205 protein-coding genes and 4 pseudogenes (1 of these 209 only partly in view) are annotated in these 229,590 nt (G+C 63.7%); 124 read left to right on the top strand and 85 right to left on the bottom strand.

Features of this window, described 5'->3' with window-relative positions:
- Together sdhB and NCR34_RS24230 are read left to right on the top strand one after the other, a co-directional pair.
- Positions 1-79 (top strand): annotated as a pseudogene (sdhB, locus tag NCR34_RS24225) (succinate dehydrogenase iron-sulfur subunit); the annotation flags it as partial.
- 319 nt (positions 80-398) lie between these two features.
- Complete coding sequence (locus NCR34_RS24230) at positions 399-1,280, top strand: LysR family transcriptional regulator (RefSeq protein ID WP_248323710.1); 882 nt, start codon at positions 399-401, stop codon at positions 1,278-1,280.
- Positions 1,281-1,295: 15 nt separating this feature from the next.
- On the opposite strand, the gene NCR34_RS24235 is transcribed toward NCR34_RS24230, so the two are convergent.
- On the bottom strand, positions 1,296-2,321 hold the full coding sequence (locus NCR34_RS24235) for an AraC family transcriptional regulator (RefSeq protein ID WP_248323711.1): 1,026 nt from the start codon (positions 2,319-2,321) through the stop codon (positions 1,296-1,298).
- A 147-nt stretch (positions 2,322-2,468) separates the two neighbouring features.
- Here NCR34_RS24235 and kce (NCR34_RS24240) point away from each other — a divergent pair, with 147 nt between their 5' ends.
- The 4 genes from kce (NCR34_RS24240) (at position 2,469) to NCR34_RS24255 (ending at position 6,446) form a co-directional block, all read left to right on the top strand.
- Positions 2,469-3,407: a 3,5-dioxohexanoate:acetyl-CoA acetone transferase gene (kce, locus tag NCR34_RS24240; RefSeq protein ID WP_248323712.1), complete on the top strand. Its 939-nt coding sequence runs from the start codon at positions 2,469-2,471 to the stop codon at positions 3,405-3,407.
- A 76-nt stretch (positions 3,408-3,483) separates the two neighbouring features.
- Complete coding sequence (locus tag NCR34_RS24245) at positions 3,484-4,833, top strand: MFS transporter (protein ID WP_175942492.1); 1,350 nt, start codon at positions 3,484-3,486, stop codon at positions 4,831-4,833.
- A gap of 22 nt (positions 4,834-4,855) precedes the next feature.
- Positions 4,856-5,596, top strand: a complete 741-nt coding sequence (locus tag NCR34_RS24250; RefSeq protein WP_248323713.1) for a beta-ketoacyl-ACP reductase — start codon at positions 4,856-4,858, stop codon at positions 5,594-5,596.
- A gap of 58 nt (positions 5,597-5,654) precedes the next feature.
- A complete protein-coding gene (locus tag NCR34_RS24255) occupies positions 5,655-6,446 on the top strand; it encodes an SDR family oxidoreductase (RefSeq protein WP_248323714.1) in 792 nt (263 codons plus the stop codon).
- 57 nt (positions 6,447-6,503) lie between these two features.
- Here NCR34_RS24255 and NCR34_RS24260 read toward each other — a convergent pair whose 3' ends face one another.
- Positions 6,504-7,067 carry a thioredoxin family protein gene (locus NCR34_RS24260; RefSeq protein WP_248323715.1) on the bottom strand — a complete coding sequence of 188 codons (564 nt, stop codon included), beginning with the start codon at positions 7,065-7,067 and terminating at the stop codon, positions 6,504-6,506.
- Positions 7,068-7,092: 25 nt separating this feature from the next.
- On the bottom strand, positions 7,093-7,275 hold the full coding sequence (locus NCR34_RS24265; protein ID WP_248323716.1) for a hypothetical protein: 183 nt from the start codon (positions 7,273-7,275) through the stop codon (positions 7,093-7,095).
- On the opposite strand from NCR34_RS24265, the gene NCR34_RS24270 reads away from it, so the two are divergent.
- A complete protein-coding gene (locus NCR34_RS24270) occupies positions 7,274-9,043 on the top strand; it encodes a cytochrome c biogenesis protein DipZ (RefSeq protein WP_248323717.1) in 1,770 nt (589 codons plus the stop codon). The genes NCR34_RS24265 and NCR34_RS24270 overlap by 2 nt on opposite strands.
- Positions 9,044-9,204: 161 nt before the next feature.
- Positions 9,205-9,501 carry a DUF4148 domain-containing protein gene (locus NCR34_RS24275; RefSeq protein ID WP_248323718.1) on the top strand — a complete coding sequence of 99 codons (297 nt, stop codon included), beginning with the start codon at positions 9,205-9,207 and terminating at the stop codon, positions 9,499-9,501.
- Positions 9,502-9,636: 135 nt separating this feature from the next.
- Here NCR34_RS24275 and NCR34_RS24280 read toward each other — a convergent pair whose 3' ends face one another.
- From NCR34_RS24280 to NCR34_RS28090, 3 genes are read right to left on the bottom strand one after another with little or no spacing between them, the layout of a single operon-like run.
- The gene (locus NCR34_RS24280) at positions 9,637-10,980 is read right to left on the bottom strand and encodes a sensor histidine kinase (RefSeq protein ID WP_248323719.1); all 1,344 of its coding nucleotides are present in this window, start codon (positions 10,978-10,980) and stop codon (positions 9,637-9,639) included.
- Positions 10,977-11,717 (bottom strand): response regulator, encoded by a 741-nt coding sequence (locus tag NCR34_RS24285; RefSeq protein ID WP_248323720.1) that lies wholly within the window; start codon positions 11,715-11,717, stop codon positions 10,977-10,979. The genes NCR34_RS24280 and NCR34_RS24285 overlap by 4 nt, the downstream gene beginning before the upstream one ends.
- Positions 11,718-11,724: 7 nt before the next feature.
- A complete protein-coding gene (locus tag NCR34_RS28090; protein WP_256465420.1) occupies positions 11,725-11,847 on the bottom strand; it encodes a hypothetical protein in 123 nt (40 codons plus the stop codon).
- Positions 11,848-12,211: 364 nt separating this feature from the next.
- Here NCR34_RS28090 and NCR34_RS24290 point away from each other — a divergent pair, with 364 nt between their 5' ends.
- The 3 genes from NCR34_RS24290 to NCR34_RS24300 all read left to right on the top strand — a co-directional run bounded on the left by NCR34_RS24290 (position 12,212) and on the right by NCR34_RS24300 (position 13,650).
- Positions 12,212-12,430, top strand: a complete 219-nt coding sequence (locus NCR34_RS24290) for a DUF4148 domain-containing protein (protein ID WP_206470525.1) — start codon at positions 12,212-12,214, stop codon at positions 12,428-12,430.
- 46 nt (positions 12,431-12,476) lie between these two features.
- Positions 12,477-12,896 (top strand): organic hydroperoxide resistance protein, encoded by a 420-nt coding sequence (locus NCR34_RS24295; RefSeq protein WP_284506683.1) that lies wholly within the window; start codon positions 12,477-12,479, stop codon positions 12,894-12,896.
- A gap of 211 nt (positions 12,897-13,107) precedes the next feature.
- Entirely contained in the window at positions 13,108-13,650 is a 543-nt protein-coding gene (locus NCR34_RS24300; RefSeq protein WP_248323721.1) for a DUF2934 domain-containing protein, read from the top strand.
- A gap of 47 nt (positions 13,651-13,697) precedes the next feature.
- On the opposite strand, the gene NCR34_RS24305 is transcribed toward NCR34_RS24300, so the two are convergent.
- On the bottom strand, positions 13,698-14,894 hold the full coding sequence (locus NCR34_RS24305; RefSeq protein WP_248323722.1) for a YbfB/YjiJ family MFS transporter: 1,197 nt from the start codon (positions 14,892-14,894) through the stop codon (positions 13,698-13,700).
- A gap of 97 nt (positions 14,895-14,991) precedes the next feature.
- Here NCR34_RS24305 and NCR34_RS24310 point away from each other — a divergent pair, with 97 nt between their 5' ends.
- Positions 14,992-15,864, top strand: coding sequence for a LysR family transcriptional regulator (locus NCR34_RS24310; protein ID WP_206469894.1), 873 nt, complete (start codon positions 14,992-14,994; stop codon positions 15,862-15,864).
- A 27-nt stretch (positions 15,865-15,891) separates the two neighbouring features.
- Here NCR34_RS24310 and NCR34_RS24315 read toward each other — a convergent pair whose 3' ends face one another.
- The 3 genes from NCR34_RS24315 to NCR34_RS24325 form a co-directional block, all read right to left on the bottom strand.
- Positions 15,892-16,605 (bottom strand): TetR/AcrR family transcriptional regulator, encoded by a 714-nt coding sequence (locus NCR34_RS24315; RefSeq protein ID WP_248323723.1) that lies wholly within the window; start codon positions 16,603-16,605, stop codon positions 15,892-15,894.
- Positions 16,606-16,705: 100 nt separating this feature from the next.
- Positions 16,706-17,005: a hypothetical protein gene (locus NCR34_RS24320; RefSeq protein ID WP_371747477.1), complete on the bottom strand. Its 300-nt coding sequence runs from the start codon at positions 17,003-17,005 to the stop codon at positions 16,706-16,708.
- Positions 17,006-17,045: 40 nt separating this feature from the next.
- Positions 17,046-17,327, bottom strand: coding sequence for a hypothetical protein (locus tag NCR34_RS24325; protein WP_248323724.1), 282 nt, complete (start codon positions 17,325-17,327; stop codon positions 17,046-17,048).
- Positions 17,328-17,774: 447 nt separating this feature from the next.
- Here NCR34_RS24325 and NCR34_RS24330 point away from each other — a divergent pair, with 447 nt between their 5' ends.
- The 14 genes from NCR34_RS24330 to NCR34_RS24395 all read left to right on the top strand — a co-directional run bounded on the left by NCR34_RS24330 (position 17,775) and on the right by NCR34_RS24395 (position 36,342).
- A complete protein-coding gene (locus tag NCR34_RS24330) occupies positions 17,775-18,779 on the top strand; it encodes a S1 family peptidase (RefSeq protein ID WP_350029450.1) in 1,005 nt (334 codons plus the stop codon).
- Between the two features lie 175 nt (positions 18,780-18,954).
- Complete coding sequence (locus NCR34_RS24335) at positions 18,955-20,454, top strand: SulP family inorganic anion transporter (protein WP_248323725.1); 1,500 nt, start codon at positions 18,955-18,957, stop codon at positions 20,452-20,454.
- 165 nt (positions 20,455-20,619) lie between these two features.
- Positions 20,620-21,732 (top strand): hypothetical protein, encoded by a 1,113-nt coding sequence (locus NCR34_RS24340; protein ID WP_248323726.1) that lies wholly within the window; start codon positions 20,620-20,622, stop codon positions 21,730-21,732.
- A 199-nt stretch (positions 21,733-21,931) separates the two neighbouring features.
- A complete protein-coding gene (locus NCR34_RS24345; protein WP_248323727.1) occupies positions 21,932-22,252 on the top strand; it encodes a DUF2946 domain-containing protein in 321 nt (106 codons plus the stop codon).
- Between the two features lie 80 nt (positions 22,253-22,332).
- A complete protein-coding gene (locus NCR34_RS24350; protein ID WP_371747478.1) occupies positions 22,333-23,229 on the top strand; it encodes a hypothetical protein in 897 nt (298 codons plus the stop codon).
- 12 nt (positions 23,230-23,241) lie between these two features.
- Positions 23,242-23,619, top strand: a complete 378-nt coding sequence (locus NCR34_RS24355) for a copper resistance CopC family protein (RefSeq protein ID WP_248323728.1) — start codon at positions 23,242-23,244, stop codon at positions 23,617-23,619.
- Positions 23,620-24,087: 468 nt separating this feature from the next.
- On the top strand, positions 24,088-24,639 hold the full coding sequence (locus tag NCR34_RS24360; RefSeq protein WP_248323729.1) for a response regulator: 552 nt from the start codon (positions 24,088-24,090) through the stop codon (positions 24,637-24,639).
- A 46-nt stretch (positions 24,640-24,685) separates the two neighbouring features.
- Positions 24,686-25,384 (top strand): SDR family NAD(P)-dependent oxidoreductase, encoded by a 699-nt coding sequence (locus NCR34_RS24365; protein WP_248323730.1) that lies wholly within the window; start codon positions 24,686-24,688, stop codon positions 25,382-25,384.
- Positions 25,385-25,535: 151 nt separating this feature from the next.
- Entirely contained in the window at positions 25,536-27,611 is a 2,076-nt protein-coding gene (locus NCR34_RS24370) for a TonB-dependent receptor plug domain-containing protein (RefSeq protein ID WP_502800124.1), read from the top strand.
- Positions 27,612-27,694: 83 nt separating this feature from the next.
- Complete coding sequence (locus NCR34_RS24375) at positions 27,695-28,135, top strand: YfiR family protein (protein WP_248323731.1); 441 nt, start codon at positions 27,695-27,697, stop codon at positions 28,133-28,135.
- Positions 28,132-30,063 (top strand): putative bifunctional diguanylate cyclase/phosphodiesterase, encoded by a 1,932-nt coding sequence (locus NCR34_RS24380; protein ID WP_250501214.1) that lies wholly within the window; start codon positions 28,132-28,134, stop codon positions 30,061-30,063. Before NCR34_RS24375 ends, NCR34_RS24380 begins: the two co-directional genes overlap by 4 nt.
- A gap of 364 nt (positions 30,064-30,427) precedes the next feature.
- Positions 30,428-31,756 carry a hypothetical protein gene (locus NCR34_RS24385; protein WP_248323733.1) on the top strand — a complete coding sequence of 443 codons (1,329 nt, stop codon included), beginning with the start codon at positions 30,428-30,430 and terminating at the stop codon, positions 31,754-31,756.
- Positions 31,757-32,333: 577 nt separating this feature from the next.
- The gene (locus NCR34_RS24390; RefSeq protein ID WP_250501215.1) at positions 32,334-34,556 is read left to right on the top strand and encodes a polysaccharide biosynthesis tyrosine autokinase; all 2,223 of its coding nucleotides are present in this window, start codon (positions 32,334-32,336) and stop codon (positions 34,554-34,556) included.
- Positions 34,557-34,707: 151 nt separating this feature from the next.
- Positions 34,708-36,342, top strand: a complete 1,635-nt coding sequence (locus NCR34_RS24395; protein WP_248323735.1) for a glycoside hydrolase family protein — start codon at positions 34,708-34,710, stop codon at positions 36,340-36,342.
- A 71-nt stretch (positions 36,343-36,413) separates the two neighbouring features.
- Here NCR34_RS24395 and NCR34_RS28245 read toward each other — a convergent pair whose 3' ends face one another.
- The 5 genes from NCR34_RS28245 to pdxR (NCR34_RS24420) form a co-directional block, all read right to left on the bottom strand.
- Entirely contained in the window at positions 36,414-37,817 is a 1,404-nt protein-coding gene (locus NCR34_RS28245; protein ID WP_250501216.1) for a glycosyl hydrolase, read from the bottom strand.
- A 582-nt stretch (positions 37,818-38,399) separates the two neighbouring features.
- Positions 38,400-40,190, bottom strand: coding sequence for a CpsD/CapB family tyrosine-protein kinase (locus NCR34_RS24405; protein WP_248323737.1), 1,791 nt, complete (start codon positions 40,188-40,190; stop codon positions 38,400-38,402).
- Between the two features lie 435 nt (positions 40,191-40,625).
- Positions 40,626-41,081, bottom strand: coding sequence for a carboxymuconolactone decarboxylase family protein (locus NCR34_RS24410; RefSeq protein ID WP_250501217.1), 456 nt, complete (start codon positions 41,079-41,081; stop codon positions 40,626-40,628).
- Between the two features lie 24 nt (positions 41,082-41,105).
- On the bottom strand, positions 41,106-41,522 hold the full coding sequence (locus tag NCR34_RS24415; RefSeq protein WP_248323739.1) for a cupin domain-containing protein: 417 nt from the start codon (positions 41,520-41,522) through the stop codon (positions 41,106-41,108).
- 118 nt (positions 41,523-41,640) lie between these two features.
- The gene (gene pdxR / locus NCR34_RS24420) at positions 41,641-43,053 is read right to left on the bottom strand and encodes a MocR-like pyridoxine biosynthesis transcription factor PdxR (RefSeq protein ID WP_248323740.1); all 1,413 of its coding nucleotides are present in this window, start codon (positions 43,051-43,053) and stop codon (positions 41,641-41,643) included.
- A gap of 164 nt (positions 43,054-43,217) precedes the next feature.
- Between pdxR (NCR34_RS24420) and NCR34_RS24425 the strand changes: the two genes are divergently transcribed.
- On the top strand, positions 43,218-43,877 hold the full coding sequence (locus NCR34_RS24425) for an HD domain-containing protein (protein WP_248323741.1): 660 nt from the start codon (positions 43,218-43,220) through the stop codon (positions 43,875-43,877).
- A 33-nt stretch (positions 43,878-43,910) separates the two neighbouring features.
- On the opposite strand, the gene NCR34_RS24430 is transcribed toward NCR34_RS24425, so the two are convergent.
- Entirely contained in the window at positions 43,911-44,366 is a 456-nt protein-coding gene (locus NCR34_RS24430; RefSeq protein ID WP_248323742.1) for a response regulator, read from the bottom strand.
- Between the two features lie 432 nt (positions 44,367-44,798).
- On the opposite strand from NCR34_RS24430, the gene NCR34_RS24435 reads away from it, so the two are divergent.
- The 4 genes from NCR34_RS24435 (at position 44,799) to NCR34_RS24450 (ending at position 53,343) form a co-directional block, all read left to right on the top strand.
- On the top strand, positions 44,799-48,965 hold the full coding sequence (locus NCR34_RS24435; RefSeq protein WP_250501218.1) for a CheR family methyltransferase: 4,167 nt from the start codon (positions 44,799-44,801) through the stop codon (positions 48,963-48,965).
- A 342-nt stretch (positions 48,966-49,307) separates the two neighbouring features.
- The gene (locus NCR34_RS24440; RefSeq protein ID WP_250501219.1) at positions 49,308-50,300 is read left to right on the top strand and encodes a chemotaxis protein CheB; all 993 of its coding nucleotides are present in this window, start codon (positions 49,308-49,310) and stop codon (positions 50,298-50,300) included.
- A gap of 255 nt (positions 50,301-50,555) precedes the next feature.
- Positions 50,556-52,112 (top strand): phospholipase D family protein, encoded by a 1,557-nt coding sequence (locus NCR34_RS24445; protein WP_250501220.1) that lies wholly within the window; start codon positions 50,556-50,558, stop codon positions 52,110-52,112.
- Between the two features lie 208 nt (positions 52,113-52,320).
- Positions 52,321-53,343: a hypothetical protein gene (locus NCR34_RS24450; protein WP_248323745.1), complete on the top strand. Its 1,023-nt coding sequence runs from the start codon at positions 52,321-52,323 to the stop codon at positions 53,341-53,343.
- Positions 53,344-53,378: 35 nt separating this feature from the next.
- On the opposite strand, the gene NCR34_RS24455 is transcribed toward NCR34_RS24450, so the two are convergent.
- Positions 53,379-55,775 carry a phosphoketolase family protein gene (locus NCR34_RS24455; RefSeq protein ID WP_248323746.1) on the bottom strand — a complete coding sequence of 799 codons (2,397 nt, stop codon included), beginning with the start codon at positions 55,773-55,775 and terminating at the stop codon, positions 53,379-53,381.
- A 210-nt stretch (positions 55,776-55,985) separates the two neighbouring features.
- Entirely contained in the window at positions 55,986-56,201 is a 216-nt protein-coding gene (locus NCR34_RS24460) for a hypothetical protein (protein WP_248324224.1), read from the bottom strand.
- Between the two features lie 227 nt (positions 56,202-56,428).
- On the opposite strand from NCR34_RS24460, the gene NCR34_RS24465 reads away from it, so the two are divergent.
- Entirely contained in the window at positions 56,429-57,232 is an 804-nt protein-coding gene (locus tag NCR34_RS24465) for a MipA/OmpV family protein (RefSeq protein ID WP_248323747.1), read from the top strand.
- 83 nt (positions 57,233-57,315) lie between these two features.
- Here the strand turns inward: NCR34_RS24465 and ptsG are convergent, their stop codons facing one another.
- From ptsG to NCR34_RS24485, 4 genes are all read right to left on the bottom strand, one after another.
- Positions 57,316-59,100, bottom strand: a complete 1,785-nt coding sequence (ptsG, locus tag NCR34_RS24470) for a PTS glucose transporter subunit IIBC (RefSeq protein ID WP_248323748.1) — start codon at positions 59,098-59,100, stop codon at positions 57,316-57,318.
- Between the two features lie 36 nt (positions 59,101-59,136).
- The gene (gene ptsP / locus NCR34_RS24475) at positions 59,137-61,674 is read right to left on the bottom strand and encodes a phosphoenolpyruvate--protein phosphotransferase (RefSeq protein ID WP_248323749.1); all 2,538 of its coding nucleotides are present in this window, start codon (positions 61,672-61,674) and stop codon (positions 59,137-59,139) included.
- Positions 61,675-61,990: 316 nt separating this feature from the next.
- On the bottom strand, positions 61,991-62,254 hold the full coding sequence (locus tag NCR34_RS24480) for a hypothetical protein (RefSeq protein WP_248323750.1): 264 nt from the start codon (positions 62,252-62,254) through the stop codon (positions 61,991-61,993).
- A 214-nt stretch (positions 62,255-62,468) separates the two neighbouring features.
- Positions 62,469-63,236: an SDR family oxidoreductase gene (locus NCR34_RS24485; protein WP_248323751.1), complete on the bottom strand. Its 768-nt coding sequence runs from the start codon at positions 63,234-63,236 to the stop codon at positions 62,469-62,471.
- 104 nt (positions 63,237-63,340) lie between these two features.
- On the opposite strand from NCR34_RS24485, the gene NCR34_RS24490 reads away from it, so the two are divergent.
- A complete protein-coding gene (locus NCR34_RS24490) occupies positions 63,341-64,285 on the top strand; it encodes a LysR family transcriptional regulator (RefSeq protein WP_248323752.1) in 945 nt (314 codons plus the stop codon).
- Between the two features lie 142 nt (positions 64,286-64,427).
- Here NCR34_RS24490 and NCR34_RS24495 read toward each other — a convergent pair whose 3' ends face one another.
- A complete protein-coding gene (locus NCR34_RS24495) occupies positions 64,428-65,006 on the bottom strand; it encodes a TetR/AcrR family transcriptional regulator (protein ID WP_248323753.1) in 579 nt (192 codons plus the stop codon).
- 151 nt (positions 65,007-65,157) lie between these two features.
- Here NCR34_RS24495 and NCR34_RS24500 point away from each other — a divergent pair, with 151 nt between their 5' ends.
- Both NCR34_RS24500 and NCR34_RS24505 read left to right on the top strand, forming a co-directional pair.
- Positions 65,158-66,057 (top strand): NmrA family NAD(P)-binding protein, encoded by a 900-nt coding sequence (locus tag NCR34_RS24500; RefSeq protein ID WP_250501221.1) that lies wholly within the window; start codon positions 65,158-65,160, stop codon positions 66,055-66,057.
- An 85-nt stretch (positions 66,058-66,142) separates the two neighbouring features.
- Positions 66,143-67,055: pseudogene (locus NCR34_RS24505) on the top strand (bifunctional helix-turn-helix transcriptional regulator/GNAT family N-acetyltransferase); the annotation flags it as partial.
- A gap of 65 nt (positions 67,056-67,120) precedes the next feature.
- Here the strand turns inward: NCR34_RS24505 and NCR34_RS24510 are convergent.
- The 9 genes and pseudogenes from NCR34_RS24510 to NCR34_RS24550 all read right to left on the bottom strand — a co-directional run bounded on the left by NCR34_RS24510 (position 67,121) and on the right by NCR34_RS24550 (position 74,145).
- Positions 67,121-68,260: an NHL domain-containing protein gene (locus tag NCR34_RS24510; RefSeq protein WP_248323755.1), complete on the bottom strand. Its 1,140-nt coding sequence runs from the start codon at positions 68,258-68,260 to the stop codon at positions 67,121-67,123.
- Positions 68,261-68,461: 201 nt separating this feature from the next.
- Positions 68,462-69,013: a 4-hydroxyphenylacetate 3-monooxygenase, reductase component gene (gene hpaC / locus NCR34_RS24515; protein WP_250501222.1), complete on the bottom strand. Its 552-nt coding sequence runs from the start codon at positions 69,011-69,013 to the stop codon at positions 68,462-68,464.
- Positions 69,014-69,125: 112 nt separating this feature from the next.
- Positions 69,126-69,869: an SDR family NAD(P)-dependent oxidoreductase gene (locus NCR34_RS24520; protein ID WP_248323757.1), complete on the bottom strand. Its 744-nt coding sequence runs from the start codon at positions 69,867-69,869 to the stop codon at positions 69,126-69,128.
- A gap of 12 nt (positions 69,870-69,881) precedes the next feature.
- On the bottom strand, positions 69,882-71,024 hold the full coding sequence (locus NCR34_RS24525; RefSeq protein ID WP_248323758.1) for an amidase: 1,143 nt from the start codon (positions 71,022-71,024) through the stop codon (positions 69,882-69,884).
- Positions 71,021-71,524, bottom strand: coding sequence for a nuclear transport factor 2 family protein (locus NCR34_RS24530; RefSeq protein ID WP_248323759.1), 504 nt, complete (start codon positions 71,522-71,524; stop codon positions 71,021-71,023). Before NCR34_RS24530 ends, NCR34_RS24525 begins: the two co-directional genes overlap by 4 nt.
- 4 nt (positions 71,525-71,528) lie before the next feature.
- Entirely contained in the window at positions 71,529-71,906 is a 378-nt protein-coding gene (locus tag NCR34_RS24535) for a hypothetical protein (RefSeq protein WP_248323760.1), read from the bottom strand.
- 63 nt (positions 71,907-71,969) lie between these two features.
- Positions 71,970-72,345, bottom strand: a pseudogene (locus tag NCR34_RS24540) (tautomerase family protein).
- A 19-nt stretch (positions 72,346-72,364) separates the two neighbouring features.
- Positions 72,365-72,865, bottom strand: coding sequence for an aromatic-ring-hydroxylating dioxygenase subunit beta (locus tag NCR34_RS24545; RefSeq protein WP_248323762.1), 501 nt, complete (start codon positions 72,863-72,865; stop codon positions 72,365-72,367).
- Positions 72,862-74,145 carry an aromatic ring-hydroxylating oxygenase subunit alpha gene (locus NCR34_RS24550; RefSeq protein WP_248323763.1) on the bottom strand — a complete coding sequence of 428 codons (1,284 nt, stop codon included), beginning with the start codon at positions 74,143-74,145 and terminating at the stop codon, positions 72,862-72,864. The genes NCR34_RS24545 and NCR34_RS24550 overlap by 4 nt, the downstream gene beginning before the upstream one ends.
- 156 nt (positions 74,146-74,301) lie before the next feature.
- On the opposite strand from NCR34_RS24550, the gene NCR34_RS24555 reads away from it, so the two are divergent.
- Positions 74,302-75,222, top strand: a complete 921-nt coding sequence (locus NCR34_RS24555; RefSeq protein WP_248323764.1) for a LysR family transcriptional regulator — start codon at positions 74,302-74,304, stop codon at positions 75,220-75,222.
- On the opposite strand, the gene NCR34_RS24560 is transcribed toward NCR34_RS24555, so the two are convergent.
- The 6 genes from NCR34_RS24560 to NCR34_RS24585 form a co-directional block, all read right to left on the bottom strand.
- Positions 75,219-76,181 (bottom strand): PDR/VanB family oxidoreductase, encoded by a 963-nt coding sequence (locus NCR34_RS24560; protein WP_248323765.1) that lies wholly within the window; start codon positions 76,179-76,181, stop codon positions 75,219-75,221. The two genes, NCR34_RS24555 and NCR34_RS24560, sit on opposite strands and share 4 nt — an antisense overlap.
- Before the next feature lie 177 nt (positions 76,182-76,358).
- Positions 76,359-77,666, bottom strand: a complete 1,308-nt coding sequence (locus NCR34_RS24565) for an MFS transporter (RefSeq protein WP_248323766.1) — start codon at positions 77,664-77,666, stop codon at positions 76,359-76,361.
- A 143-nt stretch (positions 77,667-77,809) separates the two neighbouring features.
- Positions 77,810-78,730 carry a LysR family transcriptional regulator gene (locus NCR34_RS24570; RefSeq protein ID WP_248323767.1) on the bottom strand — a complete coding sequence of 307 codons (921 nt, stop codon included), beginning with the start codon at positions 78,728-78,730 and terminating at the stop codon, positions 77,810-77,812.
- A gap of 55 nt (positions 78,731-78,785) precedes the next feature.
- Positions 78,786-79,442, bottom strand: coding sequence for an EthD family reductase (locus NCR34_RS24575; protein WP_248323768.1), 657 nt, complete (start codon positions 79,440-79,442; stop codon positions 78,786-78,788).
- Positions 79,443-79,449: 7 nt separating this feature from the next.
- Positions 79,450-80,640 carry an acyl-CoA dehydrogenase family protein gene (locus tag NCR34_RS24580; RefSeq protein WP_248323769.1) on the bottom strand — a complete coding sequence of 397 codons (1,191 nt, stop codon included), beginning with the start codon at positions 80,638-80,640 and terminating at the stop codon, positions 79,450-79,452.
- Between the two features lie 32 nt (positions 80,641-80,672).
- On the bottom strand, positions 80,673-82,031 hold the full coding sequence (locus tag NCR34_RS24585; protein ID WP_371747479.1) for an MFS transporter: 1,359 nt from the start codon (positions 82,029-82,031) through the stop codon (positions 80,673-80,675).
- A gap of 302 nt (positions 82,032-82,333) precedes the next feature.
- On the opposite strand from NCR34_RS24585, the gene NCR34_RS24590 reads away from it, so the two are divergent.
- The 5 genes and pseudogenes from NCR34_RS24590 (at position 82,334) to NCR34_RS24610 (ending at position 86,355) form a co-directional block, all read left to right on the top strand.
- Positions 82,334-83,539 carry a porin gene (locus NCR34_RS24590; RefSeq protein WP_248323770.1) on the top strand — a complete coding sequence of 402 codons (1,206 nt, stop codon included), beginning with the start codon at positions 82,334-82,336 and terminating at the stop codon, positions 83,537-83,539.
- A 117-nt stretch (positions 83,540-83,656) separates the two neighbouring features.
- A pseudogene (locus NCR34_RS24595) lies at positions 83,657-84,422 on the top strand (enolase C-terminal domain-like protein).
- Positions 84,423-84,437: 15 nt separating this feature from the next.
- Positions 84,438-84,728, top strand: a complete 291-nt coding sequence (gene catC, locus NCR34_RS24600; protein ID WP_248323771.1) for a muconolactone Delta-isomerase — start codon at positions 84,438-84,440, stop codon at positions 84,726-84,728.
- 44 nt (positions 84,729-84,772) lie between these two features.
- Entirely contained in the window at positions 84,773-85,708 is a 936-nt protein-coding gene (catA, locus tag NCR34_RS24605; RefSeq protein WP_248323772.1) for a catechol 1,2-dioxygenase, read from the top strand.
- Between the two features lie 224 nt (positions 85,709-85,932).
- Positions 85,933-86,355: an MAPEG family protein gene (locus NCR34_RS24610; protein ID WP_248323773.1), complete on the top strand. Its 423-nt coding sequence runs from the start codon at positions 85,933-85,935 to the stop codon at positions 86,353-86,355.
- A gap of 61 nt (positions 86,356-86,416) precedes the next feature.
- Here NCR34_RS24610 and NCR34_RS24615 read toward each other — a convergent pair whose 3' ends face one another.
- The 6 genes from NCR34_RS24615 to NCR34_RS24640 form a co-directional block, all read right to left on the bottom strand.
- Entirely contained in the window at positions 86,417-87,280 is an 864-nt protein-coding gene (locus NCR34_RS24615) for a 4Fe-4S dicluster domain-containing protein (protein ID WP_248323774.1), read from the bottom strand.
- A gap of 10 nt (positions 87,281-87,290) precedes the next feature.
- Entirely contained in the window at positions 87,291-90,269 is a 2,979-nt protein-coding gene (locus tag NCR34_RS24620) for a molybdopterin-dependent oxidoreductase (RefSeq protein ID WP_248323775.1), read from the bottom strand.
- A 98-nt stretch (positions 90,270-90,367) separates the two neighbouring features.
- Positions 90,368-91,093, bottom strand: coding sequence for an OmpW/AlkL family protein (locus tag NCR34_RS24625; RefSeq protein ID WP_248323776.1), 726 nt, complete (start codon positions 91,091-91,093; stop codon positions 90,368-90,370).
- A gap of 140 nt (positions 91,094-91,233) precedes the next feature.
- On the bottom strand, positions 91,234-93,168 hold the full coding sequence (locus tag NCR34_RS24630) for an acyl-CoA synthetase (RefSeq protein WP_248323777.1): 1,935 nt from the start codon (positions 93,166-93,168) through the stop codon (positions 91,234-91,236).
- Positions 93,165-94,121 (bottom strand): fumarylacetoacetate hydrolase family protein, encoded by a 957-nt coding sequence (locus NCR34_RS24635; RefSeq protein ID WP_248323778.1) that lies wholly within the window; start codon positions 94,119-94,121, stop codon positions 93,165-93,167. The genes NCR34_RS24630 and NCR34_RS24635 overlap by 4 nt, the downstream gene beginning before the upstream one ends.
- Before the next feature lie 33 nt (positions 94,122-94,154).
- Positions 94,155-95,225, bottom strand: coding sequence for a VOC family protein (locus tag NCR34_RS24640; protein ID WP_248323779.1), 1,071 nt, complete (start codon positions 95,223-95,225; stop codon positions 94,155-94,157).
- A 356-nt stretch (positions 95,226-95,581) separates the two neighbouring features.
- Between NCR34_RS24640 and NCR34_RS24645 the strand changes: the two genes are divergently transcribed.
- On the top strand, positions 95,582-96,337 hold the full coding sequence (locus tag NCR34_RS24645; RefSeq protein WP_248324226.1) for a TetR/AcrR family transcriptional regulator: 756 nt from the start codon (positions 95,582-95,584) through the stop codon (positions 96,335-96,337).
- 79 nt (positions 96,338-96,416) lie between these two features.
- Here NCR34_RS24645 and NCR34_RS24650 read toward each other — a convergent pair whose 3' ends face one another.
- Entirely contained in the window at positions 96,417-97,034 is a 618-nt protein-coding gene (locus NCR34_RS24650) for a TetR/AcrR family transcriptional regulator (protein ID WP_248323780.1), read from the bottom strand.
- 214 nt (positions 97,035-97,248) lie between these two features.
- Between NCR34_RS24650 and NCR34_RS24655 the strand changes: the two genes are divergently transcribed.
- Genes NCR34_RS24655 through NCR34_RS24670 form a run of 4 tightly spaced genes read left to right on the top strand, consistent with a single transcriptional unit; the run spans position 97,249 to position 102,570 of the window.
- Positions 97,249-98,712 (top strand): efflux transporter outer membrane subunit, encoded by a 1,464-nt coding sequence (locus NCR34_RS24655; RefSeq protein WP_248323781.1) that lies wholly within the window; start codon positions 97,249-97,251, stop codon positions 98,710-98,712.
- A 56-nt stretch (positions 98,713-98,768) separates the two neighbouring features.
- The gene (locus NCR34_RS24660; RefSeq protein ID WP_248324227.1) at positions 98,769-99,932 is read left to right on the top strand and encodes an HlyD family secretion protein; all 1,164 of its coding nucleotides are present in this window, start codon (positions 98,769-98,771) and stop codon (positions 99,930-99,932) included.
- Positions 99,933-99,944: 12 nt separating this feature from the next.
- Positions 99,945-101,486 (top strand): DHA2 family efflux MFS transporter permease subunit, encoded by a 1,542-nt coding sequence (locus NCR34_RS24665; protein ID WP_284506685.1) that lies wholly within the window; start codon positions 99,945-99,947, stop codon positions 101,484-101,486.
- 22 nt (positions 101,487-101,508) lie between these two features.
- Complete coding sequence (locus tag NCR34_RS24670) at positions 101,509-102,570, top strand: AI-2E family transporter (RefSeq protein ID WP_248323783.1); 1,062 nt, start codon at positions 101,509-101,511, stop codon at positions 102,568-102,570.
- A gap of 167 nt (positions 102,571-102,737) precedes the next feature.
- Here NCR34_RS24670 and NCR34_RS24675 read toward each other — a convergent pair whose 3' ends face one another.
- Entirely contained in the window at positions 102,738-103,577 is an 840-nt protein-coding gene (locus tag NCR34_RS24675) for a universal stress protein (protein WP_248323784.1), read from the bottom strand.
- Positions 103,578-103,768: 191 nt separating this feature from the next.
- Here NCR34_RS24675 and NCR34_RS24680 point away from each other — a divergent pair, with 191 nt between their 5' ends.
- From NCR34_RS24680 to NCR34_RS24690, 3 genes are read left to right on the top strand one after another with little or no spacing between them, the layout of a single operon-like run.
- Complete coding sequence (locus NCR34_RS24680) at positions 103,769-104,809, top strand: zinc-dependent alcohol dehydrogenase family protein (protein WP_248323785.1); 1,041 nt, start codon at positions 103,769-103,771, stop codon at positions 104,807-104,809.
- 20 nt (positions 104,810-104,829) lie between these two features.
- Positions 104,830-105,336: a flavodoxin family protein gene (locus tag NCR34_RS24685; protein ID WP_248323786.1), complete on the top strand. Its 507-nt coding sequence runs from the start codon at positions 104,830-104,832 to the stop codon at positions 105,334-105,336.
- On the top strand, positions 105,324-106,253 hold the full coding sequence (locus tag NCR34_RS24690; protein ID WP_248323787.1) for a potassium channel family protein: 930 nt from the start codon (positions 105,324-105,326) through the stop codon (positions 106,251-106,253). The genes NCR34_RS24685 and NCR34_RS24690 overlap by 13 nt, the downstream gene beginning before the upstream one ends.
- 48 nt (positions 106,254-106,301) lie before the next feature.
- Here the strand turns inward: NCR34_RS24690 and NCR34_RS24695 are convergent, their stop codons facing one another.
- Entirely contained in the window at positions 106,302-107,240 is a 939-nt protein-coding gene (locus tag NCR34_RS24695; RefSeq protein WP_248323788.1) for a universal stress protein, read from the bottom strand.
- Positions 107,241-107,382: 142 nt separating this feature from the next.
- On the opposite strand from NCR34_RS24695, the gene NCR34_RS24700 reads away from it, so the two are divergent.
- The 5 genes from NCR34_RS24700 (at position 107,383) to NCR34_RS24720 (ending at position 114,924) form a co-directional block, all read left to right on the top strand.
- Complete coding sequence (locus NCR34_RS24700; RefSeq protein WP_248323789.1) at positions 107,383-110,082, top strand: cation-translocating P-type ATPase; 2,700 nt, start codon at positions 107,383-107,385, stop codon at positions 110,080-110,082.
- A gap of 84 nt (positions 110,083-110,166) precedes the next feature.
- Complete coding sequence (locus tag NCR34_RS24705; protein ID WP_248323790.1) at positions 110,167-111,285, top strand: AI-2E family transporter; 1,119 nt, start codon at positions 110,167-110,169, stop codon at positions 111,283-111,285.
- The gene (locus NCR34_RS24710; protein WP_248323791.1) at positions 111,282-113,600 is read left to right on the top strand and encodes a heavy metal translocating P-type ATPase; all 2,319 of its coding nucleotides are present in this window, start codon (positions 111,282-111,284) and stop codon (positions 113,598-113,600) included. The genes NCR34_RS24705 and NCR34_RS24710 overlap by 4 nt, the downstream gene beginning before the upstream one ends.
- A gap of 395 nt (positions 113,601-113,995) precedes the next feature.
- On the top strand, positions 113,996-114,475 hold the full coding sequence (locus NCR34_RS24715; RefSeq protein WP_248323792.1) for a hypothetical protein: 480 nt from the start codon (positions 113,996-113,998) through the stop codon (positions 114,473-114,475).
- Positions 114,476-114,609: 134 nt separating this feature from the next.
- Positions 114,610-114,924: a hypothetical protein gene (locus NCR34_RS24720; RefSeq protein ID WP_248323793.1), complete on the top strand. Its 315-nt coding sequence runs from the start codon at positions 114,610-114,612 to the stop codon at positions 114,922-114,924.
- Positions 114,925-114,939: 15 nt separating this feature from the next.
- Here NCR34_RS24720 and NCR34_RS24725 read toward each other — a convergent pair whose 3' ends face one another.
- Both NCR34_RS24725 and NCR34_RS24730 read right to left on the bottom strand, forming a co-directional pair.
- The gene (locus NCR34_RS24725; protein WP_248323794.1) at positions 114,940-115,371 is read right to left on the bottom strand and encodes a DUF3564 family protein; all 432 of its coding nucleotides are present in this window, start codon (positions 115,369-115,371) and stop codon (positions 114,940-114,942) included.
- 22 nt (positions 115,372-115,393) lie between these two features.
- Positions 115,394-115,768 (bottom strand): c-type cytochrome, encoded by a 375-nt coding sequence (locus tag NCR34_RS24730; RefSeq protein WP_248323795.1) that lies wholly within the window; start codon positions 115,766-115,768, stop codon positions 115,394-115,396.
- Between the two features lie 81 nt (positions 115,769-115,849).
- On the opposite strand from NCR34_RS24730, the gene NCR34_RS28250 reads away from it, so the two are divergent.
- Together NCR34_RS28250 and NCR34_RS24740 are read left to right on the top strand one after the other, a co-directional pair.
- Positions 115,850-116,326: a DUF1488 family protein gene (locus NCR34_RS28250; protein ID WP_350029451.1), complete on the top strand. Its 477-nt coding sequence runs from the start codon at positions 115,850-115,852 to the stop codon at positions 116,324-116,326.
- Complete coding sequence (locus tag NCR34_RS24740; RefSeq protein WP_248324228.1) at positions 116,326-117,315, top strand: zinc-dependent alcohol dehydrogenase family protein; 990 nt, start codon at positions 116,326-116,328, stop codon at positions 117,313-117,315. The genes NCR34_RS28250 and NCR34_RS24740 overlap by 1 nt, the downstream gene beginning before the upstream one ends.
- A gap of 10 nt (positions 117,316-117,325) precedes the next feature.
- Here NCR34_RS24740 and fnr read toward each other — a convergent pair whose 3' ends face one another.
- The 4 genes from fnr to NCR34_RS24760 form a co-directional block, all read right to left on the bottom strand.
- A complete protein-coding gene (gene fnr, locus NCR34_RS24745) occupies positions 117,326-118,150 on the bottom strand; it encodes a fumarate/nitrate reduction transcriptional regulator Fnr (protein ID WP_248323796.1) in 825 nt (274 codons plus the stop codon).
- A 190-nt stretch (positions 118,151-118,340) separates the two neighbouring features.
- Positions 118,341-119,039: a response regulator gene (locus NCR34_RS24750; RefSeq protein ID WP_248323797.1), complete on the bottom strand. Its 699-nt coding sequence runs from the start codon at positions 119,037-119,039 to the stop codon at positions 118,341-118,343.
- On the bottom strand, positions 119,036-120,391 hold the full coding sequence (locus tag NCR34_RS24755) for a PAS domain-containing sensor histidine kinase (RefSeq protein ID WP_248323798.1): 1,356 nt from the start codon (positions 120,389-120,391) through the stop codon (positions 119,036-119,038). Before NCR34_RS24755 ends, NCR34_RS24750 begins: the two co-directional genes overlap by 4 nt.
- Positions 120,392-120,514: 123 nt before the next feature.
- Entirely contained in the window at positions 120,515-121,006 is a 492-nt protein-coding gene (locus tag NCR34_RS24760) for a universal stress protein (RefSeq protein WP_250501223.1), read from the bottom strand.
- A 214-nt stretch (positions 121,007-121,220) separates the two neighbouring features.
- Between NCR34_RS24760 and NCR34_RS24765 the strand changes: the two genes are divergently transcribed.
- Complete coding sequence (locus NCR34_RS24765) at positions 121,221-121,460, top strand: hypothetical protein (RefSeq protein ID WP_248323800.1); 240 nt, start codon at positions 121,221-121,223, stop codon at positions 121,458-121,460.
- A 151-nt stretch (positions 121,461-121,611) separates the two neighbouring features.
- On the opposite strand, the gene NCR34_RS24770 is transcribed toward NCR34_RS24765, so the two are convergent.
- Positions 121,612-122,727 (bottom strand): PAS domain-containing sensor histidine kinase, encoded by a 1,116-nt coding sequence (locus NCR34_RS24770; protein WP_248323801.1) that lies wholly within the window; start codon positions 122,725-122,727, stop codon positions 121,612-121,614.
- Positions 122,728-122,819: 92 nt separating this feature from the next.
- Positions 122,820-123,854 carry an Acg family FMN-binding oxidoreductase gene (locus tag NCR34_RS24775; protein WP_248323802.1) on the bottom strand — a complete coding sequence of 345 codons (1,035 nt, stop codon included), beginning with the start codon at positions 123,852-123,854 and terminating at the stop codon, positions 122,820-122,822.
- Positions 123,855-124,146: 292 nt separating this feature from the next.
- Between NCR34_RS24775 and NCR34_RS24780 the strand changes: the two genes are divergently transcribed.
- From NCR34_RS24780 to NCR34_RS24795, 4 genes are all read left to right on the top strand, one after another.
- On the top strand, positions 124,147-124,578 hold the full coding sequence (locus tag NCR34_RS24780; protein WP_248323803.1) for an Hsp20/alpha crystallin family protein: 432 nt from the start codon (positions 124,147-124,149) through the stop codon (positions 124,576-124,578).
- A gap of 23 nt (positions 124,579-124,601) precedes the next feature.
- A complete protein-coding gene (locus tag NCR34_RS24785) occupies positions 124,602-125,252 on the top strand; it encodes a BON domain-containing protein (protein WP_248323804.1) in 651 nt (216 codons plus the stop codon).
- An 86-nt stretch (positions 125,253-125,338) separates the two neighbouring features.
- A complete protein-coding gene (locus NCR34_RS24790) occupies positions 125,339-126,034 on the top strand; it encodes a CBS domain-containing protein (protein WP_248324229.1) in 696 nt (231 codons plus the stop codon).
- Between the two features lie 78 nt (positions 126,035-126,112).
- A complete protein-coding gene (locus NCR34_RS24795; RefSeq protein ID WP_248323805.1) occupies positions 126,113-126,385 on the top strand; it encodes a hypothetical protein in 273 nt (90 codons plus the stop codon).
- A gap of 19 nt (positions 126,386-126,404) precedes the next feature.
- Here NCR34_RS24795 and NCR34_RS24800 read toward each other — a convergent pair whose 3' ends face one another.
- Both NCR34_RS24800 and NCR34_RS24805 read right to left on the bottom strand, forming a co-directional pair.
- Positions 126,405-126,764, bottom strand: coding sequence for a c-type cytochrome (locus NCR34_RS24800; protein ID WP_248323806.1), 360 nt, complete (start codon positions 126,762-126,764; stop codon positions 126,405-126,407).
- A 5-nt stretch (positions 126,765-126,769) separates the two neighbouring features.
- Positions 126,770-127,369, bottom strand: a complete 600-nt coding sequence (locus tag NCR34_RS24805) for a hemerythrin domain-containing protein (protein WP_248323807.1) — start codon at positions 127,367-127,369, stop codon at positions 126,770-126,772.
- 222 nt (positions 127,370-127,591) lie between these two features.
- On the opposite strand from NCR34_RS24805, the gene NCR34_RS24810 reads away from it, so the two are divergent.
- The 8 genes from NCR34_RS24810 (at position 127,592) to NCR34_RS24845 (ending at position 135,925) form a co-directional block, all read left to right on the top strand.
- Complete coding sequence (locus tag NCR34_RS24810; protein ID WP_248323808.1) at positions 127,592-127,987, top strand: TraR/DksA family transcriptional regulator; 396 nt, start codon at positions 127,592-127,594, stop codon at positions 127,985-127,987.
- Between the two features lie 157 nt (positions 127,988-128,144).
- Positions 128,145-128,846: a CBS domain-containing protein gene (locus NCR34_RS24815; RefSeq protein WP_248323809.1), complete on the top strand. Its 702-nt coding sequence runs from the start codon at positions 128,145-128,147 to the stop codon at positions 128,844-128,846.
- Positions 128,847-128,900: 54 nt separating this feature from the next.
- Complete coding sequence (locus tag NCR34_RS24820; protein WP_248323810.1) at positions 128,901-129,350, top strand: CBS domain-containing protein; 450 nt, start codon at positions 128,901-128,903, stop codon at positions 129,348-129,350.
- A 214-nt stretch (positions 129,351-129,564) separates the two neighbouring features.
- Positions 129,565-131,538 (top strand): sigma-54-dependent Fis family transcriptional regulator, encoded by a 1,974-nt coding sequence (locus NCR34_RS24825; RefSeq protein WP_248323811.1) that lies wholly within the window; start codon positions 129,565-129,567, stop codon positions 131,536-131,538.
- Positions 131,539-131,708: 170 nt separating this feature from the next.
- Positions 131,709-132,749 (top strand): ATP-NAD kinase family protein, encoded by a 1,041-nt coding sequence (locus NCR34_RS24830; RefSeq protein ID WP_248323812.1) that lies wholly within the window; start codon positions 131,709-131,711, stop codon positions 132,747-132,749.
- Positions 132,750-132,767: 18 nt separating this feature from the next.
- The gene (locus NCR34_RS24835) at positions 132,768-133,766 is read left to right on the top strand and encodes a thiamine pyrophosphate-dependent dehydrogenase E1 component subunit alpha (protein ID WP_248323813.1); all 999 of its coding nucleotides are present in this window, start codon (positions 132,768-132,770) and stop codon (positions 133,764-133,766) included.
- An 18-nt stretch (positions 133,767-133,784) separates the two neighbouring features.
- A complete protein-coding gene (locus NCR34_RS24840; RefSeq protein ID WP_248323814.1) occupies positions 133,785-134,801 on the top strand; it encodes an alpha-ketoacid dehydrogenase subunit beta in 1,017 nt (338 codons plus the stop codon).
- Entirely contained in the window at positions 134,801-135,925 is a 1,125-nt protein-coding gene (locus NCR34_RS24845) for an acetoin dehydrogenase dihydrolipoyllysine-residue acetyltransferase subunit (RefSeq protein WP_248323815.1), read from the top strand. The genes NCR34_RS24840 and NCR34_RS24845 overlap by 1 nt, the downstream gene beginning before the upstream one ends.
- A 70-nt stretch (positions 135,926-135,995) precedes the next feature.
- On the opposite strand, the gene NCR34_RS24850 is transcribed toward NCR34_RS24845, so the two are convergent.
- Genes NCR34_RS24850 through NCR34_RS24860 form a run of 3 tightly spaced genes read right to left on the bottom strand, consistent with a single transcriptional unit; the run spans position 135,996 to position 137,684 of the window.
- Positions 135,996-136,400, bottom strand: a complete 405-nt coding sequence (locus NCR34_RS24850; protein ID WP_248323816.1) for a cupin domain-containing protein — start codon at positions 136,398-136,400, stop codon at positions 135,996-135,998.
- Between the two features lie 4 nt (positions 136,401-136,404).
- Positions 136,405-136,884, bottom strand: a complete 480-nt coding sequence (locus NCR34_RS24855; protein WP_248323817.1) for a carboxymuconolactone decarboxylase family protein — start codon at positions 136,882-136,884, stop codon at positions 136,405-136,407.
- A gap of 47 nt (positions 136,885-136,931) precedes the next feature.
- Positions 136,932-137,684, bottom strand: coding sequence for an SDR family oxidoreductase (locus NCR34_RS24860; RefSeq protein WP_248323818.1), 753 nt, complete (start codon positions 137,682-137,684; stop codon positions 136,932-136,934).
- 176 nt (positions 137,685-137,860) lie between these two features.
- On the opposite strand from NCR34_RS24860, the gene pdxR (NCR34_RS24865) reads away from it, so the two are divergent.
- Both pdxR (NCR34_RS24865) and NCR34_RS24870 read left to right on the top strand, forming a co-directional pair.
- Positions 137,861-139,351 (top strand): MocR-like pyridoxine biosynthesis transcription factor PdxR, encoded by a 1,491-nt coding sequence (gene pdxR / locus NCR34_RS24865; protein WP_248323819.1) that lies wholly within the window; start codon positions 137,861-137,863, stop codon positions 139,349-139,351.
- Between the two features lie 128 nt (positions 139,352-139,479).
- A complete protein-coding gene (locus NCR34_RS24870; RefSeq protein WP_248323820.1) occupies positions 139,480-139,761 on the top strand; it encodes a hypothetical protein in 282 nt (93 codons plus the stop codon).
- Between the two features lie 147 nt (positions 139,762-139,908).
- On the opposite strand, the gene oxlT is transcribed toward NCR34_RS24870, so the two are convergent.
- Positions 139,909-141,189 (bottom strand): oxalate/formate MFS antiporter, encoded by a 1,281-nt coding sequence (gene oxlT, locus NCR34_RS24875; RefSeq protein ID WP_248323821.1) that lies wholly within the window; start codon positions 141,187-141,189, stop codon positions 139,909-139,911.
- Between the two features lie 782 nt (positions 141,190-141,971).
- Between oxlT and NCR34_RS24880 the strand changes: the two genes are divergently transcribed.
- From NCR34_RS24880 to NCR34_RS24920, 9 genes are all read left to right on the top strand, one after another.
- Positions 141,972-142,811, top strand: coding sequence for a glycosyltransferase (locus tag NCR34_RS24880; protein ID WP_248323822.1), 840 nt, complete (start codon positions 141,972-141,974; stop codon positions 142,809-142,811).
- Positions 142,812-143,085: 274 nt separating this feature from the next.
- A complete protein-coding gene (locus tag NCR34_RS24885) occupies positions 143,086-145,557 on the top strand; it encodes an ATP-binding protein (RefSeq protein WP_250501224.1) in 2,472 nt (823 codons plus the stop codon).
- 262 nt (positions 145,558-145,819) lie between these two features.
- A complete protein-coding gene (locus NCR34_RS24890; protein ID WP_248323824.1) occupies positions 145,820-147,052 on the top strand; it encodes an AMP-binding protein in 1,233 nt (410 codons plus the stop codon).
- A 110-nt stretch (positions 147,053-147,162) separates the two neighbouring features.
- Positions 147,163-147,552, top strand: a complete 390-nt coding sequence (locus tag NCR34_RS24895; RefSeq protein WP_248323825.1) for a phosphonate transporter — start codon at positions 147,163-147,165, stop codon at positions 147,550-147,552.
- Positions 147,553-147,899: 347 nt separating this feature from the next.
- Positions 147,900-148,829: a GGDEF domain-containing protein gene (locus NCR34_RS24900; protein ID WP_248324230.1), complete on the top strand. Its 930-nt coding sequence runs from the start codon at positions 147,900-147,902 to the stop codon at positions 148,827-148,829.
- A gap of 85 nt (positions 148,830-148,914) precedes the next feature.
- The gene (locus tag NCR34_RS24905) at positions 148,915-150,804 is read left to right on the top strand and encodes a putative bifunctional diguanylate cyclase/phosphodiesterase (protein WP_248323826.1); all 1,890 of its coding nucleotides are present in this window, start codon (positions 148,915-148,917) and stop codon (positions 150,802-150,804) included.
- Positions 150,805-150,976: 172 nt separating this feature from the next.
- The gene (locus NCR34_RS24910; protein WP_248323827.1) at positions 150,977-151,579 is read left to right on the top strand and encodes a DUF1326 domain-containing protein; all 603 of its coding nucleotides are present in this window, start codon (positions 150,977-150,979) and stop codon (positions 151,577-151,579) included.
- Positions 151,576-152,373 (top strand): DUF2182 domain-containing protein, encoded by a 798-nt coding sequence (locus NCR34_RS24915; protein ID WP_248323828.1) that lies wholly within the window; start codon positions 151,576-151,578, stop codon positions 152,371-152,373. Before NCR34_RS24910 ends, NCR34_RS24915 begins: the two co-directional genes overlap by 4 nt.
- A gap of 130 nt (positions 152,374-152,503) precedes the next feature.
- Positions 152,504-153,022: a GNAT family N-acetyltransferase gene (locus NCR34_RS24920; RefSeq protein WP_248323829.1), complete on the top strand. Its 519-nt coding sequence runs from the start codon at positions 152,504-152,506 to the stop codon at positions 153,020-153,022.
- Positions 153,023-153,069: 47 nt separating this feature from the next.
- Here the strand turns inward: NCR34_RS24920 and NCR34_RS24925 are convergent, their stop codons facing one another.
- On the bottom strand, positions 153,070-154,530 hold the full coding sequence (locus tag NCR34_RS24925; protein ID WP_250501225.1) for a chemotaxis protein CheW: 1,461 nt from the start codon (positions 154,528-154,530) through the stop codon (positions 153,070-153,072).
- Entirely contained in the window at positions 154,530-156,329 is a 1,800-nt protein-coding gene (locus NCR34_RS24930; protein ID WP_248323831.1) for a methyl-accepting chemotaxis protein, read from the bottom strand. The genes NCR34_RS24925 and NCR34_RS24930 overlap by 1 nt, the downstream gene beginning before the upstream one ends.
- A 182-nt stretch (positions 156,330-156,511) precedes the next feature.
- Between NCR34_RS24930 and NCR34_RS24935 the strand changes: the two genes are divergently transcribed.
- Together NCR34_RS24935 and NCR34_RS24940 are read left to right on the top strand one after the other, a co-directional pair.
- Positions 156,512-157,018 carry a GAF domain-containing protein gene (locus tag NCR34_RS24935; protein ID WP_250501226.1) on the top strand — a complete coding sequence of 169 codons (507 nt, stop codon included), beginning with the start codon at positions 156,512-156,514 and terminating at the stop codon, positions 157,016-157,018.
- 105 nt (positions 157,019-157,123) lie between these two features.
- Complete coding sequence (locus tag NCR34_RS24940) at positions 157,124-158,356, top strand: Zn-dependent hydrolase (protein WP_248323833.1); 1,233 nt, start codon at positions 157,124-157,126, stop codon at positions 158,354-158,356.
- A gap of 69 nt (positions 158,357-158,425) precedes the next feature.
- Here NCR34_RS24940 and NCR34_RS24945 read toward each other — a convergent pair whose 3' ends face one another.
- The 5 genes from NCR34_RS24945 to NCR34_RS24965 are packed head-to-tail and all read right to left on the bottom strand — an operon-like array spanning position 158,426 to position 164,298.
- The gene (locus NCR34_RS24945) at positions 158,426-159,241 is read right to left on the bottom strand and encodes an amidohydrolase family protein (RefSeq protein ID WP_248323834.1); all 816 of its coding nucleotides are present in this window, start codon (positions 159,239-159,241) and stop codon (positions 158,426-158,428) included.
- Complete coding sequence (locus NCR34_RS24950; protein ID WP_248323835.1) at positions 159,238-160,260, bottom strand: hydroxyacid dehydrogenase; 1,023 nt, start codon at positions 160,258-160,260, stop codon at positions 159,238-159,240. The genes NCR34_RS24945 and NCR34_RS24950 overlap by 4 nt, the downstream gene beginning before the upstream one ends.
- A complete protein-coding gene (locus NCR34_RS24955; protein ID WP_248323836.1) occupies positions 160,257-161,336 on the bottom strand; it encodes a LacI family DNA-binding transcriptional regulator in 1,080 nt (359 codons plus the stop codon). Before NCR34_RS24955 ends, NCR34_RS24950 begins: the two co-directional genes overlap by 4 nt.
- A gap of 18 nt (positions 161,337-161,354) precedes the next feature.
- Positions 161,355-163,250, bottom strand: coding sequence for a TRAP transporter large permease (locus tag NCR34_RS24960; RefSeq protein WP_248323837.1), 1,896 nt, complete (start codon positions 163,248-163,250; stop codon positions 161,355-161,357).
- Positions 163,251-163,266: 16 nt separating this feature from the next.
- Positions 163,267-164,298: a TRAP transporter substrate-binding protein gene (locus NCR34_RS24965; protein WP_248323838.1), complete on the bottom strand. Its 1,032-nt coding sequence runs from the start codon at positions 164,296-164,298 to the stop codon at positions 163,267-163,269.
- A gap of 338 nt (positions 164,299-164,636) precedes the next feature.
- Here NCR34_RS24965 and NCR34_RS24970 point away from each other — a divergent pair, with 338 nt between their 5' ends.
- Genes NCR34_RS24970 through NCR34_RS25010 form a run of 9 tightly spaced genes read left to right on the top strand, consistent with a single transcriptional unit; the run spans position 164,637 to position 174,671 of the window.
- Positions 164,637-165,371, top strand: a complete 735-nt coding sequence (locus tag NCR34_RS24970) for a GntR family transcriptional regulator (RefSeq protein WP_248323839.1) — start codon at positions 164,637-164,639, stop codon at positions 165,369-165,371.
- 46 nt (positions 165,372-165,417) lie between these two features.
- Entirely contained in the window at positions 165,418-166,224 is an 807-nt protein-coding gene (locus tag NCR34_RS24975) for an SDR family oxidoreductase (protein ID WP_248323840.1), read from the top strand.
- Between the two features lie 14 nt (positions 166,225-166,238).
- Positions 166,239-167,171, top strand: coding sequence for a 3,5-dioxohexanoate:acetyl-CoA acetone transferase (kce, locus tag NCR34_RS24980; protein ID WP_175942647.1), 933 nt, complete (start codon positions 166,239-166,241; stop codon positions 167,169-167,171).
- Between the two features lie 13 nt (positions 167,172-167,184).
- The gene (locus NCR34_RS24985; protein WP_248323841.1) at positions 167,185-167,964 is read left to right on the top strand and encodes an N-acyl homoserine lactonase family protein; all 780 of its coding nucleotides are present in this window, start codon (positions 167,185-167,187) and stop codon (positions 167,962-167,964) included.
- A gap of 39 nt (positions 167,965-168,003) precedes the next feature.
- Entirely contained in the window at positions 168,004-169,131 is a 1,128-nt protein-coding gene (locus tag NCR34_RS24990; protein WP_175942651.1) for a sugar ABC transporter substrate-binding protein, read from the top strand.
- A gap of 11 nt (positions 169,132-169,142) precedes the next feature.
- Positions 169,143-170,666: a sugar ABC transporter ATP-binding protein gene (locus NCR34_RS24995; protein WP_248323842.1), complete on the top strand. Its 1,524-nt coding sequence runs from the start codon at positions 169,143-169,145 to the stop codon at positions 170,664-170,666.
- A gap of 11 nt (positions 170,667-170,677) precedes the next feature.
- Positions 170,678-172,777 carry an ABC transporter permease subunit gene (locus NCR34_RS25000; RefSeq protein WP_248323843.1) on the top strand — a complete coding sequence of 700 codons (2,100 nt, stop codon included), beginning with the start codon at positions 170,678-170,680 and terminating at the stop codon, positions 172,775-172,777.
- Between the two features lie 19 nt (positions 172,778-172,796).
- Positions 172,797-173,741: a 3-hydroxyacyl-CoA dehydrogenase gene (locus tag NCR34_RS25005; protein WP_248323844.1), complete on the top strand. Its 945-nt coding sequence runs from the start codon at positions 172,797-172,799 to the stop codon at positions 173,739-173,741.
- Positions 173,742-173,768: 27 nt separating this feature from the next.
- On the top strand, positions 173,769-174,671 hold the full coding sequence (locus NCR34_RS25010; RefSeq protein WP_248323845.1) for an SMP-30/gluconolactonase/LRE family protein: 903 nt from the start codon (positions 173,769-173,771) through the stop codon (positions 174,669-174,671).
- A gap of 63 nt (positions 174,672-174,734) precedes the next feature.
- On the opposite strand, the gene NCR34_RS25015 is transcribed toward NCR34_RS25010, so the two are convergent.
- Entirely contained in the window at positions 174,735-175,280 is a 546-nt protein-coding gene (locus NCR34_RS25015; RefSeq protein WP_248323846.1) for a response regulator transcription factor, read from the bottom strand.
- A 475-nt stretch (positions 175,281-175,755) separates the two neighbouring features.
- On the opposite strand from NCR34_RS25015, the gene NCR34_RS25020 reads away from it, so the two are divergent.
- From NCR34_RS25020 to NCR34_RS25055, 8 genes are all read left to right on the top strand, one after another.
- A complete protein-coding gene (locus NCR34_RS25020; RefSeq protein WP_248323847.1) occupies positions 175,756-176,931 on the top strand; it encodes a hypothetical protein in 1,176 nt (391 codons plus the stop codon).
- 24 nt (positions 176,932-176,955) lie between these two features.
- Entirely contained in the window at positions 176,956-178,005 is a 1,050-nt protein-coding gene (locus tag NCR34_RS25025; RefSeq protein ID WP_248323848.1) for a flagellar biosynthesis protein FlhF, read from the top strand.
- Between the two features lie 37 nt (positions 178,006-178,042).
- On the top strand, positions 178,043-179,323 hold the full coding sequence (locus NCR34_RS25030; RefSeq protein ID WP_248323849.1) for a hypothetical protein: 1,281 nt from the start codon (positions 178,043-178,045) through the stop codon (positions 179,321-179,323).
- A 50-nt stretch (positions 179,324-179,373) separates the two neighbouring features.
- Positions 179,374-181,254 (top strand): hypothetical protein, encoded by a 1,881-nt coding sequence (locus NCR34_RS25035; RefSeq protein WP_248323850.1) that lies wholly within the window; start codon positions 179,374-179,376, stop codon positions 181,252-181,254.
- A 39-nt stretch (positions 181,255-181,293) separates the two neighbouring features.
- Complete coding sequence (locus NCR34_RS25040) at positions 181,294-181,995, top strand: hypothetical protein (protein WP_248323851.1); 702 nt, start codon at positions 181,294-181,296, stop codon at positions 181,993-181,995.
- A 24-nt stretch (positions 181,996-182,019) separates the two neighbouring features.
- Positions 182,020-183,111, top strand: a complete 1,092-nt coding sequence (locus NCR34_RS25045; protein WP_244851529.1) for a hypothetical protein — start codon at positions 182,020-182,022, stop codon at positions 183,109-183,111.
- 63 nt (positions 183,112-183,174) lie between these two features.
- Positions 183,175-183,990: a hypothetical protein gene (locus NCR34_RS25050; protein WP_248323852.1), complete on the top strand. Its 816-nt coding sequence runs from the start codon at positions 183,175-183,177 to the stop codon at positions 183,988-183,990.
- A gap of 64 nt (positions 183,991-184,054) precedes the next feature.
- Positions 184,055-185,098, top strand: a complete 1,044-nt coding sequence (locus tag NCR34_RS25055; protein WP_248323853.1) for a DUF4438 domain-containing protein — start codon at positions 184,055-184,057, stop codon at positions 185,096-185,098.
- 41 nt (positions 185,099-185,139) lie between these two features.
- On the opposite strand, the gene NCR34_RS25060 is transcribed toward NCR34_RS25055, so the two are convergent.
- Positions 185,140-186,033, bottom strand: coding sequence for an NAD-dependent epimerase/dehydratase family protein (locus tag NCR34_RS25060; protein ID WP_206469995.1), 894 nt, complete (start codon positions 186,031-186,033; stop codon positions 185,140-185,142).
- A gap of 195 nt (positions 186,034-186,228) precedes the next feature.
- On the opposite strand from NCR34_RS25060, the gene NCR34_RS25065 reads away from it, so the two are divergent.
- The 4 genes from NCR34_RS25065 to NCR34_RS25080 are packed head-to-tail and all read left to right on the top strand — an operon-like array spanning position 186,229 to position 190,431.
- Positions 186,229-187,239, top strand: a complete 1,011-nt coding sequence (locus tag NCR34_RS25065; protein WP_371747481.1) for an ABC transporter permease — start codon at positions 186,229-186,231, stop codon at positions 187,237-187,239.
- 40 nt (positions 187,240-187,279) lie between these two features.
- On the top strand, positions 187,280-188,221 hold the full coding sequence (locus tag NCR34_RS25070) for a sugar-binding protein (protein ID WP_248323854.1): 942 nt from the start codon (positions 187,280-187,282) through the stop codon (positions 188,219-188,221).
- Positions 188,218-189,741, top strand: a complete 1,524-nt coding sequence (locus tag NCR34_RS25075) for a sugar ABC transporter ATP-binding protein (RefSeq protein ID WP_248323855.1) — start codon at positions 188,218-188,220, stop codon at positions 189,739-189,741. The genes NCR34_RS25070 and NCR34_RS25075 overlap by 4 nt, the downstream gene beginning before the upstream one ends.
- A gap of 30 nt (positions 189,742-189,771) precedes the next feature.
- On the top strand, positions 189,772-190,431 hold the full coding sequence (locus NCR34_RS25080; RefSeq protein ID WP_248323856.1) for an aspartate/glutamate racemase family protein: 660 nt from the start codon (positions 189,772-189,774) through the stop codon (positions 190,429-190,431).
- Here NCR34_RS25080 and NCR34_RS25085 read toward each other — a convergent pair.
- Positions 190,428-191,138 carry a Crp/Fnr family transcriptional regulator gene (locus tag NCR34_RS25085; protein ID WP_248323857.1) on the bottom strand — a complete coding sequence of 237 codons (711 nt, stop codon included), beginning with the start codon at positions 191,136-191,138 and terminating at the stop codon, positions 190,428-190,430. The two genes, NCR34_RS25080 and NCR34_RS25085, sit on opposite strands and share 4 nt — an antisense overlap.
- A 364-nt stretch (positions 191,139-191,502) precedes the next feature.
- Between NCR34_RS25085 and NCR34_RS25090 the strand changes: the two genes are divergently transcribed.
- The 9 genes from NCR34_RS25090 to NCR34_RS25130 are packed head-to-tail and all read left to right on the top strand — an operon-like array spanning position 191,503 to position 200,771.
- Complete coding sequence (locus NCR34_RS25090) at positions 191,503-192,198, top strand: GntR family transcriptional regulator (protein WP_244140150.1); 696 nt, start codon at positions 191,503-191,505, stop codon at positions 192,196-192,198.
- 45 nt (positions 192,199-192,243) lie between these two features.
- Positions 192,244-193,512: an S-methyl-5-thioribose kinase gene (mtnK, locus tag NCR34_RS25095; protein WP_248323858.1), complete on the top strand. Its 1,269-nt coding sequence runs from the start codon at positions 192,244-192,246 to the stop codon at positions 193,510-193,512.
- Positions 193,513-193,523: 11 nt separating this feature from the next.
- Positions 193,524-194,603, top strand: a complete 1,080-nt coding sequence (gene mtnA / locus NCR34_RS25100; protein ID WP_248323859.1) for an S-methyl-5-thioribose-1-phosphate isomerase — start codon at positions 193,524-193,526, stop codon at positions 194,601-194,603.
- Positions 194,600-195,268 carry a class II aldolase/adducin family protein gene (locus NCR34_RS25105; RefSeq protein ID WP_248323860.1) on the top strand — a complete coding sequence of 223 codons (669 nt, stop codon included), beginning with the start codon at positions 194,600-194,602 and terminating at the stop codon, positions 195,266-195,268. The genes mtnA and NCR34_RS25105 overlap by 4 nt, the downstream gene beginning before the upstream one ends.
- A gap of 59 nt (positions 195,269-195,327) precedes the next feature.
- Positions 195,328-196,461: a sugar ABC transporter substrate-binding protein gene (locus NCR34_RS25110; RefSeq protein WP_248323861.1), complete on the top strand. Its 1,134-nt coding sequence runs from the start codon at positions 195,328-195,330 to the stop codon at positions 196,459-196,461.
- 56 nt (positions 196,462-196,517) lie between these two features.
- Positions 196,518-198,053 carry a sugar ABC transporter ATP-binding protein gene (locus NCR34_RS25115; protein WP_248323862.1) on the top strand — a complete coding sequence of 512 codons (1,536 nt, stop codon included), beginning with the start codon at positions 196,518-196,520 and terminating at the stop codon, positions 198,051-198,053.
- The gene (locus tag NCR34_RS25120; RefSeq protein WP_248323863.1) at positions 198,050-199,051 is read left to right on the top strand and encodes an ABC transporter permease; all 1,002 of its coding nucleotides are present in this window, start codon (positions 198,050-198,052) and stop codon (positions 199,049-199,051) included. The genes NCR34_RS25115 and NCR34_RS25120 overlap by 4 nt, the downstream gene beginning before the upstream one ends.
- Before the next feature lie 60 nt (positions 199,052-199,111).
- Entirely contained in the window at positions 199,112-200,122 is a 1,011-nt protein-coding gene (locus NCR34_RS25125) for a dihydroxyacetone kinase subunit DhaK (protein ID WP_248323864.1), read from the top strand.
- Positions 200,123-200,135: 13 nt separating this feature from the next.
- Entirely contained in the window at positions 200,136-200,771 is a 636-nt protein-coding gene (locus NCR34_RS25130) for a DAK2 domain-containing protein (protein WP_248323865.1), read from the top strand.
- Positions 200,772-200,802: 31 nt separating this feature from the next.
- On the opposite strand, the gene NCR34_RS25135 is transcribed toward NCR34_RS25130, so the two are convergent.
- From NCR34_RS25135 to NCR34_RS25155, 5 genes are read right to left on the bottom strand one after another with little or no spacing between them, the layout of a single operon-like run.
- A complete protein-coding gene (locus tag NCR34_RS25135) occupies positions 200,803-201,552 on the bottom strand; it encodes an IclR family transcriptional regulator (RefSeq protein ID WP_248323866.1) in 750 nt (249 codons plus the stop codon).
- 19 nt (positions 201,553-201,571) lie between these two features.
- The gene (locus NCR34_RS25140) at positions 201,572-202,324 is read right to left on the bottom strand and encodes an amino acid ABC transporter ATP-binding protein (RefSeq protein WP_250501227.1); all 753 of its coding nucleotides are present in this window, start codon (positions 202,322-202,324) and stop codon (positions 201,572-201,574) included.
- Entirely contained in the window at positions 202,321-202,965 is a 645-nt protein-coding gene (locus tag NCR34_RS25145; protein WP_248323868.1) for an amino acid ABC transporter permease, read from the bottom strand. The genes NCR34_RS25140 and NCR34_RS25145 overlap by 4 nt, the downstream gene beginning before the upstream one ends.
- Positions 202,966-202,986: 21 nt before the next feature.
- A complete protein-coding gene (locus tag NCR34_RS25150) occupies positions 202,987-203,703 on the bottom strand; it encodes an amino acid ABC transporter permease (RefSeq protein ID WP_248323869.1) in 717 nt (238 codons plus the stop codon).
- 60 nt (positions 203,704-203,763) lie between these two features.
- A complete protein-coding gene (locus tag NCR34_RS25155; RefSeq protein WP_248323870.1) occupies positions 203,764-204,600 on the bottom strand; it encodes an ABC transporter substrate-binding protein in 837 nt (278 codons plus the stop codon).
- A gap of 318 nt (positions 204,601-204,918) precedes the next feature.
- On the opposite strand from NCR34_RS25155, the gene NCR34_RS28255 reads away from it, so the two are divergent.
- On the top strand, positions 204,919-205,197 hold the full coding sequence (locus NCR34_RS28255) for a DUF3253 domain-containing protein (protein WP_350029453.1): 279 nt from the start codon (positions 204,919-204,921) through the stop codon (positions 205,195-205,197).
- A 42-nt stretch (positions 205,198-205,239) separates the two neighbouring features.
- Here the strand turns inward: NCR34_RS28255 and chrA are convergent, their stop codons facing one another.
- On the bottom strand, positions 205,240-206,475 hold the full coding sequence (chrA, locus tag NCR34_RS25160; protein ID WP_248323871.1) for a chromate efflux transporter: 1,236 nt from the start codon (positions 206,473-206,475) through the stop codon (positions 205,240-205,242).
- Positions 206,476-207,189: 714 nt separating this feature from the next.
- Here chrA and NCR34_RS25165 point away from each other — a divergent pair.
- On the top strand, positions 207,190-208,182 hold the full coding sequence (locus NCR34_RS25165; protein ID WP_248323872.1) for a ferritin-like domain-containing protein: 993 nt from the start codon (positions 207,190-207,192) through the stop codon (positions 208,180-208,182).
- Between the two features lie 256 nt (positions 208,183-208,438).
- On the opposite strand, the gene fabI is transcribed toward NCR34_RS25165, so the two are convergent.
- The 4 genes from fabI to NCR34_RS25185 are packed head-to-tail and all read right to left on the bottom strand — an operon-like array spanning position 208,439 to position 213,758.
- A complete protein-coding gene (gene fabI, locus NCR34_RS25170) occupies positions 208,439-209,221 on the bottom strand; it encodes an enoyl-ACP reductase FabI (protein ID WP_248323873.1) in 783 nt (260 codons plus the stop codon).
- 12 nt (positions 209,222-209,233) lie between these two features.
- Complete coding sequence (locus NCR34_RS25175; RefSeq protein WP_248323874.1) at positions 209,234-210,448, bottom strand: acetate/propionate family kinase; 1,215 nt, start codon at positions 210,446-210,448, stop codon at positions 209,234-209,236.
- Between the two features lie 4 nt (positions 210,449-210,452).
- Positions 210,453-211,391, bottom strand: coding sequence for a phosphate acetyltransferase (locus NCR34_RS25180; protein ID WP_248323875.1), 939 nt, complete (start codon positions 211,389-211,391; stop codon positions 210,453-210,455).
- Positions 211,392-211,436: 45 nt separating this feature from the next.
- Positions 211,437-213,758, bottom strand: a complete 2,322-nt coding sequence (locus NCR34_RS25185; RefSeq protein WP_248323876.1) for a DUF3141 domain-containing protein — start codon at positions 213,756-213,758, stop codon at positions 211,437-211,439.
- A 573-nt stretch (positions 213,759-214,331) separates the two neighbouring features.
- Between NCR34_RS25185 and NCR34_RS25190 the strand changes: the two genes are divergently transcribed.
- On the top strand, positions 214,332-215,576 hold the full coding sequence (locus tag NCR34_RS25190) for a hypothetical protein (protein WP_248323877.1): 1,245 nt from the start codon (positions 214,332-214,334) through the stop codon (positions 215,574-215,576).
- 350 nt (positions 215,577-215,926) lie between these two features.
- On the opposite strand, the gene NCR34_RS25195 is transcribed toward NCR34_RS25190, so the two are convergent.
- Positions 215,927-217,090 (bottom strand): TIGR03118 family protein, encoded by a 1,164-nt coding sequence (locus NCR34_RS25195; RefSeq protein ID WP_248323878.1) that lies wholly within the window; start codon positions 217,088-217,090, stop codon positions 215,927-215,929.
- 302 nt (positions 217,091-217,392) lie between these two features.
- Between NCR34_RS25195 and NCR34_RS25200 the strand changes: the two genes are divergently transcribed.
- Positions 217,393-217,857, top strand: coding sequence for a hypothetical protein (locus tag NCR34_RS25200; RefSeq protein WP_248323879.1), 465 nt, complete (start codon positions 217,393-217,395; stop codon positions 217,855-217,857).
- A gap of 124 nt (positions 217,858-217,981) precedes the next feature.
- Here the strand turns inward: NCR34_RS25200 and NCR34_RS25205 are convergent, their stop codons facing one another.
- The 3 genes from NCR34_RS25205 to NCR34_RS25215 all read right to left on the bottom strand — a co-directional run bounded on the left by NCR34_RS25205 (position 217,982) and on the right by NCR34_RS25215 (position 219,927).
- A complete protein-coding gene (locus tag NCR34_RS25205; RefSeq protein ID WP_250501228.1) occupies positions 217,982-218,149 on the bottom strand; it encodes a hypothetical protein in 168 nt (55 codons plus the stop codon).
- Positions 218,150-218,503: 354 nt separating this feature from the next.
- Positions 218,504-219,388, bottom strand: a complete 885-nt coding sequence (locus tag NCR34_RS25210) for an anti-sigma factor family protein (RefSeq protein WP_250501229.1) — start codon at positions 219,386-219,388, stop codon at positions 218,504-218,506.
- Positions 219,385-219,927 carry an RNA polymerase sigma factor gene (locus tag NCR34_RS25215; protein WP_248324232.1) on the bottom strand — a complete coding sequence of 181 codons (543 nt, stop codon included), beginning with the start codon at positions 219,925-219,927 and terminating at the stop codon, positions 219,385-219,387. The genes NCR34_RS25210 and NCR34_RS25215 overlap by 4 nt, the downstream gene beginning before the upstream one ends.
- 459 nt (positions 219,928-220,386) lie before the next feature.
- Here NCR34_RS25215 and NCR34_RS25220 point away from each other — a divergent pair, with 459 nt between their 5' ends.
- The 8 genes in view from NCR34_RS25220 to tssH are tightly spaced (at most 45 nt apart) and all read left to right on the top strand, a layout consistent with a single transcriptional unit that may run on beyond the window.
- Positions 220,387-220,872 (top strand): Hcp family type VI secretion system effector, encoded by a 486-nt coding sequence (locus NCR34_RS25220; RefSeq protein ID WP_248323881.1) that lies wholly within the window; start codon positions 220,387-220,389, stop codon positions 220,870-220,872.
- A 45-nt stretch (positions 220,873-220,917) separates the two neighbouring features.
- A complete protein-coding gene (tssA, locus tag NCR34_RS25225; RefSeq protein ID WP_248323882.1) occupies positions 220,918-221,970 on the top strand; it encodes a type VI secretion system protein TssA in 1,053 nt (350 codons plus the stop codon).
- Positions 221,971-222,011: 41 nt separating this feature from the next.
- Positions 222,012-222,542 carry a type VI secretion system contractile sheath small subunit gene (gene tssB / locus NCR34_RS25230; protein WP_248323883.1) on the top strand — a complete coding sequence of 177 codons (531 nt, stop codon included), beginning with the start codon at positions 222,012-222,014 and terminating at the stop codon, positions 222,540-222,542.
- A 4-nt stretch (positions 222,543-222,546) separates the two neighbouring features.
- Positions 222,547-224,055, top strand: a complete 1,509-nt coding sequence (tssC, locus tag NCR34_RS25235; RefSeq protein ID WP_248323884.1) for a type VI secretion system contractile sheath large subunit — start codon at positions 222,547-222,549, stop codon at positions 224,053-224,055.
- A 36-nt stretch (positions 224,056-224,091) separates the two neighbouring features.
- Positions 224,092-224,640: a type VI secretion system baseplate subunit TssE gene (tssE, locus tag NCR34_RS25240; RefSeq protein ID WP_248323885.1), complete on the top strand. Its 549-nt coding sequence runs from the start codon at positions 224,092-224,094 to the stop codon at positions 224,638-224,640.
- Positions 224,637-226,517 (top strand): type VI secretion system baseplate subunit TssF, encoded by a 1,881-nt coding sequence (gene tssF / locus NCR34_RS25245; protein WP_248323886.1) that lies wholly within the window; start codon positions 224,637-224,639, stop codon positions 226,515-226,517. Before tssE ends, tssF begins: the two co-directional genes overlap by 4 nt.
- Positions 226,502-227,533, top strand: a complete 1,032-nt coding sequence (gene tssG / locus NCR34_RS25250; protein WP_248323887.1) for a type VI secretion system baseplate subunit TssG — start codon at positions 226,502-226,504, stop codon at positions 227,531-227,533. Before tssF ends, tssG begins: the two co-directional genes overlap by 16 nt.
- A protein-coding gene (gene tssH / locus NCR34_RS25255) for a type VI secretion system ATPase TssH (RefSeq protein ID WP_248323888.1) crosses the window boundary here: on the top strand, positions 227,526-229,590 show its 5' portion. Its footprint extends 587 nt past the window's final position; only the first 2,065 of its 2,652 coding nucleotides appear in the window; it begins with the start codon at positions 227,526-227,528; its stop codon lies off the right edge, out of view. The genes tssG and tssH overlap by 8 nt, the downstream gene beginning before the upstream one ends.

Here is a 229,590-nt window from a genome sequence, read left to right on the forward strand (position 1 = left end):
CGATGTGTGCCCGAAGGGTCTCAACCCGACGAAGGCCATCGGCAAGATTCGGGAAATGCTGGTGCGGCGGGCGGTTTAAGACACGCATCGTTCCGACTCGCGGCTCATCGCGGGCCGCGCCTGACTACCGCAAAGCTCAACGCGATCGATCCGGTCGCGCGTCTGTCCTCTTCTTCGCTCTCGACCGCCCGGTAACGCGGCGGTCGAGACGATGTCTTTGTTTCATCTTTCACCGAAGCCGCTTCAGCCTGCATGTCGTTGCCGCGACGCGCAGCGCGACGACGCACGGTCGTGCGAGATGTCATGTCCGTTCCTTGAGTTCAATTCCAGCCCTCATTCAACGACTGCGCGTTCCATTTGTAAAATGAATGATTTTCCGCATCTGATAACGGCGTCGAATGGAATTGAAACTGTTGAAGACGTTTCTCGCGGTGGCCGAACTGCGCCATTTCAGCCGCGCGGCGGACGCGTTACACGTGAGTCAGCCCGCCCTTAGCAAGCAGATCGGCGCGCTCGAAGCGAGTCTGGGCGGCAAGCTGTTCGAACGCGGCAGGCATGGCGCGGAGCTGACGCTCTTCGGTGAAGCGTTTCTGCCGGATGCGCAGGCGCTGATGCGCGACGCCGACGATATCCTCGCCCGCGCGCGCGATGCCAGCAGCGGCAGAACCGGGCATTTGCGCATCGGCATTTGTCTTTCGGTGCTCACGCTGGTGCCGCGGCTCATTGCGGACTTTCGCCGGCAGAATCCCGGCGTGGCGATCACGCTCTCGGATCTCTCATCGTCGGAGCAGAGCCGGCGCATTCTCGCCGGCAAGCTCGATGCAGGCTTCATGCGTCTGCCGGCGGCGAGCGGACTGACATCGTTCAGAGTGATCGACGAAGGTCTCGCGCTCGCGATGCCCGCGGATACCCGCTACAAGCGCCTTCCGAAGGACCTCGGCGTGCTCAACGACATCGGCTTTATCGCGTTGTCGCGCGCACGCGGTCCCGGTCTCGCGGCCCAGATCGACCGATGGTGCGGCGAACGGCGTTTCGTGCCGAACGTCACGCAGCACGCGGAAGACGTGCAATCGGTGCTCACGTCCGTTGCGGCGGGCGTGGGCGTCGCGTTTATCCCGTCGCGCGCGCAGCATTTGCTACGCGATGCAACCGTCCTGCCGCTGAACGGCAAACATGCGAAGTGGCGCGTGGGTTTGGCGTGGCCATCGGCGAAAGAGAACGCGGTCACGGCCCGCTTCGTACGTCATGTGCGCGAGGCATTGAAGGACGCCGCAAGATAATAAGGACGACGAACGTTATTTCCGTAGCTCGCCCGGTCCCTTGCCCGTCCAGCGTTTCAACGCGCGACGGAAGTTCGCCGTATCGCTGAAGCCGAGCAGCATCGCGACGTCGTCGGTATTCATCTTTGTGGTCTTCAGGTATTCGAGCGCGAGGGAACGGCGCACATCGTCGACGATCGCGAGAAACGACGTGCCTTCTGCTTGCAGACGCCGCCGCAGCGTGCGCGTTGTCATGTGCATGTGCTCGGCTGTCGCCTCCATGCCGGGAAAGACGCCGGGCGTGCTCATCAGTATCTGATAGACCTCGCCCGCGACACCGCTCGATGTCTTCGCCTGACCGATGAGCCTGTCGCACGTTTCCTGCAACAGCGACGCCGTGAGCTGATGCGCGAGTTGCGGCTTGCGATCGAGAATCGCGCTGTCGTAGATCAGCTCGCATTGCTCTTGCTCGAAGTAGCAAGGACAGCCGAGATACTCCGGGTAAATGTCCGCATGCGCAGGCGCGGCATACGAGAAGCATGCCTTGATCGGCGGACACAGCCCGCCCGCGACATCCTGCAGATGCGTGACGTGCTGCGTGTACTGCTGCTCGATGATGAACTCCCGTAACTCGCGCGACGGACTGGAGATGAACGCGTCGGGAAAAGTCCAGACCATGCGGTCCGGATACTCGGTCCATTCGATGGCAACCGTCGGCGTGGCGAGCCGATGGTACTTCACGCCCAGCTTGAAGTAGTCCCGCAGCGAGAGACAGGACATGAGCGCATAGCCATACATGCCGTAAGCCGAAAGATGCAGCTTCCTGCCGACCTTGAACGGCGTCGCGGGATCGCACGACAGCGAGATCGCGTTCCTGCACACGGTGGCGTACTGGCCGATGGACGTGAGCACGGACGCATCCTGCAGCGCCTCGACGCTGACGCCCGTGCCCCGCAGACTGTCGGCGGCGGCGATGCCTTGCTCCGCCAGCACCTCGACCAGCGCCGCGATTTTGTACGGCGCGTACATGCGTTCGTTGAGTGGGGGCCGGATCGTCGCCATGACTCGCTCGCTGGATTCGCTATGTCCTCGCAGGACTCTCGCCTGTCCGGAAATGACCTTTCCGGCCGGATGCTAACTCAATAACATCAGTGTCACAAGCCGCCGTTGCGCGAAGCGCGGCGGCATCATGGAGACGAGGACAGCATCATGAGCAATCCCGGCCGCAAGGTCATCATCTCGTGCGCCGTCACGGGCGCCACGCACGTTCCTTCGATGTCGGAGCATTTGCCGCTCACGCCCGACGATATCCGTACACAGTCCATCGAAGCCGCCGAAGCGGGCGCCGCCATCATCCATCTGCATGCGCGCGATCCCATCGACGGACGCCCCACGCCGAGCCCCGACATCTTCAGGCAGTTCGTGCCCGCTATAGCCGAGGCGACCGATGCCGTCATCAACATCACGACGGGCGGCAGCACCCGCATGACGCTCGAAGAACGGCTCGCATATCCGCTGGCAGCGGCTCCCGAGATGTGCTCGCTCAACATGGGCTCGATGAACTTCTCGATTCATCCGCTGGCATCGAAGATTTCGACGTGGCGCTATGAGTGGGAGAAGGGCTATGTGGAAGGCATGGAAGACATGATCTTTCGCAACACCTTCAAGGACATCAAGCACATCCTGCTCGAACTGGGCGGCAAAGGCACGCGCTTCGAATTCGAATGCTACGACCTCGGGCATCTCTACAATCTCGCGCATTTCGTGGATCAGGGGCTCGTCAAACCGCCCTTCTTCATCCAGTCGGTCTTCGGCATTCTCGGCGGCATGGGCCCGGACCCGGAGAACATGACGGTGATGCGCGCCACCGCGGACCGCTTGTTCGGTCGCGAGAACTACTTGTTTTCCGTGCTCGGCGCAGGACGCCATCAGATGCCGCTCGTCACGATGAGCGCCATCCTCGGCGGCAACGTGCGTGTCGGGCTGGAAGACAGCATCTATCTCGCGAAGGGCGTGAAAGCCGAATCCAACGCGCAGCAGGTCAGGAAAATCCGCCGCATTCTCGAAGACCTGTCGTTCGAAATCGCGACGCCCGCGGACGCCCGCGCCATGCTCGGCCTCAAGGGACGCGATCACGTCACGCTCTGATTAACGCAGTTATCGAATCCACACGGCCTGCCTAAAGCAACACATAACAACGGCAGCCATTCTTTCAGGAGACAACATGAACACCGGCGCTCTCAACGACACGGTCGACGCGATCCATCGCGCCGCGACGCGCAAGGCGATGCTGCGGCTCATCCCGCTCATGTGCGCGATCTATTTCATGTCCTTTCTCGATCGCACGAACGTGGCGCTCGCGAAGGTGCAACTTGCCGCCGACGTGGGCATCAGCGCGGCCGCGTACGGCCTCGGCTCCGGCATCTTCTTTATCGGCTATGCGCTGCTCGAAGTGCCGAGCAATCTCGCGGCGCATCGCGTGGGGCCGCGCCGCTGGATCGCGCGCATCGCGGTGAGCTGGGGCATTCTTTCCACCGCGATGATGTTCGTGCAGGGCGAGTGGTCGTTCTATGTGCTGCGCGTGCTGCTGGGCATCGCGGAAGCGGGGCTCTTTCCCGCGCTCATGTACATGGTCACGCTGTGGTTCGCGCCCGCTGACCGGCCTATCGCGGTAGGCTGGATCTACACGGCGCCGGCGCTCGCGCTGGTGCTCGGCAATCCGATCGGCGGCGCGCTGATGCAGTTGGGCGGCATCGGCGGCCTGCATGGCTGGCAATGGATGTTCATGATCGAAGGCATTCCCAGCGTGCTCGCGGGCGTGCTGCTGTACTTCAAGCTGCCGGAGCGTCCGCATAATGCGCGCTGGCTCTCGTCCGATGAAGCGCAAGCCCTCGAAGCGCGCGCGGTCATCGATACGCACGGGCATCCGGAGCTGACGTCGGCGGACTGGCTCGCGGCGCTCAAGCGGCCGACGACCGTGCTCATCGGGCTCATCTACTTTCTGAATCAGGTCGCCTTCGTCGGGCTTTACTTCTTCACGCCCGCGATGATTCATCAGATGCACGTTAACTCGCCGTTCATCGTCGGTCTGCTGTCGAGCAGCGTGGGCGTGGGCTTTCTGCTCGGCGTGCTGATTCTGCCGCGCATCCATCGTCGTTATGGCAACGACTGCGTGTATCTGGGCATACTCACGGCTGGGCTCGTCGCGGGCGCGTGTGCGTTCGTGGCGACGGCCCATCCCGCGGCGCGCATGACATTGCTCGCGGTCACGGCGTTCTTCGGCGGCGGCGTCCTGCCTTCGTACTGGGCCATCGCGATGAAGCGGCTGCAAGGCATTCAGGCAGCGGCGGGCCTCGCGTTCATCAATACGATCGGGCTGATTGGCGGATTCGTCGGACCGTATCTGTTCGGCATGACGGAGACGGTCACGGGGCGCAGCGATTCCGGCTTCCTCGTGATCGTCGTGGCCTCGGTGCTCGGGCTCGCGCTCGTGCCGGTTTTCGCGCGAGCGATCCGGCGCGAAGCGGGCGCGGCGTCGGCAATGAGCAATGGCAAGGCGGCCATCCACTCCTGACTGACACGAGAAGACTTCAACGATGAGACTCCAGAACAAAGTAGCGATCATCACGGGCGCGGGACAGGGCATCGGCGCGGCCACGGCATTGAAGTTCGCGCGCGAAGGCGGGATCGTCGTCGCGTGCGATATCAACGACTCAGCCGCGAAGGACGTGATCGCGCAATGCCGCGAGGCCGGCGCCGAGGCTTCGGCGTTTCGCGTCGACATGTCCGACCGTGACAGCGTGGACGCGATGGTCGCCGCCGTGCGCGAGCGGCACGGCAAAATCGACGTGCTCGTGAACAACGCGGGCATCACGCGCGATGCGCGCCTGCAGAAGATGACTATCGAACAGTTCGACGCCGTGATCGACGTGAATCTGCGCGCCGTGTTCCATGCCAGCCAGGCGGTGGTGGACGGCATGATCGCGCAAGGTTCGGGCGTGATTCTCAACGCGAGCTCAGTGGTCGGCATCTACGGCAACTTCGGGCAGACCAATTACGCGGCGTCCAAGTTCGGCGTGATCGGCTTTACGAAGACCTGGAGCCGCGAGCTGGGGCCGAAGGGCATTCGCGTGAACGCGGTCGCGCCGGGTTTCGTCGAGACGCCGATTCTCTCCACCATTCCCGACGACGTGCTCGGCAAGATGCGCGCGCAAGTGCCGCTCGGGCGGCTCGGGCGTCCCAAAGAAGTCGCCAACGTCTACGCCTTCCTCGCAAGCGACGAAGCGAGCTATATCAACGGCGCGGTCATCGAGGTATCCGGCGGCATGACGCTTTAATGCCTCGATGCCTCGATGCTTCGATACGGTCCCGCGCTAACGCATGGTCCACCTGAACATGAACACATTCGAACTTCTGAAACCGCAGCCGGGCTTGCGCGTCCTCATTAGCGGCGCGGCGTCGGGCATCGGCGCGGGCATTGCACAAGCCTTTCTTGAGACGCAGGCGCAGGTATTCATCTGCGATGTGGATGCCGCGGCGGTCGAACGCTTCACGGCCATGCACGCGTCGCTGCATGGCTGCGTGGCCGACGTGAGCGATCCGCAGCAGGTCGATCACGTCATCGACGAAGCGCGCGCCGCGCTCGGCGGCCTCGACGTGCTCGTGAACAACGCGGGCATCGCGGGTCCGACGGGATCGGTCGAAGAACTCGATCGCTCGCAGTGGGAGCGCACCGTCACGACCAATCTCAACAGCCAGTTCTACTTCTTGCGCAAGGCGGTGCCGCTCATGAAGGAGACGTCGGCGCGGGCGAGCATCATCACGATGTCGTCGGTGGCGGGACGGCTCGGCTATGCGTTTCGCACGCCGTATGCCGCGACGAAGTGGGCGCTCGTGGGCCTCATGAAGTCGCTCGCCATCGAGCTCGGCCCGAGCAACATTCGCGTCAACGCGATCTTGCCCGGCGTGGTGCAGGGCGAACGGATGGATCGCGTGATCGCGGCGCGCGCGCAGTCGGTCGGCGTTTCGTTCGATGCCATGCGCGACGAGTATCTGAAGAAGATATCGCTGCGTCGCATGGTGACGGTCGAGGATATTGCAGCGATGACGCTTTTTCTTGCGTCGCCGGCGGCGAGGAATATCACGGGGCAAGCCATTAGCGTGGATGGGAACGTAGAGTATTTGTAGGCAGCATGTTCAGTCAGCGCGGAAGCGAAGCCGCGCTGACTAGCAAGCTAACCGCGCTCACTCCCGCTTCTCCCCACCCGCAAGCAAGCTCTTGATCTTCTCCTCCGTCTGCGCGTACTGCCCTTCCCCGAAGTGGCTGTACACGAGCTTGCCGTTCTGATCGATCAGATACAGCGCGGGCCAGTACTGATTGCCGTACGCGCGCCACGTCGCGAACTGGTTGTCCTGCGCGACCGGATACGTAATGCCGTTTTTCGCAATCGCTTTCTTGAGATTGCCCGTGTCGCGTTCGAATGCGAATTCCGGCGAATGCACGCCGATCACCACGAGCCCTTTGTCGCGATAACGCGCGTTCCACTCCTTAATGTACGGCAGCGTGTGCGCGCAATTGATGCAGTCGAAGGTCCAGAAATCGACGAGCACCACCTTGCCGCGTAACTGCTTCAACTGCAGCGGCGCGCTGTTGAACCAGTTGTCGATGCCCGTGAATTCGGGCGCTTGTTCTCCATTCGCGATAGCCGCGGAGCCGAGCGCCGAAGCGCCATTCGACGCGAATGCCGCAAAGCCCGCCGTCGCCGCGATGCCGAGCGCGACTGCTGCAATCCTCAGACGACCGAACATGGTGACTCTCCTTGGGTGGTTGATGTCAGCCTGTATTGCAGCGCGCCGATGTATCCGCACTGTGTCCCGCGTTGAAGCGAATCGCGTCGTCATGTATCGCCGCGCGCCGCAGATACATGGCGATACATAACGCCCGAATCGCGACATTCGCGCGATACATGCCAGCCGTGAAATAGCGCCATCGCTCATTCATGGAGGGCAGTCTCATGTTGCTGATCATCGTGGCTTTTCTGGGCGGCGCGTTCACCGTGCTCAGTCCCTGTATTCTGCCGGTCGTGCCGTTCATCTTCGCACGCACCGACCGGCCGTTTCTCACCGATCGACTGCCGCTCCTCGCCGGCCTCGCCGGCATGTTCACGCTCGTCACCGGCCTGGGCGCGGCGGGCCTCGCCGGCGCGGCGCAGTTGAGCCAGTACGGCCGCTGGCTCGCGCTCGGCCTGTTCGCGCTGTTCGGCGCGTCGCTGCTCTTTCCCGCTATCGCCGCGCGGCTCGCGTTGCCGCTCTCCGCGCTGGCGAACCGCTTCATCGCGCGGTCTGAGGCGCAAAGCGCATCGCGCCGCATTCTTCCCGCGATGCTGCTCGGCGCGGCCACCGGCCTGCTCTGGGCGCCGTGCGCCGGTCCGATACTCGGCGCGATTCTCTCCGGCGCGGCGCTGAATGGCGCCAGCTGGCACACCGGCGCGGCGCTCGCGGCCTACGCGACGGGCGCGGCGTGCGCGCTCGCGGTGGCGTCGTCGCTCGGCAAGCGCGCGCTCGACGGCCTCAAGCGATCGTTCGGCATCGGCGAGCACGTGCGCCGGGCGATGGGCGCGCTCGTGCTGCTGACCGTCGCCGCCATCGCTTCGGGCGTCGACACGCGCGTGCTCGCGATCGTCAAGGGCGTCTCGACCGATGGCATCGAGAGCCGGCTCGTCGCGCTCTTGTCCGCGCGCGCGCCGTCGCCCGGCGAAGCGCAAAAGCCGCGCATCGTGCGCGTGGCGATGTCGTCTTCTGACGCATCGGCGAATCTTCCGGTACAAGGCGCGCTGCCCGCGCTCGACGGCGCGACGCAGTGGCTCAACTCGCCGCCGCTTTCGCGCGATGCATTGCGCGGCAAGGTCGTCGTCGTCAACTTCTGGACGTACTCGTGCATCAATTGCCTGCGCACGCTGCCGTATCTGCGGACGTGGGCGCAGCAATACGGCGGCAACGGGCTTGTCGTGCTCGGCGTGCATACGCCCGAATTCGGCTTCGAGTACGACACCGGCAACGTTCGGCGCGCGCTGCGGGATCTGCGCGTGTCGTATCCCGTCGCGGTCGATAACGATTACCGCATCTGGCAAGCGTTCGGCAATCGCTATTGGCCGGCGTTCTATATCGTCGATCAGGAAGGGCGCATTCGCTATCACCACTTCGGCGAGGGTGGCTACCAGGAGGCCGAGCATGTGATCCGCCAATTACTGGGCGATGCTGCGCGGACGCCGGACGCGGGCGCGCGCCCGGCGGTCGTCGCGAGCGGGACGCAAGTGGCCGCCGATCCGGCGCACGAGGCGTCGAGCGAAACGTATGTCGGCTATCGCGAGGCAGAAGGACAGGCGCTCGGCCAGCAAGTCGTGCGCGATGCCGCCGCCGACTACGCGCTGCCGCCCCGTCTTGCGCTGAACGAATGGGCGCTCGGCGGGCAGTGGAACATCGGCGCGGAGGCGGCCGTGCCTGTCGCGTCGCATGCGCGCATCGCGTATCGCTTTCATGCGCGCGATCTTCATCTCGTGCTCGCGCCCGCCGCCGACGGCAAGCCGGTGCGCTTTCGCGTGACCGTGGATGGCGCGGCCCCGGGCGCGTCGCACGGCGCGGACGTCGATGCGAACGGCAACGGCGTCGTCGATAGCGCGCGCCTCTATCAACTGGTGCGCCAGAGCGGAACCGTCGATGACCGCACGTTCCAGATCGAGTTTCTCGACGGCGGCGCGCGGGCCTATGCGTTCACCTTCGGCTGATGTTTGTATCGCTGTGTATCCGGCGCGGCGCATGACACATGCGCTTGCGCTGGGCAGCGCTGGCGGAAACAAGCCAGATACGTTGGCGCGTTCAATACGTCTCATGCAAGGCCGATTCGATTCCGGTCTTGCAGTCAACCCCTCGACGTTTGGAGAACATCATGAAAGCCATGCAACTGATTGCTGCCGCCGCGCTTGCCGTCGCGCCCATCGTTACCTTCGCGCAGAGCGACAGCGACATCACGCGCGCGCAAGTGCGTGCCGAGCTCGTTCAACTGGAGCAGGCCGGCTATAACCCGGCAAGCGATCATTCGCAGTATCCGAAGAACATCGAGGCCGCGGTTGCGCGCCTGCATTCGGGCGATGGCGCGTACGGCGGCGCGGCGGCCGGCGCGTCGCAGGCGGGCGTGCGACGGGGTGAGGTCGTCGGGCTGGGCTCCGTGTATGCGCGTCCGTGATGCGGATGCGTTCGGATCGCGCGGATGTAAAGTCGTCTTGGCGTTCATCGTAAGTTGCCGATTAGGCGCCCTTCCTACCGGTATCGCCTCGCATCGCGCGAGCGAGTCGTGCAGCATGCAACGCGAAACAACCACTCACAAAACCAGCCGCGCCTCCAAGCCGCCGCCTTCTCGCGCATGCAACGTCAACGTGGCATCCATCGCCCGCGCGAGTTGCCGCGCGATGGCAAGTCCCAGCCCCGTGCCGCCCGTATCGCGATTGCGCGAGCTTTCCAGCCGCACGAAAGGCTCGAACACCGCTTCGAGCGACGCCTCCGGGATGCCCGGTCCGCGATCCATCACCGAGATGCGCGCGCGGCCGTCGGCGAGCGACTTCATTTCGATCTCCGCCGCGCCCGAAAACTTCAACGCATTGTCGACGAGATTGCCGACGATGCGCCGCAACGCCTGCGGACGCGTCACCATCGCATGACCGATGCGGCCTTCGAGCGACACGCTCTTTCTCGCGTCGCGGTAGTCGTCGACGATGCTTTCGATGAGCGCATCCGGATCGATGCGCACGGGCGCTTCCTGCGTGCCGTGCAACGTCCGCGCGTACGTCACGCCTTCTTTCACGAGCGTTTCCATCTCCTGTAAGTCCTGCCGGAGCTTCGCGCCAGTCGCGCTGTCGTCCATCACGTCCACGCGCAGGCGCATGCGCGTGATCGGCGTTTGCAGATCATGCGTGATCGCCGCGAGTATCTGCATGCGCTGCGCCATGTACATCGCGACGCGATCCTGCATCGCGTTGAACGCCTTCGCCGCGCGCAGCACTTCGTCCGGGCCTTCTTCGGGCAGCCGCTGTCCCTTCAGATCGGGACCGAGCGTGTCGGCCGCGTGCGCCAGTTCCGCGAGCGGGCGCGTGGCGAGGCGCACCGCGATCCAGCAGCACGCCACCACCACCGCGAGTTGCAACGCGAGCACGAAAGGCAGCCAGCTCGACAGCGGCGTGCCTTTCATCGGGCGCATGTCGATGGTGAGCGGCGAGCCGTCGGAGAGGCGCAAATGGATCTGAAACCGTTCGGCGTGGCCGGGCACGGCGTTCGCCTTCAGCGGATAACGCTTGCCGATGCCCTCCGCAATCGACTGCGCGAATCGCTCGGACAGCGCGGCGTCGGGCGGCGCGCCGCTCACGCCCGGACCGAGAATGAAATCGTACGTGCGCCGCGCGAGCCGCGGCAGCCACGCGGCGCGCTCGCCGGGCGGCAGATGATCGAGCAGCGCGACCGAACTCGCCACTTCGCGCTCGACGTAGCCCGTCATCACGTTCGTCATGCTTCGGTCGCGCTCGGTCATGGTGAGCCAGAACGCGGCCGCCTGCGCCACCGCGAGCCCGATCAGCAAGATGACCGCTAGCCGCGCGAAGAGCGTGCGCGGCAGGCGCAGCCACGCGGCGGCTGCGCGCGGCGCGTCCTCCGATACCCCGATGCGCGCGCTCATGGCGTGCCGCCGAGCGGCGTCACCGCGGCGGAGAACACATAGCCCTCGCTGCGCAGCGTCTTGATGTAGCGCGGCTCGCGCGCTTCGTCCTTCAGGCGCTGACGCAGGCGGCTCACGAGCAGGTCGATGGAACGGTCGAACGGATCGGCCTGACGGCCTTGCGTCAGATTGAGCAGCTGATCGCGCGTGAGCACGCGCTGCGGGTGATCCAGAAACACGCGCAGCAAGCGATATTCGGCGCCCGAGAGCGCGACCATCGTACCGTCGGCGTCGACCAGATGGCGCGCGGTCGTGTCGAGCCGCCAGTCGCCGAAAGCCAGCACGGGCGCCGTCTCCGTCACCTGCATGCCGGGCGGCAGCATGCGCGTGCGGCGCAGGACGGAGCGCATGCGCGCGAGCAGTTCGCGCACGGCGAACGGTTTCGGCAGATAGTCGTCCGCGCCCATTTCGAGGCCGAGAATGCGATCGGCTTCCTCGTTGCGCGCGGTCAGCATGAGCACCGGAACGGAGCGGAACTTGCCCGCGCGCAACTCGCGGCATAGCACGAGTCCGTCTTCGCCCGGCAGCATTAGATCGAGCACGATCAGATCCGGCGCGCCCTGTTCGAGCACGGCGCGCATTTGCCGGCCATTGGCGGCAAGCGACACGCGCATGCCGTTCTTCTCCAGATACGTCGCGAGCAGTTCGCGGATGCCGCGGTCGTCGTCGACGATCAGCACGTGGTCGGTGGTTTCCATCGATCGCTCATGGCTTCTTGCGCTTGGATTGCACCCGGGCGGGCGTGAGCAACAGGCACTGCACCGGATGCGCGAGTTCGGCCGCCAGTCCGCCCGCGAGGAAGGCGACGATTGCCAGCATGCGTTTCACGGATGACTCCAGCGTTGACATGCAAGCTTTATAGCCCAAAGCGCGCGCGGTTTCGACACGCGGGCGGCGCGTTTTGTATCGCAGTGTATCCGCGGCTTTGGGCGATACATAGCGTTGCATGCGTCGCTCACGTAGCGACCCGCGCGGCGCCGCGTTTGTATCGCCTTGTATCCGGAGGCGGCCTGATACAGAGCGATTCGAACACGGCGCTTATCTGAAACATGGCGGATACACGGGCGCGTTTCAATGGCGTCACGGCAGCAGACGGTGCAGACAACGCAAGTACACACGCAAGTACGCACGCAAGTGAGCGCGCGCCGGCACCTGATAAGCGTCGTCACTTTCAACCTCAAGGAGCTCAATAATGAAAACTTCGATCATCGCTTTGTTCGTCGCCGCCAGCGCATTTGCGGGAGCCGCGCAAGCCGCAGTCAACGATACCGCGCCCGCGTCGCAGGATGCGCAGTCGTCGGCGGTGCATCGCGTCATGGGCAAGACGCGCGCTGAAGTCCGCAGTGAACTCGTGCAGGCGCAAAAGAGCGGGCAGATCGCGGCGCTGGCGAGTCTCTATCGCGGTAGCTAAGCGCCTGAGCATTCATCGCCTGATTTCGAACCATTTGAGGATCACCATGACGACACACATGGATACTGTGCTCTATACCGGCAAAACGCGCGTGACCGGAGGCCGCGAAGGACACGCGCGCAGCTCCGACGGCCGGCTCGACGTGAAGCTATCGACGCCCGGCGCGGCCGGCGCGGGCACCAACCCGGAGCAGATGTTCGCGGCGGGCTGGTCGGCGTGTTTCATCGGCGCAATGCGCAAGGCCGCCGCCGTGCTGCAAGTGAAGCTGCCCGACGATACGGCCGTCGACGCCGAAGTGGATCTCGGCACGCACGACGGCGCGTATCTGCTGCGCGCGCGGCTTGCGGTGAGCGTGCCGGGCATCGACCGCGATACGGCGCACGCGATCGTCGAGGGCGCGCATCAGACCTGCCCGTACTCGAAGGCGACGCGCGGCAATATCGACGTGACCATCGAGGTCATGTGAGCGCGGCGGCATGGCGGCGGCGCGAGGATGCGCTCGCTGCCGCCGAAATGTCGTGACTTCCGGGGATGCGTAAGAGCGGGCATGGCGCGTGCCTCGACCGAACGCGGTCGTCGCAAGGCCCGAACCGCCGTGCGATTGCGCGGTCCGCGGTTGAACGGCGCGAGACGACCTGATATGTTCGCTTGAACCTCACTCAGCTCTCGGAGTCACGATGCAGTCCAAGTTGCGCGAAGAAGATATCCGAACCCGTGCCTATCTCCTCTGGGAGGCCGACGGCCGACATTCCGGGCGCGATCACGTTTATTGGCAGCAGGCCATCGCTCAACTGAAGGAAGAAGGCGTCGCGCCGTCGCGCGATGCGGTCATCGACGAGCATGCGGCGTCGAGCGCAAAGAAGCCGGCGAAGGCCAAGAAGGGCGCTGCATCCGCGAACTCTGATGCGTCCGATGCGTCCGAGGCCGACAAGAAGACGAAAGCCAAGACGAAGACGCCGGTAAAGACCGCAGCGAAGACCGCAACCAAGAGCGCAACCAAGACGGCGGCGAAGTCGGCGCCGAAGTCCGAACCGAAGTCCGCCGCGAAGAAGCCCGCGAAGGCGAAGGAACCGGCGGCCGAAGCGAAGGCCAAATCTGCCGCCGCTGCGAGCGAGCCGAAAGCCAAACGCGGCAGCAAGACGGCCGATGCCGACGCTCCCAAGCCCGCGAAGAAGCCGCGCGGGACGAAGGCCGTCGAAGGACAGGCCGAGTCGAACTAGGACTGCGGCGAGCGTCCTATAGGCATATCGACGCGAGGCGCGGTTCGCTACGCTTGCTTGCCGCCGCGCCTGCTCACGATAGCCAACGCCACCGCGCCCAGCGCCAGCGCCGCAGCCGCGATCCACAGCGCGTACGAGAACGATCCGGTTCGCTCTGCGATCGGCGCGGCGACGATCGGCCCGACGATCTGTCCGAGGCCATACGCGCCCGTCGCGTAGCCCATCAGGCCGGCTGCCGCATCGCCGCGCAAGCGGCGCGCCTCGCGCATGGCGAAGAGCGTGATCGCGGTGAACGGCAAGCCGAGCAGCACGGTGCCCGCGCCCAGCCCGATGGCGGTCGGCGACACGACGCCGAGACCGATGCCCGCCGCCTGCACGACGTAGCACGCAGCCAGCAGGCGCCGGTTGTCCCATGCAATCGGCAGACGGGCGCCGAAGACCGCGCCCACCATCAGCGCCAGCCCGAACGCCGGCCAGAACAGATCAGGCCACGGCGACCCCGGCAACGCGTGTCGCGCGATGACCGGCAGGAACGTCGCGGTGATAATGTAGCCGAAGCCGGCGAGACCATACAGGCTGACGAGCCAGAACGCATCGCCACGCGTCGAGGCGTGCGCGGTGGCGCGTGCAGCGTGCGCGTGCCCGGAGGCCGGCGAGGGCGTCAGCGCGAACGCCTGCCAGATGAACGCGATCGCCACGGCCGAGCACGCCGCGAAGCCCGCCCACACCCACGGCGCGCTGACGCCGTACGCGGCGGCACCCGCGCCGAGCAGACCAGTCGCGACGATGCCGACACCCGGTCCCGCGTAGATCACGCCGCTCATGCCGTGCGCGTTGAGTTCCGCGAGACGCCGCAGGCCCCATTGCGATGCGAACACGAAGGCCCACGCGCTGACGACGCCCGCCGCGAAGCGTATCGCGGTCCACACCCAGAAGACGTGCACGAGACCCATCGCCAGCGTGAAGACGGCGGTCGTCACGAGCGCGAGTCGCACCATGCGGCCGTGATCGATGCGAATGGCCGCGCACGTTAGCGCGCCGATCAGATATCCCGCGTAATTGGCCGATGCGAGCCATCCGCCCTGACGAATATCGAGCGCGCCGCTCTTGAGCATCAAGGGCAAGAGCGGCGTGAACGCGAATCGACCGACGCCGAGCGCCACGGCGAGCGCGACGGCACAGGCGAGCGCCGCATCGCGCGCGGGATGCGTTGACGGTGCGTGAGCTTCAGCAGACGTAGCCATGACAGATCGAGAAAGACGAGCAGTTTCTCGATGCTAGCTTGACCGCCGCATCTTGAAAAATGAATAATCAAGATGCGATCAATCTCGGATGCAGATCATGGACCTGGGCTCATTGGCGATTTTCCGGACTGTCGTGCGCGAAGCGGGCGTGACGAAAGCGGCGGCCAAGCTGAATCGCGTGCAGTCGAACGTGACGACGCGCATTCGCCAACTGGAGGAGACGCTCGGCACCGAGCTTTTCGAGCGCAACGGCCGAAAGCTCGTGCTCACGCCCGCAGGCGAGACGCTGCTGCCGTACGCCGAGCGCCTGCTCGCGCTGGCCGACGAAGCGCGTCACGCGGTCCGCGAAAACCGTCCGCAAGGGCGTTTGCGTCTCGGCACCATGGAAAGCACGGCCGCGAGCCGGCTGCCGCGCGTGCTCGCGGCTTACCATCAACGCTGGCCGGACGTGACGCTGGAACTGGCGACGGGCGTGACCCGCGCGCTCATCGACAGCGTGCGTGCGTATGAAGTCGATGCCGCCGTGCTCGCGCGTCCTATCGAGCCGAACGCGCTTCCCGCCGAGCTGTTCGAAACGGTGCCCGTGTTCGAGGAAGAACTCGTGCTGGTCACGCCGCGTGGGCAGCATCCGACCGCCATGGCGCAGCAGATCGCCGGGCTCACGCTCGTCGCGTTCGAGCGCGGCTGCGCGTATCGCGCCTATGCGATGCGCTGGTACGAAGAGCAAGGCATCCGGCCGGCGCGCGTGCTGGAGCTGGGTTCGTATCACGCGATCGTCGCGTGCGTGTCCGCGGGCGCGGGCGTGGCCGTCGCGCCGCGCTCGGTGCTGGAACTCGCGGGACTGGCCGACGAAGTGGAACTGCATTCCCTCGGCGATCTCGGCCGGGTGAGCACGCTGCTCGTGTGGCGCAAGGGACACTTCTCGGCGGCGCTCGGCGCATTGCGCGACTTGCTGCTCGCGCGGTCGTGAGCGCCTACGCGTCGCCCGCGTCGCCCGTCATGAGGCTTGGCCGATGCTCAACTGCACCTGATCGATCGCCGCCATGACGAGATCGTCTGCGTGGCGAATGCCTTCGGCGGATGCGGCGAGCCCGTCCAGACGACCATCGATCAGCAGCAAGGCGAGCCCGTGCACATACGCCCACGCTGCGGTGAGCGCGACGGCGCGCGAGGCGTCCATCGGTCCGAAAGTGTGCTTGCCCGATGGCGGCGCGGGCGGCGCGTCGCCAAATACGCCGGCCAACGCGAGGCCAGCGGTTCGTCGCGCCTCGATCAGCGATGGCCTTTCGGCATCGAACATCTCGCCGCGCGACATCAGCCGCATGAGATCCGGGTTCTTCTTCGCGAACTCGATATATCCACGCGCGATGGCCCTCGGTCTGTCCGACGCGTCTCGCGCGTCCCGCGCGCTATTCGCAATGCACGCCGACAGACGCATGAAGCCATCGGCCGCGAGTTCGCTCAGCACGCCAGCCGTATCGCCGAAGTGATGCTGAGGCGCGGTATGCGAGACGCCCGCCTCGCGCGCGATGGCTCTGAGGCTCAACCCGCTGATTCCTTCGCGCTTCAGAACCACTTCGGCGGCCTGCAACAACGCTTGCGGCAGCGATCCGTGGTGATAGGGCTTGTGCTGTTCTTGTTCCGTTGACTTCGTCGCGCGCTTTCTCGCGCGCGTCGGCTCGGCGAGACCGCTTTCGCTCTTGTCGACCATGACGGCTGCATCGCATATTTACATTGGAAACTTATGGTGATGCGTTCACGGCGAAATGTCAAAGACCGCTTCGCATGGCGAGTGCGCGCGGTCTGTCCGGTCACGGCAAAGACGACTCACCGCGCGATGGCCGTTCATCCGTCATCGCGCGATGCGCGGCTGCAACGGGCGCTTCGTCCGCGAACGAGCCGAACCGCGCGGCGAGCCATTCCTGCGCCCATTGCCGCGCGAAGGCCACGGCGTCGTCGCGCAAGTCGAAGCCTGCGAGATCGCCGCTCATGAGGACGTCGGTCTCGCTGCCGTCCGCGTTGGTCGCACTGATGCGCGCGTGAGCGATGTATTCGCCGTCCGCCCTGCGGGGCGTCGGGTCGATGCGATAGCGGGATGAAGTCGGTTGCATGATGCCTTCCTTCGATGCGGCGTGTCAGCCGTTGTGCGGGTCAATCGAAGAGCGTCCGACCCTTCGCGCACGTGTCGATCATTGTCTCGGCATACGCGGTCGATGCGCGCCGCGCGTCGCCCGCGTTGCGGAACGGCTCTCGCGCGTCGAGCCTGAACACGCGGCTTCGCGTCACGCCGTCTGCGACGCCCGGCTCCTGAATGCGCACGGCGGCGTCGAAACCGTCGTCGTAATTGTGCGCGCGGCCGGCGACTGCCGGCCGATGCGGAAACACGAGCGGATAGATTTCCAGACCACGGTAGAGACGGAAGTCGGCTGTCATGAGATGCTCTCGCGCCGCGCGGTGGCGGCAAATATGTACAGGGCGTGGAAGGTATCGGTAGTGATGACGCATTGGCCGCGTTGCACGGCCACGAACCATGCGGGAGTCATTCGCCGTCGGTCACGAGTCGCTCAGCTAGTCCATCGTACGCGCTTCGGAGACTTTGTACAGCGAAATTTCCGGCTTGCCTCACGAGCGGCTCGAAGTGCTAGGAAGAGGCCGAAGCGTTGCGCGGTTATGTGCCTATAATGGACCGCGCTCGACACATGCTCGCGGCAAGGCGCATCATTGCGGCACCTCGAGCGCCCCATCATCCGTACCCATTCTTATCGCGGCAAGCGGCGATCGCCTGTACGTTCATGCGAACGACGATTGACCGCTAGCGTCCGTCGCCGGCTTCTCGTCATCGGCCGAATGCGCCATGGCGCTTCAACAGGACACTCACTCATGCAAGCGCATATCCTCGATGTCTATTCGAGCCCGAATGGCGACACATGGCGCTTGCGTATCGGCGCCGACGAATTGCGCGTCGTTCAGCATGTCCCTAATGCGGCTTCGGGTGGGCAGGCATCGGAGATGTCGGTCGAGGCGTTCCTATCGTCCGACGAAGCAACGCCGCAACGCGAAGCGCTAGTCGCCTTGCTCGACCAACTGCGACGCGACGCCGACCAGCCGAGCACGCAGGCTTCGAATGAACGCGCAGTGCCCCGCAAGTCCGCTGCCGATCCGCTATTGCTCACCGCTGCGCGCGTCAGGACCTTCGCGGACGAAGCGCATCTGACGAATGCGAGCGGGTTTTTCTTTGCTCGCGACGGACGGCTTTTTCTCGTGACGAGCCGTCATGTGATGACCGATGCGCCGAGCGAGCACTTTCCCGATCGGCTCGAAATTGAACTGCACATCGACGCCGACAACCTCGGCGCTTCGACATGGTTCTCGTTACCGTTGTATGCGGATGGCGTCGCGCTCTGGCGAGAAGGCGCGGATGATGGCGGCGCGATCGATGTCGCCGTGCTCGAACTTGCGCGTGATCGCCTGCCCGCGACCGCGCGCTTCGATGCGTTCGGTCCCGAGCATCTGCCGGAGCCCGACGGCGCGCTGCCGGTCGGCGCTTCGGTGCTGATCGTCGGTTTTCCGCTGGGCTTTCACGACTCGCTGCATCATCTGCCGGTCGTGAGGCAGGGCGTCATCGCGTCGGCGTTCGGGCTGCGCTTTCAGGGCAAGGGATGCTTCATCACCGATGCGCGCACACATCGCGGCACGAGCGGCGCGCCGGTCGTCACGCGCGACGCGTCGAAGGTAGGGAGTACTGATGAATCACGCCTGCCGTGGCTGCTGCTCGGGATTCACTCATCGACGATCGACATGGGCTCGCGCGATGTGCAGTCGGATGAAACGCTCGGTCTCAACAGCGCGTGGTACTCCGACATCCTCATGACGCTGACGCGTTGAGCGCGCGCGCCGTCCGGACGCGATTTTCACCATCCTGTTAAAATAGGCGCTCTTCGCACGTCCCGACGCATCGCATGCGCGCATCGCAGCTATCGCGTTGCCAGCGGGCCGAGCTTCTGTTGTCTCCGTGTCCGGCGCACTCGCGCCGCACGTCTTCGTCCGAATCCATACCGCCATGACCCAACCCGCGACCGGGACTCACACGCGCGTCGTCTCGCGCCTCTCATTGCCGTCATCACGCGCCGAATGGGTGCGGGAGATTCTCGCGGGCGTCGTGACGAGCCTCGCGCTGATCCCCGAAGTCATTTCGTTCGCCTTCATTTCCGGCGTCGAGCCTCGTTCGGCGCTGTTCGCCTCCGTCGTGCTGCTGATCGTCACGTCGCTGCTCGGCGGACGGCCCGCCATGGTGACGGCCGCGGCGGGTTCGGTGGCGCTCGTCGTCGCGCCGATGGTCCACGCGCACGGCGCAGGCTACATTCTCCCTGCCGTGCTGCTCGCGGGCTTGATTCAGATCGCGTTCGGCGCGCTGGGCTTCGCGCGCATCGTGCGCTTCATTCCGCGCTCGGTCATGCTCGGTTTCGTCAACGCGCTTGGCGTGCTCATCTTCTGCGCGCAGATTCCGCATCTCGTCGACAAACCGCTTGCGGTGTACGTGCTCTTCGCGATCACGCTCGCCATCGTCGTGATCGGGCCGCGCGTGACGCGGGCGGTGCCGGCGCCGCTCATCGCGATCATCGTGGCGACCGTGCTTGCCATTGCGTTGCACTGGTCGGTGCCGACGGTCGGCGGCGATCGTCCCATGTCGTCGGACTTGCCCGGCCTCACGCTCTGGTCCGTGCCGTTCGATCTGAGCACCTTGAAGATCGTGTGGCAGACGGCCGTGTCCATTGCGTTCGTCGGCTTGCTGGAGACGCTGCTGACCGCGAAGCTCGTCGACGAAGTGACCGCGACGCGTTCGCACAAGTCGCGCGAATCGTGGGCGCTCGGCCTTGCGAATCTCGGCGCGGGCGCGTTCGGCGGCATCGCCGGCTGCGCGATGATCGGGCAGACGGTCGTGAACGTGGAGATCGGCGGGGCGCGCACGCGCGTGTCCACGCTCGCGGCGGCGGCCACGCTGCTGCTGCTCATCACCGGGCTGAGTTCGGTGATGGCGCGCATCCCGATGGTCGCGCTCGCCGGCGTGATGATGGTCGTCGCGGTCAAGACGGTGGACTGGCACAGCCTGCGCCCGGCCACGTTGCGCCGCATGCCGCTCATGGAAACGTCCGTCATGCTCACCTCGATTGCCCTGACCGTGTACACGGGCAATCTCGCGATCGGCGTGGTCGGCGGCGTGCTGCTGGCGACGGTGCTGTTCGCTCGGCGCGTCGCTCACGTGATCCGCACGACGCGCGCCGTATCGGACGACGGCGACAGCGTGCGCTACGAAGTGCACGGACCGCTTTTCTTCGGCAGCAGCAACGATCTCGTCGACCAGTTCGAGTACGACGCCGATCCGCGCTCGGTCGTCATCGACTTCGCGAAATCGCAGGTGTGGGATGCATCGACCGTCGCGGTGCTGGACTCCATCGAGAGCAAGTACCGGCAGCGCGATGTGGCCGTGCAGTTCGTCGGGCTGGACGAGCGCAGCCGGGCGTTTCACGCGCGGTTGAGCGGCAACCTGAATGCCGGTTGAAAGGCGTTGCGATCCGCTACCGAATGACGTGCCGAAGTCAAAGGTAAGACGAATTCGTCGGATACGTTAAACACCGCACAATTGCGCGTTTGCCCAGCGTGTACTGTTCTCCCTGACCGCCCGACTTGAGAGGCGGAACAAGCGAAAACAGATACGGGGAAGCAAATGAAATCACGTGCAGCGGTTGCGTTGAGTGTCCTGTTGGCTGCGTGCGGTGGCGGTGGCGGCGGGGGTGCATCGAACGGCGGGACGACGGCGGCGTCGGCCGCGCCGGCGTCCGGTTCCACGGCCACGGTGTGCTCGGGCGGTCCTTTCACCACGGACGCGAGCAAAGTGTGCTCGGATGCGTCGGGCAAGGTCGTCACGGCCTACGTGTACGCGCAGCCGCAAACCGTCATCGCCGATGGCACGGTCATCTCCGCGAATACGACGTGGCCCGCGAGCGGCTCGCCGTACTACATCGCGGGAACGGTGCAGGTCGCCAAGGGCGCGACGCTCACGATTCCGGATGGCGTCGTCGTCGAGGGCCTGAAGCCGGTGCCTTGCGCGGCCGACTGCATCGGCACGGTGCCGACCAAGGGCATCATCAACGTGGCGGGGCAACTGAACGTCGGCGGCAGCAACCAGTCGCAGTTGCTCGGCGTGACCGTCAGCAACGTGGACGGCACCGTGGGCGGCGGCACCGTCAGCATCCAACACGCGCTGCTGCAAGACGCGTTCGTGCAGATCAGCCCCGCCGCGCCGTTCTCGATGACCTACAGCCAGGCGTACCGGATGAACGTCACGCGGATCGTTCGCGCGGGCGTCACCACCTATCAGGCCGGAACGAACGGCTATCCGAGCTTCAAGAACGCCACGCTGAAGTACAACACGTTCGTCGACTCGGCCGCGTTCGCCTTCGATCCTTCGGTCGTCATGCAGAACAACCTGTTCGTGAACATGGTGGACGGGCTCGTGCTGATCGACGATTTCCCGGCGACGGGCGCGCCCACCGGCATCGCGAAGAACAATTCCTTCCTGTTCAAGAAGGATTCGCCCAATATCAATCGCCAGGTCATCGCGGCGCACGGCACGTACAACGCGTCGGCGGTCCATACGCTCGATTTCTCGAACAACTTCTGGGGCGTGACGGACAACACGACGATTCAATCGCGCATTCTCGACAGCACGAATTCGAGCAGCCCGCGACTGCCCAACATCGTGAACTACGCGCCTGCGGCCACCACGGCCGACCCGGCCACGCCGGCCGATCCGCAAAGCGGCACGCCCAACGTCTGATCTCTGGCCGCTGGAACAGTCGACGGCCGCATCGAGCTTTCGGGCTCGGCAGCCGTCGGCCGTGGCATCCTGCACAAAAGGCGACGAACGCAGGGAAAGCGCGTGGCATACTCGACACGGTACTCACCGGAACGTCGGGTTCATGCGAAGCCGTTTTACTCGGACCATTGGCACACTGTTGGGATTGCTTGCAATCCTGATGGCGTCGCTCGCCCCGACCGTTTCGCAGACACTCGCCGCGTCGCACCACGAGCACGCGGCCGCCGACATGGACTGTTCCATGCCGGAAATGCAACATGCGCCCGCCGGAAAGTCGCACGACGGCACCTCGATGTCCGACGGGCAGGCGTGCGGCTATTGCGGCCTCTTCGCGCACATGCCCACCCTGCCGATCGCGCAAACCCGCTTTGCGCTGACGGTCGAGGCCATCGTCCATCAGGCGACGACGCGCTTCGAAAGCGTTCGGCTCGTGGCGCGGGTGTCGCCGTCGCAGCCACGCGCGCCTCCTGTCTTGTCCTGATGTGAACTTCATCGCAGTGCCCCGCGCATCGGCTAACCGACGCGCGGCGGCATGACGACGACCTCATTCAAGGACACGACATGCACGTCATCCCGACGCGCTGCGGGCATTCGCTGCCTGCGGCGTCACTCGCTTCGGCCATCGCGGCCGTCATGCTTTTCATGCCTGCTGTCGCCGGGGCGCACTCCGTTGCCGGCGATCGCATCTTTCCCTCGACGATGGCGGTCGACGACCCCGGCGTCGGCGACGAGGCCAATCTCCAATTCGGGCACATTCGCGTGCCCGGCGACGACGGCGATCAGAGCATCAATACCTTCGAGTTCGAATACGACAAGCTGATTACGCCGAGGCTCGCGGTGTCGGTCGGCGGCGCGTACGCGATGCAGAACAATCCTACGGCGCACGGCTTCGACAACTTCGAGGTCGGACTCAAGTACCTTCTTTACGTCAACGAGGCGCACGAGTTCATGACGTCCGTCGGCGTCAGCGCCGAACTGGGCGGCACCGGAAGCCGCGCGATCGCGGACAGCCATTCGACGATTTCGCCGACGCTTTATGCCGGCAAGGGCATGGGCGATCTGCCGGACTCGCTCGCGTACTTGCGTCCCGTGGCGATCACGGCGGAAGTCGGGCCCGCGCTGACCACGGGCTCGGGGCAGCCGAACGCCTTCAACTATGGGTTCACGGTGCAGTACAGCCTGCCGTATCTTCAGCAGCACGTGCGCGACGTGGGCTTGCCGCTGCCGTTTTCGAACATCGTTCCGCTCGTCGAGATTCCGCTATCGAGAAGCCAGGGCCAGACGACGGGCACGGTCAATCCCGGCTTCATCTGGATGAATCGCTACGGTCAGTTCGGCGTCGAAGCGCAGATTCCGCTCAACCGCGCGAGCGGCTCGCATGTCGGCATTCTGGTTCAGGCGCACATTTTCTTCGACGACGTCGCGCCGAGGACGCTCGGCAAACCGTTCTTTAAATAAGCGAGGCCGAAAATGAAAAAGGATCGAAAGGCCGGGCGGTGGCTCGCGAGCGGTGCGGCGTGGGCGGTCGGGTTGATGCTGTCCGGCGCCGCGTGGGCGCATGTGTTTCCGCAGAAGCAGGAACCGGGCGCGGGCGCGACGGTGGCCGCGCCGCCGCGCATCCGCATTGTCTTCGACGGGCCGCTCGAGCCCGCCTTCTCGACGCTGACCGTTACCGATGCGAGCGGCAAGCAGGTCAACACCGAGAAGTCGAAGGTGGATGCGCAGCAGCCGTCCATCGCCACACTTGCGCTGCCGGCGTTGCCGGCGGGGCGTTACACCGTTCACTGGGCGGCTGTCGCGGACGACGGGCATCGCACGCACGGCGATTACAGCTTCGAGGTCAAGTGATTCGCGCGAGGCTTGCATGCGGGTTTGGGGCGCGCGCGGGGTGGGGCTTCGCGCTGCCCGCGACTTGTGGCTCGGCGGATGCGCCGCCCGACGCGTATCGGTAATCCGCCACCCGCGCGTTGCTTGATGACGACGACCACCGCGCGCGCCTCGCTTGCCGGAGGTGGTCTACACCGCAGGCGGTGTCCCGTCGGCCGAGGCCGTCGCGACCTTCCGGGCGAGGCGGCGCGTCATATGCGCCCGCCGCCCCCAACTCGTGGCTCGCCGGACGCGTCGCGCAACGCCGCAAGCGGGGCATATCGCAGATTCGGCACTCGCGCGTTGCTTGATCTACGACGACCCCGCGCGCGCCTCGCTTGACGGAGGTCTTGTACCGCGCAGGCTGCTCCCTGGCCGAGTCCGCGACCTTCCGCGCGAGGCGGCGTCGTGCCGGGACGAGCGCCGGCGGCCGCGGTCATTCACTTCGTCATGTCCCAGTCGCACGGCTCGGACGCGCCGCAACCCGCGCTCTTAACCGCCAACGCCGATTCCCTCGCGCCCGATGAAATCGGCCACGCCACCATCCTGCGCAAGCCGGTAGACCACGACGCGCTCGTTTTCGAAAGCCGCAAAGCGCCGCCGAGGTCGCGGCACAACGGTTGCGTAGCCCGAAGGGACTTCCACGCCGGCGGCCTCATGACTTGCGTTCTTCTGGTCGATGACGACACACTCTCCCTTAACGCGCTCGAAGCGGTCTTCGAGTCGCGCGGCTTCAACGTGCTACTGGCACGAAACGGTGTGGACGCGCTCGCCACCGCCATTCGCATGCTGCCGGACCTGGTCGTGACCGACTGGGAGATGCCGCTGTTCGACGGCGTGACCCTGTGCGAGCGACTGCGCTCCGTTCCCGGGCTGGCGCGGATTCCTGTCGTTCTCACGTCGGGAAAAATGCGCCCCGCCGATGGCCCGCAAGCGTGGGACGTGTTCCTTCAGAAGCCGCTGGACTTGCGCCTGCTCGAACCGATCTTCCGGAGGTTCTAGTCAAACGTTCGTCGCGGGCCGCATGTTCTGAAACGGAGAAACCGCCATGGATCGAACGGAAACGGCGCTGATCGTCGGCGCCGGGCAGGGCCTCAGTGCATCGCTGGCCCGGCTCTTCGCAAAGGAAGGCATGCAGGTCGCGCTCGCCGCGCGCGACACGACCAAGCTCGCGCCACTCGTCGATGAAACCGGCGCGTTCGCCGTCGCATGCGACGCGAGCGAAGCGCGCGACGTCGAGAATCTCTTCGCGCAGGTGAGCGCCCGATTCGGCGCTCCGGACCTCGTCGTGTACAACGCGAGCGGCCGGTATCGTTCGCCCGTCGGACAGATCGACGCCGGCCGGCTGCGCGATGCGATCGACGTCACAGCCATAGGCGGCATGCTCGTCGCTCAGGCGGCGGCCGTGGGCATGCTCGCGCGGGGAAGCGGCTCGATCCTGTTGACCGGCGCAACCGCGAGCGTGAAGGGCCTGCCGGGCTCGACGCCGTTCGCGATGGGCAAGTTCGCGCTGCGCGGCATGGCGCAATGCCTCGCACGGGAACTGGCACCGAAGAACATTCACGTCGCGCACTTCGTGATCGACGGCGGCATTGCGAGCAGCGCGATGCAGCGCGACGGCGCCGACGCGCCCGACGCATGGCTCGACCCCGACGCGATCGCGCGGGAATATCTGCACGTTCACCGGCAACACCGCAGTGCGTGGACATGGGAGATTGAACTGCGGCCGTGGGTCGAGCGGTTCTGAAGCCAATGACCCGCGCAGCATAAGCTCAAGTTCAGGGAAGAATTGCCGATACCAAACGGCCCGCAAGGCCGCGCAAGCAATTCCAGCTAAAGCGCCCCTTCATCCTTGCCGATAAGAACGAACGAAAACGTTCACAAGAAAGCCGCAAGAGATGTTGATCCCCTGTGTCACATCGCGACGCCCGCGTCTCGCCGCCGCGTCGCTGCCTTTGCTCGCCGGTGCAGTCGTGGCCGCAGCATTGAGCGCATGGACCTCGCCCGTTGGCGCCGCGTCGGCGGCGTCGCTGGCGGGCGCTTCCGCACAGGCCGACGGCAGCGCGAGCGACGACCTCGCGTCGATGCCGCTCGAATCGCTGATGAGCCTCACCGTGAGCGGCGCGACGCGCATCGAGCAGTCCGCGTCGAGCGCGCCTGCGGCCGTGATGGTCCTCACCGCGACCGACATCCGCGATTACGGCTGGCGCACGCTCGGCGACGCGCTCGCCACGCTGCCGGGCCTCTATGTCAGCTCGGACCGCACGTACTCGTATCTCGGCGCGCGCGGCTTCCAGCGTCCGGGCGACTACAACAGCCGCTTCCTGCTGCTGATCGACGGCATGCGCCTGAACGATGCCGTCTATGGCCAGGCGCCGATCGGCCTCGATTTTCCGGTGGACATGGATCTCGTCGAGCGCATCGAGTACATACCCGGTCCGGGATCGGCCGTGTACGGCTCGAACGCGTTGTTCGGCGTCGTCAACGTCATCACGAAGAAGGGCAGCGCAATCGGCGGCGCGCAGGTCGCGGGCGCGGTCGGCAGCTTCGGCGAAAAGGAAGCGCGCGGCACGTACGGCTGGCATGGCGCGAACGGCGCCGATCTCGTGCTGTCCGCCACGGCCTACGAGCGCCACGGACAAGACCTCTACTATCCGGAGTTCGATACGCCGGACCAGAACCACGGCATCGCGCAGAACCTCGATGGCGAGCGCAACCAGACGGTGTTCGCCAAGTTCGGCATGGGCGGCTTTCGCATCAGCGCGGGCTACGGCAACCGGACGAAAGACGTGCCCGGCGCGCCGTATGACGCCGTGTTCAACGCGCCGATGAGCGTGACCGACACGCATTCCTTCGTCGATGCCGCGTACACGCAGCGCGTGCGCGAGGACATCGCGATCGATTACGAACTCTATGCCGGCCGCTACGACTACACGGCCCGCGAGCTGGGAGCGCCGGCACCCGGCATCGCGAACGTCGACGGCGATCATGCTGCCTGGTATGGCGGCGATGTCCACGCGACCGTTCGCACAGTGCCGCGCAATCGCATCATGGTGGGCGTCGATTACACGATGAACGCGGCGCAAAACCAATGGAACTACAACGTCGCGCCTTATGACAAGCTGCTCGACGATCATCGCATGAGCCAGCGCGCGGGCTTCTATATCGACGATGAAATCAAACTCGCCGAACCGCTGACGCTCGATATCGGCGTGCGCTTCGATACGGAGACGCACGTGGGCGGCAACTTCAGCCCGCGCATTGCGCTGATCTGGCAGCCGACCGCGAGCGATACGCTCAAGCTGATTTACGGCGGAGCGTATCGCGCGCCGAACGCGTACGAGATGTACTACGCGATTCCCGGCGATGGCGGCCAGCTCGCGAACCCGTTGTTGAAATCCGAGCATATCGACACGCAGGAAATCGTCTACGAACGCGCGCTCGGCAGCCTCGGGCGCGCGACCGTCACGCTCTTTCGCTATACGCTGCGCGATCTGATCACCGAGTCGGTCGATCCGGACACGGGCCTCTATGCCTTTCGCAACGTCGATCGCGCGCAGGCACGCGGGGCGGAACTCGCGTGGCAGCAGCAGTTCGCCTCGGGCGTGCGCGCGCGCATGAGCTACTCGTATCAGTTTTCGCGCGATTCCATCAACGGCGGCGCGTTGCAGAATTCACCGCGCCACATGGGCAAGCTCAACGTGAGCGCGCCGTTGTTCGCGAAGTGGGCGCGCGTGGGCGCGGAAGCGCAGTGCATGTCGTCGCGGCTGGCGGAAGCCGGTTCGGCTGGCGGCTACTGCGTCGCGAACGTGTCCGTGCATAGCCGCAAGCTCGTGCCGCGCGCGGACGTGTCCTTGTCCGTCTACAACGTGTTCGATCGCCGCTACGCCGATCCCGCCGGCCCCGGCTTCGTGCAGGACGTCATCGCGCAACAGAGCCGCACGTTGCTCGCCAAAATGGTCTACGGGTTCTGATGATGTGGATGCGTCGCTGCATAGCGTTGTCTCTCTGCGCGGCCGGATCGGTCGCGGCATGGCACGCGCACGCGCAGGCGGACATGCATAAGTTGGAGAGCGCGTACATCTTCAATTTCACGCAGTTCACGCAATGGCCCGCCGAGCGCATGCGCAACGGCGAGTTGCGCGTCTGCGCGAGCGCGCGCAGCTCCATGCGCGAGGCGCTCGCCGCGCTCAACGGACGCGCGGTCGGCTCGCGCGTGTGGCGCTTCATCACGCTGGCGGAAAAGCGCTTTGCCGATTGCGACGTGCTCGCTCTCGATGACGGCGACAACGCGAACGCGGAGATCCGCGATGCGCTCGCCTCGGACGATGCGCTGCTCGTCGTCGCGGGCGTGGGCGCGAGCCCGCCGGGCGAGCCGGTCGTCGCGCTAATCGCGCAGGACGATCATCTGCGCTTCGATATCAACAATGCCGAGGCGGTGCGCCGCAAGCTCGTGCTCAGTTCCAAACTGCTGCGACTTGCAAGGAGACTCAAGTGACCGCCATCAAAACGCGCAGCGCAAGCACGAGCCGCCTCACCGTCCGCGCGAATCTGGTGAGCGTGGGCATCGCGCTCGTGGTCGCGAGCGTCGTGCTGCTGCTGTATCAGGCCGTGGCCTTTCGCAGCGCGCTTTACGACGATGCATCCTTGCAAGCGACGGTGATCGCGGAGAACGTGAGCGCGTCGCTCATGTTCGACGACGAGGGATCGATGCAGGACGTCTTGCGCTCGCTAGGCCGCGTGCCTTACGTCGAGACGCTCAGTGTCTATAAGAGCGATGGGCGGCTCTACACGCGCTATGCGCGCGAAGGCATCACCCGCGAGGAACAGGCGGAAGGCACGCTGGAGTCGACGGAGCATCGCGACGCCCTTTCGCTCGGCGACGTCTTCGTGCGCGCGCCTATCGAACACAAAGGCCGCATTCTGGGGCATGTGGTGCTCGTCGCGACGAGTGAGCTCGTGCGCCGGCACCTCGCGCAATATGCGGCGTTTCTAGGCATTGCCTGTCTCGGCGCGATGTGGATCTCCACGCTCGTGATGAACCGCATGCGGCGGCGCGTGAATCAGGCTGAACGCGAACTGGAGCGTCTTGCGCGTACCGATCCGCTGACCAATCTGCCGAACCGTCGCACGTTCTATGAAATGCTGGAAGAGCGCGTCGCGAGCGCGAAGGAACCGAGCCGTTATTTCGGCATCGTATTGATCGACCTCGACGACTTCAAGACCGTGAACGACACGCTGGGCCACGGCGCGGGCGATGAACTGCTGCAACACGTTGCGCGCGTGCTGAGCGACACGGTAGGAAGCCGCGCCGTCGTGAGCCGCATGGGCGGCGACGAGTTCGCGGTGACGCTCACGACCTCATGGAAGCGAACGGCGGTCGCGGAACTGGCGCGCGAGATCGGCACGGCGTTGTGCCGCCCGGCGACCTTCTTCGGCCGCGAGATCAACGTGACGGCGAGCGTGGGGTATGCGAGCTTTCCCGAGGCGGGCGACGATAGCGGCAGCCTGATCACGAGCGCCGATATTGCGTTGTACGAAGCAAAAGCGCTCGGCAAGAACACGGTGGTCGGCTTCTCGCCGGAGATGATGCACGCGGCGCAGCGGCGCGCCTATCTCGAAGCGGAGTTGCGCAAGGCCGTCGACAGCGACGCGCTCGAACTCGTGTTTCAGCCTCAGTTCGACTGCCGCAGCGGCATGCTCGTGGGCGCTGAGGCGCTGGCTCGCTGGACGCATACGAAAGAGGGCGCGGTGTCGCCGGGCGAGTTCATACCCATTGCGGAGAACAGCGATCTGATCGTGTTGCTCGGGCGCTCCGTGCTGCAGCGCGCGTGCGTGGCGGCCGCGACGTGGAATGCCGCGTGTCCCGGCGTTGCCGTGCGCGTCGCGGTGAATGTGTCGGCGCGTCAGTTGCGGCATCCGGCTTTCGTCGGCGACGTAATGGCGGCGCTTGCCACGAGCGGCCTCGCGCCGGCGCTGCTCGAACTCGAATTGACCGAGAGCCATCTGATTGCGAATCGCGAGACGGGTATCGCCGTGATGAATCGTCTTCGCGCAGCAGGCGTGTTGCTGTCGATCGACGACTTCGGCACGGGCTATTCGTCGCTCTCTTATCTGCATGCGTTTCCGGTGAACGCGCTCAAGATCGACCGGTCGTTCATCGAGCGGTTGCCCGAGGACGGCCAGCCGATCGTGACCGCGATCCTTTCGATGGCGCATAGCTTCGGGCTCGATGCGGTGGCAGAAGGAGTCGAGGATCCGAAGCAACTCGATTGGCTCGTCGGTGCGGGTTGCGACGTGGTGCAGGGCTTCTTGACGGGGCGGCCGATGTCGTTGCAGCAGTTCCGGGAGTTGGTGGAGAGAGAGCGGGAGGAGCGCGCTGAACGGGAGGTTGGAGGCGGGAGTGCGTTGGTGGCCGAGGCTTGAATGTCGCTTGTTATTGTCGGAACCCTCCAGTGCCATTTCGTATGAAGCTCAATCGAAGTGTCCGACACGCACCTTAGTAACTACACGCATGGCTGCGCATTGAAACAGTTAGACGTTTCAATTCAGTTCGCGAAAGACCTCGCGACGACCGTTGAGCTCTTTCACGAGAACACTCATAAGCAAACCGACAATTTATTTTTTGGAGAACTTACATTCGGGCCGGGTGCTGGCGTTATGCTTATGCGTCCCGACGCTACGGGCTACGCATAGGAGTGCGTGTCTTAACGGGCGAAACAATTTCAGACAGCTTCATAGTCACTCAGTCATCTTATCAAATGAAGTTTGACGCGCGGAGGTTTCGGCTATGGTCCAAGTTGTCATTCTGAGCCTTGCGAGATTAACCGAAGACAGCGAAGGCGAGTGTGCCGTCCCCTTTCGGTTGAGTGATCAGAGCGGTTCCGTTCTGGATCAAGGAATTCTTTCCTCGAAGCGTATCAAACGTATTACCATTTCTCGCGACTCTCGCGGGAACACAAAACCCTTGGCGGGGGCGACTCGAAGTCCTTCAGCTTTGACGTATCTAACGCTCGAGTTGATCAGGAGAGACGGCACTAGTACTTCGTGTCGCATCCCGTTGATTGGTCAATTCGTCACGCACACAGTCGATCTCGTGCCCGACGAGCTTCCGGGCTGGCTCCGGTGGGCTGCGGCAGATGTCGACTTGTCGGAACGGGCGAGGGCTCGCTTTATCGACACCCGCGCGCATGACATTTGGGGTCGACTCTGGACGCGGCGCTTAAGTACGTGGCGCGCGGGCAGTCTCAGGATCGAGCAGGAACAGCGAAATGCGTATTCGGCACAGTTCGAACTGACGATAAACGAACCATCGGTACTGGAAATCGGTGGGCCGGAGCTTCGTTCGAGATTCATAGTCCTGCCGCAGGGGCGAATAAAGGTACTGCTTGCGCCCAACAACGCATGTCTCGCGACCGAAGATCCATTGCGAGTCGTCGTGACTCGATGCTCGTCTTCCGCGAGAAACGTCCTGCTTTCTTTGCTTTCGATAAACCAGAACATATACTCGGCCGACGTAACACGCGAGCTTTCGACCGACTTCGACTGGAACGCCATTGGCCAGGACACATTGAGCGGATGTGCGCTGGGCTACGCCGCGCTGCGGCTGGGCGCATTAGATCTCTTCTCCCAAAGCGACGCGGAAACTCTTTTTGAAATGGCGCACGCTTCGTCTGACGCCGCCATCCTCCTCGCGACGCGAACCATGGCAGAGGGCACGACTGATTCGGCCAAACTGCTTCGATTGCTGGACGTCGGCATCGGCCGCGGATTACCCGTGCTTGCCCAGTCACTCAGCGCGGCCAATGTCGCCTTAGATCGACTGCGGCGAAGCCCGAATTCCGTCAGCCAAAAGAAGCTCGACACGCTAGCGGAAAAAGGACGAACGTATGCGCGAGTCCGGGCCGACGTGTCGCCATTCATGAGTTTCTACGGATATTCGCCGGAATCGCCCGGGCTCTCTCGAAACACTGACTCGAGGAGGCACGGAACATTGCATGGCGCGACCGCTGCGGCGGCTGCACTGATGTCATCCCTCCGACCCATGCCGTGGGCAACATTAGTGTGTAGCGAGAAGACTACCGTTGCACCGCAGCATAAACATGTCGATATTCTCTAGACCATAGCATCAGCCCGTTCGCCGCACTTAATCCGAGGAGCGAAAAAGCTGTACTTCGCTCCTCCAGATTTTTTTCGGTGATAGTGTTAGAAACAGCAGCTAAAGACTTCGTGCCTTCGACGCAGTCGCTATTTCACGATCGGCAATAGGCCAGCCGGTCCCAATTATTGGTCAGGTGGATGTCCGCATACTCGATATGGACTCCGAATAATCCTATCAAATTACAAAAAGAACGCTGTGAAATGGCGGATTAAGACCGGCACGATTTCGGTTGAAACGTTTTCTTAACCGGGTGCCCGTTAATGTGTGGGTTGCCGCACGTACATAAACTTTCGTTAACCCGAATGTAGCACTCTCCAGAAATAATTACGCTCAACGACAGTCGATTCACGCCTTGGCTCAAAAGCTTCTTTCGCTGGAGTCCCGGTGATGGATGCGTATCGACCTATCAGTCAGTGAGATGGCTATCGCAGGACATACTGTAAGGAACTTGTAGATGAACACACCTATCCTTGGTCTTGACCCAGTGCCGCCCAGGAGGGTGGACGACTCATTTTCTGCAAGCGATTTCTGGAAGTTGATCGTTGATAACGTTTGGCTGGTACTCAGCATCGTCGTTCTGGTGACGGGCGCGGCAACGCTCTATGCGTTTATTGCCACGCCGGTTTATTCGTCTGACGCGTTGGTCAAGGTGGAGTTTCCTAATCCGAATGCGTTGGGCGTCAACGCACAGACGCAACCGCAAACCGTGCCTTCCACGCTCCCGACCGACGCGGAGATGCAGATCATTCAAAGCCGTGCGGTGCTTTTGCCGGTGATCAAGCAATATAACCAGAACGTCGTTGTCAAACCTCATGAAGTGCCGTTGTTGGGCCGCATCTCCGAGTTGTTCGCGACGACAGGCGAGCCGTCCGCGCCGCTTCTCGGGCTGAATTCCTTTGCGTGGGGCGGCGAGGTCGTGAAAGTCGCGAAGCTGGAAGTTCCCGCGCGTCTGGAAAACATGACGCTGAGCTTGCGAGCTCTGCCGCAAGGCGCGTTCGAGCTAACCGATCCCAGCGGTAATTCCATTCTTCACGGTAATGTCGGCCACCCGGCAACCGCGGACGGCACGACTATTTTGATCGACAGCCTTGTTGCCAGGCCGGGCACCGAGTTCAACGTCGTGCGCTATAGCGACTATCAGGCCATGACGCGATTCCTGAAGAGTCTGAAAGTCATGGAGTCGATGAAGGACTCGGGCGTCGTGCAGATCGTCTATGAAAACGAGGATCCGAATCTCGCGCAGGAAATCACGAACGCCATCGCTCAGAAATACATTGCGGCTCACGTTAATGAGCACCGGCAAGAAGCGAGCGTGACGCGCGATTTCATCATCGGCGAACTCCCGCGTCTGGAGCAGGAACTGCAACGCGCAGAAAGCGCATTGACCCAATACCGCACGTCCGCAAGTTCGATGACGCCGGGCACGGAAGCGTCGTCTTATCTGCAGGGCAGTATCGACATCGAGCGGCAGATTGCGGCGCTTCAAATGCAGCGTACCCAGACGGCGAGCCGCTACGCGCCTACCACTCGCGAAGTACGCACCATCGACGAACAACTTGCTACGTTGAACGCTCAGAAGCAGGCGTTCGACCAGCGTTTCGGGCGGCTGCCTGCGTCCGAACGCAAGTTGATGGATCTGACGCGCGACGCGAAAGTCGCTGAAGATATCTACGTCGCGATGCGCGAAAAGGCCAGTGCATTGGCAGTGACGCGCGCAGGCACGATCGGCAACGTGCATCTTGTCGACTCCGCGATTTACCCGACGGATCCGGCCAAGCCCAAGCGTCCTCTTATCATCGCGGGCGGCGCAGCTGCGGGGATGATCATCGGACTGTTGTTTGTTTTCTTCCGCGATCAACTGTCGCGCAACGTCAAGACGCCGGAGGCAATTGAGCGCCGTCTGAGCTTGCCCGTGTTCGGCGCAGTGAGTTTCAGCCCGGTTCAGGCGCGTCTCGATCGTCGGACGAAGCCGTCGCTTCTCGCCAGCAAGAGCCGCGCGCTTTCGTTGACCGACAACTCGTCCGCGCGCGCATCCGGCGATGAGTCGGCCTCCGAAGGCGGAATCGACGCGACGCAGCTGCTCTCGGCGCACGGCGATCAGGACATGGCGGTGGACGCGCTGCGCGCGGTGCATGCTTCGCTCATGCATGACATCGCTCCGGCGCAGAACAACGTGCTCGCGATCGTCGGCGCCGCGCCGGGCACCGGCAAGACATTCGTGGCCTCGAATCTCGCGGTGCTGCATGCGCAATCCGGCAAGAGCGTTTTGCTGATCGATGGCGACATGAGGCGCGGTCGCATCGCTTCGATGTTCGGACGTACCAACACTAACGGACTCTCCGAAGTGCTCGCAGGCAAGGTGCATGTGGACCAGGCGGTCGGTGAGACCGACATTCCGGGTCTCTCGCTGATGACGGCGGGGCGCTCGCCGGCCAATCCGTCGAAGATGCTCTCGACCCCGCGCATGCCGATGATCCTCGAGCATGTGCGCGAGCGCTTCGACCTCGTCATTATCGATACGCCCGCCGTGCTTGCCGTCAGCGATGCGAATTTCATCGCGGCCAATGCAGGATCGTCGGTCATTGTCGTGCGTCCAGGGCTGCAGAGCGAAGACGAACTCGAAGACGCCATCAAGCGACTCGATTCGACGGGCGCGCGCATCGCAGGCGTGATCTTCAACGCAGTTCCGAAGCGCCGTAGCGAAAGACGTACGTACGCATACGCGAGCGCTTACATGTCGCACTCCACGGCGGAGTAGCGCAAGCATGCACCTTTCGCGATGGACAGTAGATTCACGAGGAGTGCGGCGGGATAGCGTGGTGTCATCGGAAGGCTGCTTCACTGGAGCTTCGCTGTCGCTCCAGTGCGGCGCTTTCGGCACGGCGCGTAGAAAGCGGCGTTTCATTGCTATGGCCCGTGCCGCCTTGATACTCGCCGCGCCGTTGGCAGTCTTGATCGACGCAAGCCCCGCGCGTGCTCAGGATGCGTTGCAGTTGATGAGCGCGCCCGGTTCACTGATCATCGAAGACGCGGGCGACAAACGACTCAATTTCAAAGTGACGCCCGCGAATGCGTTCGATGGCGAAGCCATCGCAACGCTTTATCGCTACGACGATAACGGTGAGGTCTCGCAGTCGCCGCTCAAGGACTACCGCATCTCGCCCACCAAGGGTTCCGGCGGCCAGCAGATATCGGTGAATGTTTCTTTACCGGGCGCGGGACTGTACGTGCTCGATATAAAACTCTCATCGAAAAGCGGTGATGAGATCGCCTCGCAGAAAGTTAGTCTTGCAGTTCTCGCAGCCGGAAAAGGCAGCTTCAGCGAAGCAGGCGTGCAAACTCACTTCGCCCATAGGAAGGGCGTGCCGTCGATCGTGTTGCCGCTCGTCAAGCGAGCGGGCTTCACATGGATCCGCGATGAAGTCTATTGGAGCGCCATCGAAAAGACGCCCGGGCAGTTTCAGTTGCCACGCAACGACAACGACTATGGTGGATATGTCCGCCAGGCGGTTCGCATGAATCTGAAGCCGCTCATCGAGCTCGACTTCGGAAACAGGCAGACGTACCCGAATCTGTTCAAGGGACCGCAAGGCTTTCCGCAGACGCAGGAAGAACGCGAGCTCTTTCTGCGCTATGTCGATAAGGTCGTCGGTTTCTACAAAGGCTACGTCAAGACCTGGGAAGTATGGAATGAACCGAACTTCGCCAGCATGGGGGGCTACGACACTTACCTTGCGTTGCTGAAGCCCGTCTATAGCCTCATCAAGAAACAGAGTCCCGACGCCACCGTGCTTTCTTGTGGTGGAGGCGGAGCAGGCGGCGGCCCCGGCGGCGACTGCATTGCGGCGATTGCGAAAGCCGATGCGCTCGCTTATCAGGACGGCTTCAGCATTCATCCGTACATGTCTCCGTACGATCCCGACCACGGCTACAGCGCGAAAGGCTCTCCGCTTTCTCAGGTGAATGTGCCGAGCGTATGGCAGCATTTGCAGCGCATGACGCAATCTCATCCGAAACCGGGTGTCGGGCCGCTCGGGGTGTACGTCACGGAGATCGGATGGCCGTCGAGTCCGGAGGATGCGGGCTTGTCGGAGCGCAAACAGGCTGCGGCAGCGGCGCGCACTTACCTGTTGTCACGGCGCTTCAACACGATGAAAACGGTCATGTGGTATGACTTCGTCGATGACGGAGTGAATCCACGCGACAAGGAAGCCAACTTCGGTCTCCTGCGACTGGATCTCTCGCCAAAGCCGGCGTATGCCGCGGTCGCCACGGTCTTTCGGACGATCGGGAATCGGATGTGGAAGCAGTCGTTCGCCGATAACGAGACGACCAAGGTCTACCAATACTGCGAGAGCGATTGCGTGATCGCGGGTTGGAGACGCGACGCCGATGACGGTCCGGTCGCCACGTCCGTGCCGGTTCCGCCCGGCAAATACACACAGATCGACTGGCAAGGTTCGACGTCGACCATCGAAGTCAATGACAACTTCGAGTGGAAGCTCGGCGTCATGCCGAAGTATCTCGTGCCCGCCAGGAAGTAGCGACGGCTACTGCGGAAGTGTCACGGAGCGCTTTGATTCATTGCGAATGAGAGCGCTCCTTGCGTGATGGATCAAACGGGATTGGCTTTAACGAAATTCTTAAAGGTGTTGTAAGCCGGTGTCTTCGTGACCCCGTCGTTCTTGATAAGTCCGAAGCTGTCGTCGATCACGGCATACATCATGACGGACTGAAGGTTGTACTTGTCCTTCACCGACTTGTACTCGGCCAGCGCTTTGTTGACATATGCAACTTGCTGGTCCGGCGTGTCGGTCTGACCGTGGAAACCCCATTCCGTCAACCAGATCGGTACGCCGAACGCATCTTTCAGCGACTGGAGCACGTCGAAGCACTGATTGTTGATCCATCCACAGACCACATCGCCCGAGCTTTCGTACCAGTGATAGCAAGTGAAGTCCCAGCGGATAGTCGCGGCGCCCGAGACGCCATTCGCGGAACCATCCGGCGTAATGCCGTTCCACAGCATCTGCAGTGCGCGGAAAGCGAGAGGAATACCGACGCCCACGCCGACCTTGATGGTCGGATCGACCGCGCGCACGCCGTCGACCATGCCGCGAATCACGCCACGGAAAGAGCCCCACGCCTTCGGGTCCCAGTTGCTCGTCAGGTTGCCGTTGCCGTTCGAACGCGCATTCACGTCCAGCTCGTTACCGCATTCGATGTACTTCACCAGGCCCTTGAGCACCTTCGTCACGCTCGTGGCAAGGTTGTAGCCGAGCGTATAGGCTGCCGACTCGCTCAGTGAGACATTCCAACCGATCGACGGCGGATTCAGCACGGGCAGAATCGACACGCCGCTATTTTTGAACGGTCCGTTCAGCGCGTTCGCGAGAATCTGGGCCATCGCGGCCGTGCAGACGTCTGCACGATAGTTCGTCACGCCCAGGTCCTTGAGGATAGCGAGCTGCGCGGCGGCCGACATGGTGTTGTAGATGCTGCCCGAACCCCAGGCCATATGGCCGTTCATGCCGTAGAACAGCGAGTTGTTGCTGACAGCGTTGGCGGTGGTCGTTCCACGCGGATCCGCCGAACCGATGTTCGCCCACGGGCTGCCGTTCTTGTACCAGACGCCAGATGAGTTCTTCGCGTAGATCGTTCCGTTGAAATACAGGATGTTGACCAGCGCGACAGAGGATCCGGTCGACACATTGGAGCCGTTACGCGTGACGTGGCCGCTGGAAAGCGCCCACACGTTGCCCGAACTGTCGGTGATGGAGGACGCCGGGGGAATCACCGTGCCGCTCGCCGACGCGGCTTTGGAGACGCCGGTGGCAACGTTTGCGACGCTGCCCGACGAACCGTCGCCTTCGCTGCCGCCGCCGCAAGCCGCCAAGGCCGCGCTGCCGGCACCGGCCATGAGGACAGACAAAAAGCTTCGACGCGAGATGAAGTCGTTTTTACCGTCGATGCCAACAGGTAAAACATTCTTAACTTGGGTAGAGAGTTTTTTGAACACAGTAAGAGTTTCGTTGTTTTTCAGAGTGGGCGCAGTATATGTCTGATAAGTCTCCTAAGATGTTTCTGAATGTAACGGTATCGGGAAAAAGAAATTCTGTATTTTCTTACTATCATAAGGGGGAAAATGCTCTTAATGAGGCGGGGCATCGGGAAGAACTGACCACCCCGATTCCGGCATCGAGGGTGCATCAGGTAAAAGGATCGCTTTGTGATCCTTAATATTGATCAACCGCTTGCCGACCAGTAGTTTTTACTCAGCACTACTTTGTGGCACAAATTGCGGGCGAGGGCGCGACGAGTAGTTTTGACCGCATCGACTGGTCGTTTTAAGCGCTTGATCGGGGTGCTAATGCGCCGAGGCGTCGCCCACAATGCGCGACGGTGGCTCATTCATTGGGGTAGGTGAAATCCCTGTCATAGTCGTGACTTGCAAGACTACGTTCGGAATAGATGGCGCAACTTAATTCGGCGTACGCTCACAGATGAGTGCGGACTCTTCATTGCGCCGAGGACGTTCGCCCACTTACGAACGAACGTCCACTTCTCTTGCAGAAGGCAGGCGCGATTAACGAAGGCGGGGCTACGGCGTGACGGCGTTTATATGGCCATACACCCGTCGGGCTCTTTGCGTGGTCTGTCGCGGGACGGCATCGAAGACGACGCCGGCGATATTCGCCCGCACTCGATCGAGTCGTCTCACGGCCTCCTGAAGATTCCCCACCGCGTAAGTGTCGGGTTGTTCGACGAGCAAAGTGCATGCGCCGAGCGGCGCGATCAAGCAGGCGTCGTCGGCCGACAGCACTTCAGGCGCGGCGATGATAACGAGGTCGTACGCAGGAGTTAGCTCGCGCATCAGATGCGCAAGACGCCGATTAGAGAGTGACAGCTCCGGGGCCGGGAGCAGATCGCCAACGGGTATGACATCGAGGTTCTTCGATCCTCCAACAGAATGAATGACATGTTGAACTCTGATGTTGCTTTCGAGAACTTGCGCAAGGCCTAGTGAATTGGATAGCCCGAACGAATCAGAGATCGCACCGTGGCGGAAATCGGCGTCAATGAGCAGTACGCGGTTGCCCGCTTTCGCATTCATCGAGGCCAACTGGGCCGCCAATACCGTTTTCCCGTGGTTCGACCGCGAACTGGTCACGATCATCACGTTGCGCTTCCACGGCGTATAAGGCAGCTTGAGCCGTTCCCGGCGTCTGAGCTGGAAGTGTTCCAGCGGAAAGAGTTTGAAGCTGGCTGCCGGAAACGAACTGCGCTTCGCGCGATAAGCCTTGAATCTCGGCCAATAGAGAACGAGGTAGCCGATCACCACGAACGACGTCACGGTAGTGATACTGACCGTCGAGGTGATGAGCAAGAGAAGCAGCATCAGGAAGCCGTCACTCGCCGTGAAGGCAATGAAGCCAAGCAGAAGCAGCGCGCTGAACAAGCCCATTTCTGCGAAGCTCGCAGGAAGGCCCGCGAACGGCACGCCGGAAGAGATTTCATACTCGACCAGACGAAACGAAGGCAGATACATATACCGCGAGCGTACGTCGTCGGCAGTGACGCCTCGCAATATGTCCTCCAGCGACGCATCGAACATGAACGGGTAACCACCGAGTCGGTGTGAGAATGTGGTCGAGCCATAGAACGTATGACTTCCGAGGTAGATGCCCACGAGGCCGACGACACAAATGAATCCGGCAAGCATGACAAGCGGATGGACCATCCGGAGTCGATGACGCAACGGATAAAGCCCGAGAAATATGAACAGAATGAACGATGACTTCGAGAAGCACAAAAAGAGTCCGAGGCAGTACATTGCGACAATCTTCTTGTTGACCTTCTCGATCAAAAGATGAGCAATGAGCGACGCGACAAGTAAGGACGAGAAGAAGCCCGCTTCTCTCGAGAATCCCGAGGCTCTGGCAAAGAACAGGAACTCATAGAAGTTGGAGTAGGCGCGCGTCGCGTACTCTCCCCAGATCATCCGCGAAAGGGCGGCCGGTCCCAGCGTCTCGGCGAGCCCCCGGTCAACGTAATAAGCCGAGAATTGCACGACTGCGAACGCTATGTTGATCGCCATCCAATGGTGCAGGTAGCAGATGCGCGCGCCGATCGTGTACATCATGTAGCCGATGCACAGCCCAATGGAGACGACCCGAAGCGCTACGCTCGGCGATCCTATCGCGCTGACAGCCACACCGATCGCCAGCGGACCGCTCCAGCTACGGGCAGTGGCGGAGAGGAAGCGGAGAAACTTGAGGTCGAGAAAAGGAATGAAGAGATAAAAATAAATCGTGAAGCCATTGACCCGCGGGTTGAAGATAATGCAGGTGAAAAACATGTAAAAGAGGATGGATACGATCTTCGAATACATGAGGTCCTCTTTGTTCCAGCGTCCGAGTCGGCGCCGGAGAACCGAGTCACGAACAGAATTTTTATGCCACCGGGTCGTCAGGCGAAAGTACGGCAGAGTCTGCGCAGCGGACTCGCACACGTGCTCGTGCGCTGGGACTTCGCGCCAGCTGCCAAAGTATCGAACTGTATACCGCCGATTTTCTTTTGGCTCGAAATTGAACGCGAATGCGTACGGAAACAGACACGGCTTTTCGTACTATTAAAATAGGAATTCGCGTGGGTGAGTATGTATACGAAACAGCTGCGCGAACGGCCGTGCGATCTCGGAACTGGCGAATGTCATCACGCTATTGCCAGCGATATGTCCACACATACCCGTGCAAATGCGTGCAAACAATCATCCCGCCGCGCCGATGCAACGCGGTCGCGCAACGGCGCAGAACCGGCAGGGCGCTTACTGTTCCAACACGGCCTGCGGCGTATTGCGGAAACTGATCGCCATGCGGTTATACATATTCATCAAGCTAATGGCGATCGTCAGGTCGACGAGTTCTCGCTCACTGAACACGGCGCGGGCGCCTTCATACGACGCGTCGGGCACGCCAGTTTGCGCCACCAGCGTGACGGATTCCGCCCACGCGAGCGCTGCGCGCTCGCGGTCGTCGAAGAGATGGCCCGCTTCTCTCCATGCCTGCACGAGCGCGAGCTTGTCGATCTTCACGCCTTTATTCAGCAAGTCGCGTGTGTGCATGTCGAGGCAATAGGCGCAGTTATTGATCTGCGAGACGCGCAGGTAGACCAGATCGACGAGAACCGGCGACAGGTCGCTCTGCATCACATAGCCATAGACGCCGCCAATGGCCTTGACGCCCGCGGGCGCAATTTGAACGTAGTCGAGACGCTTGCTCATGAGATGACTCCTGAAGGGAATGAATTACTTGATGGGGGTGGTCAGCGCTTTGTCGCTGCTATCCGCGACGAAGACGGCAAGCAGCTTGGCGGGCTCCGTTTTGCTGGTATTGCGGCTTATGCGGTGAACTGAGCCGGGCTCCTCGAAGAAGCTCTCGCCGGCATGGTAGACGCGCGTCGGACCGTCATCGACTTGTGACTCGATTTCGCCCGATACGACGTACGCATAGATGAAAGCCGAGGCCGCATGTCTGTGCGCTGAGGACGCCGCGCCGGGCGCGTAATCGACGACGACCGCGGTCAACGACTTGCCCGGAACGTTGCGAATGGCGTGCTGGAAGTTCGGCGTAACGGTCTCAGCTGCGCCGTGTGCCGAGGCCGATAAGGCGATGCCCAACGCCACGGCAGCGCAGGCGGCTCGCTTGATGGATCGTATGTTCATGGTGTCTGGCTCCTTTGTGCTTCTGCATTGTCGTGTCACGTGTGGACACGCAAAAGCACCAGGAATGAACATTTTCGATGCACCAAGAGCGCAGAGCGCGGCAGGTGACGCTGGTTCGTCAGTGCCGCCCGCGAATGACTTCCAGCAGGCGCGAACAGTTACCCGCGAGGGTTCTTTCATCCAGATTGGTCACGCCGAGCAGCAGCCCCTGTTGCCTCGGCTCCGTCGTGTACCAGGGTGAAAGCGGGACCGGGGCCAGTCCGAATACTCGCGCGCGAGAAGCGATGTCGATATCCGATACGGCGGGTTGCGAAAGCGCGGCCACGACGGTCATGCCGGCAGAACCGCGCACGTCGATTGACCCCGAGCCCAGTTCCTTCAGACAACGAACCAGCGCTTCCTGCCGGCCCGCGTAGAGACGCTTCATCCGCCGCAGATGGCGAAGGAAGTGTCCCTCGTGCATGAACTCGCTGACGGCGTGCTGCACCGATGCAGCCGGGGCGGGCGAAAGGCACGCCGCGACATCGCCGAAGCCGCGCGCCAAGGCCGGCGGCACAACGAGAAAACCGAGGCGAAGCGCGGGGCTGATGGTCTTGCTGAAGGTCCCGATGTGGAGCACGCGGCCGTCACGATCGAGCGAGGCCAGAGCCGGCGCGGCCCGTCCCCTCAACTGCAACTCGCCGAGATAATCGTCTTCCACGATCCACCCATCGTGGTGTCTGGCCCACTCGAGCAGCGCGAGCCGTCGAGCGAGCGACATCGTCATTCCGAGCGGCGCCTGCTGGCCCGGCGTCACCACCGCCAGCGCGGCCGCAGGCGCGATCCGGATGCCTGCGTCGACATCGAGCCCATCGGCGTCCACGGGCACGCCAGCCACCGTCATGCCGGCCAGGCCGAGCGCCGTGCGCGTGAGCGGAAAGCCGGGCTCTTCCATCCACGCTTGTTTGCCTTCGATGCGCAGGCCGCGAATCGCGAGGTTCAGCGCGCCGGCGAAACCCGCGGTGACGAACACCTGCGAGGGACTGCATAGAAGCCCGCGAGACACCGCGAGATACGACGCGATCTCTTGCCGTAGTTCAGGATCGCCGCGAGGGTCGGGATAGCCGACAGGAGCCGCTGCGGCGCGGCGGGCGGCGCGTGCCTGAATCCGTGACCAGAGCTTGAACGGAAACGCGTCCTGCGAAGGCACGCCCATTTGAAACGCCAGCGGCGCCGTGCTGAAGTCGTTGAACAACTCCGGAAGCGGCGGCGACTCGGGCGACCATCCGGCCGTCGGCGGCGAGGGCCGCGCAACGACTCGCGTGCCGGCCGCGCCCAAGCCGACCGCAAACTGCTCGTCGATCAGCCGTTCATAGGCCGTGCGAACCGTGCCTCGCGATACGCCCAGCTGAGCAGCCAGATCCGACCACGACGGCAGCCGCGCGCCGGCCGCAAGCTGGCCCGATTCGATCGCATGGCGGATCGAGCCATAGATTTGCGCCGACAGCGGGAGGCCTCCGGCACGATCGAGTCCAATGGAAAGTATTGCCATAGACGCGATAGTACAGTGGCTCTTACCGATCTTGGGCCTGTTCGCGGAGCCATGCGCGGCGTAACTTTCGGGCTGTAGCGCCGCCAGTCAGTCGGCGCTCGATGACCGCCCATTCACAAGACGCGTGCAATAGGAAAGCACGCTCCAACCAGTTCGAGTAAGCGATGAAGCAAGATACAGCCGCGCCGACGAATGCCATGCTCGATGTCGTCATTCCCGACAGCCCGCTCGCGCGCGAGGCGGCCGAACTCATCCGCGACACCGAGAGCGAATTGTTGTTCAACCACTCGACGAGGGTCTACCTTTGGGGCGCGCTGTTGGGCAAACGAAACGGTATCGCGTACGACCGGGAGTTGCTCTACTTTGCCGCCATGTTCCACGATATCGGTCTGACGTCGGCGTATGGAAAAAGCCAATTGCGCTTCGAAGTGGACGGCGCCAACGCCGCGCGCGATTTCCTGCGCAGTCACCATGTCGACGAGGCGGACGTGGCGAAAGTGTGGACTGCCGTGGCGCTGCATACGACGCCGGGCATTCCCGAGCACATGCACGGCGAGATCGCGCTGGTGCAGGCCGGCGCGGGCATGGACGTAGCAGGACGCGGCTTCGATGCGTTTTCAGAAGCGCAGCGCGCGGCGGTGGTCGCGGCTTATCCGCGCGGCGCCGACTTCGCAGCCAGAATGATCGATGCCTTCTACGACGGCATGAAGCATCGCCCGGGCACCACGTTCGGCACCTTCAACGACGATTTCCTCGCGCACAAGGACCCGGGCTTCGAGCGCGTGAACCTGTGCAGCATCATTCTCAATTCGAAGTGGGGCTGACGTCGTAGCCGCAATCGGCACGCATGACGTTCGTCACGAATCGCCGCCGCAGAAGTGACTGTCGAGGAGATCAGTCACGCGCCATACCGAGCAAGGTCTTCGCACGTGCCCGTCGAAGCCGGCTTGCTTCAACGTCGAGACGGAATCCAATGGGCAGATGTTGCTCATCGCGAGGACCAGCAGTCTCGCGGTGCGCTCGTCTGCGCGCAAGCTGCGAACGAATGCATAGTGCGAATCGGCATCCAGCCGGGTATCGAGTAACAGCGCATGGGGACGCCAGCACGCCATCTGGCGCCGAAGCGTGGCGAGGTTCGTGGCGTAAAGCACCTGATAGTGCTTGAGCGTCAACAGCAACGCGAGCGATGCGCCGACCGCTTCATCCCGATGACCGATCAGAATACGGCAATTCGCCGTTGTCCCTGTGGCATTCGCGCTCGTGGTCCAGAACGCGCACTCCTGTTCGTCGTCCAACGGTACCCGACGTGTCATAGCGCCTCCTAGCTGCTCCGCTTGCAGGAACCGCATCTGCGATTCGTGCCCCAGATGATCTGGCTGGCACAACGTTAGAAAGCTCTCTGAAGCAACAGTTGTATGCCGCGTTTCGCATCAATACAAGGAATTTCGAGGCGACTGCGGCGCGAGCGCCACGCAACCGGAGTCATTCGCACGAAGCCGGGAACAGTGAAGAGGCGGCGCGAATGCATAGTGAGCCCTCGTCGTGCTCCGCTATGTCGTGCTATCGAATTTCGTGCGACCGATCGTTCGGCAGATTCCGTTCAGTCACCGTTCCGACAAGTTCGGGCCAACCTGCTGCCCTACAATAGCTGTGTGCCGCATCGCTGGTCTTACAATAAGTGGTCAGTGCAGAATTCGGCATTGGTCGTCAATAACACAGCCGCGCATTAGACGAGGAGAGGCGCAGTGTCCAAGCCAAAGTCGACGCTCCAGCGAGCGACGGGTTCGCCCATTGCGGTCAAGAGCGACTTGCGGTTTCCAGTAGTGGGTATCGGCGCGTCGGCCGGCGGCGTCGAAGCCTTGCAGACGTTTTTCGAGAATGCGCCGAACAGCATGGAAATGGCGTTCGTCGTCGTGGTGCATCTGGCCGCAGAACACGCGAGTCACGTCGACGACATCCTGCAACGCGCCACCGGCATGCCAGTGCGTCAGGTGACTTCCACTCTGCCGCTCGAAAAGAACCATGTGTATGTGATCGCGCCGGGCAAGCAGCTCGAGATGTCGGATGGCTGCGTCAGAGCCGTCGATCGCGATGCATCGGAAAGCCCGCCTTTCACGATCGACCATTTTTTCCGCACGCTCGCCGAGGCTCATGAACAACATGCGATCGGCATCGTGCTTTCCGGCGCGGGATCGGATGGCGCGGCGGGCCTCATTCGCATCAAGGAAGCGGGCGGGATCACGCTCGCGCAGACGCCCAGCGACGCCGAGCACGCGGAGATGCCGCAGCACGCCATTGCGACGAGCCAGGTCGACATCGTGCTGCCCGCGTCCGAGATGCCGCAGCGATTGATCGAACTGCTGGCGAACGCGCAGCGCATCCAGCTGGAGAGTCTCGAAGTCGCAGAGCCGGCGAACGACCGCACGCGTCGGATTGCCAACGACCCGGAGCGCGCGCTGTCCGACATCCTGATGCACCTGCGCGTGCGCACGGGACACGACTTCCGGCTGTACAAACGCGCCACGGTGCTGCGGCGTATCGAACGGCGCATGCAGGTGAACGGACAGCGCGATCTGATGGGCTATCGCGACTTCCTGCGCGCGACGCCCGACGAAGCGAACGCGTTGCTCGGCGACATGCTGATCGGCGTGACGCAGTTTTTCCGCGACCGCGGCGCATTCGATTATCTCGAGCGCGAGGTCATCTCCACCCTTTTCGCGGAGGACCCGGGCGAGGGCCAGGTGCGCGTCTGGGTGGCCGGTTGCGCCTCCGGAGAGGAAGCCTATTCCATCTCGCTGCAACTGGCGCAGGCGCGCGACGCGGCGGCCTCGGCCCGCTCCATTCAGGTATTCGCCACCGACATCGACGAAGCGGCGATTTCGCGCGCGCGCGCCGGCTCCTATCCGCTCGCGATCGCGAACGACGTGCCGCCCGCGCTGCTGCAGCGCTATTTCGTGCGTCAAGCGGCGCACTACGTCATTGCCAAGTCGGTGCGCGAGCGCATCCTGTTCGCGTCGCATAGCCTGCTGCGCGATCCGCCGTTCTCGCATCTGGATCTGATCTCGTGCCGCAACGTGCTGATCTACCTCGAACGCGCGGTGCAGCGGCAGATTCTCGAACTGTTCCACTTCGCGTTGCGGCCGAACGGCTACCTGTTCCTCGGCACCGCCGAATCGGCCGATGCCGCCGACGACCTGTTCGTCGTCGTGGACAAGAAATGGCGCATCTACCGCGCGCGCATGGTCGCGCATCGTACGAAGCCTCCGGTGGGTTTTCCGCCGCTGTCGCAACATGAACCGGGCACCGCCGACGAACGCGCGGCAACTACCGCGCCGCGGCGCGCGCCGGCCAGTCCCGCGCAGCGCAGCTTCTCGTTTACGGAGCTGCATCAGCGCGCGCTCGAAACGTATGCGCCTCCGAGCGTCATCATCGACCGCGACTCGAACGTCGTGCACCTCTCGGACAATGCGGGCCGCTTCCTGCGCCATCCGGGCGGCGAGCTGTCGAGCAACATCATGTCGCTGGTGCTGCCTGACTTGCGTCTGGAACTTCGCACGGCCATTTTTCGCGCGCTGCAAACCGGCACGAGCGTCGAGGCGCGCCGCGTGAAGTGGGTGCACGAGCCGCGCGCCTCGTGGATAAACATGACGGTGCGGCCGTTCCACGACAAGGTCGCGAATGCCGGGTTCCTGCTGATCGTGTTCGATGAAGTGTCGGCTCGCATGACCGACGAAGAACACGCCGAAGCAGCGGGTCAGGACCCCGTGCTCGCGCAGCTCGAACAGGAGTTGCAGCAGAGCCGCGAGCAACTGGCGACGATCATCGAGCAGTATGAAACGTCGGTGGAGGAACTGAGGGCGTCGAACGAAGAGTTGCAGGCGATCAACGAGGAATTGCGCTCGACCAGCGAAGAACTCGAAAGCAGCAAGGAAGAGCTTCAGTCGGTCAACGAGGAACTCACCACCGCGAACGCCGAATTGCAGGCACGCATCGAAGACACCGCGAAGGCCAACGACGACTTGCACAACATCATCGAATCGAGCGAGATCGCGACGGTGTTCGTCGACAAGGAGATTCGCATCAAGCGATTCACGCCGAACGCGACGGCGATCTTCAATCTCATCGATACCGACATCGGCCGGTCGCTCTTTCACATTACGCATTCGCTGCGCTACCCGACACTCGCCGACGACGTGCGGCAGTCGTTCCAGTCACTGCGGCTGACAGAGCGCGAGATTCAGAGCGAGACAGGCCGCTGGTATCTGATGCGGCTGTTGCCGTATCGCACGGCCGACGATCATATCGACGGCGCGGTGATCACGCTCATCGACATCACCGACAGGCACCACGCCGAAGAGGCGGCGCGCGCGAACGAGCAGAGGCTGCGTCTCGTCGCGCAGTCCACCAAGGACTACGCGATCATCATTCACGACCGCGACGGCCTGATCGTGAGCTGGAACGCGGGCGCGGAGAGAATCTTCGGGTACGCGGAAGACGAAGTGGTCGGGCGCGACATCGAGCTGATCTATGAGACGAACGACCGGCTGGCGTTCGTGCCCGCGCACGAGCGCGAAACCGCGCTGAGGGAAGGCCGCGCCGACGACGAACGCTGGCATCGCACGAAGGACGGCCGGCGCATCTATTGCAGCGGCGTGGTGACGCCGATCTCGGACGCCTCGTTCAGCGGCTTCGGGAAGATCGTCCGCGATCTGACCGAGCGCAAGCAGCGCGAGGACGCGAGCCGCGAGGCGCTGGAGCAGGAACAGCGCGCGCGCGAGCAGGCGCTGAGCGCCAATCAGGTGAAGGACGAGTTCATCGCGGTGCTGTCGCATGAACTGAAGCATCCGCTCAATCTGATAGGCGTGAAGTCGGAGATGCTGCCACGCTTGCCGGAGGTCCGGCACATCGACGCCGTGCGCGAAGCGGCCGTTTCCATCAAGCAGGCGGTGCGCAGCCAGGCGCAGATCATCGACGATCTGCTCGACTGGTCGCGCATTCAAACGGGCAAGCTCACGCTCGAAGTGCAGCGGGTGGACGTGTCCGCTATCCTGCGCAGCATCGCGGATGCTTGCGAGGAAGACGCCGGCGCACGCGGCATCTCACTCGAAACGCATCTGCTGGAAGGACCGGCGATCGCGCTCGCCGATCCCGTCCGGTGCGAGCAGATCATCTGGAACCTCGTGTCGAACGCGCTGAAGTTCACCCATGCGGGCGGCCATGTGAAGCTCAATCTGTCGCATGAAGGCGGCATGTTGCGCATCGACGTCGCCGACGATGGGCAAGGGATCGACGCGGCGATGGTCGACTATGTATTCGACATGTTTCGTCAGGGACCGCGCGACCGCATTCGCGGCGGCCTGGGCATCGGCCTCGCGCTCGTCAAGCAACTGGTCGAGAAGCATGGCGGCAGGGTCGCGGCAGCATCGGAGGGCCACGGCATGGGCACGACGATGTCGGTATGGCTGCCGGCGGCCGACGCCCCGCCGCCTGTCAGCGCAATCAGCCGGGACGACGCGAGCATCGTCGGGCTGCACATCCTGCTGGTGGAGGACGACGAGGACACCAGCGCTTCGCTGACCACGCTGCTTGAACTGGAAGGCGCCGTGGTCGAAGCCGCTGCGGACGCGGACACCGCGTTGAAGATCCTCGCGGAACGGCCGATCGACGCGGTCGTGTCGGACATCGACCTGCCCGGCATGAACGGTTACGAGCTAGCGCGCAGGATTCGCGCAAATCCGGCATGGGCGGCGGTGCGCTGCGTCGCGCTGAGTGGACACGACCGCCACGAAGACGTGCAGGCCGCGCATGAGGCCGGCTACGACGTGCATCTGGCAAAGCCGCTGGACTTTTCGCTGTTGATGGATGCGCTAGGCGTGCTTACTCGCGATCAGGGAAGCCAGGCTACCGGCTAGCTTCACATTAGCGAGCCGGGCGCGATGCAGGTCTGAGCGGGCCGAGCGGCGCAGTGCCCGCGACGCTTGCATCAAGAGGCTACGGAGGTCGCCCGGAACGTCGGCGCGTGCATGTCGCTGGACGCATGGCAGCATTGAATCAACTACTTCGCGCATAGGCGCGCAGCACCGGACGATAGTCGCGGCATCTCTTCGGATCAGGCCGGACAAATCGGGCAAATCGGTCAAGTGGGCAATGCACGCCGTCACGCGCACTGTCGCCAGATATCGGACCCCGCAACTGTTCCCTGGCCGACACCAGAGCGGGCGCAAATAATGCGGGCCAAGTTCGACGGAGGCGCTATGGAACATCGAGATATTGTTGTCATTGCGGCATCTCGCGGCGGGCTTCCCGTCATCAAGATGCTGGTGACAAAGTTGCCCGCGGACCTGGACGCCACGCTGTGCATCGTCGTGCATATCGGCCGGCATCGAAGCATCCTGCCCGAACTGCTGTCGCAATGGGGCTCTCACGCGGCGACTCATCCCAGGCACAAAGAAGTGCTCCAGCGTGGCAGAATTTACGTGGCGCCGCCGGATCGCCACATGGTCCTGCGCGACGGCATGCTCTATCTTCTCGATACCGCGACGGAGAACTTCGCACGGCCTGCCGCCGATCCGCTGTTCAGATCGGCCGCCGTCGAATACGGAAACCGCGTGGTGGGCGTGGTGCTCAGTGGCGACCTGGACGACGGCGCCGCGGGCCTCGCGTCGGTTCACGCCCGAGGCGGTTACGGCGTGGTTCAGCATCCGGACGACTGCGAGGCTCCATCCATGCCGCGTAGCGCGATCGCTGCCGGGGGCGTGGATGTCATCGCGAAGCTGGACGAGCTTCCGGCGGTCCTTGTTGCAGCCGTCAAGGGGGCGAAGCGGCGCAAGGAGCATTCCATGACGACTGATCGGCCAGACCTCGATCGCGAGGCACAGATTGCAGACACTGGGCTCGTCGAACCGCAAGTGCTCGATGAGATAGGGCAGCGTTCGGCGCTCACCTGTCCGAGTTGCAACGGCGCGCTTTGGCGGCTCAACGACGACCGGCCTTTGCGCTACCGATGCCATACCGGGCACGCGTTCTCCATGTTGTCGCTGGAAGAAGCCACCGCGCAAACCGCGGACAACGCGATCTGGAGCGCGTTGCGGGCGGTGCACGAGCGCATCATATTCGCGCGCGAGCGGCAGCAGTGGGCGCAGCGCGTGGGCAGCGACGCGGACGTGGCTGTGGAGCAGGCGCGCATCGACGAGAACGAGAAGCTGGCGGAACTTCTTCGGGCCGCAGCCAGCACGCATGAGCCTTGATCGGTCATAGCGAGCCGCGAACACGACTGCCATTTCATCGTTGAGCTTGCGCCTGGCGCAAACCCGCGCACAAATTCACTGATGGCGCGGGACAATGGCCGCTTTGCGTCGCGTTAGACATCGAACCGCTACGGCGCACTGACAGCGTGCCGTGAAGTACGCGCTTCACTGATCGTACGCTGCGATGTAGCTTGCGGCTGTCTCCGTCGCGCAGGCGCGACTACACGATTCGCCACGCCATGCAGAGAGTGCGCCATGAAACTCGCCAAGTGGATCGCGGTTGCGCTAACGCTGTTGATGACGGCATGTGCAAGCCTTCCGCCGCAAGCCGGACGCGAGGAAACCCACGCGCTGACCGACATCGCGAGCACGCGCCTCGGCAGGTCTTTCGCGGCGAGCGAGGCCGCTCATCCCGGCGATAACGCGTTCCACCTGCTACCGGACGGCATGGATGCGCTCATCGCCCGCGTGATCCTGAGCGAGACCGCCGATCGCACGCTGGATCTCCAGTACTACATCTGGCATTCGGATCTCACGGGTCGCGAGATGGCCGCGTCCATCATGCGCGCGGCCGATCGCGGCGTGCGCGTGCGTCTTCTGCTCGACGATCTCGGCACGAACGCCGACGATCAGTTCCTGCTCGCGCTGGCCTCGCATCCGAACGTGCAGGTGCGTCTCTTCAATCCTGTGGCGAATCGCACGTTCAAGAGACTTGGCTCCGCAGCGGAGTTCTTTCGCGTGAATCGTCGCATGCATAACAAGGCGCTCATCGCCGACAATCAGGCAGCGATTCTCGGCGGCCGCAATATCGGCGACGAGTACTTCGGCGCATCCAGCACGGTCGCGTTCGGCGATCTCGACGTGCTCGTGCATGGACCTGTCGTGCGCGAAGTGTCGAGTGCGTTCGATCTGTACTGGAACTCGGATGCGGCGTATCCGATCGAAAATCTCATGCGACGTCATGCCGACGCCGACTCGTTAGCCGAGTATCGCGAGAAGCTCGATGCTTATCTTTTGTCGGAAGAACATTCGCCGTACGTGGCGAACGTGCGCGAGCGTCTCGCGATCGTGATTCAGCAGCGCGGCACCGAATTCTCATGGGGCAAGGCAACGCTTCTCTACGACGATCCCGCGAAGATCACCCGCGCGCCCGGCGATGCCGAAGGTCATCTGATCTCGCAGTTCAAGGCGCTGAAGCTCGATCCCGAGAAGGACATGCTGATCGTGTCGCCTTATTTCGTGCCGCGGGAAGAAGGCGTGCGCTGGCTTCGGTCGATGACATCGCGCGGCGTGCGCGTGACGGTGCTGACGAATTCGCTGGCGGCGACGGATGTCGCGGCGGTGCACGCCGGCTATCAACGCTATCGCAAGGACATGCTCGAAGCGGGCGTGCGCTTGTATGAATTGAAGCCGGTCGCGTCGGCGGATCAGAACGAGAGCACGAAGAAATCGACATTCGGATCGTCGAAGGCGTCGCTGCATGCGAAGACTTATGTGTTCGACCGCAAGCGCATCTTCATCGGTTCCATGAACCTCGATCCGCGTTCCATCGAGCTGAACACGGAGATCGGTGTCTATTGCGAAAGCGCGGCGGCGGCCGAACAGGTGGCGGACGGCATCGGCACGAATATCGATCGAATTGCGTGGCGAGTCGAGTTGCAGGACAACGGCAACGGCGGCACGCGCATGGTGTGGATCGATACGGACGCCAACGGCAAGACGACGCTGCTCGAAAGCGAGCCGGGCGTGTCGGCGCTCAAGCGAGCCGGCATCTGGATGCTCGGCATTCTGCCGATAGAATCGCAGCTGTGATTCCCGCGAACGACGTGCCGCCGATGCAGCGTTGCGCGCATGACAGGTCGATGGTATCTATGCGATGTGGCATGTTCGCGAGGGGTATCGACATGGCATTGCACTTTCCCCGGCTTCCGTCGCGGCGCGCAAGGACGCTCGTGACGAGCGAAACGCTTCATATGGGCGGCAGCGTCCACGTCATGCGATGAGTCCGTTCGGCTGGCTAATGAAGCGTTTCGAGCGCCTCGGTCGCTCGCGCAGCGATGCCAATTCCACCGACGACATTCGCGAGGCGCTCGATCGCATCCTGCGCATTGCGCCGCAAGTGCGGCTCGCGAATCGCTATGAGTCGCGGATCGGGCCGCTCGTTCGCTCGGCGCTTCGTTATGCGCGCGAGCTCGTCGACGCGCTTCCTCCGCCGCGCGATGCGACGCCTTCCGCATGGGCCGACGATGCCTATCTGCGCGCCATGTTCGCGACTTCGGAAGACATCACGCATGTCATCGGCCAGTCCAACGATCTGCGCAACTGGTTCGACGCGCATTACGCAGCGGAACACGCCCATGCCGTGCTGAGTAGCCGCCTCGTCGAGCGGCGCGTGCTCGGCGTGGCCGACGAGGCCGGCGTGGTGCGCTCGGACGTGCCGCGCATCGCCGTGAGCTTCGACGACAAGCGCATTCGCATTTGCGACGAAACCGACGCAGCGCTAAGGGATGACATCGTGCTGCGGGTCATCGAGCAACTGGCGCTGGAAGCCACGTCGCGCATCTCGGCGCAGGAGGCCCAACGCGAGGCGTTGAAGGAGACGCGCGCACTGCTCGCCGCGCGAAGGCAGATGCTCGGGCGGCGTGGCGCGGGCATGTCGGGCATGAGCGGCGCGTCGCCTGCATACGGCGATGCTTCGACGGACTTCGCCCGACTGGAGCGCGAGATGGCCGAGAACGAGGCCGCGCTTGCGTCGCTCGGCTCGCGCGCGGAAGCCGTGGAACAGCAGCTTGGCGCGCTCGCCGACGTGCTGGGCGATCCTGCCGCGCTCATACGCGTGGATCGCAAGGCGCTGCGGCTGGATCGCATGAACCTCGTCGTCGAAGCGCCCGGCGATGAACGGGCCGCCGAACTGACGCTCCATCTCGCGCATTTGCCGATGCAGCCTCCCGAGGTCCGCGCAGTGCAATTGGTGCGCGTCGCGCGGCGAGACATGCCGGCTGCGGGCGGCGCGATCGACGATGCGGCGCGGTGGCTGATCTGAGCGCGTCTCAAAACGCGCCGCGACTCGACCTGCGATCAATATGGCCACGTCCATTCGGCGATCTCGTCGGGATCGGTGCCATGCGTATGCGCGTAATCGAGGTGGCGAATCACCGCGTTCTTCATGTCCTCTCTCAAATGCGCAGTGCTTCCGCGCAGGCGAGGCACGCGGTCGATCACGTCGATCACGAGATTGAAGCGGTCCACCTGATTGAGTATCGCGAGTTCCAGCGGAGTATTGATGTTGCCCTTCTCCTTGTAGCCGCGCACATGCAAGTTCTCGTGATTGCGGAACTTGTACGCCAGCTTGTGGATGAGCCACGGGTAGCCGTGAAAGTTGAAGATCACGGGCTTGTCCAGCGTGAACAGACTTTCGAAGTTCCGCACGCTCGATCCGTGCGGATGCTCGGTATTCGGCTGCATCTTGAACAGATCGACCACATTCACGAAGCGCAGCTTCAGTTCCGGCAGATGTTCGCGCAGGATGGCCGTGGCCGCGAGCGCTTCCTGAGTCGCGACGTCGCCGCACGACGCCATGACGACATCGGGCTCTTCGTTTTCGTCGTTGCTCGCGCGCCGCCAGACGCCCATGCCCTTCGCGCAATGCACGATGGCTTCGTCGATCGTCATGAACTGCAAGTGCTTCTGTTTGTCCGCGACGATCACATTGATGCAATCGGTCGATCGCAGGCACTGATCGGCCACGACGAGAAGCGTGTTCGCGTCGGGCGGCAGATAGACTCGCGTCACGGACGGACTCTTGTTCGTCACGAGATCGATGAACCCCGGGTCCTGATGCGAGAAGCCGTTGTGATCCTGACGCCAGACCGTGGAAGACAGCAGAATGGTCTCCGACGAAACGGACGCACGCCAGGGCACATGGTTCTTGCAGATGTCGAGCCATTTCGCGTGCTGATTGAACATCGAATCCACGACATGCGCGAATGCCTCATACGTATGGAAGAAGCCGTGACGTCCGGTCAGCAGGTAGCCTTCGAGCCAGCCGAGCAAGGTGTGCTCCGAGAGCATCTCCATGACGCGGCCGTCGCGCGAGAGTTCGCCGCCGTCCTCGTCCTCGGGAAGCATGTCGGCCATCCAGACCTTCTTGCTTGCCTGATAAACCGCCTGTAGCCGGTTGGAGGCCGTTTCATCGGGACCGAACACGCGGAACGTGTCCATGTTGGCGCGCATGATGTCGCGCAGGAATTCGCCCAGCGGACGGGTGTTCTCATGCTGGACGGTCCCCGCCTGGCCGACATCGACCGCATAGTCGCGGAAGTCGGGAAGCTTGAGTTCCTTGCGCAGCACGCCGCCGTTCGCATGAGGATTCGCGCTCATCCGCCGCGTTCCGGTCGGCGCAAGCGCCCGGATTTCTTCGCGCAGCCGGCCGTTTGCGTCGAAGAGTGTTTCCGGCTCGTAGCTCTGCATCCAGCGTTCGAGCACCGCGAGATTCGCGGGGTTCGTATGCACATCCGAGAACGGTACCTGATGCGAACGCCACGAGCCTTCGACCTTATGCCCGTTGATCTCCTTCGGTCCGGTCCAGCCCTTCGGCGTGCGCAGCACGATCATCGGCCAACGCGGGCGTTCCAGACCCTTGCCGGCGCGACTGTTCTCCCAGATCGCGCGGATATCGGCGGTGACCCGATCGAGTGTCTCGGCCATCTTCCGGTGCATCTGCGCGTGGTCCGATCCTTCGACGAAATACGGGGTGTAGCCGTAGCCGACGAAAAGCGCCTCCAACTCTTGATGGCTGATGCGCGCGAGGATCGTCGGGTTCGCGATCTTGTAGCCGTTGAGATTGAGAATGGGCAGCACTGCGCCGTCGCGCGCGGGATTGATGAACTTGTTCGAATGCCATGCAGTTGCGAGCGGTCCGGTCTCCGCTTCGCCATCGCCCACGACGCACGCGACGATGAGTCCGGGATTGTCCAGCACCGCGCCGTACGCATGCGACAGGCTGTAACCCAGTTCGCCGCCTTCATGGATAGATCCCGGCGTTTCCGGCGTCACGTGCGAGCCGATATGGCCGGGAAACGAGAACTGCTTGAAGAACTTCTGCAAGCCCTCGGTATCCTCGCTTTTGTCGGGATAGACCTCCGAATAGGTGCCTTCGAGATAAGCGGGGCCGAGCACGCCGGGCGCGCCGTGTCCGGGACCGGCCATGAAAACGACATCGAGGTCGTCGCGCTTGATGACGCGGTTCATATGCGCCCAGACGAACGAAAGAGCAGGGCTCGCGCCCCAGTGCCCGAGCAGGCGGTGCTTGACGTGCTCCGCTTTGAGCGGCTCGCGCAGCAGCGGGTTATCCGCGAGAAAGATCATGCCCGCCGATAAGTAATTGCACGCGCGCCACCATGCATCGACGAGCCGTAGTTCGTCGTCTTCGATGGTAGTTGCGTCAGACGGATTGGTGCTGGAACGATCGTTCATCGACGTCTCCGTTCAATAGCGGCGCATCGGAACGCACGTCGTGCTTTTTCACGAGGCGTCGCGCTGCGCGAGGTTCGCAGTTCGGTAGGTGCGCTCTTTCGTGCTTATTTTTATGCGTCTTATTGAGTCGATATCACGCGATGCCGCGATGTTCAAGATTCGAGGCGCGCGATTTCCACAAGGTTTGATCTGACTGCGCATAGAGCGCATTCAGTACTTGATGTCTCTTGCAGCCTGACGCCCGTGTTGCTTCGTCTCGCGCTTGTCCTGCCGGCATTGCGCATTCGATTGCTGGTTCGCCGCGCGGCAGTCCTGTTTGGTATGCCGCGCGGTCTGGCGCGTCTCTTGGCGCACATCGCGCCCGGCGCGGCGTTGCTGCGCCTGCTGCGTTGGCAAGGCGCTGTCAGGCCACGACAAGGCGAGCATGGCAGTGGCGACCGCGATGAACCTGAGTGTGCATGCGGGCATGATGTGGGCTCCGAAAGGATGGGAAGATTCCCCGGCTCTTCTCCTTCAAGATAGCGACCTCGCCCGACCTTGTGAATCGGCATTTGCGAAGAGATAGCTTGACTGTCGGCGGCGCATGGATTTAATTGATTAAAGAAGCCGACATGCTGTCGACGGCGTGGTGCTTATCGACCGGAGCTAAACCCGTGAGACTTCTTTCCGTAGCCACCGGTGCGTGCTTCTCGCTGGTTCTGCATGACGCGTGCGCGAGCCCGGTGGACTTTTCGAACGCACTGCCGAATTTTTTCGGCGCGGGCATCGGATCGACGACCGAGTACGCCGGCGGCAAGGACCGCATCGTAGGCGTGCTTCCCGGCATGCGCTACGCGACGAGCGGCGGCCATCTGTTCGAGTGGTACGGGACCTATGCGCAATACAACTTCGGTACGCTAACCGGCTTCCAGTGGGGCCCGGCACTGGCGCTTCGTCTCGGCCGACGCAATGTCGATGACGCCGTGGTATCGCAGGTCCATGAGGTATCCACGACAGTCGAAGGCGGCGGCTTCGTCGGTTACGAATACAGCCACGCTGGCGACGTACCGTATCGTCTTCGAGGCGAAGTCACCGTCGTCACCAATGCAGGAGCCGTCTATACGGGCGCGCGGGTTTCACTGAACACGAGCGCGTGGTTTCCGCTGCACTCGCGCGTGTTCGTCGGCGGCGGAGCCGGCGCGACTTGGGTGAGCGGCGGCTTCAACGAGACCTACTACGGCGTCACGCAGGAAGACGCGCAAAGGAGCGGGCTGCCTGTCTTCCGTCCGGGCGGCGGACTGAATCAACTGACCGGCTGGATCGCCGGAATCTACAAGATCACGCCGAAGTGGTACGCAGGCGCGATGGTCTACTATCAGCGTTTGATGGGCGACTCGGCGGCGAGCCCGATCGTGACCCAGCGCGGCACGCGCAATCAGCTGACCTACGGCGTTGGCGTTGCCTATGCATTTCAATAAGCACGCCGGCTTTCGATGCCAGCGTTCTAGCGGCAAGCGAAACGACGGTGCACGTCAACGATATCCATTCACGCGATGCCGCGCTAGTGCATCGCGCCCGCGAGCGCTTCCGCGTCGAGGCCGACGATGAGATCGACTTCGCCGTTAGAGAGCGTTTGCGTCGCCGGCACGCCAGCGGTCGTCAGCGCCTTGTTGTCCATGCGCGATGCGTCGTTCAGCAGAACGCGCAGGCGTGTCGCCGCGAGCGGTTGCAGCGTGACGATGTTCGCGCCCCCGCCCAACGCTTCGCGAATCTTTTCGGCGCGCGCCGCATAAGCCGAACCGTCGGAAGCAGGTGCAAAAGCCGGTGCAGGCGCCGCATCTGCGGCCTGTGCAGCACCGGCCGCGCCCGCCGCCGGCAGATCGGCTTCCGCGCCCGCGCGCTTCAGATAGTCCTGCATGTCCGTCTTCATGTTCTCCGAGAGCGGCCCGAAGATGGCCTGCACGCCGTTACCCACGCGCACGACGCCTGCCGCGCCCAACGCCTTGAGCCTGGCATCGTCGACGAGCGCGGGATCGTTCACGGAGATGCGCAGCCGCGTGATGCACGCATCGAGACTCTTGATGTTGGAACGCCCGCCGAACGCGAGCACGAGATCGCGAGAGCGTCCGCCCATCTCGGCCGTGCTGCCCGCGGCTGCTTCGACGGTATCGTCCTCGCGGCCCGGCGTCTTGAGATCGAAGCGCGTGATGACGACGCGGAACACGGCGTAATAGATCACCGCATAGATCGGTCCGACGATAAAGACGTACCACGCGTTGGTCGCCTTGTTGCCGATCAGATTGAACATCACGAAGTCGATCGCGCCCTGAGAGAACGTGAAGCCCATGTGCATGTTCAACGTGTTGGCAACGAACTGCGCCGATGCCGCGAGACACGCGTGGATGAAGTACAGCACCGGCGCGACGAACAGGAACGCGAACTCGATCGGCTCCGTGATGCCCGTGAGAAACGAGGTCAGCGCGGCGGACACCATCATGCCGCCGACCGCCACTTTCTTTTCCGGCTTCGCGCAATGCCAGATTGCGATGGCGGCCGCGGGCAGGCCGAACATCTTGAAGAAATACGCGCCGGCGAGAATCCCGGCCGTGCGGTCGCCCGCGAAGAAGCGCGTGATGTCGCCGTGCACGACCTTGCCGGTGGTGGGATCGAGATAGCTGCCCGCTTCGAAGAAGAACGGCACGTTCCAGATGTGATGCAGGCCGAAGGGAATCAACAGCCGTTCGACGAAACCATAGATGGTCGCCGCCGTGCGCGGATCGGACACCGCCGCCCAGTGCGAGAACGCCTTGATCGCGCTGCCGATAGGCGGCCAGATGACCGAGAGAATCGCGCCGAGCACGATCGAACCGATTGCCGTGACGATCGGCACGAAGCGCTTGCCCGCGAAGAAGCCGAGATACGGCGGCAGCGTGATGCGGTAGTAGCGATTGAACATCCACGCCGCGAGACCGCCCGCGAGAATGCCGCCGAACACGCCGGTCTGGATCGACGGAATGCCCATGATGGTGTCGGGCTTCACGCCTTCGAACGTTGCGATGACGCCCAGCGTCGCTGTCATCACGAGAAAGCCGATGGTCGCGGCAATGCCCGACACGCCGTCGTTCTCCGTGAAGCCGAGCGCGACGCCGATGGCGAAGATCAACGGCAGGTTGCTGAAGATCACGTCGCCCGCGTTCTTCATGAGCGCGAGCACGATGCCGGGGATATAACCGTGGAAGTCGGTGGAGCCGAGGCCGAGCAGCAACCCCGCGACCGGCAGCACCGCGACGGGCAGCATCAGCGATTTGCCGACCTTCTGCACCACGCCGAAAGCGTTCTTGAACATGCTGTCTCTCCGCTTGTTCCGGTGATCGCCTCTTACCTATTCCGCATAGCGAGCGAGCAGCGCGCGCACTTCCGCCGTGGTGCCGAGGGTCAGTACCTTGGCTGCGAGCGCGCGGCATTCGTCCATCGTGAGGCGCGCGAGCTGCGCCTTGATCGAGCCGATGGCCGGCACGCTGACCGACAACTCGTCGATGCCGAGTCCGGCCAGCACGGGCACGGCCATCGCATCCGACGCAATCCCGCCGCATACGCCCACCCATTTGCCGTGCCGGTGCGCGCCGTCGATGGTCATGCCGATGAGACGCAGCACGGCCGGATGCAGCGCGTCGGCCTGCTTCGCGAGCTTCGGATGCCCGCGATCCATCGCGAGGGTGTATTGCGTCAAATCGTTGGTGCCGATGGAAAAGAAATCGGCTTCCTGCGCGAGCGGCTCCGCAATCAGCGCAGCCGATGGCACTTCGATCATCACGCCTACCTTGATGCGGCTCATCTGCTCGCCTGCTTCCTCTTGCAGAATGCGCTTGGCCGCGCGCAGTTCGTCGAGAGTCGCGATCATCGGGAACATCACATGCAGATTGCCGATGGGCGCCGCCCGCAGGATCGCGCGCAACTGCGTCCGAAAGAAGTCGGGCAGTTCGAGACTCACGCGCACGCCGCGCAGGCCGAGAAACGGGTTGTCTTCCTTCGGCAGCGGCATATACGAAAGCGGTTTGTCGCCGCCGACATCGAGCGTGCGAACGACGAGCGGACGCTCGCGGCCGAGCGCTTCGGCGACGGCGCAGTACTCGGCCGCCTGTTCTTCTTCGGAAGGCGCGGTGTCGCGATTGTCGAATAGGAACTCGGAGCGCAACAGACCCACGCCTTCGGCGCCCGCCGCGACGGCATCGCGCGCTTCCTGCGCGTTGCGGATGTTGGCGACCACTTCGATGCGATGACCATCGGCGGTCACCGCGAGCTTGCTCGCGGCGGTCTGTTCTTGTGCCCGCTTCAATGTCTGCCGCTCGATGCGCTCGCGCGCCTTTTGCAGGTCGTCAGCGCCTGGGTTGCGTCGCAGGCTGCCACGCGAGCCATCGAGCACGACGAGCGTGCCGTCGGACAACTGCAACGCGCTTTCGTCGATGCCGCAGATAGCCGGAATGCCGAGCGAGCGCGCCAGTATCGCGACGTGGCTCGTCGCGCCGCCTGTCGTCGTGCAGAAGCCGAGCACTTTGCTTCTGTCAAGCGACGCGGTGTCCGAAGGAGAGAGTTCCTCGGCGATGAGAATGGATTCGTCCGGCACGTCGATGCGCGCCTGCTTCGCGCCCGCGAGCAACGCGAGCACGCGGCGGCCGACATCGCGGATATCGCCCGCCCGTTCGCGCAGAAGCGCGTTGTCGAGCTTCTCGAGATGGCTTGCCTGCGCCTCGAAAGCGGCGCGCCACGCGAAGCCCGCGCTCTTGCCGTCGCTGATGCCGGCGATCGCCGCGTCGTTGAGATCCGGATCGCCCAGCAGTTCGAGATGAGCATTGAGGATCTCTGCCTTCGACGGATCGGTCAGCTTCGCCTTCAGCGCCTCGATCTGCTGACGCGCTTCATGATGCGCCGCGTCGAGCCGCGCGCGCTCGCGTTGCGGCGATTCGCCCGTCTCGGCCACGTCGATGACTTCGCGGCGAAACTGCACGATCTTGCCGACCGCGAGCCCCGGCGACGCCGAGACGCCGGTGAACTCGTTCGCGTCGGCAGGCGTGGCGCGTGGCGGCGCGGCGGCTTCGCTCGTCATGGCAGGAGCGGCAGGCGCGGGCGCTTCGCCGGGCTTCTCGCCCGAACCCGACGCCAGCAGGCGCGCGAGCGCGGTCGCGGCTTCATTCGCATCGGGCCCGGCGGCTTCGATGCGCAGCTTGTCGCCGAAGCTCGTCGATAGCGCCATCAGCGCGACCACGGACTTCGCGTTCGCGCTGTCGCTGCCGCGCACGACGCGAATCTCGGAGGTGTACTTCTTGGCTTCGGCGGCGAACACGGCGGCGGGTCGCGCGTGCAGACCTTGCGGATTCGGCAGCGTGACTTCGTCGGATACGGCCTGTCCGCCTGCGTCGCGGCTCGCGTTGTCTTTGGTCGGCGCGACGAACTCGACCCGAAGCGCGACGTCCTGGCCCGCCGTGACGAGGCCCGTGGCCGGTTCATAGCGGGTGACGAGCTCGCCGTTCGCGATGACCATTTCCGTGAGCAGACTCACGGCCTTTGCGCCGACGACGAGCGGGTCGAAGCGAATGAGCGGCTGGCCGGTCACGACGGTATCGCCTTCCTTCACGAGCGGCGTGAAGCCTTCGCCGCGCAGCATCACCGTATCGAGACCGATGTGAATCAGCACTTCGAGACCGCAGTCGCCCGTCACGGTCGCTGCATGACAGGCGCGATGCAGTTGCGTGACCTTGCCGGCGAGCGGCGAGAGCAATTCGTCGGAAGTCGGATCGATCGACACGCCATCACCGACCATCTTCTGAGCGAACACCGGATCGGGCACGGTATCGAGTTGGACCATGACGCCTGAAATGGGCGCCATCAGCTCGATTCGCTCTAAACGTCGCGGAGCTTTCATGTGAACGACTCCTTGTCCCTCGACTGCGCGAGGTCAATACATAAGACGTCTGCGCAAGGTTGTTCAATGGACCATTTGCCTACGATGAATCATAGGCAAACGAAGAACGAATCGCCGGAATATGTGGGCAGGGTTTGATCTGATGCAGAGCGCTTTGCGTTGAAACCAATTGACGGGAACGATGCGGGAAGTGAAACGTTATTAGTAAGACTAACTGATTGGTCGGTTCCTCGTTTTTGCCGTATCGGATCGCTCGTACGAGAAGAGATTTCGGAATTACGTGATTAGAGAATAGCGCTGCGAGCGCGGAGTGTAGTCAACTGGGTATCTTGGCGTCGATGATGCGTTGCGCTGCGCTGAGCCCGCTCGACAGAGCCTCGTCCTCCGTGCGGAAGACAGTATGCGTTTCGGAGACCAGCCGAACCGGTACGCCGACAGGCCGCTTCGGTTCAGCGGTGCAAACACTCACTACAGCAATGAATCCGACGGGGTCGCTGAATTTCGCTTCGTGCGACACGGCTTTGACTGGCTCGAGGTGAATCGTGATCTCGAACCCTCGATAAGGATAGCTTCGCTCCATCGATTCGCCCTCGAAAGGTTCATCAATTGCAGATGCGGATACTGCATGACTGCGAGCGGTGACGACCGCAACTGCCGATGCTAAGGCATTCTACTTCTCCGGAATGTCGATTCGCAGCGGCGTAGGGTTTGTGCTTAGCGGAGTCATCGGCGACTGCCGTATGTTTTGCCGATCTAAGCGTGGATGCCGCGCCGCGTGCGAATACGCTCTCGCATTACACGAGGCGCGCGCCGCCATCGACGTTCAGTGTCGCGCCGTTCATGAAGCCATTGGTCATCAGGAATACCACGCCTGCGCCGGCTTCGCTCGCGGTGCCGAGACGATGCAGCGGCAAGGTCTTCTCCATATTGGCCACGACTGCATCTCGCGCGTCGCCGAGTGCTTTGCGCAGGATCGGCGTATCGATCGGACCGGGCGACAGCGTGTTGACGCGCACCGGCGCCAGTTCGAGTGCCAGCCCGCGAGCGAGCGCTTCCATCGCGGCGGACGCGGCGGCGAGCACTGCGGTGCCGTAGGCGTTCGGACGGTCGGCGAGACTGCCCGAGATGAAAGTGATCGAGCCATCGGTGCGCAACCGGTCGCCCAGGGCGCGAATGACGTGCACGGCCGCCCAGATGCGTTCCTCGAACGCATTGCGAAGATGCGCGACCTCGGCCTCGCGCACCGTCCCTGCGACGAAAGTGCCCGCCAGCAAGACGAGATGATCGACCTTCGCAATGTCTCGCACGGCCTGCTGCAGAGCGTGCGCGTCGGTCACGTCGGCCGCGCGCCAACCGGCGAAGCCATGTTGCGCCGCGACGCGTTGAGCGGTGTCGGCAGAGCGTCCGACGACGATGACCTCCGCGCCCGCCCGCTTCGCCTGAACGGCCGCGTCGAGCCCGATGCCCGACGTCCCACCGAAGATCAATGCCGTCTTGCCGGCCAGCGGGCGGTGAGCGACTGCTTCGGCCTGTGCGTCTTGCGCGTTCGTATTCGCGTTCATGTCCTTCTCCTGTTTGACTTCGCCGGTTCGGCGTCGATGGAAGAAGGTTAATTCGAGAGACTGCGCTTGATAATCGGGCTACGGTTCGCTTTAATGATGCCATCATGGAACAAATCGCCATCGAAAGGCTCACTGGGCTCATTGCTTTTGCGCGTGCGGCGTCGCTGGGCAGCTATACGGCTGCGGCGCGTTCGCTGTCGGTTTCACCATCGGCGATCAGCAAGAGCATCCAGCGGCTGGAGCAGCATTTCGGCCTCGTGCTGTTCACCCGGACCACGCGCTCGCTGACGCTGACGCCCGAGGGCCGAGATCTTCTGGAGCGCACGCAACGCTTATTGCGCGAAGCGGAAGGGATCGAGCAAGGCGTCGCCGCAGCGCGCGCCGAGCCGGCGGGAACGCTGAAGGTGACGGCGCCGCTGCCCGTCGGCGTGAACATCCTCGCGCCGGCCTTGCCCGCGTTTCGCCGACAGCATCCGAAAGTGACCGTCGATGTGCGCCTGAGCGACCGCTACGTCGATCTGGTCGAGGAGGGCGTGGATGTCGCCATTCGAGTCGGCGAACCCGGCGACACGCGGTTGATCGCGCGTCGTCTGGCACCGCATCGGATTTGCGCATTCGCGTCCCCCGAATACTTGCGGGAGCGAGGCGTGCCGCAGCATCCGAACGATCTCTTGCAGCATGACTGCGTGAACTTCAGATATCAGTCGACGGGGCAGGAAGCCGCGTGGCCCTTCAACGTGGGCGGCAAGCTCCTTGAGTTCACGCCTGCGTCGGCTTTGATGATCGATGTCAGCGACGCGGTTGCCGCGGCGTTGGCCGCCGGCGCCGGCATCGGGATTTCGACGACGTATATCGCGGCCTCTTACGTTCGGCGGCGCGAACTCGTACCGGTGCTGCACGAGTTCGCTTACGACCGCTTCCATCTGCATGCCGTGTGGCCCGAGAGCCGCCGCAGCAATCCGGCGGTAAAAGCGTTTGTCCGCTTTTTGCAGGACATCTTTCCGTCGCCCGCGCCCTGGGACGTGCTGGTGCGGGATCATGCTTCTTAGCGGCTGTGAGTTGTCGGGGAACGTCGCTGACGTGAGTGGGCGTGAGTCGACGCGCTCGCTGATCATGGCCTATCGATCATGCTCGCATTGCGCGCGGATTCTTAGCTCACGGGAGCGCCAAACGCATCGACGAAGCGCTCCATCAAGCGTGCTTCCCGGCGGCTTCGACTCCGAGCGCCGCGCGCGTCTCACGAAGAAGCTCGTCGGATAGCTCGGGATCATCAACGGCACGTGCCAGAATAAGAGCGCCGACGATGCTCGAGAGCGTGTGGATCGCATCGCGTCGAACACTTTTCTTGTTGGCTTTCGCACGAGGCTCGGAGAAGCCCTCGATCATGCTTTCCACGTGATGGGTGAACGCGGTTTGGGCCGTAGGTTCATGTGCGATCTCTCCCGCCAGCCCGGCCATCAGACAGCCATTGCCTCTATCGTCGCGGTGCTGCGCGCTCAGATAACCGTTGACGTAATCGATTCTCGACGCGCCCCGAGCCATGCCTTCCTTCATGGATTCGAGCGCTTTGACCGATGCATCTTCGATGCTCTTTCCGATCAGATCTTCTTTGGACTCGAAGTGATGATAGAACGCGCCGTGGGTCAGGCCCGTCGCCTTCATGATTTCGCTCAGGCTCACGCCGGAGAACCCGCGCTCGCGAAATAGAATCGATGCCTGTTCCAGGATACGGGCGTGCTTCTCTGCCGTCTCCTCTGGCGGGTAACGCATACATCCTCCCATTAAACCAGTAAGAAACAAGTTGACTTTAAACAGTATAGCGATCATGCTTCGCGAATGGAAGCATGATGACCATCATGTTTGACCTGTCGCAGGTCCGTGTGGTCGATGCTTCCATGCGTGCTCAAACATGATGGTCATAATGCTTAACGGCGTTGTCCTTTTTACCGAGGTTCGTATGAAGAAGTTTCTTGTGACAGGTTCCACCGGTACCACGGGTGCCCCGACGGTTCGCCTCTTGCTCGAAAACGGCCACCGCGTGGCGGCATTCGTGCGCCGCGAAGATGCCCGTTCCGCGGCGCTCGAGAAACTGGGCGCAGAGATCGTGACCGGTGACCTGCTCAATCTCGAAGATGTGCGCCGCGCGACGACGGGCGTCGACGGCGTCTACTTCTGTTATGCGTTGACGCACGGAGCGGTGGAAGCGACGGCGATACTCGCTCAAGCGGCAATCGAGCAAGGCGTCAGGCAGATCGTCTATATGTCGCAACGACAGTCGCGCCCGCACGCACGCAGTCCCGCGACCATGAGCCACTGGCTGTCCGAGAGAATTCTCGATCGCTCGAGCGTGCCCACGGCGCATCTTCGAGTCAACTTCTTCGCGGAATGGATGTTGTACACAGCCAATGAGATTCGCGCGGGTCGCTATCTGACGCCGTTCGATGCAGAGAGCCGCTTCGTTCCGATCGCCGCAGTGGATATCGCACGTCTGGCCGTACGAATCCTCGAGAATCCGGAAGCATTCGGCAGCACGATCATTCCGGTCACTGGCTCGGTCGAAGTATGCCATATCGAACTCACGCGCATCCTTGCAGAGACGCTAGGAAAGGAGGTGCTGTTCAAGCAGGTGTCGCCAGAAGAGTTCGTGAGAACGATCGGACTGGATAAGGATCCTTCCTTCGTCCGGCATTTCAGGGCAGTCAAGATCGATCAGCAGGAGGGATTGCTTGCCGGCGTCGACAAGAGCGCGGCGGAAATCATCGGTCAGCCGCTGGTGACGCCCGAACAGTTCATCAAAGAGCATCGGCATCTCTTGGCTTGATCTTGATAGACGGACAAGTTCGGTCATAACCTACTGGTCCGTCGTTTCGCGGTCCCCCGTTCGGCCGTGGCGATGCCTCAGTTGGATGGTCCGCGAGTTAGGGTTCATGAGCGCAACGCTTGCGCGAGGAATCGTTGGCAGACACCGACCTGTCGCCCTCTGCCGTGCACGCAGTGCTCGAAATCGGCGCGAGTCCCGGGATCAACGGCAAGGAACTGGCCGAGCTCCTGAGACTGGATAAGTCCAATAGCAGCAGGCAGATCGCGCGCCTGGAGGCGGCGGGGATCGTCGAACGGCGCGCGTCCGACGGCGATGCGCGTTCATCGGAACTCTATTTGACGCATGGAGGAAAGCAACTCAGGCAGAAGATCGACCGGTTCGCGTCGTCTCAGGTCTCGAAGGCCCTTGCGCGCTTGAGCCCTTCCGACCAATTGGCCATGGTGCGCGCAGTCGGACTGTATGCCGATGCATTGGGGCAAGACAACGGTACCGATACACCGGTTAGCAGAACCGTATCTGCCTCCATAGTGGAGGGATACCGACCCGGCTGCATCGGTGATGTGGCCAGCCTGCACGGGCGCTTCTATGCACAGCACTGGGGTTTTGGCGCCTTCTTCGAAAAGAGAGTCGCGACCGAACTGGCCGCGTTCGCCGAAGCCTTGCCGCAGGATGGCAAAGCGCTCTGGCTCGGCGAGCGCGACGGCCGCACGCTCGCATCGCTTGCCATCGATGGGAACTTAAAGAGCGGAGTGGCGCATCTGCGTTGGTTCATTGTGGACGACGCATTGCGCGGCACTGGAATAGGAAGGCAGCTCATGACGCGCGCCATGAACTTCGTCGACCAGCATTTCGCCGAGACGTACCTCTCCACGTTCAAGGGTCTGGAGGCAGCGAGGCACCTGTATGAATCATTCGGCTTCGAACTGTGCGAGGAAGCTCAGGGCACGCAATCGGGAACGAGCGTCACGGAACAGCGGTTCGTGCGTCGGACGGCCTGACCCGCGCGGCTGGATCATCGTTGGAGCGGTGACGCGGGAGGTGCTGCTGACCTAGCGCCCCAGTCTCACCACCACGGACGCAACCAGTCGCCGTCTCTTGAATCGGGCCGATGACCGCGCCCCTCGCCATCCCGATGGTGTCGTTCTTCGCAACGGTGCGCTTTCGGCAGGCCGCTCACCTTACGAATGTACCCGGTGCTTCCCGCAGCTTCAGCAAAGAACAGATCGCCTTCCGGCCCGAACGCGAGTTCTCTGGGACCGCTCAAAATGCCGGCCTGAGTGGCAGGGCCGCCGTCGCCGCTATGACCGTCCATCCCACTACCGGCAATGGTCGTGATGATGCCGGTGTGCCTGTTCACCTGGCGCACGCGGAAGTTGAAGGTATCGCTGATCGTCAGGTTGCCCGCGCAATCGAACGTGATGTGCGTAGGGAAGTTCAGGAGCGCGTCGGTCGCGAGAACGCCGTCGCCGTTGTAGCATGCGGAGCCGCCAATTTGCTGGCACGTGGTCCCCGCGCCGGCTACTTTGGTGACCGTCCCGGTCGATGCGTCGACCCGGACGACATTCGGCGGAACGGGGTCCACTACATAAAGGACGCCGCGCGGATCGAACGCCATGGTGACGATGTACGTGGCACCGAGCTCGACAACGGTCGAGATAATCCCTGTGCGATGGTCCACTCGCCGGATGAGGCCGGCTGCCGAATCGGCAATGTAGAGATCGCCTTCGCGATTCACCGCGACATCGTTGGCGAATACCGTTGCCTCCGTGGCCGGACCGCCGTCGCCGCGGTTGGGCACGTTGGGCGTGCCCGGGCCAGCAACCGTGGCAATGATGCCGGTCTCGCGATCGACCCTTCGAACGACTCTCGCATTCCCCGAATCGCCGATGAAGACGTTACCTGCGCGGTCGAGCGCCACGCCTGTCGGATAGCCGAGTTGCGCCTGCGTGGCCGGGCCGCCGTCGCCGCGATAGCCCGCCTGCCCGGTGCCGGCAATGATCGTCACCGTGCCGTTCCTGTGGTCGATTCGCCTAACCACGTGATGCGTCGGTTCGGCGGTATAGATGTTGCCCCATCGGTCCGCCGCGATGGCTTCGGCCTGTATGGCCTGCGCGCCGTCGCCGCCCGCAAAGGTCGTGATGGTCTGCGCCTGAGCGGCATGCGCGAACGCGACGAGCAGCAGTGCATAGAAGGCTCGCAACATGACAGCGAGGCTCCGGCCTATGCGGGCTATGCGGGGTATGCGCGGCATACATCCTCCTTTCGGCATCATCGAACTGCACGGTCATTCAATAGTCGATGTCGCGGAATGCAGGATGTTGTGGCCAAGGGGAAGCGAGCCCGAAAGCGTCCAAACCGCCCGACACTTCATTTTAGTAAGAAGTATCGAAAAGCAAATGACTTTTCATCCTTCCGATGGGGTCGTTGCCTTCCATGCTCGCGGCACGCGATGAAAGTTGCGGTCGAAATAGATCAGACTGTCGCCATCGCTTCGCACCTTGATGTGCGTCGTTTGCACGAACATCACGGCATGCGAGCCGACATCTTTTGCTTCGACAATCGTGCCTTGCAAGCTCGCTAGGGCGCCACGCAAAACGGGGACGCCGTTCTCGCCTTCGTCCCAAACCGGCAATTGAAAGCGCTCTTCCATCGATAACCCCGTCATGCCCGCGAAGTGTCGCGCGATGCTCTCCAGACTCGCCGGCAGGACGTTGATGCAAACCTGTCGATTGCCGTCGAAGACCGAATGCATCGCGCTCGACCGGTTCAGGCACACGAGCAGCGTCGGCGGCGCGTCGGTGACGGAGCGGACCGCGCTCGCCGTGATGCCGCATCGTCCGTGCGCGCCGGCCGTGGTGATGACATTGACCGCTGCGCCAAGATGGGCCATCGCTTGTCGGAACTGCTGGCGCTGCGGATCGAGTTCGGTGTGAACGGATGCGGCTTGTACGGACATGATGTTGAGTCTCCGGCTTGATCTGCCATAAATGCAGACACATGGATACGATGACACTGCGAAATTCGGATTCGTGCGCTGTCACTGCTGCTCGTGCGCCACGCATGATCAGTCAACGCATGAAAAGTCCACCGTTGATATCCCAGCACGCACCGTTGGCGAAGTAGGCATCGGCGGAAGCGAGCGTGACGGCGACATCGGCAATGTAAGACGCGGAGCCGAGGCGTCCCACCGGAATGCCGGCGATCACCTTCTCCAGCTTGTCGGCGGGCACGCTCTCATGCACGATCGCCAGATCGAGCGGTCCCGGCGAGATCGCGTTGACTGTCACGCCATGCGCCGCGAGATCGCGTGCGAAGACCTTGGTGAGCGTGATGGCGCCGCCCTTGGCCGCCGCGTAATGCGCGCCGGTCGCCGAGCCGCCATTCTGTCCCGCGAGCGATGCGATATTCACGATCCGCCCCGCGCCGTGCGTGGCGAAGTACTGCCCGAACACCTGACAGCCGAACAGCACGCTGCGCAAGTTCACGTCGATGACCTGATCGAACTCTTCCGCCGTGATCTCCATGACGGGCACCACCTTCGACGCGCCCGCGTTGTTGACGAGCGCATCGATCGCGCCCCAGCGGTCGATCAGCGCATCGCGCGCGGCCTCGAAATCGGCCTTCGATGTCACATCGAGCCTGAGCGCGAATGCGCTCGACCCGTCGCCGCTCAACCCACGCGCGAGCCTCTGCGCTGCATCGGACGCGATATCGCCGAGCGCCACTTTGTAGCCCGCGTCATGAAAGCGGCGCGCGAGCGCTTCGCCCAGTCCGCGCGCGGCCCCTGTGATGAGCACGACTCTCTTCGACATCACATGTCCTCGTCATTCGTTGGATGCGAGCGCCGCTTCGATACGCGCCGCGACCGCGCACACCGTCTCGTCCTCGCCCTTGCGGCCGACGATCTGCAATCCGGCCTTCATGCGCGTTCCGTTTATCGGCACCGGCAACGTGATGGCAGGATGCCCGCTGAGATTGAATGGCCGTATGAGCGACGACATCGCGATGACCGACGTTCCCGCGCGCGCCGCCTCGATGGTGATCGGGAGCGACGGCAGTGTCGGCAGGGTGAGCACGTCCGCGTCATCGAGCGTGCGGTCGACTTCATCCGTGATCGCGCGGCGGATGCGTTCCGCGTTGTCGAGATCGGCGGCGCTCGTATTCGCCGCCGCGCGCAGGCGGGCTTCGATATCGGCGCCGAGCTTGCCGGTATCGACGAGATGGCCGAACGCACGCCACGTCTCCGCGTTGATGACAGCCAGCCCCGCTGCGAAGGCATCGCGCATCGACGCGAGGGCCACGGGACGCGTGGACAAGCCGCTGCGTGTCGCCGCAGAGGCAACCGCGTGCCTGATGTCGTCGTCCGCATCGACATGGAGCATCGCCACCCGCGCATGCGCGACATCGCGGCGCGCGCGACCCGCCTGAAACGACGGATCGATCGCGAGCATGACGTCGATGATCGTATTCATGTCACGCGCGAACGGACCGACGCAATCCAGCGTGGTCTCGCGCGGCGCGACGCCATCGCGCGATACGCGTCCGAACGTGGGCTTGAGGCCGATCACGCCGCAACACGCCGCCGGGCCGCGCACCGAGCCGCCGGTGTCGGTGCCGAGCGCGGCATCGACGAGATGCAGGCCGACCGCGGACGCCGAACCGCTCGACGATCCGCCCGGAATGCGCGCCGCATCCTGCGGATTGCGCGGCGTGCCGCAGAAGTCGTTGATGCCGGTCATGCCGAACGCCAGCTCGTGCATGTTGGTCTTGCCGGTGATGCGCCAGCCCGCGTCGAGCAGACGCTGCACCACTTCGGCGTGGCGCGGGGCGGGCAGCGCGTCGGCGAGCGCGCGGCTCGCGGCGGTCGTCGCGTAGCCCGCGATATCGATGCTGTCCTTGATCGCAATCGTCGGCGCGTCCGGACGTGCATGCGCGATGAGATCGAACTCGTGCAAGAAGGCGCTCATGCGATGAACCCTCGGGCGGGATTGACGGACCACGGCGCGTCGAAGAGACGCTCGGTGCGGAAGTGGCGGATCAGCCAGATGGCTTCGTCGTGCGGTGAGGGCATGAAGTCCACTTCGAGCCGCGCCGCAATGAGTTCGGCCCGTCCATCAACATAACCGGAAGCCTGCAACATGATCCAGCGGCCCTTCGCCGACTCGCCGCGCACTTCGATATGCTCGCTCGTCAGAAAGTGCGTGTTCGTCGTGAAATGCGGCGTGGGCGGCAGATAGCGCTGCAACATCGCGACGATATTCGCCGGGCCGATTAAGCGACCGAACTTGTTTGCATACTGCGGGCCTATGCCTTCCCACACAGCATCGTCGGAAAAGAGCGCCGCGAGCGATTCGCCTTCCAGCGCGCGCGCGGGCACGTCGCACAGCGCCATGTACCGCGCGATGCTTCTGCGGACCGCGTTGTGCGCCTCCAGCGCGCGCAAGCGCTTGACGATGGTCTCGTTCATCGCATCACCCATGATTGGCGACAGCGGGCGGCACCGTCAGCGCGCGGCCCACGCGTGCTTCGATCTTGCCGTAGCGCCACAAGTTGTACTCGCCGACCGGCGTCGTGCGATACAGATTGCAGACGGCGACGGCGGTGTCGAAATCGGCGACATCGGCCATGATGTAGAAGGTCCACGGCGCGCCGTCCGCATTGCCGACGACGAGGCGGTCGTCATCCATCACGCCGAGCACGCGCACGTTGTCCATCGCTTCGATGGCGTTGAGCATCTTGCCGTAGGCTTGCCACACCTCGCCGATCTGCTCGCGCGGCAGATCGAAGAAACTCTGCGAGACGCCGCAGCAGAACAGCACGCGCAGGGGCAGGTTTCGCGTATCGGGCATCGTCAGGTTCCTGTTCAACGTTTTTGCATGGGGCGATCACAGATAGCCGCATTGCACTGCACGCTATCGACCGAGCGCGCGAGCGGTCTTTCCGCCCAGACCGAAATCCGTATTCGGTATGTCCTTGATCATCACGCGCGTGGACTGCAACGGCACGTCGAGTTCGGGCGGCGCTCGTTTGACACAGCCGCGCGATCAGCGCTTCTTTCTGCGCTTCCGTGCGGCCCGCAATCAGAATCGCGATGATGACCGGCAACGCATCAGGCGTGAGTTTTCCGCCCAGGCCGATGTTCGATGCCGGCAACTCCGACAACAGAATGCGCACCGATTCGGCCGGCGCGCCGATAGCATCGACGGTCGCCTGTGTCAGACCGTGAATGAGCGAGGCTTTGCGTTCATCGGCATGGCCTTGCGGCAGATAGACTTCGAGTGTCGGCATGGCAGTTCATCCACGAACATCAAAGCAGAAAGCCGATGGCACTCAGTGCTTCGGTCGAGTTAATCAGCCGAATCACCTTCTCGACGAGGCGCGGCTCGCCGTCGGTCATGCTGATCTTGTGCGTGAGGTCGGCCGCGAAGATGGTCGACACGCCGCGCTTGTACGCGATGATGATCTGCGACGACCTCACTTCGACGAGATCGGCGCTCTCCGACGAACGCGTGAAGCGCGACACCGTGCGCACCGTGCGCGCCGCATCGGATGCGGACGCCGAGTAGCCCGAGGTCATGCGTTGCACGCGCAGCTCGCGCATGTGCTGATCGTCGAATGCATAGTTCAAGGTCGCGGCGTAGTCAGTCGTATCGGGATCGATCGGCACGACGTAGATGCCTTTCGGGTCCCACAACTCCAGCCACGCCTGATAGTCGCGGCGGTCCAGAAGCTCGGCTTCGCGCCAGATGAACTCGATCGCGCGTGCGAACGTCTGGTCGGATAAGAGTGCGTTGCGGTCGTCCATCATGCTTGCTCCATCATTGCGCGCCATTGCCTGTAGGCTTCGCGCATGCCGGTTTCGTCGGTCGCGTGCGCGGTCTTTTCGCCGTTCGGCGCGGTGGTTTCGCGGTTCAGCCCGCGATTCACGAGAATGGGTACATCGGGGCCGGCGTAGGAGCCGCGCTGCACGCGCTCCCATGCTTCGGCGTCGTCGGGACTGCCGAAGCCGAACGGACCCTGAAAGTGTTCGTGCATGCGCAGACGCATGCGGTTCGCTTCCTCGGGACCGCCGTCCATCCCGAGCGCGACGTGGCGAATCTCCGTTTCTTCCGCGGAAATGGGGCGCAGCACGCGGAAGAAGGCCATCGACAGCGCAAGGTTCGGAAAGAGATTCAGATTGAAGCCCACGCCCATCAGCGAACGCACGATGCGGCGCACTTCCTCGGGCGTGTGCTTTTGCGCGAGTTGCGCGGCGAGTTCATTGAAGCGCTCGGGCAAGGGCGCGCCGTCGTCCTTGTCCAGATCGACGAGCTCCGGCATCAACACCGCGAGGCTATGGCCATTGCCGAGCGAGCGGCAGAACGCTTCGTCGCTTGTCATGAAGCTCGTGATGGCGGTCGCGGTTTCATCGTCGATAGACTTCATCCATGACTTGTGGACGACCGGGAAGTGATACAAGTCCGTCGTGTTTTCGAGCTGGATCTTCCAGTTGCCCTTGAACTTGAACTTGTGCTCGCCGTTGGACTTGATCGGATAGCCCGCGCCTTGCTTCATGAAGAGATCGATCCAGGGCTTCGCGCCGCCGAGAAAGTCTTCGAGCGATTCGATGCTTTCGTTGAAGGTCGCGAAGATCAAACCCTGGTACACGCCGACGCGCAGCTTCTTGAGCGGCAGATCGCCTTTCTCGCACACGCCTTCATAACCGTCGCCATAGGGCAGCGCGCGCAGCGTGCCGTCGAGCGCATAGGACCAGCTGTGATACGGGCACGTGAAGCCCTTCGCGTTGCCTTTGTGTTCTTCGCACACGGTCGCGCCGCGATGACGGCAACGGTTCTGCAGCACGTTGACGGCGCCCGTCTTGTCGCGCACGACGATGACCGGCTGCCGGCCGATGGTGGTGGTCACGAAGTCGCCCGGTTTCGGCAACTCGCTTTCATGCGCGACCCAGACCCACGTTTTATAGAAGATGCGTTCGAGTTCTTCTTCGAACAGCTGCGGATCGTAGTAGAGGGAAGGCGCGATGCGATCGGCCTCGGCGCGCTTCGCGAGCGCGCTCGTGTCGATAGTTTGATAGGTCGGCGTACTCATCGTGATCGTGGGAAGTAGTTGAGTGGCTCACATGAGAAAAAGGCATCGACATCAGCGCATCCTCTCGTTGACATCAGTCTCGCTTTGCGAAGATCATGCGTCAAATCGATTAAAAACAGGTCGCCGGATAAGCGCGGCCGATATTACCGAGCCGCCATGACTTCCATTGACCACATCGATCTCAATCTGCTGCGCGTGTTTCAGGCCATCGTGGAAGAGCGCAGTCTGACGAAAGCAGGCGAGCGGCTTGCGCTGTCGCAGCCCGCAGTGAGTTACTCGCTCGGACGGCTGCGCACGCTCTTCGACGACACGCTTTTCATTCGCACGAAAGCGGGCATGCAGCCGACGCCCGTGGCGCTGGAGCTCGCGGAGATCGTCGGACGCGCGCTCGATACGGTGCGTCAGGCGCTGCGTTATGCGGAGCGATTCGAGCCGGCGACGAGCACGCGCAGCTTCCGTCTCTCGCTGTCCGACGCGGGAGAAATGGCGTACTTGCCGGCGCTGTGCGCGGCATTGCAGGACGCCGCGCCGCGCGTGAAGCTCGTTGTCGAGCCTTTGCCCGTGGAGGACATAGAAGAAGCATTGCGGTCGAGCCGGCTCGACTTCGCCATCGGCAATCTGCCTGCGTTGCTGCCGCGCACGCGTCATCAACTGTTGTTCGAGGAGTCGTATGTGTGCATGACGCGCAAGCGCAGCGATCTGCCCGCGGGCAGTACGCTCAAGCTGGAGCAGTTTCTTGCCGCATCGCATGTGCAGGTGCGATCGCTCGAACACAGCCATCACGCACTGGACGATGCGTTGCGCGCGCAAGGCGTGGGGCGAAATATCGCGTTGGCGCTGCCGCATTTCGTCGCCGTTCCGGGCGTGCTCTCAGCGACGAACCTGCTCGCGACGCTGCCCGAGCGGCTCGCGCATATCCTCAATCGCAATGATGCTTTCCGCATCTATGCGTTGCCGGTGCCCTTGCCGAAAGCCGCTGTCACGATGCACTGGCACGAGCACTTCCACGAGGACGAAGGCATAGCGTGGATGCGCGGGCTCATCTCCGACATCCTCGCGAACTTCACGAAGTCCTAGAGATCCAGCACCAGCACCGGAGAACGCGAACGCGACACGCAACAGCAGATGACCGTGTTGCTCGCGCGTTCCGCTTTGCTCAGGCAATGGTCGCGATGCTCCGGCTCTCCGCTCACGACATCCACCATGCAGGTGCCGCACACGCCTTCGCCGCACGACGTATCCACTTCGATGCCGATTGACGCCAGCGCATCGACGATGGACGTCTTCGCATCGACGTGCACCGTCTGGCCCGTGCTCGCAAGTTGCACGTCGAAGCTGTCGAGCGATGTTTCTAGCGTGGGCGCAGGCTCGGCCTTGAAGCGTTCGAGATGAATCGATTCGGCCGGCAAACGCGCTTGCGCTCTGTCGACGACGAGATCCATGAACGGGGCCGGGCCGCAGGTGTACACATGCGCATCGGGGCCTGCGTCGCGCAGACACACATCGAGCGCCGCGGGAAGCGCATCGCGCTGCACGCCGAAATGCAGCTTCACGTGCCTGTCGAAAGGCGCGCGCGTGAGCAGCGTCATGAAGGCCGCGTGACGTTCGCTGCGCGCGAAGTAGTGCAGCGTGAAGCGTGCGTGGCGCGCGGCGAGGCGATAGGCCATCGAAAGAAGCGGTGTGATGCCGATACCCGCGCCGATCAGGATATGTTCACTCGCGCCTTCTTCGAGCTTGAAGAGGTTGCGCGGCGCGCCGACCGACAGCTCGGTACCGATGCTCACCTCCTCATGCAGCGAGCGCGATCCGCCGCGCGACTGCTCTTCCTTCTTCACGGCAAAGACTTGCGATTCGACGCATTCCGGATCGCCACACAGCGAGTATTGACGCGTGATGCCGGACGGACTGGTGACGTCGATATGCGCGCCGGGCTCATACTGCTCGAAGGGCAGGCCGTCGACGCGGGAGATGCTGAACGAGCGCACGCCATGCGCTTCCTCGCGCACGGCGTCGACGCGGACTTTGAAGAGTTCCATGATGCGTTCCGATGACTCTTTACAGGGGACGATGAACCGAGATTAGCGCCGTGAATCGAATAAGAGAAATAGATTAAAAACTTGAGGTCACATCAAGCGGACTGATTCGATTGCTGAATGGACAAGCGCATTCGCACGGCCAAAAGCCGTGCGAATGCGCAGAGAAAAGCGTGAGATTTACTGCTGACGCGTTTCGTGCGTGAACTTCAAGGTCACGACGGTAATGAGTCCGAGCACGATGAGAAAGAGGGCGACCGGCCAGTAAGCGTGATAGCGCGAAAGCAGCGCCGTGGCGATGAGCGGCGACATCCCGCCCGCGAAGATGGAAGCGACTTCATGCCCCAGCGCGACGCCCGAGTAGCGCACTTCCGTGCTGAACAGTTCGCCGACCAGCGCGGGCAGCGTGCCGATCATCGCGCCGTGACAGACAGCCGTGCCGAGCACGAGCGCAAGCCAGATGAGCGGCGTCGAATGCGTATTGAGCAGCCAGAAGAAGGGGAACGCCATCACCGCGAGCGAGACGGCGCCGATCATATATACGGGCTTGCGGCCGATGCGGTCGGAGAGCTTGCCCCAGAGAAGCATGGCGACCATTTCGATGACCATCGCGAGCATGACGCCCGTCAGCATGACTGAGTTGGAGATGCCGGCGAACTTGCCGTACACGAGCGAGAACGCGAGAAAGATATACGCGCCGCCGTTTTCCGCCACGCGCAAGCCCATCGCCATGAGAATCTCTTTCGGGTGCCGCTTGATGACTTCCACCACCGGCATGTGCGATGTCTTACCCGCCTTGTCCGCGTTTTCGAAGTCGCGGCTCTCGGGAAGGTTGTGGCGAATATAGACGCCGAGCGCGAAGATCAGGATGCTCGCGAGAAACGGCAGGCGCCAGCCCCACGAGATGAACTGATCGTGCGGCAACGCTTGCGCGCCGAGAAAAGCTGCTGACGACAGCACGAAGCCGCCGCCCACGCCGAGCTGGCTCCATGCCGCGTAATAGCCGCGCTTTTCCGGCGGCGCGCTTTCGCTGATCATCAGCACGCCGCCGCCCCATTCGCCGCCGGACGCGACGCCCTGCAACAGCCGCAGGCCGACGAGCGCGGCCGGCGCCCACAGGCCGACGTGGTCGTATGTGGGCAAAAGGCCGATGCCGAAGGTCGCGAAGCCCATGATGAGCAGCGTCCATACGAGCGATGCGCGACGTCCGTACCGATCGCCGATATGCCCGAACACGATGCCGCCGAGCGGCCGCGCGACGAAGCCCATTGCGAAGGCGGCGAACGCGCCGAGCGTGCCGATCAGCGGGTCCGCGTTGGCGGGAAAGAACAACTGTCCGAAGACGAGCGCGGCGGCGGTGCCGTAGACGAAGAAGTCGTACCACTCCATCGCATTGCCGGCGACCGATGCCACGACGATGCGTCTCAGTGCGCGGTCCTGCATGGCCGTGCTGCGTTCCGCTGTGGAAGTTGATTGAACCGTGGACATGTCTTCTCGCCTGATTGATCGTGGGGCGCGCCTCGAGCAGGCTTCGCATGTAGAGCAGTGTCGAGTCGCCAGGTAGCCACGTCAAATAGGCTGAAAAGCGTGCCGGGTATCAGTGGGGCAAATGTGCGCCGCATGCGATGGAGTCAGGGTTCGGACTGATGGAACATCGCGACGAGCGTTTCCCGCAGCCACGCGATGCCGGGATCTGATGCGAACTGCGTATGCGAATGCACCTCGATTTCGATGGGCGGCAGCGAGAACGGCAGTGGCAGCACGCGAAACGCCTTGCCGCGATTGAAGCGCCGCGCGATGCTCTTCGGAAAGATGACGGCGAGATCGGTGTTCATCACGATCTCGGGCGCGACGATGAAATGAGGCAGGCGCAGCACGACATCGCGCTTGAGATTGAGTTCGTCGAGCCACTGCTCGACCATGCGATGTCCCGTGGCGTTCGTGCTCGCGTACACATAACGCAAGGCGGCAAGGTCTTCGCGCGTCGGCTTCGCGCGGCGTAACGGATGACCCGCGCGCACCACGCACACATGTTCGTCCACGAAGAGCGTCTGGCTCACGCAGCCTTCGTCCAGCCCCGGCACATAGCCGAGCGCAAGATCGATCTCGCCCGCGCGCATGGCGGCACTCACCGATTCCACCGGAAGATTCGCCACTTCGATGCGGATGCCGCGCGCCTCGCGGTCGAGCATCGCGACGAGCGGCGGCAGGAAATAGAACTCCGACATGTCGGACATCGACACGCGGAATACGCGCTGCGCGGTCGCGGGATCGAACTTGCCGAGCTGCTGCACGGCGTCGTTGATCATCGCGAAGGCCTGCGCGAGCGGCGGATACAGCCGATACGCGGCATCGGTCGGCACCATGCCGCCGGGCGTGCGCAAGAAAAGCGGATCGTCGAACAGCGTGCGCAGACGGCGCAGCGCATGACTCACCGCGGGCTGCGTGAGGCCGAGCCTGTCGCCCGCGGCGGTCAGACTGCGCAAGTCCCAGATGGCGAGGAACACGCGCAGCAGATTCAGATCGGCAATGCCGAGATGCGGCTTGTTCATGCTTCGCCTCGCGAACGAGGGCGAAGCGCGCGTTGAGCTCAGCGCGACCGCCCGGTCAGTGTTGCGCGAGATTACCGTACAAGCTGCGCATTGCAAAATGCGGCGTTGCACCGGTGTAGGGCGGCAACGCATCGAAATCGCGGCGCATGGCGTCACGAATCGGCGACGCAAGGGCAGCGATGAGCGCGGCGGCATCGTCGAAGACCACCTTGTTGCGCTGCATCGCGTTCGCATGTTCGAACGGCAAACCGCTCGCGCAGTCGATGCGCGTATAGACTTCCAGTTCCCGCAACGCGGGCAATTGCAGCATCAGCGGCGGGTGATGTTTTAAGTAATGCGTGAGCCACGCGTTGAAGTCGTCTGCAGCGCCTTCGTATGCGACGAGGTAGGTGCATCGCTGCAATGGGCTATGCGTTGATGCCTGCTTGAGCGAGCGCACCGCCATGATCTGCTGCGTGAACGAATGACCCCGCACGATGCGATGAATCGCGCCGTCGCGTTCACATGCCGCTTCGAGCGGTGCGAGGTCGTCGAAATACCATTGCAGCACGCACGACGGCGTGTCCGGCGCAGGCGCGATGCGCGGATCGACCTGGCCGTCGATCGCTTCATGCACGATCAGCCGACGCAGGCCCTCGACGTCTTGCGCCGCATGATGCAGCGCGGACGCATCGCACGATGTGTCGCCGATGAGAAAGAGACAGGCTTGCATCGTCATATCAGGGATAAGGCGTGACCGGCGGGATGCCGACGAAGATGGCGCCCGATGCGTCATAGGTGCCTTCGCCGAGAAACGCGTGCTGCGTCACGACGATGGAATCGCGCACGAGCCGTTGCATGCGGTTCTCGCGATAGATCGCGCCGATGCCCGCCATCTTGTACGCCTGCATCACGATGTCGGCACACGTATGGGCCGCGTGCGTGGCCGAGAGGCGCAACAGATTCGCTTCGGCAGGCTGTACCGGGTCTCCTGCGAGCACTGTCTGCCACGACGCTTCCGCCGACTCGAAGAAGAACGCGCGTGCGCTGCGCAGCTGCGCTTCCGCTTGCGCGAGACCGGAGCGATAGTACGCACGGTCGGCAAGACGCGGCGCGCCCGTCGTCGTCTTCGTCACGCCGGACATGCTGGCGAGCAGGTCGAGCGCGGCGCGTGCCAGGCCGATGTTCACGGCCGCATGAACCTGCGCCTGATACGCGACCGCCGGATAGCGATAGAGCGGCTCGTCGATCAACGCCGCGCCGCCGCGTACGAAGGTCCATCGCTCATCGACGTACTTGTCCTTCAGGCGCAAGTCATGGCTGCCGGTGCCCTGCATGCCGACCACGTTCCAGTTATCGACGATCTCCACTTCGCTCGCCGGGAACACCGCGGTGAACGGCTTGCCGGCGTTCTTGTCGTCGGCGCCCGCGGGCGCTCCGCCGATGCCCACGCCGATCCAGTCCGCGCCCTTGCAGCCGCTCGCGAAGCGCCATTGCCCCGACACTTTGAAGCCGCCCGGCGCGCGCTCCGCCTTTTGCAGCGGATACAAGCCGCCCGCGAACACCTGATCCGGACCGGTCGCATAGATGCGCGCCTGCATTTCCACGGGCAGCGCGGCGAGATAGGTGTTCGCCGAGCCGAACGCGGCGACCCATGCCGTCGAACCGTCCGCGACCGCGATGCGTTCCAGCATCTCCAGGAAGCGCGGCGGCGGCAGCGCATCGCCGCCGAAACGCTTCGGCGTGCTGGCGCGGAAGATGCCCGCGCGCTTCATCTTGCCGACCATGTCGCGCGGCACGTGAGACATCGCGTCGAACTCGTCGCGACGGCGCTCGACTTCCTCGATCAGCGCATCCAGCGACAGCGGTCCGGCGTATTCAGGGTAATCGTCCTGCGAGTCGATGATCGAATCGCTTTGAAGGGCTTGCATGCGTGATACCTCTCGATCGTTGTGGGCCGATGTCATTCGGCGTGCTGACGCGCGGCCATGCGCATCGCTTTGGGGAACGTCTCGCGCGCCAGCACGGTCGCGATGACGGTGATGAGTCCGAGCGCGCCGAGATAGATCGCGACCGGCACGGCGCTGCGATAGTGCGCGAGCAGCGCGGTGGCGATCATCGGCGAGAGACCGCCGCCGAGCACCGACGACACCTCGCGGCCGATGCCGAGACCGGAGAAGCGCAAGTGCACCGGCAACATCTCGCTGATGAACGCGGGCTGTGCGCCTTCGAGAATGCCGAGGGTGATGCTATTGGCGAGAATCAGCGCGGCCATGATCTTCCAGTACTCGCCCGAGCCGAGCAGCGCGAAGTAGGGCCATGCGACGAGCAGCATCGCGATGGCTCCGGCGAGATACACCGGCTTGCGGCCGACCTTGTCGGTGACGTGGCCGAAGAAAAGCGAGACCGGAATCATCAGCAGCATGGACACGGTCAGGCCGCTGAGAATCCAGCTCGACTTGATGCCGAGATACTGCCCGTATGCGATGGAGAACGCGAAGAAGATGTACGACGCGCCGCCTTCGCCGAAGCGCAGCCCGAACACGGTGAGCACTTCACGCGGGCATTGCTTCAGCACGTCGATCACGGGCATGCGGCTCTCGTGACGCGTCGCCTTCACTTCCGCGAAGGCCGCGCTTTCGCCGACTGAGCGGCGCATCCACAGACCGAGCGCGACGAGCGCGGCGCTGCCGAGGAACGGTATGCGCCAACCCCAGCTCTGGAAGTCGCTGGACGGCAAGTTTTGCACGAGCAGGAACGCGCCAGTCGACAGCACGAAGCCGAGCGCAGCGCCGCACGGACTCCACGCCGCAAGCGCGCCGCGCTTCGACTGCGGCGCGTTTTCGTGGATCAGCAAGATGCTGCCGCTCCATTCGCCGCCTGCCGCGAGCCCTTGCATGATTCGCAACAGCACCAGCAGCACCGGCGCCGCGATGCCGATCTGCTGATACGTCGGCAGCACGCCCATCAGCACCGTCGCGGTGCCCATGGTGAGAAGCGTGAGCATCATCACGACCTTGCGGCCGTAGCGATCGCCGATATGACCGCATAGCACGCCGCCAATGGGCCGCGCGATGAAGCCGACGGTAAAGCCGCCGAACGCCGCGATGGTGCCCGTCAGCGGGTCGCTGCCCACGGGAAAGAATAGCTTGCCGAAGACGAGCGCGGCGGCGGTGCCGTAGAGAAAGAAGTCATACCACTCGAGGATCTGACCGAGCACGGCGGTGGTGACCGCGCGACGCACGCCGCTTCGCGTGCGGGGAACGTGCCGCGCGGGAATGGGCGGCGCACTCATATCGGGATTCACGGCATCAGGGTTCATGGGCTTTGGAGAGGCACGAGAGATTGGTTCCCGCATCGTTGGAACACACGCAGCGGGGCGCTTTGAATCGACACCGTCATGACATGGTTCGAACGATATGAGCCGAGAAAACAGCGGTCAAATCAAAGCCAAAAATGCGCGATATGAATCTCGTGCATGAACATGCAGTGAAAACCCTCGTATCAGCGGCGCTTATCGAACCTCCTTCTTTTGACTGATTTGCGACGCCATATCGGTCAACGCAGACTTGCGGCGGGTCATTGCTTGCCCCATCGGACAACCTCGATAGAAGGATCAATAGAATGAAACTCAAGGTGAGCGCAACGGCCGTGCTGTTGCTGGCGGTGGCAGGAAGCGCGCAGGCGCAGAGCACGGTCACGCTGTACGGCATCGTCGATGACGGTCTCAACTGGACGTCGAATTCAGGCGGCCACAATCTGTACAACGTGTCGAGCGGCGTGATGCAGGCAAGCCGTTGGGGCCTGCGCGGCAAGGAAGATCTCGGCGGCGGACTGGCTGCGCTCTTCGTGCTGGAGAACGGCTTCGATCTGAACAACGGGTCGCTGGCGCAGAAAAACCGCGGCAGCACGCAAGGGCTGATGTTCGGGCGACAGGCCTATGTCGGCCTCGCGAGTCCGTATGGGACATTGACGCTCGGACGTCAGTATGACTCCGTGGTCGATTACGTGGGTCCGTTCGAATCCGGTACCCAGTGGGCCGGATATATCGGCGCGCATCCCGGCGATCTGGACAACCTGAACAACGCCTATCGCGTGAACAACGCGCTCAAGTTCGCGAGCAAGACGTACTACGGCATCTCATTCGGCGGCGTGTATAGCCTGGGCGGCGTGGCGGGCGCGGCGTCGCGCAATCAGTTGTGGTCGCTCGGCGCGGGCTATGCGAACGGTCCCATAACGCTCGGCGTCGCGTACCTGAACGCGCGCAATCCGAACGTCGGCTTCTTCGGCGATAACGGCGCGAGCACGGCGCCGAGCGCGACCGCCAACTTCATCTCGTCGCCCGTTTACAGCGGCTATGCATCGGCGCGGACGTATCAGGTCGTAGCGGCGGGCGCGGCCTATGCAATCGGCGCGGCGACCATCGGCGCGACCTATTCGAATGTGCAATTCAAGAGTCTCGGCGATACGGTGAACTCAGGACCGAATCCGCGTGGCTATAGCGGCAACGCCAGTTTTAATAATGCGGAGATCAACTTCAAGTATCAGTTGACGCCCGCGCTCCTGGTCGGCGCTGCGTTCGACTATACGAAGGGCGGCGATGTCGATACATCCACGGGCGTCAATCCCGGCGCGAAGTACTACCAGGGCGCCATCGGCGCGGACTATTTCCTTTCGAAGCGCACGGACGTCTATCTGATCGGCGTTTATCAGAAGGCGTCCGGGACTGATTCGACGGGTACGGCGGCGGTGGCCGCCATCAACAACCTGACGCCTTCGACGAGCGACCGTCAAAGCACCGTGCGCGTTGGAATACGTCATAAGTTCTGAACGTGCGGTTCGACACACGCACTATCAGTCAAACCGATGCAGTCCGCCACATTTGATCTATTTGACCAATCTTGCGCGCATCACTACCTTGTAGTCGAAATCACTCAAGCTACTCTCATGACCACAGCGACGATCGAACGCATCGAAACATGTCTCGTCGATTTACCGACGATTCGCCCGCATAAGCTATCGGTCGCGACGATGCACGGGCAGACCTTGATGCTCGTGAAAGTGTTCTGCAGCGATGGCGTGATCGGCATCGGTGAAGGCACGACCTTCGCGGGCATGGCGTACGGTCCCGAGAGTCCCGAGTCGATGAAGCTGGCGATCGACGCGTATGTCGCGCCGGCCGCGATCGGCAAGGATGCGACGCGTATTCAGAATTGCATTGGCCGATGCCGGTTGCGAACTGGTGGAGCAGCCGGTCGCATCCGCTGCGGCGCTCGCACGTCTCATGCGCCGCTTTCCGGTCGCGCTCATGGCCGATGAAATTCTGCAAGGCCCCGAAAGCGCTTTCGAGATCGCGAAGCATGGCGGCGCGGATGTCTTCGCCATCAAGATCGAACAGAGCGGCGGTCTCTTTGCAGCACAGCGCGTTGCAGCGATTGCGGATGCCGCGGGCATCGAGCTATACGGCGGCACCATGCTGGAAGGCGCATTCAGCACGGTGGCATCGGCGCATTTGTTTGCGAGCTTCGCTAACCTGCAATGGGGCACTGAGTTGTTCGGCCCCTTGCTGATTACCGAAGAAATTCTGACGCGGCCGCTCGACTACAGCGACTTCGAACTGACCGTGCCGAACGGCCCGGGCCTCGGTATCGAACTGGACGAAGCCAAGGTAAAGCGCTTCACGCGCGACGGCCTGACAAAGATCATCAAGTAAAGAAGGAGACCGCTGATGCTTTTCCACGTACGCATGGACGTCAATCTTCCACCGGACCTGCCGGCCGATGTGGCCAACGCAATCAAGTCGCGCGAGAAAGCGTATTCGCAAGAGCTTCAGCGAAGCGGCAAATGGCGTCATATATGGCGCATCGCGGGCGAGTATGCGAACTACAGCATCTTCGACGTCGAAAGCAATGCGGAACTCCATGACATATTGACCGCCTTGCCGCTTTTTCCGTACATGAAGATTTCGGTGACGCCACTGTGCCGTCACCCGTCGTCCATTCGCGACGACGATGCATGAGCGTAAGCCATAAAACATCCCCCGATAACGATGGAGACAGAATCATGAGCGTTAAAGTGTTCGCCAATCAGGAAGTGCAGGACTTGCTCACGGCAGCGGCCAACCTCGACAGCGATGACGGCAATGCGCGCGCCAAGCAGATCACGCACCGCATGCTGAGTGATCTGTTCAAGGCCATCGACGATCTCGACATGACGCCCGATGAAATCTGGGCAGGCGTGAATTACTTCAACAAGCTCGGGCAGGACGGCGAGGCGGCGTTGCTTGCTGCGGGGCTCGGACTGGAGAAGTACCTCGACATGCGGATGGATGCCGCCGACAAGCAAGCCGAAATGGATGGCGGCACGCCGCGCACGATCGAAGGTCCGTTGTATGTCGAAGGCGCGCCGGTGCGCGATGGCGTATCGAGGATCGATATCGACGAAGACGCGGACGCTGGCCCGTTGATCATTCGCGGAACGGTAAAGGGACTGGACGGCAGGCCCGTTGCGGGCGCGGTGGTCGAATGCTGGCATGCCAATTCGAAGGGCTTCTATTCGCACTTCGACCCGACCGGCGCGCAGAGTCCGTTCAACTTGCGCGGGGCGGTGCGCACGGGCGAGGACGGCAAGTACGAGTTTCGCACGCTCATGCCGGTCGGTTACGGATGCCCGCCCCAAGGCTCGACGCAACGCTTGCTGAACGCGTTGGGGCGGCACGGCAACCGTCCCGCGCATGTGCACTTCTTCGTGACGGGCGATGGTCTGCGCAAGCTCACGACGCAGATCAACATCGAAGGTGATCCGCTCATTTGGGACGACTTCGCTTATGCCACGCGTGAGGACCTGATTCCTCCGGTTGTCGAAAAGACGGGCGGCGCGGCATTGGGGTTGAAAGAGGACGCGTACAAGGAGATCGAGTTCAACTTCGTGCTGACGCCGGTGATCGGAGGGAAGGACGATCAACTCGTTAATCGGCTGAGAGCGACCGCTGTGGCGTGAGGGAAGGTGGGGGAGTGGTGCCGCTTGCTTTCGGTTGTGGGCGGGTCGTTGCGTTCGCTGGGCGTGGCCGATGAAGCGCACGGAGGTGCAGCAGCATCTCGACGCGATGATCGAGCTCTTGCAGTGTGACTTATGCTGCAATTAGCGATAGGCACGGCGTAGCCAGTAAGCCGTTACGTCGCCCGTGGTCGTCTATGATATAGCGTTGACGATGGCGGTAGCCCGTGCCGGACAAGCTGACGTTGAAGGAGCAAGCCATGGTGTGGCCGTTCTACTCCGCGCTGTTAGCGATCTTCTTCGTGGGCTTGAGCATTCGCACTCTGCGCTTACGACAGCGGCTGCGCATTGCTATCGGCGATGGCGGCAACAAGACCATGCTGCGGGCAATCCGCGCACACGGCAACTTCGCCGAGTACGTTCCTCTCGGCCTGTTTCTTATCTTTACCTGTGAAGCGGCCGGCGCGCCTCGCATGTTTCTTCACACCCTTGGAGTCATGCTCGTGACGGGTCGCGTCGTCCACGCGTTCGGGCTGTCGCGATCCCGAGAGGTTCCGGGTTCTCGCGTGGCAGGCATGGCGCTCACATTCGCGTGTTATCTGTTGGCTGCTGCATTCCTTCTGTGGCGGACCGTCATGCCGGCCGGTTGAGCGCGGCATCGAATGCTTCGTGGTGCGTCCCGGTATGCCCGGGCGCACGTTCGCCACCGACTCACACCACACCGACCGCACTCACGGACTCGACGAGGCTGATCTCGCCCAGATAGACGCTCTCGCCCAACTCACATTCGCGCCACGCGCTGCCGGACGCGTGACAGATCTCGACCCGGTATTTGCCGCTTCCTTTGGCCAGACCGTCGAATCGAAAATCGCCAAAGGCGTCGGAGATCGTTTCCGACATCTTCTCCTTGCCGACGTAGAGGCTCACCACGGCATTCGCGACACACTCGGTTACGCCGCCTACGCTCGCGCTCACGCTTCCGCCGATGAAGCACGTTTCCCAACGCTCGAGCGCGCTGTACCAAACGCGCGGCTTCGTGCCCAGATTCGGCCGCAATACCCTCAGCCCTTCGCGTCGGGCCTTGTCGGCCATCGCTGCATCGTCCAGCTTAACGGTCTCGAAGACGTTCGTGGGACATGACTGCTGGCAGCGCGGCTCGGGCCAGCCTTGGTCGAGCAGATGAGCATCGAATATCCATGTCTGCGGTAACTGGAGTTCCGCGTTCCAGACAATCGCCTTGTATGGGCACGATTTCACGATATCTTTTCTGCCTCGCGCCTTCTCGGGATCGATAATGACGATACCGTCCGCGCGCTTGCGAACGGCGTCGCCGCCCACCCGCATGCACGGTGCTTCGTCGCAATGGTTGCACATCACCGGAAGATAAGTGGTCTGCACCATGTGCGAGTCGCCCTGCACACGGCGCAAGATGCGAATGGTGCTTTCGGCTTCGGGCGAGGCGGGCGCGGAATACCCGGGAAAGTCGTTGCCGACGTGCTCATCCCGCGCGGCTATCACGCAGTTGTGGCAGTTCTCACAGCGCCCGACATTGATAACGAGGTTCCACTTTTTCATTTGGTAGTCCTTACGCTGCGCGAGCGAGTATGAATGCATCTGCGTTTCGCCACTTCTCGACCTGAACGAGGCACGAGTTCGGGCTCATGCTGCTCGTGCCGGCGGTCTGTGGCCGATCAGGTGTCAGCATATTCATGCAGCCGCCGATCTCGACGCGTTCCCCACCCACGTCGACGAGCTGAAATTCCGCGCTGGCCTCGTACGACTTGACCACGCCTGCGCTGACCAGAGACGAAACGTCTGCTGCGCAGATGACGGCGCCCCGATCGTTGTACACCTTGACCAGATCGCGATGAGCGATGCCGCGCGCGGCCGCGTCGCCCGGGCTCAGTCTCAGCAGCCAGAAACGGTGCCCCGCAATCAGCGCGCGATGCTCGTGCACACTGTTGACGGACGAGCTCTTGCCATCCGCATGGGTATGAAAGCTGTAACGGCTGTGAGTGGCGATCAACTGCAACGGGTAGCGTTGCGCCAGGCTCGTCCGCATTCCCTCCCACGAAGGGATATAACGGTTCAGCGGTGGGCGCTCGGGATTGTCTGCAGTGTTTCGCTTGAGCACCTCGGGCACGAATTCCAGCTTGCCACTCGGCGTCTGCAGGCCCATGCCGAACTTCTCCGCGAACTGCGAGGGCAGAGGATGCGGCTCCTGCAAGTCCTTGCGCCGGCCTTCGGCGAACCAGCGCATGTCCACCGGATGACGCAACTCGGGCTTCTCGGGCGGCACGACGAAATAGCCCTTGCGACAGAACGACCGCCACGATATATGGTCGGGCAAGTCCGACGACGCAAAGACCCGCTTGACCCAATCGAGTTCGCTGCATCCCTCGGTGAACACGCCGCCCAGGCCCAGCCGCGTCACAATAGCGGTGAAGATGTCGTAGTCGGAGCGCGACTCGCCCAACGGCTCGATGCACTTGTGCTGCAACGTGACGATGCGATGATTGACCGTGCCATGCCCGTGGTGAGCATATCCGCCCGCATTCGCCCATTCGCCGATGTCCCAACGCTCCAGCGCAGTGCAAGCCGGAAGAATGATGTCGGCGAATCGCGCTTCGCCTTCCATCCAGATCGACTGATTGACGACGAACTCGATGCTGCCATGCCGGTAAGCATCGGCCCAGCGTCCGGACTTCGTCACCGTGCTGAAGGCGGACCCACCGTATCGATAGATCATGTGGATCGGCGAATACCCCGGCATCGGATAGGTGAAGGGCGCGAATTGCGCCTCTTGTGACATGCCGTCCCACAGATAGCCCGTGGCATGGCCGTCGATGATGGCATCGGGCAGTTGCTGCCGCGGGACCATTTGCTTGACGGGATTCATGCTGAGGATATGCGGCATGCGCTGATAGTTGTTCACCGCGTTCGCGGTCCAGGCCAGATCGCCGGAAATGCCGCCATCCGCGTAGCCGGGGAAGTAGAAATGGAAATCGTGCGGGACGCCGACTTCGAGACAGCCGAAGTTGACGCCCGGCTTGCCCCAGCCCTGCATCGCCATCATCATGATCATGCAGCGCGCCCATTGCGCGCCGGTCGCGCCACGGCCTGCGCCACCGAAGCCGGCGCCCGTCATCCCGACTGCAAGATGGACCTTCTTATTTCCCCAGCGGCGCGCCAGCGCACGGACGTCCTTGGCGGGCACACCGGTCTCGCTCTCCTGCCACTCGGGCGTCTTGGGGATGCCATCGGTCTCGCCTAGCAAGTAGGCCTTCCACTCGTCGAAGCCGGTCGTGCGCGTGGCGACGTAGTCCTTGTCGTACAGTTCTTCCACGGTCCATACGTACATGATCGCCGTGGCGAGCGCAGCATCCGTTTGCGGTCGAATAGGGATCCAGCGGCCGCCCAGCAATTGCGCAGTGGGATTGCAGTGCGGATCGATATGAACGAACTCGATGCCGAGTTCCTTGGCCCACAGCCGGCGCGGCGTTCCTTCGAATCCCGCATAGGCTCCGTTGGTGCTCTCGGGGTCGCACGACCAGAAGACGATCATGTCGGCTTCCTTCAGGCAATCCTCGACGCCACCGTAGCCCGATGGCACGCCGATGCGCATCGAGTTGCCGAAGTGATGCATCGCGCCCCAGTACCAGCCTTCCCAACTGTCGGGGTTCGCTGCCACGCGAGTGAAGCCGATCAGGTTCGCAAAGCGCGTGAGCGCACTCAGGTAGTAGCCCACATTGCCCCATTGATGATGTGACGACATCGGGAACGTGATGGAACCGGGACCGTGCACGCGCTTCTGCCGATTGATCTCTTTCGCAACAATGTCGAGCGCTTCGTCCCAGCCGATGCGGACGTATCCGGACTTGCCCCGGTTCTGAGGATTGCGTTCGCCATCAGGATCGAAGTCGATCCGCTTCATCGGATAGAGAATCCGCTTGTCGGAATAGACGAGCGATTTGAGTGACAGCGCATGAGGCGCGACGAGGCCGCGCCGTGGCGGAGTAAAGCGGCGTCCGCGCGCCTCGATAGTCCAGCTAGGCGCATCGGTGCTGTCCAGGTCGATAGGCGTCACCCGAACGATCTTCTTATCCTTGACATAGACGAAGAGCGGACCGCCGTTCGTGCAGGTCGTATAGCGTCGGGTGCCATCGCGCATCGGCACGCCCATCGACAGGCCGACAGTCTGCATCATGCTCAGGGTTTGCAATAGCCAGACGACGTGTTCATCTTCGCCCTCGGTGACGACCTTGAAGTTCTTCGCAGCGTGAATGATCTCGCCGTGGTCCGGCTTCGGCGAAAGAAACTTCAGAGCAGTAGGCACGTCCTTGAAAGCCATGCGGACGTCGGCCTCTAGATGCCTGCCCGCGAACGACCGGACCTGTCCGTTCTTTATCTCGACGACGCGGCCAATGCTCTTATCCGCGAGTCCGATCCATGCCACGACATTGCGCTCCTTCAAGCGATCACGATAAGCCGGATACCGGCGTGCCGTCAGGTCGAGGACTTTGGGCAGAGCAAAAAGAATGGTCTTGAGAACCTGTCGTTTCATGATTCGTTCGAATAGGAAGTTCGCGGCAGATGCAGGGCATGGTGGAATCCACCGTCAGACTAACGAGCTATGTAATCAGGACATTGAAGTAAGAGCCGCTAAAACGTATAGCCGACGTTCACGAAGACGTTGAGCGGATTGAGCCGTAGCGTCGATGTCGATACCATCTGCATTCCGTCAGCGGTCTGACCGTGCACCGTCAGATGCGTCGTGACCGGAATGTAGCCGACCGAAGCGCCGACCGACCAGTGCTTCGTCAACGTGTAGTTCGCCCCGATCTCGAAGACGGGATTCCAAGACGAACTCAACTCCGCGTGTGCTGAACCGCCCGGCCCGAGGTTATCGGTGACGAACTGGCTGCTCGTAATCCGGACCTGAGTGAACCATGTGTAGTTCACGCCAACTCCGATGAACGGACGGAATTTCGACTCGGCAGAGAACAAGTGATATCGAAGCTCGATGGCGGGCGGCATCGGTTTCGTCGAGCCGAGGTTGCCGTACTTCTGGTAGGTCCCATTGCCGACCAGATCGACCTTGAGCGGGAGACCCAACAACATGGCGACACCGATGTTGTCGGTAACGTAGTACTCTGCGGTCATCCCCACGGTGTCGGTCGAACTCGGATGCGCTCCGCTTCCCGCTACCTGCTTGTTCACGGGCGCGCCGCCCATGCTTTGTACGATGAGCGGCGTTGCATCGCCCTGCGGCGCAACGTGAAGCCAGCCTGTCGACAGGGTGATGCTCCCCGCAGACTGCGCAATCGCGCTGCCGGAAAGCAGCGCCGAGCAGAGGCAGGCCGTCAGCTTCCTCCCGAGCATTTCCATTGTCTCCTCCTGTGTACCTGGTCTCTTTTCTGAATCGGTGGTGCGTCGCGCCGAATGGAGAATAGGCACGTGTTTGTAGTAGTACTAAGTCAATGAAACGGACCTTCGCTTGATGCGTTGCTAGCCGAATCAAATGCCCTTCAATCGACTCGGGAGGTGCCCGCGGCGATGGACACTGAAAATGCAAAAGGAAAGCGCCCGAGCACAGACGCGGCCAATGCTTCGAGCGCGGGATCAGCAAGCTCGATGTCGAGCGACATGCCGTGCAAGTTGTCGTCGCGGACTCTAACGGTTGCCCCTTCGATGCCGGCCTCTGCCAGCGCCGACCGTAACGCATCCGCGGTCTCTTGCCTTTTCAACGCCGGCTTGAATATCTTGCCGACGCCGGTGAGTGGCATTGCATCGACAATGCGGATGGCCTTCGGAACCGCCGCGCGCTCGCCAATCTCGTCACGCAGAAAATCGGCCAAGTCGGTTTCGGTTATCGTCTCGCCCGGTCGCAACTGCACATAGACGACAGGCAACTCGCCAGCGTGCATATCGGGGCGTCCAATTGCAGCGGCAATCTGGACGGCAGGGTGGCGATGCAGTGGTTCCTCGATGGCTGCCGGGTCGATATTGTGTCCGCCACGGATAATGAGTTCTTTTTTGCGCCCGGTAAGCCAGAAGTAGCCGTCGGAATCGCAGCGCCCGAGATCGCCGGTATTGAGCCATCGCCTGCCGTCGCGCAGGTCCATCCAGATGCCGCTGTTCTGTTCATCTCGCGTATAGCCGGCGAACACGTTGGGACCCGAGACGATGAGTTGGCCGACTTCGTTCTCGGCGCAGTCTCTGACATACCGGCCAGCGCCATCGACCAGGACCGCTTTCATCGCCTGACCGGGCAAGCGAAGCCCGATCGAACCGACTCTGCGTTCGCCGCACGGCGGGTTGACGCTGCTTACGCACGTGCCTTCCGTGAGGCCATAGCCTTCGAGAATCCGTACGCCCGTGCGCTGCTCGAATGTGCGAAGCAATTCAACCGGCATGGGCGCCGCGCCGCACAGGCCATATTCCAGAGAACTGATGTCATGTGCGCCTACCGGCACGCCCAACAGCGCACCATAAAGCGTCGGAACGCCGCTGAAAAAGTTGACGCGGTAATGCTCGACAATCTCCCAGAAATGCGCGACAACGCCTTCGTTCCGATAGCCTTGTGGCGTGCCGAGCACGACATGCGCGCCGCGTGAGAACGCCATCAGTCCCGTCACCATCACCGCATTGACGTGAAAGAGCGGCAAACCGCAGAAGAGCGTTTTGCCCGGGCCGATGCTTTCGCCGAGGAACTGGCCCGCGCTCCACGCATTGGCCACTTCGTTGCGGTGACTGCGCATTGCAATCTTCGGCAGCCCTGTGGTGCCGCCCGTGCAGAAACACGAAGAGACGTCATCGCTCTCAATTTCACGCGCGCCGATGAGTGCGGCACCTGACTCCCGCGCCATGGCCGTGCTGAAATCGTGGATTCGGATGTGCGAGGGAATGGCACTGCGCACAGCCACGTCGTCGCATATGAAGCGCTTCTCATCTGACGTCCGCTCGGCCAGATCGACGAGCACGAGGTCTCGTAGAGCGGTCACCTTGTCCAGGACGCGTTGGATTTTTTCCCAGAGGTCAACGCCTGGAAAGGGCGCGAGCGTGACCAGCACGCTGGCTCCCGAAGCAATCAGGAGTTCGCCGATCGCCTCGCTTTCGAGCAATGGATTGATCGCGCACACGATGCCCGCCGTTTCCGCTCCCCAGATCACGAAGTGCGTCTCGGGAAGGTTCGGCAAGAGATAGGCCACGACTGAGTCGCGCTGCACGCCCATTCGCGCGAACATGTTCGCCGTGCGCGTGATGTCGCGCATCAGGTCGCCATATGTCCAGCAATCAGCGGCTCGATAGCTTTCGACCGTCGCGAAGAACGAAAGCGCCGGCGCGGAAGGATCGATGGCAGCGCCTCGGCAGATCATCTCGTACGTGCTTGACGGCAGATGCGCCGGCGATTCGAGCTTCTCGATGGCGAGAACGTCGTGAATATTCGCTACGCCTTTCATGCTGCCGCTTCCACGATCACATTACGCTGGACACCCAGATTGATCGAGCCGTCGCGGCTGGCGATACGGGCCTCGACGACGTCGCCCACTCGGAGATACTGCGGACGCTCTTGCTGCATCTTCAGGAAGAGCCGCCATTTCTCGGCATCGGGCAATTGTGCTGCGGCGCGTTGCTTCTCCGGCGACGGGATGCTCAGAGCACAGCCGGAAGGCGTGCCTGTCGCAATCAGGTCGCCCGCGCGAAGATCATGTATTGCGCATAGCTCCGTCAAGGTCTCTGCGGGTCCATAGACAAGACCCGCCGTAGAATCGCTCTGGCGGACGGTGCCGTTGACTGTCAGCGTCAGCAGGAGTTGCTTTAGCTTCGGAAAGTCTTCTCTTTCCAGCAGGCAAAGATAAGGACCGACCGGGCCGAACGTGCGATAGCTCTTGCCCTTGTAGAACTGCATCTGCGGGATCTGGATATCACGCGCGGAGTAGTCGTTGACGATCACTGCGCCCGCAATGTATTCGTGAAGATTGTCGTCCGTGACAGTCTCGCGCGAGGTGATGTCGCGTCTGAGGACAAGGCCGAGCTCGATCTCATAGTCGAGAAAGCGTACTTCCTTCGGCTTCACGACGGCCGAGTTGGCCGCGACAATGCAGCTCGATGCCTTCGTGAAGATCATGTTGAACTTCTTCACGTCCGGATCGAGGCCGGACTCGATCATATGCTGGCGATAATTCGCGCCCTGGCAAATGAACTGCTGGTTCGCGGTCACGGGCGACAGCCATTGCACCTCGGATTCGGGAATCGTCGGCCCGCTCACATCCCGCAGCGGTTCCACTGCGTTGGCCCTGACGAAATCGGCGGTCGAGGCGAACTCGCCGGGAATCGGGGTAATGACGCCGTCCACCACAACGCCCCACTGATCGCGCTCATGATGCCTGTAATGCAGAATATGAAGTGCCATGGAAGGATCTCCCGAGTCGATGGTTGAATGAGTTCAGGCAAAGAGCTTCGCCAGCGTGCGCAGCTTGTCGAGCGTCAAGTCGGGGCTGCGCCGCAAGTTTCTGACTAACGCCGCGATGCTGGCTGCCGTGAATCTGGGCTTCGTGAAACTGCGAGGCATCGTCGGCCCCCATTGCGCCATCGCCTCGCGGCTGACTGCGTGGATGCCTGTCGGTACATCGGCCGTGAACAGGTCGCCGTCGCAGTAGTGCTCGTGCTTGTCGCCCCACGGGTCCTGCCAGTAATCGAAGATCTGGCTGCCCAGAATGTGGCGGCCGATTCCCCAGGCGTGCGTCCAGCCGCGATCGCGCAGGACGCGCTGGCCCATGCCGACCGCATCCGCATCGACCACCTCGAAGGCGCTATGGCTATACGCCGCCGCAAAGCCCTGCGCGATTGCGAGCGTGTGATGGTCCGCCGGTGTGTCGCCGAGATCGAGCCGCATGAAGGTCACGGCGGGTGAGCCGTCGGGAAGCACCTGAACGTCGCTCGGAATGAAGCCGAAGTGCTGCGCGTACCATGCGCAGGTTTCCTGATAGTCGGCGACTTCGAGCACGACATGTCCGAGCCGGATGATTTCTGGCGCGCGCTCGGGCGGGCGCTGCGTTTCGTTGATCCGGACCCACGCATCCGCGGAATTGAACGATAGCGCCGGCCGGTGCGACAACGCCGCAGCCCTCGCCTGACCCCATATCGCATCGACGCGAAAGCCCGACGGGTCGGTCAATCGCACGACATAGCCCCGGCCGGGCAGAGGCGACGGCTGGATCGTCGAGGCGCCCGGCAGTCGGGCAATCGCATCCAGATCCGACTTGTTGTCGACTTGCAATCCGAAGCCAACGAACCGGGGCTTCGGCGCTTTCTTGACGACATAGCAATAGTGGGAAGCCGCTGTGCCGCGCAAGAGCACTGCCGAGTCGCTACGCATACTCGTTCGTAGTCCGAAGTCATTGAGGAAGCTTTCGGCTTTGTCGAGATCGGGCCGTTCGAACATCAGATACGCCAATGCCGACGCTTTCGTGGTCGGGTCAGGATGCCGAGCCGGCTGTGCAGTGGTCAGTTTCATGGCGACGAAGGTGCGCGTAGTTGGATAACGGGGTTCGAAGGCAGGCCGATTCGTGAATCAGTGCCGCGTTTGCGTGGAGCGATGCAGCGTGTGGGATGGCCGCGAGACCGTGGCTCGCCGATGTCGCCGCGAATGCGCTCGCGAGCACATCACTGATGCACGTAGTCGGCCATGCGGCGCGCACGGCGCGACGGCGATCACTGTCGCTATAGCTGTCTCCACAGTCACTCCATCTGTCGTGAGTTGAATCGGCCTTCATGGTGCCGTTGTGTGACATTAAACTCATGACTGATAAGTTTGTCAATATAGAGATCCACATCTATACTGGGGTACGAGATCAGAAATCTGGAATGACGATGCCGAATCCTGTACGCCGCCAGAGCGCAAAGCCCGCTGCGCAGGCCGTGCCAGCCGCCCGAGTCGTGGCGACCGAAGAACGCGAGCCGCGCGGCGCGCGCCGAAAGCGCGAGACCCGGGCCCGTTTGCTGGATGCCGCCCTCAGGCTGATGGCCGAAAAGGGCATGGAGGGGGTGGCCATCAACGAAATCACCGAAGCCGCCGATGTCGGCTTCGGCTCGTTCTATAACCACTTCGATTCGAAAGAGGCGATCTACGGGACGCTCGTGGACACGGTGTTCGAGGAGTTCGCGAACATGCTGGATCGCCTCGGCCGAGGACTGTCCGACCCGGCCGAGATCATCGCCGTCTCGGTGCGTCACACGATCTTGCGCGCGCGGCACGACCCGGTTTGGGGGCGGTTCCTGATACGCGAGGGGTTCTCGGCGCGCGCGACGAGCCGCGGGCTGGGTCAGCGGCTGCTGCGCGACATAGGCAACGGCATCGCCGCGAAACGATTCGTGGTGGCTGATCCGCTGATCGGCTTTCTTGCCGTAGGTGGCACGGTGCTGTCAGTGATCGCTGCCGAGCTGAACTACGTGGCTGCGGACGCTCCCGCGCCAGGCGTGCTGGCGGAGCTCGGCTTCAGCGGGGAGCATCTCCCCGAACGCACGGCGGCGATGCTGCTCCAGACTTTGGGTCTCAAGCGCGCTGAGGCGGAAAAGATCGCGACGCGTCCGCTGCCGGTCGTGGACGACGCAATCGACGGGAACTAAGGCAGGACCGAGCGCCATGGCTTCGCCTAACTACCGCGCGCTCGCCTGGCGTTGCGCGTCGAACGCCGACGGCGACGGTCTATTCGGCGTCGCCCTTCTTCGTCGGACCGTACGCGGCGAGAAACACATCGACCGCTCTTTGAACGACCTTCGCGATATTGCGAGCGCTCGTATCAGCGGGCGCGCCGACGAGGCACGGCTCCAGTAATTCCGCTTCGTACAGACTTCGCAGATGCGCGGTCGCGATCTCCGGGTTGCAATGGCGTAGTTCCTTGGCGTCGATCGCGCGTTGCAGGAAGTCGGTCATCAACTGCCAGGCGGGCTTGGGTCCGCGTTCATAGAAGAGGGCGCCGACGCTCGACCGGCCGCCTTCGTGGTGAGCGAGACGGCGCACCGCCATGACCTTCGGTGTCAGCGTCGCGGCCAGATAGTGCTTGCCGAACTTGAGCAGCGTTTCCCGCACGGGCGCGGCGCTTTTGAGCAACTCGACGGCCACTTTGGCTTCTTCCGCCGCAGCCATCATGACGTCGGCGAACATCACTTCTTTCGACTCGTAATAGCTGTAGAGCGTGGCCTTCGAACCGCCTGCCCGCGCGGCGATCTCGGACATCGACGCCCGCTCGAATCCCACTTCGCTGAACACCTGAAACGCGGCGTCGATGATCGCCTGCCGCTTTTCTTCCGTCTTCACTCTCATATCCGGCTTCCTCCGTTGAACGGTGATGCAACGCCACGGCGCGGGAACTTCGCCCGCAGCCGGAGCCGTCTCCATGTCGTTAATCTACCATATCTGAACCGTACGGTTTGTTTTTGTTGACAGCCGTATTCCGCATAACTAGACTGTTCAGTATCGAAATGAGCGATGCGGAGCAAGGACGATGGAAGCAATCACGAAAACCCGAAGTCGGGCCATGCCGATCAGGCTGGCCGTCGCGATGGCCTTCGCGATGGTGGCGAGCGCGTGCGCGCAGCTGCCTGACATGCCGCAAAAGCCGGTGACAAAGGACATTACCCGGTACGAGACGGCACAGACACTCGGCGCGGACGCGGGCAAAGAGGCTCTCTGGCCGACGGATCAATGGTGGGTCGCCTACAACGACTCGCAACTCAACGGCCTGATCGCGGAAGCACTGAAAGACGAGCCGACGCTGGCTGCCGCTCAGGCGCGGCTGCATAACGCGGAGGCATCGGCGCAAGTGGCCGGCGCCGCGCTGCTGCCGGAAGTGAACGCGCAGGGCTCGGTCGAGAAGCAGAAGCAGAGCTACAACAACGGCATTCCGTCCGAATTCGTGCCGCATGGATGGCGTCCGTACGGCAACGCCGAACTCGACTTCAGCTACGAAATCGACTTCTGGGGCAAGAATCGCGCGGCGCTTGCCGCTGCGACGTCGGACCTGGAAGCCGCACGCGCAGACGCGGCGCAGGCCCGCATGGTGCTGTCGACGTCGATTGCCGCAGCGTATGCCGACCTCGCGCGGCTCTTTGCCGAACGCGACAGCGCGCAGGCCGCGTTGCAGGTGCGCACCGCCTCTGCGCAGCTGTTCAGGGAACGCTTCGCGAACGGGCTCGAAACGCAGGCGGGCGTGAAGCAAGCCGAGTCGAAGCAGCAAAGCGCGCAGGCCGACTTGCTCGCACTCGACGAATCCATCGCGCTCGCGCGCAACCAGATCGCGGCGCTGATGGGCGCCGGTCCCGACCGGGGCTTGCGCATCGCGCGGCCGGCCGTCGATCTCACTCAGCCAGCCGGCATGCCTTCGAATCTTGCGTTGGGTCTGCTGGGCCGCCGCCCGGATGTGGTCATCGCGCGCCTGCGGGTCGAGGCAGCGGCCAAGCGGATCGACGTCGCGCGGGCCGGCTTCTATCCGAACGTCAACCTCGCCGCGATGATCGGCTTTCAATCGCTCGGGCTGAACATGCTCACGAACTCCGGTTCGCTCGTCGGCAACTTCGGGCCTGCGGTCACGTTGCCCATCTTCAACGGCGGACGCTTGCGCGGCGAACTGCGCGGCGCGCGGGCCACCTACGACGAAGCCGTCGCGAACTACGACGAAACGCTGACCAAGGCGCTGCACGACGTGGCCGACGTCGCCGCGAGCAAACGCGCGCTGGGCGACCGCCTGCAAGCCACGCAAGCCGCGTATGACGCTGCCTCGCAAGCGCATCAGGTGGCGCTCGACAGATACCGCGCAGGGCTCGCGGGATACTTAGAAGTGCTGAACGCCGCCGACACCATGACCTCCGCGCAGCGCCAGCTCGCCGATATCCGCTCGCGCACCTTCTCGCTCGATGTCGCCCTCGTGCGCGCGCTTGGCGGCGGCTTTCAGGCCCGCGTGCCGAGCGCGAACGACGACAGCCAACTCAACAAGCAAAGCTGACTCCAAGGATCACGATCATGTCTGAAACCAACTTGCTGAAGAACAAAGAGTCCCTGATGCCCGACTCGCCGTCTGCCGCCGCTTTACCCGCGGATGCGCAGGCCGACGCGCCTCCTTCCAAGCGCAAGAAGCTCTTCGCGCTCTTCGCCGGCGCCATTGCCGTGACCGGCCTCGGCGTTGCAGGCTACTGGCACTTCGTTGCATCGCGCTATGTCTCGACCGACAACGCCTACACCGCGGCGGAAGTGGCATCGATCACGCCGGCCGTGAGCGGAATCGTGAAGAGCGTGCCGGTCGTGAACACGCAGCGAGTGCATCGAGGCGACATCCTCGCCGTGATCGACGACACCGACGCGAAGATCGCATTGGCGCAGGCCGAAGCGGATCTGGGTCGCGCCGAGCGCAAGGTGCGCGGCTACGTTGCGACCGACACCGAGCTCGCCGCGCAGGTCAATGCGCGCGCAGCCGAGGAAGCGCGCATGGCCGCGCAAATCGCCTCGGCGCAGGCGGACTTCGACCGCGCATCGATCGACCTGCAACGTCGTGAAGTGCTGAGCCATACCGGCAGCGTATCCGGCGAAGAACTGAGCAACGCGCGAGCCGCTTTCTCCACCGCCAAGGCTGCGCTCGACGCGGCCCGCGCCGCGGCGGCTCAGGCAAAGGCGAGCCGCGACGCGGCAATCGGATCGCTTGCGGCGAACAAGGTGCTGATCGCGGATACGACCGTCGAGACCAATCCGGAAGTGCTGCTCGCCCGCGCCAAACGCGATCAGGCACGCGTCGATCTGGAGCGCACGGTGCTGCGCGCGCCGGTCGATGGCGTCGTCGCGAGCCGCCAGGTGCAGGTCGGCCAACGCGTGCAGACCGGCGCGTCGTTGATGTCGGTCGTGCCGCTCGAATCGGTGTATGTCGATGCCAACTTCAAGGAGACGCAACTCGGGAAGGTTCGTATCGGCCAGCCGGTGGAGTTGAAGTCGGACATGTACGGCAGCAAGGTCGTCTATCACGGAACGGTCTCGGGTCTCGCGGGCGGTTCGGGATCCGCGTTCGCGATGATTCCCGCGCAGAACGCAACCGGCAACTGGATCAAGGTCGTGCAGCGCCTGCCGGTGCGCGTGAAGATCGATCCGGCAGAACTTCGCGCGCATCCGCTCGGCATCAATCTGTCGATGGAAGCGACGGTCGACACGCGCGCCGGCAACGACGCGCCCGCACACTGAGGAGACGACACCATGTCTACGAGTCAGCTCAATGACATCTCGTTGCCGCCGCTCAGCGGACCCATGCTGATCGTCGCGGCGTTGATGATCGCCGCGGCCAACTTCGTCGCGGTGCTGGACACCACCATCGCGAACGTTTCGGTGGCGACCATTTCCGGCGCTCTCGGCGCTTCGACGAGCCAAGGCACTTACGTGATCACGTCGTACGCGGTAGCGGAAGCGTGCACCGTGCCGCTGACAGGCTGGCTCGCGAGCCGCTTCGGAACGGTGCGCGTGTTCATCACGGCGCTCATCGCGTTCGGGCTTTGCTCCGCGCTGTGCGGCATGGCCACTTCCCTCGGTACGCTCGTGCTGTTTCGCGTGTTTCAGGGGCTCGCGGGCGGCCCGCTCATGCCGCTGTCGCAAACGTTGCTGCTGCGTATCTTCCCGAAGGACAAGGCCGCCGTCGCGCTCGGACTGTGGAGCATGACGACGCTGATCGCGCCGGTCATGGGTCCGGTTCTGGGCGGCATCATCTGCGACGACTACCACTGGTCGTACATCTTCTTCATCAACGTCCCGGTTGCGTTGATCTGCGGGTACTTCGGGTGGCTGCTCGTGAAGCGTTACGAGACCGTGACGATACGCACGCGCATCGACGCGATGGGTCTCGCGCTGCTCGTCATCTGGGTCTCGGCGCTGCAGATCATGCTCGACGAAGGCAAGGACAACGACTGGTTCAGTTCGATGGAGATTCGCGTGCTCGCGGTGATCGCGGTGCTCGGCTTTATCGCGTTCTTGATCTGGGAACTGACCGAGCGCAACCCCGTCGTCGATCTGCGCGTGTTCCGCCATCGCGGTTTCGCGGCGAGCGTGCTCACCGTGTCGCTGGCATTCGGCGCGTACTTCGGCGCCACGGTGCTCACGCCGTTGTGGCTGCAAAGCAATATGGGCTACACGGCGACGTGGGCCGGCTACGCGACGGCCACCACGGGCATCTTCGCGGTCATCGTGGCGCCGATCGCCGCGCGGCTTTCGACGAAGGTGGACCCGCGTTGGCTCGTCTTCTGCGGTGTGATGTGGCTCGGTTCGGTCACGCTCTACCGCACGCACAACAATTCGGCGATGGACTTCTGGCAGGTGGCGTTGCCGCTGCTGTTGCTGGGCATCGGGCTGCCGATGTTCTTCGTGCCGGTCACGAGCCTCGGCTTGAGCAGCGTCGACGAGCCGGAGACCGCGTCGGCGGCGGGTCTGATGAACTTCTGCCGGACCTTCGGCGGCGCGATCGCCACGTCGCTCGTGAATACACTGTGGGAGGACAAGACCAAATACAACCGCGCGGAGCTGTCGGGCCTCGTCGATCAGGCCGGCCACTATGCGAACACGCTGACGAATTCGGGCTGGAGCGCGCATCAGGCGCAAGCGCAGATCAGCAACATGGTGGAGTCGCAGGCGGTGATGCTCGCCACGAACCAGTTGTTCTTCAACATCGCGTGTTGCTTCGTGATCGGGGCGCTCGCGATCTGGTTGGCGCCGAGACCGACGCGCATCGCAGATACCTCGCAGGCGCATTGAAAGTGCTATACGCCGTTTCACCATGACTCTGACTTCTTATCAGCGCCAGACGCTTGCATGGGGCGCTATCGCGGCTGCGCTCGGTGTGCTTCTATGGATCTTGCGCCCGGTCCTGACGCCGTTTCTGCTCGGCGCGCTCATCGCGTATGTGTTGCAACCGGGCGTCGAATGGATGGTGCGCCAGCGCGTGCCGCGTGCCGTAGCCGTGTTGCTGATGATGTCCGCTTTCGCGTTGGCCCTGACGTTGCTGCCGCTGCTCGTATTCGCGGTCGTGCACAAGGAGGGGCCGCAACTCGCGAAGAACATTCCCGTGTTCGTCGCGAACCTGAACGCGTGCCTGCAACCACGTCTGGCTCTGCTCGGCATCAATTACTCGCTCGATCTCGCAGAAGTCCGCCATCTGCTGACGGGCGACACGAACGGAGACGGTCAGACGGTCATGCTCGCTGCGTGGCGCTACGTGCGCACGGGCACCGATGTCGTGTTGCCCGTGGTGAGCAACCTCGTGCTGGTGCCGCTCGTGCTGTTCTATCAGCTCTACGACAGGCATCAGATTTTCGCGCGCATGGAAAGCCTCGTGCCGCGGCGCTGGGTGGCCAACGTCCGGCGTCTCGTGATCGAAATGGATCGAATGCTTTCGCAATACTTGCGCGGCCAGTTGCTCGTGATGGTGTTGCTGGCGGTCTTCTACTCGGTGGCACTGAGCATGACCGGTGTAGAGATCGCATTGCCGATCGGACTCTTCACCGGCTTCGCGGTCTTTATTCCGTACGTGGGCTTCGCGTTGGGACTCTCGCTCGCGATTCTTGCCGGAGTGCTTCAGTTCGGTGGATGGTACGGTCTCGCTGCGGTCGCCGCCGTGTACGGAGCCGGGCAGATTCTGGAGAGCTGTTTTCTCGTGCCGAAACTCGTGGGGAACCGCATCGGACTGCACCCGCTCGCGGTGATCTTCGCGCTGCTCGCATTCGGCCAGTTGTTCGGCTTTTTCGGCGTGCTGCTCGCGTTGCCTGTCAGCGCGATTCTTACAGCTGTTTTGGGCGAACTGCGTCGTCGTTACGTGGCGAGTGCGCTGTATCGCGATTGAGCGGCGTTCTTGTGAAGGCGCAAAGCGCGGTCGGCTCATCGGGAGCCGACCGCGCGTCTATACGATGATGGCGCTTGCGACGTCACCGTGCTCCGACGCTCGTCAGCGCAGCGGTCTGTCGACTGGAGAAGACGAAGATGGAGACGGCCGTGCATGACCCGTCGCCGTCAATGCGACATCAGAACCGGAACGGTCATCGACGCAAGAAAGGTCCGCGTCGCGCCGCCGAGCACGAGTTCCTGCCAGCGCGCGTGCCCATAACCACCCATCACGACGAGATCCGCGCCGATATCCGCTGCACGCGAAAGCAACATCTCGCCGGCCTGTGTGTCGGTTGCAGCTTTGTTCGATGACACTTCCACCGACACGCCGTGCCGCGCGATACAAGCCGCGATGTCCGCGCCGCGAATGCGTTCTGCCTGTGCGCGGTGGGGAGCGGTGTCGATCGTCGCGACGGTCACGCGCTGCGCTGCCGTCAGGAAGGGCAGCGCGTCGTGGACGGCGCGCGCGGCCTCGCGGCTGCCGTCCCACGCGACCATCGCATGCGTGCCGATCGTCGGAAAAAAGCCCGTATAGGGAATCAACAGCACGGGGCGGCCGGCTGACATGACGAGCGTTTCCGGAAAGTGATCGCCTACGTAGGAGTCCGGATCATTCGGATCGTCCTGGCTCGCGATCACCAGATCCACGCACCGCGCGTAGTGCGGCACGCAGAGTGTCGCGCGCTCGTCGCTGGCGATCCATTCGCCTGATATGCCCGCGCGCGTCAGTTCCGCGTGAAACAGGCGCTCGATCGCAGCGCGCTGCTCGCGCCGCAATGCCGCGTGCTGCGCGTAGTAGTCGGCCGTGCCTGCCATCACGGTGAAGACGCGTGGCGGTGGCTCGAACACCGCGAAGAGGCCGATGACATAGGCGTCGAAACGCCTGGCGAGCGCAAGCGCGCTTTCCAGTCGCGGATGCGCGCGCACGCTGGTGTCGAGATGCACGAGGATCGTCTTGTAGCTCATCGCATGACTCCCTGAATCGCGGGATCGCAGGCCCTCAGTCTATGCAGCAGTTGCGTCCGCGCGCTTGACTCAGATCAACGGGCGCCGCGCGGCGCGTCGGTAGTGCTCTGCTTGATGCAGATCAAGAGCCGCCGAATCAGCGCGCATACAGTGGCTTCGTCCATGCCATGCCACGCACAGGAGTTCGGAACATGAAAGCGCTCGTCTATCACGGTCCCGGAGAGAAGTCGCTCGACGAACGGCCGTCGCCCAGGCTCGTCAGCGCAACGGACGCCCTCGTGCGCGTGACGCGCACCACCATCTGCGGCACGGATCTGCATATCCTCAAAGGCGACGTGCCTACGTGTCAGCCGGGGCGCGTGCTGGGGCACGAGGGCGTCGGCGTGATCGAAGAGGTCGGTGCGGCGGTCGTTGCGTTCAAGCCGGGGGATCGCGTGCTGATCTCGTGCATCTCGTCGTGCGGAAAGTGCGACGCGTGCCGGCGCGGCATGTACTCGCACTGCGCGACGGGCGGCTGGATACTCGGCAACAAGATCGACGGCACGCAGGCCGAATACGTGCGCATTCCGCACGCGGACACGAGCCTGTACCGCCTGCCCGCGGGCGTGGACGAGGAAGCGCTCGTCATGCTCTCCGACATTCTGCCGACCGGCTTCGAATGCGGCGTGCTCAACGGCCGCGTGGAGCCGGGCAGCACCGTGGCGATCGTCGGCGCGGGCCCGATCGGCCTCGCCGCCTTGTTGACCTCGCAGTTTTACTCGCCGGCGCAGATCATCATGATCGACCGCGACAGGAACCGGCTGGAAGTGGCGCGCACGTTCGGCGCGACCGCGTGCATCGACATCTCGCTGAGCGACCCGGTGGCCGAGACCTTCCGCATGACGGACGGCGCGGGCGTGGACTGCGCGGTGGAAGCCGTCGGCGTGCCGTCGACGTTCGAGCTGTGCGAGGCGATCATCGCGGCGGGTGGAACCATCGCGAATGTGGGCGTGCATGGCGTCAAGGCGGATCTGCATCTTGAGACATTGTGGGACCGCAATATCACCATCACGACGCGGCTCGTCGATACCGTCAGCACGCCGATGCTGCTGAAGACCGTGCGCGCGGGCCGTTTGCAGCCGAAGCAACTGATCACGCACCGCTTCACGCTCGACCGGGTGCTGGACGCATACGACACCTTCGCGCGCGCCGCCGATACCGGCGCGCTCAAGGTCATCATCGAAGTAGCGTAGGTCGATCGTGGAGAACCGACATGTCGAAAGTGCTCGTCGTTTGCTATTCGCGAACCGGCAAGACGCGCGGGTTGGGCGAGGCGCTCGCCGCCCGCCTGCACGCGGATCTAGAAGTCATCACGGAGCCGGTGGATCGGTCCGGCGTGCTGGGCTTTCTGCGCGCCATCTTCGATACCGTGTTCGCCCGTCCGGTGCAACTGCATGCCGGCTGTCGCGACGCAGCGGCTTATGAACTCGTCGTGATCGGCACGCCGGTCTGGGCCGGCACCGTCAGTGCGCCGGTGCGCGCGTGGCTTTCGCTCAACCGGCGCAAGCTGCCGCACGTGGCGTTCTTCTGCACCGAGAACGCTCGCGGCGAGACGACGGCGTTCAGAAACATGGCGACGCTCGCGGGCAAGCAGCCGGTCGCGCGCTGTGCCATCAAGCACAGTCTGCCTGCGGACGATGCCCGCCGCCTCGTCGATGTCTTCGTGGATCGCATCGAACGCAAGCTCACGCATATCGATCACCTGGAATGGGCCGCCTGAGCGGTGACGCGCGCACGGCGGGGCGCGACGCTCACGAACACGACCGCTCGACGACAGACTGGCCGTGCGCGCTGAGCCCGCAAGGCGTCGATCCACACGACGACCCGGCCGCCGTGCGCACCTGGCAATGGCTGCGCTGGCCGATGGCCGGCGCGATGCTGCTTCTCATACCCGCGTTCTACCTCGGGCTGACCGGGACAGTCGCGGCGCTGGCCGCTTCGCGCAGCCTGTATCTGGCCGTGGGACTCGCTTGCGCGTGCGTGCTCGGGCGCATGCTCGCATTGAGCCGTCATCCGGCGCGCTTCTTGTGCCGCAACGCGATGGATATGGGCATCGCGCTCGCGGCGCTGATGAGCGTCTTCGGCGGCGCGACGCCGTGGTCCGCGCCCGAGTGGATGCTGCGACTCGGGTTCATGTCGGTCGTGGCCGCTCGCATTTTTCTCGCGTTGCAGGCGCTTATCGTGCCGGGCCGTCTCGTGCTTTTAATGGCGTTCGGCGCGACGGTGCTCGCGCTCGCAGGCGCAGGCTTCTACTGGCTGGAGCCGCGTGTCCATACCTATGCCGAGGGTCTATGGCTCGCGTTCGAAAGCAGCGCGACCGTCGGGTACGGCGACATCGCGCCGACTACGCCCGCGTCCCGCGTATTCGCCGTATTCGTGGTGCTGCTCGGATACGGAATGCTCTCGCTGACGTTCGCGAGCATCGCCGCGCTGGTTATCGGCGGCGAAGAGAAGCAGCTTCGACGAGACATGCACAAGGACATCAAGCGTCTTGAACGCGAGATGGCGCTGATGCGCGACGACGTGCGCCTGCTGCGCGACGCGCTCACGGACCGCACGGCCGAGCCGGTGCGACGCGAGCCCGCGCATGAGGGACGCAGAGCACGGATACGGCCGGGCACCGAGGCTGACACATGACGCCTGCTTCGTCGCGTGATCTCGATACCCGCTGACTAGCGATACGCCTTACCGCGGCACTTGGTTGACAAGCAAAAGCGGCGTGTGCGTGATTCTTGCGACGTTGCGCGCCACGCTTCCGAGCAGCCAGCGCGCCGCGCCACGGCGGCCATGCGTGCCCATGACCAGCAGGTCGGCACGCCACGCGTCTGCCTCGCGCACGATCGCGTGCGCAACATCGTCCCGGCACTCGCACGTGCTGAGCACTTCGAAACTGGTCTCGCCGGGCGCGTTCGAAAACACCCGTCGCGCCATGGATTTCGCTGCTCGCGCGTCCTCGTCGAATGCTTCTTCGAGCAGTGAGAACGGAAGCGGATTGGTCATGCGCATGGCCTTGTCGATCACATGAATCGCCCGAAGATGCGTTGCGGATGAAGCGAGGCCCGCGCCGAAGCGCAATGCCGGAAGGACTTCGCTGCTACCGTCGACCGCAAAGAGAATGCGCCTTGGCTCGTGCGCCCCGGTTGCGTCGAACGACTCGGGGACGACGAGAACCGGCAGCCTCCGGTTGGCGGCCAGCGGCTCGGCCGTGCTGCCCTCGATCCAGCGGAGCAGGCCGTGATGCTGATGTGCGCCAATCACGAGCAGGTCCGCGTTCCAGTCTTCGGCCTCCTGCGCGATCGCCTGCGCGTTGTTCCGGCCGTCCGACAGTTCGAGCAACACCGTTTCCACGTGATGCCCTGCGTTGCGTAGCGCGTTCTGGGAACGGCGAAGCATCTCGCGCGCGTCCGTCACGGCACTGCCGCGGGCCTCGTGCAGAGAGTGGCGCACGAGGTCGGGCACCGGCAGCGCCGCATTGCACTGCGCAAGCACGCTCAGGATGCGGATGGACGCCCCGGCCGGGAGGAACTTGCCTGCATACGCGAGCGCATTCTCCGAAGCGGGTGAACTGTCGAGTGCGATCAGCACTCTGCGCGGGCGGGGCGCCCGTTCGGCGGTGTCAGTCATGTCGATTCCATCGAGTCGTCGGGCGGCGACACCCATGTTGATACTTCGCGCGTGCACGTCGCTTGATCCAGGTCAGCCGAAGGCGAGGCGCTGCGGGCGCATCATGTGCGAAGACGCTGTGCCTCACATCGAGAAAGCCCGCATGACTGAAATCGCGACCGGACCGTGGCATGAGCGGACATCCGAAGATGTCGCGCTGGCGTTCGCATCGCACGCGCGCGACGGACTTTCGCGCGACGAAGCGGCACGACGTCTGTCGCGGCACGGTCCGAACGAGACGATCCGCGAGCGGCCTCGCTCGTTGCTGTCGCTCATCGGCGGGCAGTTTCGCGACTACATGAACATCGTGCTGCTGGTGGCCGCGTGCATCGCTGGCGCAACGGGCGATGTGCGAGAGGCGTTGGCAATCGCCGCGCTGGTGCTCGTCAACGGCGCAATCGGTCTGATGCAAACCGTTCGCGCCGAGCATGCGATGGCCGAGTTGAGGAAGCTGGGCGCATCGCGCGCGACGGTGGTGCGCGACGGCGAGCGCCTCACTATTCCCGCGACCGAAGTCGTTCCGGGCGATCTCGCGTGCCTGGAAGCAGGCGCGAGCGTGCCTGCGGATATCCGGCTGGTCGAATCGATACAACTGCGCACGGATGAGTCTGCCTTGACGGGCGAATCGCTTGCCGTCGACAAGTCGGCTGCCCCGATTGCCGAGCACGCGCCGCTCGCGGAGCGCCGCGACATGGCGTATATGGGAACCAGCATCGCGTCCGGGCGCGGCAGCGGCATCGTGGTGGCGACCGGGACGGACACGGAGCTAGGCAAGATCGTCGCGTTGCTCGGACGCATCGAGCCGCCGCGCACGCCGCTACAGCAGCGGCTGGCCGCGTTCGGGCGCCAGCTGGGCATCGCCATTGCGCTCACGTGCGTGGCGATCTTTGCGATGGGCGTCGCGCGCGGCGAAGCCGTCTCGCTGATGCTGCTGACTTCGGTCAGTATCGCGGTAGCGGCGATTCCCGAGGCGCTGCCCACGGTGCTGACTGTCATGCTCGCTCTGGGCGCGCGCAATCTTGCGCGGCGACGAGCCCTCGTGCGCAATCTCGCCGCAATCGAAACCCTCGGCTCGGTCAGCCACGTCTGCACGGACAAGACCGGCACGCTCACGCTCAACGACATGCGCGTCGTCGAACTGGGGCTGCCGGACGGAAGCTGCATCCCATTCACGCAAGGCGATGCGCATTCGCTCGGTCCCGACGCGCGGTCGCTCCTTTATGCAGCGGCGCTTGCCTGCGGCGAGGAGGCGGGCGAGCGCGATGCCGAAACCGGCAAGTGGCTCGGCGATCCCACCGAAGTCGCGATCTGGCGAGCCGCGCGCGAGGCGGGCCTGGACGCTCATGGTCTCAATGAGGCCTTCCTGCAAGCGGGCGAGCGCAGCATCGAACTGCCGTTCGACTCCAGTCGCATGCGCATGACCGTGGTGTACCGGACATCGTCCGGCTTGACGGCCTACATGAAGGGCGCGCCTGAAGCCGTCCTGCCTCGCTGCGATGCCACCACTGACGGTTCGACAGGCCCGCTCGACCGGGCCACGCAGCTCGCCATTGCTGCGCGCATGGCCGCCGACGGTCAACGGCTGATAGCCGTGTCGAAGCGCGAAGCGAACGCCGGCGCCGATATGGACTCCACGGCGGCGTGGATCGAAACCGGTCACGTGTTTTTGGGTTTTTTGGGCATGCAGGACCCGCCGCGGCCGGGCGCACCGCAGGCGGTCGACATGTGCAGGCGCGCCGGCATTGTTCCTGTGATGATGACCGGCGACCATCCGCTGACGGCCGGTGCCATCGCCCGGTCGCTCGGCATCATGTCGCAGGGGCAGTCGCTTGTCACGGGGCCGGAGCTCGACGCGCTATCGCAGGACGAACTCGTGCGCAGGATAGAAAGCGTGAGCGTGTTTGCGCGGCTGGACCCGGCGCAGAAGATCCGTATCGTCGAGGCTTTGCAGACGCGCGGGCGCTGCGTGGCCGTCACCGGTGACGGCATCAACGACGCGCCCGCATTGAGCCGCGCCGACATCGGTGTAGCGATGGGCAAGGGCGGCACGGACGTCGCGCGCGAGGCTGCGGACGTGGTCCTGCTCGACGACGACTACGGCACTCTCGTCGCGGGCATCGAGGAAGGACGGCGGATCTACGACAACGTGACGAAGTTCATCCGTTACGCCCTGACGGGCAACGCGGCGGAATTGCTGGTGATCGCAGCGGGACCGCTTCTCGGGCTCCCGATGCCTTTGCTGCCCATCCAGATCTTGTGGATCAATCTCGTGACGGACGGACTACCGGGGCTTGCGCTCGCTGCCGAACCCGCCGAGCCGGACATCATGCGGCGCGCGCCGCGGCCGCCGCGCGAGAGCCTTTTCGCGGGCGGCATGTGGCAACGGATCGTCGGCGTGTCGCTGGCGATTTCGCTTCTGACACTGGGCACCGAGGCGTGCGCATTGGCGGCGGGTCAGGCGCAATGGCAGACCATGGCATTCACGGTGTTGTCGCTTTCGCAGATGGGTCTGGTGCTGGGCATCCGCTCGGCGCGCCGGTCGGTGTTCGAACTCGGGCTATGCTCGAACCGCGCGCTCGCGGGTGCGGTATGCCTGACCGTCGCATTGCAGATGGCGGCGATCTATATGCCGTTTTTCAACGACATGCTGCACACCGCGCCGCTCGACGCGTGGCAGTTGGCCGTGTCGCTCGCGGTGTCGAGTGTCGTGCTCGCGCTCGTCGAGTTCGAAAAGTACCTCGCGCGGCACCATCTGTTCCGCAAAAGCGCGGGAAGGACGTCGCGGCATGACGCGCCTTTCTGACACTCTCGGCCGGCGTCGCGTTCGCAGATGCTGCGCTCTGCAAGCGCCAGCGCATGACGGGATGGCGCGCCGATGAGAAACAGGATGCCGTTCGATGCATCGTGGCTGCCCGCCATCGCGATCCTCGCGCTCGGCGTCATGCTTGTTCGTCCGTTCGTGCAGCCCGTTCTATGGGCGCTCATCGTCGCCTATGCCACATGGCCGATACACCGCTGCGTCCTCCGGTTGCTGCGCGGCCGGGCAACCCTGAGCGCATTGACGGCGACCCTGCTGCTGGCGCTGGCGGCCGCAGGCATTGCGTTGGCCGTCGCGGTGCCTCTCACGCACGAGACGCTCGAACTGGGCCTTCGCTTGTCCTCGTGGAGCGGGCGCGAGCCCGAGCGCGTCGCGTCGTTGGCCGCCGGGGTGCCTGTCATCGGCGAAGATCTGGCCGCTTTGATTCGCGAGTTGCCGGCACGCAGGGACGAGGTTCCTCCGCTCGGCGGCGACTGGATGCGCAATCTTCCGGCAATGGGCCGACTGGTCGGCCGCAATGCGTTCCAGTTCTTCTTTACCTTGCTGGCGCTGTACTTCGTCTATCGATACGGCGCATGGCTGTCGGTCCGTGCCCGCGATGTCGCTCGCCGGAGCATGGGCGGCAGACTCGACGAATACCTCGCGTCGCTCGAAGCCGTCGCGCGCGCCGTGCTGATAGCCGTGCCCGCGACGGCAACGGGACAGGCGGTGCTGGCGGGAGCCGGCTATTGGGCGGCGGGCGTGGATGAGCCCGTCTTGCTGACCATCTTGACCGCTCTCGCCGCACTGGTGCCGTTCGGTGCGCTTCTGGTCTGGCTGCCGACGGGTGTGGTCCTTCTCATCGAGGGCAGGATATGGGCGGGGGCTGGCCTGCTCTTGTGGGGCGCGCTCGTGGTCAGCTCCATCGACAACGTGATTCGAATGCTCGTCATCGGCAATGCCGTGCGGATGCCGTTTGCGTTGGCATTAGCGGCGGTCGTGTGCGGCGCAGCGGCCTTCGGGCCGATCGGCCTCTTCATCGGGCCTCTGGTGGCGGAAATGCTGCGCTTGCTGATTCGTGAGCACGCGATGGCCTCGCCGCGCTTTGACCTTCGCCGATGTGCTCGAACATGTCCAGCGGCGCATCGACGGGCGCCGGCCGCCGCACGCCCGATGCTGCGGCGCCGGTCAAAGGCAGGCAAGCCATGAGCGACAAAGCCATGCATCGCGTCATCCCGACACCGCGTGCCACGCAATTCACGGTGGTCTCGGTCACCGCGCTGCTGCTCACGGCCGGGGGGATTTCGCATATCGCTGGCCGCATCGAGGTTGCGCGCTTGCTTTGGCTCGCGTCCACGCTGCCGGCGCTTGTCATGCTGTCGGTGTCCATCGTGCGTGCGCTGCGTCGCCGGGAGCCGGGCGTCGATATCCTCGCGCTGCTCTCGATATGCGTGGCGGCGGCCGTCGGCGAGTCACTGACCGCTGCCATCATCTCGCTGATGGTCGCAAGCGGCGGGGCGCTCGAAGGCTTCGCGCAGAACCGCGCGCGCAAGGCCTTGTCCGCGCTTCTGAGCCGCGCGCCGCAACAGGCGCATCGTTTCCAAGCGGGCGAATGGCGGCGTATCGAGCCCGAGGCGGCGCGCCCCGGCGACCGGCTGCTCGTGCGCGCGGGCGAAAGCGTGCCGGTGGACGGCACGCTGCTCGGCGAAGCCGCGCTCGACGAATCCGCCGTGACGGGCGAGTCCGCGGTCACGACGCGCAGCGCGGGGCACGCGGTCAGGAGCGGCATCATCAACGCCGGCGCGCCGTTCGAGATGATCGCCACGGCCACGGCACGCGACAGCACCTTCGCGGGCATCGTCCGCATGGTGGAGACGGCACAGCGGTCGCGAAGCCGCGCCGTGCGGCTCGCGGACCGCTATGCGCTGCTGTTCGTCCCGTTGACGATGATCCTGGCAGGCGGCGTCTGGATTGTCACGAGAGACGTCGTTCGGGCGCTGGCCGTGCTCGTCGTGGCGACGCCTTGTCCGCTGATACTTGCCGTACCGGTGGCGATCGTCTCGGGCATCTCCGCCTGCGCGAAACGCGGCGTGCTGATCAAGGACGGCGGCGCGCTGGAACGCCTCGCGAGCACGCAGGCGCTCTTCTTCGACAAGACCGGGACGCTCACGAGCGGGCAGGCGAAACTCGTGCGCGTCGAGTGCAGCGAAGGTTTCGCGTCCGACTTCGTGCTGCATATGGCTGCGTCGCTTGCGCAGGCTTCGCCGCATGTCGTGGCGGAGTCGGTGACGCTCGCCGCCCGCAAGCGGGGCATGCGCCTTACCGCGCCGACGGAAGTGGTCGAATCGGCCGGGGCGGGCGTGAGCGGCAACGTCGACGGAAAGCGCGTGGTCATAGGCTCGTTCGGCCATGCGGCGGCCGGCGCGCCCGCGGCGTCGTGGAGCGCGGTTTTTCTGCGCCGTCTCGGACGCGAAGGCGGTTCGTCGCTCTTCGTCGATATCGACGGCGTCATGGCCGGCGCGTTGTGGCTCGCCGACGATGTGCGCCTCGATACGCCGAGAGCATTGCGCTTGCTCCGGCAGGCCGGCATCGCGCGGCTCGGCATGCTGACGGGCGACCGGCGCGATGTCGCCGAAGCCATCGGCGCGAGCCTCGGCGTGACGGAGGTGTATGCGGAACAGACGCCGGCGGACAAGCTCGCGGCCATTCAGGCAGCGCAGAAGGGCGCGGTCGTGGCGATGGTCGGCGACGGCATCAACGATGCGCCCGCGCTTGCCGCAGCGGACGTCGGCATCGCGATGGGCGCGCGCGGCGTCGCGGCATCGGCGGAGGCGGCCGACGTCGTGCTGCTCGCCGACCGGCTCGATCGCCTCGTGGATGCGCTGCGCATCGCGCGCTCGTCGCGCCGCATTGCCGTGCAGTGCGTGATGACCGGCATGGGTCTGTCGATCGCGGCGATGATCGTGGCGGCGTTAGGCCTGCTGAGGCCGCTGGAAGGCGCGGTGCTGCAGGAACTGATCGACGTTGCCGTCATAGGCAATGCGCTGCGGGCATTGCGAACCACATCGCGGGCACGCGGCATGAAGGCGCTGCCGCCCGGCGAATCGGACCGCTTGCGCGCGGCGCATTCGGAGATCGAACCGTTGCTCGACGAACTCAGACGCATTGCCTACCAATTGCCCGAGTTGCCCGGCGCCTCGGTGCAGGCTGAACTCGAGAGGATCAACGAGCGTCTCACGCGCGAGCTTCTGCCTCACGAAGAGCGCGACGACGTGCACCTTTACCCGTATCTCGCAGAGCGCCTCGCGGGCGACGATCCGATGGCCGCACTGAGCGGCAGCCATCGCGAGATTTTTCGCCTTGTTTTTCAGCTCCGGCGACTGGCGGCTGATCTTCCGGCTGACGACAATGACGGGCCGGCCAGGAAGGAGATGCAGCGTCTTCTTTTTGCGCTCGATGAAATCGTGCGGGTTCATTGTGCGCAGGAGGATGAGCTCTTTTACAGCCTGGAGGAGGATGTCTGACGGCGCCGAATCGAGCGACACGAATGACATGTGCGCTGCCTCTGTATCGTTATCGAGAGCCGCTTGCTTAATCTGCATCAAACGAGACCAGTCGACGCGCTCTTAACATAAGCGCTCGCAACGATGACTCCATGAGCAAATGCGATGAGCAAGATCCTCGGAATAGCGACCATCGCGATGGTGGCGGTGATCGTCATTGCATTCGCGGTGCTCACGTGTGTGATATGGAAAAACGCGGATTGATCTGGCGGTGAGGCGGCGTCAAAGCCTCCGTTGCGAACAGTGCGTGATGCCTCGGCACCGGCATATGACCGTCCACTGAGCCAGATCAACACTACCGCGCTGCATCGCGATAGGGTTGTTTCGCGTCACGACGATCGCACATGGAGCGCGATATGACCTACCGCATGCTTTATGCGGCGTTGCTGCTGAGGGTGGCCGCGTGTTCGTCCGACGCGCGCTGGAATCGTTTCAGGGAGACAGAGCCGCGGCTTGCAGAAGCAAGAGAGTTTGCGTCGGTCGAATGCACCGGTCGAGATGAATGCACGGCGCGCTGGGAGCGCACGCGGCAGTACGTGGCGCGTCATTCGGCCACGCGCATCCGTCGCGCGGACGCGGCGAGCATCGAGACAGGGCGTCCGCTCGAAGCAGGCGTCGTTTATCTTTGGGCGACGCGCACGCCGGCGGCCGGCAATGGCTTCGACGGCGACCGGGCGCGCATCAGCCTGAGGGGCATGTGCCGCGGCATGTACGGCATGGACGGCGGCCCGGGCTGGCTGTATTCGAGCTGCGCGAGCCAGATTCGCAGCATCGAGATGAACTTCAGGAAGTATGTCGTCGAACCCGATTCAAGCTTGCCTGACGACGCAGCATGACAGCGCGCTGCTTGATATGAGTCAAGCGCGTTCGACGCGAATAACGGACGATGGTCTGACGCCACCATCTCAGCGTTCGGACAGGGCGTTCACCGGCGCGCCGGCATTTGCAAAGAAGGTGGGAGAGCACGATCATGGGCCTCGGATTGCAGATTGCGTATTTCGGATTCGCGGGGTCCAACGACGCGGAGCGCGAGGCGGGCGTGGAACTCGTGCGGCTGGAGCGGCTGGCGAAGGACATCGCCAATTGCCATCTGACGGTCGAGGCTTACCGCGATCCGTCGGGCCAGCGCGTTTTCGATGCGCGCCTCGATCTCATCACGCGCGAGTTCGATCTACTGCCGGTGGCGAGCAGTACCGACGCGGACTTGAGCATCGCGATTCACCATGCGTTCGACAATGCCGTGGGCCTGCTGAAGCAACGGTGCGTGTCTTCGCCGGCATCTTGACGACGGATGCCTTTTCTACGTTGCGCTGAAGCCCAGGCCGGCCGGTGGCGCGGCGTCCTCTTCGTCCGAGAAGAGTTCGTGCTCGGGAACCGTCGTCTCGCAGTCAATGCACTGGATATGCCAATGTCCGAATACCTTGGCAGGCGTTGAACTGCTGCCGCGCGAAGCCAGAGATTCGGCGCGGCCTTGCTGCATCTCGCGGGGTACGCCCGTCGTTTTCGGCAGGGCAGCGAGCACGAGCCCGTGCAGCAAAACGAGCGGCGTGATGCTGCCCGAATCCCGCAGCAACGTGCCTTCGCGCGCGGATTCCCATGTGCCCCAAGCCGGCAATTCGACGCGCTCGTGCGCCTCGCGCGACCAGCGGCCGCGTTCGCGGTCGATCCACAGCACGGCAAACGCCGGTTGCGCGGCGTGATCGAAAGCATCGAGTTTGAGCGTGATACGCATGTCGCTCTCCGTGGAGGCCGTCTCAGTGGCGCAATACCCATTGCACGAGCGCATGCGCATCTTCGGCCGAAATCGACCCGCCGCGCTCGGGCGGCGAGGGCATCGCCATGTCGCCCCAGTGCGCGCGCCCGCCCACGCGCACCTTGTGTTCGAGCATCGCCTGCGCTTTCGGATCGTCGCGATAGCGCTCCGCGATCTGCTGAAACGAGGGCGCGAGGAAAGGCGAATCGTTGGTATGACAGAACATGCAGTGGTGCTGATCGACGAGCGCGTTTGCATCCGTCTGCGCCAGCGCGGGCGCGGCGCTCAGCAGCACGCCCGCGACGAAGCCGATGGAAAGCGCGTGACGGGCGCGGGCGGCTCGCCTGGCGCGCGCGTTGGCGATGTGAGTGAGCATGGCGGCGCAATGGACCCGAGTGAACACACACGACGATGATGCGGTCGCGCGGCACGGGCCGCTTGATCTGCATCAAGCGTCGTGGGCGCGGGCAAGCGAACATGGATAGATGTATCGCGATCGAAGGGCGGCGAGCCGGCGCCGCTTTCCTCATCCCGTGCGAGGCACATCACCATGAACATCACGTTTTCGCAAAGCGCTCCCATCTATGCAGGCGACGAGCCCGCTCTCACCTTCCTTGCGTATGTCGACGGACAGCGTATTCCCTGTACCATCTCGGCAGAGGCCCTGGAGGATCATTTCGGCGCGGCGTCGTCGCGTGAAGAAGACTTGCGGCACGCGTTCGAACTCGGCCGCGTCGCGATAGAAGGCGCCGCCGAGCAATTGCTGACCAGCGTGGGACGCAGGCCGGTCATGCTGCGCAGCGGCTATTTCCGTTTCGACGATGGCGGCACGCTGCGGATACAGCGGCATCGAGCCTGGAGATTGCCGGACGATGCACCCGCCGCTCGCGCGGAAAGCGCCTATCACGGAACCCATACGCACGGAGCCAAATGATGCGTGCCATGCTCTACGACGGAACCGCCCCGCTACTGCGCGCCGCCGATATCGGCGATCCCGTCGCAGGTCCGGGGCAACTGCTCGTGGATGTCATCGCGTGCGGCGTGTGCCGCACGGATCTGCATGTCGTGGATGGCGAACTGGCGCATCCGAAACGGCCGGTCATTCCGGGGCACGAAGTCGTCGGCCGCGTCGCCGCGATCGGCGCGGGCGTGGACGGCTTTGTCGTGGGCGACCGCGTGGGCGTGCCGTGGCTCGGGCACACTTGCGGCCACTGCACCTATTGCGCGACGCACCGCGAGAATCTGTGCGACAGCCCCGGCTTCACCGGCTATACGCTGGACGGCGGCTACGCCGAACGAATGGTCGCGGATAGCCGCTTCTGTCTGCATCTGCCGTCGCGTTACGGCGACGTCGAAGCCGCGCCGCTCCTGTGCGCGGGACTCATCGGCTACCGGACGCTCAAGATGGCGGGCGATGCGAGGCGCATCGGCATTTACGGCTTCGGCGCGGCGGCGCATATCGTCGCGCAGATCGCCCGGCACGAGGGCCGCACTGTCTACGCGTTCACGCGCGCGCGAGACAGCGCCGCTCAAGCGCTTGCGATGCAGCTCGGCGCGGCGTGGGCCGGAAGCAGCGATGAGCGGCCGCCCGATGAACTCGACGCCGCGCTCGTCTTCGCGCCATCCGGCGCGCTCGTGCCCGCGGCGCTCGCGGCGCTGGCGAAGGGCGGCATCGTCGTGTGCGGCGGCATCCATATGAGCGATATTCCGGCGTTCCCGTATGCCCTGTTGTGGGGCGAGCGGCGCATCGTGTCGGTGGCGAATCTGACCCGCGCCGACGGTCAGGAATTCATGCAGCGCGCGGCGTCCATCCCGCTCCATCTGCAAACGACCGTCTATCCGCTCGCCGACGCGAACCGCGCGCTGTCGGATCTTCGCGAAGGTCGCATGGTCGGCGCCGCGGTGCTGCGCATCGCGGCGTGAGCGCATTCGTTCACACGCTTTCCAGTTCCGCCTGATCCAGAATGCGTACGTCCTTGCCGCGCGCATCGACCACGCCGGCTTTCTGGAGCTTCGAGAACATGCGGCTCACGGTTTCCAGCTTGAGCCCGAGATAGCTGCCGATTTCCTCGCGCGTCATGCGCAACACGAACTGCGCCGGCGAATAACCGCGCGCCTTCATGCGCGTCGAGATGTTCAGCAGGAAGGCCGCGACGCGTTGCTCGGCCGTCATCGTGCCGAGCAACATCATCAGGCTGGATTCGCGCACGATCTCGCTGCTCATCAGCCGGTGCACATGATGCTGAATGGCTTTGACTTCGCGGCAGAGCAGTTCCAGCAGGTCGAAAGGAATGATGCATACGACGCTGTCTTCGAGCGCGATCGCATCGCAACTGTGGTGGTCCGAGCTCACGCCATCGAGTCCGAGCGCGTCGCCCGCGAGGTAGAAGCCCGTGAGCTGCTCTTGTCCTTCGCGGTGCAGCACCACGGTCTTGAAGCAGCCGCTGCGCACCGCATAAAGGCTCTGGAACGCGTCGCCGCAACGGTAGAGTGATTCGCCGCGCCGCACGGTGCGCGTCGAGCAGATGATGGCATCGAGACGCGCGGATTCATCCGGCGTGAGCCCGCTCGGCATGCAGACGCGCTGCATCGAGCAGGTCGAACAGCGTACGGACTTGTGCTTGATGTCGCAGCCGGCGCGATCGGCGCTATTGGCGGAACGGGTGAAATGGGTTGAATGGGCGATCTGATACACGCGGCGCGAGGCCGGTGCCGTTGCGGGTGACGCAGCAGTTCTGCCATCGCTTACCTGAAACATGACGCCTCCTGTCGAACTCGATTCGCGCACGCGTGCCAGCTTCGATCGCAAGGCCCGACAGCCTAGATGCGCAACGGTTGGTTGATGCATCGAATTATTTGCCGCGCCATCTCAAAAATATATCGGCGCGCGTGGAAAGTTCGGTAGGCGTTTCCGAAGCGGTGTAGGGAAATCCTGACAAGCCTCTCGCTCAAACGTCGCGGCTTGCGTCGTTCGCGCCGCTCGCGTCGCTCGCGTCGCTGTCGTCCGTGTCGTCGTCCAGCAGCTTGTGCCGCACGGCATAACGCACGAGCGCGGCCTCGTGCGGCATGTTCATTTTTTCGAGGATGCGCGCTTTATACGTGCTGACCGTCTTCGCGCTCACGTACAGGGCGTCGCCGATCTCGTTGATGGATTCGCCCGCGCACAGCCGCCGGAACACGTCGAACTCGCGGTCGGACAGGCGCTGATGCGGAAGCGCGTCGGCCGGTTCGGCGAGGCTTTGCGCCATGCGCTCGGCCATGGCGAGGCTGACATACGCGCCGCCCGCCGCGACCTTCGCGAGCGCCGCAACCAGTTCCGCGCTCGCGCTTTCCTTGGTCAGATAACCCGACGCCCCAGCCTTGAACGCCCGCGCCGCGTATTGCTGTTCGGCGTGCATCGTGAGCACGAGGATGCGCAGCGCGGGCCGTTCTTCCTTGATCTGCTTCAGCAGGTCGAGCCCGTGGCGGCCGGGCATCGACAGGTCGAGCACGAGCACGTTCGCATCGGTCGAGCGCGCGAGCTGGAGCGTGCTCGCGCCATCGCTCGCTTCGCCTGCGACTTCGAATCCGCGCGCATTGTCGAGGATATGGCGCAAGCCTTCCCGCACCATCGCATGGTCGTCCGCAATCAGCACCTTTATCGTCATGGTTGCGATTCCTGTTCGCTCACGGCGGCAAGCGGCAGCCGGACAGTCAGCGCGAAGCCGTCGTCCGGGTTCGATTCGATCAATACCGTGCCGCCCAGCGCGTTCGCGCGCTCGCGCACGCCGAGCAGGCCGAACGACTTGCTGTTCGCGCCGGGTAACGCGGGCGCGCCCACGCCGTCGTCTTCGACACGCAGCACGCAATGGGCATGATCCGCGCCGAGCGAGAGCTTCACGCGGCTCGCGCGGGCATGCAGCACGACGTTGTCGAGCGCTTCCTCAATGATACGAAAAACGGCGGTCGCTGCGTCCGCATTGAAGGCGATCTCGCCCGTGCCGAACTCGCATTCCACGTCGATGCCCTGCCGTTGCGTGAAGTCGTCGACGAGCCAGTCGATGGCGGCGGCAAGTCCGAGATCATCGAGCATGACGGGCCGCTGATGAGCGGCTATGCGCCGCAACGAAGCGATGTTGCCGTCGATCGCACTGCGCATGCGCGCGAGCTGGCCGGCCACGTCGTCGCGCTGAGCGGCGCTGGCAGTCAGCCGCGCTTCGAGGGCGGCGACGTCCATCTTCAGCGCGCTCAGTGTTTGTCCGACATCGTCGTGCAATTCGCGCGCGATGCGCGTCCGTTCCTTTTCGCGCTCGTGCTGAAGATTAGCCGACAGCGCGCGCAGTTCCTCGCGCGAACGTTGCAGTTCGGCCTCGGCCTGCACGCGCTGAGTCACGTCGCGCAGGATGACCGTGAAGAGCTTGCCGTCGATATCGTCGATCTGGGAGATGGATGCCTCGACGGGAAACTCCTCGCCGTCCGCGCGCAGGCCGTAGAGCACGCGCTGCGCGCCCATCTGGCGGTCGGACACGCCCGTCTGACCGAAACGCCGGACCTGTTCCTCGTGCGCCGCGCGGTATCGCTCGGGGATGAAGCGCGACAGCGGCGCGCCGATGGCCTCGCTCGCCGGGCAGCGGAACACGCGCTCGGCCATCGGATTGAAGAGCACGATGCGCTGCTGCGCATCGACGGTGATGATGGCTTCGGTCGTCGAGCGAATGATGCCGTCGAGCCGCGCCTGCGGCAATGTAGCCGACGCGGGCGCGACACCGGCCGCGCGGCGGCGTATGAGGAGCACGACGTAGACGAGGCAGGCGAGCAGCGCGGCGTTAGCCAGTCCGCTCGCGATGAGCAATGCCGTGACGCGCGGCGTAAGGACCGAAGCGCTCAGCGTGCTTCGAACGACGGCCCACCACGCCGCAAAGAGTATCGCGCCGGCGATGAGAGCGGTCGCGAGCGCGACGACACGACCTGCCGAAGCAGCCGATGCCGTGACGGAATCCGGGCCTACGTTGTTGGTCATATCGGCCTGATGCGAAAGTCCGCGCGGTCGCGCTATTCGAGCCAGACCGGGCGGTGCCAGTAAGCGCGTTGTGAATGCATTATCGCCGATGCCCCGCCGACGCACGCGCAGGCTTTCGCGGTCTCAATCGCTGGCGGCAGCCGCCTGGCGTCTCGCGAGTTCCTCGGCATCGCGTCCCGGCACGAGCAACACGGGCCAGCGCGAGAGCCGCACGAAGCGTTCGGCCACGCTGCCGAGCACCAGGCGCCGCCAGCCGCGACGGCCATGCGTGCCCATCACCACGAGGTCGGCGCCGAAATCTTCCGCGCAGTGACAGATGCGCTGGGCGATGTCGTCGCCCGTCAACTGGACTTCGCCGATGAACGGCGTTCCCTCGACCCCTTCGCGATCCATGCGCTTCGCGGCTTCCGAGGTCAGGCGCCGGCCTTCTTCCATCATGGCCTCGCGCATGTCGGGATAGAAGGTGGCGGCGACGTCATAGGAGACCGGCTGCAGGTCCACCACGAAGAGCGGCCGCAGTGCGGCGTGATTGTCCCGCGCGATCTTCAAGGCTTCGTCGAACGCGTGCGCGGACGTGGGACTGCCGTCGATGGGGGCAAGAATGCGGGTGTACATGGCGGCCTCGTGGCGGGTAATCGCAGTCGCGTCGAGCGCGGCATCGGAATGACGATTCGTTCCTTGCGCCCGACTCTACCGGCCGCCGCTCGCCCGCCCTTGATGCAGATCAAGCCGGCGCAAGGCGGCGTTCGGCGCGTGATTCCTTTGATCTGACGCAAACGCGCCCAAAGGCGCGGCGCATAGAGTGAAAAGCGTCCAACGGAGAACGAACATGTCGCTCAAAGCCAGAGTGGAAGCCGCGCAGTGGGTCGTCACCTGCCAGACGGAGGAGACGCCGCGAGGCTTCATGTGCTCGATCGGCCTCGAACATCCGAACGTGGAGGGCGGGCGTTTCGCTCACCGCTTCAAACACGCATCGACGTACGTCAGCGAGAGCGATGCGTTGCTGGCCGGACTGCGAGAAGGCTTGATGTGGATCGGACTCAAGACGTCGAAGACGATTGCGGTGTAGGGGTGGTCGCATCTATGTGATACGTACGACTAAATAACAATTTGTCCACAAGCCGCGCGAGCGTTGCGCTGATTGCAACGAGCCTCGCGATCGCTGCGATCGGCGTGTTCCTGCTTCATACGTCGCATGGTGCCATTCATCGGCCGCCGCTTCAGGCGAGTCCGTTGAGCGGAAGATCGACGCTGATACGAAAGCCCTCGCCCGGGCTGCTCTGAAACGCAATGACGCCGCCGAGTTGCCGCACGCGCTCGCCCATGCCGAGCAGACCGAAGGCGTTGGCAGCGCGTGGCCCGGCGAGATTGGCCCCGCGGCCGTCGTCCTGAATCGTCAACGTGTAGCGGTCTTCCGCGCACCGTATCGCAATGCGCACCTTGCTCGCGTCGGCATGCCGAACCACATTGGTCAACGCTTCCTGCACCAGACGAAAGACGGACGTGGACGCGTCCGGTCCAAAGCCGACTTCATCGCCCGAGACGTCGAGCGTGACGTCAAGACCATAGCGGCGGCGGAAGTCGCTGACGAGCCATTCGATGGCAGCGAAGAGACCGAGATCGTCGAGCACCGGCGGACGCAGACCCGCTGCGATGCGCCGCACGGAAGCAATGACCGTGTCGATCTGCGCCTGTATGCCCTGCGTGTCGCGAAGCGAATGGCGGGCGAAACCTGCGCCGTCGCGCTGCGCATCGAGCGCCGCGATCTGCATTTTGAGCGACGCAAGTTGTTGACCGAGATCGTCGTGCAGTTCGCGCGCAATGGATGTCCGCTCGTCTTCGAGCGCAGCCTGAACATGCGCGGACAGATCGCGCGCATGCTGAAGCTCCGCGAGCCGCAAGCGGTCCGTCATGTCGCGCGTGACTTTCGCGAATCCGATTAGCTCCCCTTTTTCGTCGCGCAGCGCGGTGACGACGACGTTGGCCCAGAAGCGCGATCCGTCTTTGCGAACGCGCCAGCCTTCGTCTTCGACGCGTCCAGCTCGCGCTGCGGTGTCCAGTTCCTTTTGGGGCTTGCGCGCGGCGATATCCTCGGGCGGGTAGAAGGCGGAAAAGTGACGTCCTATGATCTCGTGCGCCTCATAGCCCTTGATGCGCCGCGCGCCGTTGTTCCAGGTCGCCACGTTGCCCTGCGCATCGAGCAGGAAGATTGCGTAGTCTTCGACGGACTCCACCAGGAGGCGAAAGTGCGCGTCCGTCGTGAGGGCAGAAGTGACCGTTTCGTCGCCCGCCGGCGCGCGGTCCGCTGACGTGGACGAATCGCAAGAACTGCGCATCTGGGATCTCCGGTGGCAGGCTGCCCGATTTACCGGTTCCCAGTGTAGACGCAGGGAATTTGTTCGTCACGCGTTCGTGCGCACGCTCCCTTTCATGACACGACGACATCGGACATCGCGCGCCGTGGCGTATGCGCGCAGCGCGGACCGCGACCGATGCGCAGCAGCAGTTGCGGCAGCGCGCTCATGCCGGCTTCCTTGCGCACGGCGTCGCGCAGAGAGTCGGTTTCGATCGGCTGATTCAGATACGACGCCGTCAGCCCGAACGACACCGCAGTGAGCAACACGCGCTCGAGTGCCTGCCCCGAAGCGAGCCACGCGGACGGATCGTCCTGCCCCGTGCCGATGCAGAGGAACATCGGCGAATGCTCGGCGAGCTCGCGATGCACGGCTGCCACGCCGCTGCCGAGATCGAACGTTCGGATCGCCGACGCGGTGATCGGCGTCGCGAAGTCGAGCAGCGCGCTCACGCCCGCTGCATAGCCGGGCATGCCGTCGCCGCGCCGGCTCGAATGGATCCAGCTTGCCAGTTCGCGCCGGAAGCGGGGATCGTGAAACTGCAGATGATCGGCTTGTGCGACAAGTTCGGCGATGTGCTCGCGTGCCGGCGCCGATGCGATGGCGGCTGCATCGACGCCTTCGTCGAGCGCGGCCTGCACGAGCGCGTCTTGCGTGTCCGCCGGAATCGGGCTTGCGTCGAACGCCTCGCGGGTCGTCACCCGCCGCGTCATGGTGTCGAACAGGGCGGCCAGCGCGCCGTCGTGCGTCCCTTCGCGCGATACACGGACGTGCGCGAGCACGTCCGGGTCGAAGTGGTCCGGAAACAGCGTGATCGCGTACCGCAGCCCGACATGTTGAATGGCGACGCGCAGATTGAAGAGCGCCGCCCCGCACGCAATGATGAGCTCGCGATCGAACGGATCGATGACGGGCAGCGAGCGCGTACGGTCCGCATAGAGCAGCACGTTCGAGCCGTCCACGACGAAACGCCACGGCTGCGCATTGTGATTCGATGGCGCGAGCACCGCATAGCGAAGCGCGAAGTGCAGTTTCGCGGCGTCGCCGGCAAGCGGTGAGAGGGACGCCTCATCGATATCCCAGGCGTCGGTCGCAATGGTCGGATGCATGGCTACGTCCTCAAGCAGATGCGCTTCGATGCGTCATCGTCGCAGACGGCGCATCAGGACGGTTGACATGGATCAACGGCGTCCGGCCACGCGTCCATAGAGTCGGAACGTGCGCCGCATGAACGCGGCCGGCGAAACGCACTGTCGGTTGATGCAGGTCAATGGCGCCGGACACGCACGACGTAGACTGATTCCGTGCTCCTGCATTAATCATGCGGGATCCTAACGGTGTGCCGAACCGACCCCTGCTCGGGCCGGTCCCCTTTCTTTCCTCGCTCTCAAGGAGACAACCGTGAGCAACATGACGCGCTTCGATCCCTTTTCGATGGAACCCGTATCCGAGATGTTTCAGGGCCTGTTTCGGCCGCTACGCGGCCTTTCGCCTGACGACACGCCGTTGAGCCACGTGAAGCTCGACGTCAGCGAAACGGACGCGGCCTATCAGGTGAAGGCCGAACTGCCCGGCGTCGACAAGAAGGATATCGATGTGAAGATCGATCGGAACACCGTTTCCATCCATGCAAAGAGCGAGCGCAACAAGGAACAGAAGGACGGCGAGCGCGTGATCCGCCGCGAACGCTATTCGGGCGAGATGAGCCGCTCGTTCTCGCTGGGTAGCGAGATCGACGATGCCGCCGCCACCGCGCAATACCAGGACGGCGTGCTCACGCTCACGCTGCCGAAAAAGGCGCCCGCCGACCAGAAGCGCCTGAAGATCAACTGACCGCCATCGACGAGGTGCGCCCCATGAAAGAGGATTGGAAGCTGAAGCAGGACGTGGAAGAAGAACTCGAATGGACGCCCGAAGTCGTCGCGGCGCGAATCGGCGTCGAGGTATCGGGCGGCATCGTCACGTTGTCCGGACATCCGCAAAGCTACGCCGAGAAGCTCGCGGCCGAGAAGGCCGTGCGCCGGGTGGCCGGCGTGCGCGCAGTGGTGGTCGAGATGGACGTGCGCCTGCCGCATCACGAGGTGCGCTATGACTCCGACATCGCGAACGCCGCGGACACCGTGCTGCGCTGGACCGTCGGGTTGCCCGAAGGCGCGGTCAACGTGCAGGTCGAAAGGGGCCATGTCACGCTGCGTGGCGATGTCGAGTGGGCGTACCAGAGTCACAAGGCCGTGCGCGCGATCGCGCATCTGCGTGGTGTCACGGGGGTGACCGACCTGATTCGCGTGCGATCCGATTTCGCGGTCGAAGACATCGGCAAGCAGATCGCAGGTGCCTTGACGCGTCACGCCGAGCGCGAAGCCAGACACATTGCGATCAAGGTCGAGGACGGTACCGTCACGCTCTCGGGCAAAGTCGGCAGTGCCACGGAGCGAAACGCGGCACGCGGCGCGGCCTGGGCGACGCGCGGTGTCACCGCGGTCATCGACAACCTGGAGTTCGGTTGATCCGTGTTCGTTACCGATCAAGACCCACACGCGCGAGCGACGCAATCGACCGCTCGCCCTGCCATCCAAAAGTAACGGAGTTCATGATGCAAGCACGCGACGTAATGACTTCTGCCGTCATCACGGTGAAGCCCGAAACCACGGTGCATGAACTGGCGCAGCTGCTCGTGCAGCACCGCATCAGCGCCGCTCCCGTCGTCGACGACGACCAGCATGTGATCGGCATGGTGAGCGAGGGCGATCTGCTCCATCGCAGCGAGAACGATACCGAAAGAAAGCCGGGCCGGCAGTCGTGGTGGCTCAAAATGATCGGCTCCGACGGAGCGGCGGATTACGTGAAGGCGAACGCTCGCACGGTCGGCGAAATCATGAGCCGGGAGCCGGTATGCGTTGATGAGGATACCGAACTGTCGGAGATTGCCTCCGTGCTCGAAAGTCACCACATCAAGCGCGTGCCGGTGTTGCGCGGCGGGCGGCTCGCAGGCATTGTCAGCCGGTCGAATCTGGTGCAGGCGATCGCGTCGGCCGCTGTCGAGGATGCCGCCGCGCCTGCATCGGCGAGCGACAAGGAAATCCGCGCGATGCTGATGGGCGAACTGGCGGGACGCGGCTGGGCGTTTCCCGGCCGCAATATCGTCGTGCGCGACGGTGTGGTGCATCTGTGGGGCACGGTCTGGTCGAGCGATCAGCTCGATGCCATGCGCGTCGCGGCCGAACGCACGCCCGGCGTGAAGCAGGTGGAGGACCACACCATCCCGTATCCGATCATGCCGGGCATTTGAGGATCGCGGGGCGCGGCGCGCGGCGAGCTTGATAACTGTTCGCGACGCCGCGCGAGCCACCCGATGTGGAGCATTGCGATGATTGCAGAATTGACACTCGACGCGCCCGTGCGCTTCGCACCCGACCGAATCGAATTCGTCGGCAGCATCGGTGGAAGACCGCAAAGCTTTGCTGTCGATGCCGATGTCTTCAAGGAGCTATTGCAGGTCGCGCATATCGAGCCGGCCAGCATGAAGAACCTTTTCTGCGCGGACCCGGCGCACTTTCTGTACGTGGCCGCGCGCAAGCTCGCCCAACAGGGGCCGAGCAAGAGCCCGATTCACCTCACGCTCGCGGACTTGCTTCATTGAGTCGGATGAGCCAATTCACTCATTGGCTGAGTACCCACTGCACGAGCTTGCCCGCATCGTCGCGCGACAGCGGCCCGCCGCCGCGCTGCACGGCCGAAGGCATCGCGGTCTCGCTCCAGTGCGCGCCCCAGTGCGCTTTGCCGCCCGCGCGCAGCTTCGCCGCCAGCATGTCGCTCGCGCCCGGGACATCGCGATAACGGTCGGCGATCTGCTGAAAGGACGGCGCGCGAAACGGCGTATCCACCTTGTGACAGAACATGCAGCGTTGCTGATCGATCAGCTCGGTCGGCTCCGGCGTAGTGAACGCGAGGCAGTGCGCCGATGCGCCGAGCGAGGCGACTCCTGCAACGAAAGAGTTGATGTGCGCTCGGTTCGGCATCGCGATCACCCGTCCTGGCGCGTGTCGTCCACGGCCGGCACCGCGTTCGCAATCAGTCGGTAGAGACTGTCGAGCGTCTCCCCTTCGAACGTCGCATCGCCGAAAGGATCGAAGCGCTCTTCGAACGCGGCATCGATTCGCGCCCAGTCGCTGTCGGTCAACAGGCGCTCGGCGGCGGGGAGAATCAGGCTTTCCTCGACACGCCTGTGATTCGACGCGAACGCGACGTACTCCTCCATCAGCGTTTGCAGGTTCAGCCGTACGGCGTCGCCTTTCAACTCATAGCGCGTCAATGCATGCTCCAGGTTGCGCAATCGAACCGCGCCTTCGATATGCTCGCATTCCAGTTCGTCGAGCACATCGTCGAGATCGTCGGTGCGCTTACGCAGCGCCGCGAACAGATAACGGTCCTCCAATGGATGGTGGATCTGCTCCGGATACTCGCGTATGTAGTAGAGCATGGCGCGCAGCACGATCGGATCGGGCGGAGACGCGCCGCCGCGGAACGCACTGACGAGTTCGAGCATTGCACCCGTGATGGCGGCGAGACGCGTGTGGTCAAGCCGGAGGATACGCAGCGCAGCGCGGTCGCTTACCGGATTCATACGAACTCCTGAGGGATGCAATCGGGGTCGGTGTCGTCGACGCAATAGGCAGCTCCTTTCGATTCTTCCACCTTCACGCGATCGGTCCTTGATCTGAATCAGCCCATGGCTTTCGCAGAGGCATATCGCGCGCTTGATCGAGGTCAAGGGCACGCGCACGGCTCGACCTTAAGCTGCGACGGTGCGCGTATTGCGCATATCAATTCGCGAAGGAGCGTCGATATGAAGCCATTGAGCCGATCGCAGCGTCGTCTGCTGGAACTCCGCCTGAGAGCGCGGGAACAGGAGATCCGGGCCGCCATCCGGCGGCGCGTCGAGGATGGCGCGGCGGCGTCGTACGCTTCGCTGAATGGATCGGCGCACGATCAGGGCGACGAGGCGCTTGCCGATCTCGCTGCGGAAATCGATCGCGCGGTGAATGCTTCGGAAGCGGCGGAACTGGAGGCCATCGCGGTCGCGCACGTGCGCCTCGCGAACGGACGTTACGGCTTCTGCGCGAACTGCGGCGAGCCGATCGGATACGAACGCCTTCTGGCCCAGCCCACGGCAATGCGTTGCATCCGCTGTCAGACGCGGCATGAACACATGTTCGCAGGCCAGGCTCACTCGTCGATATAGCGCGCGAACGCGTGCATGCGGTCATCGCTTCGCTTGATCCCGGTCAAGTGTGTGGGCCGAGGTAGGCGAACAATAGCGGAAAGCCGCGCCGAAAGCCGCACATACGGCCGGCGCGATCGCCGTCATCCGGACGGCTCGATATCCGAAGGAGATCAACATGCGAGCTGCTGACATCATGACGAGGCCCGTCGTCACGGCGGATGCCGACATGACCGTGCGCGACGCCGCCAGGACGATGGTGCTGGCCGGCATCAGCGGCATGCCGGTGATCGATCGCGAGGGCGTGCTCGTCGGCATGGTGACGGAAGGCGACCTCTTGCATCGCGAAGAAATCGGCACCGGCGTCGCGCGTCGCTCGTGGTGGCTCGACCTGCTGTCATCGACGCGCAAACTCGCGGATGAGTACGTGAAGGCACACGCGCGCAAAGTAAGCGAGGTGATGAGCACGAACGTGATCACCGTCGACGAGGACTGCCCCGTCGCCCGCATCGCGGAGTTGCTGGAACGCCGGCGCATCAAGCGCGTGCCCGTCATGCGCGACGGGAAGATGGTCGGCCTCGTCAGCCGCGCGAATCTGCTCCGCGCGCTGGTGACGCTCGGACCGGCCGCATCGGTTGCGCCCGCTGCGGCCCGCAGCGACGACCGCACCATCCACGCGGCAATCATGCAGGCGATGAAAGGCGAACGCTGGGCCCTGCCTGCCGCGAGCGTGATCGTCGACAAGGGAATCGTGCATCTGTGGGGCATCGTGACGAGCGACGAAGAGGCCAAGGCTTTGCGCGTCGCGGCGGAAAACGTGCCGGGCGTGAGAGAGGTCGTGTCGCATCTCGAACTGCCGTCGATGCTGCCGGCGGGGTAGTCGCGCGTTCGGCAGCGGCAGTCGCCCAGGGTTCATTACTCATTCGAGGACAACATGAAGGCAGGACAGATTTGCACGCTCGATGTCGTGACCTGCCGTGGCGACGCCACGGCGCTCGATGCCGCCCGATTGATGCGCGGTTGTCACGTCGGCGATGTAGTGGTCGTCGATACACGGAACGGCCAGACCGTTCCGCTCGGCATCGTGACCGACCGCGATATTGCCGTGTCCGTCGTCGCGCAGGGCGTCGATGCATCGACGCTTCGCGCCTCCGACATCATGACGGCGCCCGCCGTGACCGCGTTCGACTGGGAAGACGCCTTCTGCCTGCCGCGCCGGATGCGGCGGCTCGGCGTGCGCCGCCTCGTCGTGATCGACGACGCGGGAGGCCTGATCGGGATCGTGACCGAAGACGATCTGGTGCGCTTCATCGGGGACTATCTGCTGGAACTGTCTCAGGTGAGCACGCGGCAGACGGTCATGGAAGAAAAGCGCCGGGCGTGACGCGGACGCGCCGCCCGCGACAACTCGGTGCGTAGTTGTTCACGCTATGCGCTATTTAAGCGGCCGCCGCATTCCCTCACGCAGCACACGCACTCATGTTGCATCGCAACGCTCTCGCCCGATGACGCGCGCTTCCGATTGAAGCATCATACGGCCTGAGACACGCTCGTGCGGATCGGTCTATCCCGTTCGCACGCGAGACCAGGAGAGCACGATGGACATGCGGCAACGCGAGCACATCGAGGCAGTCGTCGCGGCCACCACGCGGGCCGAAGCGCAAGTCGTGGCGCGCACGCACGAGAGCATCATCCAGTCCTCGTGGCGGCGTTGCGTGCATCAGTACGGGCTCGATCCGTCGCGCATGCAGGAGGCGCGCATCCTGCCGCAAACGCGGCTGCGCGAGCATCAGCAACGCATCGACGGCTTCGCCCGCATCGCGCGTCACGGTCTCGAAACGCTCTACGAGCACGTTGCGGGCATGGGCTACGTCGTGCTGTTGACTGATGCGCTCGGCGTGACCGTCGATTACATCGGCGATGCGAACACCGACATCGAACTGCGCCGCGCGGGTCTCTATCTCGGCGCGGAATGGAGCGAAGCCGGCGCGGGCACGTGCGCGGTCGGCACGGCGCTCACGACCGGCCAGGCGCTTACCGTGCATCAGGTCGATCACTTCGACGCCACGCATATCCCGCTGACCTGCACCGCCGCGCCGCTTTACGATTCGCGCGGCGCGCTGGCCGCGATTCTCGACATTTCGGCGCTCACGTCGCCGCAAGCGCGCGACAGTCAGAATCTCGCGCTGCAACTCGTGCGCATCTACGCGGGGCATATCGAGAACGCGAACTTCCTGCGCACGCATCGGCAGGACTGGATCTTGAAGCTGAACGCGTCGCCCGAATTCGTCGATGTCGCGCCGGAGTACCTGATTGCGCTCGATGCGAGCGGGCGTATCGTCGGACACAATCGCCGCGCGCACGCGATGCTCGCGGCGGAGATCGGCCGGCCCATCGCGCCCGGCGAAGTGGCTGCATCTCTCATCGGCGTGCCGTTCGACACGCTCTTCGATGCGCGTATCGAAGAATTGGGCCGCTTCGTGTATTCGCGGCCGAGCGAGTTGCGCGCGGTGCCGCTCGCGAAATCGGGCGGGCTGTTGTATTTGAGCGTGATGCCGCCCGCGCCATGCGTCACGCCGGCGCGCAACGCGGCGTCGCCACGCAGCGTCGAGGTGCCCGTGCCGCTCGCCGCGCTGGGCGGCGGCGATGCCGCGCTCGCGCGTCAGCTGGAACGCGCCGCGAAGCTCGTCGATTCGCCCATCAACCTGCTCATCAACGGGGAAACCGGCAGCGGCAAGGAGTTTTTCGCGAAGGCGCTGCATCGCGCGAGCGCGCGTCGCGCGGGACCGTTCGTCGCCGTGAATTGCGCGGCGATTCCGGAGACGCTCATCGAAAGCGAATTGTTCGGGCATTTGCCGAACAGCTTTTCGGGCGCGGGCGCGAAGGGCAAGCGCGGCCTGATTCAGGAAGCCGACGGCGGCACGCTCTTTCTCGACGAAATAGGCGACATGCCGCGCGAGTTGCAATCGCGCCTGCTGCGCGTGCTGGCCGAGGGCGAAGTGCTCGCGATCGGCGCGTCGCGGCCCGTATCGGTCGATGTGCGCGTGATTTCCGCGACGCATCATTCACTCGATGCGCTGATGCAGGACGGACGATTCCGCGAAGACCTGTACTACCGCCTGAACGGGGCGCGCTTCACGCTGCCGCCGTTGCGCGAGCGAAGCGACCTGGACTGGCTCATCGACAAGTTCCTCGAAGGCGCGGTCACGCTGTCCCCTGCGGCGCGCGAGCGATTGCATCGGCATGAATGGCCGGGCAATTTGCGCGAACTCAGCAACGTGCTGCGTTACGCGCGCGCGGTGTGTTCGCACGGCCTGATCGACATAGACGACCTTCCGGAAGGAATCGCAAGCGCGTCTGTGCCGGTCGACCCGCCGCGGCGGGCTATCGAGGACTTTGATCCGCACCGTCTGCCGCCCGAAGGCATGTTGCTGATGCAATACCTGCGCGCGGCAAGCTGGAACCTGAGCGCAGTCGCGCGTCAGATCGGCGTGAGCCGCATGACGCTGTATCGGCGCATGGCGCGTTACGGCATCCGCTCGCCGAATCAACGCGACGCGAATGGTCACTGACAACTGATACGCCTGTACTACCGCCGATACACCTGCCGCTGTGACACCTGTCACGGCGGCGCTTGTCACATTGCACCGAAACACGCGTTTTCTACGGGAAATCCCGCGTTATTTCGATTGGCATAGGCTTTGCCTTTATCCGCCGCACACAAGAACGACGGAGACAAGGCATGTCACAGCCGCTCGTCGGCATCATTGCCAATCCTGTTTCGGCCCGCGATATCCGGCGCGTGATCGCCAATGCCAACAGCCTGCAACTCGCGGACCGCGTGAACATCGTGTTGCGGCTGCTTTCGTCGCTGGCGTCGTGCGGCGTCGAGCGCGTATTGATGATGCCGGACCGCGAAGGCCTGAAGGTCATGCTCGAACGCCATCTCGCGCGCAAGCACGGCCCGGACGCATCGCTCGCCCAAGTCGATTTCCTCGACATGCCCGTGACCGCGCGCGTCGACGACACGTTTCGCGCCGCACGCATGATGCGCGAGGCAGGCGTCGATGCGCTCATCGTGCTCGGCGGCGACGGCACGCATCGGGCGGTCGTGCGCGAGTGCGGGCAAGTACCGATCGCGGGCCTTTCGACGGGCACGAACAACGCATACCCGGAGATGCGCGAGCCGACCATCTCGGGACTCGCGACAGGGCTCTATGCAAGCGGCCGCGTGCCGCCCGCCGAAGCGCTCGCGTCGAATAAGCGGCTCGACATCGAGATACGCGATGCGAACGGCAACGCGCGCCGCGACATCGCGCTCGTCGATGCCGTCATCTCGCACGAGCAGTTCATCGGCGCGCGCGCGCTCTGGAAGATCGACACGCTCGCCGCCGTCTACGTCTCGTTCGCCGAGCCTCAAGCCATCGGCATGTCCGCGATCGCGGGACTGCTCGAACCGCTCGGGCGTCACGAAGCGGGCGGCGTCGCGATCGAACTCGCCGCGCCGGGGCAAGGCGAATTCGTGCTGCACGCGCCGATCGCGCCGGGGCTCATCGAACCGGTGCCGATTGCGAACTGGACGCGCCTTGCTAATGGCGTGCCGCATCGCGTGAAGCAGCGCGCGGGCATCGTCGCGCTCGATGGCGAACGCGAGCTCGCCTTCGGCCCCGGCGATGAAGTCACGATCACGCTTACGGAAAACGCCTTTCGCAGTATCGACGTGGCCGCGTGCATGCGATACGCGGCTGCGTCCGGGCTGATGCGTCAGCTCGAGCTTCGCTAACTCAACCGGGAGACAACCATGACAGCGTCGCGACAGCATGCGGGCGGCTTGCCGCTCTCGAAGGAAGAACTGTTGAGCGCGTATCGCAAGATGCGCACGATCCGCGATTTCGAGGAACGTCTGCACGTCGATTTCGGACGCGGCGACATTCCCGGCTTCGTGCATCTTTATGCGGGCGAGGAAGCGGCGGGCGTCGGCATCATGATTCATCTGAACGACGGCGACCGCATCGCGAGCACGCATCGCGGACATGGGCACTGCATCGCGAAGGGCGTCGATCCTGTCGCGATGATGAAAGAGATCTACGGCAAGAAAGGCGGCTCCTGCAACGGCAAGGGCGGCTCGATGCATATCGCCGATCTGTCGAAAGGGATGATGGGCGCGAACGGCATTCTCGGCGCGGGCGCGCCCTTGATCTGCGGCGCGGCGCTCGCGGCGAAGTTTCGCGGCAAGGGCGAAGTCGGCATCACGTTCGCGGGCGATGGCGCGTCGAATCAGGGCACGTTTCTCGAAAGCCTGAACCTCGCGGCGGTGTGGAATCTGCCGGTCATCTTCGTGATCGAGAACAACGGTTACGCCGAATCGACGGCGCGCGACTATGGCACCGCGGTCGACAGCTACGTGGATCGCGCGGCGGGCTTCGGCATTCCGGGCGTGACCGTCGACGGCACCGATTTCTTCGCGGTCTACGAGGCGGCGGGAGAAGTCATCAAGCGAGCGCGTGAAGGCGGCGGACCGGCGCTGCTCGAATGCAAGATGATCCGCTTCTATGGCCACTTCGAAGGCGATGCGCAGACGTATCGCGCGCCGGGCGAACTGGACGATATCCGCTCGAACAAGGATTGCCTGAAGAAGTTCGCGGCCGCCGTCACGCAAGCCGACGTGATCTCGCCCGGAGAACTCGACGCGATCGATCGCGAAGTCGCCGCGCTGATCGACCGCGCGGTGCAGGAAGCGAAAGAGGCGCCGTTGCCGACAGCCGCCGATCTGCTCACCGATGTGTACGTCAAATATTGAATCGAGGAGACAATCATCATGGCCCGCAAACTGAGCATGAAGATGGCGATCAACGAAGCCATCGATCAGGAAATGACGCGCGATCCGAGCGTGATCGTGCTGGGTGAGGACATCGTCGGCGGCGCAGGCGCGGACGGAGAAAAAGACGCGTGGGGCGGCGTGCTCGGCGTGACGAAGGGACTCTATGCGAAGCACGGCGACAGGTTGCTGGACACGCCGCTGTCGGAAAGCGCGTATGTCGGCGCGGCGATCGGCGCAGCGGCGTGCGGCATGCGACCGGTCGCAGAGCTGATGTTCATCGACTTCATGGGCGTCTGCTTCGACCAGATCTTCAATCAGGCCGCCAAGTTTCGCTATATGTTCGGCGGCAAGGCCGAAACGCCCGTGGTGATTCGCGCGATGGTGGGCGCGGGCTTTCGCGCGGCGGCTCAGCACAGCCAGATGCTCACGTCGCTGTTCACGCATATTCCGGGGCTGAAAGTGGTCTGCCCTTCGACGCCTTATGACACGAAGGGATTGCTGATTCAGGCCATTCGCGACAACGACCCTGTGATCTTCTGCGAGCACAAGAATCTGTACGGCTTCGAAGGCGAAGTGCCCGAGAACTCGTATGCGATTCCGTTCGGCGAGGCGAACATCGTGCGCGACGGCAAGGACGTGTCGATCGTCACGTATGGATTGATGGTGCATCGCGCGCTCGAAGCGGCATCGACGCTCGCGAAGGAAGGCATCGAAGCGGAAATCGTCGATCTGCGCACGCTGTCGCCGCTCGATATGGACACCGTGCTGGAGACGGTCGAGAACACGGGACGGCTCGTCGTCGTCGATGAAGCGAATCCGCGCTGCAACATCGCAACCGACGTTTCCGCGCAGGTCGCGCAACAGGCGTTCGGCGCGTTGAAGGCGGCCATTCAGATGGTCAGCGCGCCGCATACGCCGGTGCCGTTTTCGCCGACGCTCGAAGACCTGTACATTCCGAGCGCCGCGCAGATCGCCGAGGCCGCGCGAAAAACCATGCAGGGAGGAAAGCACTAATGTCCGCAATCACACCGATCGTAATGCCCAAATGGGGCTTGTCGATGACGGAAGGCACCATCAACGAATGGCTCGTGGAGGAAGGCACGGAGATCACCGTCGGCATGCCGATTCTCGATGTCGAAACCGACAAGATCGCCAATGCCGTCGAAGCGCCCGACGCCGGCCTGCTGCGGCGCAAAGTGGCGCAGCCCGGCGAGACGCTGCCCGTGAAGGCGCTGCTCGGCGTGCTCGCGCCGTCCGAGGTGAGCGACGCCGACATCGATGCGTACGTGTCCTCTTATGTGACGCCCGCCGAGGACGAGGAACAGGGCGAGGAAGCAGCGGCGTATCACTTCGTCGATGTGGATGGCATCCGCGTGCGCTACGCATCGCGCGGCAGTGATGACGCGAGCCGCGCTGCCGTGCTCTTCATTCACGGCTTCGGCGGCGACCTCGACAACTGGCTGTTCAATCTCGACGCGCTCGCCGAGAAACATCGCGTGTTCGCGCTGGACTTGCCAGGGCATGGGCAGTCGACGCCGAAGGTACCGGGCACGTCGCTGGCCGATCTCGCGGGCTTCGTCGGCAAGTTCATGGACGCGGTCGGTCTCGAACGCGCGCATCTCGTCGGACACTCGATGGGCGGCGGCATCGCGGCGCAGATGGCCGTCGATCAGCCGAAGCGCGTGCAATCAGTCGCGCTGATTTCGCCTGCCGGTTTCGGCGAGGAAGTGAACAACGCGTACACCGAGGGCTTCGTCACAGCCGAATCGCGTCGCGAGCTGAAGCCGGTCGTCGAGCTGCTGTTCGCGAACCCTGAGCTGGTGAGCCGCCAGATGCTCGACGATCTGCTGAAGTACAAGCGGCTCGACGGCGTGAGCGACGCGCTGAGATCGCTCAACGGCGGATTGTTCGCGGGCGGCAGGCAGAGCGCGCAGCCAGGCGTGAAGCTCGCCGCGACGGAGAAGCCAGTGCTCGTGATCTGGGGCACGAAGGACCAGATCATTCCCGCCGCGCACGCGAAGCACGCACCGGAAGGCGCGACCGTGCGCGTCTTCGAAGACGCCGGGCACATGAGTCAGATGGAGAAAGCAAACGAAGTGAACGCGCTGTTGAAGGCGCATGTCGAGAAGGGCGGCTGACGTTTTCTTCGACATGCGCGCGCCCCGCTGGAGAAGCCGCCAGCGGGGCGCGCTCGACGCTATGCGCTTACTACTGCACCGGCGTCAGAATCGGTGCGCCTTGCTTCTTGAGCAGGAACACGACGAACTTCGCCGGCTGCGTCGCGCTGGCATTGCGTCCGACAGTGTGAATGTCGTCGGGGCCTTCGTGGAACGTGTCGCCAGGCTTGAGCGTCACTTCCTTGCCGCCCTTGACGCCCATGACGATGCGTCCCTCGAGCACATACACGAAGGCGTGAGCGTCATGACGATGCACGGGATCCACTGCGCCGGGCGGATAGTCGACGACGATCATCTGAAGCTCCTTGCCCGGATAGTCAGGCAACGGCTCAGAGCGAAGTGGCGTCACGCTTGCCTCTGGCGCGGCCATGACGGGCGGCGCGATCATCGAGCCGATACTCAATACGGTTGCAGCGACGCAAAGCATGCTCTTCATGACATCACTCCAAGCCGGCCTTGTCGAGCCCGAATGCCTTGTCGGCCGAACCGGGCGCCGTACGGAACGCGACATTGAGCCGGTTCCAGCTATTGATGATTCCCACGAGGAAGGTGAGGTCCGAGAGCTCCTTATCGGAATACTGGGCGCGCACGCTGTCGTAGATGTCGTCCGGCACGCCGTGAGAAGGAATGTTCGTCAGCACCTCGGCCCATTGGAGCGCGGCCCGCTCGCGCGGCGAGAACAGCGTCGACTCGCGCCAGATCGCCACGTGATGCAGGCGCAGTTCGCGCTCGCCATGAATCTTCGCCATCTTCACATGCATGTCGACGCAGAAGGCGCAGCCATTGAGCTGTGACGCCCGAATCTCGACGAGCTCGCGGATGTGCGTTTCGATCGTCGATTCCTGAAGCAGCGTGCCGAGCTGAATGAGCTTCTTCGAAAGTTCGGGCGATTGCTGAAAGTAATCGATGCGTTGCGTCATGATGTACTCCTAAGTGAATGTGTATGGTGAAAGTTCTGCGAAGACAGTCAGCCGCGTTTGACCTGGGCGAGCCGCTGATCGAGACCAATTTGACCGATGCGCGCTTCGCCGAGCGGCACGAGCGATAGTTCCTCGACCACGCCGCCGTAATACCGCGCCTTCGGGTCCGTCACGACCGGGCGTGCGTCGCCTACGGATTTCAGGTATCGCGCGATGATCTCCGCGAACGGGGCGCGATCCGGGCCGGCTATGTCGATGGTGTCGTTCAGAGGCGCCGCGAGCGCCACTTGCGAGAGGATCGCCACGATGTCATCCACGGCGATCGGCTGAAACTGGCCGTCGCCGACGCGCACTGTGCCGCTCTCCGTGCTGAAGTCGGCGATGCCCCCAATGAACTCCATGAATTGCGTGGCCCGCACGATCGTGTACGGAATACCCGCCGCCTTGATCGCCTCTTCCTGCGCGACTTTGGCGGCGAAATACGCGTTATCCGGCATGCGGTCGGTTCCGACGATCGACAGCGCGACGTGATGGCCCACGCCCGCCGCCACTTCGGCCTTGCCGAGATTGCGCGCCGAGGTGCGGAAGAAATCGAGCACCGCCTGCGGTTCCCATGACGGCGCGTTCGTTACATCGACGACGACATCCGCGTCCATGAGCGCCGTGGTGAGACCTTCGCCCGTTATGGTGTTGACGCCGGTACGCGGGGATGCAGCGAGCGCATGGTGTCCTGCCTCGTTGAGCAGTGCGACCAGACGCGAGCCGACGAGCCCCGAACCACCGATTACGACGATCTTCATGGCAGATCCTCCGATATGTCGAAGAAAACAGCGGGCGTGGTGACGCCTGAAGGTGTTCTCCGCCGTCGCATTGCCCACAACCAGTATGGGACAATGATGGTCTACAAATAAGGGGCAAGAATCGTCGATATGACTAGTCCAAGATTGCCCTGCTGCGCGTTGACGGAGAGACGATCATGAACGCTCGAAGTCCTGCATTGGCTATCGAAATCGATCGGCTGAAGCCGTTGCCGATCTATTTGCAAATATGCGAGCGATTCAGAACGGCGATCGCAGCCGGGCATTTGCGTCCGGGTGAGCGCGTGCCCGCGCTGCGCAATCTGTCGACGCAGTTGAGCACGGCCCGCGGCACCGTCGAGCTGGCCTATTCGATTCTCGTCGACGAGGGCTATCTGCAAATGCGCGGGGCCGCCGGCACGTTCGTATCGCCGTCGCTGCCGGCGTCGGTGGTGCACGGCGCAGTCGAAAATAAGGCGGGCAGCGCGAAGACGCGAGCCGCGCAACGCAGCCAGCCGACGCGATCCGAGGGCACGGTCACCGTTGCCATGAGTGGCGAGCCGCGGCCGTTGCAGCCGGGGCTGCCGGCGCTGGACGCGTTTCCGCGCAAAATATGGAGCCGGCTGGTTTCGCGTCGCGTGCGTAGCGGGGATCGCGCGATGCTCGGCTATCCCGATCCGATGGGCTACAGACCGCTGCGCGAACGCATTGCCACCTACCTCGGCTTGTCGCGCGGTGTCACGTGCCTGCCCGAGCAGGTGTTCATTACCGGCGGATATCGCGCGACGCTCGAACTCGTGCTGCGCAGTCTCGCGCAATCGAACGATCGCATGTGGTTCGAGGATCCCGGCTATCTGCTCGCGCGTAACTTCCTGACGGAGACCGGCGTGCAATTGACGCCCGTGCCCGTCGACGATGAAGGGATGGATATAGCGCGCGGCATCGAACTCGATCCCGACGCGCGCTTTGCGCTGGTCACGCCGTCGCATCAAAGCCCGCTCGGACAGGTCCTGTCGCTGACGAGACGCCTCGCGCTGCTGGACTGGGCGAAGAAGGGCGCGCGCTGGATTATCGAAGACGACTACGACAGCGAATTCCGCTACTCAGGCAGGCCGTTGCCGGCCCTGAAGAGCCTCGATCGGCACGATCGTGTGATCTACACCGGTACGTTTAGCAAGGTGTTGTTTCCCGGCCTGCGGCTCGCGTATGCGGTGGTTCCTGACCGTGCTGTCGAGCGCGTCGGGCGGGTGGCATGCTCCATGAACGCCGGGTCGCCCGCGCTATTGCAGGCTGCCGCGACGGACTTCATCGAGCAGGGACATTTCGCGCGGCATGTGAAGAAGATGCGTGCGTTATACGGGCAACGACGCGTGTTCATTGCCTATGCGCTGGAGCAGGCTTTCGGCAAGCGGTTGAACATCGATCTGCCACCCGGCGGCATCCAGTTCGCCGTGCGGTTCGCTGAAACCTCCAATGGCCCGGTCGACGATGTCGCTGTCGCCGCGCGAGCCCGCGAAGCGGGTCTCGGCGTGCTGCCGCTTTCGATCTGGTATGCGAACGCACGTATGCCGCGTACGCCGCGCGGGCTTGTCATGGGTTTTGCGAACATCACCGATGCGAGTGAAGCGGCTCGTCTTGCCCGGAAGTTGCGAAGCTGCCTGGATCGCTGACGGGGCCGTTTCGATGCCGACGCGAACAGCGCGACGCTGGTACATCGGTTGCTCAGACGAATAGCCTGCGGGACGGTGTCGTGCTGTTGCGATGCTCTCCAGCGGGTAATCTTTGAGAGGAACTCGGAATGAAAACACGTCATCTTGTCACGGCCGCGGCCGCCGTACTTGTTGTTGCGAGCGGCACCGCTCTCGCCCAGGAACAAAGCGCGCCGATGGCCGGCGCATCTCACACCACCGATTCGAGCATGGCGACGTATGGGCCGTCCACTTATCGCGGCTCGGACTATGGCGGCGCCGCCTACGGCGATAGCTCGGCCGGCGCCCGCAACTACGGCGAGTGGGCCAGAGCCCGCAACCCGGCGAACTGCCCGCCGGGACTTACGTGTAACGTTTATAAGGGATCCTGATCACTCCAGCGCGGCTGCCCGAGCAACGTGCGGCCGCCTAGAATTTCGCTAAGCAGGCGAGTCACGCGATCCGCGCGCATGGCTCGCCCGTTGCATTTCACGCGGCGATGCCATTCCGACACCGCCCCGAAAGTCCTGAGAAGCCGCTCAAACAATCTCCTTGCCGAGAAAGCGCGCGCGCATCGGCTTGAGCACCAGAATGGCGAGCACCGCTGTCACGATATCCAGCGTGATCCCGACGCTGAAAACCGGCACCCAGCTACCCGCGTGCTGATGCAGCAGCGCAGCCAGCGGCCCGCCGAAGATTGAGCCGATGCCCTGCGCGATATAGAGCCAGCCGTAGTTCTCGGTCGCGTGGCGCGTGCCGAAAGTATCGGTAAGCGTCGACGGAAACAGCGAGAAGATCTCGCCCCAGCCGAAGAAGACGACGCCCGAGAGCAGCACGAACAACACGGCGTTGTCGCGCGTCAGGAGCCACAACGCCATCGCGACACCTTCCAGCGCAAAGGCGAAAAACATCGTGTTTTCACGGCCGAATCTGTCCGATACCAGCCCGAAGAGCGGGCGCGTCAGACCGTTGGTGAAACGGTCGATGGTGAGCGCGAGCGGCAGCGCGGCCATGCCGAACACGACGACCTTCGTGATCCCGAAGTCCGCCGCGAAGGTCGCCATTTGCGACGTGACCATGAGGCCCGAGGTCGACATCATCGTCATCATGGCGAACATGAGCCAGAAGAGCGGCGACTTCATCATCTGCGAAGGGCGCAGATTTCGCACGTCCGATGCGGCCGTTGCCGATGCCTTCGAGGGCGTTGCGTCGCGCGGCACGCGCAAACCTTGCGATGCGACGAAGCCTACCACCGCGAACGCGATGCCGTAGAGCCAAAGCGTTGCGTCCAGTCCGCGCGCTGCCAGCGATGCCGAGATCGGGAACGTCGTCACGATCGCGCCCATGCCGTAGCCCGCGGCCACTGCGCCCGCTGCGAAGCCGCGCCGGTCGGGGAACCAGCGCACCATCAGGCCGACCACGCCGACATACACGATGCCGGTGCCGAGACCGCCCACGAGACCATAGGTGAGATAGAGCATCGGTGTGCTGGTCGCCATCGACGAAAGCACCCAGCTCAGGCCCGACATGACCGTGCCGAGCGAAATCAGGAGGCGCGGACCGAAGCGGTCGATGAGCTTGCCCTGAAACGGCGAGAAGAACGTCTGCAGGATGATGAGCAGCGAGAACGTGATTTGCAGTTCAGGCAGCGGCACGCCGAGCTTCGTCGACAGCGGTTTGGTGAGCAGCGTCCATACGTATTGCGGGCTGGAAATGGACATCATGCAGAGCAGGCCGAGGCCGAGCTGAACCCAGCGGTGATGCGTCGTGCTCGCGGGCGCGCCTGCTTCTTCGTGCAGTGTCTCGATGCGTGCGTTCATATGCGTTCCCCGAAAAATTTGCAGATAGAAAAGATGAGTCATGCCCTCCGGTCCCGACGAATGCGGTCCGAAAAGTGTTCTAGGCATTGCGGCTTATGGCTTACTAGCGCGCGCCCGTTCCGTGGATGCTCGGATCGTGACCGGCTCGTATTAGTCCATTAGGATGGCGAAAGATTTGCATATGCTTGGCTCGTCGCCTCGTCACAGGCGCGGAGCATTTCGACGTCGTGGTCGAGTGCACGCAGTGCGTCGGCGGTCTCCGACGGAAAGCGCTGCCGCACTCAGTTGGTTTGCGGCGAATTGCGCGTGCGCCAAAAGCATTGAAGATGTCCTTGTATGCAACGGGAGAAGACAATGCGAGATCCGTGCCAATCCTCGGTGGAAACCCTGAGAGCGCCTTCAAGCAAGGGCTCTTAGCCCGCCATCACTGATCCGTAGCGACACAGCGGGATGCCGTCATATGGTGCGCCGAGACCTTGCCGGTGCGCGCGTAAATGCGACGCGCCCCGACGCGGTGCGCGCGGCGAATGGCGTCGGTAATGGCCGAGTGTTCGTCGCTAAGTCTCTGCGACACTTTCCGCTCACGCGAGCGGGTTCGACGTAAAGCGCGCCGATGTGGCGCGTACACGGGCATTTGCTGCGCGGGCGCGTGCAGCGTACGCTATCGGCTTGGCGCGTCCATACCAGCTTCACGATGCGCCCGCTTCGCGAACGGGGGCGTGCGCCGCGCGACCCGCGAAGGCAGAGCGCTGCTCCAGCCTGAGCGCGTAGAGCTAATCCAAATGAAGCCGACGAAATTCGCCGTCACTGTGGTCTCGCCGCCGGGCTATGCGCATTCCGCCGCGTTTCACGAAGTGGCCGAGACGCTCCACTATGGGCTGCTGTCGATTGGTCAGGACAGCGTAATGACGACAGAAGGACGGCTCGACGGGCGGCGGCACATCGTGTTGGGATCGAACCTGCTGCCCCACCACGCACTGCCGCTTTCGCCCGACGCCATTCTCTATAACCTCGAACAGGTTCACGCGGGGTCGCCCTGGATCACGCCTGCGCTGCTCACGCTCTTGCGTCGTCATGTCGTGTGGGACTATAGCGTGGCGAACGCGCGCGCGTTTGCCGCGCTAGGCGTGCATGTCGATCGCGTGGTGCCCATCGGCTATGTCCCGGAACTCACGCGCATACGGTTTGCCGTACCGCGCGATATCGACGTGCTCTTCTGCGGCTCGCTTTGCGAGCGAAGGGCGCGCGTCATCGACAGAATGCGCGCGGCGGGCATCAAGGCGGTCGCGGCGTTCGGGCTCTATGGGCGCCCGCGCGACCGGCTAATCGCACGCGCGAAGCTGATGCTGAACGTGCACAGCCGCGCGGATAGCGTGCTGGAAATCGTGCGGCTTTCGTATCTGCTCGCCAACCGCTGCGCGGTGCTGAGTGAGCGATGCGCCGACGCGCTCGATGAAGCCCCGCTCGCGCAGGCGATCGCCTTCGCCGACTACGACGCGTTGAGCGCGCGCGCGGCCCAGCTTCTCTCGTCGCCCGCCGAGCGGGAGCGGCTCGCGCGCGAAGGCTTCGCGCAGATATGCTCGCGCCGCGCAGCCGACTATCTGCGCGAAGCGCTCGCATGAGCCGTCGCGCGGAGCGGCCTTAGTCACGAAGCGCATTGACACCACCTATCTGACGCATGCGTTGTCGGCCCGCAACGACCGGTCGTGCGTTTTGTCGGCGTTGGCCTCGTCGCGCGGCGGTCCCTTCATCCAGAACGCAAAAAGGTGCCCAATGGTCTGGTGGCAAACCGACCGACGCGCGACAATCGCTGCCACGGCGATAACCGTCCTGCCAACATGGTTGAATCCTTTCGGCTCGGCGAGCGCGTCGATGTGATGACAAAGGAGCAGTTCAATGCCCGATGTTTGGGACACAATGTTCGAAGGCGGCGGCGAGGTTCGCGCGTTGCTGCGCCAGTACGACTGGAGCGCGTCGCCGCTCGGGCATCCGTCGGAATGGCCGGCGCCGTTGGTTACCGCAGTCAGCATGGTGCTCAACTCGGCTTTCCCGATGTTCGTCGCCTGGGGCCCGGAGCTCGGCTTTCTCTATAACGATGCCTACGCGGTCATCATGGGCCGCAAGCACCCGGCCGCGCTCGGCGGCCGTTTCGAGCAGATCTGGGCGGAAATCTGGCCTGACATCGCGCCGATCATCGACGGCGCGATGTCGAACCGGTCTTCCTATTTCGAGGATCTGCCGCTTACCGTGATACGCCACGGTTACCCGGAGCAGAGCTTCTTCACCTTCTCGTACTCGCCGTTGCAGGACGATTCCGGGCGTGTCGGCGGGATGTACTGCACGGTCATCGAGACGACCGAACGCGTGCTCGCTGAACGGCGTGCCGCGTTCGAGCTCAAGGTGTCGGAGGCACTGCGCGCATTAACCTCGCCAGAGGACGTGGTCGCCCGAGCGAGCGCGCTCATCGGCGAGCAGTTGAAGCTCGCGCGGGTGATCTACGGGGAATGCGACGAAAGCGGTAAGAACTTCTTCGTGCCGCGCGACTGGACTGCGCCGCCGTTGCCGAGTCTCGCCGGAATGGGATTCGCCCTCGACGACTTCGGCCCGGCCATCATCGATCCGCTGCGTGCCGGCGAGGTCGTCACCGTCAGCGACAGCGGCACCGATCCGCGCACGGTCGACTTCGCGAACTCGTATGGACTGACCGGCATCCGCTCGTTCATCGCGGTGCCGCTCATTAAGGCGGGGCGTCTGGTTGCGTTTCTCGGCCTGCACCGGGCCGAACCGTATGAATGGACCGCTAGCGACATGCGGTTCGCGCGCGACATGGCCGAGCGCACGTGGTCGGCCGTCGAGGCAGCGCGCGCGCAGGCGGAACTGCGCGCCGAACGCGATCAAAGCCGCTACATCTTCGACACCATTCGCGAAGGCTTCATGCTGATGAACGCGTGTTCGATCGTCACTTACATGAATGCCGAGGGTCTGCGCATCTTGGGTCGCACGAAGGAGGAGGTGGTCGGGCGCGGCCACGCGCGACTGTGGCCCGAAGTGATCGCCACGGATCTGGCACGCCTCTATCAGCGGGTGATCGAAAGCGGCGAGGCCGGCGCGTCGGAATACTGTCACAGCCGTCCCGACGGCAACGTGGTCTGGGTCGAACTTCGCGCCTATCCGACCGGCGAAGGCGGGATCGCGTCGTTCTTTCGTGACATCACCGATCGCAAGATTGCGGAAGAGAAGCTCAAAGCGGCCGATCAGCGCAAAGACGAGTTCCTCGCCATGCTCGCGCATGAATTACGCAACCCGCTGGCGCCCATATCCGCGGCCGCGCAGCTATTGAAGATCAGCAAGCTGGACGAAGAACAGGTGCGCCGCAGCAGCGCCATCATCGCGCGCCAGGTCGCTCATATGACCGGACTCGTCGACGATCTGCTCGATGTGTCGCGCGTCACGCGTGGGCTCGTCACGCTGGCCCGAGCGCCGGTCGACGCGCGGCTCGTGATAGAGGAAGCCATCGAGCAGGTTCGCCCGCTGACGCAGGCGCGCGCGCAGCGCCTGGCGGTGCGCCTGCCCTCGCACGAGGCGACAGTACTGGGCGATAAGGCGCGGCTCGTACAGGTCGCGGCCAACCTGCTTCATAACGCGTCGAAATTCACGCCCATCGGGGGCGGCATCGAAATAAGCCTCGACATAGACGGCGACCAACTCGCGCTGACGGTGCGCGACGACGGCATCGGCATGGAGGCGGAACTGACGGCGCGCGCGTTCGACTTGTTCACGCAAGCCGAGCGCTCGTCCGACCGCTCTTTGGGCGGCCTGGGCCTCGGGCTCGCTCTGGTCAAGCATCTGGTTGAACTGCACGGCGGGACGGTGGATTTCTTCAGCGCGGGACTCGATGCGGGAAGTACGTTCGTGGTCAGGCTGCCGTTGATGCAGGCGCAGCCGGCGGCAGCCGAGCGACAAGCGGAACAAACGGACTGGGCGCCCAATGAGCGCCTCAAGCTGCTGATCGTCGACGACAATGTGGACGCGGCCGAAGCACTCGGTACGCTGCTCGCGTCGTGCGGACACGACGTCATCGTCGAACATGAAGCGCGGCGGGCGCTGGAGCGCGCGTCGCAGGAGCGTCCCGACGCCTGTCTGCTCGACATCGGCCTGCCGGGCATGGACGGCAACGAGCTTGCGCGGCGCCTGCGCGAGCGCCCGGAGACGGCCGATGCGACGTTGATCGCGGTGACCGGGTACGGGCAAGCGGAAGATCGTCACCGCAGCACGCAGGCCGGGTTCGATCACCATCTGGTCAAGCCGATCGTCATGGAGCAACTGGCGGCGCTGCTCGCGGGCATCGGCGCGAGAACCGATGATTGAGCCCGCATGCGCTGCATGCCTTTACCGCCGCGCTTGCATGGCACGTCGCGGACGCGTCTGAATGCAGCGCGCGGTAGCCTGTCGCTTGCGCGACCCGTTACGCTGTCAGGCAGCCTTTGCGGACCAGCAAAAAGCTAAAGCTTCCAGAAGCCCTGCCGTAAATTGAATGACACGTCATCGGCGCCGAGCCGGATCAATACAAGCGCGCGCCGAAAGCAGTCTTTACCGGCCTTTTTCTCAACTCTATAGAGAAGATACAGCGATGTCCGTTGCATTGGACTCACGTCATAGCGAATGGCATGAAGCGCCCGGTACGTTGGCGCGCTTTCTCGGCGATGCCATTGCAGCGGAGTGGCGACACCTGCGGCCCGGAAGCGCGACGCCAGAACGCTTTCCGTGGTCGCCCGAACTCAGTATGGGCGAAGACGGCCTCGGTCTCGATTCCATCGAACGGCTTTCCATTGCCACGTCAGTCGCGGAACTGACTCAGCTGCACGAGAGCGGACTCGACGATGCGCTCTTGGCCCAGCGCAGCTTCGGCGACTGGCTGAGCGTCGTCGCCAGAGGATTGAAGCAGTACAGCGCCCAACTGGTTTTCCGAACCTCCGGATCGACGGGCAAACCGAAAACATGCGTCCACGCATTAGCCGACCTCGAGCGCGAGGCTGAACACGTCTCCGGAATCTTCGCCGGAACGCGCCGCGTCCTCGCGGCCGTGCCAGCGCATCACATCTACGGCTTTCTCTTCACCGTGCTCTTGCCATTGAGTTTAGGTGGCATCGAGGTCATCGACGTTCGGCACGTCACGCCGTCTGCATTGCCGCGCATGATGGCATCGGGCGATCTATTGGTCAGTCATCCGGCGCATCTGGCGCTGCTTGCTCGCTTCGCAGGCTCGATTCCTCGTGGCGTAGCGGCGTTGACATCGACTGCTCCTTGCCCGCCGCAACTCGCGCAAGCCCTGATTGCCGAGGGGACGTTCGATCGCGTGCTGGAGATCTATGGAAGCTCCGAAACGGCTGGCGTCGGTGTGCGCGAGCTTCCTGCGCCGGCTTTTCAGTTGATGCCATTCTGGACGCGAGACGCCGCGGACGCCACTCGACTCATTCGCGTTGCTGAAGACGGTCGCGAAAGAAGCGTCGCGCTGCAAGACCGTGTGCAATGGATGACCGAGGACAGCTTCATCGTTCGTGGTCGAATGGACGACGCCGTGCAGGTGGCCGGCACTAACGTCTTCCCGGCGCGGGTGCGTGAAGTGTTGTTGCAGCATCCTCACGTCGCTGATGCCGCCGTCCGTTTGATGGACCCGAGCGAGGGTGCTCGATTGAAGGCATTCGTTGTTCCGGCAGCGGGTGTCGACATTGAACGGCTCTCGATCGAACTCGACCGATGGACACTGGCGCGACTGTCCGCTCCGGAACGGCCTAAAGGTTTCACGTTCGGTGAACGACTTCCTGTCAGCGACTGCGGCAAGCTCTCTGACTGGCGCGTGTAGGCCCCAACACGCGAACGCACCGCAGCCCGATTGTCGCCCACGATAAAGTATTCGAGCTTGCTGCCGTTATAGCGTGCGAATGACGATCCCTTCACGCGGAGAGAAGAATAATGATTGGCCAGTCTACTTTCAAGCATACGTTCGATTCAGTGTTATTCGACGACCTCGTCGCAGCCGGTGAGCCCGAGCTCGACGAACTCGAATTCGGAGTGATCGGATTCGACGCGACTTACGCCGTGACTCACTACAACGCTCTGGAATCATCGAGCGCGGGACTGAGCGCCACTCGCGTCCTCGGCAGACATCTGTTCGAAGAAGTCGCGCCGTGCATGAACAACTTCATGGTGGCGCAACGGTTCGAGGACGAAGCCGAACTCGACGAAGTGCTGCCGTACGTTTTGACGCTGCGCATGAGGCCGACGCCCGTGCAACTGAGGCTCATGAAGTCCAGCCGCAGCGAAACCCGCTTTCTTCTCGTGCAACGTCAGACCGGCAAGTGAACGTCATGACCACCGTGGAAGGCGCATTGGAAGCGGAGCACGAGGCGCTGCTGTCGTTCATGTATATGTCACCCATCGGCATCGTCCGGAGTGGCTTGAATGGCGATGTGGACATGCTCAATCCAGTCGCGGTCCAGTTGCTCATGCCGCTTGCCGGGCGCATGGGCGTCGGCAATGTGTTCGAGAGTCTGACCAACGTCGCGCCGGAGTTGCGCAACCTCGTGTCGAGCTTTCCGGCGGAGCGGGGTCGGGTTTGCGAGGGCCATCGAATCGTGATCGCGCCCAGTGCCGATCGCCCGATGGTCCTGTCATGCAACATCATCAAGGTCAACAGCAGTACGTTGATGATGACGCTCTCCGACATCTCGCGTCAGGTCGAGGCCGAACGACGCGCGAGACAGCATGAGTCATGGCTCGCGGGCATCTATACGAGCGTCAACGATTTCGCCTTTTTCACGCTCGATGCCGCTGGCCGCATCGACAGCTGGAATGCTTCCGTCGAGCAACTCACGGGCTTCGGCGCGGAAGAAGTGCTTGGCCATACGCTGGACCTCTTTTACGCGCCCGAGGCTGTGGATCCGTATTGCAGCCCCGAGCATATTTCGCTGACGCGCGAGGAGGGCTGGCATATTCAGGAGCGTTGGTGCGAAAGCAAGCAGGGCCGCCGCTATGCCGCGCAAATCCTGGTCGCCGTCTTGCGAGAAGATGATGCGGACATCGCAGGATATTCGGTCGTCGTACGCGACGTCTCCGAACGCAAGATTTCGAGCGACGAACTCACTCGCCTTCTCACCACCGATCATCTCACCGGCGCGGTCAATCGCGCGCATTTCTTCAAACTCGCGGAGAAGGAGCTGGCGAGAACGAGGCGACTGGGCAAAGAGTTGTCTGTCGTGATGATCGATGCCGACCATTTCAAGCGAATCAACGACACCGCCGGGCATCAAGCGGGAGACCTCGTTCTGACGCAGATCGTTCAGAAGGCGAAGGCGCATTTGCGGTCCATCGACCTGCTGGCCCGACTCGGCGGCGAAGAGTTTTGCCTGATGCTTCCGGGAACGTCTCGTGAAGAGGCGCTCGTCATCGCGGAACGCGTGCGCGCAACGATCGCGGACACCGAGATCGATACAGGCGCCGGCCCGATACGGGTGACGGTCAGCGCGGGCATTGCCTCGTTATCCGATGCGACGTCTTGCGTGACCGATTTGCTGGCCGCAGCCGACAAGGCACTGTATGCCGCCAAGGCAGCCGGTCGGAATCGCGTGGAACTCGGTTGAGGGCAGGCACTCTTTGTGCGCTTACTTTGCGCAATCGTCCCTGGCATGTCTGTTTGGTCGTCGAGGAACCTAAGAAGCTCGACGCATGAGAATGAGTGAAAATCGATGCAACGGCGTAGCGATGTCACGCCACGGATCCCAGGATAGCGTCACAACGCGCGGCGCGACAAGCGAGGAAGCGCTCTGCGAGCAGCACGTGGAAGAGGCTGTCGAGTCTTCGGCCGACTCGGTGTCCGCGAACGAAGCATTGATGGAGTTTCTCTATCGGGCGCCGATAGGGCTTCTTCAAATCTCGGCACTCGGGGTGATCGAGATGATCAACCCGATGTCGGCCCGCTTGCTGATGCCGCTGTCGCCGGATGGCAACCTCGTCAACCTGTTCGACGTGCTGGAGACGATCGCGCCGCAATTCCGGCGAATGGTCCAGGAATACGAGGCGCCTGCCGGACCGGTTTGCGATGCGGTACGCATCACGGTTCCGCATTCTTCCAGAAGCACGATTGCCCCTCAGGTCTTGTCGATCAGCTTGCTCAAGCTCGACCGTAACCACCTGATGGCCATGGTGAGCGACGTAACGCTGGAATCGCAGCGCGAGCAGTCCATTCTGGACAAGAAGCTCGGCGAGGCCGCGCGCCGGGACAAGCTGACCATGATGCCGAACCGCACGTCGATCTGCGAGTTCATTCAGGGTGGCATGCACCATCGAAATCCGGATGAGCGCCGCAATTTCAGTGTGCTATTCATCAATTGCGATCGCTTCAAGCAGATCAACGATTCTCTCGGCCACTCCACGGGCGACGAAGTATTGGCGGAGGTCGCCAATCGATTGATGACGACACTGGGTCTGCCCGATTCGCAGAACGGCCAACATGACAGCGGCCTGCTGGCGGGTCGGCTCGGGGGCGATGAGTTCGTCGTGGTGATCGGCGAGCCGCGATCCGAATCGGACGTTCTCTCGCTTGCGGATCGGCTACTCAGTGTGTTGAGCGAACCATACCGGATCGCTGGCCAACAACTGCACCTTAGCGTGAGCATCGGGATCGTCCACTCGACCACGTCGAACGCGCACCCCGACGCGATACTTCAGGACGCGAGCATCGCGATGGTGGAGGCCAAACGTCGCGGCGGAGCGCGGCATGTGAGTTTCGAACCTTCCATGCACGAGCGCGCTGCGCGTCGGGCGCAGATGGAAAATGATTTGCGTCGTGCGATCGGAAATCAGGAGCTCTTCGTCGTCTATCAACCGGTCGTCATGCTTGCGCCGACTGCGGACCGCTGGTCGTTCCCGCCGCATGCCGCCGCTGTCGAAGCACTGGTGCGGTGGCGTCACCCGGTAAGAGGCGTCGTGCCGCCGGTCGAATTCATCGGCGTCGCGGAGGAATGCGGCCTGATCGGCGCATTGGGCGAATACGTGCTGGATACCGCGTGCCGCCAGTTCGTCGCATGGAAAAGAGAGTTGGGGCGCCTGGCCCCGCGTCTTCTGGCGGTCAATCTCTCTCGCGCCCAACTGACGGACGAAGGATTCGTCGCCTACGTTTCGCGTACGCTGCGAGACAGCGGCATGAATCCCGGCGAGCTGCAACTGGAAGTAACCGAGAGCCTCGCCGCGCAGGATGAAACCGTGCAGGCCACGTTGCAACAACTCAAGTCGCTTGGATTGACCCTGGCGCTCGACGACTTCGGCACCGGTTATTCCTCGCTTTCGAGCCTGCACCAGCTACCCGTGGCTACGGTGAAGATTGATCGATCCTTTGTCAGCCAGGCAGTGCAGAGCGCGCATCATCGCGTGCTGATCGAAGCAACGGTGCGCGTGGCGGCGAGCCTGAACATGAGCACCGTTGCGGAAGGAGTCGAAACCGAGGCGCAGGCATCCGTGGTCCGCTCGCTCGGCTGCGAGAAAGGGCAGGGCTATCTGTTCAGCAAGCCGATCGTGTCGGAGGATCTCGTCAGTTGGCTGAAGAGCAATGACGCGTGACGCGACACGTTGATCGCCAGTGGCTTCTCCTCGCGCCCACTCTGTACTCACTGCTTCAATAAGCGCTTGTCACGCCTCTCTGGCGATGCTTTGCTTCTCGCCCGCTTAACGCCTAAAACAGGAATTGTCGGGCGATGTGATGCCCGCCAGTTCAACCGCAGGGGAGGCGCAAGTGAGCTATCAACTGATGGGAAGCATCCTCGAAGTGTGCGAGTGCAAGATCCTGTGCCCGTGCTGGGTCGGCGAAGATCCGGACAGCGGCACGTGCCGTAGCGCGCTCGCCTATCACTATGACAGGGGCGTGATCGACGGCGTCGATGTCTCCGGCAGGACGGTCGCGTTCGCCGCGTTCATTCCCGGCAACGTGCTGAAAGGCGGCTGGCGCGTCGCGATGTTCATCGACGATCAGGCGAGCGACGCTCAGTTCGATGCGCTTGCGAGCGTGCACCGTGGCGAGCGCGGCGGACCGCTCGCGGACATCGTGAAGCTCATCGGCGAGATGGTGTCGGTACAACGCGCGCCGATCGAGTACGCGGTGGCCGAAGGCCGGGGCAGAATGAAAGTCGGGGACGTGGTGGAAGCCGACATGGAGCCTTATCGCGGTCCGACCGGCGAGCCGACTCAACTTGTCGAGAGCATCTTTTCGACGATACCGGGGTCGCCCGCCTTCGTCGCCAAGGCGAGTTCGTTCCGCCTGCGGTACGACGCGCTCGACCTCGATCTGAACTTGAGCGGACACAACGCCATTCAAGGATCGTTCAGCTTCTCGTCATGAAAACGCAGCCGCGCGCGCGGCTTTTCGCGCCGCTTTTCATCGCGTTGACGGCGAGCGCGTGGATCGTGCTCTGGATTTGGGACGCCGGGCCGTACGCGCGCTACCTGCACCTGGCGGACTGGAGCGACCTCGCGGGCATCGGCGCGTTGTGCCGCGCGCTGCCCGGCGCGAGCGCGGCGCTTGCGGCAATGCTCTACAGCGCCGCATGGCTCGTGATGATCGCCGCGATGATGCTGCCGACCGCCTTCCCGCTCTTCGACGCTTTCGCGCGCATGACCGTTGCGCGTGAAGACAGGCGCGCGCTGATTGCCTTGCTGATCGCCGGTTATGCGGCCGCGTGGGCGATCTTCGGTCTGCTCGCGCACGGCTTCGACGCGGCGCTTCATGCGCTCGTGGCACGGTCGCCGGCGATGTTCGCGCACGCCTGGCTCGTCGGGGCGGCGATTGCCGCCGTCGCGGGGCTCTATCAGTTCAGCGGGCTCAAAGAGCGGTGTCTCGACAAATGTCGCTCGCCGCTCATGTTCATCGCCGGGCACTGGCGCGGCCGGAGCGCGCGCCGCGAGAGCTTCATGCTGGGCGCGAGTCACGGCGTCTTCTGTGTCGGCTGTTGCTGGGCGCTGATGCTGGTGATGTTCGCAATCGGGACCGCGAGCGTCGGATGGATGCTGGCGCTCGGCGCGATCATGGCCGCGGAGAAGAACCTTCGCGCGGGCAGGCGCATTGGCAAGCCGCTCGGCGTCGCGCTCATCGCGTGGTCCGCGTGGCTCGTCGTGCAGCACGCGATCATCGCATGAGGTGGTAGCGGCTTCACACGCGAGTTGACCGGCGCAGGCGGGGAGCCGGTGCATGGGAAAGTCGATCAAATTGCTCTAATCACCGACAATCACGCAAGCCATCCCTATTCTCGCGTTGAAAGGACCGTCAATGCATGTTCGCCAGCTCACTCCATCCGACGCGTCATCATTCGTCTCTCTGCGGCTTGCCGGACTGAAGGAGTGTCCTGCCTCATTCGCTTCCAGCTATGAAGAGGAAGCGAGTCGCTCGCTGCATGAGGTCGAGAAGCAACTCGCAGCGGAGCGAGGCCAAAGCGTATTCGGCTCCTTCGATGGAACCCGCCTGGTCGGCGTCGCGGGCCTCGGACGCGAGCACCCGCGAAAGCTGAGTCACAAGGCGTTTGTCTGGGGCGTCTATGTCGCGCCGGACATGAGAGGCCGAAGCATCAGCAGAGCGCTCATTGTCGAACTCATCGAGTTCGCGCGGCTTACGCCTGACACCACGCAAATCAACCTCACCGTTAACGCGAACAACGAGTTCGCCATCCGGCTATACGAGTCATTGGGCTTCGAACCCTTCGGACTAGAGCGAAACTCGTTGTTGGTTGACGGATGCTTTCACGACGAGATGCACATGTCGCTGAAAATCGATCGCCGGACCGCGTCGTAGGACGCCAGGATGAAGCGGCAATCGCGCATCGACTTCAATCGCGAAGCCTAGGCAGCCGCTTCCTCACCGACCTGTAACGCGCCGAACCTCTCGGACACCTTTTGAGCGAGGTCGATGAGTCGATAGCTGATCCGGTTCGGCTCGATCATCGTTACGATTTGGTACGTGCCGCCCGTTTCAGGGTCGAAGGCTCGCGAAATCTGCGTGGCGTCGGTCGGCCCCGACATGGTCAGCACAGCGTCTACCGCAAACGCGAGCGTGAGCCCGTCGACCACGACCACCAGCGCCTGCGGCGGCTCAGAACGCTCGATGTCGCTGCCCGCCGCCAAGTTTAGGTTCACGAGCTCGACGAAGTCATTGCGCCAGTCGATCAGTCCAAGGCTCGCCGGGTCTACGCCGCCGCGCACTTCGACCTTGGGATTCGTCACGATCCCGGCCACGTGTTCGATGTTCGTCGCGTAAGGACGTCCCGCCACCGAGAAGACAATGTAGGAACCGGTATAGGCCGCTGCCGCGTTCACCGTGGCCGAAGTCTTCTGCGTAGCTGCGGTGCGCGGTAGATGCATCAGGCGTCCGCTGCTGGAAAGCGCTTCCGGGTTCAGAACCAGCGCCGTTCTGCTTTGAGAGGTACCGATAGCGCCGAAGAAGAAGCCGGGTTCGGCAAAGGCAACGGGCGACACCGGCCGTATGTCCTTCGGCGCCAGCAGTACCAGTTCTGAAAGCTCATCAACGGCGAAACCGGTCACGCGGTCACCGTGTGCGAGGACGAGCAGATACTTGCCTTGCCCCGTTTCGCGCTGGGGAAGGCCCAATACCGCAGGAAGGTCCATCACGGCGAGGTCCGCCCCCAACCAGTGCGCGACACCCAGAAATGTGGTGTTGCCCGGACTCGGCTGCTGAAGCTCGGGCATGGGAATGACACATCGGACGGCGAGCGCGTCGACGCCGAGCAGGTGCTCGCCGCAACGTACGATCGCGTGCTGTCTACGTCGCGACTTCTCATCCTCGTTCGAGCTAGCTCGTGGGCTTCCAGAGTCGCGCGGCCGAACCGCCTTACGAGCAGCCCTTCCCGCCGTTGCTTCGTACAACGTATGAATGTTCGAAATTCCGATGAGGGACGACGGGTCTCCGAGCGCGGCCAACACAGGAAAGAGGCCCGCTGCGGATTCATGGTCTGGCGCGAGCGTAATCAGGCTATCTCGGTCGATTGCTTCGGTTTTGCCGACTGCATCGACTTCTATACCGAACACGGCGTCGCCCTGGCGCAGAACGATGACGTGTCTCGCTGGCTCGTGCGCGGTCTCATCGGGGCAGATAAGTGCGTAGGTATCGAGCGTGGCAACGGCGTCGCCGCGCAGCAGGAAATATCCCTTCATGCTGGCCGGCTGACCCGGAATCTGCTGGTAGGCGCAAGGCGCTTCCACCGCCTCCACGATGTGCTCGACCGGGATCCCGAAGCGGATCGAGCCGACCTGCACGACGCCGACAACAAGGGCTGACGAATCCATCATTGCGTCTGGCGGGACAGCGCGGCCACGGTGGAAGATGAACGAACCGCCGCTTCGCCGCCCGTTACCAGCGTAAGCTCGCGCAACAGTTCGGAAACGGTACGCGTGGCGGTTGCCTGCTTCTCGGTTACCTGATGGATTCCGGCGATGGTCTCGGTCGTACGGTTCACGCCGGCGCGAATACGGTCGAAGCCGTTGGCTGCGCGTCCCGACGTTTCGCTCCCGGTCTTGATGCGATGCACGGACTCGTCGATGTGGCGACGAATCTCGTTGGTCGCCTGCGAACAACGCTCGGCCAGCCGACGCACTTCGCTCGCGACGACGGAAAAGCCCAGTCCATGCTCGCCTGCGCGCGCCGCTTCGATGGCTGCGTTGAAGGCGAGCATGTTGGTCTGCGTGGCGATCTCGCTGATGACCTTCACCACTTCGCTGATACCGGCGGAGGACTGCTCGATCTCCTTGATCGCCGACATCGATTCAGCCAGCGTACGGCCGCCCGTATCCGCCTCGGCCTGCGTTTCGGTCGCGACTGCCGTTGCCTCGCGCGTGCGCGTGGCGATGCCGTCGATGGACTGGGACAGCTCGTCGATCTTCTCGCTCATGGCGATCAGACTGGCCTGCATCCGGCGCTCGCGCTCCACTTGCGCGGTGATGTCGCTCGCATACTTCACGATCTTGTAGGGCCGTCCGGACTCGTCGAGCACGGGGTTGTACGTAGCCTGAAGCCACACGCGGTATCCGTGCTTGGAGACGCGCTCGAAGCGCCCGGCATGATAGTCGCCGCGGCTCAGTCGCGCCCAGAAGTCGCGGTATTCGGCCGTCGCAGTCGTTTCGGGATCGCAGAACATCCGGTGATGCTTGCCGACGATCTCGCGCAGCGTATAGCCGATCGCATCCGTGAAGTTCTGATTGGCGGCCAGAACGTTGCCTTCGAGGTCGAACTCGATCACCGCATTCGCGCGGTCGATGGCGGCCAGCCGGCCATCTCGTTCAGCGACGCCGCGTTTGAACTCGGTGATGTCGGAGGCGAACTTCACGATCTTGATGAGCCGGCCGTCCGCGCTATAGATCGGGTTGTACGTCGCCTGAATCCACACCTCGCGGCCGCCCTTCGCGATGCGCTTGTACTGCCCAGCGTCATACTCGCCGCGCCCGAGCTTTTCCCAGAACGAGCGATAAGCGTCCGTATTGAGGTACGACGGCTCGCAGAACATCCGGTGATGCTGGCCCTTCACTTCTTCGAGGCTGTAGCCCATCAGATGAAGGAACAGGTCGTTCGCCGCAAGGACGTGGCCATGCAGATCAAACTCGATGACAGCTTGAGCGCGCTCCATCGCCCGCACCTTGCCGGCGTGATCGTCGGCGAGCGTGCGCGCGCCGGTAATGTCGGTGGCGACCTTCACGATCTTCTGGACATTGCCGCTTTCGTCGAGGACAGGCGTGTACGAGCCGTGAATCCAGACTTCCGAGCGCGTCTTGTTCAGGCGTCTGAACTCGCCGCTCGCTTCGCGTCCGGACGCGAGCATGATCCAGAAGTCCTGGTATGCCTGACTGTTGGCGTATGCGGCGTCGCAGAAGATGCGGTGGTGGGATCCGACCACCTCATCGGCCCGGTAGCCCATCAACGTCAGGAAGTTGGCATTCGCGCGCAGAATCACGCCGTCGGGCGAGAATTCGACGACGGCTCGCTCTTTCTCTGTGGTGGCCCACAAGGAGCGCAATTCCGCGAGGGGCTTCTGACCGGCTGCTGCCGCGTTCGACGCGCATACGGTGAGGGAGGGTTCGGCGTTCGTGTTCATGGTTCGAGTCTTTCCAGAGCGTGCTCGATGGCTGTCAGGGCTTAGGCGGGTCTTAGGCTCTTGTTAGCGGCACCATGACGGCCGATCTTTAGCCGTATCGCGGAAAGCAAGCGCTCAAGTATGCGTCGGGTTTTGCCGACAAGACATCGATCAAAGACCTATCCTTAGCCCAACGAGTAACGATGTCCGAGTATCCAGTTTTATATAACGAAGAAGACAGACTTGATGCAGTCGCGCAATGCGGCTTGCTCGACACGCCCGACGATCCCCGGCTCGACCGCATCACGCGACTTGCGGCGTACGTCACGGCGTGTCCGATCGCGCTCGTGTCGATCGTTGCCGCGCACCGGCAGTGGTTCAAGTCGCGGCACGGGCTCGCGGTCAGGCAAACGCCCCGTGATGTCGCCTTCTGCAACTATGCGCTCGTCGAGCCGGGCATTTTCGTGGTCGAAGACGCAACGAAAGATGATCGCTTTCGAATGAACGCACTCGTGACGGGCGACCCGGGCATCCGGTTCTATGCGGGCATCGCGATCACCGGGGCGAGTGGCCACCGTTTGGGCACCTTATGCGTGATCGACAAGTCTCCTCGGGCGCTGTCGCCTGTTCAGAAGCGCTTGTTCGAGGATCTCGCGGGCTGTGCCGCCGACATTTTGCGCGTGGTCGAAGCCGAGATGACCGCGCGGTAAGAGAGCGGCAATCGATCGACGAAGCAAAGCGCGGCAGTCTCATAGACGGCGCGCGCTTGTCGCGCGGCTGATACGCTACGTCTTTCGCCCAAAGGAAGGACCGCCGTGTTGAAGATCGATCCCGCCCGCCTCATGAACGACCTCGAGCACCTGCGCAGCTTCGGCGCGAGGGGTACCGGCGTCGTGCGTCTCTCGCTGTCGCCGGTGGATATGGACGCGCGCCGCTGGCTGGCGCAGCGCATGAACGAGGCCGGGCTCGATGCATCGATCGACGGCGTGGGCAACGTATTCGGCCGCTCGCGCAATGACGGCCCGGCGTTGCTGATCGGCTCGCATACCGACACGCAACCGACCGGCGGCTGGCTCGACGGCGCGCTCGGCGTGATCTACGGCCTCGAAATCGCCCGCGCGCTTGGCGAGTGCGACGCGACGCGCCATCTCGCTGTGGACGTCGCGTCGTGGATCGACGAGGAAGGCACGTTCTCGGGCTTTCTGGGCAGCCGCAGCTTCGTCGGCGAACCCGTCGACGAGGCGATTCGCAGTGCGCGCAATCGCGAAGGCGTTCTGCTCGGCGACGCGCTTGCACAGGCCGGCATCGCGGACGCGCCGCGCGCACGCATCGACCGCGCGCGTCACAAGGCGTATATGGAGCCGCACATCGAGCAGGGCGGCCGGCTGGAGGCGCATGGCCATGCTATCGGCGTGGTGACGACGATCGTCGGCATACGCGAGCTCCGGGTGCGCTTCACGGGGCAGCGCAATCATGCGGGGACGACGCCGATGTCGATCCGCCGCGACGCGGGCGCGGGGCTCGTCGCGTTCATTGCGCGCATGAACGACGCATTCGAGCGGCTTGCCGATGCCGATACCGTGTGGACGGTCGGCCGCATCGATCTCGATCCCGGATCGTTCAGCGTGGTGCCCGGTTCGGCCGACATGTACCTGCAATTCCGCGACGCCGACGCGCAACGCCTCACCGCAATGGAAGCCGCGCTCGCCGAGCTGATCCGCGACTTCAACGCGCAAGAGAAGGTGAGCGTCGAGATACGCGACATCGAGCCGCCTGAAGAACCCGTTACGATGGACGCGGCGCTGCAGGCCCACCTCGCGGATGCAGCGGAAGCGCTCGCGCCGGGCCAATGGGAGCGCATGCCGAGCGGCGCGTCACACGACGCGCAGGTGCTGGCGCATCATCTGCCCGCATGCATGCTGTTCGTGCCGAGCATCGGCGGAGTCAGCCATGACTTCATCGAGGATACGGCTCAGGCGCACATCGTACTGGGTTGCGAAGTCGCGGCGCATGCCGCAGCGAAGATTCTGCAAGCATTGCGGGGATAGGCGGCTGAGAATGCGGCGTGGCTGATTCACGCGCGTCGGGGCACGAGCAATGAACCAGCGCAAGCCCGGTTAGAACCCATACACCTCACCCGGATTCCCCACAAGAATCTTGCGCCGCCCTTCGTCCCCCGCGACGAGCTCCATCGCCCAGTCGAGCATCTGCGCGTCCTCAGGCACGGGCCGCACATTCGGATGCGGCCAGTTCGATGCCCACAGTCCCCGCTCCGGATACCGCGACGACAGATCGCTCACGAGCCACGCCACGTCGTCGAATGCGGGCGGACCGACGCGCGAACTCTCATACGGCGCGGACAGCTTGATCCAGCAACGCCCGCCATCCAGCAAACGGGACAGCGACGCGAAGCCTTCGCTCTGCGGCGTGACAGGCGCGAGAAACTTGCCGAGATGGTCGATCACGAGCCGGGACGAAAGACGCGACAACATCGGCTCATAGCGCGGCAACGCATGCCCGTCGAGTTGCAGATCGATGTGCCAGCCGAGTGGCGCGATGCGCGCGGATATCTCCGTCAGCGCGTCCCACGGCAAAACGCCGCCCGGGAGCATCATGAAGCGCACGCCACGAATGCCCGCCTCATGCAAACGCTGCAATTCGTCTTCGCCGACATCCGGCGGCACGACCGCGACGCCGCGCGCCCCGCTACCCAGTTCCGCTATCGCCGCAAGCGTGCAGCCATTGTCGAAGCCATAACCGGTTGGCTGCACGACGATCGCGCGGGACAGGCCGAGCGCGCGCTGCATTCGCGCATACGAGGACGCAGGCGCCGGTGGCGGAATGAACGTCGCGCTCGCGGCGAGCGCATAGCCTTCTTCGTACACGTGAATGTGGCAATCGCACGCGCCGTCGAAAGTGAGCGGCGACTTCATCGCGCATCCGCCGGAACGTCGATGCCCGCGTGGCCCCAGCGCGCCAGCCGGAACGCGTGCGCCGCATTCACCGCGCCGACCGGCATGCGACCGTTGAACAGCGCTTCGGTCTGGGCGACCGTCTCCATCGACTGATGCTCGATCGCGCCCGGCGTCAAGCCACCGACATGAGGCGCCGCGATCACACGCGGATGCGCCGCCAGCCGGGGCGATGGCATCTGATCCGGCGCGCGCCCGACATCGAGCGCGCATCCCGCGATGCGTCCGCCCTCCAGCGCGGCGAAGAGCGCGGCGTCATCGACCAGTTCACCGCGCGCCGCGTTGATGAAATACGCGTCGTGCTTCATCGCGGCGAAGGCGCGCGCATCCATCAGATTCGCGGTCTGCTCGTTCGCGGGCGCGAGACAGACGACGAAATCGGCCTGCGCGAGCAAGGCGTCCAGATCGACCGCGCGCACGCGCGCATCGTCGATTCGCGCGTAAGGATCGGACACGATCACGCGCATGCCGAACGCGAGCGCAAGCTCGCACAAGTAGCGCGATATCTGTCCGTATCCGATCACGCCGAGCGTGCTGCCCCGCAATTCGCGGCCCATCTGCGGCACGGGCGCTTCGTTGCGGTGATACGCCGACGCATACGCGGTCGTCGAGCGCGCGAGATCGAGCATTGCGCCGATCACCCATTCGGATACCGCCGGCACGAAGCCCGCGCTCGCCTGCGTGACGAGCACGCCATGTTCGCTGGCAGCATCGACATCGACAGTGCGAATATCCACTGCGCAGCGCACGAACGCCGCGAGCTTCGGCAGCGCCTCGAACAACGCGCGCGGCGCAGGCGTCTGACGATACGCGATGACGACATCCGCATCGCGCGCCTTGTCCGCGAGTTCGGCCGTGCTCAGCTCGCGGTCTTCGGGGTTGTAGGCGGCATCGGCGATCTTCGCCAGCGCCGCCGCCGCGCGGGCGCCGAAATAATGGTCCAGCATGTGCCGGGGGTGACTCACGAATACCTTGTTCATTTTCTGGTCCTGGATTGCTTCGTTACCGGCCTGGCGCTGCCCGGCGGCGCTACCGATTCCCGTTCGACGAGCGTGATCTCCGTGAACAGCGCCTGCTCCGATGCGGGCATCGGCTCGTCGTGCGCGCGCATCACCCGTTCGACCATCGCGGCGGCCATCGCCGGAACCGGAAGCTGCACGGTGGTGAGCGCCGGGTTCGAGATCGCCGCCAGAAAGTGCCCGTCCATGCCGACGATAGACACGTCCTCGGGCACGCGCAGCCCCGATTCGCGCAAGCCCGCCATCAGACCCAGCGCCATCAGGTCGTTGACCGCGACGATCCCGGTCGGGCGCTCGTCGTCGGCCGCCAGTCGACGCGCAAGCGCGCGGCCGTTCTCGGCGATCATCGAGTCGCCGTACTCGTTGACCGGACCGCTGTCGAGCACCTGCGCGCGCCCGGACAGGCCCGCTTCGCTCGCAGCGGCGAGAAAGCCGTCGATCTTGTCGCGCCGGCTCATCGTCATGCCGGTCAGCGTCGCGAACGCAAGCCGCGTGTGGCCCTGTCCGATGAGATGACGTGTCGCCATGCGCGCGGCGCCGAAGTTGTCGGGCGTAACGTGATCGACGCGCGTGGCTTCGCCTTCGGTCGCGCGGCGGTCGTAACTCACGACGACCATCCCGCGTCCGGCGGCGGTTTCCAGATGGCGCTCATTGGCGAGCGATGAAATCACGATCACGCGGCGCACGCCCTGCGAGAGCAGGTCCTCGAAGAACGAGGCTTCCTTCCCGGGATCGCGATACGTGTTGCCGATCATCACCCGATAGCCGTAACGCTCCTGCGCATAAGTTTCCACTTCGCGCGCGATATAGCCGTACATCGGATTGGCAATGGACGGCACCAGCAGTCCGACGATCGGCGTCTGCCCGGTCTTGAGCTGACGCGCCAGCGTACTCGGGCGATACCGCAGCGTGCTGATGGCGGCCTGCACGCGGGCGAGTGTTTCCTGGCGCATCTGATCGATGCGGCCGTTGAGCACGTTCGACACGGTGCTCACGGACACGCCGGCTTCGCGGGCCACATCCTGAATGGTGCTCATAGCGTTGACTTCTACCGGCTACAGGCCGAGCCGGGTCGGCAACCAAAGTGAGAAAGACGGCACCAGAACCAGCGCCACCAGTGCGATGGCCAGCACCAGCAGATATTTGACCATGGGACGCGCCACCGCCTTCATGTCCGTGCCGGTGATCGCGCAGGTGGCGAACAGGCCGAGACCGACGGGCGGCGCGAAGAGGCCGAAACCCATCGCGACGACGATGACCGTGCCGAAGTGCAGCGGGTTGATGCCGAGTTGCGTCGCGATCGGCGTGAGCAGCGGCCCGAAAATGATGAGCGCGGGCGCGCCTTCCAGCACCGCGCCGAACACAATCATGATGAGCACCGAGAGCAGCAGGAACATGGTCGGGCCATACTGATGCGCGAACGCGATCATCGAATCGGACACGAGCGCGGGAATCTGCTCGATGGTCAGCGCGAACGAAACGCTGGATGCGGCCGCCACGATGAACAGAATACTGCTCGCCATCGATGCCGAGCGCACGAACACGCGCGCGATCGATTTCGGCGTCAGTTCGCGAAATGCGAGCCAGCCGACAACGAGGGCATAGACCACGGCGAACGCCGATACTTCCGTCGACGTCGCGATACCCGAAGTCACGCCCTTGCCGATCATCGCGATCATGACCAGTGCGACGAGCGCGCCGCCCAAGAGCGGCAGCCACGCGCGCGGGTTCGTCAGGGCATCGGCGAGGTTGATGCGCCGGCCGCAGATCACGGCGACGATCGCGAGCGCCACGGCGAGCACCGCGGCCGGCACCACGCCTGCGAGAAACAGGCCGGCGATCGAAATGTTCGCGACGAAGCCCATGATGATCATGTTGACGCACGGCGGGATGGTTTCCGCCATCACGGCGCTGCAGGCGAGCAGCGCGGCCGCTTCGTTCGGGTCTTCGCGGCTCTGGCGCACCGCGGGCATCACCACGCCGCCGACCGCCGCGATATCCGCCAGTTTCGAGCCGGACACGCCGGAGAAGAACGCGGTCGCCATGATCGTGATGAGGCCGAGTCCGCCGCGTACCCGCCCGAACATGCGCAGCAGTAGTTCGATCAGTCGCGACGACATGCCGTTCGTTTCCATCAGAAGGCCGGCAAGCACGAAGAACGGAATCGCAAGCAGTACGAAATGATCGGTGCCGGCCATGACCTGCTGCGAATACACGAGCATCGGCAGGGACGGTTCGGCGAGGAAGTAGAGCAGGGCCGAGAAGGCGAGCACGAAGCCGATCGGCACGCCGAGCACGAGTCCACCGATAAAGCCGATGGCGAGCAGCGCGCCGGGCTTCGCCGCATGACCGGGTACGAGGACGTTCCACGCAAACACCGCCGCCGCGATCGCCATGCAGCCGAGCAGCGTGCCGAGCACGAGTCGGCGCGTGCCGTTCAACGCATGCGCGAGGGCGAACACTGTCATGAACAGGCTGCCCGCGACGAGCGGATACACGTTGATCCACGCGGGCAGACCGCTCGGCGTCATCTGCCCGTATGAATCGACGAGCAGCAGACACGACGACACGCAAAGATTGGCGGCGACGCCCGCGATCACCCAATGGCCGGCATGCACGAGCGCCGGTTGCCAGCGCTTGGGCAGCATGCCGCGAAACAGATCGACGCCCACGTGCTGGCTGCGCCCGAGCACGGTGGCCGCGCCGAAGAAGACCAGCACGATCATCAGCGCGCGGGCGACTTCCTCGGCCCAGTCGAACGGGTCGTGCAGGAAGTAGCGATAGATCACGGACAGAAACACCACGAGCACGTCCGCCGCGAGCACAGCCGCGCACAAATATTCGATGCCGCGCATCAGGCGCACGAGACCGCGCGCAAGCGCAGTCTCGCGGCCGAAGTCCGGCGCGGCGAGCGTGGCTTCGGGGCCGGGCGTCGCGGAGAAGGTGGTCATGGCGTCGTTCCTCCGTTCAGGCCCGGGCCGAAGCGATGGCGGTGAAAAGCGGCGCGGTCGCGGGATATTGCTTCGCGAAGCTCGCGTACAACTGCGTCTGCATTTCCTTGCGCGCGGTGTCGCGATCGGCCTGCGACATCGGATAGAAGGTCATGCCGCGCTTCTTGAGTTCCTGCTCGGCGCTGGCGGCGGTCTGGATGGCCGCGACGCGCTGCTTCGCGGTGGCGTCCTGCGCGGCCTTCTGAAACGCGGGACGCAGGTTCTCGGGGATCTTCGCGAGCGCGCGGCGGCCCATCACGACGACGAGCGGGCTGAAGACGTGCTGCGTCTGCCAGCACGACTTCACGACCTCGTCGTACTTGCTGGCGAGCACGGTGGCGCAATCGTGCTCGAAGCCGTCGACGACGCCCGTCTGCGCGGCCATGTACAGCTCGCCGATGGGAATGGGCGTCGGCACGGCGCCCATCAGCTTGAATGTTTCCATGAACGCGGGCGTGGGCAGGACACGCAGCTTCACGCCCTTGATGTCCGCGAGCGATTGTGTCGGCTTCTTCGTGAAGACATTTCGGCCGCCGAAGGAATAGCCCCACGTGACGACGGAGCAGCCGGCGCGCTGTTGCAGCATGCTGTCGAACGACTTGCCGACGCTGCCGTCCATCGCGCGGCCGACGTGGTCGAAACTGTCGAACACGTAGCCCAGGTCCAGCATGCCGAGCTCGGGCAGCACGGTCGCCCAGATCGACGAGCCGGTGACCATCATGTCCACGGCGCCTACCTTGACCTGCTGCACGACGTCGCTTTCCTTGCCGAGCTGGTTGTTCGGGAAGTAGTCGATGCGAATCTGGTCGCCCACGCTCGCCTTCAGGTTCGCGGCGAGATTCTGATACCAGACATAGTGCGCGGCGTTCTCGTTGGCGGGCATCGAAGACGACAAGCGCAGCGCGACGGCCGGCTGCGCGCGCACGATGGCGGGAAAGCCCGCGCCCGCCGCCGCGAGCGAGGCGGCCGAGGCCGTCTGAAGGAACCGTCGCCGGGAAATCGAATGCATGGTGTGTCTCCTGATTGCCGCGTGAGCGCGGACGAGTTTGCGCGCATGCGAGCGTCCGCCGCGCGGCTGTATCGATTTAGTGTATCGATACAGTAGGCGACGGGTCGTCCAACGGTCAACCGCGCGTTTTCCCGTAGGCTCATCCGTTGGACCGACTGCGTTCGCCCTGAATCACCCGCGACACGCCGCAACGGACTGCGACATTGGCCAACCCGAGCATGCAAACGACTCGGCGTTTTCACCTAGTTGACTCGTCCGCGCACTCTGCCCAAACTGCGTTCCATGCGGTGTGATCACACATCACAAGCACAACCGGCATGCCTTTGGGAGGTCTTCTCGTGGCGACTCGCGCATCACCGGACTTACCGGCACTCGAACTGGTTGCACGAGAGACGATGGCGAGCCGCGTCTACACGCAGTTGAGGGAAGCGATCATGACCGGACGCTTCGCGCCCGGGCAGTTGCTGAGCCTGCGCAGCGTCGCCGAAGCGGTCGGCTCGTCCACGATGCCGGTACGCGCCGCGCTCACCCGCTTGCAGGCGGAAGGCGCGCTGATCGACGGACCCGGCCGCGCGCTCATGGTCCCGCCGATGACGCTCGAACTGCTCGAAGAACTCCGCGACGTGCGCATCGCGCTCGAAGGCGCGGTGGCGAAACGCGCGGCTTCGCGAATGACGCGCTCGCATCTCGCCTCGCTACAGGAGATCTTCGACGAGATGGATGTTCACGTAGAAGCGGGCGACGTGGCCGCCTACCTGCGCAGCAACTTCAGATTTCATAGCGCGATCTACGCGCACGGCGCGAGCGAAATCACCCAGGCGACGATCCAGAACCTCTGGATGCGCATTGGTCCCTTTCTCAACCTCGTCGCGCCTGACATTCCTCACATGCGCCGTTCGATGGCCGCGCATCGGCATATCGTCGAGGCGCTGTGGCGCGGCGACGGCGAGGGCGCGCGCGCCGGCATCGAGGAGGACATCGGCGACGCCGCGGCCGATTTGCAGGAACGCCTGCAAAGCGCCACGAGCGACGAAGCAAGCGACGACGGCGGCGGCAATCTGGCGCAGGCCTGAATCGAAGAAGATTCGTACAACGAATGAAAACAAACGGAGACGGACAATGACGGTTCTGCAGATGCTGAAACCGCACGCGGGCTTGCGCGTGCTCATCACCGGAGGCGCATCGGGCATCGGGCTCGTGATTGCGCGGGCGTTCGTCGATGCAGGGGCGCGCGTCCACGTTTGCGATGCGAGCCAGCAAGCGATTGACGAACTCGCCCACGCCGAAGCGGGCGCGGAGTTGAATCCGATCACGGCGACGCTCGCGGATGTCTCGGATCGCGACGCGGTGGAGCGCGTGTTCGCGGACGTGCAAACCCAGCTCGGCGGGCTCGATGTGCTCGTGAACAACGCCGGCATTGCCGGGCCGACCGGCGGCATCGACGAGATCGACGTCAAAGCGTGGGAAGACACCGTCGATGTCAATCTGAACGCGCAGTTTTACTTCGCGCGCCGCGCGGTGCCGCTGCTGCGCGAAGCGAGGGAAGGCGGCACGATCATCGCGCTGTCCTCGGTGGCCGGGCGTCTCGGCTACGCCTTCCGCACGCCGTACGCCGCGACGAAATGGGCCGTGGTCGGCATGACCAAGAGCCTCGCGATCGAGCTCGGTCCCGACAACATACGCGTCAACGCAATCCAGCCGGGCATCGTGAAGGGCCCGCGCATCGAGCGGGTCATCGACGCGCGCGCGAAGCAGCTCAATCTCTCTTACGAAGAGATGGAGAAGCAATATCTCGCCAAGATTTCGCTGCGTCGCATGACGACGCCGGAAGAAGTCGCGGCCACTGCGCTCTTTCTGTGCTCGCCTGCGGGCAGCGGCATCTCGGGACAGGCTATCTCGGTCTGCGGCAACGTCGAAGTTCTCTAACGCACGAGGATCCCATGGCAACGAAACGCAAGGTCATCATCACCTGCGCGCCGACCGGCGCCATTCACACGCCGTCGATGTCGCCATATCTGCCGGTCACGCCGCAGGAGATCGGCGATGCCGCGCTCGCCGCCGCCAAGGAAGGCGCCGCGATCATTCACCTTCACGCTCGCGATCCGAACGATGGCCGTCCGACGCAGGACCCCGCCGTGTTCCAGGAGTTCCTGCCGCGCATCAAGGCGGAAACCGACGCCGTGATCAACCTGACGACCGGCGGCAGTCCGCACATGACGGTGGCCGAGCGCCTGAAGCCCGCGCATCATTTTCAGCCAGAGGTGGCGTCGCTGAACATGGGCTCGATGAACTTCGGCCTCTATCCGATGCTCGATCGCTTCAAGGAGCTTAAGCACGACTGGGAGCGCAAGCATCTCGAGAATAGCCGCGATCTCGTGTTCAAGAACACGTTCGCGGATATCGAATACATCCTGACTTCGTGTGGCGCGAACGGCACGCGCTTCGAGTTCGAGTGCTACGACATCTCGCACTTGTACAACCTCGCGCATTTCGTGGATCGCGGGCTGGCGAAGCCGCCGTTCTTCGTGCAGAGCGTGTTCGGGCTTCTGGGCGGCATCGGCGCGCATCCGGAAGACCTCGCGCACATGAAGCGAACCGCCGATCGCCTCTTCGGCAGCGATTACGTCTGGTCGATTCTCGGCGCGGGCCGCAACCAGATCGCGCTCGGGTCCATCGGCGTCGCGCAAGGGTCCAACGTGCGCGTCGGACTGGAAGACTCGCTGTGGATCGAGCCCGGCAAGCTCGCCGATTCGAGCGCGGCGCAGGTGCGCAAGATCAAACAGGTGATCGAAGGGCTGTCGCTCGATATCGCGACGCCCGCCGAAGCGCGCCAGATGCTGCAACTGAAGGGCGCGGACAACACCAACTTCTGACCGGGAGCGCATCGTGAGCGCGAAGCTGAAAGTCGTCGCGATGCCGACGGGTTGGCTCACCGTCGATCGGTCATCGCAAGTCTATGGCCGTTACTTCGGCCAGCAAATCAAGGTGCCGGTGTGGTCCACGGCCATCGTCGGCGCGGGCAAGAAGATCGTGGTCGATACCGGCATACACGATCCGGGCTGGGTGTCGAGCTTCGTCTGCCCGTGCGAACAGGCGCCGGAAGAAAGGCTGGAACGCGCGCTGAAGGAGTACGTCGGCTGGAGCGCGGACGAGGTCGATATCGTCATCAACACGCACCTGCACTACGACCACTCCGGCGGCAACACGCTTTTCAAGAACGCGCGATTCATCGTGCAGGCGCAGGAATGGGAGTATGCGGGCCGCCCGCTGCCGACGCAGGCCACCTATTACCAGGAGTTCCTGATCGGCCGCGAGCCGCTCGCGTACTTCCGCTGGCAGTTCGTGCACGGCGTCGCCGATATCGTGCCGGGCGTGCGCGTCGTGCCGACGCCGGGTCATACGCCGGGCCATCAGTCCGTCGCCGTGGATACGGAAGAAGGCGTGGTACTGATCGCGGGAGATTGCGCGAACTGCATGGAAAACATCGTCGATCTGGTGCCGGTCGGCATCGTGCACGAGACGCTCGCCGAGATGGGCTCGCTCTCGCGCATACGCCAGATCGCCGATTTCGTGATTCCCGGACACGATCCCAACGTCGTGCCGGGAAGCGCGGGCATCGCATTGCCGGCGAGCGCGCGCTTGCCGCATGTAGTGAAAGAGGCGTAAGTCCGAAAGCAGTCAAGAAGACAACCAGCGGAGGAAGACATGAAAGCATGGACGAATACGATCCGTCATGCGGGCCGGGCAGCGCTCGGCCTCGCGATGGCGACGGCGCTCGCGATGTCGGGAAGCGCGCACGCAGCGGGCAAATACAAGGTGTTTCTGTCGATGAGCTATGTCGGCAACGACTGGCAGACGGAAGCCGCGAACATGGTCAAGGCCATGGCGAACACGCCGGCGCTTAAAGATAAGGTCGATCTCGAAGTGCAGGTCGCGGGCACCGATGCGCAGAAGCAGATCCAGCAGATCAACTCGATGGTGCAGGCGGGCGCGAAGGCCATCATCATCTATCCGATCTCGCCGACCGCGCTGAATCGCGCGATCAAGAATGCCTGCTCGAAGGGCGTGGTCGTCGCGGCGTATGACGCCGAAGTGACCGAGCCGTGCGCGCACAACGTGAACATCGACCAGCATCAGGCCGGCACGGTGACCGCGGAATGGCTCGCGAAGACGATCAACGGCAAGGGCAACATCGTGATGATCAACGGCGTGCCGGGCACCTCGGTGGACCGCGCGCGCACCGAAGCCGCGAAGGCCGTGTTCGCGAAGTATCCGGGCATCAAGATCGTCGCGGAAGGCACCGGCATGTGGAGCCAGGCGACGGCCAAGACCGAACTGTCGAAGATTCTCGCCACCAATAGCTGGGACAAGATCGACGGCTTGTGGATGCAGGTCGGCTGCTTCACGGCGGCGTCGATGCAGCTGGACGCCGGCATCGCGGACGACAAGATCAAGCCGTGCGCGGGGGAATCGTCGAACGGGCATCGCGTGCAGATGCTGCCGCCCGGCGAGGTCAAGGGACAGGGTGCGTATCGCTCCATCGGCTACCGGTCGATCTCTTACGGCGCGCCGCCGTACTCCGGCGCGATGGCGCTCAAGATGGCTGTCGCGAAGCTCGACGGCAAGGACTTCCCGCAGCACATCACGCTGAAGCTGCCGCTCGTGGAGAACGGCCAGTCGAAGCTGTGCAAGACCGGCAGCATCGACGAACTGAAGGCGGGCTGCACGGCCTTCAGCCCGGACAAGGTGCCGCCGGGCTGGTTCGCGGACATCTACTCCGAGGACACGAAGGAAGTCGGCTTCAACGCGGCGCTCACGGGCAACCAGGACTAAAGGCGCTCATCATGAACGACGCATCTCTGGCGATCGATCTATCGAACGTGACGAAGCGTTTCGGCGCGACGGTCGCACTCGACGGTGCGTCGTTCCGCGTGAAGCGCGGCGCGGTGCACGCGCTGCTCGGCGAAAACGGCGCCGGCAAATCCACCACGGTCAAGCTGTTGTCCGGGTTGATGCAGCCGGACGAAGGCAACATCCGCGTGATGGGCGCGGAAGTCGCCATGCGCGGACCGAAGGACGCGCATCGGGCGGGCGTGCAGACCGCGTTTCAGGAAATGACGCTGGTGCGCGATCTCACGGTCGCGCAGAACCTGCTGATGTCGTATGAGCCGACGGGTCTCTTCGGGCGCATCAAGAAGCGCGAAGCGCAGCGGCAGGCGTCGGAGTGGCTCGAAAAGCTGGAACTCTCCGACGTGCGTCCCGGCGCGTATATCCGCGACCTGTCCTTGCCCGTGCGACAGAAGATCGAGATCGCGAAGGCGATCGTGCGCGGACCGCAAGTGCTGCTGCTCGACGAGCCCACGTCCGCGCTTTCCGGGCGGGACGTCGCGTGGTTGTCGCGCCGCATCGATGAACTGAAGGCGAAGGGCGTGACCTTCGTGTTCATCTCGCACCGCATGCAGGAAGTGCGCGAGTTCTGCGACAGCCTCACCGTGTATCGGAACGGTCGCGATGTCGGCGAGTTCGATGCGGCCGATATTACGGATGACGAAGTAATCAAGCTCGTCATCGGCAGATCGCTGGAAGCGAAGTATCCGCCGAAGATCGAGCCGCCCGCGCTGCGCGAAGCGGCGCCGAAGCCGCCTGCGATGGAGGCGCGCGGCGTGCGCGTCGACGGCGTGGTGACCGACTTCGATCTCGTGCTCAAGCCTGGCGAGGTGCACGGCATTGCGGCGTTGCAGGGAATGGGGCAGCGCGAGCTGTTCGAAGCGCTGTTCGGCGCGACGTACGTCGACGACGGGCAAATCCTCATCGACGGCAAGCCGGTCACGCTCACCTCCACCGCCGATTCGCTGAAGGCGGGTGTCTCGACGAGCTTTCTGCCGGAGGATCGCAAAACCGAAGGCCTGTTCCTCCGCTTGCCCGGTGGCGACAACGTGTCCCTGCCGGTCATCGGGCGTTATGCGCGATTCGGCCTCATCGACCGTAAGCGCGAGCAGGCCGCCATCCGCACGTCGCTCGCCCAGATGGAAGTCAACCCGCGCGCGCTCTATAAGCCGTGTCTGTCGTTCTCGGGCGGCAACCAGCAGAAGATCGCGATGGCGAAATGGCTGCTCACGCAAAGCCGCGTGTGGCTGATGTTCGATCCGACGCGCGGCATCGACGTCGGCACCAAGCATCAGATCTTCGTGCTGATGCGCGCTTTCGCGGCGGCGGGCGGTTCCGTGCTGTTCTATTCCACCGATGTCCCTGAGCTCGTCAACGTCTGCGACCGCGTGTCGGTGATGTATCGCGGCCGCAATGTCGGCGAGCTTTCCGGCGACGCGCTCACGGAAGAAAACGTGATGCGCAAGATGCTTTCGACTTGAGAGGTGCTTCCATGAAGGTAGCCATTGCGTCGCCCGACAGCGAGACCGTCAAGCCGGGCACGGGAACGGGATGGGGCGCGCGTCTGGACCATCACCGCGGGCTCATCATCGCGGTCGGCGCGTTGCTCGCCATGCTGGCCGCGTGGGTCGCGCTGTCCGCGACGCCGGTCGGCATGTACGACCTCGGCTCGGTCATTTCCAGCGCGACGACGCTCGCGCTCGCGGCCATCGGACAGACCATCGTCGTACTGACCGGAGGCTTCGATCTGTCGGCCTCCGCGGTCGTCTCGCTCGCGAATGTGCTTGCAGTGCGATTCGTGCAAGGCACGCCGCTCGAACAATGGATGGGCGCGGCGCTCATCATCGGAATCGGCGGCGGCATCGGGCTCGTCAACGGCGCGCTGATCGCCTGGTTCCGCCTGCAATCCATCGTCGTCACGCTCGCGACGATGTTCATGGTGCAGGGCATGACGCTCCTGATTCAAAACAAGCCGGGCGGCAGTGTCGGCGAGCAGTTCGGCGCATTCCTCACGTCCGATCTGATTCCCGAGAAGTTGCCGATGTCCGCGGGCGTCCTGATCGTCGCGTTGTTGATCTGGGCGTTCGTGAAGCGCACGCGCTTCGGCGTCGGCCTGTACGCGCTCGGCAGCGATCCGGACGGCGCGTTCGCCAACGGCATGCCGGTGACGCGCTATCGCATGGCGACCTATGCGCTCGCCGGCATGTTCTACGCGGCGGCGGGGCTGTACGTGTCGGCGCAGACCGGTTCCGCCGATCCGCTCGTGGGCCGTCCGCTGCTGTTGTCGATGTTCACTGCCGTCGTGCTGGGCGGCACCTTGCTCGGCGGCGGGCGCGGCGGCTGCGTCGGCACGGTGTTCGCGGCGATGACGCTGATGATCACCGTGAATATTCTGCTGGTGCTGAACGTATCGGCGTTCTTCACGACGATCGCGGAGGCGGTGATTCTGATTCTCGCGGTGCTCGGCGCTTCGATCGGCGAGGAATCGGCGGCGCGTGAGTCCATGCGTCACGCGGCGCAGTGGCTGAAGGCGGTGCGAACAGGCACGCGCGTCACGAGCGACGCGCGGGCGCGGCGCGTGACGTTCCAGGTGAACGACTTCCGCCCGATCGAGAACACGGAGCTCAAGGGCCGCGCGATCGGCGACTGGATCGAGCGCAATCGCGAATGGGCGAAGTATGTGCTGCCCGCCTATCTGCTCTTCATCGGCGTCGTCGCGGTGACGGGCGTCGTCTACGGGCCGGGCGTGCTGTTCAGCGCGAACTTCTACAGCAGCCTGCTCACGCTCACGCTGTTCCTCGCGATCCTCGGGCTCGGTCAGGGCGCGGTCATCCTGACCGGCGGCCTCGATCTGTCGATGCCGTGGCTCATCACGCTCTCCGGCGTGCTGCTGACGGGCCTCACGCACGGCGTCAACGGCGCGGCCGCGTGGGCCGTGCCGGTCGTGCTGGGCGTAGGCGTGCTCGTGGGGCTTTTCAACGGCATCGGCGTCGTCATGCTGGGGTTGCCGCCTATCGTCGTCACGCTCGCGGCCAACGGACTGCTGCAAGGCCTGACGCTCATCTACTGCAACGGCTCGCCGCAAGGCTGGGCGCCGTCGGCGGTCAGCGACTTCACCAATGGCAGGCTCGGGCCGCTGTCGCTCGCCGCGTGGAGCGTGCCGGTGTTTCTCGCGTTCGCGCTATTGCTTTTGCATCGCACGCCGTTCGGGCGTCGCATCTATGCAGTCGGCAACTCGCAGATCGCGGCGAAGCTCTCCGGCGTGCGCGTGGGCGCGGTCCTGATTGCCGTGTACTGCGTCTCGGCCGTGTGCGCGGCGCTCGTCGGGCTGCTGCTCGCCGGCTTCAGTTCGCAGGCCTTCCTCGGCATGGGCGATCCTTACCTGCTGCCGTCCATCGCGGTCGTCGTGGTGGGCGGCGCGCTCATCACCGGCGGACGCGGCCATTATCTCGGCGTGTTCGGCGGCGCGCTGCTGCTGACGGCGCTGGGCACGCTGCTCGCCGGAACGACGGTTCCGCCTGCGGTGCGCGACATCATCAACGGAGTGGTCGTGCTGGCTGCCGTCATCACGCTGCGCGACAAACGCGCCTGACATAAGGAGAACGAAACATATGAGCACGAGAGAGATAGCGGTGATCGGTTCGGGGCGGATCGGCCGCGCATGGGCGATCGTGTTCGCCCGCAGCGGTTTTACCGTGAAAATCCACGATGCCTCGCGAGACATGCTGTCGGGCGCGATCCCCGCCATTCGCGAGAGCGTCGAGGATTTCGCTTCCTTCGGCCTGATCGACGAGAGCGTGGACCGTATCGTCGGGCGCATCGAGGCGTGCGATACGCTTGCCGAAGCGGTGGCCAACGCGGATCTGGTGCAGGAGAACATCGCCGAGATCGTGGAAGTGAAGCGCACGATGTTCGCGGAACTCGACCGCCTCACGAAGCCCGAAGCGCTGCTCGCCAGTTCGACTTCAGGTTTGCCCGCGTCGACGTTCACGGAAGGGCTGGAGGGTCGCGCGCGGTGCCTCGTCGCGCATCCTGTCAATCCGCCGTCGCTCGTGCCGCTCGTCGAACTTTGCGGCACGCCGTGGACGTCGCAAGAGACGCTGCAACGCGCGCGCGCGATTTACGAGGAAGCAGGACAGAGCCCCGTCACGGTGAACCGCGAAATCTCGGGCTTCTTGCTGAACCGCATTCAGGGAGCGGTACTCGACGAGGCGTTGAGCCTCTACGAACAAGGCTACGCGAGCGCCGCCGATCTCGACACGGTCATGCGCGATGGGCTTGCCATGCGATGGTCGTTCATGGGCCCGTTCGAAACCATCGACCTGAACGCGCCCGGCGGCGTGGCGGATTACGCGTCGCGTTATGGCGGCACCTATCGCAGCATCGCGGATACGCGCGTGCCGTTCTCGTGGTCCGAAGAAACCATCGCGAGCCTGCACGCGCAGCGCCGTGAACAGCTCCCGGCCGACCAGATCGAGGCGCGCAGCCGGTGGCGCGATCGCCGTCTGATGGCGCTGCTCGCGCACCGGCGCGCCGAGAAGAACAAGAACGACTGACAGAACGAACCCATCAAGGAGACGACGATGCCCGAAGTACGCTTGCTGGTCGATGCGAATAATCACCTGGGCGAAGGACCGCTCTGGGACGTGCAGCAAGATCGGCTCTACTGGATCGACAGCACGGCAGCCGAAATCTACAGTTGCCGCGCGGATGGAAGCGAGGTCACGCGTTACTTCGTGCCGCATCATATCGGCTCGATGGCGTTGCGCGAGAAGGGCGGCGCGGTGGTGGCGCTCGCCAACGGTCTGCATTTCTACGACTTCGAGTCGCAGACCGTCGAGTTCATCGCCGATCCCGAATCCGACGATCCAGAGACGCGCTTCAACGACGGCAAGGTGGATCGGCGCGGCCGCTTTATCGCGGGCACGATGGCCTACGACTTCGACCGCTATTTCGCGGATCGCGGCCAGCGTTCGACGCGCAGCGGCGCGTTGTACCGGCTCGATATCGACGGCCGCGTGACGCGGCTCGACAGCGGCATCACCTGTTCGAACGGTCCGTGCTGGAGTCCGGATAACCGCACGTTCTATTTCACGGACACTTACAGCAAGGAGATGTACGCCTACGACTACGACATCGAAACGGGCGGCATTTCGAACAAGCGGCTTTTCGCATCGGCCCGGAACATGGCGGGCACCTTCGATGGCGCGACTGTCGACGAGGAAGGGTATATCTGGTCGGCGCTGGTGTTCGGTGGGCGGATCCTGCGCTTCTCGCCGGATGGAAAGCTCGATCGCGTCGTGCCGTTTCCCGTGCGCAATCTGACGAGCGTGATGTTCGGCGGCGCGAATCTCGACACGCTGTACGTATCGACCATGGGCCGGCCCATGTGGGGCATTCCGCAGAAAGAGCAGGACAAAGGCGGATTGTTCGCGGTGACGGGACTCGGCGTGAGAGGGCTTCCCGAGCCGCGCTTCGCTGGATGAATGCGGCCGGTGCGCCGGTCCAGGCGAACGGCACCGAAGGGTCTACGAAGCCAGAGCCCCGCGTCACTCGCCCGATCCGCGTACGCCGTTATTCATTGCTCGCATGAACCGGTAAACGAGCGCGGCGCGCGAGCGCACGCCGAGCTTGGCATAGATTGTTTTTACATACGTGCGCACGGTGAACTCGCTTATCTGCAAGCGGCCGGCGATCTGCTTGGTCAGAAATCCCATGCATACCAGCTGAACCACTTCCATCTCGCGCCGGCTCAGCATGCGCATGATGTCCATGCCGATCGCGCCATCGGGTCCCTTCATGGCGTCGTAATCCGGGCGCATCGGCCGCTCAGTGACGACGGCATAGCGCTGTCCTTCGAACTCGAAGCGGACGATCGGATCATTGCCGCCGCGCGACGTTACCGGCGGCTCGCTCTGATGCGCCGCGCGCGGCGCGCCCGAGCCATCGACAAGGACTCGACATAGCTTGCCTCCGAGTTCGATTGTTCCGACCTCGCGCATGCCGGCCGCGTCCGCGAACTCGACAAGCACGGCATCGTGCGGACGCCGCTGCGAATCGCAGGACGCTCTGCGCTTGTCTGAAACCGTCGCCACGAAGCGCCTCCCATCGGATCGGCTCAATCCTGACGCGAAAGCGTAAAGCCGTTCGGTAGCCGGTGATTGCCTCCGACTCCGCGTGCGCCCGCAAAGCGGTGCTCCGCCGTGTCGTCATGCGGCGGACCACGTGGCACGAGCGTCACGCGAATCCACTGGAGGCCTCACTCATCGCAGCACGAATGCAAGCGCCGAAGAAGAGTCGTTTGGATACCTTGCAATGCGATCAACGCGAATTGCGATCAGGTTACTGCCGTTATTTTTAGGTATACCGAATGTAAAAACGCAAGATATATCTCGGCTGAAAGTGCGCTACCTCATATGCGGTAATCCGTTCGCATCCGCCACTGCGCGCTAATGTCTTCTGTGTCGCTTCAAAAAGCGGGTTCAGAGGGGCGAGAGCCGACGCAGCAACCCGCATGCATGTGCCCCTTCTGACGATTGAACCGCGTGCGTAAGTTCCTACACTGCGCACATGGATCGGCTCGCGCAGTCGATGTCAGTTGCGGAGAAAGCAATGAGTGATCTCTTTGATAGCGACCTTGCAGATCAGGCCGATGCCGACAGTGCCGACGACTTGGATCCGCCCAATCAGTTCGACGAATCGGCTGACGGCATGTATGGCGACGAGGCATTCGCCGATAGCGGCGATTGTGCGACGGAGGACTGCTTCGACGGGATGTCGTCAATTGAAGCGGACGACGTCGACGACATGGCATTGTGGAACGCGTTCGAAGAAGAAGTCGCCGATGGGCTCGACGCCGCAAGCGACGACGAATTCATCGGCCGTTTGCTCGGCGGCCTCGGGCGCGCGGCGGGTCTGGTGAGCCGCGGCATGGGGAGCGCGGCGGGCGCCGCAGGCAGGATCGGATCGTTCGCAAGCCGAGCGGGCGATATCGCCGGCGGCGTGGGACGCGCGGCGCGTGTGGTCTCGCCCGCTGCCGAAACGGCCGCGCGGCTTGCGCGCTTGCTGGGAGCGCCCGGCGCAGGGAGCGTACTCGATCAGGTAAGCCGCGTCGCGCAGGGCGTCGGGTCGGCCGCGGGGCGGGCGCAAAGTATCGCCGGATCGCTCGGCCAGACCGCGAGCGGCGCGCAGGGACTGTTCAGCCAGATCGGCCAACTGCTGGGACAAGGCAACAGCGCCGACGATGCGTTCAACGCAGTCATGGACCTCTATCTCGAAGATGGCCTCGACGAGGCTCTGCCCGCCGCAGTCGCACTCGCGGCGCGCGCGGCGGCGCGGGGGCTCGGTTATCGCAATGTCGCGCAGTTATCGGAGGCGGGCCGCCGTGCGCTCGTGCGCGGCGTCGCCGCGGCGGCGCGTGAACTCGCGCGGCGGCGCGGACCGCAGGCCGTGCGCACGCTGCCGAGGCTTTCAGAATCGGCGGCGCGCGTGGCTCAGCGGCAGGTGCCGACGCCGCAGCAGGCGGTGCAGGTGCTGCGCCGCGGTCTGCCGCGGGCGGCGCAGCGGCTCACCCAGCAGCCCGGCCTGGTGCGCCGCCTCACGCGGTCGCCGCGAGCGAGGCCTTCATCCGCCGGACCGCTCGCGCGCCCCCGTTCGCTCGGACGCGGCCTGCCTGGCGTCGGTCGCGGGCGGACCCGAACCATCCGGATCAGCGGGCCGGCGACGCTGACCATCACCCCGCGCTGAGCGTTGTCGAACAGGGAGCACATCATGGATCGCTTCGAAACCGATGTAATGGACGATTTGATGTACGAAGCCGCGGAAGGCCCGTCGCATCATTCGATGGACGCCTACGACGAGGGCGACGAAGACGGCTACGGCGAAGGCGACTTCGCCGACGAGGGCGACGATGAGTTCCTCGGCCGCGTCGCCGGTCACGCGGCCGGTGCGTTCGACAACTATGACGAATCGGACGACGAATTCCAGATGGCCGACGAAGGCGACGAACTCGACGAATCGGACGAGTTTGACGAATTCGACTCGGGCGACGACCTCGACGCGATGGAAGACGCCGTCGCCGATGCGCTCGACGCCGGCGACAGCGACGAGTTCTTCAAGCGGCTCGGGCGGATCGCGCGCAGTGTCGGGCGGGGCATCGGCAGCGTGGCGCGCACCATCGCGCCGATCGCCAGCATGATTCCGCTGCCGCAGGCGCAGCTGATCGGCCGTATCGCCAATGTCGCCGGGAAGATGCTCGCGGACGGCGCAGACGAGTTCGAGCTGTTCGACGAAATGGTCGATGCGCTCGACGAGGACGAACTGGATGCCGCCGCGCCCGTGCTCGCGGGCTTGGTCGTTCGGCGCGCGTTGCCGGCCGTGACACGTGCGAACCCGCAGGTGCGGCGTGCGGCGGTGCGAACGGTCGCGCGTGCGGTGCGCACCGCGACGCGCAGCCAGGGACCGCAGGCTGCGCGTGCGGTCGCGCGTGTGGTGACGGCGACGCGCCGCATCGCACAACGCCGGCGGGCGTCGCCGCAGACGGCCGTGCAAATCGCGCAGCGCGCGGCGCAGCAGGTCGTGCGCCGGCCGCAGACGGTGCGCCGTCTCGCGCGTCCTCTCGTATCGGCGCAACGGCGCGCGACGCCGCGCGGGCAAGTGGCACGCACCATCGCGCGTACGGTCGCGCCTGCCGCGCGCCGCGTGGCGGCCGCCTCGGGACGCAGGATGCATCGCGGCGGCGGCGCGTGCCCGCACTGCGGCGGCGGACGCCGCCTGCGTCTGCGCGGCCCGGTGACGATCGTCATCCGCGGGTCCCGCTAGCGGCGCGATCTGGCAAACGCAGCGGACGGAGCCCGCCATGAGCAATGTGGAGCGTTTTCTCCAAGCGAAAATCACCGGCCTGACGGCGCGGTTGTCGCGGCTCGCGCGCATCGACAATGCATTCGTCGGGCTGAGGCCGCAGGACATGCCTTATGCGCCGTCGGCAGATCATATTCGCGCGGCAAATTCACGGCTTGCGAGCGTCGAACAGAGAATCCGCGCACGTTCCGCCGAATTGCGCAAGGGCTGGCGGCAACGCCCGCCGCAGCGCGTGCTGATCGACATCGCACTCGTCGAACGTGAGCTCGATCGCGCGCGCCGTCTCTTCGGCATGTTTTACGAAGTCTTCGCGCAACGCGGGACGAGCTTCGGGCCGGCACTCGCGGCGCACGATGTCATCGCGCAGGATTGCTACCGGGCCATCCGCCAGGCTGCACCGCGCATCTTCGACGGTCCGCTGCTCAAGCCGGTGTGCTATCTGGAGCACGGCTATTCGCCCGCGACGATGCGGCGTGGCGTGCAGTTGTCGCGCCTTCTGGGCGAGCCGAACCCGTTTCCGCTGATTCGGATTCCCTGGGACCGTGACCAGCCTTGGCAATCCGTTTTTCTGCATGAAGTGGCGCACAATCTGCAGGCCGATCTCGGCATCTGGCAAGAGAACCGTCAGGCCGTTCTGCGGCGCATTCTCGGTTCGTCGCGCGATCCGCTCGTCGCCACCGTCTACGGACGCTGGCATAAGGAGATTTTCGCGGATCTCGCCGCGCTGCTGCTGGGCGGCCCGGCCGCCGCGTGGGGTATGGCGGATTTCCTCGCGAACCCAGGGCCGCGCAGCATGACGTACCGGCCGGGCAGCGCGCATCCGACGGCCTATCTGCGCGTCTACCTGCTCGCGGAGATGCTGCGGCGCATGGGATTCAGCAAAGACGGGACGCGTCTGCTGCGCGTCTGGCAGGCGATGTACAAGCCTTCGCAGGGGCACCGCATACCGGCTGCGCTGATGAGTAGCGCGCCGCGCGTGATCCCCGACGTCGTCGATGAAATTGCGTTCCAGACGCGGCGCAATCTTGCCCAGCGCGCGCTTGCCGACATCATTCCGTTTCGCCGCGAGAATGAGGACGCGATCCGGGCGGGCGCGCGCCGCCTCGCCGAAGAACGTCCTGCCGAGTTGCCGCCGCGTCATCTCGTGAGCGCGGCACATTATGCGCTCGAAGCCGGCTGTATTGCGCCGCGCCGGCTGGCCGACAACGTCATCGGGCAATTGACGGATCACCTGCGCGAGAAGGCCTCGGAGCCTTCGCACTACAAGACGGCAGCGTGACCAGCAACTAATTTTCTGACGCCAGGACTTGCCAAAGGTAGGTAGCCGCCATGAACGAAACCCCGAACGCCCTCTCGCCGATGCCGGATCGTCAGACTCTCGTCATCGACAACCTCATCCGGCGCGAACTGAAGGTGGGCGATCCGCGCGATCCTCAGGCGATCGCGCAGGCACTGGCAGACCGCTATCAATCCGATGTTCGCGCGCAGGCGATCGAAGGCGAGGCGCAGGGCATGCCGTTTCTGCGTACAACGGTGGCCCGGCCTTCGGCGCCGCCGCCGCTCGCCGCGACCAACATCGATCTGAACCAGGCTCGCCACGACGTTGAAACCGATATCGCGCGTCTGCTCGATGACAACCAGAGCAAGGACATTCGGCCGGAACTGGAAGGCTGGCAGCAGGTGATCGTGCGCTCCATCGATGAGGGCGTGGCGGCCGCGCGCATGTCGATGGACACGCGCCAGCGCGACAAGGCCTTCGCGATGCGACGGCAACTCGGCGACTACGCGCGGCTCGCGCGCATGATCGGCGTGCTGACGCCGGACCTGAATCGCAGCTTTCGCGATCTCGGCCAGAGTCTCGACGAAGTATCGGCCGTGATCCTCGTGCTGATGGGCGAAGCACTGGCGAATCTCGGGTTCGCGGGCGGTCACTTCCTGCTGCAGGCGCCCTTCACCGAGCTTCAAGCGCGTCGCGATGCCGTGCTGAATGCGTTACGCCAGGTCGACGGCGTCGCGGCGATGGTCGGACAGGGAAGCACGTGGCCGCGCGGACTGCAATCGTACCGGCAGCTCGCCGCGATGCTCGAAGCGCGCGGACAGGGCGATCTGCGCTCGCTGCTCGGTGAAGGCGAACTCGCGCGCACCATGGACGAAGTCGTGCAGCTCGCGAGCGGCGGCGGGTCCAGCGGATTGCGGGCGATCGGAGCCACCGCGTGGGGACCGCTCGCGCGGCTCAACCGCTTCGTGCAGTCGACGCTCGGGCAAATCCCGAACGTGTCGCCGGAACTGGCGACACTGCTGGAGGCGCTGCAACTATTCATCGACGGATTCATGCCGGCTGGCGGTTTCCGGCTGCTGCGCGTCGCGCGGCCTTCAGTGCTCAACTACGGGCTGTACGGACCGTCGCCGATCACGCCGGCGGAAAACCGCCTCATGAATGTCGTCAATCATCGCGGCACGCTCGCCCGTCAACTGGATTGCCTGACCGACTGCGCGTGCGACCACGACACGGTGCTCGCCCAGATCGCGCTCGACAAGCTGCTTTACGACATCGACCGCTCGATCGACTTCTACTGTGTAGGCGACGCCGATCTCGGTCTGCCCGAAGCGCGCGCCGCCGCATACAGCTTCCTGATCGACGTGATCGTGGCGTCGAACCCGATCAACGCGAGCGTCCAGGCGAGAGAGCCGTTCTTCGGTCAGATGTGGCCGTTCCGCGGCATCGTGCAGCCGCGCGCGTTCCGCAGCACCGGAATCCGGGTGGCCGGCGTAGCGGGCGTGATTCCCGACGCGGTCATCAATGAACTCGACGCGATCCGCCGCCTCTTGCGCCCGCTCGACGCGACCTACTGGTCGGTCACGACGACGGTGGCGAGCTTTCAGAACATCGTGCAGAACAACCTCAGCTTCATGGGCGGCGCGCCGTCCGCGCTGCGCTTCGTCGACGTCATGCACGAGGAACTCTGCCTGCAGCGGGACAGCGATCTGCAATGGCGTCCGCTCGTCGAGCAGATGACGATCGGCTGCGTGTCCGTCGAAGAGATCTTCGACAGTTCGACGACCGGGCCGGAAGGCATCTTGCCGCTTTTCATCGACCGTGCGCTCGACCTGTTCCGCGAAGCGACGGGCGGCGGCGTCCCCGCTTCGTGCACGCCGCTCGATCCGAGAATTCCGCCGCACTTCGAACAGACGCTCTTCGATCGCCTGTAAGCATTCACGCGTCGCCGGCCGCTTTTGCGGGAGGACATCATGACGATAGACAAATATGGCGGATGGGGAAGGCTTCCTTCGGCCGCCGCGCCGAGCCCGACCATCGCGCAGACGCTCTGCATGGCGCGCATCGAGCAGGACGACAACTTCGAAGCGCTGACGCGGGCCGTCAACGATGCAGGCGACAACATCCGTCTGGCGCTCGCGAATCTGAATCCGAATGTGAGTGTGGCGCTCCCCGGGCCGGTGAGTACGCTGCTCGACGACCTTAAGACGCTGCTCGACACGACGAACCGGAATATCGACTGCGTCGCGCAGGCGATTACCGGGCAGCCGAGTCTCAGCACTATCGCAACGCAAACAGCCGAGTTGCGCCAGTGCGTCTGCGAAGCGGGAGAGCGGGTGCGCCTGCTCGCCGGCATGATGAACCGGCAGGCGGAATGGCCGAGGCATCTTTCCTCTGTCGCGATCAGGGTGATGCTGCATCTGTCGAATTTGCAGCATGCATTGCTTAAGGCAATGGACGAAAAGCCCCCGAAACAGCTGGCCAACACACTCATCGAATACGAAAAATCGTTCGCGAGCGATGTCGGCGGGCGCAACGATATTCCCGCTGGGATTGTGGATGAAATCCGCAAGCTGTATCGCCCAATCTCGCCGAAAGAACCACAAAAGGAGATCAACGAGCGTTTGATCGAATTAGCGCGGGTCGAGCAAACTGTGATCGTCGAGCTGGCCTGATCGACGTGCCCGAGGAGCGGGACCATGAACTTCAATACCACGGAAACCATTCAGCGGCTGTGGGAGTCGTTCCTACAGGAACAGCTCGCGAGCCTGCCGCCCGAACAGCGCGACGCCGCGGCGTCGCAGTTCGAGCAGCGCTTCGCCGAACTGCTTGGCAAGCCCAACGGCGACAGCGGCGAATCGGCGTTCTTCGATCTGATCGGCCTCGGGCAGCAAGGCGTCGTCGGTTTTGACAAGGTCGGCTACGCGTACATCAAGCCGGACTTCGACGATTCCATCGTGCCGAGCCAGTTGCACGCGGCCGCCGAGCTGTACTACATCTATCAGCACGAGCGCATGAAGATCTTCGAGGTCGCCGAGACACTGCTCAAGCTGTTCCGCCTCGGCAAAATGCGCATTCAGCGCGGACCCGGCGCGCGCGGTTTGTATCTGCTCGAAAAGTGGCGTCCGCTGCGTTATACGCGGCAGGACCGCATGGTTGCGTACCGGCGGGCGTTCAATTACGGCACCGCCCCGGCACCCGCAGGCGCAATCGTCAATCGAAACTTCCACCGCCAGCTGCTGGGCTTCATGGTCGCGGTGAGCCAGTACTTCCGCGACCTGATGATCGGCGAAGTGATCCGCGGCGGGCCCATGCTCGAACAGCGGCCGTTCGGCAGCGTCGCGACGGTGCAGCGCATCGGGCTGGATTTGCGCTATGCGCTTGACCGCTCGACCTACGGCAACATCTTCGCGCTGACGATGGAAACGGGCCACTACCTGATTCAGGTGCTGAAGCTCCTCGATGCGCCCGACATCAAGAAGTCCTTCGATGCGAACACGAAGTGGGACGTGGTCGAGATCGTGTCGAACCGCTATCTCGGCGGCGTCGCGGAGCCGTCGCAGCGCGCGAAGATGGCGGAGAGCGGGCGGCGCATTCTTCAGTTCATCGCGGACAACGACTTCAAGACCGCCGTCGATCCGATACTGTTCCAGAGCGTCGTCCGGCCGATGGGCGCGCACGCGGAAGCATGGGTCGCCGCGTATCGCATGACGCCGGAAGGACGTGGCTTCCCCGGCGTGACGCCGGCGCTGCGAGGCGTGCTAGGCGTGCCGCAGCCGGTGGCCGTTTGAGCACGAGTGGCCGACCGGTGAACCATGAGCCATCGGCCGTGTAAGACGTGAGGCAGGAAAGCCATGCACGCATCCGACATGCTGGTTCACGTCCACACGAGGAAGCTCTCGTGTGTGCTCGATCCGGCGCTGATCCTCGCGACGCCGGGCGGCATCAAGTTGGCGCTGCGTCTGACGCACGTCGTCGAGCCGTGGCTCACCCGCACGTTCTGGCAGCTGATCGATTCGAGCGACTGGCTCCGGGCCGTCCTACCGAACGACGACGCGGACGCGTCCGTGGCGCCGCGCAGCGACGTGCTCGGCGCGTGGATCGAGATGCGCGAGCAGACGGATGCCGCGTCGTGGCCGTTTCGCTGGATCGGCGACCGCCTCGCCGAATCGCAGTTGCTCGATCACGCGGATGCCTATCTCATCGAACACTACGAAGCGCTCGCCGACAGTCTCGCCGCCCGCGCCGAACGCGGTCGCGGCAGGCGCCGGATGGACTGGCCCACGCACTGGGACCCGGGCACGGCGAGCATCGACACGCTGCCGCTGTCGGCGGCGCTCGATGCCGCGATGATACTGACCGCGAGGGGCGCGCTGAATGGCGAGGAAGGCGAGCCCACGCTGGTGTCCAGGCTGCGCGAGCTGGACATCATCGTCGAGGAAGCCGACAGCGCGTCGCCCGATTCGCTCTTCGCGGCGGAACGCGCGCTGCTGCGCGAGGCCCTGGCGCAGGCGGGTCTCACAGGCCTGTGCCAGCGCCTGCCGCGGCTCGCCGTCGTGCATGTGACGGCTGAAAGGTGGAACGCCTCATCCGCGGATGAGAACCGTTCGGACGATGCCCGCTCGTCCGACGCGTGGTCCGAAGCGCGGGCGTGGTGGTATCCGGTCTGACTCGGCGGCGGCTCGCGGAAGTCCGCGCGGCACGTCCGTCCGGCCGTCGAAGGGAGCGTGAATCATGCCGAGCGAACTGGCCACAACGCGTGCCGGCACGCCTCGAATCAACACCGACGAACTGGTCGCCGCGGCCGTGATCGGACAGATCGCGCATCCGGTCGGGCGCGCGTCGGCGTATCGCATCGGCTACGACGGCGTGCCGCGTGTGCTGCACGGCACGGGTGGCATTGCGCTGAACAAACGTATCGGCGATGCATGCGTCGGGCTTGCCAGCGATCACACCGAACCGGGCGTCGCGCTACATAACAACGGACGTGAAATCGTCGGTCCGCGCGACGGGCCGAATAATGCGCTGCTCACGTATGCCTGCGTGGGCAATGCGGTGCATGTGATCAGCGGCCCATGCGAGGGACGCATCGGTCTCGTCACGGGCAAGCATGGCGGTGTGAATCACGTGCTCGTCGACTTTCCGACCGAGGTGCTGCGGCGCCTGCGCATCGGCGATCGGATGCAGGTTCACTCCGTCGGTCCCGGCATGCGGCTCACGGAACATCCGGATATCGACGTCTTCAACGCGTCGCCCGCTCTCATCCGGCGCTGGGGCCTCGTCGAGCGCGACGGCAAGCTGGGTGTTCCTGTCACCCATCTCGTGCCGGCGCACGTGATGGGATCGGGACTCGGAAAAAACACCGCATGGCGTGGCGATTACGACATTCAGCTCGCCGACCGGCAGACGCGCGAGCGTTACCGGCTGGGCAGCCTGCGCTTCGGCGACATGGTGGCGATCATGCATGCCGACGCCCGGCGCGGCCCGCTTTTTCGCAGCGGGTTCGTGACGATCGGCGTCGTCGTGCACGGGGATAGTACGGTGAGCGGACACGGACCGGGCGTCACGCCGCTCTTGAGCGGGTCGTTGAGTTCGATCCGGCCGATACACGCGCCGCAGGCCAATCTCGCGGAGATCTTCGACGTGCGCCGCGCGGTGCCGCCGCGCGCACGGCCCACGCTGATCGAGGCGACATCGCCGCGGCCGCGGCGTGGCGATCCTGCGGCCATCACTCATGGAAAGCCCGATCGGGACCGGCATGAACCGTTACGTCGATGAAGGCGCATCGCAGTCGGCCGATGCGCTCCACCGCTTGCGCCTTACTTCGCCACCTGCTCGCGCCACTTATAAGCCTGTTGCCAGCCGAGCAAACGCTTGAGTTTCTCGTTGCTGAGCAGGGTTTCGGATTCCGCCAACTGCTTCTTCACCGGCACGTTCGGATAGAAGCGCTTCAGCAATTCAGCGGTGGGCAGATCGGACGAGACGTCGTCGGCGGCGACGTTCATCACCTGGAATCCCAGACCGTCCTTCTCGATGCCGAGCCGCGCGGCCGTCGCGAGATCGCGTCCGTCGATGTAGCTCCACGCAATGCGCTTTCTCAACGCGGGATTCTCGAGCCACGCCGGGAATTTCTGGTAATCGGCGGGATCGAGCACGTTGCCGATGCGAAAGCAGTAGATATCCGCGCCCGTGCGGGCGTGAAACGCTTTCGCCGTGACTTCGTTGATGACCTTCGACGTGGCATAGCTGTCCATCGGATCCACGGGATACTCTTCGTCCAGCGGGAAGTACACGGGGTCGCGATGCCGGTGCGCGAACACCACGCCGTATGTCGTCTCGCTCGATGCGACGATCACCTTCTTGATGCCGAGTTTCGACGCCGCATCGAGCACGTTGTAGGTGCCCATGACGTTGATGCGAAAGACTTCGTTGTCGGTCGTGACCAGAATGCGCGGAATCGCCGCGAAATGCACGATGGCGTCGATCGGCTTCGGCTCGATGTCGTCGTCGAATTCCTTCGGCGTCGTCGTGGATGCGAGCGCGTTGAAGACCTGTCCCGCGTCGGTGATGTCGGTAATGAGCGTGCGAGCGGTGCCCTTCGCCATGGGCACGCGGTCCACGTTCAGCACCTCATAACCGTGCGCGACCAGATCCTCCACCACCCATTTGCCGGCCAGGCCGCTACCGCCGGTCACAATCACTCGCTTCGTCATGCTGCGCTCCTTTGAATTCGATAAGTGTGTGCGCGCATCGTAGCCGTTCTTGGCGTTCCATTTCTGTGACGCGCGTCATAGCGGCGCGCGAGTTGTTCTACGGGTCATCCCCGATGCCCGACTATGACGCGCGTCACAGATTTGCCGTTTCCAACGCGCCTATGATCGGCCTCAGCCTGAACGGAGGAGCGATCGGTGAGCGCACTATCGTCGAACAAAGCATCGGACAAGCCGCAGCCGCAGTCATCACGCGGGGTGGCACTGCTGCGTGCCTGTCTGCGCATCCGCGAGCTGAACGTACTCTCCGTGGTGTTGCTGGTCGGACTGCTGATCAGCGCGTTCTCGCCGTACTTTCTCACCACCAACAATCTGATGGGCGTGTTCCGCTCATTCTCGCTCGTGGCGCTCATGTCCATCGGCATGATGCTCGTCATCATCACGGGCGGCATCGATCTCTCGGTCGGCTCGGTCATGGGGCTGTCGTCGCTCGTGACGGCGCTCGCTTTTCAGCACGGCATGACGGCGTTCGCCGCGGTTCTGTCGGGGCTCGCGGTCGGCGTGATCGTCGGCGGCTTCAACGGCCTGATGATCACGTGGATACAGTTGCCGCCCTTCATCGCGACGCTCGGCACCTTGTCGATCGGGCGAGGGCTCATGTACATCATCACCAAGGGCGTGCCGGTCACGCCGGACGTGCCGGATGCGTTCACGTTCATCGGGCAGGGGTATATCGGTTTCGTGCCGTTTCCGGTCGTCATCCTGCTCGCGATGACCGGCGTGTTCTCCGTCGTCATGCGTCAGACGCGCTTCGGCCGTCACGTCTACGCGACGGGCGGCAATGAAGTGGCCGCGCGCTTGTCCGGCGTGCGCACCGCCCGCGTGAAATTCGCGGTGTACGTGCTGTCCGGACTGATCGCGTCGATGGCGGGCGTCATCGCGTTCTCGCGCTTCGTGTCGGCGGAACCGGCCTCGGGATTCGGCGCGGAACTGGACGTGATCGCGGCGGCGGCCATCGGCGGCGCGAGTCTTTCGGGCGGCGCGGGCAGCGTCGAAGGCGCGATCATCGGCGCGGCGCTCGCCGGCATCATCACGAACGGCGTGGTGCTTCTCAACATCGATACCTATGCGCAGCAGGCCATTACCGGCTGCGTGATCCTGATTGCGGTGAGCATCGACATATGGCGCGTGCGCCGCAAAGGGCCCTGAATTGAGCCTGATCGACAGAAACCATAACGGGAGACGAAGCATGAAGACCACGCCAAGAATCATCGCGGGCTTGACGCTCGCGCTTTGCACCACGCTCGGCAGCGCTGCGCACGCAAAGGAGGGAAAGGACATATCGGTCGCCGTGATTCCCAAAGTCGCGGTGCCGTTCTTCGACGACTGCAACAAGGGCGCGCAGTCCGCCGCGGACAAGGCCGGCGTCAAGTATCAATGGGTCGTGCCGCAGAACACGCAGGGCTCGACGCAAGTGCAGATCATCGAAGACCTCATCTCGCGTCACGTGGATGGCATCGCCATTTCCGTGAACGAGCCGAAGTCGGTCGAAGGCGTCATCAAGCGGGCCGCGCAAAGCGGCGTTAAGGTCCTCACCTACGATTCGGATTCGCCGAAGAGCGGCCGCTCGATGTACATCGGCACGAACAACGTGCAGGCAGGCGAGACGATGGCCGACACGATGGGCCGTGCGTTGAACGGCAAGGGCGAGGTCGCGATCGTGACGGGGCAGCTCGGCGCGGTGAATCTCAACGAGCGCATCGCCGGCATCAAAAAGGGTCTCGCGAAGTATCCGGGCATCAAGATCGTCGAGACGCAGGGCACGGACGACGACCTCGCGCGTGGCGTGTCCGTTGTCGAGACGACGCTGCGCGCGCATCCGAATCTGAACGGCATCTTCGGCGTGAGTCAGGTCGGGGGCCCGGCGGTCGCGAAGGTGCTCAATACGAAGGAATTCGGCGCGATGAAAGGCAAGCTCGAAGTGCTCGCCTTCGACGACCTCCCGGATACGCTCAAGGGCCTGAGAGATGGCTACATTCAGGGCATCATGGTGCAGCGTCCGGTGACGATGGGCTCGCTCGCGGTTCAGCATCTGGTCGCGCAGATCCAGGGCAAGGAAACGCAGGAGAAGGACATCGACACGGGCGTCACGGTGGTGACGAAGGACAACATCGGCAGCTACACCAAATGACACCCGCCGGCGACCGTACGAAGCCCTTTCTGGAGATGCGCGGCATCTCCAGAACGTTTCCCGGCGTGAAGGCGCTCGACCACGTCGATCTGGCCATCTACAGGGGCGAAGTGCTCGCGCTCGCCGGCGAAAACGGCGCAGGCAAGAGCACGCTCATGAAGGTACTGACAGGCGTGTATGCGCCCGATCCCGGCGGCGTCATCCTCGTCGAAGGTCGCGAAGTGACGATCGCGAACAGCAATCATGCGCGCGCGCTCGGCATCAATATCATCTATCAGGAACTGGCGGTCGTCGAGAATCTGACGGTCGGCGAGAACATCTTTCTGGCGAAGGAGCCGCTCACGCGCTTCGGCCTCATCGATCGCGCGGGCATGCACCGCGAAGCGCGCGAGGTGCTGCAGATGATCGACATGGACGTCGATCCGGCGACGCGCGTGAGCGAACTGAGCGTCGGGCAGCGGCAGATGATCGAGATCGCGAAGGCGCTGTCCGCGCAGTCGAAGGTCATCGTCATGGACGAGCCGACGGCGTCCCTCAGTCATCACGAAACAAGCGTGCTGCTGGGACTCGTCAAGCGATTGCGCGAGCGGGGCATTGCCGTCGTCTACATCTCGCATCGGCTCGAAGAGGTCTTCGAGCTTGCGGATCGCGTGACCGTGCTGCGCGACGGCCGCACGGTCAGCACCATGCCGATCGACCGCGTGACGCGTGAAACGCTCGTGCGTCAGATGGTCGACCGCGAGTTGAGCGAGCTCTATGGCGAGCCGCAATCGCACGCGACCGGCCATCCTGTGCTCGAAGTGCGCGATCTTTCGCTCAGGCAAAGCAAGTCCGCTGATGCGCGCATACGCGATATCAGTTTCACGCTGCATCGCGGCGAAGTGCTCGGCATCGCGGGGCTCGTCGGCTCGGGACGCACCGAGATCATGGAGATGATCTTCGGCATGCGCCCGTCGACTGGCTCGATCCTGATGGAGGGCAAGCCGGTCGCGATCCGCCATCCCCATGATGCGATCCGCGCGGGCATCGGCTTCGTCACCGAGGACCGCAAGGCGCAAGGGCTCGTGCTTGGCATGAGCGTGCGCGAGAACTTCAGCCTCACGCATCTTTCGCGCTATTCGCCGTTCCAGTTCGTGCAGCACGCGCGCGAGCGATCCAGTTGCGCGGAGTACGTGCGCATGCTCGGCATCAAGACGCCGGGCGTCGAGCAGAAAGTGGTGAACCTGAGCGGCGGTAATCAGCAGAAGATCGTCATCGCGAAGTGGGTCGCGCGGCAGCCCAAGGTGCTGATCGTCGATGAGCCCACGCGCGGCATCGATATCGGCGCCAAGGCCGAAGTGCATGCCCTCATTGCGCGGCTCGCGTCGCAGGGCATCGGCGTGATCGTGATCTCGTCGGATCTGCTGGAGGTTCTCGCCGTGAGCGATCGCATTCTGACCGTGCGCGAAGGACGCATTAGCGGCGAATTGCGCCGCGAGGAAGCCACTCAAGAGAAGGTGATGGCGCTTGCCACTGCCTGACAATCACTCATTCAAACGTTAGAGCGAAGCATGGCAAAGATCGTCGTAGTGCATACCGGACCCGTTACTGTCGAGCCGCTCAAGGCGCAATTCGCAGAGCAGTTGCCGGGCGATCGCGTCATCAACATCGTGGACGACAGCCTGCTTACCGATGTGCGCGCAGCAGGACGCCTGACTCCCGAAGTGACCGCGCGTCTCTATGCGTACATGTCCAGCGCGCAGGGCATGGGCGCGGACATCATCCTGAACGCATGCTCATCGGTCGGCGAAGCGACGGATCTGCTTCGCGGCCTCATTCGCACGCCCATTGTCAAAGTGGACGAGTCGATGGCCGAGGAAGCGAGCGCGCTCGGCGCGCGTGTCGGCGTCGTCGCGACGGTGTCGACCACGCTCGAGCCCACCGTACGTCTCATTCGCAGCAAGGCGGCCGAGCACGGACGGCAGGTCGACGTGACCGAATGCATCGCGCAGGGCGCATTCGAGGCGCTGCTCGCCGGCGACGCGGGCCGGCACGACGACATCGTGAAACGCGCGATCATCGAACTGGCCGATCGCGTCGATGTGATCGTGCTGGCGCAAGTGTCGATGGCGCGCCTCGTGCCCGCGCTCGGCTCCTTGGCCGTGCCGGTGCTTTCGAGCCCGCAAAGCGGCGTGGCCGCCGTCAAGCGGGCGCTCGCGAATAACGCTTAAGCCGTCGCGAGCGCGTGCGTTCTGCCGATGAAGCGCGAAACGAACGCGGGCGTCAGTACGATCTTGCGTTCGCGCATGTCGACGAGACCTTCGGCCTTGAGATCGCTGATATGCCGGTTCACCGATTCGCGCGACGTGCCGATGAATTCCGCGAGCTTGTCCTGCGCGATCGGTAAGTCGATGAGAATCGCATCGCCCTGATCGGCGTAGTCGCACGCGACGCCCACTTGTCCCGAGAACATCACGAGGATGTTGGTGAGCCGCTTGCGCACGTCGTGCAGCGAAAGGTTCTCGATCAACTGCTGCGCTTCCTGCCAGCGCAGATAGTGATTGCGCAGCACGAACTGGTTGATGACGTCGTAGCGCGCGAGCAGGTCCTTGAAATCCTGCTTGCGGATGAAGCAGACCATGCTCGGCGCAAGCGTCTGTGCGTGATGCGAATAGTTCGCCTGATTCAGCACGTCGCCATCGCCGAAGATCATGCCGGCCTTCACGAACGCCAGCGTGATTTCCTGACCGTCTTCGGTCAGCCGGTATAGCCTGACGCTGCCGCTCTTGAGCAGATAGACGTGCTCGCTCGACTCATCGGGGCGATACACGATGGTGTTCTTGCGCAGCGTGCGGTGATCGCTGAACGCGGGCATTACCTCGTCGAGGCAATTGCGCTGGATGAGTGAAAGCAGTTCGCTCTTGCCGACAAACCACATTGCCGTCTCCTTGGGGTTGCCTTTCGATCGGCTCTCTTTCCGGGCGCTCGTTCGTAGGCGCATGCGGAGCCGTACTTCAGGACGGCTCATTCTACACACGCAAGCATCGGCAGGTGTCTCATGCCGCGTGCGTTGCACCGCACTTTTTTCCTCGCGAACCAATGGGCGTTATTGCAATGCGACGAGCGCATGCGCCAGCGCGGGCGGGATTGCGTTGCGAAAAATGCTGCAGGCGCGGAATGCCGCTCATGTAGACGAACCCATCCGGCTAAGGGAAAATCCCGACAAGAACATCAGACGTCTGATGTATATTTGACCCCATGACACCTGCGGGAGCCCCATGCGTTTAAGCGTCGAGCGTTCGATGAGCGACAAGATCCAGGAGTCGCTTCTCACGATGATCCGCGAGCGCAAGCTCAAGCCCGGCGACCAGATTCCGACGGAAATCGAGCTGTGCGAGCTGCTGGGCGTGGGGCGTTCGAGCCTGCGCGAAGCGGTCGCGCAAATGATCTCGCATGGACTGCTCGAACGCGTGCAAGGCAGAGGAACGTTCATCAGACAAATTTCGCTCAAGCTGCAAGGCGGCCTGGATGATCTGATGTCCGTGACCGACATGATCAAGAGTGTCGGCGCGGTGCCGTCGACGAGCCGCATCCGCATGGACATCGTCGGGGCATCGGAGAGTCTTGCGGAAAAGCTGGGTATCGAGGCAGGCGACGAATGCGTGCGCATCGAGCGCGTGCGCCGCGCGGACGACGCCATTGCCGCGTACTGCATCGACACTATTCCGAAGACGCTGTTCGATGCCGCGGACGGGGAACTGGGTGAGTCGCTGTTCGGGATGTTCGCGCGTACCGGGCGCCGTTTGTCCCACACGCATACGTCGATACAGCCGACCATCCTCACGCCGCGCGACTTGCCCGAACTGGGCGATGGCTTCGGTCTGTTTCTGCTGCTGGACGAAGTAGATTTCGATCAGAGCGGCGAGCCGCTTTGCTATAGCAACGACTACTACAACACGAGCATCTTCAAGTTCGACCTGGTGCGCAAACGTCGCTGAAGCGTTCCGCTGACCTGCGCGCTCAACACATCGGAGGAGACACCGATGGAGTTCGAAGCATTTACCGCAGCCGCACTTGCCGATTACCTCGGCGGCATCCCCGAAGTGCGCGCGCGGCTGGGCGATCCCGATGACCTCGAGATCGTCGAAGTGGGGGACGGCAATCTCAACTTCGTGTACTTCGTGACCAATGCGAAGGCGCGCGAGCGCAGCGTCGTCGTCAAGCAGGCGCCGCCGTTCCTGCGTCTCGTCGGCAAGAACTGGCCGCTGTCCTGCCAGCGCATGGAGCATGAAGTCGCGGCGTTGCGACGCTTCGGCGCGTTGTGTCCGCAGCATGTGCCGCAGGTCTTTCACGCCGACAGCAAGCGCTTCCTGATGGTCATGCAGCATCTCTCGTCGCATCGCATCTTGCGGCACGGGCTCATGGACGGCGTCAGGTATCCGCTCATGGCCGAGCATTTGTCGACGTATCTCGCGCAGACGCTATTTTTCGGCTCCGATCTCTATCTCGCGCCCGACATCAAGAAGCAGGCCGTGGGCGGCGCCGTGAACGCGGAGTTGTGCAAGATCACCGAAGACCTCGTGTTCACGTTTCCGTTCGAAGACCATCCGTCGAACGTCTACAGCGCGGCCTTGCCGAAGTCCGCGCTCGAACGCCTGCGCACCGACGATGCGTTGCGCCTGGCCGCCGCCGACATGAAATGGGCCTTCATGAATCATGCGGAAACGCTGCTGCACGGCGATCTGCACACCGGCTCGATCATGGTCAACGAACGCGAGACCTATGTCATCGACCCGGAGTTCGCCTTCTACGGGCCGATGGGCTTCGACATCGGCGCGCTGATCGCCAACCTGCTGCTTGCGTATTTCTCGCGCGATTATCACGGCCGCCTCGATGGCGGCGAACCCGGCGCGTATCAGGAATGGCTGCTCGATCAGACGGCGCGCATCTGGAACGGCTTCAGCGCGAAGTTCCTCGCGCTCTGGCGCGATCACGAAAGCCGAAGTGGCCGGCCCTTTATCGGCGGATCGGCGGATAGCCGCGCGGCCGACGCATACCGCGCGCACTTCATGCGGCGGCTTCTGGCGGACACCCTGGGTTTCGCGGGCTGCAAGATGATCCGGCGCATCGTCGGCATGGCGAAGGTCGCGGAAATCACGCGCATTCCCGACGCCGACGTGCGCGCGCAGATCGAAGTGCGCTGCCTGCGCTGCGCCGAAGCGCTCCTCGTGCAGCGCGCCGCTCTGACCGGCATCGAAGATGTCACCCTGCTCGCGCGCGACATGCAGCGCGAGGCCGTCGAACAACGCTGACTGGAGCATGAATGAATTCGCAGCCCTTGTTTCCTGCGCTCGCGCCCACCATCGAGTGGCGTGACGGCAAACTGCTGCTGCTGAACCAGACGCGGCTGCCGCACGAGATCGTGGTGGAGCATGTCGCCGATGCCGCCGCCGTGTGGCGGGCCATCCACGAACTGCGCGTGCGCGGGGCGCCTGCCATCGGCGTCGCGGCGGCATATGGGCTATGCGTCGCGATGCAGGATGCGCGCGCGTTGCCCGTCGCGCGCTTTCGGGCGGAACTGGAACGGCGCGCCGCGTGGCTCGACAGCGCGCGTCCCACGGCGGTCAATCTGAGCTGGAGCCTCAGGCGCATGGTGCGGCGCGTGCGCGAATGCGACGCGCAGGATGGCGCCGCACTCTACGACGTGCTCGTCGACGAAGCGAAGCGCATCCACGAGGAAGACATCGCGCTATGCGAAGGCATCGGCCAGCATGGCATGTCCCTCATCCGGCCGGGCAGCGGCGTGCTCACGCACTGCAATGCAGGCGCGCTCGCGACCACCGGTCTAGGTACGGCGACGGCGCCGATCTACGCGGCGCATCGCGCGGGCGTCGCATTCAACGTCTTTGCCGATGAAACCCGGCCCCTGCTGCAAGGCGCCCGTCTCACGGCGTTCGAGTTGCAGCAGGCGGGCGTCGACGTGACGCTCATCATGGATGGCGCGGCGGCGTCGATCATGTCGCAGGGTCTCGTGGATCTCGTGATCGTCGGGACGGATCGCGTGGCCGCGAACGGCGACTTCGCGAACAAGATCGGCACGCTGGGCCTCGCGATCGCCGCGCGCCACTACGGCATACCGTTCTATGTCGCATGTCCTTCTTCGACGCTGGACTTTTCGACGGCGACGGGCGAGCGCATCGAGATCGAGGAGCGCTCGGGAACCGAGGTCACGCATCTCGCCGGGCAACGGATCGCGCCGGAGAACATCAAGGCGCGCAATCCCGCATTCGACGTGACGCCGCACGCCCTCGTCACCGGCTTTATCACGGAACGGGGCATCGTCGAAGCGCCGTTCGAGCGTTCGCTCAGAAACCTCTTTGCCGCGGAAGGCAACGCGGCATGAACGCGACGGATGAGGACACGCTGCGCCGGGGCATCGTGGAAACGGCGCTCGAAATGGAACGCCTCGGCATCAACCAGGGCACGTCGGGCAATGTCAGCGCGCGTCTGCGCGACGGCTTGCTGATTACGCCGAGCGGCGTTCCGGCACGCGAGCTGGACGCCGCGAGCATCGTGTATCTGCCGCTTCGCGTGCGCGACGACGATGATGTCTTTCGCGTCGAACGGCCTTCGTCGGAATGGCGCATTCATCGCGATCTGCTGCGCGCGCGCCCGGACATGCATGCGGTCGTGCATACGCACTCGACGGCCGCAACGGCGCTCGCCATTCACGGCCGCGATATCCCGGCGGTTCACTACATGGTGGCGGCCGCGGGCGGCGCGTCGATACGCTGCGCGCCGTATGCGCTCTTCGGCACGCAGGCGCTATCGGACCATGCGCTCGCCGCGCTGGAAGGAAGACGCGCGTGTCTGCTCGCGCATCACGGTGTCGTCGCGCTCGGCGCGGATCTCGCGCGCGCCGTGTGGCTCGCGCATGAAGTGGAAGTGCTCGCGAGGCAATATCTGCTCGCGTTGCAGCTTGGCACGCCGCCTATCTTGAGCGACGAGCAGATGGACGACGTGCTGGAACGATTCAAGACGTACGGCAAGCGCAGCAAGGGCGATTGAAACCCCGCGACACGACCTGAAGCTAACTGCAATGAACAACTCATACAAAGGAGACAGTGATGGCCTGGAGTTCTGCACGATTCGATAGTTGGGGAACGTTCGGCAAATCCACCGGGGCGCTGCTGCTTTGCGCCGCCGCGCTCGCGGGATGCAACAAGAGCGAAAACACGTCGTCGGGCAGCAGTGCCGCCAAGAGCGCCAGCGAGAGCGCGAGCGCGCCGGCAAGCGGGCCGGCAAGCGCAGCGGCGAGCGCCCCGGCGGCGGCCGCCGCGAGCGGCGCCAAGCCCAAGATCGGTTTTTCGATCGCGACGTTGAACAACGCGTTCTTCGTGGGGCTAAAGGCCGGCGTCGAGCGCGGCGCGAAGGATCAGAACTTCGACCTCGTGCAAACCAACGCGAACGGCGATGCGCAGCAGCAGGTCAACGATGCGCTCAATCTGCTGAGTCAGGGCGTGACGGCGCTCGTGCTCAATCCGATCGATTCGAAAGCGATCATCCCGGCCGTCGAGAAGGCGAACCAGATGAACATTCCCGTCTTCACGCTCGATCGCGGATCGGATGGCGGCAAGGTGACGTCCTTCGTCGCGTCGGACAACGTCGCGCTCGGCCAGACGGCGGCGAAGTGGATCGCGGAGCAGCTCAAGAAGCGATACGGCTCGGAGAAGGGCAACGTCGTCGACCTGATCGGTCTGGTCGGCACCACGGCGGCGACCGATCGCGAGAAGGGCTTCAGCGACGAGATCGCGAAGTATCCGGACATCAAGGTCGTGGCTCGCCAGGAAGGCGCATTCGATCAGGAGAAGTCGCTCAACGCGATGACCAACATCCTGCAGAAGTATCCGCAAATCGACGCGGTATTCGGCGCCAACGACGACAACACCGTGGGCGCGGAAAAAGCCATCGACAACGCGGGGCGCTACAAGCCGCTCGACGACAAGGCGCACATCATGGTGATCGGCGCGGACGGAACCGCACAGGCCCTCTCCGCGATTCGCGCGGGCAAGCAGGACGCGACCATCTCGCAGAACCCCATCAAGATGGCGGCGAAGTCGTTGCAGTTCATCGCGGACTTCAACGCGAAGAAGGACGTTCCCGCGAATTATGCGTGGCCGACCATGCTCATCGACAAGTCGAACATCGACTCGGACGCGGTCAAGCAGTACGGCCTGTGGTCCGAAGAAGTGAAGCAGTAAGGCCAACCGGCGGCCGCGCTTGCTTCAGGGCGCGCGGCCGCGAGCGGAATGCGAACATGACAGTCGAAACCGAACCGCGCACGCGCGCGCCTTCGAGCACGAAGGCGCCGCTTCTGCGCATGCAGGGCATCGTCAAGAGCTTTCCCGGCGTGAAGGCGCTGCGCGGCGTGAGTCTGGAATTGCAGGCCGGACATGTGATGGCGATCGTCGGCGAGAACGGCGCGGGCAAGTCGTCGCTCGTGAAGACGCTTTCGGGCGCTTACGAGCCGGACGAAGGCGACATCGAGATCGACGGCAAGCCGCTTGCGCGCGGCACGAACGCCGCCATCGACGCCGGTGTTGCCGTCATCTACCAGGAGCTTTCGCTCATCAACGACATGACGGTCGCGGAGAACCTGTTTCTCGGCCGCATGCCCGCGAGCAAAGGCTTCGTGAAGCAACGCGAGGCGCATGCGATGGCGCGCGAGGCGCTCGCGCGCGTGGGGCTCGACGACGTGGCGCCGTGGATGCGCCTCGGCGATCTCCCGCTCAACAAGCGGCAACTCGTGGAAGTCGCCAAGGCTATCGCACGCGACGCGCGCATTCTCGTGATGGACGAGCCGACCGCCGCGCTGCAAAGCCACGACATCGAGAACCTGTATGCGGTCGTGCGGCGCCTGCGCGAAGAAGGACTTGGCATTATCTTCATCTCGCACCATCTTGAAGAAGTGTTCGAGCTGGCGGATTCGGCAGTCGTGATGCGCGATGGCGCGACCGTGGGCGCGCGTCCCATGTCGCAATGGACCGAAGCCGAACTCGTGCAGGCGATGGTCGCGCGCAATCTCGAATCGTTCTATCCGTGGGAGCCGCGCGATTATGGGGAGGTCGTGCTGGAAGTGCGCAACCTCGCAAGCGCGCCTCTGCTGCGCAACGCGAGCTTCACGGTACGCGCGGGCGAGATCGTCGGCATCGCGGGCATTGCGGGCGCGGGGCGCACGGAACTGCTGAAGACCATCTTCGGCGCGCTGCCCGCCACGCATGGCGAGATCTTCGTGAAGGGCAGGAAGGTCTCGAATCATTCGCCGACCGAAGGCGTTCGTCACGGGCTCGTCTATACGTCGGAAGATCGCAAGCTCGAAGGGCTCGTGCTGGACGCAAGCATCGAAGAGAACATTGCGCTGTCGAGTCTCAGGGCGCTCGCGAGTGGCGGCTTCGTGCGCGGCGCGAGAAAGCGCAAGCTCGCGCAGGACGCGAGTACGCGCTTCGGCGTGCGCGCCTCCTCGGTGCTGCAAATCACGGGCACGCTCTCGGGCGGCAATCAGCAGAAGGTCATTCTCGGACGCGCCACCGCGACGAATCCCGCCGTCATCATGCTCGACGAACCGACGCGCGGCATCGACGTGGGCGCGAAGACCGAGATCTACGCGCATATGGTGGCGATGGCCCGCGCGGGCGCGGCGGTCGTCATGGTCAGCTCGGAACTGCCGGAACTGCTCGGCATGTCGGATCGCGTGCTGGTGATGTATCGCGGCAGCATCGTGACTGAAATACCGCGCGACAAGGCGGACTCCGAAACGGTGATTCAATGGGCAACGACAGGAGCAGGGGCATGACATCCACGGCAGCCAACCGGGCGGACACCGAAGCGCTGTCGCGCCGCGTGATCCGTCAACTGAGAAGCGGCATCGGGCCATTGTTCGCGGCGCTCGTCATCATCTGCGTCGCGTTGTCGATTGCATCGCCGGAATTCCTCACGACGAGCACGCTCACCAACATCATGGTGCAGGTGTCCGTCGTGGGCATCGCGGCGGTCGGCGGCACCTTCGTCATCATCACGTCGGGCATCGATCTCTCGGTCGGATCGCTCGTCGCGCTGAGCGGCATGGTCGCCGCGACCTTCATGGCGGGATCGAGCCCGGATGCGGTCGGGCTCGGCATAGGCGGGCTCTTCATCGCGCTGGCGACGGGCGCGGCGGTCGGGGCGATCAACGGCTTCGCCATCTCCTGGCTGCGACTCGTGCCGTTCATCGTGACGCTCGCCGCAATGGCAATGGCACGCGGTCTGACGCTTGCCATCTCGGACGGCCGCACGAAGTTCGACTTTCCGAACGCGTTCACCGTGTTCGGCGCGAAGGCTATCGCGGGCCTGCCCATGCCGATGATCGTGATGCTCGTCGTGTTCGTCATCGGCCACGTATTGCTGCGCAAGACCACGTTCGGTCATCAGGTGTTCGCGGTCGGCGGCAATCAGGAGGCCGCGCGGCTCGCGGGCATTCCGGTGCGGCGCGTCGTGTTTCTCACGTACATGCTCGCCGGCGTCACGGCGGCGATCGCGGGCATCGTGCTCGCGGGACGGCTGAATTCCGCGCTGCCGTCGGCGGCGAACGGTCTCGAACTTCAGGTCATCGCGGCCATCGTGATCGGCGGCACGTCGCTCGCAGGAGGGCGCGGCTCGATCGTCGGCACGTTCATCGGCGTCGTGCTGATCGGGGTAATCAACGTCGGCCTGTCGCTGCTGGGCGTGAACCCGTTCTGGACGCAATTCATTCAGGGTGGCGTGATCTTCGCCGCGGTCCTGCTGGATGCACTGAGCCAGCGACGCAAGCTGTGACACGCGCGACCTCAACCAATACGCAGGACATCGAGAGACAAACCAAGGAGACACGCGAAGATGAAGAAGATCATCAACAACCCGGAAACCTTCGTCGATGAGATCATCGACGCGCTCTTGCTTGCGCATCCGAAATGGATCAAGGCAGCCAATGCCGACAAGCGCGCGCTCGTTCGCGCGGATGCGCCCCGCGAAGGCCGCGTAGGCATCGTGACCGGCGGCGGATCGGGCCACATGCCGGGTTTTCTCGGCTACGTGGGCGAAGGCTTGTGCGGCGGCGTGGCGGTGGGCAACGTGTTCTCGTCGCCATCGTCGGAACAGATTCTGGAGGCCACCAAAGGCGTGAACGGTGGCGCGGGCGTGCTCTACGTGTACGGCAACTATGGCGGCGACGTGCTGAATTTCGATCTCGCGTCGGACCTCGCGGATGCCGAGGGGATCGAAGTGAAGACCGTCGTGCTGACCGATGACGTCGCATCGGCGCCGAAGGAGCGCGCGTCCGACCGGCGCGGCGTCGCAGGCATGGTGTTCGCGTTCAAGTGCGCGGGCGCGGCGGCCGAACGCGGCGACTCGCTCGAAGAAGTGGCCCGCATCTGCGCGAAAGCCAATGCGAACTGCCGCACCATGGGCGTCGGGCTTTCGCCGACCATCCTGCCCGCGGCCGGCAAGCCCACCTTCACGCTGCCGGATGGCGAGATGGAGATCGGCATCGGCATCCACGGCGAACCGGGAACGCATCGCGGCGCGCTGCAGTCGGCCGATGCCATCGCCGAGAATCTGATGCGCCAGATTCTCGACGATCTCGCGGCACCGAAGGGCTCGCGGCTTGCGCTGCTCGTCAACGGTCTGGGCGCGACGCCGCTCGAAGAGCTGTATCTGCTGTATCGGCGCGCGTCGCAAATGGCCGAGGGCGATGGCCTGTCGATCGCGTGGTCGTACGTTGGCGAATACGTGACGAGTCTGGAAATGGCGGGGGCATCGATCACCGTCATGCTGCTCGACGATGAACTCGAAGCGCTGCTCGCCGCACCGGTGCATTCGCCCTTCTTTCGCGAAGGTACGCGCGCATAATCGGGAAACCTAAATGATTACGACGAGACAAATGCGGGATCTGTTGTCCCACGCATTGAGTGAGCTTCCGTCTCATGCCGACGAGCTACGCGATCTCGATGCCGCGCTCGGCGACGGCGATCTCGGCATCACCGTGCGCGCGGGGTCGGAAGCGGTTGTCAGGGCAATCGGCGCGCTGCCGGACGAGGCCACGCTCGGCGACGTGCTCCTCGCCGCAGGGAAGGCGTTTTCGACGGCCAATCCGTCGACATTCGCGGCGTTGGTGGGCGGCGGCCTGCTTGCCGCCGCGAAGACGGTGCAGGGTAAGGATGCATTGGGACGCGACGAGGCGCTCGCCATCGGGCGGGCGGTGGCGTCACGCATTACCGAGCGTGGCAAGAGCAAGATCGGCGACAAGACCGTGCTCGATGCGCTGGCCCCGAGCCTCGACGTGCTGGAGGCATCGCAAGGAAGCGCGGCCGAGACGCTCGACGCGATGATCGCCACGGCGAGCGAACGCGTCGTGGAAACGGCGAAGATGCAGTCGCAGAAGGGCCGCGCGGCGTGGGTGCAGGAACGGAGCATCGGCCATCCGGATCCCGGCGCGACGGCCTATGTGCGGTTTCTGGAAGCGTTGCGCAGGGCGGTCGATTCAGGCGCGCCGGCGTGAGCGCGGGGCGTCCGTCCCGCGCCCGTGAACGCTACCTGTGAGAGAGCGCGCGCGCCGATTGCAGAAGGTCGTCGAGCATGGCCTGCCGGCGGTCCGGCGTCGTGTCGCGGCCTGTCATGAAGCAGAGCGCCGCGACCGGCGTTCCGGCGCGATCGCGAACGGGCGCGGCCATGCATAGGCGAAACGCGTTCGAGAGTCCCTCGGTGCAGCAGTAGCCCAAGTCGCGCGCAAGCTCTACATCGCGCATGAATGCCTGAAAGTCGATACGAACGCCGTTGTCCAGAACGAAGTCTTCCTGCGGAATCAACGCGCGGATCTCGTCGGCGTTCATGTGGCCGAGCAGAAGGCGTCCGGTCGCGGTCCACGGAATCGGTACTCTCACGCCGATGTCCGAACTGATGTTGAAAGGGCGCGCGCTATTCTCGGATAGAACGACGGTGTACTTGTTACCCTCCAGCATGCACAACTGCGCGGTTTCCTCGTGCTTGCGCACCAGCGCGAGAATCGACTGATGCGCGCGGCTGATCAGGTCGTTGTGCGTTGCGTAGTCGGAGCCGTAGTAATGCATCTCCCGTCCGAAGAAGACGCTGCCGTCGGCGGTGCTTTCCAGCCAGCCGACTTCGGCGAGAATCGCGACGAGTTCATAGATGCTCGATCGCGGAGCGCCGGTCGCTTCGATCAGCTCGCGAATCGACATCGGGCGCTGCGCAATGTGCAGTTGCCTGAACATTGCGATCACGCGATCCACGCCCCGGGCGCGCGACGATTCCATCACAGCCATTCATCCGCTCCGTCGTGCGTCAATGATCGAGCACCCGATGCAGAAACTGCCGGGTGCGCTCGTTCGACGGATTGACGAAGATCTGCTCGGGATCGCCTTGCTCCGCGATCACGCCCTTGTCCATGAACACCACGCGATCGGCGGTCTTGCGCGCAAATCCCATCTCGTGAGTGACCACGACCATCGTCATTCCGTCGCGCGCGAGACCGCGCATCACGTCGGTGACTTCCCCGACAAGTTCGGGATCGAGCGCAGAGGTCGCTTCATCGAAGAACATGATGCCGGGCTCGACGGCAAGCGCCCGGGCAATGGCGACGCGCTGTTGCTGTCCCCCGGACAACTGGCTCGGATAATGATCCGCGCGCTCAGCGAGCCCCACGCGATCGAGCACGTCCATCGCGCGCTTGCGTGCATCGGCGGGACTCATCTTGCGCGCCTTGATCAACGCGAGCGTGACATTGCCGAGCGCGGTCTTGTGCGGAAACAGATTGAATTGCTGGAACACCATGCCGACGTGACCGCGAATGTCGCGCGCGCGTTTCGGGTCGTGCAGCGGAACTTCGTTGACCCAGACTTCGCCGGAATCCGCCGTTTCGAGGCCCGCCATGATGCGCAGCACCGTGCTCTTGCCCGAGCCCGATGCGCCGATGAGCACGAGGACTTCACCCGCACGCACGTCGATATTGATTTCGTCGAGCACGCGCGTTGCGCCGAATGCCTTGCTGACGCGCGTGAGCGCAATGACGGGCTTGTTCTGGCTTTGCTCGCTCACGAGAGTCTCCTGCGGTCATGGTGGCGCACCCACTGCGAAAGCGGGAAGCACACGACGAAGTAAATGACTGCGACGAGCCCGTAGATTTCGACGGGCTTGCCGATCCGGTCGACAATAGCCTGTCCGCCGTGCATGAGTTCCGACATGCCGATCATGCTGACGATGGACGTGTCTTTGATGAGCGACAGATACTGTCCGACGAGCGGCGGCAGCACGATTCTTCCGGTCTGCGGCAGCACGACGGTGCTGAAGGTCTGCATGCGCGACAGTCCGAGGATCTGCGAGACTTCCCACTGGCCCCTCGGCACCGCCTCGATTCCCGAGCGGAACACTTCGGCGATATAGGCGCCCTGATAAACGCTCAGACCGATGACGCCGGCCGCGAACACGTCGATCGCATAGCCGAAGTAAGAGACGCCGAAGTAGATGAACATCAGCGTGATGAGAACCGGCGTGCCGCGAAAGAGCTCGATGTAGACCTTGGCGGCGCGATCCGTGGCCCACGGCCCAAACGTTCGCAGCACGGCGGCGAGAAGGCCGATCAGCGTGCTCCCGATGATGGCCGCGACCGACAGCAGCAATGTCGTCACGAGACCCTGCAACAGGATCGACAGACTGGTACCCAACAATTCGAGTGACATGATCCGGCTCCGGTTCGCGACTCAGGCGCGATTGGCACGGCGCAACGTGAAAGCGCCGAACCGCGCGCGCGGCGGCACGACGAGCGGTGGATGAAACAGCCGCGCGCCGAGGCGGCTTGCAAGCCAGGACAGCACGTTGCTCAGCACCAGATACGCAACGAGCACGACCGCGAAAGTCTGAACGTACAGCAGCGTGCGCGAGTTGATGACCGTCGCTGTTCCGGTCAGCTCGGGCAGCGCGATAGCGGACAAGAGCGACGTGCCGAGCAGCAACTGGATCAGGTAGTTGACGATCGCCGGATAGACGGCGCGGGCGGCCTGAGGCAAGACGATCTCCGACATGATCTGCCCGCGCTCGAGGCCGAGGATTGCCGCAGCTTCCAGTTGTCCGCGCGGCACCGACTGAATGCCTGCGCGAAACACTTCCGACAGGTAAGCGCCGACATTCAGCCCGAGCGCGATGACGCCTGCCCAGTAGGCATCGAGCGCGATGCCCGCCGACGGCAGGCCGAAGAACACGATGAAGATCTGAAGAAGCACCGGCGTGTTGCGGATAATCTCGACGTACGCACGCGCGAGGAAGCGAACGACGCCGAGCGGGGACATGCTGGCCAGCGCGGCCACGAGGCCCAGAAAAATCGCCAGCACGAACGAGAGAAGCGTGACCTGCAGCGTTAGCCAGCCGGCTTTCAGGAACTCTGGAACATAGCCCCACAGGGTCAACCACTCATAGCTCATGTCCTTCTCCGTATCGGATCCATCGGTCCGTCGTCGGCCGGCGATCCCATCGTGCGCTGCTCAGAATTGCGGATTGAGCGGGAAGCGCGGATCCACGCCGAACCACTTCTTGTAAAGCTGCGCGTTGACCTTCGACGCATTGATGTTGAAGAGGAACAGGTTCAGGTAGTTGAGCCACGCCTGATCGCCGGCTTTCACGCCGAACGCGTTGTACTCCAGCGGCACCAGTGCTTCGTTGGTCACGGTCAGTTCGGGGTCCAGCTTCGCCTGATAGGCGAGGAAGTTGTTGTCCTCGATCATCGCGTCGGCTTGCCCTTGCTTGACGGCGAGAATAGCGGCCTGCGAACTGTCGTATTCCTGAATCTTGACCTGCATGTTCAGCGAGCGGACTTCATCGCCATTCGTCGACCCTTTGACGGTCGCGATCGTGCGGTTAGTCATGTCCTTCACCGACTGAATGCCGCTGCTCTTCTTGACCAGCAGCGCCTCGCTCGCGACGACGTACGGCGACGTGAATTCGATGACCTTCGCGCGTTCGAGATTGCGCGTGAAGTTGCAGAAGACGACATCGACCTTGCTCGTCTGCAGGTTCGGAATGCGGTTGGCGCTGGTCGTATTCACGACTTCGAGCTTGACGCCCATCTGCCGGGCCAGCTCCTTCGCGAGATCGACGTCATAGCCGTCCGGCTGACCGTCCTTGTCGTAGAAGCCGAACGGCGCGAACGTCAGACAGTCGCCGACGCGCAAGGTCCCGCGCTGCAGGACTGCCTGCAGTGTCGAGGAACTCGATGCCGCAGGGCTTTCGGCTGGGGTGGAGACCTTCGTGCATGCCGTCAAGGCAATCGCGCCGATGACGAAGAGAGCGGCCGCTTTGCCGCGAAGAGCAACGAATTTCATTTGCAGGTCTTGATTCCAGGGTGGACGAGGGACCGGTTCCAGAACTGCATCCGAAAGGCACCGGAGTGTGTTGTGTCCGATATATCGGACAGGCATCTGACTCTTTGGAATGGAGTTCAGTGTTGACCGAGAGTATTTCGGCGGCAAGCGGCCTAATTACGGATTGTCTTGGGCTTTTTGATGAGATAAAGGCTCGGGGCAGGCAGCCCTGATGTGGAGGCTCGATCGTTGCGATGCGTTGAGCGCGGCGTATGCGAGGGCAGTGCGATCCTGTGGCATCGTTGCGACCTGCTTTCTATTCGATACTCCGCGACAGAGATGAGCGTATCGAAATCCGACATCGAAGATTGCTTGCTGCGACTGCTTCGACAGCGCGCCGCGACTTCCTCTATCTGCCCGTCAGATGTTGCGCGCGCTCTCGCTGCCGATGAAGACGCATGGCGCGCGCTAATGCCCGTGGTCAGACGGGTGGCCTCGGCACTGGCGCATGAAGGGCGCATCATCGTCACGCAAGGAAGCGAAACGTTGCATCCGGACGCGATCAATCACGGACCTATTCGCTTGCGACGCGGGCCGACGTTCGGGCAAACAGAGTGACGCGCGGCGTCGTGGGCAGTCCCGCCAAGCCGGCGTCCGATTTCAATGCAGAACGGCTTGCGCGATCCCCGCAAGCGCGCAGCCGATCACCACGACGAGTGGCGGAACTTTCCAGCGCACCAACAGGAAGAAGCCGATGACAGCGATCGCAAAGTCGGATGCGGTGCGCACGGCGCTGATCCAGACCGGCGAGTAGAGCGCTGTCGCGAGCAATCCGACAACGGCCGCATTGACACCCGACAACATCGCAGCCATCGACGGCCGCGCACGCAGCGCTTGCCAGTACGGCAACGCTGCAAGCACGAGCAAGAGACCGGGAAGGAAGATGCCAACGATGGCGAGCAGCGCTCCCCACGCGTGATGGCCTGTCCCGGTCATGGTCCACCCCAGAAAGGCAGCGAAAGTGAATAGCGGACCTGGAACCGCCTGTGCGGCGCCGTATCCAGCCAGAAAGTCGTTCGACGATACCCAGCCCGTCGCCACCGTCTCCTGCTGAAGAAGCGGAAGGACGACGTGACCACCGCCGAAGACGAGCGCGCCCGAACGGTAGAACGCATCGAACATCTTGATTGAGTGTGTCGGATCGGTCGCCATCAAGACCGGAAGTCCGAAAAGGAGAACGCAGAACAGAACGAGCGCGATGGCGCCCGCCGCGCGAGGCACGCGAAACGCCTGAGCGTGTTCATGCGTTGCAGCGAGGCTTCCCGCCGTGGGCGTGTGGCACAGCGCGATGCCGAGCAGTGCGCCCGTCACGATGACGATAAGCTGCGCGTACACCGTGGTCAGGGCGGCGAGAATCGCGATCGTAGCCAGCGCGATCCACGCCCGGCGATGATCGGGACACAGGCGCCGCGCCATATCCCATACGGCTTGCGCCACGACGGCGACTGCGACGAGCTTGAGCCCGTGAATCAGGCCGCTGCCCACCGGCCCGTCGAGCGATGGCGCGAGAATCGCGAAACCAATCATCAGCGCGACAGAGGGCAGCGTGAATCCGCACCACGCTGCGATCCCGCCGAGCCAGCCCGCGCGCAGCAGGCCGATGGAGAAGCCCGCCTGGCTGCTGGCCGGTCCGGGGAGAAATTGGCAGAGACCGATGAGATCGGTGAAGGTGTCGTCGTTGAGCCAGCGGCGTCGCTCGACGAACTCGCGGCGGAAATAGCCGATGTGCGCGACGGGTCCGCCGAACGACGTCAGCCCGAGCTTCAGGAAGACCATGAGCACCTCGAGTGCCGAGCCTGCCCGGTGCCGGCTGGACGTCAGAACGTTTGCTTCCATCGAGGCCTTTCGATCATGATTGCAACGAGCGCGATTCGGCGCTAAAGATCGGCCGCGTCATTTAAGCAGTGGGGATTGCCGTGTCGCCGATGGCTGCAATCGAAAGCCATGTGCGCTGGCCATCCTCGGGAAACAGCTCGATCTGCGAAATGGCATGCAGGTTATCGCGTTCTCGCGAACAGAAAGCGCTTTTAAGGTCCTGTCCTGTTCGATCGAGCGACCACGCACGCGTGAGCGCCTTAACCGATAGCGCAAACGAATGATATCCCCAGCCAACGCCATGCGCCGAAAAGACGACGGTAGATCCTGGCGAAAGACAGAGCAACGGCGCTTCGCTTCCGCGAAGACGCGCGGTTCGACCAGTTCAATCGCCGGGGATGGCGCGGGCACACAGTGTTTCGTTACGATGCCCGGCGCACGCCACGGGCGTCCGTAGATGAGAGCGCTCCTTTATTCGATGGATGATGGTCCACCCTTATTGGGCCACCTCTTAAGCAAGAGATAAGATTTCGCTGCCTATACTGCATTGAGCAAGTTCGGTTTTAGTGAGCACTGAATTAATAGACATTAGCGATCCTAAACTGACTTTGAAGCACACCGTACTCGCTTTTAACTTCTGTTCTTTGCAGTGTGACTCATAACCTGACAGGCACTAGAACGCTCGTTTGAAACTAGGTCTCACGGCACCGTTACATTCACCTGGGTGTATCCGGAATGAGTGAAGCTCTCTTTGACGGGTTCGATGTCGAAAGGCTGATTCATGGCTTCCGCCCGCCTGAACTGCCGCAGTGTGAGCCCGACGAAGCCACGATAGAAGCGGCGGGCCGCAAGGTCAGGCAGTGGACGAGTAGCGTGACCGGTCCACTGACGCCGGGCACCGACGCGCATCGTAGCGAGATGTGTCGGATGTTCCGTGAGACCTTCAGTCCGTATCGTCCGTCTATTATGGATTGGCCGAAGCTCGAACCGGACGTGTTGCAGAGAATCGTGTCTCTGCCGATCTGGGACATCGCCGTGCAGACGGAGGGCAAGGCCAGGATGCGCATGGCCGCGTACGCAGCGACCCTCAGTGAGCCCGACGTTCGCGACGCGCTGGCGCTCAACGCCTGGGAGGAGAACCGGCACAAGGAAGTCTTGTCGCGAATGGTGGCGACATACGGCATTCCGCTCGCGAGCGAAGCACCGTATGTCTATCCAAAGGATACCGAATGGGCTTACCTGGTCACGGGTTACAGCGAATGTATCGATAGTTTCTTCGCTTTCGGCCTCTTCGAACTCGCCCGCCGCTCGGGGCTTTTTCCGCCTGAACTCGTTGATACCTTCGAGCCGGTCATGCATGAGGAGTGCCGTCATATCCTGCTCTTTGCGAACTGGATTGCGTGGCACCGTTCCAGGCTCTCGTGGTGGCGGCGTGTCCGCTTCGAGCTAAAGGTGGCTGCGGTATGGGCGTTTCTCGTTTGGGAGCGGATGAGCCTCGCGCGAACGCTCGACGCCGACGGCAACGAACAGAAGCAGGACAACAACTTCACTCTCAACGGCGCGCAGTCGCTGTCGTCGGCACAGGTCGGTGTCGCCGATCTGATGAAGCTATGTCTGACGGAAAACGAACGGCGGTTTTCCGGCTATGACCGCCGTTTGCTGCGCCCCGAAACGGTACCGAAGCTGGTTGCTTTCGCACTGCGCTTCATGCGCAGTAAGACGGAATGAGGTCATCGCTTCAAGGAAGTTTGAATGAGCGAAGCCGTGAGCCGTCGTCATTTGCAAAACCGGGGCCATTCTGCGTCGCGATACCGATGTTAAGCAGCAGGGCAATCACGCCAGCGCAAAAGTCTTTCGCTTACCGCTTTGGCGGGACGCTGCGAGGGAGCGGCGTACGGTTGCGTACCGCGATGCCTCGATCAGCGGGGGGCGCGAAACCGACGCTTCCTGTGTCAGGTTTCCCGAGAAGACCTCCCTAAGCCACTCACGCCATGATGTTGACGCCGCCATCGACATACAAGGTCTCACCCGACAGGCGGCGCGCATAAGGCGTCGCGAGAAACGCGCAGGTGAAGCCCACGTCCATGATATCGACGAGTTCGCCGAGCGGCGCGCGCTGGGCCGCCTCGGTCAAAAGCACGTCGAAGTCCTTCAGACCGGAGGCGGCTCTCGTCTTGAGCGGGCCCGGCGAGATGGCGTGCACCCGAATGCCCTTCGGCCCCAGTTCATAGGCGAGATAGCGGGCGCAGGCTTCTAGCGCCGCCTTGACCGGCCCCATGACGTTGTAGGTCGGAACCACCTTGTTCGCGCCGTGATAGCTCATGGTGAGCATCGTGCCGCCGTTCTTCATCAAGGGTGCGGCAAGACGCGCCATCCGTACGAACGAGTGGCAGGATATGTCCATCGCACGGGCGAATCCTTCGCTGGAACTGTCGAGCAATGGGCCCTGTAAGTCCTCCTTGGGCGCCCATGCAATGGAGTGGACCAGGATATCGAGTCCGCCCCATTCCTTCTCGATCCGTTCGAACACGTCGTCGAGTTCGGTTTGACGAGATGCATCGAGCGGCATGAAAAGCGATGCGTCGAGGTCTTTCGCAAGCGGCTCGACGTAGGGTCTTGCCTTGTCGTTGGCATAAGTGATCGCAAGCGTCGCGCCGAGTTCGTGAAAGGCTTTTGCGCATCCGTATGCAATCGAATGTTCATTCGCGATGCCGGTGACGAGCGCCTTGGCGTCGCGTAGGATGGGCTGCGGCGAGGTCGGTGTCATGAGAGAGATCCTTCATGCAGGCAGAGATGCGGCGCCACTGGTCGACGCCGTTGGCTTGATCGCCGCGAGCGTATGCTGGCCGATCATGAGTTCTTCGTTCGTCGGTATGACCCAGACAGTCGCCTTGCTCGACGCCGCGCTGATGCAAGGTCCGCCCGACGCGTTCGCGGCAGGGTCGAGCTCGATTCCAAGCCACGCTGCATCGCGCACGACGCGCTCGCGAATGATGCTGGCGTTCTCCCCCACGCCGGCCGTGAAAACCAGCGCGTCGATGCCCTGCATCGCGGCCACCAGGGAACCGAGTTCGCGCGCGATCCGGTAGATGTACATGTCGATGGCAAAGCGCGCGCGCGGCGCGTCGCTCGCGAGCAGCGCGCGCATGTCGCTCGACATGCCCGACACGCCGAGCAGGCCGGACTGCCGGTAGATCAGATCTTCGATCTGCTGCGTGGTCATCTTCAGCTCGGACATCAGGTAGAGGATGACGCCAGGGTCGAGGTTGCCGCAGCGCGTGCCCATCAGCAGGCCGTCGACAGCGGTGAAACCCATTGTGCTCGCGATGCTCTTGCCGCCAGCCATCGCGCACATGCTCGCGCCGTTGCCCAGATGCGCGACGACCGTGCGGCCGCTCGGGGCGGCCGGTGCCAGGCGCGGCAGCACGCTCGCAATGTACTCGTACGAAAGGCCGTGAAAGCCGTAACGGCGCACGCCCTTTTCGGTGATCGAGGCGGGCAGTGCGTAAGCCTGCGCCACTTCAGACGCCGAGCGGTGAAACGCCGTATCGAAGCAGGCAACTTGCGGCAACTCCGGGCGCGTTCGCGCGATGATGCGGATCGGATTCAGGTTATGCGGCTGATGCAACGGTGCCAGCGGCACTAGCTTTTCGAGTTCATCCAGCACCGCTGGCGTCACCTGAACCGGCCCCGCGTACGTCTGGCCGCCATGCACCACACGATGACCGACAGCGATAAGACGATGCCCTTCGCCGTGGCTGCGCAGAAACGCGCCAATATGCTCGATCGCGCCCTCGTGGTCGAGGCCAGCGTGCGCGCTCATGTCTTCAGCCGTCGTATTGCCGGCGTTGTCGACCGCGCTGAAACGGGGCGCCGTGCCCAGTCCGTCGACCTGTCCGCGCAACACGAGATGCATGGTCGTGCCGTCCACGCCGAAAGCGCGGAACTTGATGCTGGACGACCCTGCGTTCAGTACCAGAATGACGTCGGCCATGACGCTACCTCAACACGTTGTGGGTCTCGCGCTTCGCCTCTGCCACGAGCGTGGCGACCGCGCATGAGGCGAGGCGCGTCAGCAAGGCGTCGGCGCGGCTCGTCAGAATGATCGGCACGCGCGCGCCGAGCACGATGCCGGCCGCGTCTGCGCCCGCCAGAAACGACAGGCTCTTCGCGAGCATGTTGCCCGCTTCGAGATCGGGGACCATCAGCACGTTGGCGCGTCCCGCTACCTGCGAATCGATGTGCTTGATCCGCGCGGCTTCGAGATTGATTGCGTTGTCGAGCGCGAGCGGACCGTCCACCAACGCGCCCGTCACCTGGTGCCTGTCCACCATCTTGCATAGCGCGGCGGCTTCTATCGTGGACGGCACCTTCGGATTCACGGTTTCCATCGCGGACAGGATGGCGACGCGCACTTGCTCGAAATGCAGCGCGTGACCGAGATCGATAGCGTTCTGCAGAATGTCCATCTTCACGTCGAGCGACGGCGCGATGTTGATTGCAGCGTCGGTCACGATCAGCGCATGCTCGGTCTGCGGCACATCCATGACGAAGCAGTGGCTGATGCGCCGCTCCGTGCGCAGTCCCGATTCGCGGTTGACGACCGCACTCATTAGTTCGTCGGTATGCAGGCTGCCTTTCATCAGCGCTTCGGCCTTGCCCTCGCGCACGAGCTGAACGGCGGCCGAAGCCGCGGCATGACTGTGCGGGGCATCGACGAGCGGGTATTCGGCAATGGAGATGCCGGCTTGCGCCGCCGCTGCTTCAATACGCTCCTTCGGTCCGACCAGTACCGGTGCAATCAGCCCCATGCGCGCCGCTTCGACGGCGCCTTGAACGGAAGTCGAATCGCAGGGATGGACGACCGCCGTTTGCAATGGGGGCAGGCTCTTGCAGAACTCGATCAACCGTTGATACTTCGCGTGCTTGTTTTCCATCGTGCCTCCATCGAAAAGATGACTGCATGCGATAGCCCGGACGAGTCATGGTCGCGCGAGTGCAGCGGTGGCTCGGCCGCGCGTGGGCTTTGCCGCGAGAACATTGCGGATGCGATCCAGCATGGCCCGCTGCGCGTCGGTCGGGCTGGTGCTCTGGACCCGTTCGTCGGTCATCAGCGCGTCGAGTAGCGTGACGAAGCGCGCGCGATCGTTCTTGTCGGCGATGAGCAGCGGCAACGTTGCGAGCGCCTGTTCGGGTTCGAAGCTGACGATGAGTTCCTGCTCGCCGCGGATGCGCCTCCATTGATCAGGAGGCACTTCGGGAAGGTAGTCCGCATACGCCTGCGCCAGTTCCTGGCGCGTGATGAGCCGCGAGAGCGGCAGCGGTTCGCCCTTGCGTGCAAGAAGCGCCGCCGCGCGTGCAATGGCTTCCGTGTAACCGCCTTCGCTGATCGCCGCGAGCGCGTCCTTCACGAAAGGCAACTCGCGCGGCTCTGCGCCGGTCTTGACTGGACTTTCCGCCGGAGCTTTGTGATCGGCGAGATACGCCGAGAAGAGATTCGCATAGATCGTGAAGAATGCCGCTTCCATGCCGGCGTCGCGCATTGCCCGGTAATAGTCGAGCGATGCGCTGATCAATTGCGAGCCGGTCGTCTCCATTGCGCACCACGGATTGTCCCGTTTTGCGGGCTGGCGATTGGCTTTTACTGCGTTCGCCGCCGATGGCAGCCACGCGAGCCACGGATTCAGGTCCGAAAACGCCCAACGCTGGAAGCGCAGTGGATGGAAGGCGCGCAGCATGCGCGCGCTCGTATCGTTCGACATCGACTGCACGAACGGACGCGCGAATAGTTCATAGGCACGCTGATTGAACTCGGAAATCTCGGCCACGGCCTCGAAGGGCTTCTCGTCCTCGCGCTCGAAGCGGTTGAAGCGAGCCGCCACTTCTTCCAGCCGATACTCGCGAAACTCGACCTCGTAATCGGGTTGGCCGTCCGTACCTTCGCGTTCGGTAATCGACATTCCGTACAGGCCCGGCGCAAAAGACTCAATGGCTTCGAGCACGGAAACGATCTGCGCATGTTCCTTCTTCGCCACTTTGCCAGAGACAAAGATGCCGAGATGGCCGATATGCTCGTGCATCAGACCGACGATGACTTGGCCGCGTGCCTTGATCTCCTCGGTGCTGCCGTACAGGTCCGCCACCCAGTTGAAGGCCTGTTGCGGCGGCGTGATGTTATCGCCCAGCGACGCGAACAGAATGATCGGCGAGCGGATGTCGCGCAGATCGAATGCCTTGCCGCTGGCGGCTTTGACATCGCCCGACCAGAGCTTGTTGCCGACGAAGAGGTTGCGGGTGATCCACTCGATCTCCTCGCTGTTCATCAGATAGTAGTCGCCCCACCAACGTTCGAAGTCGAGAAAGCGCGGCGGTTCCGTGTCGATGTTGTGATACAGGTGGTAGTACTTGTCCCACAGCGTATTGGCCGGGTTCAGGTTCTCGAAGTTCTGCACCAGATGTGCGCCGTCGAACTTGCCGGCGCCGAGATCCGCGGCGAACGACGCGAGCCACGAGCCGCCGAGCAATCCGCCGGCGTAGCGCATCGGGTTGTCGCCTTCGCCTTCGCTCCAGGCGCCGCTCCAGTAAGACATCGGCGCGCCGTTGATCACGATAGGGCCGGTATCGCCGGGATCGGAGGCTGCGAGCATCATTGCGGCCCAGCCGCCCTGACAGTTGCCGATCAGCGCGGGCTTGTCACTGTCCGGATGCAACTCGCGAACTCGCTTCACGAACTGTTGCTCGGCCACGCAGACGTCGAGCAGTGTCTGCCCCGGTTCAGGATCGGGAAAGAAAACGACGAAATACACGGGGTGTCCCGCTCGCAGCGCGACACCGGCTTGTGAATCGTCCTTGAAGCCGCCGATGCCCGGGCCGTGTCCCGCGCGCGGGTCGATGATGAGGTACGGGCGCTTGCGTGGGTCCACGGTCACGCCTTCGGGCGGTGTGATCTTCAGAAGCGCGTAATTAACGGGTCTTTCGAACTGACGGCCGTCGAGGACGAACTCGTAGTCGAAGTGCAGCACCGGCTTCGGCTCTTGCCGGCTTCGTTCGTAGAATGCGGTGCCGCGCTCGCGCAGCGTATCCCAGAACATGACCGAACGCTGAATCAGGTCGAGCCCGTAGGACCAGGTGTCCCACGGAGTCGGCGCACGCGCGTTCGCGCCGGGCGCGGTGCCGGCGCCGCCGAACGCGGCGTGTAATCGCTCAGTGAAATTCTTCTGCGCGTTTTCGGTCCGTGCGTTCAGTATGCGCGCAACCTTCGCGTTGATCTCCCGACTGCGTGACAATTGGTTTGCTGCGTCCATGACGTAGACCTCTCGATCGAAGAGCGGGAACAGCGGCGTGCGACCCGGCACGTGCGCTAAGTCGCGGCTTGAATACAGAAGCTAGCAGCGGACGATGACGATTAGACTAAAGCTGCTTACGGCAACCGCCAACCGACGAGTGCAGTGACTTTGTGCTGAATCAAGATCATGCGCATTAAAGGCGGCACAAGCCGCGCGTAGCAATGCCTTGACTCATCCGGCGTGGCGAAGCTGCAATCGGGTTATTGCAACAGGCCTCCTGCGAGTCATGCAAGTGTGTTTTCTCCTGACGCCCCGGTATTTTCTTCTGAAGGTGCTGAACAGAAACGCCCTTCGATACGTAGTTAGCCTAACGTCCATATCGTAGTGAGCCACTACTTAAGTCGATGCTGAGCGCTTCGCACATCGGTCTTCACGTGCCTGAAAGACAAGCGCTTGACGTAGATTAACTTCGGAAAAACGACGTCGCCTTACGATCGAACCGACGGTCGAGAATCGCGTGTGATGGTCGACTTGAGCACTAGCAGTGAACTCGCCACTGCGGCGGAACACGACGAAGGAGGCACCTGGACAATGAATCGCTATTCAGGCTTGGTACCGGAAAAGACACAACAAGCGCCGCCGACGGCAGAGGAAATCCTGCGCGATACGCAAAACTTTTCCCTGGTACTTGGCGGGCCGCTCTTCCAGCTTTTTCGCAAGGCTCACATAGCCGATGATGCCTTGGATCTCGTTCGTCAGCGGATCCTCGTCATCTCGCTTGTCGCATGGCTGCCGCTGCTGGGGCTTTCCGCGCTGGAAGGGCATCTGTGGGGCCATTCGGTGGCGATTCCGTTCTTGCTGGATATGGAAGTCCATATTCGCTTTCTCGTGGCCGTGCCGTTGTTGATCCTCGCCGAGCTCGTCGTTCATCGGCGCCTGCGCCCGATCGCGCGTGCATTTCTCGACCGGCACATCATTCCGGAGGCGTCCGTCACGCGCTTTGACGATGCAATCCGGTCCGCATTCCGGCTGCGCAATTCGGTGCCCGCGGAGCTGCTACTGATCGCCCTGGTGTACGGCGTCGGAATCTTCATTGTCTGGCGCCAATACACCGCCCTGCAAACGACGACCACATGGTACGCCGTCCCGGGCGCTAGTGGATTGTCGCTCTCGCTGGCAGGAATCTGGTACGGCTATGTGAGCGTGCCTATCTTTCAGTTCCTGCTCATCCGATGGTATTTCCGGTTGTTCGTGTGGACGCGTTTTCTGTGGCAGGTATCGCGCATCGAACTCGACCTCGTTCCCGCACATCCTGATCGCGTAGGCGGCCTGGGGTTTCTTGCCAACACCGTCTATGCGTTCATGGCGCTGCTGGTTGCGCATGGTGCGATGCTGGCCGCGCAGTTCGCGAATCGCATTTTCTTCGCCGGTGCAGCACTGACGGAGTTCAAGGCAGAAACCGGCGCGATGGTCCTCTTTCTGCTTGGCCTGGTCTTCGCCCCTTTGTTGGCTTTCGCGCCACAGCTGGCCAAGGCAAAGCGAACGGGTTTGAGTGAGTTTGGCTCGCTGGCGGAACGTTACACGCGGGAATTCGACGCCAAGTGGCTGAAGAGCGGTTCACGTTCAGACGAGCCGCTAGTGGGAAGTGCAGACATTCAGTCGCTGGCGGATCTCGCCAATAGCTTCGACGTCGTTCGGACGATGCGCATTGCTCCAATCACACGCGATGCCATTGTACGGCTCGGCGCTGCGGTGCTTGTTCCGATTGTTCCGCTCGCATTGACAATGATGTCTCTTGAAGATTTGCTCAAGCGACTCTTCGGATTGGTTTTTTAGGCTGCGAGCATGCATGCGGGGGCAGTGTCGTGTGCGAGCCAGGACGCGGGCGATTTCGTGCAGTGCATGCGGCATGGGTTCATTTGATTTGCGTCTGCTTCATGTCTCGAGCAACAGCGCGAAGTTGCTGCTCGAAGCGCAGCAGCAGACGAACATCGTTCGTCGCTGCACGCCTCATGTTTGAAGATAGGTTGCATGGAAGGAAAATCCATGTGCCGTGACTCATGACTCGCCGACTGCGAAGCGTTGACACCGACGCTCATTCCGCGATGCCCCGCGTCGCAGGACGAGCGGCCAGTACGCTCGCGCTGCGCTGCGTCGAGGCGAACGCTAGCAAGGCATAGCCAGCATCATTTGCGGCCTCGCACCGGCGAAATAGTCCCGAATAACCCGTTCGCCTCTTCGTTCGGACCTGCCGAAAAGTAAAGGGTGTCCGAGTTCGAGTTGCGCCCGCCGCCCAGTGAAAGCGCCCACAAACCGTCGATGGTCAGCGGATTGCCATATACATCCTCCAGCTGATCGACGAAGGCACCGTCGTTGTTGAACACATTGATCCGTCCATTGCCGAAGTTGCCGATCAATATCTTGCCGCTGAAAGGACCGAAGTCGAACGAGGCGCGGGTGACGCCCCAGGGAGAATTCAGCGTGCCGCGGCTGGCGAAGCGACGTAACAGATGGCCATCGGTATCGAACACATCGACGAAGCCGCGGCCGTCGCCGGCGACGTCGTCATGCTTCTGGTCATCTTGCTGGGCATAGGTGACGAAAAGATCGCCGTCGATATTGCTGATGCCGAAAGGCGCATAGCCCGCCGGCATTTGTGGATCGACGAAGCCGCCGTCTGTCGACGCGCTCATATAGCGGCCGTTGACTCCGCCGCTGGGCCCGAAGACATCGATGCGGCCGGACCGGAAATTCGTGGCGAAAAGAAAGAGTCCCCTTTTGTTGACGCCGAACGCGAGGCCCTTGTAGACGGCGTGATTCGCGACGGACGGTACGGCTGAATTGTCCACCGCAAGCACGGCGTTGTTCGCAGGACTGAGGCCGCCGGCCCAGGCAGCGAGTGTGCCGTCTTCGGTCGAGAAGATGAAAGCCGCGGGGATAGTCGTTCCAGGGACAAGAAACGCCGCCGAGGCGTTCCACACCATTCCTGTCGGTGCAGCCGGCGCGGGAGTCGGTGAATTCTTTTGGACGACCGGGCGGCATGCGCTAGACGGTATGACGCCTCCGGGAAGAGGAATGACAACTTGCAAAGGGACTTTCGTACCTTCGCCGTCATACAGCGTGGAGCAGCCCGTAGCGTTGTCACTGATCCAGAAAGGACTGCCTGCAGGGCTGAACGCGATGCCCCAGGCGTTGCGCAGGACGCCGTCCACTTTCGGTGCCGCGCCTGCTACGTTCGAGACGAGCGGCCTCACGACATATGCGTCACCGTGGTCTGCATGAACGGTCGTAAAACCGCTGGCGACGGCGATCGCCACTGCTGCTTTCAGACATCCAGAGAAATGAGACATGACACCCTCCTTGGCTCGACTGACGAGACATGCTCCTCGAATAGAGCTGAAGCAAGGTAAACGGGGTGACGTTTCCAATATTCCAGAGCATGCGAAGGCTTTAGCGAATTCCTGTCGTCCGTTCGGGCGGTTGGGATGGAAAGCCGCGAACGCTTCGTGTGAGTTATTAGAACCGCTACATATATACGAATATCCGGACACGCCGGAGCCATAGAAAAGATAGGCGCGCGCGGAATGAATTCGGTGTCCGGCACGTTCATATACAAGCTGCACGTGCCGCAGGATGCGACGAGGGGCTAGCCATGAAAGTCAGGCAGTATCAGTGGAATCGTTTGATGATGACCGTCGCGATGGTTCTCCCGTTCAATGCCGTGGCGAACGAGACGATCCATGTCGCATTGGGCGACGACTCCATCCGGCTCGACACGGATAGAGCGAGAGCAGGACGCGTCTCGTTCGAAGTAACGAATGTGGCGAGAAGCGGAACCGTTCACGAATTCGTCGTCTTGTCGACGAACATCGACGAAAGCCGGTTGCCCGTCAGGAATGGTCAAGTGGTGGAAGGGCAGCTGAAAAAAATGGGCGAAGTAGAAAACGTTCACAACGCATCGAGCAAGCGTCTGTCATTGAACTTACGGCCAGGGCGATACGTGCTGATTTGCAATATGCCCGGCCATTACGCGATGGGAATGCATAAGACCCTGACGGTCTTGCCTTCATCGGGACACGACGCGCAGGCTCATGAAGCGTCGAATGAGGTGAAGTAGTCCATTAAGTTTGGAGATTCGGGACTGAGTCGACGTGCAAGGCTGCTCCGTTCACGACCCTTGTTGGCCCGACGCTTCCGCGAAGGCGAGGCGGTGCGGGTTCGAGGGTCGATGCGGCCAACATTCACGTCGGCGAGCCAGGCGTGAGCAGCGCTTGCTGCTCGCATAGGCATTGAGACAAGAGCGAATCGTCGTCCATGAAGTAAGTCATGGGACCATCGCCGTGTGCCAGCGCATAGCAGCCGGCGCACAGCACGATCAGAAACAAGATGCCGATGATTACGCGTGTCATCGCAGTCCTCCCAGGGCGGTTCAATTGCGCGATTGCGCGATCCGACTGTCAAGCGCGTCAGCGCATGAGCAGAAGATAGGACCAACGCGCGCATTGAAACAGTCGCTATTCGCGGGGTGGGCTATTCCCCGCAATAGGAGGGACGGGACTTGTGGAGCGACCTTGCGCACTGGCGAGAGCGCTCGACGGCGAGATCAGCGACGGTAGTTAACGATAGAGGTAACTAGCGGCTGTCTCGTCGGAACATGAACGGGGGCGCGGACTGCCCGAGGCCGGCGCAGTCCGCATGTGCTTTTGCGTCGCCGCATACGGCCACGATGCGGCCCCCGCCGTTCATTGCATGCGCATTCTGCGTCATGTCGCCGTACGGCGACAGTTCTGCGAACCATCGTCGCACGGCGCCGCGAGGCTGGCGCGCGGCGCGTCTTCGGCAGACTGGCCATACAGTTCCGCCACCTTGCCGCTCGCGATGCCTTGCCCGAGCTTCTGCAAATCGAGCGACGTGTCCTTCGCGAGCAGCACGTAGGCGAGGCGGTTGGTGCGCCATGTCACAGTCTTCATCTCGCCGACCTGCTGCGTACGAACGGGCTCATCGCTCTTCGCTTCTTCGATCACGCAAAGCGCGACGGGATCGCCGCGTTCAGGCAGATAGACCATTTGAATGAGCGGCCGGTCGTGATAATTGAGCCGCTGCACGCGCTTGAACTTGAGTCCCGCCTGCCGCAAGTCAGGCACGTTCACCGGCATGCCATCGCGCTGATGAATGTCCGCGAGAACCTGCTCCGTGCTCACCTTGTCTTCGCGAATGTTCGCAACGGTATCGCGTCCGTATAGCACCTGATAATCCGCGACGCTGCGAACCCACGGATCAACGCCGGGCTTCAGCGGATTCATCCCGCCGAGATAACCCGTCAGCACGCCGGAGCAGATGGCGCCCGCGACGAATGCAGCGGCTGCCCACTGCATCGGAAAGCGTCCGCTCGCGCGAGCCGGACGGCGCTTTTGCGCGGTGGTCACGCTGACGAGCTCGTCGATGCGGCGCGTTAGACTCTCGGGCACCGGCGGCACCGGACGACGTTCGTATGCGGCGCGATACGGAAGCACGGACGCCTGAAGCGCGGCCACACGGCCCGCGAGATCGTCCGAATGCGCGATGGCCGCTTCGACTTCCGCGCGTTGCTCCGGCGCGAGTTCCCCGTCGACATAGGCCATCAGCAGTGTGTCGTCGACATTCATCATATGGATTCCCCTTTTTGTCCTTTCTGTGCCGCAGCCGGCGCCTGCACGCCGAATTGCTGACCAATCGTCAGCCGAGCGCGGGAAAGCCGGCTCATGACCGTGCCGATGGGCACGTCCAGCACGTCGGCGGCCTCGCGATAACTCAGGCCTTCGATCGCCACCAGCACCATGACGACGCGCTGCGCTTCGGGCAACGCTTCCACCGCGTTGAATACCTGGCGGTGCATCAAATCGACTTCCGGATTGTGCCCGCCCGGATCGGCCAACGACTCGATTTCCTCGTCCTGCCAGTCCATGCTGCCGCGGCTGCGTATCGACCGGGAGCGCAACTCGTTCATCCACGTCGAATGGACGATCGAGAAGAGCCAGCTCAGCGTCGACGTGCCCGGCTGCAACTGATTGCGCCGCTCCAGCGCCCGCACGCAGGCTCGCTGGACGAGATCCTCGGCGTCGTGCTGGTTCTGCGTGAGCCTGAGCGCGAAGCGCCACAGGCGCGGCAGCAGTGTCGGCAGGACGGCGGGCAGGTCGTCGTCGTTCATCGGGGCAGCTCCTGGTGTCGGCGCGCTCATGATTGATAACACCCGAGCGGCCCGCTTATTCCAGGGCTTTTTCGATTTTTTGTGCGGAATAAGCCGGCGAGTCCGGCTGTTTTCGGGTCACTGCTCGCGCAACGAAGCGCACTCGAAAGAACGAATAGGAGACAGATCATGGCGACCCTCCTCGACCAAGCCCGGCAATCAGGCAGAACGGTCATGCGAAACACGTGTTTCGCATGCACACGCTTTCTTAGCATAGTCGGTCCCGAACCGATGCGCGAACGCTTCACGCAAGCCGCCGGCAAGCAAGATTCGACCTGATTCGATGCTTTCCCGATGTGGCAGAAAGCACGCCGCGTACTTAGGAAACCGAACGAATCCGCACCGCATCGACCTCTTTCGCGCTCGAACGACGCGATTTCACCGTGCCGTAACACGCACATTCATTACCTGGAGACTGACATGGCTGTAGACATTTTCATCAAGCTCGGCGACATCAAGGGCGAATCACAGGACTCGGTTCACAAGGAAGAGATCGAAGTCCTGAGCTGGTCGTGGGGCTGCGCGCAGACGGGCACCACGCACAGCGGAACGGGCGGCGGGACGGGGACGGCATCGGTGCAGGACCTTTCGTTCAGCAAGTATCTCGACAAGAGTTCGCCGACCATCGCGCAAGCCTGCTGTCAAGGCGCGCACATGCCCGAGGTCGTGCTCACCATGCGCAAGGCGGGCGGAAAAGAGCCTGTGGAATATATGAAGATCACGCTGAACGAAGTGATCATCAGCACCTATTCGGTCGGCATGAGTGGTGGAGACCAGGCTTCGGAAAACGTCTCGCTGAACTTCGCCAAGTACAAGGTCGAATATCAGCCGCAGGACAACAACGGCGCTAAGAAGGGCGGGGTCGTGACCGGCAAGTGGAACGTCCCCGAGAACAAGTCGGAGTGACCGACGAGCACGCCGCCGTAACCTTCAACGCATCGGGACATCGACATGAATCACGCCGATATCGCTGGCTGGCTCACCGACATCACGCCGCACGCACCCTGCGGCGACGACGAGGAATACAGCGCCGACTTCCGTGCGCTCGAAGAGGCGGTGGCGGGCAAGCCCGATGCGCAATACGGCGGCGTCGTGATCGCGGCGACGCCGCCCGACTGGGCGCTCGCGCTCTCGCTTGCGAGGACGCTCTTTGCGCGCACGCGTGACTTGCGAGTGGCCGTGCATTACACGCAGGCGAGCACCGCACGCGAGGGCTTCGAAGGACTGGCGCGCGGCCTCGCGTTGATCGAAGGCTTGCTCGATACGCAGTGGGGCAGCGTCCATCCGCAACTAGACGATGCCGATGGCGACCCGACCGCGCGAGTCAATGCGCTCTCGGCACTTCTCGATGCCGCAGGGCTCGCCGGCGCGCTGCGCGATGTGCCGTTCGTCGCGCCGCGCGGTCATCGCGCGTTTGCGTTACGCGACCTCGAAGTGATGGCGGGCGAGTTGCCGCTCGCGGAGGGCAGCGAGATGCCGAGCATGGCGACCATCGACGCCGCTTTCGCGCTCGCGGGCGCCGAGGCTGCGCGGGCCACATGCGATGCGCTGGCGTCGGCGCGGGCTTCGCTCGTGCGGATCGAGTCGCTGCTGACCGAGCGCGTCGGGCCGGCGCGGGCGCTGGACTTCGGCGCATTGGCACGGCCGCTTGCCCGCATCGACGAGTTCGTCGCGGCCCGCGTTGCGGCGCTCGATCCACAGGTGATGCGACGGGGCGGTGCGATGGAGACCGACAGCAGTGAAGAGGGCAGCCATTCCGGATCGGCAGCGCATGAGCCGGCCATGCCCGGAATCGCCATGGCCCCGCGCATTGCCAACGCAAGCGACGTGGTCGACACGCTCGATGCCATCTGCGCGTATTACGCAGAACACGAGCCGTCGAGCCCGCTGCCGGTCCTGCTGCAGCGCGCGCGAAGGCTGGTCGGCAAGAGCTTCATCGAGATCATCGAGGACGTCGCGCCGGATGGCGCGCATCAGTTCAGGCATCTGGGCGGCGTCGAATGAGTAACCCAGTAATCTAGTTAGATATCCGAAGGAAACCCATCATGGCTAAGGAAAGCAGTCAGAAATTCATCGCGCGCAATCGGGCGCCGCGTGTGCAGATCGAATACGACGTCGAAGTCTACGGCTCGGAAAAGAAGGTGAACCTGCCCTTCGTGATGGGGGTGCTCGCGGATCTCTCGGGTCAGCCGGCCGAGGCGCTGCCGAGCGTCGCGGAACGCAAGTTCCTCGAAATCGACGTGGACAACTTCGATGAACGCCTGCGCTCGGTCAAGCCGCGCGTGGCGGTTCAGGTGCCCAACACGCTGACGGGCGAAGGCAACGTGGCCGTGGACCTGACGTTCGAGTCGATGGACGACTTCACGCCCGCCGCGATCGCGCGCAAGGTCGAGCCGCTGCGGCAGTTGCTGGAGGCGCGCACGCAGTTGGCGAACCTTCTCACGTACATGGACGGCAAGACCGGCGCCGAAGCGCTCATCGCTCGTCTGCTGGAAGAACCCGGACTCATGCGCGCATTGTCCGCCGAGCCGCGCCCGAGCACGTCTGAAACCGAAGCGCCCAACCACGGAGCATGACGCGATGAACGATCTCAGCATCCACCCGCAGGCCGCCACGGACGTCGCATACGGACAGGCCGCGCCCGAAGTGAGCGACTTCTCCGCGCTCCTGCAAAAGGAATTCAAGCCGAAGTCGGAGCGGGCCCGCGAAGCCGTTGAAAACGCGGTGCGCACGCTCGCCGAACAGGCACTGCGCGACACGCAAGTGATTTCCGGCGATGTCCTCGCGACCATCGAGGCGCTCATCGCGCAGATCGATCAGGCGCTCACGGCGCAGATCAATTTGATCCTGCATAGCGAGCCCTTCCAGAAAGTGGAGAGCGCGTGGCGCGGCCTGCACTACCTCGTGAACAGCACGGAAACGGACGAGTCGCTCAAGATTCGCGTGCTGAACATCTCGAAGCCCGAGTTGCACAAGACGCTCAAGAAGTATCGCGGTGTCGCGTGGGATCAGAGCCCGCTCTTCAAGAAGCTCTACGAGGAAGAGTACGGCCAGTTCGGCGGCGAGCCGTATGGCGCGCTGGTCGCGGATTACTACTTCGACCATAGCGGCCCGGACGTGGACCTGCTCACGCAAATGGCGAAGATCGCCGCGGCGGCACACGCGCCGTTTATCGCGGGGGCGGACCCGGCTGCGCTGCTGATGGAATCGTGGCAGGAACTCGCCAATCCGCGTGACCTGACCAAGATTTTCCAGACGCCGGAACATGCTGCATGGCGCTCGCTGCGCGACTCCGAAGACTCGCGGTATATCGGTCTTGCCATGCCGCGCTTTCTCGCGCGCGCGCCGTATGGCGCAAAGACGGACCCGGTAGAAGCATTCGACTTCGAAGAAGACACCGCCGGCGCGAACAGCAGCCATTACGTGTGGGCGAACGCATCGTATGCGATGGCGGCCAACATCACGCGCTCGTTCAAGACCTACGGCTGGTGCTCGCGCATTCGCGGCGTGGAATCGGGCGGCGCGGTGGAAGGGCTGCCCGTGCATGCCTTTCCGACGGACGATGGCGGCGTCGACATGAAGTGCCCGACCGAGATCGCGATCAGCGACCGGCGCGAGGCGGAACTCGCGAAAAGCGGCTTCATGCCGCTCGTGCACAAGAAGAACTCGGACTTCGCCGCGTTCATCGGCGCGCAGTCGCTGCACAAGCCCGCCGAGTACGAGGACGCGGACGCCACCGCGAACGCCAACCTCGCCGCGCGCCTGCCGTATCTCTTCGCGTGTTCGCGTTTTGCGCATTACCTGAAGTGCATCGTGCGCGACAAGCTCGGTTCGTTCAAAGAACGCGACGACATGGAGCGCTGGCTGCAGAACTGGATTCTGCAATACGTCGATGGCGACCCTGCGCATTCGTCCGACGACACGAAGGCGCGCAAGCCGCTCGCGGATGCGCAGGTCGTTGTCGAGGAAGTGGAGGGCAATCCGGGGTACTACACGTCGAAGTTCTTCCTGCGTCCGCATTATCAGCTGGAAGGCCTGACGGTGTCGCTGCGGCTCGTCTCCAAGCTGCCGACCGCGAAGACCGCGTAAAGCACGCACCCTGACCACGACGAGAGGAACCCGCCCATGTCCGATCCGACCACGCGCGACCGCCTGCAACCGTCGCTGCTCGACCGCCTGACCGATCACGAACCGCACGCGCGAACCGAACCGCGCGAGCGTCGCGTGATGTCGTCGCGGGCGCTGCGCGAGAGCGTGCGGCGCGACATCGGCTGGCTGTTGAATGCAAGCGGTCTCGCGGCCCGCATCGATACGGCGGGTTTCCCTCACGTGGCGACGTCCGTCCTCAACTATGGGCTGCCGGATCTTGCCGGATGCAACGTCGCGGCGCTCACGCCGGGCGCGGTCGAGCGGCTGATCCGCGATGCGCTGTGGGCCTTCGAGCCGCGGCTCGCGCGCGAATCGGTGCGCGTCACCGTGATCGACGACGCGAAGAACAGTGCGCGCGGCCACGTGATCTGCTTCGAGATCGAAGCGCAGATGTGGTCGCGGCCGTACCCCGAGCGGCTGCATCTGCGCACGGAGCTGGATCTCGAAGCAGGCGAAGTGCGCATAGCGGACGCCGCGCCCGCGCGCAGTGTCCACGGCGAAACGGGCGCGGAGGTGCAGGCATGAACCCGGCATTCCTCAAGTACTACAGCCAGGAGTTGCGGCATCTGCGCGAAATGGGCGGCGAATTCGCGGCCGCGTTTCCGAAGGTCGCGGGACGGCTCGCGCTCGACGGCCTGGAATGCGCGGACCCGTATGTCGAGCGGCTGCTCGAAGGCTTCAGCTTTCTCGCGGCGCGCGTGCAGATGAAGCTCGACGCCGAGTTTCCGCGCTTCACGCAGCATCTGCTGGAGATGACGTATCCGCACTATCTGGCGCCCACGCCTTCGATGGCCGTCGTGCAGTTGATGGCGGATCACGCGAACCCGCAACTCGCGGCGAGCGCCAATGGCATCGTGGTGCCGCGTCATACCGTGCTGCGAAGCATGCTCGACGCGTCGTCGTCGACGCGCTGCGAGTTCCGCACCGCGCACGCGGTCACGCTTTGGCCGGTCGAAATCGCGCAGGCGAAGTTCGTGACGCAGGGCGCTTCGGCGAGCGCGAAGGTCGCATCGAGGGCCGCGCTGCGCCTGCGGCTGCGCGCGACGGGCACGCTCGGCTTCGACCGCCTCGCGCTCGACCGTCTCGTACTGCATCTGCGCGGCGCGGACGGCCTCGCGCTGCGCATTCACGAGCGGCTGCTTGCCGGTTGCGCGGGCGTCGCCGTCGTGCAGCCGGGCAAGAACGGCGCGGCCGATACGACGCTCGCCGTGCTGCCGAAGACCGCGCTGCGCCCGCTCGGGTTCGCCGAAGACGAGGCGCTCTTGCCGGTCAGCCAGCAATCGTTCGATGGCTACCGGCTGTTGCAGGAGTATTTCGCCTTCGCGCCGCGCTTTCTGTTCGTCGAGATTGCCGGCTTGCGCGATGCGCTGCGCCACTGCCGCGAACGCGAAGTCGAAATCGTCGTGCTGCTCGATCAGACCGATGCGTCGCTGGAACGCGCGGTCGATGCAGCGCATTTCGCGCTGAACTGCACGCCCGCGATCAACCTGTTTCGCCGCCGTACCGACCGCATCGCGCTCACGCATACGGACTTCGAATATCACGTCGTGGTCGATCGCACGCGGCCGATGGACTACGAGATCCACCATATCGAGGACGTGACCGGCTACGGCTCGGGCGCAGAGACGCAGCGGGCGTTCAGGCCGTTCTACTGCGCGAAGGACCTGGACGCGCCGGGCGAGGGCGGCGCGTTCTACCAATTGCGCCGCGAGGCACGGCGCGCGTCGGTGCGCCAGCAGCGCGACGGCGCGCGCAGCGGCTATCTCGGCAGCGAGGCGTTCATCGCGCTCGTGGATGCAGCGAGCGCCCCGCTCGACGGCGACGTTCGGCAACTCGGCATCACCGCGTGGTGCACGAACCGCGACCTGCCGCTTGCGATGCCGCTCGGCGCGGGCACGACCGACTTCACGCTCGACGCCGAAGCGCCCGTGACGGCGGTGCGCTGCCTCGCGGGTCCGAGCCGGCCGTTGCCTTCCTTCGCGCAAGGTCCGGCGGCGTGGCGGCTGCTGGATCATCTGTCGCTCAACTATGCGTCGCTCGTCGATCACGACGCACAGCAGGGCGCGCGGGCGCTGCGCGAATTGCTCGCGCTCTACTGCCCGGCCGACGACGCGGCGGCGCTGCGGCAAATCGAGGGATTGCGCTCGGTGTCGTCGGAGCCGGTCGTGCGCCGCCTGCCGTCGCCGGGGCCGATCGTGTTCGGCCGTGGCCTCGCCGTCACGCTGAATTTCGACGATGCCGCGTTCGAAGGCGCGAGCGCGTTCCTGCTCGGCGCGGTGCTCGCGCAGTTCATGGCGCAGTACGTGTCGATCAATTCGTTCGCCGAGACCGCCGTCGCGACGCTCGCGCGCGGTTGCATCATGCGCTGGCCGCACAGGAGCGGACGATGCCCGACGCTCTGAACCTCGACGCCGTGCTCGCCCGCGACGCGCGCCGCTTCGACTTCTTTCAGGCGCTGCGGCTCATCGAACAGATGAACGCCACGCGGCCGCGCCTCGGCCGTTCGGCGAGCCCTCGCGACGACGCGGTGCGCCTTTCGCAGGAGCCCGAACTGATTTTTCATCCGACGACGCTCGGCGGCTACACGCCGGGCGAAGGCGGCGAGCCGGGGCGCCTCGCGGTGAATTTCCTCGGCCTGCTCGGCCCGAACGGACCGCTGCCGACGCACCTCACCGCGTATGTCCGCGAACGCGCGCGCAACGCGAACGACCCGACGCTCGCGCGCTTTCTCGATGTCTTTCATCACCGGATGCTCTCGCTGTTCTACCGCGCATGGGCCGACGCGCAGCCGGTCGTGAGCGCGGACCGTCCGCAGGAAGACCGCATCGCGGATTACGTCGGCAGCTTGTTCGGCCTCGGCGCGCCGGGCATGCAGGACCGCGACGCCGTGCCGGACCACGCGCGCCGCCATTTCGCGGGCGTGCTCGCCGCGCCGACGCGCCACGCGGGCGGCCTGCGGCTGATTCTGGCGCGCTTCTTCGGCGTGCCGGTCGCCATCGAGCCGTGGCGCGGGCACTGGATCGCGCTGCCCGCCGATTCGCTCGCGCGGCTGGGCGATGCGCGGCTCGGCGTGTCGGCGGTGGCCGGCACGCGCGTATGGGACTGCCAGCACAAGTTCCGCATCGTGATCGGGCCGCTGTCGTACGCCGATTTCCTGCGCTTCCTGCCGGGCGGCGCAAGTCTTCGCAAGCTGCGCGACTGGGTGCAGAGCTACGTGCGCGATCCGCTCGACTGGGACGTCGCATTGCATCTGAAGCGCGACGAAGTGCCCGCGCTTCGCCTCGCGAGCACGCCGAAGGGCGGCGCGCGCCTTGGCTGGACGACGTGGCTCACGAGCGGCGCGCCGGTCCATGACCATCGGGTCGTGATCGCGCGAACTGCGCGCACGAGCCACATCGAGGAGACGCTCCATGACTGAGATCAGCCGCCAGGCCCTGTTTGGCAAGCTGCATCCCGTTGCGTATCGCGCGATAGAGAACGGCACCGCGTTCTGCAAGCTGCGCGGCAACCCGTATGTCGAACTGGCGCACTGGGTTCATCAGATCCTGCTCGCGCCGGATTCCGACCTGCAACGGCTCGTGCGCGCGTTCGAGCTGGACGAAACCCGGCTCGCCCGCGACCTGACCGCCGCGCTCGACCGCCTGCCGCGCGGCGCGAGCTCGGTATCGGATATCTCGGCGCAGGTGGACGAAGCGGTGGAGCGCGGCTGGGTCTTCGGCTCGCTGATTTTCGGGGCGGCGACCGTGCGCACCGGGCACCTCGTCATCGGCATGTTGCGCACGCCGAACCTGCGCAATGCGTTCTTTGCGCTCTCGCGCGAGTTCGAGAAGATCGGCTTCGACGCGCTTTCGGCGCGCTTCGACACGCTGCTCGACGGTTCGCCCGAAGCGGGCATCGGGAACGCGGCGCATGTCGAATCCGCCGATGCCGCCGCGCCGCTCGCCACGCCGCTCGCCGCTCACGAGGCGCTCGACCGCTACACCGTCGATCTGACCGCGCAGGCGCGCGATGGCAAGCTCGACCCGATCGTCGGACGCGACGCGGAAATTCGCCAGGTCATCGATATCCTGATGCGCCGCCGCCAGAACAACCCGATCCTCACCGGCGAAGCGGGCGTCGGCAAAACCGCGGTCGTCGAGGGCTTCGCGCAACGCATCGTCGCGGGGGAGGTGCCGCCCGCGCTGCGCAACGCCGTCGTCCGCACGCTCGATATCGGCTTGCTGCAAGCGGGCGCGAGCGTGAAGGGCGAGTTCGAGAACCGGCTGCGGCAGGTGATCGACGAGGTTCAGGCGTCGGCCACGCCCGTGATCCTGTTCATCGACGAAGCGCATACGCTCGTCGGCGCGGGCGGCGCGGCCGGCACTGGCGACGCGGCCAATCTGCTCAAGCCCGCGCTCGCCCGCGGCACGCTGCGCACCATCGCGGCGACCACATGGGTCGAATACAAGAAGCACATCGAGAAAGACCCGGCGCTCACGCGGCGCTTTCAGGCGGTGAAGGTGCCGGAGCCGTCGGAGGCGAGTGCCATCGCGATGATGCGCGGTCTCGCGCGCAAGATGGAGCAGCATCACGGCGTGCAGGTGCTCGACGAGGCGCTGGAAGCGGCGGTGAAGCTGTCGCATCGCTACATTCCCGCGCGGCAGTTGCCGGACAAGGCCGTGAGCCTGCTCGATACGGCCTGCGCGCGCGTCGCGGTGAGCCAGCAGGCGCTGCCGCCTGCCATCGACGATGCGAAGCGCCGCATCGAAGCGTGGCGGCTCGAAAGCGAGATCGCGGCGCGCGAGGCGGCGCTGGGCATGACATCGGCCGAGGACGCACAGGAACGTAGCGCCGATGTCGCCGCGAGGCTCGCAAGCGAAGAAGCACGCCTGAGCACGCTGACCGCGCGCTGGGAAGCGGAACGCGCTCTCGTTTCGCGGATTCTCGCGGCGCGCGCGGAAATCGGCGAACGCGGCGAGTCGTCGATGGAAGCATCGACGGAAGTGCGCGCGGATCTGCGCGAACTCACGAGCCAGCTCGCCATCGAGCAGGGCGAAACGCCGCTCGTGTTGCCCGCTGTCGATGCCCATGCCATCGCATCGGTCGTGCAGGACTGGACCGGCATCCCGGTCGGCCGCATGGTGCGCGACGAAGTGAGAAGCGTGCTCGATCTCGCCTCGGCGTTGAACCGGCGCATCGTCGGCCAGCAACATGCAATGCAGATGATCGCCCGCCGCGTGCAGACCTCGCGCGCCGGGCTCGACAATCCGGAGAAGCCGGTCGGCGTGTTCATGCTCGCGGGCACCTCGGGCGTCGGCAAGACGGAGACGGCGCTCGCGCTCGCGGAGTCGCTCTATGGCGGCGAGCAGAACGTCATCACCGTGAACATGAGCGAGTATCAGGAAGCGCACACCGTTTCGCTGCTGAAGGGTTCGCCGCCCGGCTACGTGGGCTACGGCGAGGGCGGCGTGCTGACGGAAGCGGTGCGGCGTCGCC

This window comes from Caballeronia sp. GAWG1-5s-s (assembly GCF_023631445.1).
Classification (GTDB): domain Bacteria; phylum Pseudomonadota; class Gammaproteobacteria; order Burkholderiales; family Burkholderiaceae; genus Caballeronia.

Excerpts from the sequence above, each read along its gene's own strand:
- ptsG (WP_248323748.1), bottom strand. The coding sequence starts at position 59,100 with ATGTTCAAGAACGCTTTCGGCGTGGTGCAGAAGGTCGGCAAATCGCTG.
- NCR34_RS25150 (WP_248323869.1), bottom strand. The coding sequence starts at position 203,703 with ATGAGCTATGAGTGGTTGACCCTGTGGGGCTATGTTCCAGAGTTCCTG.
- NCR34_RS25220 (WP_248323881.1), top strand. The coding sequence starts at position 220,387 with ATGGCTGTAGACATTTTCATCAAGCTCGGCGACATCAAGGGCGAATCA.
- NCR34_RS24850 (WP_248323816.1), bottom strand. The coding sequence starts at position 136,400 with ATGAAGAGCATGCTTTGCGTCGCTGCAACCGTATTGAGTATCGGCTCG.
- NCR34_RS25010 (WP_248323845.1), top strand. The coding sequence starts at position 173,769 with ATGCCCGAAGTACGCTTGCTGGTCGATGCGAATAATCACCTGGGCGAA.
- NCR34_RS24625 (WP_248323776.1), bottom strand. The coding sequence starts at position 91,093 with ATGGAAATGCTCGGGAGGAAGCTGACGGCCTGCCTCTGCTCGGCGCTG.
- NCR34_RS24860 (WP_248323818.1), bottom strand. The coding sequence starts at position 137,684 with ATGAAGATCGTCGTAATCGGTGGTTCGGGGCTCGTCGGCTCGCGTCTG.
- NCR34_RS24950 (WP_248323835.1), bottom strand. The coding sequence starts at position 160,260 with ATGAACAAGGTATTCGTGAGTCACCCCCGGCACATGCTGGACCATTAT.
- NCR34_RS25135 (WP_248323866.1), bottom strand. The coding sequence starts at position 201,552 with ATGGCTGTGATGGAATCGTCGCGCGCCCGGGGCGTGGATCGCGTGATC.
- NCR34_RS25090 (WP_244140150.1), top strand. The coding sequence starts at position 191,503 with ATGAGCGACAAGATCCAGGAGTCGCTTCTCACGATGATCCGCGAGCGC.
- NCR34_RS24480 (WP_248323750.1), bottom strand. The coding sequence starts at position 62,254 with ATGGAGCGAAGCTATCCTTATCGAGGGTTCGAGATCACGATTCACCTC.
- NCR34_RS24690 (WP_248323787.1), top strand. The coding sequence starts at position 105,324 with ATGGGCCGCCTGAGCGGTGACGCGCGCACGGCGGGGCGCGACGCTCAC.
- NCR34_RS24830 (WP_248323812.1), top strand. The coding sequence starts at position 131,709 with ATGTCACAGCCGCTCGTCGGCATCATTGCCAATCCTGTTTCGGCCCGC.
- NCR34_RS24230 (WP_248323710.1), top strand. The coding sequence starts at position 399 with ATGGAATTGAAACTGTTGAAGACGTTTCTCGCGGTGGCCGAACTGCGC.
- NCR34_RS24255 (WP_248323714.1), top strand. The coding sequence starts at position 5,655 with ATGAACACATTCGAACTTCTGAAACCGCAGCCGGGCTTGCGCGTCCTC.
- NCR34_RS24570 (WP_248323767.1), bottom strand. The coding sequence starts at position 78,730 with ATGAACAAGCCGCATCTCGGCATTGCCGATCTGAATCTGCTGCGCGTG.
- NCR34_RS25215 (WP_248324232.1), bottom strand. The coding sequence starts at position 219,927 with ATGAACGACGACGACCTGCCCGCCGTCCTGCCGACACTGCTGCCGCGC.
- NCR34_RS25030 (WP_248323849.1), top strand. The coding sequence starts at position 178,043 with ATGAGCAATGTGGAGCGTTTTCTCCAAGCGAAAATCACCGGCCTGACG.
- NCR34_RS25190 (WP_248323877.1), top strand. The coding sequence starts at position 214,332 with ATGAATCGCTATTCAGGCTTGGTACCGGAAAAGACACAACAAGCGCCG.
- NCR34_RS24365 (WP_248323730.1), top strand. The coding sequence starts at position 24,686 with ATGGATCGAACGGAAACGGCGCTGATCGTCGGCGCCGGGCAGGGCCTC.
- NCR34_RS24755 (WP_248323798.1), bottom strand. The coding sequence starts at position 120,391 with ATGACCAACAACGTAGGCCCGGATTCCGTCACGGCATCGGCTGCTTCG.
- NCR34_RS25200 (WP_248323879.1), top strand. The coding sequence starts at position 217,393 with ATGAAAGTCAGGCAGTATCAGTGGAATCGTTTGATGATGACCGTCGCG.
- NCR34_RS24340 (WP_248323726.1), top strand. The coding sequence starts at position 20,620 with ATGAAATCACGTGCAGCGGTTGCGTTGAGTGTCCTGTTGGCTGCGTGC.
- tssB (WP_248323883.1), top strand. The coding sequence starts at position 222,012 with ATGGCTAAGGAAAGCAGTCAGAAATTCATCGCGCGCAATCGGGCGCCG.
- NCR34_RS24620 (WP_248323775.1), bottom strand. The coding sequence starts at position 90,269 with ATGAAACGACAGGTTCTCAAGACCATTCTTTTTGCTCTGCCCAAAGTC.
- NCR34_RS24680 (WP_248323785.1), top strand. The coding sequence starts at position 103,769 with ATGAAAGCGCTCGTCTATCACGGTCCCGGAGAGAAGTCGCTCGACGAA.
- NCR34_RS24885 (WP_250501224.1), top strand. The coding sequence starts at position 143,086 with ATGCCCGATGTTTGGGACACAATGTTCGAAGGCGGCGGCGAGGTTCGC.
- chrA (WP_248323871.1), bottom strand. The coding sequence starts at position 206,475 with ATGGAAGCAAACGTTCTGACGTCCAGCCGGCACCGGGCAGGCTCGGCA.
- kce (WP_248323712.1), top strand. The coding sequence starts at position 2,469 with ATGAGCAATCCCGGCCGCAAGGTCATCATCTCGTGCGCCGTCACGGGC.
- NCR34_RS24685 (WP_248323786.1), top strand. The coding sequence starts at position 104,830 with ATGTCGAAAGTGCTCGTCGTTTGCTATTCGCGAACCGGCAAGACGCGC.
- NCR34_RS24825 (WP_248323811.1), top strand. The coding sequence starts at position 129,565 with ATGGACATGCGGCAACGCGAGCACATCGAGGCAGTCGTCGCGGCCACC.
- NCR34_RS24560 (WP_248323765.1), bottom strand. The coding sequence starts at position 76,181 with ATGGAACTCTTCAAAGTCCGCGTCGACGCCGTGCGCGAGGAAGCGCAT.
- NCR34_RS24275 (WP_248323718.1), top strand. The coding sequence starts at position 9,205 with ATGAAAGCCATGCAACTGATTGCTGCCGCCGCGCTTGCCGTCGCGCCC.
- tssE (WP_248323885.1), top strand. The coding sequence starts at position 224,092 with ATGTCCGATCCGACCACGCGCGACCGCCTGCAACCGTCGCTGCTCGAC.
- NCR34_RS24700 (WP_248323789.1), top strand. The coding sequence starts at position 107,383 with ATGACTGAAATCGCGACCGGACCGTGGCATGAGCGGACATCCGAAGAT.
- NCR34_RS24310 (WP_206469894.1), top strand. The coding sequence starts at position 14,992 with ATGGACCTGGGCTCATTGGCGATTTTCCGGACTGTCGTGCGCGAAGCG.
- NCR34_RS24330 (WP_350029450.1), top strand. The coding sequence starts at position 17,775 with ATGCAAGCGCATATCCTCGATGTCTATTCGAGCCCGAATGGCGACACA.
- NCR34_RS24285 (WP_248323720.1), bottom strand. The coding sequence starts at position 11,717 with ATGGAAACCACCGACCACGTGCTGATCGTCGACGACGACCGCGGCATC.
- NCR34_RS24525 (WP_248323758.1), bottom strand. The coding sequence starts at position 71,024 with ATGAGCGCCTTCTTGCACGAGTTCGATCTCATCGCGCATGCACGTCCG.
- NCR34_RS24550 (WP_248323763.1), bottom strand. The coding sequence starts at position 74,145 with ATGAGTACGCCGACCTATCAAACTATCGACACGAGCGCGCTCGCGAAG.
- NCR34_RS24325 (WP_248323724.1), bottom strand. The coding sequence starts at position 17,327 with ATGACAGCCGACTTCCGTCTCTACCGTGGTCTGGAAATCTATCCGCTC.
- NCR34_RS25060 (WP_206469995.1), bottom strand. The coding sequence starts at position 186,033 with ATGACGAAGCGAGTGATTGTGACCGGCGGTAGCGGCCTGGCCGGCAAA.
- NCR34_RS24535 (WP_248323760.1), bottom strand. The coding sequence starts at position 71,906 with ATGCCCGATACGCGAAACCTGCCCCTGCGCGTGCTGTTCTGCTGCGGC.
- NCR34_RS25175 (WP_248323874.1), bottom strand. The coding sequence starts at position 210,448 with ATGGCCGACGTCATTCTGGTACTGAACGCAGGGTCGTCCAGCATCAAG.
- NCR34_RS25205 (WP_250501228.1), bottom strand. The coding sequence starts at position 218,149 with ATGACACGCGTAATCATCGGCATCTTGTTTCTGATCGTGCTGTGCGCC.
- NCR34_RS24855 (WP_248323817.1), bottom strand. The coding sequence starts at position 136,884 with ATGACGCAACGCATCGATTACTTTCAGCAATCGCCCGAACTTTCGAAG.
- NCR34_RS24795 (WP_248323805.1), top strand. The coding sequence starts at position 126,113 with ATGATTGCAGAATTGACACTCGACGCGCCCGTGCGCTTCGCACCCGAC.
- NCR34_RS24955 (WP_248323836.1), bottom strand. The coding sequence starts at position 161,336 with ATGAGCACCATTCAGGATGTGGCCCGCGAAGCCGGCGTGTCCGTGAGC.
- NCR34_RS25070 (WP_248323854.1), top strand. The coding sequence starts at position 187,280 with ATGAAGACCACGCCAAGAATCATCGCGGGCTTGACGCTCGCGCTTTGC.
- NCR34_RS24585 (WP_371747479.1), bottom strand. The coding sequence starts at position 82,031 with ATGAACCCTGATGCCGTGAATCCCGATATGAGTGCGCCGCCCATTCCC.
- NCR34_RS24790 (WP_248324229.1), top strand. The coding sequence starts at position 125,339 with ATGCAAGCACGCGACGTAATGACTTCTGCCGTCATCACGGTGAAGCCC.
- NCR34_RS24260 (WP_248323715.1), bottom strand. The coding sequence starts at position 7,067 with ATGTTCGGTCGTCTGAGGATTGCAGCAGTCGCGCTCGGCATCGCGGCG.
- NCR34_RS24490 (WP_248323752.1), top strand. The coding sequence starts at position 63,341 with ATGGAACAAATCGCCATCGAAAGGCTCACTGGGCTCATTGCTTTTGCG.
- NCR34_RS24305 (WP_248323722.1), bottom strand. The coding sequence starts at position 14,894 with ATGGCTACGTCTGCTGAAGCTCACGCACCGTCAACGCATCCCGCGCGC.
- NCR34_RS24565 (WP_248323766.1), bottom strand. The coding sequence starts at position 77,666 with ATGTCCACGGTTCAATCAACTTCCACAGCGGAACGCAGCACGGCCATG.
- NCR34_RS25045 (WP_244851529.1), top strand. The coding sequence starts at position 182,020 with ATGAACTTCAATACCACGGAAACCATTCAGCGGCTGTGGGAGTCGTTC.
- NCR34_RS24995 (WP_248323842.1), top strand. The coding sequence starts at position 169,143 with ATGAACGACGCATCTCTGGCGATCGATCTATCGAACGTGACGAAGCGT.
- NCR34_RS24720 (WP_248323793.1), top strand. The coding sequence starts at position 114,610 with ATGGGCCTCGGATTGCAGATTGCGTATTTCGGATTCGCGGGGTCCAAC.
- NCR34_RS24930 (WP_248323831.1), bottom strand. The coding sequence starts at position 156,329 with ATGAACACGAACGCCGAACCCTCCCTCACCGTATGCGCGTCGAACGCG.
- NCR34_RS24845 (WP_248323815.1), top strand. The coding sequence starts at position 134,801 with ATGTCCGCAATCACACCGATCGTAATGCCCAAATGGGGCTTGTCGATG.
- NCR34_RS24335 (WP_248323725.1), top strand. The coding sequence starts at position 18,955 with ATGACCCAACCCGCGACCGGGACTCACACGCGCGTCGTCTCGCGCCTC.
- NCR34_RS25165 (WP_248323872.1), top strand. The coding sequence starts at position 207,190 with ATGAGTGAAGCTCTCTTTGACGGGTTCGATGTCGAAAGGCTGATTCAT.
- NCR34_RS24730 (WP_248323795.1), bottom strand. The coding sequence starts at position 115,768 with ATGCTCACTCACATCGCCAACGCGCGCGCCAGGCGAGCCGCCCGCGCC.
- NCR34_RS24715 (WP_248323792.1), top strand. The coding sequence starts at position 113,996 with ATGACCTACCGCATGCTTTATGCGGCGTTGCTGCTGAGGGTGGCCGCG.
- NCR34_RS25085 (WP_248323857.1), bottom strand. The coding sequence starts at position 191,138 with ATGTGGTTTGTCGGCAAGAGCGAACTGCTTTCACTCATCCAGCGCAAT.
- NCR34_RS25105 (WP_248323860.1), top strand. The coding sequence starts at position 194,600 with ATGAACGCGACGGATGAGGACACGCTGCGCCGGGGCATCGTGGAAACG.
- fnr (WP_248323796.1), bottom strand. The coding sequence starts at position 118,150 with ATGTTTCAGGTAAGCGATGGCAGAACTGCTGCGTCACCCGCAACGGCA.
- NCR34_RS24280 (WP_248323719.1), bottom strand. The coding sequence starts at position 10,980 with ATGAGCGCGCGCATCGGGGTATCGGAGGACGCGCCGCGCGCAGCCGCC.
- NCR34_RS24820 (WP_248323810.1), top strand. The coding sequence starts at position 128,901 with ATGAAGGCAGGACAGATTTGCACGCTCGATGTCGTGACCTGCCGTGGC.
- NCR34_RS24890 (WP_248323824.1), top strand. The coding sequence starts at position 145,820 with ATGTCCGTTGCATTGGACTCACGTCATAGCGAATGGCATGAAGCGCCC.
- mtnA (WP_248323859.1), top strand. The coding sequence starts at position 193,524 with ATGAATTCGCAGCCCTTGTTTCCTGCGCTCGCGCCCACCATCGAGTGG.
- NCR34_RS24245 (WP_175942492.1), top strand. The coding sequence starts at position 3,484 with ATGAACACCGGCGCTCTCAACGACACGGTCGACGCGATCCATCGCGCC.
- NCR34_RS24235 (WP_248323711.1), bottom strand. The coding sequence starts at position 2,321 with ATGGCGACGATCCGGCCCCCACTCAACGAACGCATGTACGCGCCGTAC.
- NCR34_RS24815 (WP_248323809.1), top strand. The coding sequence starts at position 128,145 with ATGCGAGCTGCTGACATCATGACGAGGCCCGTCGTCACGGCGGATGCC.
- NCR34_RS24990 (WP_175942651.1), top strand. The coding sequence starts at position 168,004 with ATGAAAGCATGGACGAATACGATCCGTCATGCGGGCCGGGCAGCGCTC.
- NCR34_RS24415 (WP_248323739.1), bottom strand. The coding sequence starts at position 41,522 with ATGAACATACGATCCATCAAGCGAGCCGCCTGCGCTGCCGTGGCGTTG.
- NCR34_RS24895 (WP_248323825.1), top strand. The coding sequence starts at position 147,163 with ATGATTGGCCAGTCTACTTTCAAGCATACGTTCGATTCAGTGTTATTC.
- pdxR (WP_248323819.1), top strand. The coding sequence starts at position 137,861 with ATGAACGCTCGAAGTCCTGCATTGGCTATCGAAATCGATCGGCTGAAG.
- NCR34_RS24405 (WP_248323737.1), bottom strand. The coding sequence starts at position 40,190 with ATGTATTCGAAGATCGTATCCATCCTCTTTTACATGTTTTTCACCTGC.
- NCR34_RS24650 (WP_248323780.1), bottom strand. The coding sequence starts at position 97,034 with ATGAGAGTGAAGACGGAAGAAAAGCGGCAGGCGATCATCGACGCCGCG.
- NCR34_RS24575 (WP_248323768.1), bottom strand. The coding sequence starts at position 79,442 with ATGCAAGCCTGTCTCTTTCTCATCGGCGACACATCGTGCGATGCGTCC.
- NCR34_RS24770 (WP_248323801.1), bottom strand. The coding sequence starts at position 122,727 with ATGCGCAGTTCTTGCGATTCGTCCACGTCAGCGGACCGCGCGCCGGCG.
- NCR34_RS24695 (WP_248323788.1), bottom strand. The coding sequence starts at position 107,240 with ATGACTGACACCGCCGAACGGGCGCCCCGCCCGCGCAGAGTGCTGATC.
- NCR34_RS24800 (WP_248323806.1), bottom strand. The coding sequence starts at position 126,764 with ATGCCGAACCGAGCGCACATCAACTCTTTCGTTGCAGGAGTCGCCTCG.
- NCR34_RS24740 (WP_248324228.1), top strand. The coding sequence starts at position 116,326 with ATGCGTGCCATGCTCTACGACGGAACCGCCCCGCTACTGCGCGCCGCC.
- NCR34_RS24360 (WP_248323729.1), top strand. The coding sequence starts at position 24,088 with ATGTCCCAGTCGCACGGCTCGGACGCGCCGCAACCCGCGCTCTTAACC.
- NCR34_RS25075 (WP_248323855.1), top strand. The coding sequence starts at position 188,218 with ATGACACCCGCCGGCGACCGTACGAAGCCCTTTCTGGAGATGCGCGGC.
- NCR34_RS25110 (WP_248323861.1), top strand. The coding sequence starts at position 195,328 with ATGGCCTGGAGTTCTGCACGATTCGATAGTTGGGGAACGTTCGGCAAA.
- kce (WP_175942647.1), top strand. The coding sequence starts at position 166,239 with ATGGCAACGAAACGCAAGGTCATCATCACCTGCGCGCCGACCGGCGCC.
- NCR34_RS25035 (WP_248323850.1), top strand. The coding sequence starts at position 179,374 with ATGAACGAAACCCCGAACGCCCTCTCGCCGATGCCGGATCGTCAGACT.
- NCR34_RS25185 (WP_248323876.1), bottom strand. The coding sequence starts at position 213,758 with ATGGACGCAGCAAACCAATTGTCACGCAGTCGGGAGATCAACGCGAAG.
- NCR34_RS24635 (WP_248323778.1), bottom strand. The coding sequence starts at position 94,121 with ATGGCACTTCATATTCTGCATTACAGGCATCATGAGCGCGATCAGTGG.
- NCR34_RS24315 (WP_248323723.1), bottom strand. The coding sequence starts at position 16,605 with ATGGTCGACAAGAGCGAAAGCGGTCTCGCCGAGCCGACGCGCGCGAGA.
- NCR34_RS24495 (WP_248323753.1), bottom strand. The coding sequence starts at position 65,006 with ATGCGTTACCCGCCAGAGGAGACGGCAGAGAAGCACGCCCGTATCCTG.
- NCR34_RS24810 (WP_248323808.1), top strand. The coding sequence starts at position 127,592 with ATGAAGCCATTGAGCCGATCGCAGCGTCGTCTGCTGGAACTCCGCCTG.
- NCR34_RS25195 (WP_248323878.1), bottom strand. The coding sequence starts at position 217,090 with ATGTCTCATTTCTCTGGATGTCTGAAAGCAGCAGTGGCGATCGCCGTC.
- fabI (WP_248323873.1), bottom strand. The coding sequence starts at position 209,221 with ATGACACCGACCTCGCCGCAGCCCATCCTACGCGACGCCAAGGCGCTC.
- NCR34_RS24500 (WP_250501221.1), top strand. The coding sequence starts at position 65,158 with ATGCTTAACGGCGTTGTCCTTTTTACCGAGGTTCGTATGAAGAAGTTT.
- NCR34_RS24345 (WP_248323727.1), top strand. The coding sequence starts at position 21,932 with ATGGCGTCGCTCGCCCCGACCGTTTCGCAGACACTCGCCGCGTCGCAC.
- NCR34_RS24430 (WP_248323742.1), bottom strand. The coding sequence starts at position 44,366 with ATGACACGTCGGGTACCGTTGGACGACGAACAGGAGTGCGCGTTCTGG.
- NCR34_RS25000 (WP_248323843.1), top strand. The coding sequence starts at position 170,678 with ATGAAGGTAGCCATTGCGTCGCCCGACAGCGAGACCGTCAAGCCGGGC.
- NCR34_RS24410 (WP_250501217.1), bottom strand. The coding sequence starts at position 41,081 with ATGAGCAAGCGTCTCGACTACGTTCAAATTGCGCCCGCGGGCGTCAAG.
- NCR34_RS24615 (WP_248323774.1), bottom strand. The coding sequence starts at position 87,280 with ATGAAAAAGTGGAACCTCGTTATCAATGTCGGGCGCTGTGAGAACTGC.
- NCR34_RS25020 (WP_248323847.1), top strand. The coding sequence starts at position 175,756 with ATGGATCGGCTCGCGCAGTCGATGTCAGTTGCGGAGAAAGCAATGAGT.
- NCR34_RS24630 (WP_248323777.1), bottom strand. The coding sequence starts at position 93,168 with ATGAAAGGCGTAGCGAATATTCACGACGTTCTCGCCATCGAGAAGCTC.
- pdxR (WP_248323740.1), bottom strand. The coding sequence starts at position 43,053 with ATGGCAATACTTTCCATTGGACTCGATCGTGCCGGAGGCCTCCCGCTG.
- NCR34_RS24320 (WP_371747477.1), bottom strand. The coding sequence starts at position 17,005 with ATGCAACCGACTTCATCCCGCTATCGCATCGACCCGACGCCCCGCAGG.
- NCR34_RS24965 (WP_248323838.1), bottom strand. The coding sequence starts at position 164,298 with ATGCATTCGATTTCCCGGCGACGGTTCCTTCAGACGGCCTCGGCCGCC.
- mtnK (WP_248323858.1), top strand. The coding sequence starts at position 192,244 with ATGGAGTTCGAAGCATTTACCGCAGCCGCACTTGCCGATTACCTCGGC.
- NCR34_RS24580 (WP_248323769.1), bottom strand. The coding sequence starts at position 80,640 with ATGCAAGCCCTTCAAAGCGATTCGATCATCGACTCGCAGGACGATTAC.
- tssA (WP_248323882.1), top strand. The coding sequence starts at position 220,918 with ATGAATCACGCCGATATCGCTGGCTGGCTCACCGACATCACGCCGCAC.
- oxlT (WP_248323821.1), bottom strand. The coding sequence starts at position 141,189 with ATGAACGCACGCATCGAGACACTGCACGAAGAAGCAGGCGCGCCCGCG.
- NCR34_RS24265 (WP_248323716.1), bottom strand. The coding sequence starts at position 7,275 with ATGAGACTGCCCTCCATGAATGAGCGATGGCGCTATTTCACGGCTGGC.
- ptsP (WP_248323749.1), bottom strand. The coding sequence starts at position 61,674 with ATGAAAGCTCCGCGACGTTTAGAGCGAATCGAGCTGATGGCGCCCATT.
- NCR34_RS24510 (WP_248323755.1), bottom strand. The coding sequence starts at position 68,260 with ATGTTGCGAGCCTTCTATGCACTGCTGCTCGTCGCGTTCGCGCATGCC.
- NCR34_RS24385 (WP_248323733.1), top strand. The coding sequence starts at position 30,428 with ATGGTCCAAGTTGTCATTCTGAGCCTTGCGAGATTAACCGAAGACAGC.
- NCR34_RS24545 (WP_248323762.1), bottom strand. The coding sequence starts at position 72,865 with ATGATGGACGACCGCAACGCACTCTTATCCGACCAGACGTTCGCACGC.
- NCR34_RS24840 (WP_248323814.1), top strand. The coding sequence starts at position 133,785 with ATGGCCCGCAAACTGAGCATGAAGATGGCGATCAACGAAGCCATCGAT.
- NCR34_RS25055 (WP_248323853.1), top strand. The coding sequence starts at position 184,055 with ATGCCGAGCGAACTGGCCACAACGCGTGCCGGCACGCCTCGAATCAAC.
- NCR34_RS24760 (WP_250501223.1), bottom strand. The coding sequence starts at position 121,006 with ATGTACACCCGCATTCTTGCCCCCATCGACGGCAGTCCCACGTCCGCG.
- NCR34_RS24665 (WP_284506685.1), top strand. The coding sequence starts at position 99,945 with ATGTCTACGAGTCAGCTCAATGACATCTCGTTGCCGCCGCTCAGCGGA.
- tssC (WP_248323884.1), top strand. The coding sequence starts at position 222,547 with ATGAACGATCTCAGCATCCACCCGCAGGCCGCCACGGACGTCGCATAC.
- NCR34_RS24455 (WP_248323746.1), bottom strand. The coding sequence starts at position 55,775 with ATGAACGATCGTTCCAGCACCAATCCGTCTGACGCAACTACCATCGAA.
- NCR34_RS24450 (WP_248323745.1), top strand. The coding sequence starts at position 52,321 with ATGAAGCGTTTCGAGCGCCTCGGTCGCTCGCGCAGCGATGCCAATTCC.
- NCR34_RS24655 (WP_248323781.1), top strand. The coding sequence starts at position 97,249 with ATGCCGATCAGGCTGGCCGTCGCGATGGCCTTCGCGATGGTGGCGAGC.
- NCR34_RS24785 (WP_248323804.1), top strand. The coding sequence starts at position 124,602 with ATGAAAGAGGATTGGAAGCTGAAGCAGGACGTGGAAGAAGAACTCGAA.
- NCR34_RS24370 (WP_502800124.1), top strand. The coding sequence starts at position 25,536 with ATGTTGATCCCCTGTGTCACATCGCGACGCCCGCGTCTCGCCGCCGCG.
- NCR34_RS24530 (WP_248323759.1), bottom strand. The coding sequence starts at position 71,524 with ATGAACGAGACCATCGTCAAGCGCTTGCGCGCGCTGGAGGCGCACAAC.
- NCR34_RS24705 (WP_248323790.1), top strand. The coding sequence starts at position 110,167 with ATGCCGTTCGATGCATCGTGGCTGCCCGCCATCGCGATCCTCGCGCTC.
- NCR34_RS28255 (WP_350029453.1), top strand. The coding sequence starts at position 204,919 with ATGAGCGTATCGAAATCCGACATCGAAGATTGCTTGCTGCGACTGCTT.
- NCR34_RS24440 (WP_250501219.1), top strand. The coding sequence starts at position 49,308 with ATGGAACATCGAGATATTGTTGTCATTGCGGCATCTCGCGGCGGGCTT.
- NCR34_RS25080 (WP_248323856.1), top strand. The coding sequence starts at position 189,772 with ATGGCAAAGATCGTCGTAGTGCATACCGGACCCGTTACTGTCGAGCCG.
- NCR34_RS25210 (WP_250501229.1), bottom strand. The coding sequence starts at position 219,388 with ATGATGAATGTCGACGACACACTGCTGATGGCCTATGTCGACGGGGAA.
- NCR34_RS24375 (WP_248323731.1), top strand. The coding sequence starts at position 27,695 with ATGCATAAGTTGGAGAGCGCGTACATCTTCAATTTCACGCAGTTCACG.
- NCR34_RS24520 (WP_248323757.1), bottom strand. The coding sequence starts at position 69,869 with ATGTCGAAGAGAGTCGTGCTCATCACAGGGGCCGCGCGCGGACTGGGC.
- NCR34_RS24710 (WP_248323791.1), top strand. The coding sequence starts at position 111,282 with ATGAGCGACAAAGCCATGCATCGCGTCATCCCGACACCGCGTGCCACG.
- NCR34_RS24555 (WP_248323764.1), top strand. The coding sequence starts at position 74,302 with ATGACTTCCATTGACCACATCGATCTCAATCTGCTGCGCGTGTTTCAG.
- hpaC (WP_250501222.1), bottom strand. The coding sequence starts at position 69,013 with ATGTCCGTACAAGCCGCATCCGTTCACACCGAACTCGATCCGCAGCGC.
- NCR34_RS24640 (WP_248323779.1), bottom strand. The coding sequence starts at position 95,225 with ATGAAACTGACCACTGCACAGCCGGCTCGGCATCCTGACCCGACCACG.
- catC (WP_248323771.1), top strand. The coding sequence starts at position 84,438 with ATGCTTTTCCACGTACGCATGGACGTCAATCTTCCACCGGACCTGCCG.
- NCR34_RS24250 (WP_248323713.1), top strand. The coding sequence starts at position 4,856 with ATGAGACTCCAGAACAAAGTAGCGATCATCACGGGCGCGGGACAGGGC.
- NCR34_RS24925 (WP_250501225.1), bottom strand. The coding sequence starts at position 154,530 with ATGGATTCGTCAGCCCTTGTTGTCGGCGTCGTGCAGGTCGGCTCGATC.
- NCR34_RS24645 (WP_248324226.1), top strand. The coding sequence starts at position 95,582 with ATGCCGAATCCTGTACGCCGCCAGAGCGCAAAGCCCGCTGCGCAGGCC.
- NCR34_RS25040 (WP_248323851.1), top strand. The coding sequence starts at position 181,294 with ATGACGATAGACAAATATGGCGGATGGGGAAGGCTTCCTTCGGCCGCC.
- NCR34_RS24295 (WP_284506683.1), top strand. The coding sequence starts at position 12,477 with ATGACGACACACATGGATACTGTGCTCTATACCGGCAAAACGCGCGTG.
- NCR34_RS25025 (WP_248323848.1), top strand. The coding sequence starts at position 176,956 with ATGGATCGCTTCGAAACCGATGTAATGGACGATTTGATGTACGAAGCC.
- NCR34_RS24670 (WP_248323783.1), top strand. The coding sequence starts at position 101,509 with ATGACTCTGACTTCTTATCAGCGCCAGACGCTTGCATGGGGCGCTATC.
- NCR34_RS24660 (WP_248324227.1), top strand. The coding sequence starts at position 98,769 with ATGCCCGACTCGCCGTCTGCCGCCGCTTTACCCGCGGATGCGCAGGCC.
- NCR34_RS25145 (WP_248323868.1), bottom strand. The coding sequence starts at position 202,965 with ATGTCACTCGAATTGTTGGGTACCAGTCTGTCGATCCTGTTGCAGGGT.
- NCR34_RS24960 (WP_248323837.1), bottom strand. The coding sequence starts at position 163,250 with ATGACCACCTTCTCCGCGACGCCCGGCCCCGAAGCCACGCTCGCCGCG.
- NCR34_RS24300 (WP_248323721.1), top strand. The coding sequence starts at position 13,108 with ATGCAGTCCAAGTTGCGCGAAGAAGATATCCGAACCCGTGCCTATCTC.
- NCR34_RS24675 (WP_248323784.1), bottom strand. The coding sequence starts at position 103,577 with ATGAGCTACAAGACGATCCTCGTGCATCTCGACACCAGCGTGCGCGCG.
- NCR34_RS25120 (WP_248323863.1), top strand. The coding sequence starts at position 198,050 with ATGACATCCACGGCAGCCAACCGGGCGGACACCGAAGCGCTGTCGCGC.
- NCR34_RS24725 (WP_248323794.1), bottom strand. The coding sequence starts at position 115,371 with ATGCGTATCACGCTCAAACTCGATGCTTTCGATCACGCCGCGCAACCG.
- NCR34_RS25155 (WP_248323870.1), bottom strand. The coding sequence starts at position 204,600 with ATGAAATTCGTTGCTCTTCGCGGCAAAGCGGCCGCTCTCTTCGTCATC.
- NCR34_RS24270 (WP_248323717.1), top strand. The coding sequence starts at position 7,274 with ATGTTGCTGATCATCGTGGCTTTTCTGGGCGGCGCGTTCACCGTGCTC.
- catA (WP_248323772.1), top strand. The coding sequence starts at position 84,773 with ATGAGCGTTAAAGTGTTCGCCAATCAGGAAGTGCAGGACTTGCTCACG.
- NCR34_RS24590 (WP_248323770.1), top strand. The coding sequence starts at position 82,334 with ATGAAACTCAAGGTGAGCGCAACGGCCGTGCTGTTGCTGGCGGTGGCA.
- NCR34_RS24805 (WP_248323807.1), bottom strand. The coding sequence starts at position 127,369 with ATGAATCCGGTAAGCGACCGCGCTGCGCTGCGTATCCTCCGGCTTGAC.
- NCR34_RS24915 (WP_248323828.1), top strand. The coding sequence starts at position 151,576 with ATGAAAACGCAGCCGCGCGCGCGGCTTTTCGCGCCGCTTTTCATCGCG.
- NCR34_RS24750 (WP_248323797.1), bottom strand. The coding sequence starts at position 119,039 with ATGACGATAAAGGTGCTGATTGCGGACGACCATGCGATGGTGCGGGAA.
- NCR34_RS24945 (WP_248323834.1), bottom strand. The coding sequence starts at position 159,241 with ATGAAGTCGCCGCTCACTTTCGACGGCGCGTGCGATTGCCACATTCAC.
- NCR34_RS24395 (WP_248323735.1), top strand. The coding sequence starts at position 34,708 with ATGGCCCGTGCCGCCTTGATACTCGCCGCGCCGTTGGCAGTCTTGATC.
- NCR34_RS24880 (WP_248323822.1), top strand. The coding sequence starts at position 141,972 with ATGAAGCCGACGAAATTCGCCGTCACTGTGGTCTCGCCGCCGGGCTAT.
- NCR34_RS25180 (WP_248323875.1), bottom strand. The coding sequence starts at position 211,391 with ATGGAAAACAAGCACGCGAAGTATCAACGGTTGATCGAGTTCTGCAAG.
- NCR34_RS24350 (WP_371747478.1), top strand. The coding sequence starts at position 22,333 with ATGCACGTCATCCCGACGCGCTGCGGGCATTCGCTGCCTGCGGCGTCA.
- NCR34_RS24290 (WP_206470525.1), top strand. The coding sequence starts at position 12,212 with ATGAAAACTTCGATCATCGCTTTGTTCGTCGCCGCCAGCGCATTTGCG.
- NCR34_RS24425 (WP_248323741.1), top strand. The coding sequence starts at position 43,218 with ATGAAGCAAGATACAGCCGCGCCGACGAATGCCATGCTCGATGTCGTC.
- NCR34_RS24975 (WP_248323840.1), top strand. The coding sequence starts at position 165,418 with ATGACGGTTCTGCAGATGCTGAAACCGCACGCGGGCTTGCGCGTGCTC.
- NCR34_RS24900 (WP_248324230.1), top strand. The coding sequence starts at position 147,900 with ATGACGCTCTCCGACATCTCGCGTCAGGTCGAGGCCGAACGACGCGCG.
- NCR34_RS24905 (WP_248323826.1), top strand. The coding sequence starts at position 148,915 with ATGAGAATGAGTGAAAATCGATGCAACGGCGTAGCGATGTCACGCCAC.
- NCR34_RS24445 (WP_250501220.1), top strand. The coding sequence starts at position 50,556 with ATGAAACTCGCCAAGTGGATCGCGGTTGCGCTAACGCTGTTGATGACG.
- NCR34_RS24835 (WP_248323813.1), top strand. The coding sequence starts at position 132,768 with ATGACAGCGTCGCGACAGCATGCGGGCGGCTTGCCGCTCTCGAAGGAA.
- NCR34_RS24920 (WP_248323829.1), top strand. The coding sequence starts at position 152,504 with ATGCATGTTCGCCAGCTCACTCCATCCGACGCGTCATCATTCGTCTCT.
- tssG (WP_248323887.1), top strand. The coding sequence starts at position 226,502 with ATGCCCGACGCTCTGAACCTCGACGCCGTGCTCGCCCGCGACGCGCGC.
- NCR34_RS24355 (WP_248323728.1), top strand. The coding sequence starts at position 23,242 with ATGAAAAAGGATCGAAAGGCCGGGCGGTGGCTCGCGAGCGGTGCGGCG.
- tssF (WP_248323886.1), top strand. The coding sequence starts at position 224,637 with ATGAACCCGGCATTCCTCAAGTACTACAGCCAGGAGTTGCGGCATCTG.
- NCR34_RS25005 (WP_248323844.1), top strand. The coding sequence starts at position 172,797 with ATGAGCACGAGAGAGATAGCGGTGATCGGTTCGGGGCGGATCGGCCGC.
- NCR34_RS24935 (WP_250501226.1), top strand. The coding sequence starts at position 156,512 with ATGTCCGAGTATCCAGTTTTATATAACGAAGAAGACAGACTTGATGCA.
- NCR34_RS25115 (WP_248323862.1), top strand. The coding sequence starts at position 196,518 with ATGACAGTCGAAACCGAACCGCGCACGCGCGCGCCTTCGAGCACGAAG.
- NCR34_RS24775 (WP_248323802.1), bottom strand. The coding sequence starts at position 123,854 with ATGCATCCGACCATTGCGACCGACGCCTGGGATATCGATGAGGCGTCC.
- NCR34_RS25050 (WP_248323852.1), top strand. The coding sequence starts at position 183,175 with ATGCACGCATCCGACATGCTGGTTCACGTCCACACGAGGAAGCTCTCG.
- NCR34_RS24485 (WP_248323751.1), bottom strand. The coding sequence starts at position 63,236 with ATGAACGCGAATACGAACGCGCAAGACGCACAGGCCGAAGCAGTCGCT.
- NCR34_RS25125 (WP_248323864.1), top strand. The coding sequence starts at position 199,112 with ATGAAGAAGATCATCAACAACCCGGAAACCTTCGTCGATGAGATCATC.
- NCR34_RS24765 (WP_248323800.1), top strand. The coding sequence starts at position 121,221 with ATGTCGCTCAAAGCCAGAGTGGAAGCCGCGCAGTGGGTCGTCACCTGC.
- NCR34_RS24460 (WP_248324224.1), bottom strand. The coding sequence starts at position 56,201 with ATGCTCGCCTTGTCGTGGCCTGACAGCGCCTTGCCAACGCAGCAGGCG.
- NCR34_RS24870 (WP_248323820.1), top strand. The coding sequence starts at position 139,480 with ATGAAAACACGTCATCTTGTCACGGCCGCGGCCGCCGTACTTGTTGTT.
- NCR34_RS25130 (WP_248323865.1), top strand. The coding sequence starts at position 200,136 with ATGATTACGACGAGACAAATGCGGGATCTGTTGTCCCACGCATTGAGT.